At 59.1% G+C, this 230,686-nt stretch carries 189 protein-coding genes and 6 pseudogenes (2 of these 195 running past the window's edge); 108 read left to right on the plus strand and 87 right to left on the minus strand.

The genetic code is table 11. The annotated features are described in order from the left end of the window. Together ACI512_RS18795 and ACI512_RS18800 are read right to left on the minus strand one after the other, a co-directional pair. Positions 1 to 379, minus strand: partial view of an NADP-dependent oxidoreductase gene (locus ACI512_RS18795; protein WP_231808887.1) — the 5' portion only. It extends 623 nt beyond the left edge of the window; the window shows 379 of its 1,002 coding nt (coding positions 1-379); the start codon lies at positions 377 to 379; its stop codon lies beyond the left edge, outside the window. 9 nt (positions 380 to 388) lie between these two features. Beyond that, positions 389 to 844 (minus strand): DUF2147 domain-containing protein, encoded by a 456-nt coding sequence (locus tag ACI512_RS18800; protein WP_231808888.1) that lies wholly within the window; start codon positions 842 to 844, stop codon positions 389 to 391. A 155-nt stretch (positions 845 to 999) separates the two neighbouring features. Between ACI512_RS18800 and ACI512_RS18805 the strand changes: the two genes are divergently transcribed. Both ACI512_RS18805 and ACI512_RS18810 read left to right on the plus strand, forming a co-directional pair. Then, positions 1,000 to 1,353: a hypothetical protein gene (locus ACI512_RS18805; RefSeq protein WP_231808889.1), complete on the plus strand. Its 354-nt coding sequence runs from the start codon at positions 1,000 to 1,002 to the stop codon at positions 1,351 to 1,353. A gap of 460 nt (positions 1,354 to 1,813) precedes the next feature. Beyond that, positions 1,814 to 2,236 (plus strand): TetR-like C-terminal domain-containing protein, encoded by a 423-nt coding sequence (locus ACI512_RS18810; RefSeq protein WP_405121897.1) that lies wholly within the window; start codon positions 1,814 to 1,816, stop codon positions 2,234 to 2,236. A gap of 125 nt (positions 2,237 to 2,361) precedes the next feature. Here the strand turns inward: ACI512_RS18810 and ACI512_RS18815 are convergent, their stop codons facing one another. The 4 genes from ACI512_RS18815 to ACI512_RS18830 form a co-directional block, all read right to left on the minus strand. Continuing rightward, a complete protein-coding gene (locus tag ACI512_RS18815; RefSeq protein WP_231808890.1) occupies positions 2,362 to 4,089 on the minus strand; it encodes a GMC oxidoreductase in 1,728 nt (575 codons plus the stop codon). A 61-nt stretch (positions 4,090 to 4,150) separates the two neighbouring features. After that, the gene (locus ACI512_RS18820) at positions 4,151 to 5,581 is read right to left on the minus strand and encodes a class I adenylate-forming enzyme family protein (RefSeq protein ID WP_231808891.1); all 1,431 of its coding nucleotides are present in this window, start codon (positions 5,579 to 5,581) and stop codon (positions 4,151 to 4,153) included. Positions 5,582 to 5,649: 68 nt separating this feature from the next. After that, a complete protein-coding gene (locus ACI512_RS18825) occupies positions 5,650 to 6,576 on the minus strand; it encodes an alpha/beta hydrolase (RefSeq protein ID WP_231808892.1) in 927 nt (308 codons plus the stop codon). Further along, complete coding sequence (locus tag ACI512_RS18830; RefSeq protein ID WP_231808893.1) at positions 6,573 to 7,547, minus strand: enoyl-CoA hydratase/isomerase family protein; 975 nt, start codon at positions 7,545 to 7,547, stop codon at positions 6,573 to 6,575. The genes ACI512_RS18825 and ACI512_RS18830 overlap by 4 nt, the downstream gene beginning before the upstream one ends. Positions 7,548 to 7,863: 316 nt before the next feature. On the opposite strand from ACI512_RS18830, the gene ACI512_RS18835 reads away from it, so the two are divergent. From ACI512_RS18835 to ACI512_RS18865, 7 genes and pseudogenes are all read left to right on the plus strand, one after another. Continuing rightward, positions 7,864 to 8,712 carry an SDR family oxidoreductase gene (locus tag ACI512_RS18835; RefSeq protein WP_231808894.1) on the plus strand — a complete coding sequence of 283 codons (849 nt, stop codon included), beginning with the start codon at positions 7,864 to 7,866 and terminating at the stop codon, positions 8,710 to 8,712. Positions 8,713 to 8,773: 61 nt separating this feature from the next. Beyond that, a complete protein-coding gene (locus ACI512_RS18840) occupies positions 8,774 to 9,451 on the plus strand; it encodes a Crp/Fnr family transcriptional regulator (RefSeq protein WP_231808895.1) in 678 nt (225 codons plus the stop codon). 466 nt (positions 9,452 to 9,917) lie between these two features. Next, the gene (locus tag ACI512_RS18845) at positions 9,918 to 11,192 is read left to right on the plus strand and encodes an outer membrane protein transport protein (protein ID WP_405121267.1); all 1,275 of its coding nucleotides are present in this window, start codon (positions 9,918 to 9,920) and stop codon (positions 11,190 to 11,192) included. Positions 11,193 to 11,339: 147 nt separating this feature from the next. Further along, positions 11,340 to 11,901 (plus strand): annotated as a pseudogene (locus tag ACI512_RS18850) (IS5 family transposase); the annotation flags it as partial. Between the two features lie 321 nt (positions 11,902 to 12,222). Continuing rightward, the gene (locus ACI512_RS18855; protein WP_231808896.1) at positions 12,223 to 13,233 is read left to right on the plus strand and encodes a zinc-binding alcohol dehydrogenase family protein; all 1,011 of its coding nucleotides are present in this window, start codon (positions 12,223 to 12,225) and stop codon (positions 13,231 to 13,233) included. Positions 13,234 to 13,243: 10 nt separating this feature from the next. After that, complete coding sequence (locus ACI512_RS18860; protein ID WP_231808897.1) at positions 13,244 to 14,770, plus strand: UxaA family hydrolase; 1,527 nt, start codon at positions 13,244 to 13,246, stop codon at positions 14,768 to 14,770. Between the two features lie 63 nt (positions 14,771 to 14,833). Then, a complete protein-coding gene (locus tag ACI512_RS18865) occupies positions 14,834 to 15,562 on the plus strand; it encodes a FadR/GntR family transcriptional regulator (RefSeq protein WP_231808901.1) in 729 nt (242 codons plus the stop codon). A 42-nt stretch (positions 15,563 to 15,604) separates the two neighbouring features. Here ACI512_RS18865 and ACI512_RS18870 read toward each other — a convergent pair whose 3' ends face one another. From ACI512_RS18870 to ACI512_RS18915, 10 genes are all read right to left on the minus strand, one after another. Beyond that, positions 15,605 to 15,766: a mannonate dehydratase gene (locus tag ACI512_RS18870; RefSeq protein WP_337993716.1), complete on the minus strand. Its 162-nt coding sequence runs from the start codon at positions 15,764 to 15,766 to the stop codon at positions 15,605 to 15,607. Continuing rightward, positions 15,767 to 17,203 (minus strand): NAD(P)(+) transhydrogenase (Re/Si-specific) subunit beta, encoded by a 1,437-nt coding sequence (locus tag ACI512_RS18875; RefSeq protein ID WP_231808898.1) that lies wholly within the window; start codon positions 17,201 to 17,203, stop codon positions 15,767 to 15,769. It lies immediately after the preceding gene. Then, positions 17,203 to 17,526, minus strand: a complete 324-nt coding sequence (locus ACI512_RS18880) for an NAD(P) transhydrogenase subunit alpha (RefSeq protein WP_003187010.1) — start codon at positions 17,524 to 17,526, stop codon at positions 17,203 to 17,205. The genes ACI512_RS18875 and ACI512_RS18880 overlap by 1 nt, the downstream gene beginning before the upstream one ends. Before the next feature lie 15 nt (positions 17,527 to 17,541). Further along, positions 17,542 to 18,663 (minus strand): Re/Si-specific NAD(P)(+) transhydrogenase subunit alpha, encoded by a 1,122-nt coding sequence (locus tag ACI512_RS18885; protein WP_231830614.1) that lies wholly within the window; start codon positions 18,661 to 18,663, stop codon positions 17,542 to 17,544. A 201-nt stretch (positions 18,664 to 18,864) separates the two neighbouring features. Further along, complete coding sequence (uxuA, locus tag ACI512_RS18890; RefSeq protein WP_231810256.1) at positions 18,865 to 20,040, minus strand: mannonate dehydratase; 1,176 nt, start codon at positions 20,038 to 20,040, stop codon at positions 18,865 to 18,867. A gap of 17 nt (positions 20,041 to 20,057) precedes the next feature. Further along, complete coding sequence (locus tag ACI512_RS18895) at positions 20,058 to 21,515, minus strand: mannitol dehydrogenase family protein (RefSeq protein WP_231810254.1); 1,458 nt, start codon at positions 21,513 to 21,515, stop codon at positions 20,058 to 20,060. A 27-nt stretch (positions 21,516 to 21,542) separates the two neighbouring features. Further along, positions 21,543 to 22,835, minus strand: coding sequence for an MFS transporter (locus ACI512_RS18900; protein WP_231810252.1), 1,293 nt, complete (start codon positions 22,833 to 22,835; stop codon positions 21,543 to 21,545). 67 nt (positions 22,836 to 22,902) lie between these two features. Continuing rightward, positions 22,903 to 23,934 (minus strand): Zn-dependent oxidoreductase, encoded by a 1,032-nt coding sequence (locus ACI512_RS18905; protein ID WP_231810250.1) that lies wholly within the window; start codon positions 23,932 to 23,934, stop codon positions 22,903 to 22,905. A gap of 67 nt (positions 23,935 to 24,001) precedes the next feature. Further along, complete coding sequence (gene manD, locus ACI512_RS18910; RefSeq protein ID WP_231810248.1) at positions 24,002 to 25,213, minus strand: D-mannonate dehydratase ManD; 1,212 nt, start codon at positions 25,211 to 25,213, stop codon at positions 24,002 to 24,004. Positions 25,214 to 25,217: 4 nt separating this feature from the next. After that, positions 25,218 to 26,219 carry a sugar kinase gene (locus ACI512_RS18915; protein ID WP_231810246.1) on the minus strand — a complete coding sequence of 334 codons (1,002 nt, stop codon included), beginning with the start codon at positions 26,217 to 26,219 and terminating at the stop codon, positions 25,218 to 25,220. A 151-nt stretch (positions 26,220 to 26,370) separates the two neighbouring features. On the opposite strand from ACI512_RS18915, the gene kdgR reads away from it, so the two are divergent. After that, positions 26,371 to 27,153 carry a DNA-binding transcriptional regulator KdgR gene (gene kdgR / locus ACI512_RS18920; protein WP_231810244.1) on the plus strand — a complete coding sequence of 261 codons (783 nt, stop codon included), beginning with the start codon at positions 26,371 to 26,373 and terminating at the stop codon, positions 27,151 to 27,153. A 2-nt stretch (positions 27,154 to 27,155) separates the two neighbouring features. Here kdgR and ACI512_RS18925 read toward each other — a convergent pair whose 3' ends face one another. Continuing rightward, on the minus strand, positions 27,156 to 28,130 hold the full coding sequence (locus ACI512_RS18925) for a helix-turn-helix domain-containing protein (protein ID WP_231810242.1): 975 nt from the start codon (positions 28,128 to 28,130) through the stop codon (positions 27,156 to 27,158). Between the two features lie 241 nt (positions 28,131 to 28,371). On the opposite strand from ACI512_RS18925, the gene ACI512_RS18930 reads away from it, so the two are divergent. The 4 genes from ACI512_RS18930 (at position 28,372) to ACI512_RS18945 (ending at position 32,278) form a co-directional block, all read left to right on the plus strand. Beyond that, positions 28,372 to 28,905 carry a 2,4'-dihydroxyacetophenone dioxygenase family protein gene (locus ACI512_RS18930; protein ID WP_231810240.1) on the plus strand — a complete coding sequence of 178 codons (534 nt, stop codon included), beginning with the start codon at positions 28,372 to 28,374 and terminating at the stop codon, positions 28,903 to 28,905. 23 nt (positions 28,906 to 28,928) lie between these two features. Beyond that, positions 28,929 to 30,170: an MFS transporter gene (locus ACI512_RS18935; RefSeq protein WP_405121268.1), complete on the plus strand. Its 1,242-nt coding sequence runs from the start codon at positions 28,929 to 28,931 to the stop codon at positions 30,168 to 30,170. A 62-nt stretch (positions 30,171 to 30,232) separates the two neighbouring features. Beyond that, positions 30,233 to 31,501, plus strand: a complete 1,269-nt coding sequence (locus tag ACI512_RS18940) for a carbohydrate porin (protein ID WP_231810236.1) — start codon at positions 30,233 to 30,235, stop codon at positions 31,499 to 31,501. A 45-nt stretch (positions 31,502 to 31,546) separates the two neighbouring features. Next, a complete protein-coding gene (locus ACI512_RS18945; RefSeq protein ID WP_231810234.1) occupies positions 31,547 to 32,278 on the plus strand; it encodes an SDR family NAD(P)-dependent oxidoreductase in 732 nt (243 codons plus the stop codon). 31 nt (positions 32,279 to 32,309) lie between these two features. On the opposite strand, the gene ACI512_RS18950 is transcribed toward ACI512_RS18945, so the two are convergent. Further along, a complete protein-coding gene (locus tag ACI512_RS18950) occupies positions 32,310 to 32,897 on the minus strand; it encodes a TetR/AcrR family transcriptional regulator (protein ID WP_231810260.1) in 588 nt (195 codons plus the stop codon). A gap of 148 nt (positions 32,898 to 33,045) precedes the next feature. Between ACI512_RS18950 and ACI512_RS18955 the strand changes: the two genes are divergently transcribed. From ACI512_RS18955 to ACI512_RS18970, 4 genes are all read left to right on the plus strand, one after another. Beyond that, a complete protein-coding gene (locus tag ACI512_RS18955) occupies positions 33,046 to 34,146 on the plus strand; it encodes an alkene reductase (RefSeq protein ID WP_231810232.1) in 1,101 nt (366 codons plus the stop codon). A gap of 71 nt (positions 34,147 to 34,217) precedes the next feature. After that, the gene (locus ACI512_RS18960) at positions 34,218 to 35,006 is read left to right on the plus strand and encodes an SDR family oxidoreductase (RefSeq protein ID WP_231810230.1); all 789 of its coding nucleotides are present in this window, start codon (positions 34,218 to 34,220) and stop codon (positions 35,004 to 35,006) included. 106 nt (positions 35,007 to 35,112) lie between these two features. Continuing rightward, complete coding sequence (locus ACI512_RS18965) at positions 35,113 to 36,111, plus strand: NADP-dependent oxidoreductase (protein WP_231810228.1); 999 nt, start codon at positions 35,113 to 35,115, stop codon at positions 36,109 to 36,111. Between the two features lie 56 nt (positions 36,112 to 36,167). After that, positions 36,168 to 36,362 (plus strand): hypothetical protein, encoded by a 195-nt coding sequence (locus ACI512_RS18970; RefSeq protein ID WP_231810226.1) that lies wholly within the window; start codon positions 36,168 to 36,170, stop codon positions 36,360 to 36,362. 126 nt (positions 36,363 to 36,488) lie between these two features. On the opposite strand, the gene ACI512_RS18975 is transcribed toward ACI512_RS18970, so the two are convergent. Continuing rightward, positions 36,489 to 37,475: an MDR family oxidoreductase gene (locus tag ACI512_RS18975; RefSeq protein WP_231810224.1), complete on the minus strand. Its 987-nt coding sequence runs from the start codon at positions 37,473 to 37,475 to the stop codon at positions 36,489 to 36,491. 74 nt (positions 37,476 to 37,549) lie between these two features. Further along, the gene (locus ACI512_RS18980) at positions 37,550 to 38,458 is read right to left on the minus strand and encodes an alpha/beta fold hydrolase (protein ID WP_231810222.1); all 909 of its coding nucleotides are present in this window, start codon (positions 38,456 to 38,458) and stop codon (positions 37,550 to 37,552) included. 452 nt (positions 38,459 to 38,910) lie between these two features. On the opposite strand from ACI512_RS18980, the gene ACI512_RS18985 reads away from it, so the two are divergent. The 5 genes and pseudogenes from ACI512_RS18985 (at position 38,911) to ACI512_RS19005 (ending at position 43,306) form a co-directional block, all read left to right on the plus strand. Next, positions 38,911 to 39,570, plus strand: a complete 660-nt coding sequence (locus tag ACI512_RS18985; protein WP_231810220.1) for a winged helix-turn-helix transcriptional regulator — start codon at positions 38,911 to 38,913, stop codon at positions 39,568 to 39,570. 208 nt (positions 39,571 to 39,778) lie between these two features. After that, positions 39,779 to 41,038: an NADH:flavin oxidoreductase/NADH oxidase family protein gene (locus tag ACI512_RS18990; protein ID WP_274090378.1), complete on the plus strand. Its 1,260-nt coding sequence runs from the start codon at positions 39,779 to 39,781 to the stop codon at positions 41,036 to 41,038. A gap of 57 nt (positions 41,039 to 41,095) precedes the next feature. Then, complete coding sequence (locus tag ACI512_RS18995; protein WP_254175841.1) at positions 41,096 to 41,956, plus strand: alpha/beta fold hydrolase; 861 nt, start codon at positions 41,096 to 41,098, stop codon at positions 41,954 to 41,956. A gap of 864 nt (positions 41,957 to 42,820) precedes the next feature. Beyond that, positions 42,821 to 43,063 (plus strand): annotated as a pseudogene (locus tag ACI512_RS19000) (integrase); the annotation flags it as partial. Next, positions 43,058 to 43,306 carry a hypothetical protein gene (locus ACI512_RS19005; RefSeq protein WP_337993715.1) on the plus strand — a complete coding sequence of 83 codons (249 nt, stop codon included), beginning with the start codon at positions 43,058 to 43,060 and terminating at the stop codon, positions 43,304 to 43,306. The pseudogene ACI512_RS19000 and the gene ACI512_RS19005, both read left to right, overlap by 6 nt. A 329-nt stretch (positions 43,307 to 43,635) precedes the next feature. On the opposite strand, the gene ACI512_RS19010 is transcribed toward ACI512_RS19005, so the two are convergent. From ACI512_RS19010 to ACI512_RS19090, 17 genes and pseudogenes are all read right to left on the minus strand, one after another. Beyond that, positions 43,636 to 44,937 (minus strand): PAS domain-containing methyl-accepting chemotaxis protein, encoded by a 1,302-nt coding sequence (locus tag ACI512_RS19010; RefSeq protein ID WP_274090376.1) that lies wholly within the window; start codon positions 44,935 to 44,937, stop codon positions 43,636 to 43,638. Positions 44,938 to 45,298: 361 nt separating this feature from the next. Then, positions 45,299 to 45,540, minus strand: a pseudogene (locus ACI512_RS19015) (SDR family oxidoreductase); the annotation flags it as partial. Between the two features lie 127 nt (positions 45,541 to 45,667). Then, the gene (locus ACI512_RS19020) at positions 45,668 to 47,440 is read right to left on the minus strand and encodes an acyl-CoA dehydrogenase C-terminal domain-containing protein (protein ID WP_231807834.1); all 1,773 of its coding nucleotides are present in this window, start codon (positions 47,438 to 47,440) and stop codon (positions 45,668 to 45,670) included. A 202-nt stretch (positions 47,441 to 47,642) separates the two neighbouring features. Continuing rightward, positions 47,643 to 49,238, minus strand: a complete 1,596-nt coding sequence (locus tag ACI512_RS19025) for an FAD-binding oxidoreductase (protein WP_231807835.1) — start codon at positions 49,236 to 49,238, stop codon at positions 47,643 to 47,645. 127 nt (positions 49,239 to 49,365) lie between these two features. Then, positions 49,366 to 50,331 (minus strand): MBL fold metallo-hydrolase, encoded by a 966-nt coding sequence (locus tag ACI512_RS19030; protein ID WP_231807836.1) that lies wholly within the window; start codon positions 50,329 to 50,331, stop codon positions 49,366 to 49,368. 1,433 nt (positions 50,332 to 51,764) lie between these two features. Next, positions 51,765 to 53,198: an NAD(P)(+) transhydrogenase (Re/Si-specific) subunit beta gene (locus ACI512_RS19035; RefSeq protein ID WP_231807837.1), complete on the minus strand. Its 1,434-nt coding sequence runs from the start codon at positions 53,196 to 53,198 to the stop codon at positions 51,765 to 51,767. Further along, the gene (locus ACI512_RS19040) at positions 53,195 to 53,545 is read right to left on the minus strand and encodes an NAD(P) transhydrogenase subunit alpha (RefSeq protein ID WP_231807838.1); all 351 of its coding nucleotides are present in this window, start codon (positions 53,543 to 53,545) and stop codon (positions 53,195 to 53,197) included. Before ACI512_RS19040 ends, ACI512_RS19035 begins: the two co-directional genes overlap by 4 nt. Before the next feature lie 11 nt (positions 53,546 to 53,556). Beyond that, positions 53,557 to 54,678 carry a Re/Si-specific NAD(P)(+) transhydrogenase subunit alpha gene (locus ACI512_RS19045; RefSeq protein WP_231807839.1) on the minus strand — a complete coding sequence of 374 codons (1,122 nt, stop codon included), beginning with the start codon at positions 54,676 to 54,678 and terminating at the stop codon, positions 53,557 to 53,559. A 175-nt stretch (positions 54,679 to 54,853) separates the two neighbouring features. Beyond that, positions 54,854 to 56,035: an acyl-CoA dehydrogenase gene (locus ACI512_RS19050; RefSeq protein ID WP_231807840.1), complete on the minus strand. Its 1,182-nt coding sequence runs from the start codon at positions 56,033 to 56,035 to the stop codon at positions 54,854 to 54,856. Positions 56,036 to 56,075: 40 nt separating this feature from the next. After that, the gene (locus tag ACI512_RS19055; protein ID WP_231807841.1) at positions 56,076 to 57,278 is read right to left on the minus strand and encodes a 3-oxoadipyl-CoA thiolase; all 1,203 of its coding nucleotides are present in this window, start codon (positions 57,276 to 57,278) and stop codon (positions 56,076 to 56,078) included. Continuing rightward, positions 57,275 to 58,795, minus strand: a complete 1,521-nt coding sequence (locus ACI512_RS19060; RefSeq protein ID WP_231807842.1) for a 3-hydroxyacyl-CoA dehydrogenase — start codon at positions 58,793 to 58,795, stop codon at positions 57,275 to 57,277. Before ACI512_RS19060 ends, ACI512_RS19055 begins: the two co-directional genes overlap by 4 nt. 9 nt (positions 58,796 to 58,804) lie before the next feature. Continuing rightward, a complete protein-coding gene (locus ACI512_RS19065) occupies positions 58,805 to 59,761 on the minus strand; it encodes an electron transfer flavoprotein subunit alpha/FixB family protein (protein ID WP_231807843.1) in 957 nt (318 codons plus the stop codon). Next, positions 59,762 to 60,511, minus strand: coding sequence for an electron transfer flavoprotein subunit beta/FixA family protein (locus tag ACI512_RS19070; protein ID WP_274090375.1), 750 nt, complete (start codon positions 60,509 to 60,511; stop codon positions 59,762 to 59,764). Between the two features lie 51 nt (positions 60,512 to 60,562). Next, the gene (locus ACI512_RS19075) at positions 60,563 to 61,705 is read right to left on the minus strand and encodes an acyl-CoA dehydrogenase family protein (protein ID WP_231807845.1); all 1,143 of its coding nucleotides are present in this window, start codon (positions 61,703 to 61,705) and stop codon (positions 60,563 to 60,565) included. Positions 61,706 to 61,716: 11 nt separating this feature from the next. Next, positions 61,717 to 62,913 carry an acyl-CoA dehydrogenase family protein gene (locus ACI512_RS19080; protein WP_231807846.1) on the minus strand — a complete coding sequence of 399 codons (1,197 nt, stop codon included), beginning with the start codon at positions 62,911 to 62,913 and terminating at the stop codon, positions 61,717 to 61,719. A gap of 44 nt (positions 62,914 to 62,957) precedes the next feature. After that, positions 62,958 to 64,883, minus strand: coding sequence for a 3-hydroxyacyl-CoA dehydrogenase NAD-binding domain-containing protein (locus tag ACI512_RS19085; protein WP_231807847.1), 1,926 nt, complete (start codon positions 64,881 to 64,883; stop codon positions 62,958 to 62,960). A gap of 63 nt (positions 64,884 to 64,946) precedes the next feature. Further along, on the minus strand, positions 64,947 to 65,723 hold the full coding sequence (locus tag ACI512_RS19090) for an enoyl-CoA hydratase (RefSeq protein ID WP_231807848.1): 777 nt from the start codon (positions 65,721 to 65,723) through the stop codon (positions 64,947 to 64,949). A 477-nt stretch (positions 65,724 to 66,200) separates the two neighbouring features. On the opposite strand from ACI512_RS19090, the gene ACI512_RS19095 reads away from it, so the two are divergent. After that, positions 66,201 to 66,974, plus strand: a complete 774-nt coding sequence (locus tag ACI512_RS19095) for an SDR family NAD(P)-dependent oxidoreductase (protein WP_231807849.1) — start codon at positions 66,201 to 66,203, stop codon at positions 66,972 to 66,974. Between the two features lie 14 nt (positions 66,975 to 66,988). Further along, positions 66,989 to 67,771 (plus strand): 2-ketocyclohexanecarboxyl-CoA hydrolase, encoded by a 783-nt coding sequence (badI, locus tag ACI512_RS19100; RefSeq protein WP_128874274.1) that lies wholly within the window; start codon positions 66,989 to 66,991, stop codon positions 67,769 to 67,771. A 203-nt stretch (positions 67,772 to 67,974) separates the two neighbouring features. Here the strand turns inward: badI and ACI512_RS19105 are convergent, their stop codons facing one another. After that, positions 67,975 to 68,277, minus strand: a complete 303-nt coding sequence (locus ACI512_RS19105; protein WP_341869937.1) for an acyl-CoA dehydrogenase family protein — start codon at positions 68,275 to 68,277, stop codon at positions 67,975 to 67,977. A gap of 151 nt (positions 68,278 to 68,428) precedes the next feature. Between ACI512_RS19105 and ACI512_RS19110 the strand changes: the two genes are divergently transcribed. The 3 genes from ACI512_RS19110 (at position 68,429) to ACI512_RS19120 (ending at position 69,470) form a co-directional block, all read left to right on the plus strand. After that, positions 68,429 to 68,656: a hypothetical protein gene (locus ACI512_RS19110; RefSeq protein ID WP_231807850.1), complete on the plus strand. Its 228-nt coding sequence runs from the start codon at positions 68,429 to 68,431 to the stop codon at positions 68,654 to 68,656. Then, positions 68,657 to 69,136 carry a MarR family winged helix-turn-helix transcriptional regulator gene (locus ACI512_RS19115; protein WP_231807851.1) on the plus strand — a complete coding sequence of 160 codons (480 nt, stop codon included), beginning with the start codon at positions 68,657 to 68,659 and terminating at the stop codon, positions 69,134 to 69,136. Between the two features lie 106 nt (positions 69,137 to 69,242). Then, a complete protein-coding gene (locus ACI512_RS19120; protein WP_231807852.1) occupies positions 69,243 to 69,470 on the plus strand; it encodes a hypothetical protein in 228 nt (75 codons plus the stop codon). A 297-nt stretch (positions 69,471 to 69,767) separates the two neighbouring features. On the opposite strand, the gene ACI512_RS19125 is transcribed toward ACI512_RS19120, so the two are convergent. The 6 genes from ACI512_RS19125 to ACI512_RS19150 form a co-directional block, all read right to left on the minus strand. Continuing rightward, on the minus strand, positions 69,768 to 71,402 hold the full coding sequence (locus ACI512_RS19125; RefSeq protein ID WP_231807853.1) for a 3-(methylthio)propionyl-CoA ligase: 1,635 nt from the start codon (positions 71,400 to 71,402) through the stop codon (positions 69,768 to 69,770). Positions 71,403 to 71,523: 121 nt separating this feature from the next. Then, positions 71,524 to 73,953, minus strand: coding sequence for an RND family transporter (locus ACI512_RS19130; protein WP_231807877.1), 2,430 nt, complete (start codon positions 73,951 to 73,953; stop codon positions 71,524 to 71,526). Between the two features lie 27 nt (positions 73,954 to 73,980). Further along, positions 73,981 to 75,057, minus strand: a complete 1,077-nt coding sequence (locus tag ACI512_RS19135; protein WP_231807854.1) for a YCF48-related protein — start codon at positions 75,055 to 75,057, stop codon at positions 73,981 to 73,983. Between the two features lie 70 nt (positions 75,058 to 75,127). Further along, positions 75,128 to 76,492 (minus strand): DUF1329 domain-containing protein, encoded by a 1,365-nt coding sequence (locus ACI512_RS19140; RefSeq protein WP_231807855.1) that lies wholly within the window; start codon positions 76,490 to 76,492, stop codon positions 75,128 to 75,130. 31 nt (positions 76,493 to 76,523) lie between these two features. Further along, complete coding sequence (locus ACI512_RS19145; RefSeq protein WP_231807856.1) at positions 76,524 to 78,359, minus strand: DUF1302 domain-containing protein; 1,836 nt, start codon at positions 78,357 to 78,359, stop codon at positions 76,524 to 76,526. A gap of 1,535 nt (positions 78,360 to 79,894) precedes the next feature. After that, positions 79,895 to 81,850 (minus strand): NAD(P)/FAD-dependent oxidoreductase, encoded by a 1,956-nt coding sequence (locus ACI512_RS19150; RefSeq protein WP_231807857.1) that lies wholly within the window; start codon positions 81,848 to 81,850, stop codon positions 79,895 to 79,897. A gap of 476 nt (positions 81,851 to 82,326) precedes the next feature. Here ACI512_RS19150 and ACI512_RS19155 point away from each other — a divergent pair, with 476 nt between their 5' ends. Together ACI512_RS19155 and ACI512_RS19160 are read left to right on the plus strand one after the other, a co-directional pair. Further along, the gene (locus ACI512_RS19155; RefSeq protein WP_231807858.1) at positions 82,327 to 83,481 is read left to right on the plus strand and encodes an iron-containing alcohol dehydrogenase; all 1,155 of its coding nucleotides are present in this window, start codon (positions 82,327 to 82,329) and stop codon (positions 83,479 to 83,481) included. After that, positions 83,478 to 84,107, plus strand: coding sequence for a TetR/AcrR family transcriptional regulator (locus ACI512_RS19160; RefSeq protein WP_231807859.1), 630 nt, complete (start codon positions 83,478 to 83,480; stop codon positions 84,105 to 84,107). The genes ACI512_RS19155 and ACI512_RS19160 overlap by 4 nt, the downstream gene beginning before the upstream one ends. 105 nt (positions 84,108 to 84,212) lie before the next feature. Here ACI512_RS19160 and ACI512_RS19165 read toward each other — a convergent pair whose 3' ends face one another. The 6 genes from ACI512_RS19165 to ACI512_RS19190 all read right to left on the minus strand — a co-directional run bounded on the left by ACI512_RS19165 (position 84,213) and on the right by ACI512_RS19190 (position 93,003). Beyond that, positions 84,213 to 85,394 (minus strand): OmpP1/FadL family transporter, encoded by a 1,182-nt coding sequence (locus tag ACI512_RS19165; RefSeq protein ID WP_231807860.1) that lies wholly within the window; start codon positions 85,392 to 85,394, stop codon positions 84,213 to 84,215. Between the two features lie 438 nt (positions 85,395 to 85,832). Beyond that, positions 85,833 to 86,714: an MBL fold metallo-hydrolase gene (locus ACI512_RS19170; protein ID WP_231807861.1), complete on the minus strand. Its 882-nt coding sequence runs from the start codon at positions 86,712 to 86,714 to the stop codon at positions 85,833 to 85,835. A 137-nt stretch (positions 86,715 to 86,851) separates the two neighbouring features. Then, positions 86,852 to 88,060, minus strand: coding sequence for a serine hydrolase (locus ACI512_RS19175; RefSeq protein ID WP_231807862.1), 1,209 nt, complete (start codon positions 88,058 to 88,060; stop codon positions 86,852 to 86,854). A 139-nt stretch (positions 88,061 to 88,199) separates the two neighbouring features. Then, positions 88,200 to 89,636 carry a class I adenylate-forming enzyme family protein gene (locus ACI512_RS19180; RefSeq protein ID WP_231807863.1) on the minus strand — a complete coding sequence of 479 codons (1,437 nt, stop codon included), beginning with the start codon at positions 89,634 to 89,636 and terminating at the stop codon, positions 88,200 to 88,202. Positions 89,637 to 89,800: 164 nt separating this feature from the next. Next, positions 89,801 to 90,832, minus strand: a complete 1,032-nt coding sequence (locus ACI512_RS19185) for a zinc-binding dehydrogenase (protein WP_231807864.1) — start codon at positions 90,830 to 90,832, stop codon at positions 89,801 to 89,803. A gap of 1,154 nt (positions 90,833 to 91,986) precedes the next feature. Then, the gene (locus tag ACI512_RS19190; protein ID WP_231807865.1) at positions 91,987 to 93,003 is read right to left on the minus strand and encodes an AraC family transcriptional regulator; all 1,017 of its coding nucleotides are present in this window, start codon (positions 93,001 to 93,003) and stop codon (positions 91,987 to 91,989) included. A gap of 131 nt (positions 93,004 to 93,134) precedes the next feature. Between ACI512_RS19190 and ACI512_RS19195 the strand changes: the two genes are divergently transcribed. The 13 genes from ACI512_RS19195 to ACI512_RS19255 all read left to right on the plus strand — a co-directional run bounded on the left by ACI512_RS19195 (position 93,135) and on the right by ACI512_RS19255 (position 105,594). After that, positions 93,135 to 94,319, plus strand: a complete 1,185-nt coding sequence (locus ACI512_RS19195) for an acetyl-CoA C-acyltransferase family protein (protein ID WP_231807866.1) — start codon at positions 93,135 to 93,137, stop codon at positions 94,317 to 94,319. Positions 94,320 to 94,332: 13 nt separating this feature from the next. Further along, entirely contained in the window at positions 94,333 to 95,184 is an 852-nt protein-coding gene (locus tag ACI512_RS19200) for a 3-hydroxybutyryl-CoA dehydrogenase (protein WP_231807867.1), read from the plus strand. Further along, positions 95,171 to 95,803, plus strand: a complete 633-nt coding sequence (locus ACI512_RS19205) for a TetR/AcrR family transcriptional regulator (protein ID WP_231807868.1) — start codon at positions 95,171 to 95,173, stop codon at positions 95,801 to 95,803. Before ACI512_RS19200 ends, ACI512_RS19205 begins: the two co-directional genes overlap by 14 nt. A 152-nt stretch (positions 95,804 to 95,955) precedes the next feature. Then, entirely contained in the window at positions 95,956 to 96,705 is a 750-nt protein-coding gene (locus ACI512_RS19210; RefSeq protein WP_231807869.1) for a hypothetical protein, read from the plus strand. A 117-nt stretch (positions 96,706 to 96,822) separates the two neighbouring features. Next, positions 96,823 to 97,053 carry an AlpA family transcriptional regulator gene (locus ACI512_RS19215; RefSeq protein WP_231807870.1) on the plus strand — a complete coding sequence of 77 codons (231 nt, stop codon included), beginning with the start codon at positions 96,823 to 96,825 and terminating at the stop codon, positions 97,051 to 97,053. 4 nt (positions 97,054 to 97,057) lie between these two features. Next, positions 97,058 to 97,900 carry a ParA family protein gene (locus ACI512_RS19220; protein WP_231807871.1) on the plus strand — a complete coding sequence of 281 codons (843 nt, stop codon included), beginning with the start codon at positions 97,058 to 97,060 and terminating at the stop codon, positions 97,898 to 97,900. 308 nt (positions 97,901 to 98,208) lie between these two features. Beyond that, positions 98,209 to 99,792 (plus strand): ParB family protein, encoded by a 1,584-nt coding sequence (locus tag ACI512_RS19225; RefSeq protein ID WP_231807872.1) that lies wholly within the window; start codon positions 98,209 to 98,211, stop codon positions 99,790 to 99,792. Next, positions 99,789 to 100,337 (plus strand): DUF2857 domain-containing protein, encoded by a 549-nt coding sequence (locus ACI512_RS19230; protein ID WP_405121269.1) that lies wholly within the window; start codon positions 99,789 to 99,791, stop codon positions 100,335 to 100,337. Before ACI512_RS19225 ends, ACI512_RS19230 begins: the two co-directional genes overlap by 4 nt. Continuing rightward, a complete protein-coding gene (locus ACI512_RS19235) occupies positions 100,334 to 101,521 on the plus strand; it encodes an STY4528 family pathogenicity island replication protein (protein ID WP_274090370.1) in 1,188 nt (395 codons plus the stop codon). The genes ACI512_RS19230 and ACI512_RS19235 overlap by 4 nt, the downstream gene beginning before the upstream one ends. Positions 101,522 to 101,665: 144 nt before the next feature. After that, complete coding sequence (locus tag ACI512_RS19240; RefSeq protein WP_231830299.1) at positions 101,666 to 102,421, plus strand: PFL_4669 family integrating conjugative element protein; 756 nt, start codon at positions 101,666 to 101,668, stop codon at positions 102,419 to 102,421. Continuing rightward, on the plus strand, positions 102,418 to 102,936 hold the full coding sequence (locus ACI512_RS19245; protein ID WP_231830300.1) for a DUF3158 family protein: 519 nt from the start codon (positions 102,418 to 102,420) through the stop codon (positions 102,934 to 102,936). Before ACI512_RS19240 ends, ACI512_RS19245 begins: the two co-directional genes overlap by 4 nt. After that, positions 102,933 to 103,403, plus strand: a complete 471-nt coding sequence (locus tag ACI512_RS19250) for a single-stranded DNA-binding protein (RefSeq protein WP_231808334.1) — start codon at positions 102,933 to 102,935, stop codon at positions 103,401 to 103,403. Before ACI512_RS19245 ends, ACI512_RS19250 begins: the two co-directional genes overlap by 4 nt. 223 nt (positions 103,404 to 103,626) lie before the next feature. Beyond that, positions 103,627 to 105,594: a DNA topoisomerase III gene (locus ACI512_RS19255; protein WP_231808335.1), complete on the plus strand. Its 1,968-nt coding sequence runs from the start codon at positions 103,627 to 103,629 to the stop codon at positions 105,592 to 105,594. Positions 105,595 to 105,640: 46 nt separating this feature from the next. Here ACI512_RS19255 and ACI512_RS19260 read toward each other — a convergent pair whose 3' ends face one another. Continuing rightward, positions 105,641 to 105,898, minus strand: coding sequence for a hypothetical protein (locus ACI512_RS19260; protein WP_047542283.1), 258 nt, complete (start codon positions 105,896 to 105,898; stop codon positions 105,641 to 105,643). 209 nt (positions 105,899 to 106,107) lie between these two features. Here ACI512_RS19260 and ACI512_RS19265 point away from each other — a divergent pair, with 209 nt between their 5' ends. The 23 genes from ACI512_RS19265 to ACI512_RS19375 all read left to right on the plus strand — a co-directional run bounded on the left by ACI512_RS19265 (position 106,108) and on the right by ACI512_RS19375 (position 125,676). Further along, positions 106,108 to 106,449 carry a helix-turn-helix domain-containing protein gene (locus tag ACI512_RS19265; RefSeq protein ID WP_027912505.1) on the plus strand — a complete coding sequence of 114 codons (342 nt, stop codon included), beginning with the start codon at positions 106,108 to 106,110 and terminating at the stop codon, positions 106,447 to 106,449. Positions 106,450 to 107,317: 868 nt separating this feature from the next. Then, the gene (locus ACI512_RS19270; RefSeq protein ID WP_405121270.1) at positions 107,318 to 107,899 is read left to right on the plus strand and encodes an STY4534 family ICE replication protein; all 582 of its coding nucleotides are present in this window, start codon (positions 107,318 to 107,320) and stop codon (positions 107,897 to 107,899) included. Between the two features lie 72 nt (positions 107,900 to 107,971). After that, positions 107,972 to 108,229: a hypothetical protein gene (locus ACI512_RS19275; protein WP_231808337.1), complete on the plus strand. Its 258-nt coding sequence runs from the start codon at positions 107,972 to 107,974 to the stop codon at positions 108,227 to 108,229. A gap of 100 nt (positions 108,230 to 108,329) precedes the next feature. Further along, entirely contained in the window at positions 108,330 to 108,824 is a 495-nt protein-coding gene (gene radC / locus ACI512_RS19280; protein WP_231808338.1) for a DNA repair protein RadC, read from the plus strand. A 53-nt stretch (positions 108,825 to 108,877) separates the two neighbouring features. Continuing rightward, positions 108,878 to 109,621, plus strand: a complete 744-nt coding sequence (locus ACI512_RS19285; protein ID WP_231808339.1) for an ABC transporter substrate-binding protein — start codon at positions 108,878 to 108,880, stop codon at positions 109,619 to 109,621. A 106-nt stretch (positions 109,622 to 109,727) separates the two neighbouring features. After that, complete coding sequence (locus ACI512_RS19290) at positions 109,728 to 110,270, plus strand: PilL N-terminal domain-containing protein (protein WP_405121271.1); 543 nt, start codon at positions 109,728 to 109,730, stop codon at positions 110,268 to 110,270. Then, entirely contained in the window at positions 110,267 to 110,941 is a 675-nt protein-coding gene (locus ACI512_RS19295; protein WP_405121272.1) for a chemotaxis protein, read from the plus strand. The genes ACI512_RS19290 and ACI512_RS19295 overlap by 4 nt, the downstream gene beginning before the upstream one ends. 9 nt (positions 110,942 to 110,950) lie before the next feature. After that, positions 110,951 to 111,670 carry a TIGR03759 family integrating conjugative element protein gene (locus ACI512_RS19300; RefSeq protein ID WP_231808342.1) on the plus strand — a complete coding sequence of 240 codons (720 nt, stop codon included), beginning with the start codon at positions 110,951 to 110,953 and terminating at the stop codon, positions 111,668 to 111,670. Next, positions 111,652 to 112,200 (plus strand): lytic transglycosylase, encoded by a 549-nt coding sequence (locus tag ACI512_RS19305; RefSeq protein ID WP_231808343.1) that lies wholly within the window; start codon positions 111,652 to 111,654, stop codon positions 112,198 to 112,200. Before ACI512_RS19300 ends, ACI512_RS19305 begins: the two co-directional genes overlap by 19 nt. Next, complete coding sequence (locus tag ACI512_RS19310; RefSeq protein ID WP_231808344.1) at positions 112,197 to 112,712, plus strand: integrating conjugative element protein; 516 nt, start codon at positions 112,197 to 112,199, stop codon at positions 112,710 to 112,712. The genes ACI512_RS19305 and ACI512_RS19310 overlap by 4 nt, the downstream gene beginning before the upstream one ends. A 9-nt stretch (positions 112,713 to 112,721) precedes the next feature. Further along, on the plus strand, positions 112,722 to 114,827 hold the full coding sequence (traD, locus tag ACI512_RS19315) for a type IV conjugative transfer system coupling protein TraD (protein ID WP_231808345.1): 2,106 nt from the start codon (positions 112,722 to 112,724) through the stop codon (positions 114,825 to 114,827). Between the two features lie 86 nt (positions 114,828 to 114,913). After that, entirely contained in the window at positions 114,914 to 115,645 is a 732-nt protein-coding gene (locus ACI512_RS19320) for a TIGR03747 family integrating conjugative element membrane protein (RefSeq protein ID WP_231808346.1), read from the plus strand. A 328-nt stretch (positions 115,646 to 115,973) separates the two neighbouring features. Continuing rightward, positions 115,974 to 116,642 (plus strand): glycoside hydrolase family 75 protein, encoded by a 669-nt coding sequence (locus tag ACI512_RS19325; protein WP_231808347.1) that lies wholly within the window; start codon positions 115,974 to 115,976, stop codon positions 116,640 to 116,642. Positions 116,643 to 117,816: 1,174 nt separating this feature from the next. Further along, positions 117,817 to 118,149 carry an RAQPRD family integrative conjugative element protein gene (locus ACI512_RS19330; RefSeq protein ID WP_231808348.1) on the plus strand — a complete coding sequence of 111 codons (333 nt, stop codon included), beginning with the start codon at positions 117,817 to 117,819 and terminating at the stop codon, positions 118,147 to 118,149. Continuing rightward, positions 118,146 to 118,385, plus strand: a complete 240-nt coding sequence (locus tag ACI512_RS19335; RefSeq protein WP_231808349.1) for a TIGR03758 family integrating conjugative element protein — start codon at positions 118,146 to 118,148, stop codon at positions 118,383 to 118,385. The genes ACI512_RS19330 and ACI512_RS19335 overlap by 4 nt, the downstream gene beginning before the upstream one ends. A gap of 17 nt (positions 118,386 to 118,402) precedes the next feature. Beyond that, complete coding sequence (locus ACI512_RS19340; RefSeq protein ID WP_046509162.1) at positions 118,403 to 118,774, plus strand: TIGR03745 family integrating conjugative element membrane protein; 372 nt, start codon at positions 118,403 to 118,405, stop codon at positions 118,772 to 118,774. Between the two features lie 7 nt (positions 118,775 to 118,781). Next, positions 118,782 to 119,195 (plus strand): TIGR03750 family conjugal transfer protein, encoded by a 414-nt coding sequence (locus tag ACI512_RS19345; protein ID WP_250949084.1) that lies wholly within the window; start codon positions 118,782 to 118,784, stop codon positions 119,193 to 119,195. Further along, on the plus strand, positions 119,192 to 119,833 hold the full coding sequence (locus tag ACI512_RS19350; RefSeq protein ID WP_231808351.1) for a PFL_4703 family integrating conjugative element protein: 642 nt from the start codon (positions 119,192 to 119,194) through the stop codon (positions 119,831 to 119,833). Before ACI512_RS19345 ends, ACI512_RS19350 begins: the two co-directional genes overlap by 4 nt. Beyond that, complete coding sequence (locus ACI512_RS19355; RefSeq protein WP_250949085.1) at positions 119,830 to 120,642, plus strand: TIGR03749 family integrating conjugative element protein; 813 nt, start codon at positions 119,830 to 119,832, stop codon at positions 120,640 to 120,642. The genes ACI512_RS19350 and ACI512_RS19355 overlap by 4 nt, the downstream gene beginning before the upstream one ends. After that, positions 120,632 to 122,149 carry a TIGR03752 family integrating conjugative element protein gene (locus tag ACI512_RS19360; RefSeq protein ID WP_250949086.1) on the plus strand — a complete coding sequence of 506 codons (1,518 nt, stop codon included), beginning with the start codon at positions 120,632 to 120,634 and terminating at the stop codon, positions 122,147 to 122,149. Before ACI512_RS19355 ends, ACI512_RS19360 begins: the two co-directional genes overlap by 11 nt. Then, entirely contained in the window at positions 122,112 to 122,528 is a 417-nt protein-coding gene (locus tag ACI512_RS19365; protein ID WP_231810526.1) for a TIGR03751 family conjugal transfer lipoprotein, read from the plus strand. The genes ACI512_RS19360 and ACI512_RS19365 overlap by 38 nt, the downstream gene beginning before the upstream one ends. Then, positions 122,528 to 125,278, plus strand: coding sequence for a conjugative transfer ATPase (locus tag ACI512_RS19370; protein ID WP_231830211.1), 2,751 nt, complete (start codon positions 122,528 to 122,530; stop codon positions 125,276 to 125,278). Before ACI512_RS19365 ends, ACI512_RS19370 begins: the two co-directional genes overlap by 1 nt. A 125-nt stretch (positions 125,279 to 125,403) precedes the next feature. Beyond that, a complete protein-coding gene (locus tag ACI512_RS19375) occupies positions 125,404 to 125,676 on the plus strand; it encodes an HU family DNA-binding protein (RefSeq protein ID WP_231807515.1) in 273 nt (90 codons plus the stop codon). 127 nt (positions 125,677 to 125,803) lie between these two features. Here ACI512_RS19375 and ACI512_RS19380 read toward each other — a convergent pair whose 3' ends face one another. After that, positions 125,804 to 126,076 (minus strand): LasR-specific antiactivator QslA, encoded by a 273-nt coding sequence (locus ACI512_RS19380; protein ID WP_231807516.1) that lies wholly within the window; start codon positions 126,074 to 126,076, stop codon positions 125,804 to 125,806. A gap of 168 nt (positions 126,077 to 126,244) precedes the next feature. On the opposite strand from ACI512_RS19380, the gene ACI512_RS19385 reads away from it, so the two are divergent. From ACI512_RS19385 to ACI512_RS19405, 5 genes are all read left to right on the plus strand, one after another. Beyond that, the gene (locus ACI512_RS19385; RefSeq protein WP_076953662.1) at positions 126,245 to 126,499 is read left to right on the plus strand and encodes a helix-turn-helix domain-containing protein; all 255 of its coding nucleotides are present in this window, start codon (positions 126,245 to 126,247) and stop codon (positions 126,497 to 126,499) included. Between the two features lie 105 nt (positions 126,500 to 126,604). After that, complete coding sequence (locus tag ACI512_RS19390) at positions 126,605 to 127,561, plus strand: TIGR03756 family integrating conjugative element protein (protein WP_231807517.1); 957 nt, start codon at positions 126,605 to 126,607, stop codon at positions 127,559 to 127,561. After that, entirely contained in the window at positions 127,558 to 128,940 is a 1,383-nt protein-coding gene (locus tag ACI512_RS19395) for an integrating conjugative element protein (RefSeq protein ID WP_231807518.1), read from the plus strand. Before ACI512_RS19390 ends, ACI512_RS19395 begins: the two co-directional genes overlap by 4 nt. Positions 128,941 to 128,943: 3 nt before the next feature. Next, a complete protein-coding gene (locus ACI512_RS19400) occupies positions 128,944 to 129,252 on the plus strand; it encodes a hypothetical protein (protein ID WP_074845672.1) in 309 nt (102 codons plus the stop codon). Positions 129,253 to 129,262: 10 nt separating this feature from the next. After that, positions 129,263 to 130,801, plus strand: coding sequence for a conjugal transfer protein TraG N-terminal domain-containing protein (locus ACI512_RS19405; protein ID WP_231807520.1), 1,539 nt, complete (start codon positions 129,263 to 129,265; stop codon positions 130,799 to 130,801). Here the strand turns inward: ACI512_RS19405 and ACI512_RS19410 are convergent. Beyond that, on the minus strand, positions 130,794 to 131,204 hold the full coding sequence (locus ACI512_RS19410; RefSeq protein ID WP_231807521.1) for a DUF3742 family protein: 411 nt from the start codon (positions 131,202 to 131,204) through the stop codon (positions 130,794 to 130,796). The genes ACI512_RS19405 and ACI512_RS19410 overlap by 8 nt on opposite strands. Positions 131,205 to 131,657: 453 nt before the next feature. On the opposite strand from ACI512_RS19410, the gene ACI512_RS19415 reads away from it, so the two are divergent. Then, entirely contained in the window at positions 131,658 to 131,987 is a 330-nt protein-coding gene (locus ACI512_RS19415) for a hypothetical protein (RefSeq protein WP_231807522.1), read from the plus strand. Positions 131,988 to 132,117: 130 nt separating this feature from the next. Then, positions 132,118 to 133,080, plus strand: coding sequence for an ArdC family protein (locus ACI512_RS19420; RefSeq protein ID WP_231807523.1), 963 nt, complete (start codon positions 132,118 to 132,120; stop codon positions 133,078 to 133,080). A 133-nt stretch (positions 133,081 to 133,213) separates the two neighbouring features. On the opposite strand, the gene ACI512_RS19425 is transcribed toward ACI512_RS19420, so the two are convergent. After that, on the minus strand, positions 133,214 to 133,408 hold the full coding sequence (locus tag ACI512_RS19425) for a hypothetical protein (RefSeq protein WP_231807524.1): 195 nt from the start codon (positions 133,406 to 133,408) through the stop codon (positions 133,214 to 133,216). 231 nt (positions 133,409 to 133,639) lie between these two features. Here ACI512_RS19425 and mobH point away from each other — a divergent pair, with 231 nt between their 5' ends. After that, positions 133,640 to 135,370: a MobH family relaxase gene (mobH, locus tag ACI512_RS19430; RefSeq protein ID WP_231807603.1), complete on the plus strand. Its 1,731-nt coding sequence runs from the start codon at positions 133,640 to 133,642 to the stop codon at positions 135,368 to 135,370. A gap of 168 nt (positions 135,371 to 135,538) precedes the next feature. Here mobH and ACI512_RS19435 read toward each other — a convergent pair whose 3' ends face one another. After that, entirely contained in the window at positions 135,539 to 137,683 is a 2,145-nt protein-coding gene (locus ACI512_RS19435; RefSeq protein WP_223529114.1) for a DEAD/DEAH box helicase, read from the minus strand. Between the two features lie 6 nt (positions 137,684 to 137,689). Continuing rightward, a complete protein-coding gene (locus tag ACI512_RS19440; protein ID WP_231807525.1) occupies positions 137,690 to 139,303 on the minus strand; it encodes a dsDNA nuclease domain-containing protein in 1,614 nt (537 codons plus the stop codon). Between the two features lie 515 nt (positions 139,304 to 139,818). Here ACI512_RS19440 and ACI512_RS19445 point away from each other — a divergent pair. The 5 genes from ACI512_RS19445 (at position 139,819) to ACI512_RS19465 (ending at position 145,928) form a co-directional block, all read left to right on the plus strand. After that, a complete protein-coding gene (locus ACI512_RS19445) occupies positions 139,819 to 142,485 on the plus strand; it encodes an AAA family ATPase (protein ID WP_231807526.1) in 2,667 nt (888 codons plus the stop codon). An 81-nt stretch (positions 142,486 to 142,566) separates the two neighbouring features. Beyond that, positions 142,567 to 143,373, plus strand: a complete 807-nt coding sequence (locus ACI512_RS19450) for a hypothetical protein (protein WP_231807527.1) — start codon at positions 142,567 to 142,569, stop codon at positions 143,371 to 143,373. Positions 143,374 to 143,378: 5 nt separating this feature from the next. Then, positions 143,379 to 144,176, plus strand: a complete 798-nt coding sequence (locus tag ACI512_RS19455; protein WP_405121273.1) for a TIGR02391 family protein — start codon at positions 143,379 to 143,381, stop codon at positions 144,174 to 144,176. A 23-nt stretch (positions 144,177 to 144,199) separates the two neighbouring features. After that, positions 144,200 to 145,756: a hypothetical protein gene (locus ACI512_RS19460; RefSeq protein WP_274091297.1), complete on the plus strand. Its 1,557-nt coding sequence runs from the start codon at positions 144,200 to 144,202 to the stop codon at positions 145,754 to 145,756. Continuing rightward, the gene (locus tag ACI512_RS19465) at positions 145,746 to 145,928 is read left to right on the plus strand and encodes a transposase (RefSeq protein WP_231807530.1); all 183 of its coding nucleotides are present in this window, start codon (positions 145,746 to 145,748) and stop codon (positions 145,926 to 145,928) included. Before ACI512_RS19460 ends, ACI512_RS19465 begins: the two co-directional genes overlap by 11 nt. A 557-nt stretch (positions 145,929 to 146,485) precedes the next feature. Here ACI512_RS19465 and ACI512_RS19470 read toward each other — a convergent pair. Both ACI512_RS19470 and ACI512_RS19475 read right to left on the minus strand, forming a co-directional pair. Continuing rightward, positions 146,486 to 147,112: a hypothetical protein gene (locus ACI512_RS19470; protein WP_231807531.1), complete on the minus strand. Its 627-nt coding sequence runs from the start codon at positions 147,110 to 147,112 to the stop codon at positions 146,486 to 146,488. Positions 147,113 to 147,149: 37 nt separating this feature from the next. Further along, positions 147,150 to 148,181, minus strand: coding sequence for a hypothetical protein (locus ACI512_RS19475; RefSeq protein ID WP_405121274.1), 1,032 nt, complete (start codon positions 148,179 to 148,181; stop codon positions 147,150 to 147,152). A gap of 408 nt (positions 148,182 to 148,589) precedes the next feature. Here ACI512_RS19475 and ACI512_RS19480 point away from each other — a divergent pair, with 408 nt between their 5' ends. Continuing rightward, positions 148,590 to 148,880, plus strand: coding sequence for an aldehyde dehydrogenase family protein (locus ACI512_RS19480; RefSeq protein ID WP_405121898.1), 291 nt, complete (start codon positions 148,590 to 148,592; stop codon positions 148,878 to 148,880). Positions 148,881 to 149,054: 174 nt separating this feature from the next. On the opposite strand, the gene ACI512_RS19485 is transcribed toward ACI512_RS19480, so the two are convergent. Then, positions 149,055 to 150,770 carry a chemotaxis protein gene (locus ACI512_RS19485; RefSeq protein WP_231807534.1) on the minus strand — a complete coding sequence of 572 codons (1,716 nt, stop codon included), beginning with the start codon at positions 150,768 to 150,770 and terminating at the stop codon, positions 149,055 to 149,057. After that, positions 150,767 to 152,533, minus strand: a complete 1,767-nt coding sequence (locus ACI512_RS19490) for a hypothetical protein (RefSeq protein WP_231807535.1) — start codon at positions 152,531 to 152,533, stop codon at positions 150,767 to 150,769. The genes ACI512_RS19485 and ACI512_RS19490 overlap by 4 nt, the downstream gene beginning before the upstream one ends. A 545-nt stretch (positions 152,534 to 153,078) precedes the next feature. Between ACI512_RS19490 and ACI512_RS19495 the strand changes: the two genes are divergently transcribed. Next, on the plus strand, positions 153,079 to 153,369 hold the full coding sequence (locus ACI512_RS19495; RefSeq protein WP_231807536.1) for a type II toxin-antitoxin system ParD family antitoxin: 291 nt from the start codon (positions 153,079 to 153,081) through the stop codon (positions 153,367 to 153,369). A 2-nt stretch (positions 153,370 to 153,371) separates the two neighbouring features. After that, a pseudogene (locus ACI512_RS19500) lies at positions 153,372 to 153,727 on the plus strand (type II toxin-antitoxin system RelE/ParE family toxin). A gap of 982 nt (positions 153,728 to 154,709) precedes the next feature. Here the strand turns inward: ACI512_RS19500 and ACI512_RS19505 are convergent. Genes ACI512_RS19505 through ACI512_RS19525 form a run of 5 tightly spaced genes read right to left on the minus strand, consistent with a single transcriptional unit; the run spans position 154,710 to position 159,695 of the window. Further along, on the minus strand, positions 154,710 to 155,894 hold the full coding sequence (locus tag ACI512_RS19505) for a multidrug effflux MFS transporter (RefSeq protein ID WP_236379916.1): 1,185 nt from the start codon (positions 155,892 to 155,894) through the stop codon (positions 154,710 to 154,712). Further along, positions 155,891 to 156,736 (minus strand): alpha/beta fold hydrolase, encoded by an 846-nt coding sequence (locus ACI512_RS19510; RefSeq protein WP_236379913.1) that lies wholly within the window; start codon positions 156,734 to 156,736, stop codon positions 155,891 to 155,893. The genes ACI512_RS19505 and ACI512_RS19510 overlap by 4 nt, the downstream gene beginning before the upstream one ends. 11 nt (positions 156,737 to 156,747) lie before the next feature. Beyond that, a complete protein-coding gene (locus tag ACI512_RS19515; protein ID WP_236379911.1) occupies positions 156,748 to 158,040 on the minus strand; it encodes an FAD-binding oxidoreductase in 1,293 nt (430 codons plus the stop codon). A gap of 57 nt (positions 158,041 to 158,097) precedes the next feature. Next, positions 158,098 to 158,520: a RidA family protein gene (locus ACI512_RS19520; protein ID WP_012724249.1), complete on the minus strand. Its 423-nt coding sequence runs from the start codon at positions 158,518 to 158,520 to the stop codon at positions 158,098 to 158,100. 35 nt (positions 158,521 to 158,555) lie between these two features. Continuing rightward, entirely contained in the window at positions 158,556 to 159,695 is a 1,140-nt protein-coding gene (locus ACI512_RS19525) for a tyramine oxidase subunit B (protein ID WP_236379909.1), read from the minus strand. 186 nt (positions 159,696 to 159,881) lie between these two features. Here ACI512_RS19525 and ACI512_RS19530 point away from each other — a divergent pair, with 186 nt between their 5' ends. The 6 genes from ACI512_RS19530 to ACI512_RS19555 all read left to right on the plus strand — a co-directional run bounded on the left by ACI512_RS19530 (position 159,882) and on the right by ACI512_RS19555 (position 164,208). Continuing rightward, positions 159,882 to 160,709, plus strand: a complete 828-nt coding sequence (locus ACI512_RS19530; protein ID WP_236379906.1) for an AraC family transcriptional regulator — start codon at positions 159,882 to 159,884, stop codon at positions 160,707 to 160,709. Between the two features lie 146 nt (positions 160,710 to 160,855). Further along, positions 160,856 to 161,602: a response regulator gene (locus ACI512_RS19535; protein WP_236379904.1), complete on the plus strand. Its 747-nt coding sequence runs from the start codon at positions 160,856 to 160,858 to the stop codon at positions 161,600 to 161,602. Then, a complete protein-coding gene (locus ACI512_RS19540; protein WP_236379902.1) occupies positions 161,599 to 162,675 on the plus strand; it encodes an ATP-binding protein in 1,077 nt (358 codons plus the stop codon). Before ACI512_RS19535 ends, ACI512_RS19540 begins: the two co-directional genes overlap by 4 nt. Before the next feature lie 23 nt (positions 162,676 to 162,698). Beyond that, positions 162,699 to 162,899 (plus strand): hypothetical protein, encoded by a 201-nt coding sequence (locus tag ACI512_RS19545; RefSeq protein ID WP_012724254.1) that lies wholly within the window; start codon positions 162,699 to 162,701, stop codon positions 162,897 to 162,899. Positions 162,900 to 162,919: 20 nt separating this feature from the next. Continuing rightward, complete coding sequence (locus ACI512_RS19550) at positions 162,920 to 163,318, plus strand: hypothetical protein (RefSeq protein ID WP_236379900.1); 399 nt, start codon at positions 162,920 to 162,922, stop codon at positions 163,316 to 163,318. Continuing rightward, positions 163,291 to 164,208: an ABC transporter six-transmembrane domain-containing protein gene (locus ACI512_RS19555; RefSeq protein ID WP_236379897.1), complete on the plus strand. Its 918-nt coding sequence runs from the start codon at positions 163,291 to 163,293 to the stop codon at positions 164,206 to 164,208. The genes ACI512_RS19550 and ACI512_RS19555 overlap by 28 nt, the downstream gene beginning before the upstream one ends. 12 nt (positions 164,209 to 164,220) lie before the next feature. Here ACI512_RS19555 and ACI512_RS19560 read toward each other — a convergent pair whose 3' ends face one another. The 9 genes from ACI512_RS19560 to ACI512_RS19600 form a co-directional block, all read right to left on the minus strand. Continuing rightward, positions 164,221 to 165,162, minus strand: a complete 942-nt coding sequence (locus ACI512_RS19560) for a helix-turn-helix domain-containing protein (protein ID WP_126570237.1) — start codon at positions 165,160 to 165,162, stop codon at positions 164,221 to 164,223. Between the two features lie 77 nt (positions 165,163 to 165,239). Beyond that, entirely contained in the window at positions 165,240 to 166,019 is a 780-nt protein-coding gene (locus tag ACI512_RS19565) for a 2-keto-4-pentenoate hydratase (protein ID WP_236379895.1), read from the minus strand. Next, positions 166,016 to 167,623: a bifunctional 3-(3-hydroxy-phenyl)propionate/3-hydroxycinnamic acid hydroxylase gene (locus ACI512_RS19570; protein WP_236379893.1), complete on the minus strand. Its 1,608-nt coding sequence runs from the start codon at positions 167,621 to 167,623 to the stop codon at positions 166,016 to 166,018. Before ACI512_RS19570 ends, ACI512_RS19565 begins: the two co-directional genes overlap by 4 nt. 62 nt (positions 167,624 to 167,685) lie before the next feature. After that, the gene (locus ACI512_RS19575) at positions 167,686 to 168,288 is read right to left on the minus strand and encodes an amino acid synthesis family protein (protein ID WP_043206254.1); all 603 of its coding nucleotides are present in this window, start codon (positions 168,286 to 168,288) and stop codon (positions 167,686 to 167,688) included. A gap of 10 nt (positions 168,289 to 168,298) precedes the next feature. Then, complete coding sequence (locus ACI512_RS19580) at positions 168,299 to 168,757, minus strand: VOC family protein (RefSeq protein ID WP_012724261.1); 459 nt, start codon at positions 168,755 to 168,757, stop codon at positions 168,299 to 168,301. An 11-nt stretch (positions 168,758 to 168,768) separates the two neighbouring features. Then, entirely contained in the window at positions 168,769 to 169,809 is a 1,041-nt protein-coding gene (locus tag ACI512_RS19585; RefSeq protein ID WP_236379890.1) for a glycosyl hydrolase, read from the minus strand. Positions 169,810 to 169,821: 12 nt separating this feature from the next. Beyond that, positions 169,822 to 170,616: an SDR family NAD(P)-dependent oxidoreductase gene (locus ACI512_RS19590; RefSeq protein ID WP_046036354.1), complete on the minus strand. Its 795-nt coding sequence runs from the start codon at positions 170,614 to 170,616 to the stop codon at positions 169,822 to 169,824. Between the two features lie 27 nt (positions 170,617 to 170,643). Next, positions 170,644 to 172,134: an aldehyde dehydrogenase family protein gene (locus ACI512_RS19595; protein ID WP_236379888.1), complete on the minus strand. Its 1,491-nt coding sequence runs from the start codon at positions 172,132 to 172,134 to the stop codon at positions 170,644 to 170,646. A gap of 11 nt (positions 172,135 to 172,145) precedes the next feature. Then, positions 172,146 to 173,687: an acetolactate synthase large subunit gene (locus ACI512_RS19600; protein ID WP_236379886.1), complete on the minus strand. Its 1,542-nt coding sequence runs from the start codon at positions 173,685 to 173,687 to the stop codon at positions 172,146 to 172,148. A 237-nt stretch (positions 173,688 to 173,924) separates the two neighbouring features. On the opposite strand from ACI512_RS19600, the gene ACI512_RS19605 reads away from it, so the two are divergent. Next, a complete protein-coding gene (locus ACI512_RS19605; RefSeq protein WP_236379884.1) occupies positions 173,925 to 174,683 on the plus strand; it encodes an IclR family transcriptional regulator in 759 nt (252 codons plus the stop codon). 10 nt (positions 174,684 to 174,693) lie between these two features. On the opposite strand, the gene ACI512_RS19610 is transcribed toward ACI512_RS19605, so the two are convergent. The 3 genes from ACI512_RS19610 to ACI512_RS19620 all read right to left on the minus strand — a co-directional run bounded on the left by ACI512_RS19610 (position 174,694) and on the right by ACI512_RS19620 (position 178,993). Next, positions 174,694 to 176,019 carry an alginate export family protein gene (locus tag ACI512_RS19610; RefSeq protein WP_236379882.1) on the minus strand — a complete coding sequence of 442 codons (1,326 nt, stop codon included), beginning with the start codon at positions 176,017 to 176,019 and terminating at the stop codon, positions 174,694 to 174,696. 3 nt (positions 176,020 to 176,022) lie between these two features. Next, on the minus strand, positions 176,023 to 177,453 hold the full coding sequence (locus ACI512_RS19615; RefSeq protein ID WP_236379880.1) for an aldehyde dehydrogenase family protein: 1,431 nt from the start codon (positions 177,451 to 177,453) through the stop codon (positions 176,023 to 176,025). 91 nt (positions 177,454 to 177,544) lie between these two features. Then, positions 177,545 to 178,993, minus strand: a complete 1,449-nt coding sequence (locus tag ACI512_RS19620; protein ID WP_236379878.1) for an APC family permease — start codon at positions 178,991 to 178,993, stop codon at positions 177,545 to 177,547. Between the two features lie 736 nt (positions 178,994 to 179,729). On the opposite strand from ACI512_RS19620, the pseudogene ACI512_RS19625 reads away from it, so the two are divergent. The 3 genes and pseudogenes from ACI512_RS19625 to ACI512_RS19635 form a co-directional block, all read left to right on the plus strand. After that, positions 179,730 to 180,539: pseudogene (locus ACI512_RS19625) on the plus strand (HAMP domain-containing protein); the annotation flags it as partial. Between the two features lie 318 nt (positions 180,540 to 180,857). Continuing rightward, positions 180,858 to 181,397: pseudogene (locus tag ACI512_RS19630) on the plus strand (methyl-accepting chemotaxis protein); the annotation flags it as partial. 65 nt (positions 181,398 to 181,462) lie between these two features. Beyond that, positions 181,463 to 182,956, plus strand: coding sequence for an MFS transporter (locus tag ACI512_RS19635; protein ID WP_236379874.1), 1,494 nt, complete (start codon positions 181,463 to 181,465; stop codon positions 182,954 to 182,956). Here ACI512_RS19635 and ACI512_RS19640 read toward each other — a convergent pair. After that, complete coding sequence (locus ACI512_RS19640; RefSeq protein WP_405121275.1) at positions 182,953 to 184,401, minus strand: APC family permease; 1,449 nt, start codon at positions 184,399 to 184,401, stop codon at positions 182,953 to 182,955. The genes ACI512_RS19635 and ACI512_RS19640 overlap by 4 nt on opposite strands. Positions 184,402 to 184,615: 214 nt before the next feature. Beyond that, on the minus strand, positions 184,616 to 185,590 hold the full coding sequence (locus tag ACI512_RS19645; protein WP_236383206.1) for a helix-turn-helix domain-containing protein: 975 nt from the start codon (positions 185,588 to 185,590) through the stop codon (positions 184,616 to 184,618). A gap of 191 nt (positions 185,591 to 185,781) precedes the next feature. On the opposite strand from ACI512_RS19645, the gene ACI512_RS19650 reads away from it, so the two are divergent. From ACI512_RS19650 to ACI512_RS19660, 3 genes are all read left to right on the plus strand, one after another. Next, positions 185,782 to 187,158, plus strand: coding sequence for an aspartate aminotransferase family protein (locus ACI512_RS19650; protein ID WP_236383205.1), 1,377 nt, complete (start codon positions 185,782 to 185,784; stop codon positions 187,156 to 187,158). 27 nt (positions 187,159 to 187,185) lie between these two features. After that, a complete protein-coding gene (locus tag ACI512_RS19655; RefSeq protein WP_236383203.1) occupies positions 187,186 to 188,640 on the plus strand; it encodes an aldehyde dehydrogenase in 1,455 nt (484 codons plus the stop codon). 82 nt (positions 188,641 to 188,722) lie between these two features. Then, a complete protein-coding gene (locus ACI512_RS19660) occupies positions 188,723 to 189,286 on the plus strand; it encodes a cytochrome b (RefSeq protein WP_126570222.1) in 564 nt (187 codons plus the stop codon). A 64-nt stretch (positions 189,287 to 189,350) separates the two neighbouring features. Here the strand turns inward: ACI512_RS19660 and ACI512_RS19665 are convergent, their stop codons facing one another. Continuing rightward, on the minus strand, positions 189,351 to 190,688 hold the full coding sequence (locus tag ACI512_RS19665) for an alginate export family protein (protein ID WP_236383201.1): 1,338 nt from the start codon (positions 190,686 to 190,688) through the stop codon (positions 189,351 to 189,353). Positions 190,689 to 190,926: 238 nt separating this feature from the next. On the opposite strand from ACI512_RS19665, the gene ACI512_RS19670 reads away from it, so the two are divergent. The 12 genes from ACI512_RS19670 (at position 190,927) to ACI512_RS19725 (ending at position 200,115) form a co-directional block, all read left to right on the plus strand. Beyond that, positions 190,927 to 191,319, plus strand: a complete 393-nt coding sequence (locus tag ACI512_RS19670) for a DUF6152 family protein (RefSeq protein WP_236383199.1) — start codon at positions 190,927 to 190,929, stop codon at positions 191,317 to 191,319. 64 nt (positions 191,320 to 191,383) lie between these two features. Next, a complete protein-coding gene (locus ACI512_RS19675; RefSeq protein WP_236383197.1) occupies positions 191,384 to 192,154 on the plus strand; it encodes a hypothetical protein in 771 nt (256 codons plus the stop codon). Between the two features lie 34 nt (positions 192,155 to 192,188). Then, positions 192,189 to 193,679: an alpha/beta hydrolase domain-containing protein gene (locus tag ACI512_RS19680; RefSeq protein ID WP_236383195.1), complete on the plus strand. Its 1,491-nt coding sequence runs from the start codon at positions 192,189 to 192,191 to the stop codon at positions 193,677 to 193,679. A 21-nt stretch (positions 193,680 to 193,700) separates the two neighbouring features. After that, the gene (locus tag ACI512_RS19685) at positions 193,701 to 194,180 is read left to right on the plus strand and encodes a DUF6644 family protein (RefSeq protein WP_236383193.1); all 480 of its coding nucleotides are present in this window, start codon (positions 193,701 to 193,703) and stop codon (positions 194,178 to 194,180) included. A gap of 32 nt (positions 194,181 to 194,212) precedes the next feature. Beyond that, positions 194,213 to 194,701 carry a DUF6644 family protein gene (locus ACI512_RS19690; RefSeq protein ID WP_236383191.1) on the plus strand — a complete coding sequence of 163 codons (489 nt, stop codon included), beginning with the start codon at positions 194,213 to 194,215 and terminating at the stop codon, positions 194,699 to 194,701. Then, complete coding sequence (locus tag ACI512_RS19695) at positions 194,701 to 195,402, plus strand: DUF6162 family protein (protein ID WP_405121276.1); 702 nt, start codon at positions 194,701 to 194,703, stop codon at positions 195,400 to 195,402. The genes ACI512_RS19690 and ACI512_RS19695 overlap by 1 nt, the downstream gene beginning before the upstream one ends. Then, the gene (locus ACI512_RS19700; protein WP_236380853.1) at positions 195,399 to 196,331 is read left to right on the plus strand and encodes a metal ABC transporter solute-binding protein, Zn/Mn family; all 933 of its coding nucleotides are present in this window, start codon (positions 195,399 to 195,401) and stop codon (positions 196,329 to 196,331) included. The genes ACI512_RS19695 and ACI512_RS19700 overlap by 4 nt, the downstream gene beginning before the upstream one ends. 23 nt (positions 196,332 to 196,354) lie before the next feature. Next, the gene (locus tag ACI512_RS19705) at positions 196,355 to 197,035 is read left to right on the plus strand and encodes a metal ABC transporter ATP-binding protein (protein ID WP_236380850.1); all 681 of its coding nucleotides are present in this window, start codon (positions 196,355 to 196,357) and stop codon (positions 197,033 to 197,035) included. Then, positions 197,032 to 197,937: a metal ABC transporter permease gene (locus ACI512_RS19710; RefSeq protein WP_236380847.1), complete on the plus strand. Its 906-nt coding sequence runs from the start codon at positions 197,032 to 197,034 to the stop codon at positions 197,935 to 197,937. The genes ACI512_RS19705 and ACI512_RS19710 overlap by 4 nt, the downstream gene beginning before the upstream one ends. After that, positions 197,934 to 198,929: a metal ABC transporter substrate-binding protein gene (locus ACI512_RS19715; protein ID WP_236380844.1), complete on the plus strand. Its 996-nt coding sequence runs from the start codon at positions 197,934 to 197,936 to the stop codon at positions 198,927 to 198,929. Before ACI512_RS19710 ends, ACI512_RS19715 begins: the two co-directional genes overlap by 4 nt. Positions 198,930 to 198,958: 29 nt before the next feature. After that, positions 198,959 to 199,282: a hypothetical protein gene (locus ACI512_RS19720; RefSeq protein ID WP_046036333.1), complete on the plus strand. Its 324-nt coding sequence runs from the start codon at positions 198,959 to 198,961 to the stop codon at positions 199,280 to 199,282. Positions 199,283 to 199,290: 8 nt separating this feature from the next. Next, positions 199,291 to 200,115: a DUF4198 domain-containing protein gene (locus tag ACI512_RS19725; protein WP_236380841.1), complete on the plus strand. Its 825-nt coding sequence runs from the start codon at positions 199,291 to 199,293 to the stop codon at positions 200,113 to 200,115. Positions 200,116 to 200,569: 454 nt separating this feature from the next. On the opposite strand, the gene ACI512_RS19730 is transcribed toward ACI512_RS19725, so the two are convergent. Then, positions 200,570 to 201,988 (minus strand): diaminobutyrate--2-oxoglutarate transaminase, encoded by a 1,419-nt coding sequence (locus ACI512_RS19730; RefSeq protein WP_405121277.1) that lies wholly within the window; start codon positions 201,986 to 201,988, stop codon positions 200,570 to 200,572. A gap of 166 nt (positions 201,989 to 202,154) precedes the next feature. Then, entirely contained in the window at positions 202,155 to 202,370 is a 216-nt protein-coding gene (locus tag ACI512_RS19735; RefSeq protein ID WP_231807570.1) for an MbtH family NRPS accessory protein, read from the minus strand. 303 nt (positions 202,371 to 202,673) lie between these two features. Between ACI512_RS19735 and fhuF the strand changes: the two genes are divergently transcribed. After that, positions 202,674 to 203,399 carry a siderophore-iron reductase FhuF gene (fhuF, locus tag ACI512_RS19740; RefSeq protein WP_236380838.1) on the plus strand — a complete coding sequence of 242 codons (726 nt, stop codon included), beginning with the start codon at positions 202,674 to 202,676 and terminating at the stop codon, positions 203,397 to 203,399. A 14-nt stretch (positions 203,400 to 203,413) separates the two neighbouring features. Here fhuF and ACI512_RS19745 read toward each other — a convergent pair whose 3' ends face one another. The 5 genes in view from ACI512_RS19745 to ACI512_RS19765 are tightly spaced (at most 50 nt apart) and all read right to left on the minus strand, a layout consistent with a single transcriptional unit that may run on beyond the window. Continuing rightward, a complete protein-coding gene (locus ACI512_RS19745) occupies positions 203,414 to 205,057 on the minus strand; it encodes a cyclic peptide export ABC transporter (RefSeq protein WP_405121278.1) in 1,644 nt (547 codons plus the stop codon). Further along, positions 205,057 to 208,839, minus strand: coding sequence for an amino acid adenylation domain-containing protein (locus ACI512_RS19750; protein WP_236380835.1), 3,783 nt, complete (start codon positions 208,837 to 208,839; stop codon positions 205,057 to 205,059). The genes ACI512_RS19745 and ACI512_RS19750 overlap by 1 nt, the downstream gene beginning before the upstream one ends. Beyond that, a complete protein-coding gene (locus tag ACI512_RS19755) occupies positions 208,836 to 217,865 on the minus strand; it encodes an amino acid adenylation domain-containing protein (RefSeq protein WP_405121279.1) in 9,030 nt (3,009 codons plus the stop codon). The genes ACI512_RS19750 and ACI512_RS19755 overlap by 4 nt, the downstream gene beginning before the upstream one ends. A 2-nt stretch (positions 217,866 to 217,867) precedes the next feature. Then, on the minus strand, positions 217,868 to 227,347 hold the full coding sequence (locus ACI512_RS19760; RefSeq protein WP_405121280.1) for an amino acid adenylation domain-containing protein: 9,480 nt from the start codon (positions 227,345 to 227,347) through the stop codon (positions 217,868 to 217,870). A gap of 50 nt (positions 227,348 to 227,397) precedes the next feature. Beyond that, positions 227,398 to 230,686 carry the 3' portion of a non-ribosomal peptide synthetase gene (locus ACI512_RS19765; RefSeq protein ID WP_236381480.1) on the minus strand. 1,517 nt of this gene lie beyond the right edge of the window, so 3,289 of the gene's 4,806 nt are visible here — the last part of the coding sequence; its start codon lies beyond the right edge, outside the window; its stop codon occupies positions 227,398 to 227,400.

Below are 230,686 nucleotides of genomic sequence, written 5' to 3' on the forward strand. Positions count from 1 at the left end.
GGGGAATTGAGGCAGCCTCCTCCATTGTGAGCGTTTTCGGTTTGATCGCTACCGAGTCCTCCTTGATCGCAATGAACTCCGCGAAAGCACCAATACGATCATCATCCGGCCGGGCATAGACCTCGTCACCGGGCTTGAATTTCTGTACCCGCGATCCGACCTTTACGACCACTCCGGCCAGATCATTACCCATAATCAGCGGTAAGCGATAAGGCAGAATCATTTTGAACTCACCGTCCCTGATTTTAGAGTCCAGTGGATTGATGCTGGCGGCATGGATCTCAACTAAAACGTCATTTTGACCCAGTGCAGGTTCCGGCACTTCGCTAGCCCGCAACGAAACCTTTTTCCCATAGCGATCGATAATGAATGCTTTCATCGTGTTTCCTTATTCCTGGCGTACCCAGGTTTGTGAGCGCCCCAGCACCGGTACACCAATGTAGCCGCGCACGTTGAGCTTTTTACCGCCGTCAGTCAGCTGAACTTTGCTGCTGTAGACCTTACCGTTATCCGGGTCGAGGATTTGGCCACCAGTGTATTCTTCACCGTCCTTTCGCAAGCCGGTCAAAATAGTCAAGCCAACCACCGGTGCGTCCTTGTTCACGCCTTCGCACTTCTTGCATTTGGGATTCTGGTCTTCATTAGGCGCGGGAAACACTTTTTCGATATTGCCCCGAAGAGTGCCATCGGACTCAGTGATTCGGACCAACGCTCGCGGCTTACCGCTGACGTCATCAATGTTCTGCCACAGACCAACAGGCGAATTTTCGTCTGCCCACAGTGCCGGTGACATGACTGCTGACAAGATGAGCCCCAGAACACTCGCTTTGTACAGAGTACGCATTGCTTAAATCCTCATAATTGAAAGTATCTAAATGACGATTTGATACCATTCTCAGACTGTGAAAATCGATCGTGTCCTCGCTGCTGGCTACCGGATTTTACCTCCTGTTTTAAAGGTCGCTTTTTGAGGTTCGCGAGGCGTAAAGGAGCGCGAAAATGAGCGCGACCTCGATGACCACTGCGGACAAGATTCCGGACCCTGCATTCCCGGTAGCAAATTCCAATATCCCAAGAGCGGAAAGTATCGAGCAGATGACGATAAAGCCTGCAACCAGAGATGAGCGCGTCGAGGAAGGCTCTGCATTTCTTACCGAAAAGAACATGACTCCGATTCCTGCATATAACGCTGCCGCGCGGCGTCCGACCAACCCGGTGGAGTTAGACAAGTCGACCCCCCAGCTTGCCAACACAAAACCTGGGGCAAACATCCAGGTGAAAGCCAACGCAAAGAAGAGCAGCGAGATCAGGATTGCGAGCGTTCTGAAGTTGATTTGCATTAAAAGATCCTAAAGTGTTGTTTTTCGTTGTAGGTGGACCAGGTGTAGCGCCTTTTTCGTTTTGCCATTTGGCCGGGACCAAGAAGTCCATGGCATGGATTTGATAGCTGGCTTAAGCCAGGCACCCATCAGGTCTTCGGCGTCATCCGGACTCCCCAGCAATATAACGCTGTTATTTGATTAACATAACGCCGTTATGGCATTATTGCAACATGACCTATGACAACTCACTCCCAAATGCTCCCGCCCGCCTCGTCGAAGCGACCATCCGTGTGCTTGCGACCAGCGGACCATCCGAAGTCAAGGCGCGTTCAGTGTCGAGCGAAGCCGGCCTGTCTACCATGGGGGTTTATACGCACTTCGGTGGAGTGCCAGAACTTCTCCAGGCAGTCGCCGACGAGGGATTTAAACGGCTGGCTGTTGGCTTCGAGCGTGTCCCCATTACGGATGACCCCGTAGCCGATCTGTGCGCGATGCTCCTCGCATGCCGAGACCTAGCGCGAAGTAATCCTCACCTGTACGACTTGATGTTCGGTCTTTCGATTGACGGCAGATACAGCCCCTCACGAGGAGCAGGGACCCCCATCGTTGATGGACAATCGGCGGCATTCAAGGCCACATACGTAATTCTGATCAGCGCGTGTGCTCGCTTGGTAGATGCAAAATGCGTCCGCAAAATTGATCCAGCGCTCATAGCACTCCAGCTATGGAGTGCCGCTCATGGATTCATCATGCTCGAGCTCGCGGGCCACTTCGCGAACGTAGCCGATCCTGCTTCGCAGATACTGGTAGCGAGCTGCAATAACATCGTTGTCGGTCTGGGAGCAAAGCGCGACAGAGTGGAGTCCTCCACTGCGGCCGTAATCGCTGGGTGGAAAAGCCTGCCAGACTCTTGAAAAACGCCGATAGATAACGGCGTGTGCTTCGGTGTACGCCACTGAAACCGGCAATCCCCTTGCACGACTTGTCGGCCGGTTCATCCATCAGAGAAAGAACCGGCCATGTTGCCGCAGGACGATCCTTAGTGGAGGTGGATCGGAATCTGTATCGAAGGTACGCGCACCGAATCGGAACGACTGGATGGGACATTGGGTTGTCTCACTACCTCCTCACCTCGCTCATGAGCTACTTCATTTTCATCATGAGCAACTTCTTTCTCACTCTGTTGAGCCTCTGGAATCTGTGCCATGGCGTATTCAGCGAGTGCCGTGATGGTCAGTGCAGGATTCACTCCAGGATTTGCAGGCATCGCGGCCCCGTCACAAACCAACATGTTCTGGTAGCCAAAAACGTGCAGGTTCCGATCAATCACACCACTTTTGGCATCGGCACCGATCACGGCACCACCCAGCACATGGGCGGTGGTCGGAATGTTACCCAGCGCTTCCAGCACGTTGCTTTGGGCAATGCCGCCGGTATGCTTGGCCAACCACTGAGCCGCCTGATTACCCATCTCGATGTACGTCGGGTTTGGCCTGTTGCGGTTCTGCCTGGTGACGAGACGGTAGCCGCGGCCTAGCCAACGCTTCTTCGGGCGCAGGGCGATCGCATTGTCTAATGTCTGCATCACCAACAGCATCACCATGTGTCGACTCCAGCCCAACGGCCACAGTGACTTGAGCCATTGCACGGGGTGCAGCACGATATTCCCCAGCCATTTCAACGGCCGCGTCACACGGTTGCCTTTACCAACCAGCAGCGTGCACAGCAAGCTCAGGAAGTCGGCGTTACGCCCGTAGGTGAGAAACTCGATGTGGGTATCCTGATCGACATGCACACTGCTGCTGGCGGTGACATCGTTCCAGGTATTGCGGTCCTCGGGCAGGCGCACGTTCAAAACCGATTCGCTGTTAGTGCGCACCAGCTCGCCGAGGCGATCGCTGACCCGGGGCAGTGAACCGCCGTGCTTGCAGTTGGCCAATAATTCGTTAGTGCCCAGAGCCCCGCCGGCAAAGATCACCCCGCGAGCGGTAAAGGTCTGGCGAGCACGGATGAACCAGGTGCCGGGACGTTGGGTGGTCACACGATAGCCTTCACTGCCGTCGGCGGCCCCGATCGGGCTCACATCGACGACCTCGCGCTCTGCCAATATCTGCACGCCGCGCTTCTCTGCGAACCACAGATAATTTTTCACCAGCGAGTTCACAGCACCGACGCGGCACCCCACCATACAGGCGCCGCAGCGTATACACCCCGTACGGTCAGGCCCTTCCCCTCCGAAATAGGGGTCCTTGACGGTCTTGCCCGGCTCGCCAAAAAACACACCGGTGGGAGCACGAGTAAATGAGTCTTCGGTTGCGAAGTGCTGCGCCATCTCTCGGGCCAGTTGCTGGTTCGTCGAATCAAAAGGCACAGTCTTTACCCCCAGCATGCGCTCAGCCGTATCGTAGTGAGGCCGCAGCACATCCGCCCAGTGACCGAGTTCGCGCCACTGCACGTTCTCGAAGAACTCTTTTTTGGCCCGGTACAACACACCGCCATACACGGTACTGCCGCCACCGACTCCCGACTGACTGGGAAAAAAGACATGGCGAAACAGCGACATGCGCATGATGCCCTTCAAACCCAGCGCGGGTGCCCATAGGTATTTGTTGAACTGCCAGGCTGACTTGGGAAGGTCTTCGTCGCGATAGCGTCGGCCACGCTCAAGTACTCCGACGCGATAGCCCTTTTCCACAAGGCGCAGCGCCGAGACGCTGCCGCCAAATCCCGATCCGATCACCAGCCAGTCGAAGTCGGTGTTTTTCATAGGGTGTCCCCTTCTACGTGGCAACTACTTGTCGTCTTGATGTCCACCAGTGAATTGCCGGTCAGTCGACCCACTCGGTCCACATTTTCCGCAACTTCAGCTTGTCGACCTTGCCCACGGCATTCTTTGGCAAGCTATCAATGATGTTGATCGTGGAAGGTCTTTTGTATCGCGTCAGTCGGTCGATGCAATGCTCCTCCAACTCGTCCCGGGTAGCAGTGACTCCCGTACGCAACGCGATATAGGCAACAACAACTTCTCCGAAGGTTTCATGCGGCGCACCGATCACTGCTGCTTCGAGAATGCCTGGAAACTCGAACAGCGCGTCTTCGATTTCCTTCGGGTAAATGTTCTCGCCACCGCGAATGATCATCTCTTTAAGGCGCCCGACTATGGACAGGTAACCATCCTCGTCGACCTGTCCAATGTCACCAGTGTGCAACCAGCCATCGATGACGGTCTTCGCTGTTTCTTCAGGTTTTCCAAGGTAACCACGCATAACGTTAGGGCCTTGCACCAGCACCTCGCCAATTGCACCTTGCGGCAGATGCACGCCGCTGGAATCGGCGATTGCAATTTTTTGCCCGATGAAAGGGAGACCGACAGTACCGACCTTGCGTAGCCCGTCGAAGGGGTTAATGGTTGAAGCGCAAGTGCCCTCGGACAGACCATACCCCTCAAGTAAAGGAAAGCCGAAACGAGCTTCGAACTTTTTAAGCAGCTGCGCCGATGCCGGCGCCGCGCCGCAAATGCCATACCTGAGACTAGAGGTAAAAGGCTGGACCTCGTTAGGTAGCCCGTTGAGCATCGCGTAGATGGTTGGCACGGCGGAGAAGTACGTGGGGCGAAGCCACTCGACATCCTCAAAAAACGTTTCGACGTTAAAACGCTTGCGAATGGTGACGCGACCTCCGCTTGAGAGCGGAATAAGGGTACTCACGACAATGCCATTCACATGAAACAGCGGCAGGATCAACAAGCAATGGTCTGCTGCCGTGACCTTGAGCGAAAGACGCCCCATTTCCGACATGGCCTCGATATTGGCGTGATCGAGCATCACACCCTTCGGCAGACCGGTAGTGCCGCTGGTATAGATCAACAGTGCCAGTGCGGCTGGATCTTCGAACGGAATACCGGTGTAAGGTTCTGCCGCTTCCAGATCAGTCACTGGCATAGACTGCACGCTTGGGAGCACCACTTCGCCATTGATATTGATGAGCAGCTTCGCCCCCGAATCAAGCAATTGGTGGGTTGCTTCCTTGCTGGTGAGGTTCGGATTTATAGGCGTGACCGCTGCACCCAGGCGCCAGGCGGCGAACATGGCTATTACGAATTCCATTTGGTTAGGCAGCATGATGGCGACGACATCTGCGACACCGATCCCCGCATCCGCGAATACGCCTGCTGCGGCGAGGACTCTGGAATGGAATTGCCGGTTAGTCAGGCTACTGTTGTCATCCGCGATGCACGGCGCCTCAGGCGCTGATGCCATGCGAGAATCTGAAAGTCTGGAAAAGCACATTATTTTTGTTCTCTCTGAAAATGACGGAAATGCTTGAATCAGACGGCTAAAGAACCCAGTAGGTGTTTTGTCAGGAATTGGATCTGATCCGATACCAACTCCTCGAACGCGGCACCCATGTAAAACTCGAAATGCCCCGCGCGATAGAGCTTGGTTTCTCCATGCGGCGCCTTGCGCACCAAGGCGATCGTTTGCTCGGGCGGTGTGACGGTGTCAGTGGTGCTGACACAAAACAGGATGGGAAACTTCACCTTGACGGCAGAACGTCCGGGCCGATAAGTCACAATTTCCGGAAGCACCCGCGCCGCAACGTGATTGACGAATGCCACGCCCTTCGGCATCAGTGCCATATAGCCCGGCAAGGCGTCATGAGCATTCATCAAGGCTGGCTGACCAGGCGCTGCCGCGATCGGCACCATCACGGGCGGCCGCCCCAGCAACCTGGCTATCCAGTCGCGCAGAATGACCGGTGTCACTTGCAGCGTGCCCTTAAAACCCAGTGCGGCGGCAGAGGCCAGACCGTCGGTGAAGGGGCACTGGCTGATGGCAGCCAACAACTCGGGATGCCGGCTGGCCACCGTGATCGCATGACCACCGCCAAACGAACTTCCCCATACTGCGGCCCGGCTCCCGTCGACATCAGGACAACCTTTGACGAACTTCAACGCGGCGTCCCAATCCTCCAGTTGGCGCGACACGGACATCAACTGCCTGGGCTGACCACCGCTATCACCAAAATAGCGATAGGTGAAGGCCAAGGTCGCAATCCCTGCGGCGGCGAAGCGCTCGGAAAAGGCATCAAGGCGCATCTCACGAATCGCACCCAAGCCATGACCGAGTACCACTACCGGCGGTTTCTCTACTCCAACCGGAAGGTAAAGCCAGGCCGAACAATAGGTTTCGCCCGAATAAAAGCGGATATCCTGACGAGTGAATTGATAGGGAAGCGGTGACACCTGATTCATTTCTTGTTCCCTCCGTGTTGTAGAGGAAAGAAGCCTTGCTCAAGGGTCTGCTCGAAAACAGCCGGGGTGTAGAGCGGCAGGTCACCGTCGCGGGCAGTGCGTTCAAGGTATTCGACCATCAGCGATTGCGCCGTATCGGTTGGCGCAATCTTGATGAATTCGGTGCGCTCCATATGCAAACCCTCATCGAGGGTGGATGAGCCACCGAAGTACACGGCTCGCTTGATTGCCTCTATAGCCCCCCTGGGTCGGGAGCCTAGATAACGGGCTTGTTCAACCGCTCGATCAAGCAGCGCATCCGCAGCGACCACTTCATCGATATAACCAATTTCCAGCGCTTTCTTTGGCGACACCGGCCGACCTTCAAGCATCAACATCAGGGCTCGATGGGCACCGACCAGCCGCGGTAATCGCTGAGAGCCACCGCCACCGGGAAGGATTCCAAGAAGTATCTCAGGCTGACCTATGAAGAAGTCGCCATCCGCCATCAGACGGACGTCGCAAGCCAGTGCGAGTTCGCTGCCAAGCCCCAGGGCAGACCCATTCAAAGCTGCAACGAAAATGACGCCGCTGCGGTTCATCCGCAAAAAGGTGTCGTGCAGCTTGTCCAACTGCATCCCTCCTCCCAGTGGCGTCAAAGACGCAACGGCTGCCAAGGGCGGAATGCCGCGAACAGTTTTTGCGGTCCGGGCAATTGCCGACGAGGTAGTGCGCCCGACCGCAGGAATACTCTTTCCGCCTTCCTGCAACCAGCGAACGTCTGCATGACCGATAAAGCGCTCGGGGTGAGCACCGGTCAGCACCACGGCCTGGACGGTGGTATCGGACTCCACCTTATCCAATAGAGTGGCAAGCTCATTGGCCATGTCCAACCCCATCAGCCCGTGGGGGCCTCCATCCAGCCGTGCAATCAACACAGAGCCACGAGGTTCGACATTCAGGTGTTCGGGCGGCGTATGCGTCTTCGTCATCTCTCAAATCCTCTGGTGATAAGCGCGATGTGCCGGCGCGCTCCATCGGTAAATTCCACCTCTAACAGCCATCGGTTCAGCTCGGGCACCCACCGCTGAGCAAAACAAATAACACTGTTATTTGCCAAACATAACACCGTTATATTATTGTCGCAATATCTGCTCTGGTCGCTCATCCCCACGACTGAAAACCCAAGCCTCGAGGGCATGGCTACGGGGACAGGAGGCAGGTACGAGCATATTCAAGTGCTGCACGTTGTCGTCAGGTCGCCCCTTGAATCCCGAATTTCCAGTTCATGTGAAGGAGACAAATAAAATGAAGCCGCACATTACGGTGGTACAGAGCTCTCAAGCAGAGCCGCATTCGGCTGGATCCTCTCTGCCCGAGTGGCGGCCAGCAATTCTCGTGACGGGCGCTGCTTCCGGGATCGGTCGCGCCTGCGCCGAGCTGTTCGCGCGACGCGGCTGGTTCGTTGGTTTATATGATGTCGATGCCGAGGGGGCCGCGGCGGTCGCCGCGACCTTGGGGACGGGCAACACCGTCTCCGGTGCGCTTGACGTGAGCGACCCCGAAGCGTGGGAGCAGGCACTCGCAGATTTCTGGAAGCGAAGCGGTCAACGGCTCGACGTATTGCTCAACAACGCCGGAATTCTCGCCGCGGGACAGTTTGAAACGATTCCGCTTGCCAGGCACCACGCCATGCTTGGTGTGAACGTCCAAGGGATGATCACAGGCTGCCACAGCGCCTTCTGGTATCTGCAAGGGACGCCCCGCGCCCATGTGATAAACATGGCTTCAGCCACTGCAATCTATGGCCAGCCCGAACTTGCAACGTACTCGGCAAGCAAGTTCGCCGTGCGCGGATTCACCGAAGGACTCGACCTCGAATGGAGGAAATTCGATATCCGCGTGAGCGATATCTGGCCGAGCTTTGTAAAGACTGCAATGGCAGATGATTACGGCCGAATTCCCAGCGCCAAATCCCTCGGCATTCGACTCACGCCTCACGACGTCGCATCAACGGTATGGGCTTGCGCCACAGCAAAACGACGTATCCACAAGACCCATTGGACTGTCGGCCTGCAAGCCGGACTCCTGGCGTTCGCTACGCGCCTCGCGCCACCGGCCCTCACCCGCTGGATCGTTCAGCGCCTTGCGCGTTAACGCATCGCATCGCTTGCCACAGGATCCCGATACACATGCCACAGCGGGAGCTGCACCCAAAATGAAAGGCTTCAACTGGATCGATGAACTGAGCCCTCAAGTCCGGGATAGCGTTCTACGCTGTGCTCATCCAAGAACCGTCGCCGATTCGAAGATCCTTTATCAAAACGGTGATCGGGTAACGGAAATTTTCCAGATTGTTTCCGGGGCTATCCGTAAATGCATCCTCACCGAAGATGGTCAGGAAGTTCTGCTCTACGTATATGGACCTGGCGACATCGTTGCCGATGCTCCCGTGACTGATGATGAACCCTCCCCCGTCACGCTGACTACGCGGGGGGAAACCAGATTGAGAGTCTGGTCGGCGGCGGACTTGAAACTGCTGAGGGAGCAGCACCACGAGGTGGAAACGGCGCTCGGTTGCCAGATTAATCGGCGCTTACGGGGAGCACTTCAGCTCATCGAGGAGATACTGACTTTGCCGGTCGCGGCAAGAATCGCGTCTCGTTTCGCTCAACTCAGTGACATGCAGAAGCCTTCTGATCAAGGGATCGACTTAATGCTTTCTCAGGTAGATATAGGCCAGATGGTTGGAAGCACACGCCAAAGCGTCAATCGAGTGGTCAACGAACTGAGAGGGCTGGGGCTGATAGAGCCGCTCTACGGCAAGATCATTATCAAGGACCTGCCAGGGCTGAATCGTTACGTTCGAGAGCATCACCGCTCGAACGAAAAATAGCTTACACAATGTAATCTGGAAGACGTTTCCCCCCAATAACGCATCCTACCATCAACTCCGTAAGCGCCATTGCCATAACAATAAACCAGGCGCTACCGGAGATCGCTTATGTATGCACCAATGCTCGTCAATTTCTCTTCTTCCCCCGCCCCACTGATGTCTCATCGCACAGCGGACGTGATCGGATCAGCACATTTGCTGACCCTATCAATGATCGCCAGTTCATCCACACAGCTCCCGAACTCGACAAGCAAAGTCCTTTTGGTGGAACCGTTGCCCGCAGTCTGCCGGGACGGCTCATGCCGTCATCGCTGATCTGGAAGCCCTTGCGCCAGCCTGGAGCGGCATGAAGATCAGCCCTCATTGGTAACACCAGATCCGCTTCCTTACATCTGTGCATGACGGAAAACGTGATCGCCTCAAAGCGGTGATGAGCCACCCTGTCACCCTGTTCGGAGTAAAAGCAGTGAACAAGATTATTCTCCAAAGCACTTTCGCACTGACCGCCTGCGCGCTTTCCGCCACCGCTGTTGCCAATGGACTGGCCGTCAACGAGCAAAGCGCCAGCGGCGCCGGTACTGCCTATGCCGGCCGCGCCTCAACGGCGCTGGACGCCAGCACTGTCTATGGCAACCCCGCCGGCCTGAGCAAGCTCAAACGCACCGAGGTCAGTGGCGGTTTTGCGATAGTCAGTGCCAAAGTCAATATCAGTGACGCCCAGAGCAGCACCTCGGGGAGCAACAAAGGTGATTCGGTGCCACTGGTTACGGTGCCTTTCGGCTACTTCTCTACGCCGATCAATCAGGACTTCACCTTCGGCATGGGCGTTTATGTCCCCCAGGGACTGGTCAACGATTATGAGCGCAACTTCCAGGGCCGCTATCACGGCAGCTACAGCAAGGTACAGGTGATCACCTTGCAGCCGACGCTCGCTTATCGTATCAACGAGCGCGTCACCGTCGGCGGTGGCCCAACCATTAATTACATAGAAGGCGATCTGCGCAACGATCTGGCCACCGGCGCGCTGAATGCCGGCAGGGACACCCGTATCAAGATCAAGGGCGACGATACCGCGCTCGGCTACAACATTGGTCTGATGGTCGATCTGAGTGACGCTACCACTTGGGGCATTACTTACCACTCCAAGGTCGACTATCACCTCACAGGTCACACCGAAGTGAGCGATTCTCCGGGCGCATTTGGCCTGAACGGCAAGTACAAGACCTCTTTGGATGTGACTCTACCTGAGTCGGTGAATACCTCTTTCACTCATCGCTTCAACGAGCGTTGGACCGGTTACCTGGGCTCAACCTGGACGCGCTGGAGCCATCTGTCGAAGCTCGAAGCGAAAAATAAAGGGGTACCACCGCTCGGTCAGCAGCTCGGTTTCAATACCATTGGCGAAGAGCTGAACTGGCACGACACCTTGTCGGTGGCAGTGGGTGCTTCCTATCAGCTAGATAAGCAGTGGGTACTGCGGGCGGGCTTCGCTTATGATCCGTCACCGACCACCAACTCAGACCGGGAAGTGCGCATTCCTGTGGGCAATCGCCGAGCCCTGACCCTGGGCGCGGGCTACTCACCCAACGCGGATCTCACCGTCGACCTCGCCTACGCCTACTTGTGGGAGAACAGCAGCTCGGTTAGCCAGCCCAACACCTCCGGACTCCAGCCAGCCTATAGCGCCAAATACGAGAACAGCGCCAACGGCCTGGTGGCGCAACTGACGTATCGTTTTTGAGGCCAGCACAAAGCTCTATCCGACATGGGTTCGCTGTTGAAGAGCAAACCCATGTCAGCAGAAATCCCGAGAAACCCAATCGTCGCCCCTCAGCCGCTGAGATTTTGTAGAGTCCCCCGCCATCAACGGAAAGGAATTCTGTGATGGATCGACTCCACGGCTGTACGTGCAACCCGAGCCTCATCTGGCGCCGGGAATAAGGTGGTCTGACGAGCCTGCCGATCACGCTCTAGGCCGCAGTCGCGGTGGCCTGACCACCAAGATCCATATGCTCTGCGACGCCAACGGCACGCCGTTGCGTTTTCTTCTCTCTGGCGGTCAAGCCAGTGACATCAGCTACGCCCAACCACTGCTGGATGATGTCAGCATTCCCACATGTCACCGTGGCCGTCCGCGCAAACGCTGCAAATGGTTACTTGCCGACAAAGGCTACGACGCCAAAGCACTGCGCCATTACTGCGACCAATATCGAATGCAGCCTGTCATCCCGATGCGCTCGATGAAGCGCAAACCCAAACCTGGCTTGCCGAGGCTGTTTGATCGGCCTAAATATCGACAGCGCAACATCATCGAGCGCATGTTCGGGTGGTTGAAGGAGAACCACCGAATCGTGACGCGCTTAGACAAGCTCGCGAAAAGCTATGCCGCCATGGTTTCACTGGCGTGTTCCATGCGGTGTTTGCGACATCTCTTTTCGTACAGAGCCTAGCCACCTCACCGCGCGGCTGAGAAGGCAAAAAATCCTCTCATTTGTCCGTTTACCCCTCACCTCATCGTGCGTGGCGTGGAAGACAAAACCGACCCCAGAAACCCAAAAAATTGGTCGGTCCAATTTATTTATAAACAAACTGGTCTTGCCAATATCTTATTCGGCGCGTAGCTTTTGAGCCCTGATCATTCGAGCGGGCACCTGTCCGCCAACAACAAAAAGAGATCACCGGTATGTGTAGATTCCCCGTCACCCGGGCGCTCGGTGCCCTCTCCCGCTGTTCGACATCCGTCGCCCGCGCGCCAGCCAAGGAGCCTCAACATGCTGACTGTCATCTGTAACGAACCCGGTTCGTTAACCGCCGTCGAGAGTGAAAAACCGCTCAGAAAGCCAGGAGAGATCCTAATCCGCATCAAGCGCGTCGGGGTCTGCGGCACCGACCTGCACATTTTCACCGGCAATCAGCCCTACCTCGAATACCCGCGCGTGATGGGCCATGAGTTCTCCGGGGTTGTAGAAGAAACTGACAACGCCAGCGAGCTCAACATTGGCGATGTCGTCTACGTGATGCCCTATCTTTCCTGCGGGACATGCATCGCCTGCCGCCAAGGCAAGACCAACTGCTGCACCCGCATTCAAGTGCTGGGGGTTCACTGCGACGGCGCCTTCACCGAATACCTGAGCATTCCCCACGAATTCGTCCACAAGGCCATGGGTGTGTCCCTTGATCAGGCAGCGATGATTGAATTTCTGTCCATCGGTGCTCACGCGGTACGTCGCTCAAATGTCCAGGCGGATAAACGCGTGCTGGTGGTCGGCACCGGCCCGATTGGCATGGCAGCGGCGATCTTCGCCAGTCTGCGTGGTGCGAACGTCACCGTTCTGGATACCCGTGACGACCGCCTGGCGTTCTGTAAGCAACACCTGAAAATTCACGCGGCGGTGAAAATCGGCGAAGCAGACAAAGAGAAGCTGGCGGAACTCACCGACGGTGATTTTTTCGACGTGGTGTTTGATGCCACCGGCAATGCCCGGGCCATGGAGCGCGGGTTCGAGTTCATCGCGCACGGTGGCACCTATGTGATGATTTCGGTGGTTCGGGACTCCATCACCTTCTCCGACCCTGAGTTTCACAAGCGTGAAGCCACGTTGATGGGCAGCCGCAACGCCACCCAGGAAGACTTCCGACATGTAGAAGAATGCTTGCGCAACGGATTGATTCCGGAAGCAGCCCTCAATACCCACCGACTGACGCTCAGCGATGTTCCCAGCTCGTTCACCACCTTGCTCGACCCAAAACAAGGCGTCGTCAAAGCAATCATCGAGTGTTAGGAGAAGCGTGATGAGCGATACGCATGCGTTGCTTGTTTTGACACCCGGTGACGATGTCGCCGTGGCCCGAGGCGATATCGCCGCAGGACAACACCTCAGCGCCGACGGTATCGCGCTGGTCGCCCGACAGCAGATTCCGTCCGGGCACAAGATCGCCCTGCGCGCGCTGCCGGCAGGCCAACAGGTACTCAAGTATGGGCAGACCATAGGCCTGGCAACCCAAGGCATCGAACCCGGCGACTACGTCCACGTACACAACCTGGACATGCCCACGACCAACTCCGAACACAGCGTGCAGAACCGCTATGCAGCCACCGTATTCAACCGTGAACCGGCGACATTCGAAGGGTTTGTCCGCGCGGATGGCCGGGTCGGCACACGTAACTACATCGGTGTTATTTCCAGCGTCAACTGCTCGGCAACTGTCTGCAAACACATCGCCAATGCCTTCCCTCCCGAGCGCCTGAAAGACTTCCCTAACGTCGATGGCGTAGTCGCCATTACTCATGGCAGCGGCTGTGGCATGGGGGCCAAAGGTGAAGGCATCGAGATCCTCAAACGCACCTTGCGCGGCTATGCGGATCACGCCAACTTCGCCGGTGTGCTGTTGATCGGCCTGGGCTGTGAGGTCAACCAGCTGACCCCGCTGATGGATGAGCTTGGGGAGCGCCCGACCATGCTCAAGGCCAGCCTTGCGATTCAAGAGACGGGCGGCACTCGCGAAGCGGTACAACGCGGCATCGCTCATATCGAAGACATGCTGCCCATCATCAACAGTTTCCGGCGTACCACCGTTGCGGCCAGCCATCTAAGCGTGGGGTTGCAATGCGGCGGCTCGGATGGTTACTCAGGCATTACCGCGAACCCAGCACTCGGGGCGGCGGTAGACCTGCTTGTGCGGCATGGCGGCAGCGCAATTCTTTCGGAAACGCCAGAAATCTATGGCGCCGAACACCTGTTGACGGCACGCGCCGCATCAGCCGATATTTCGGCAAAATTGATGGCGCGGATCCGCTGGTGGGAAGCCTATGTGCGCCACAACGACGGTGACATGAACAACAACCCCTCGCCGGGCAACAAGGCCGGCGGCATCACCACCATTCTGGAAAAATCCCTCGGCGCCGTGGCCAAAGCCGGGACTACCGGGTTAATGGGCGTTTACCACTACGCTGAAACTATCGATACCCAAGGGCTGGTGTTCATGGACACGCCTGGCTACGACCCCGTGTCGGCCACCGGCCAGGTGGCGGGAGGCGCGAATATCATTTGCTTTACCACCGGCCGTGGCTCGACCTACGGCTGCAAACCCACCCCCTCCTTAAAGATCGCCACCAACACCCGCCTGTTCCAGCGCATGCAGCTGGATATGGACTTCAATGCCGGAGGTATTGTCGAGGGTGTGGAATCGGTGGCTGAGGCCGGTGAGCGGCTGTTCCAATTGATGCTGGACACCGCTTCCGGACGCCCCACCTGCAGTGAAGAAAACGGCTTGGGCGACAACGAGTTTTTGCCTTGGCAGATGGGCGCGGTGATGTGAAACCCAGAGTCACTCGCTATGGCTGTGGTAGCCTTCGCAGACTATCCGATGGACCCCGTACCGATGGCCTCACCGACAACCTCTCCCGAGCGCAAGCCGTACCAAAAAATCGCCGACCAACTTCGGGATTATATCGTGCAGGGGGATTTCAAACCCGGCTCCAGGCTGCCCCCCGAGCGCGATTTGACGCAACTGCTGGGTGTTTCCAGACCCTCGCTTCGCGAGGCGCTCATTGCCCTGGAAATAGAAGGCGGTGTTGAAATCAAGATGGGCTCCGGCGTGTATGTGCGGGCCCTGGCCGTGGACGGAAAAAACAAAACCGTCACCCTCGGCGAGAGCCCCTCGGAACTTATGCAAGCCCGTGCCTTGATCGAAGGTGAGTCGGTAATCCTGGCCTGTTTACATGGCAAAAAAAGCGACTATCGCTATCTTCAGGACTGCATTGATGCCATGCGTGCCTCCATTAAAAACGGCTTGCCGCCCCTGGAGGACGACCGCAAATTTCACCATCGCCTGGCGAAAATGAGTGGCAACTCCGCCCTGGTCCGAATCATCACCGGACTCTTTGACGAACGGCACAACCCTATTTCGGCGCACCTCAGCAAACACTCGGAGAACGCTTTGACCTGGGAGGCGGCGGTCATCGAGCATGAAGCGATACTTCGCGCGGTGGCGAACAAAGACGTGCTCGGCGCACAAACGTCAATGCGCCAGCATTTAAGCAGTTCAGAAAATCGTTGGCTGGAAGCGCTGGAACCAGAAGAAGTAAATGCCACTGGGCGGCGCAAGTAGCCAACGGATTGCCCGCTGGCTACTTGCTCAAGCTTGAAACCATCAACCCAGCTGTTTAAACACCGCAAATGCCACGCCACGGATTTCCGCCAGGCCCTTGGGGCGACCGATCAGCGAATAGCCGGTATTGCTTTTACAGTGCTGATCAACGCGCAATTGGTGCCCATGATCCGCATGCATCAGTAAAGCGTGTCCGCTCGGCATTTATTCGACAGCCTTGACCATGTCTTCGATGACTTTCTTCGCGTCGCCGAACACCATCATGGTCTTGTCCAGGTAGAACAGCTCGTTGTCCAGACCGGCGTAGCCGCTGGCCATCGAACGCTTGTTGACGATGATGGTCTTGGCCTTGAAGGCCTCGAGAATCGGCATTCCGGCGATCGGCGACTTGGGGTCGTTCTTCGCCGCCGGGTTGACCACGTCGTTGGCGCCGAGCACCAGCACTACGTCGGCCTGGCCGAATTCGGAGTTGATGTCTTCCATCTCGAACACCTGGTCGTACGGCACTTCGGCCTCGGCCAGCAGTACGTTCATGTGGCCGGGCATCCGACCGGCAACCGGGTGGATCGCGTACTTCACGGTCACACCGCGGTGCGTCAGCTTCTCGGTCAATTCCTTCAGCGCGTGTTGCGCCCGGGCTACCGCCAGGCCGTAGCCCGGAACGATGATCACGGTGTCGGCGTTGGTCAGCAGGAAGGTCGCGTCGTCAGCCGAACCGGATTTCACCGGACGAGCTTCTTGCGAACCGGCCGGGCCGCCAGCGTCGGCACTGTTGCCGAAGCCGCCGAGCAGGACGTTGAAGAACGAACGGTTCATCGCCTTGCACATAATGTACGAGAGGATCGCACCGGACGAACCGACCAAGGAACCTGCAATTATCAGCATCGAGTTGTTCAGCGAGAAACCGATACCGGCCGCCGCCCAGCCCGAGTAACTGTTGAGCATCGACACCACCACTGGCATGTCGGCACCGCCAATCGGGATGATGATCAGCACGCCCAGCACGAAGGCCAGGGCCAGCATCAGGGCGAAGGCGCCGAGGTTGCCGGTCAGCATGAAGGTGATGCCCAGCGCCAGTGTCGCCAGACCCAGCAGCAGGTTCAGCTTGTGCTGGCCGCCGAACTGTACCGGTGCACCCTGGAACAGGCGGAACTTGTACTTGCCCGAGAGCTTGCCGAACGCGATCACCGAACCGGAGAAGGTGATTGCACCGATGGCAGCACCCAGGAACAGCTCCAGACGGTTGCCCGCAGGAATCGAATCACCCAATTGCTTGACGATGCCCAGCGATTGCGGCTCAACAACAGCGGCGATCGCGATGAACACCGCGGCCATACCGATCATGCTGTGCATGAAGGCGACCAGTTCCGGCATCTTGGTCATTTCAACGCGTTTGGCCATGATCGAGCCGGCGGTGCCGCCGACCAACAGGCCGACGATAACGTAACCGATTCCGGCGGTGGCCAGCTCAGCGCCCAGCTTATAGATGAGGCCCACGGTGGTGAGGATCGCCAACGCCATGCCGAGCATGCCGTACAGATTGCCGCGACGCGACGTGGTCGGGTGCGACAGGCCTTTCAGGGCCTGGATGAAGCAGATGGACGCGATCAAGTAGAGCGTCGTTACGAGGTTCATGCTCATTACTTAGGCGCCTCTTCTTTTACGGCTTTCGGGGCTTTTTTCTTGAACATCTCAAGCATCCTGCGGGTCACCAGGAAGCCACCGAATACGTTCACTGCCGCCAGGGCCACGGCCAGCGTGCCCATGGTTTTACCCAGTGGCGTAACGGTCAGCGCCGCGGCGAGCATGGCGCCGACAATCACGATCGCCGAAATGGCGTTGGTGACCGCCATCAACGGCGTGTGCAGCGCAGGTGTAACGTTCCAGACCACGTGATAACCGACATAAATCGCCAGCACGAAGATGATCAGGTTGTAGATACCGGGGGAGATAAGCTCTTCCATCGTCTGAATCCCTGCTTAGGCGTTTTTGCGGATGACTTGGCCGTCGCGGCACATCAGGCACGCGGCGACGATGTCGTCTTCTAGGTTCACTTCGAACTGGCCTTCTTTGTTGAAGACCAGCTTCAGGAAGTCCAGCAGGTTGCGTGCGTACAGGGCGGAAGCGTCTGCCGCGACTGCGCCGGCCAGATTGGTAGGACCGCAAATGGTCACGCCATTCTCGACCACAACCTGATCGGCCACGGTCAGCGGGCAGTTGCCGCCCTGAGCTGCGGCAAGGTCGATGACCACCGAGCCTGGCTTCATCTGCGCCACGGTTTCCGCGCTCAACAGCGTCGGTGCCTTGCGGCCCGGAATCAGTGCCGTGGTGATGACAATGTCAGCCTGCTTGGCGCGCTCGTGCACGGCCAGGGCCTGACGCTGCATCCAGCTCGCCGGCATTGGACGTGCGTAACCGCCGACACCGACGGCGCATTCGCGCTCTTCATCGGTCTCATAAGGCACGTCGACGAACTTGGCGCCGAGGGATTCGATCTGCTCTTTAACCGCAGGTCGCACATCAGATGCTTCGATCACCGCACCCAGACGTTTCGCCGTAGCGATCGCCTGCAAACCGGCTACCCCGGCGCCAAGAATCAGCACGCGCGCCGCTTTCACGGTGCCCGCAGCGGTCATCAGCATCGGCATGAAGCGAGGGTAATGGTGAGCGGCCAGCAACACGGCTTTATAGCCGGCGATGTTGGCTTGCGAAGACAGCACATCCAGGCTCTGGGCGCGGGAGGTGCGTGGCGCGGCTTCCAGCGCAAACGCGGTGATTCCGCACTCGGCCAGCTTGGCGATGGTTTCATTGCTGAACGGGTTGAGCATGCCCACCACAACGGTGCCGCTCTTGATCAGAGCGAGTTCGCTGTCGCTGGGTGCGACCACCTTGAGAATCAGCTCGGCACCAAACGCATCGTTGGCGCTGCCAATGGTTGCGCCTGCCGCTTCATAAGCACTGTCGACAACGCTGGCGTTAATGCCGGCGCCGCTTTGCACAGTGATTTTATGACCCTGGCCGATCAGCTTCTTGATGGTTTCCGGGGTTGCAGCAACCCGCGTTTCACCGGTCTGGGTTTCGAGAGGAACACCAATGTGCACGTCAAACTCCTGATAATGAATCACATAATCATCGTGTAAAAGAGACAAAAAAAAGCCCCTGTAAATGAGGGGCAGGATGTGGTTACTCACTTCAAACGAGTAACGCTATCCCCATTTGATGCCGCAGAAAAAATCACTGCCACAGGGCAGCGCCAGTAGCCAACGGATTGCCCGCTGGCTACTGGCTCAGGTTTTAAGCCATCAACCCAGCTGTTGACGCACCGCCAACTCCACACCACGGATTTCCGCCAGGCCCTTGAGGCGACCGATCAGCGAATAGCCGGGGTTGCTTTTACGGTGCTGATCGTCGAGCAGTTGGTGCCCATGGTCCGGGCGCAGCGGCAGGCGCGGGCCACCTTCGCGCTCACGTCGGTGCTCTTCTGCCACCAGGGCTCCGATGACCCCGACCATGTCGACGTCGCCGTCCAGGTGGTGGGCTTCGTGGAAACTGCGCGGGTCAGCCTCACGCCGGGTGGAACGCAGGTGGGTGAAGTAGATGAACGGCGCAAATTGCTTGGCCATCGCCACCAGATCGTTGTCTTCGCGTACGCCATAGGAGCCGGTGCAGAACGTCAGGCCATTGGCTGGGCTTGGGGCGGCATCCAGCAACCATTGGGCGTCTTCGGCCGTGGACAGGATGCGCGGCAAGCCGAGCAGCGCCCGGGGTGGATCGTCCGGGTGAATCGCCATGCGCACGCCCACTGCCTCGGCAACCGGCACCACCGCACGCAAAAAATACCCCAGGTGTTCACGCAGCCTGGTTTCGTCGATGTCCGCGTAGGTGCGTAGCAAGGCCCGGAAGTCTTCCAGGCTGTAATGCTCCTCGGCGCCGGGCAAACCGGCGATCAAGGTGTTGACCAAGGTTTCGCTCTGGGCCGGCGTCAGTTGCTCGAAGTAAGTCTTGGCCTGCTGGGTGTCCTCGGCGCTGTATTCGGCTTGCGCACCTGGGCGCTGGAGGATGAACAGGTCGAACGCCGCAAACGCGGTTTGATCGAAACGCAGAGCCCAACCGCCATCCGCCAACTTCCAGGCCAGGTCAGTGCGGGTCCAGTCCAACACCGGCATGAAGTTGTAGCACACGATATCGATGCCGCAGCTCGCCAGATTGCGCACGCTTTGCTGGTAGTTGGCGATGTACTCGTCACGCCGCCCGCAGCCGCGCTTGATGTCCTCGTGCACCGGAATGCTTTCCACCACCGACCAGCTCAAGCCCGCGGCTTCTATCATCTGTTTGCGCGCCGCGATGGCCTCTACCGGCCAGACTTCGCCATTGGCAATGTCGTGCAGCGCGGTGACGATGCCGGTCGCACCGGTTTGGCGGACGTCCGCCAGGGAGATCGGGTCTTTGGGGCCAAACCAACGCCATGTCTGTTCCATGTTTTTCTCCTGTCTTGTCAGTGATGTGCCGCAAAGGTGCGCAAAAGACTGCCCATGCCGTCGCGAACCAACGCGCCATAGGCACCTTGCACGGCATCGCGAAAGGCCGGGCGAGCGGACAATACGGCCGGGAAAACCTCGTCCAGATCAAGGAAGGCACCCACCAAGGATGCGCCTTCAAATCTGCCTGCAAGATCGGCGAAGGTTGCGTTCAAGGGGTCGTCAATAACCTGCGTCGAACCGCCGGGCAGCGGCTGCGTGCAATAGTGAATCCAGGCGGCGATACCCAGCGCTATGCAGGCGATGCCACGTCCGTCGTCAAGCAACTGCTGAGCACCGAGCAACCAGCGCTGCGGTAGTTTCTGCGAACCGTCCATGGCGATCTGGCGCAAGCGGTGTTGCAAGCTGTCGTTGGCAAAGCGCGCCTTGAGATCATGGGCATAGAGCACTAGGTCGATACCCGCCGGCATGTCCAGGGTGGGCGCGGCTTCCTGGGTCATGTAGCGCTCGATGAAGTGCGCCAGGTCGGCATCGTTTATGGCGTCGAACACCAAGTCGTGGCCTACCAGCAAACCCACGTAGGCCAACAACGAGTGGCTGCCGTTGAGCATGCGCAGCTTCATCGTTTCAAACGGACGCACGTCCGCCACCATCTGTACGCCCTCCAGCTCCCAGTCCGGGCGCCCGAGCGGAAAGTGATCCTCGATCACCCACTGGCTGAAACTTTCACAGACCACCGCCGCACGGTCGTGGCAGTCCAGTTGCTGTTCTAGCCGAGTGAAGGATTCGCCATCCATGGCGGGGACGATCCGGTCCACCATGCAGCCCGGAAACGCCACCTGCTCGTTGACCCACTGCGCCAAGCCTTGGTCCTGCAACGCCGCCAATGCGCTGACAGCCTGGCGGGTGCGCTGGCCGTTGTCGGGCATGTTGTCGCAGCACAGCACGGTGAACGCTGCAATGCCTGCGGCGCGCCGCAGGCGTAAGGCTTCGAGGACGATGCCGGGCGCTGTGCGTGGCGCTTGCGGATGAGCGATGTCATGGGCAATCGCCGGGTCTTCCATACGCAACTGCCCGGTGGCAGGGCTCAGGCAGTAACCTTTCTCGGTGACGGTGAGGGTGACGATCCGTGTTTGCGGCGCGGCCATGCGCTGCAACAGCAACTCCAGATCATGGCCGCCCTCGCCCACATACAAGGCCTGGCGCAATACACCGATCTCACGCAGCGTCACCTGCTCACGGTCGCGATACTCGGCCACATGGTAGCGGCCGTCTTGCGCACGTAATTGGTCGACCAATGTGCGATTCGAGCGCAGGTTGGCGCTGCACAACCCCCAGTCACTTTGGCCATGACGGTTGAGATGGCGTTGCAGGTAAACCGCTTGGTGGGCGCGATGAAAGGCTCCCAAGCCAAGATGCACGATACCGATCTCGGGTGCGGCACGGGTAGAGGGCAAACGGGTCACAACAGGCATCGATACGCTCCTTCTGTTTATGACGGGTTATGGCCGGCCAAGGGCCGAGACGGGTTGCGCGCTTTTTACCGGCGCGTTACCGGTATCCGCCACTGACAGCGGTTTGACATAGCGCGCCACACACACAGCGCCAATCACGGTCAACAGACCCGCCAGCAAGAATGCACTGGTGAACGAACCGGTGAACTGCACCAGAAAGCCGGTCAGGGTCGGGCCAATGATGCCCGAGGTGTTGGCCAGAAAATGCATGAAGCCACTGACGCCACCCACCCGTGCGGCCGGCACGGTGTCCTGGATGATCGCCCAGTAGATGGCACCGGTGAGGTACAGGAAGAACACGGCCAAGGCGACGAGGATGACCGCCGGATACAGGGTTTTGACCACCCCGGCGACGGCGATACACGCGGCGCAGAGCAACAGGCACGTCACCAGTACCACCTTGCGGGAGAACATCATCCGCCCGGTTTTCTTGAAGACGAAGTCGGAAATGAAACCGCCCAAGGCCAGACCGAGGAAGCCCAGCACCCAGGGAATGACCGTGGCGATGCTCATGTCCTTGACGTTCAGGCCGTGGGCCATGGTCAGGTAGCTGGGGAACCAGGTCAGGAAGAAGAACAACGTGTAGTTATAGGAAAAGAACGCCAGGGAGGTGAACAGCACCGTCGGTTGCTTGAGGTAGTAGCGCAGTGGGAACACCGGTTGTGCCGCCAGCTCGCTTTGTCCCTCGGCCCGCAGAATCTCCGCAGCGCCCTCGCCTTCCGGTCTTTCCTTGACGAACTTGAACCACACCGCCGCCCAGACCAGGCCGATCACCATGATGATGATGAACGACATCTTCCAGCCGTAGGTGACGGCGATAAAGCCCACCACCGGACCGGAAATCGCCCCGCCCAGCGGCGTGCCGGACATCGAGGTGCCAATCGCCCGCGCCCGGCGCTTGGGGGTGTACCAGTTGTTGACCATCTTGCTGGTGGTCACGCTCAGCGGTCCTTCACCCATGCCGAACAGGATCCGGATAAGTACCAGCGAAGCGAAGCCCACCGTCAACACGGTGAGGCCGCTGAACAACGACCACAGGACCATGGCCAGCAGCAACGTGGTCTTGGCGCCGTAACGGTCGGCGGCCCAGCCACCGATGAAGTTGAAAGCGGCATAACCGACGAAGAAACTGCTGAAGATCATGCCCATCTCACCCGTACTCAGACCGTAGTCCTTCTGGATGAAAGGCGCCGCGACAGACAATGCCGAGCGATCCAGGTAGTTAATGACGCCTGCCAGGAACAGCATGATGATGACTAACGTACGACCTTGACCAAACATTGGAACCTCCCGCTTCTTGTGTTTATTCGGTGAGGGTGCCCTGAGGGGCACGAGTATCTACAGACGGCTATGGATGGGCAGCGCTCAGTTCCACGAGAACCTTGCGGGTCTGTTCCGGATGCTTTTCGATCAAATCGATGGCCCCCGGCATGTCGTCGAAGCTGACGCGATGACTGATCAGGTCGCGCACCTGCAATTTTCCGCTGGCAATCAGCTCGATCACCTTGGGGAATTTGCGGTTGTTCAAGCGTGAGCCCACCAGCGTCAACTCTTTCTTGATCATTTCCAGCTGCACCAGGTCGCTCGGCACCGCGTTGAAACCGAGCAGGCCGATCCGCCCTGCCGGCGAGGCCAAGCGCACCATTTGCGGCATCAACGCGGGAATGCAGGCCGCATCGACGATCAGCGGTACGCCTTCGCCCTGAGTCAATTCGCGCATAGTGGCCTCGACGTCGACGTCTTTGCCGTTGAGGGTGCGGCTGGCGCCGAGGGCCTTGGCCGTCTCCAGGCGTGTATCGAGGACGTCGGTCACGGTGATATCGGTCATCCCCAACGCCCGGGCCATTTGCACCAGGGTCAGGCCGATCACACCCGCGCCGTAGATCAACAGGCTGTCGCCCGGCTCGGGCTGCATGCGATCGAGCACGTTAAGGGCAATGGTGTAAGGCTCCACCAGCGCCGCGTGGCTCAGGGACAGCGAGTCAGGCATGCGGTGGGCATTGGCGGCAGGCACACACACTTGCTCGCTGAAGCCGCCATCGCGGTGCACGCCAATCACTTGCAGCCGCGTGCAGACGTTCGGCCGGTTGATCCGGCAGGGGTAGCAGGTGCCACAGCTGATGACCGGGTCGATACATACACGGTCGCCAACCTTGAGCTGCTCGACCCCCTCGCCTACTTCTCGCACCACGCCAGAGAACTCATGGCCGGTTACCCGTGGAAACTGCACAAAGGCGTTTTGCCCGTGAATGATGTGCATATCCGAGCCACAGATACCGGCGTAGGCCACGTCAACCTTGACTTCACCGGGCGCCACTTGGGGCATCTCGACGTGCGCCAGGCCGTATTCAAAGGGTGCTCTTACTTGAAAAGCTTTCATCAGGTAACTCCTGACAGGGCGGGGAGCGCCCTGTGTTCTTGTCGTTATTGATCAGTTGACGCTGCGCTTACCAGTGCCAGAGCGTGCCGTCCTCCAGGCGATTGACCGGCAGGCTGGCGCGTTTGTAGGGGTATTTCGCCGCCAGGTTCTCGTCGATGTCGACGCCATGCCCCGGAGTTTCGCCAGGGGTGAAATGGCCATCTTCAAAGCGATAGGCGTGGGGAAAAACTTCGTCGATACGTTCGTTGTGGGGCATGTGTTCCTGGATCCCGAAGTTGGGCACCCAGGTATCGAAATGCAGCGCCGCCCCCATACACACCGGCGACAGGTCAGTGGCACCGTGAAAGCCGGTGCGCACCTGATACAGCGCGGCGAAGTCGGCAATACGCCGCACATGGGTGATGCCGCCGGCATGCACCAGGGTGGCGCGGATATAGTCGATCAACTGCTCCTGGATCAGCTCGCGGCAGTCATGAATAGAGTTGAACACTTCGCCCACCGCCAGCGGAGTTGTGGTGTGCTGACGGATCAGGCGGAAGGCTTCCTGATTCTCGGCCGGGGTGCAGTCTTCGAGCCAAAACAGGTTGAATGGCTCAACCGCCTTGCCCAGGCGCCCCGCTTCAATAGGGGTCAGGCGATGGTGCACGTCGTGCAGGATGTGCAAGTCATCGCCAAAACGCTCGCGCACGGCGGCAAACAGTTTGGGCACATGGTTCAGGTACTTGGCGGTGTCCCACACATGTTCGGCGGGCAGGTCGCTGTCGGCCGGCTCATAACGCTCACCGCTGCGCTTGGCCACGCCATAGGTGGTGTCGATACCGGGAATACCGCATTGCACGCGCACCGCCTTGTAACCCAGCTCGACATGACGCGCGACTTCGTCCAGGCAACCTTCGATGTCCTTGCCTGTGGCATGCCCGTAGACCATTACCCGCTCGCGGCTTTTGCCACCGAGCAACTGGTACAACGGCATGTTTGCAGCCTTGGCCTTGATGTCCCACAGGGCGATGTCCACGGCGGCAATCGCGGTCATGGTCACCGGGCCACGGCGCCAGTAGGCCCCGCGATACAGGTACTGCCAGATGTCCTCGATACGCTGGGCATCGCGACCGATCAGTGCCGGCAGCACGTGCTCTTCAAGGTAGGCCACCACCGCCATTTCCCGGCCGTTCAAGGTCGCATCACCGATGCCATAGATGCCGGAATCAGTGACGATTTTCAGGGTAATCAGGTTGCGACCCGGGCAGGTAACAATGACGCGGGCTTCGATGATTTTCATAAGATCAGGCCTCTGCTACAGAAGAAAATGAAGGCATTTGCAGGCTGGGCATGGCGGCGCTGGGGATCAGCGCACCGCGATGCTGAATGACTTGGGCCGCCAGCCGATGCCCCCAACGCGCAGCCAGTTGTGGATCACCGCCCTGCAGCCGACACGCAAGGTAAGCCGCGCTGAAGGAGTCGCCCGCCGCCGTGGTGTCGACAACGTGCTGCACCTGATCGGCCGGCACCTCGACACGACCTGAGGCGCACTGGATCAAGCACGAGGCCATGCCACGCTTAACAGCGACCTCACCTACGCCAAAATCTGCATAGGTGTGGAACAACGCCTCGACATCGGCATAACCGAACAGTGCGGCGTCGTCCTCCCAGGTAATCAGCGCCAGGTCAGTCAGGCGCAGCATGTCGCCATAGGCCTGGCGTGCAGCCTGGGCATCGGGCCACAAATGGGGACGGTAGTTGTTGTCAAAGACGATGCGCGTGCCGGATTCACGGGCCAGGCACAAGGCGCGCATCAGGCGCTCACGGCCACTGGCCGTGAGAATCGCCAGGCTGATGCCACTCAAATAGATGTAGTCGTAATCCGAAAGGGCATGCAATACGGCGTCTGCTTCAGGGCCGTCGAACATGCTCCGCGCTGCGGCTTCGCCACGCCAATATAGAAAGCGTCTTTCGCCTTGGGTATCGGTCTGGATGAAGTACAACCCCGGCAGCGCATCCTCGATCACGCGCACATGTTGGTCACCGACGCCTTCGTCGCGCCACAACTGACGCATCGCGTCACTGAAGCTATCGGCGCCGATAGCGGTGACGTAGTCCGTGACAATCCGGACGGAGGGGGTCAATCGGCAAAGATACACCGCAGCGTTGAGTGTGTCGCCGCCGAAGGTCTGGCTGAAACCTGAGACCGACTCACCGCGTATTTCGATCATGCACTCGCCCACCAGCGCTACTTTGAGGGGGCGGGGTGACATGTTTTGCGGGCGTTGCCTTGGAATTACGTTCATGACTGGCGCCTTTGTTATTTTTAAAACGGCGTTTCATTTTTAATGATTGAGGTCGAGTTTAATCAGATTTCCTATAGCGTCAAGAAAAATGAAACAGCGTTTTGATCTGCCAGCGTATATCCTTGGGTTTTCCGTTCCCGTTGGAGCCTTCATGGACAACAGCACCATCCAGAACAACGAACTGGTCTCCGCCGTCGGAAGGACCATGGCCGTCCTTGAAGCGCTGGCCGAACATCCCGAGGAAAGCGGCGTGTCGGAAATCGCGCAGAAACTCGACATGTCCAAAAGCACGGTTTACCGGTTTTTGCAGTCACTCAAGGCCCGTGGTTATGTGGTGCAGGATGCCGAGGACCGCTATCGGCTCAGCGTCCGGCTATTTGAACTGGGTGCGCAGGCCCTGCCCCACTTGGACATCGTCCGCGAAGCGGAACCGGGTATGCGACGCATCAACGAACTGACCGCCGAGACCGTGCACTTGGGCATTCTCGACGAAGGCAGCATCGTCTACGTGCACAAGATCGACTCCAAATACAACCTGCGCATGTACTCGCGCATCGGCCGACGTGCGCCGCTGTATTGCACCGGTATCGGCAAGGTGTTGATGGCATGGCTGGAGCAGCCTGAGTTGATCGCCCACTTGCAGGAAGAAAGCTTCGAACGCCGCACCGCCAATACCCTGACCAGCATCGAGGCGTATGTGCACGAGCTGGAAGTGGTTCGCGCCCAGGGGTATGCCGAAGACCATGAAGAATTCGAAGACAATATGCGCTGCCTGGCCGCGCCGATTCGCGACCGTTTTGGCCATGTCATCGGTGGCCTGAGCGTGTCATTCCCGTGCTTTCGCTTTCGCGAAGAACTGAAGCTGGACTACGTAAAACGTCTGATGGAGACCACGCAGCAGATTTCCAGGCAATTGGGCTGGCATGGGCAGTGACGCTAAGTACCCTGCGCCGATGCGCGCACGTCGCTTGCGGTGCGCCCGTAGTGCGCCTTGAAGGCCCTGGCGAAATGCGCCTGGCTGGTGAACCCTTGGCGATAGGCGACCTCGGCAATGTCCAACCCGCGACTGTCTGCCTGGCTCAGCAGACGGAACGCGCCCTGCAAGCGTTTCTCCAGAATGAAACGATGGGGCTGGGTGTCTTCCAAAGCAAATAGCCTGGCCAGGTGCCGCGTGGAAACGCCGGTTTGCAGTGCCACGCGCTCACAGCTCAAGGCAGGGTCAGAGAGTTGCTCAAGGATGCATTGCTTGGCGACCAACAAGTAAGACGCACTGAGTGCGTTGATCCGGCGGTTGCCCATCTGGCCCGCGATGATAGTCCCCAGCAGTTCAAGGGCATCCTCTTGATAACTGTCTGCCCCCTGGCTGAGCGGCTGCTCGAAAAAACCGCCGGTGCGTTCACTCAATGTCCTTAACAGTAACCGCTGCGTGCCGGTGTGGGCGCTGATCTTCACTGCGTGATCAAAGCGGCGCAGACAGCGGGAAGCAAACACGTCCTGGGGGATATCGAAGATAAACTTGTGCATCGAACCGGAGAAGCCGAACAGGTAGGGCTTGTCGGTGCGATACACCATCATCTCGCCCGGCTCCAGCAAATGGCAGTTGCCGCCCTGGAAGAAAAACGACGCACTGTCCATGACCAGCGAGACGAATACCGACTCTTTGGGCACGCTGCGAATCATTGAACCATCGCGCTCAATCACGTGTTGGTTACCGACAATATGCGCGACCCGCAGCCGGTCCAGGCTCAGGTTGTCCTCGCGCGCGCTGAACCCGGTTTCACTGAAGGACGAGCACTTCAGCCCCACCAGTGTCGATGCGTTGTACTGCTCCCAGAATGCCACGCGCTGATCCAACGGAAGGTCATCGGTACTGGCACGCTGGGTATCAAGCAAGACGGCGGTTCGGGCCATTTTTATTATTCTCTTTTTTATTGACTGCTCGGCCCCGCACAAGGCGGATTGCGGGGCTTGCAGCGCCCCATTAACCGCCGACCCAAGCACGCTGTCAATCAGTAGTCGATACAAAACCACAGCAACCGATGAGCTGAAAATATGCGTCCGATCCAGACAACAATGACGTCTGTTTCGATCAAACCGCCCCGCCCTTCTCGCCCTACAGTGGCCCCTGTATTCCAACAATCAGAGGCCCAACATGCCCGAATTAGCCCGCACCGAATTTTGGAAAGACCTGCAGCCCATCGCGAACTGCTTCAAGCCCGACGCCAAACCTGAGGTTTACCTGCCTAACGCCGCCAGTGATGATTTGCGGCTCTACGTGCCCTTTACCGAGACCGTTTCCTCACGCCCCCTGTGGATCTCCCCGAGCGAAAACCGCTGGTGCGACATCTTGATGTCCAGCAAGGCCGGCCTGGTCAATCGCCACTACCACCCGCACGAAGTATTCGCCTACACGCTTTCGGGCAAGTGGGGCTACCTGGAACACGAGTGGACCGCCACGGCTGGCGACTTCGTCTACGAAACGCCCGGCGAGGGTCACACCCTGGTGGCCTATGAACACGAGGAACCCATGCGTGTGTTCTTCATCGTCAAGGGGCCGCTGATCTGGCTCGACGATCAAGGCGAGTCCACCGGCTACTTCGACGTGCACTCCTACATTGCCCTGTGTCGCGAGCATTACGAAAAGGTCGGCCTGGGCGCTGACGCAGTGGACCGTCTGTTCCGTTAAACCCCGTGCCACGGAGAACCGTAATGGCTCACAACAACAATAAAGCCAGTTATGAAAATGTCCTGCTCTGCGTGTTGTTCCTGACGTTTGGTTTTGTGTTTTTCGACCGCCTGGCCCTGTCGTTCCTGTTTCCATTCATGGCTGAAGAGCTGCAACTGAGCAACAGCCACCTCGGCATGTTGTCTTCGGTGCTGGCCTTGGCTTGGGCGATTTCCGGCACGCTGGTCGGCGCATGGTCAGATCGCCGGGGGGTGCGCAAACCGCTGCTGATTGCGGCGGTCATCCTGTTTTCCCTGTGCTCGGCGCTCTCGGGGCTGGTCGCGGGTTTCCTCAGCCTGTTGCTGTTTCGCGCCATCATGGGGTTGGCTGAGGGGCCCATCCTGCCCTTGTCCCAGTCGATGATGGTCGAAGCCTCATCGCCGCACCGGCGGGGCCTGAACATGGGCTTGCTGCAAGGTTCGGCAGCGGGTCTGTTGGGCGCGGTGATCGGCCCTCCGGTGTTGATTGCCCTGGCCGAGGCCTATAGCTGGCGGCATGCGTTCGTTGTGTCGTTGCTGCCAGGACTGCTGATCGCATGGCTCATCTGGCGTTACGTGCGTCAGGATGAACCCCGACAGGCGGCGGTGAGTCAGGTCAAACTCAGCGGGCACCGGCTGGCACTGCTGAAAAGCCGCAACATCGTGCTGTGCACCTTGATCAGTTGCGTGTTTTTAACCTGGTTCGTGATCCTGATCTCCTTTACCCCGACGTTTCTGGTCAGCGTCCGCGGGTACAGCGCGCCAAGCATGGGCGCGATCATGAGTTGCCTGGGCGCTGCCTGGGTCGTGTGGGGGTTTGTGGTGCCCAGCATTTCCGACCGCATCGGCCGACGCCCGACGCTGGTGCTGTTCTCGCTGATTGCTGCCTGCTGCCCGATAGCACTGCTATTCGCGCCCTCGCCGATGATCCTCGGCGTACTGATGGTGCTGACCTACACCGGGCTGGGCTGCTTCACGCTGTTCATGTCCACCATTCCAGCCGAAACCGTCCCGCGTGAAGTCATGGCCACGGCGCTGGGCATGATCATGGGCGTTGGCGAACTGGTGGGAGGGTTCGTGGCGCCGACCGTCGCCGGGTTCGCGGCCGACCAGTTCGGGTTGTCGATCGTGATGTGGATCTCCTGCGGCGGCGCCTTGCTGGCGGCGGGACTGTCACTGCTGCTCAAGGAAACCGCGCCCACCGTACTGCAACGCCGATCACAGCAAGCCTGCACGCAGCGTGCGTGATCCACGGGTCACCACGCGCCTCCATTTGCTCATCACAACAACAATAAAATGAGTACCAGACCATGCACCCTACTCTTCGTTTGTGCGCGTTTTTGTTCCTGGTGTTTACCTACCCCCACACCTGGGCGCAGGACCGTGAAGGCCCACTGGCCGGCCTCGGCGAGCAATTGGCCGGTTACGGCGTCCAGCCCCATGTGCAATTCACCAGCCTGTCGATGAAAAACCTCGACACCGGCCCGCGCCCCTACAGCTTCGGCAACAGCGGCGACCTGTACATCGGTGCAGACGTTAACCTCGCCACGCTCAGTGGCCTGGACGGCGCAGCCCTGCATTTCGAACAAACCGTCTTTATCCTCGATAACGGCACCGGCCAGCCGACCGGGGGCGAATGGCAAGGCGCCGTCGGCAGCTATTTTGGCGGTGCACCGTTGCACAATGACATCGCCAGCAATCAGTTGAGCCTGTTGACCTACGAGCAAAAATGGCTCGATGGTCAGCTCGACCTGCACATCGGACGCACCAATGGCCGGCGCTACTTCTACATCTACAACTGCGAAACCGGGGTCACCTGCAACGACCCGATCCTGGACGCTTCAAGCGGCATGTTGCCGCCACCCTTCGGCGCCTGGGGTGGGTACCTGAAGTATCAAGTGAGCCCCAGTTTCTATGTGCACGCGGGTGCGTTTGAATCCAACCCGGTGGACTACCTGAAAAAGCGCAAAGGCCTGGACTTCAGCACCGACGACGCCAGTGGCACCAGCTTCCTGGTGGGCCTTGGCAGCAAGCCTGGCGATGCCACCACCCAGTACGAACTGAATGCGTACTTCAACTCGTCCAACCAGGTCGACCCCTTGACAGGTGCCAGCGACCACGGCACGGCTGGCGGCTTCTTCAAATTTCGCCAGACCCTATGGCGCGGCGGACAGCAAGGCCTGCAGGCATTCGGCTCGCTATCGGCGGCGGCCGACGATAAACAACCCTTCAGCCACTTCGCCGAAGCCGGACTGACCTACCTTGCGCCCTTTGATCGGGCGCAGGACAAACTCAATTTCAAAGCCAGCTACCTGCAAGTCAACGACCATCAATTGCAGTTCCAGCAACGCCTGCGCACAGCGGCCGGTGGTGATCCTGACCTGGCTGAGCGCAACGTCTACGCCGTAGAAGCCAACGGTCATTTTGCCTTGACCCGCAACCTGGCGATCGAACCGAGCCTGCAGTACATCATCAACCCGGACAACTTCTACAACCCGGGCGCGACGCAATTGAGCAATAACGGTTTCGTGGTTGGCCTGCTAGTGGTGCTGGATGTGGGTTCGGTGCTGGGCCTGTGAAGGCGTGGCTTGAATAAAAGGTTTAACTGACGTTATGAGGTAAGCATGACTATGTTCAGCAGCACGCTATTTGAAGGCAAGGTCGCGCTCGTCAGCGGCGGGACCTCGGGGATTGGCCAAGCGACCGCCGAGTATCTGGCCCGGCATGGCGCCAGGGTCGTGGCGATCGGCTTGGGCGCCGACGCGACAGTCGTCGCCGAGGGGGTTGAGCTTGATCTGCGCGAGGTTAACGTCACCGACGATGAAGCGCTCAAAGGCGTGATCCAAAGCCTGGACCGCCTGGATATTCTGGTGCCGGCTGCGGGCGGCACCCTGGGCGAAAAGGAGATGGAGTGGGAGGCCTTCAACCAGGTGTTGTCGGTGCAACTCAACGCGGTTTACCGCCTTATCAACCTGGCGCATCCATTGCTGGCCAGACAAGGTGGGGCGATCATTAACATCGCGTCGATGTTCTCCTACTTTGGCGGCGGCAAACTCGTGGCTTACTCGGCAGCCAAAGGGGCAATCGTACAGATCAGCAAATCCCTCGCCGAGGCGTACGCGCCTGACAACATTCGCGTCAACGCCGTGGCTCCGGGATGGATCACCACTCCCCTGCTGGCGAAAATCGATGATCAGCCGAGGATCGACCGCTTGCTGTCTCGCACCCCCATGAAGCGCTTCGGCAGTGCCGAGGAAGTCGCCAAGGTCATTGCGTTTTTGGCATCGGATGCGGCGTCATTTGTGACCGGTGTGGTGCTGCCGGTCGATGGCGGCTACCTGACCACCGCTATCTGAGCCTCACAGACGCACTTGAGGTCTTCCGAGCCTATGGCTCAGTCGCTGGCGATACCGGCAAGGACGCCGATATCCGGGCGTGGCAAACCTCGAGTATTTCATCGGTAAGCGGCGAGTCATCCGGACACGCACGCGACAACATGATCGCGCCCACTGCATGCGCCAGGACGTCGATCATCTTCGCCCTAGTCTCACCCGATTCAGCCTCTTCGACGGCCGGATACTTTTCCACCAGCGTTTGCAGCATGCGCTCTATGCCATCGGCGAAGGCGCTCTTCAGCTCATCCGGCTGACGCGCCGCATCTCCACACAGGGCCGACATGGTGCACCCGTCGGCACGCCCGTCGCGGTGCCTCCTCGACACGTAAATATCGACAAAGGCCTGAATATCGAGCGCTTCGGTGCTGGCCAGCGAGCGAGAAAGACCGCTGGCTGAGGCCTCGGCCATCAAATCGGCCTTTGAGCCAAAATGTTTGTAGAAGCCGCCATGGGTGAATCCAGCAGCCCCCATCAGATCCACCAAACCTACGCCGTCAAACCCTCGTTCACGAAACAACAAAGAGGCCGTCTCGACGATGTGCTCACGATTTGCCTGCGCCTGGGCTTTGGTCACTCTCACCTGAAATACCTCGGTTCTGCTCAAAAATCATGCGTCCATAATACATAGATGTTGGTCGAAATCAAAATTATTGACAGCTTAGATTGTGATCACCATCATAACGGCACGCCAAATTCATCTTCAGCCATAGCCAAAGAAGACACATCACATGACCGATCAGAATCTGTTTACCGCTTACACCCTCGGCTCACTGCCCCTCGCCAACCGCATCGTGTTGGCGCCGCTGACGCGCAACCGCGCAGGCACTGGACTGGTGCCCAGCGAGTTCGCCGCCACTTACTACAGCCAGCGCGCTTCAGCCGGGCTGCTGATCACCGAGGCCACCCAGATCTCAGCCCAGGCCCAGGGCTACCAAGACACACCCGGTCTATACACCCAGGCGCAGATCGACGGCTGGCGCCGGGTGACCGACGCCGTACATGCCAAGGGCGGCAAGATTTTTGTGCAGCTGTGGCACGTTGGCCGGGTTTCCCATGTGGACCTGCAACCGGGCGGTGCCGCGCCAGTAGCGCCGTCGGCCATCCGTGCCCAGACCAAGACCTTCGTCAATAATGGCTTTGCCGACGTGTCCGAGCCACGCGCGCTGGAACTCGACGAACTACCAGGCATCGTCAGCGACTTCCGCCAAGCGGCGGCAAACGCCATCGCGGCCGGCTTCGACGGCGTGGAAATCCACGGTGCAAACGGCTATTTGCTCGATCAGTTCATCAAGGACAGCGCCAATCAGCGTACCGATGCCTACGGCGGCTCGATCGAAAACCGAGCGCGTCTGCTGCTGGAAGTGACGGCCGCAGTAGTCACCGAGATTGGCGCGAACCGCACCGGCATTCGCCTTTCGCCGGTCTCGCCCGCCAATGGTGTGTCGAGCAGTGAGCCGCAGGCTCAGTTTGATTACATCGTCGACCAACTCAACGCGCTCAACATCGTTTACCTGCACGTCGTCGAGGGCGCGACCGGTGGGCCACGCGACGTGGCGCCCTTTGATTTCGACGCCTTGCGCCAGCGCTTCCAGAACACCTACATCGCCAACAATGGCTATGACCAGGACCTGGCCAGCTCGCGCCTTGTGCAGGACAAGGCTGACCTCATCGCCTTTGGCCGCCCTTTTATCGGCAACCCGGATCTGGTGGAGCGGCTCAAAGCCGGTGCGCCGCTGTCCGCCTTTGACCCCACCACCCTCTATGGCGGCGGTGCGGCGGGCTACACCGACTACCCGACGCTGGCCGAAGCAAACGCTGCCGCCCACTAGGCACTGGCTGACCGAGCCTGTTGTATTCGTGCATCAACCACACTCCGTGTCCTTGAAAATGAGCTGACATCATGACTACCCGCCCTACCGTTCTCATCACTGGCGCTTCCACTGGCATCGGCGCGGTTTACGCCGAGCGCTTCGCCCAACGCGGGCATGATCTGGTACTGGTCGCCCGCGACCTCTCGCGCCTGGAAGCCCTCGCCGCAACATTGCGTGACCAACACAGCGTCGCCGTTGATGTGCTGCAGGCCGACCTGACTCAACTCAGCGACCTGCAGACCGTCGAAGCGCGCCTGCGGGATGACGCTCACATCGGCATTCTCATCAACAATGCCGGCGCCACACAGTCCGGCACCTTCATCGAGCAGAGCACCGAGAGCACCGCGCAAGTGGTGGCCCTCAATACCACCGCGCTGGTGCGGCTCGCCAGCGCCATCGCACCACGCCTGGCCAAAGCGGGTGAAGGCGCGATCGTCAACATCGGTTCGGTGGTGGGCCTGGCGCCAGAGTTCGGCATGACGGTCTATGGTGCGACCAAAGCGTTCGTACTATTCCTGTCCCAAGGCATGAGCCTGGAGCTGACGCCTAAAGGGGTTTATGTCCAAGCCGTACTGCCAGCCGCCACCCGCACGGAAATCTGGGGCCGCGCCGGTATCGACATCAATACCTTGAGCGAAGTCATGGAAGTGGGTGATCTGGTGGATGCCGCCCTGGTCGGTTTCGACCGCCGCGAGCCGGTGACCATTCCTCCGCTGCAGGAAGGCGAGCGCTGGGATGCCCTGCAAGCGGCGCGTCAGGGCCTACTCTCACAGATCAAGCAGTCGGCTGTTGCACCGCGTTACCTCGCCCACTCGTGATCACTTTGTAATCGACACCGGCACGCCGGATGCAGAACCACCGGCCACTGCACCCGGCGCGCGCTCGTCAGCCCTCCCGGAACACGCCCACTTACTGGATTACACGATGAAAGCTTTTTTAATTGACCGTTATGGCAAGAGCGCCGGGCATATCGGCGAAATTGCCGAGCCATCGATGGGCGTCCATGACGTCCTGATTCAACTGCATGCCAGCAGCGTGAACATGCTGGATTCAAAGATCCGGGCAGGCGAATTTAAACTGCTGCTTCCGTATTCTTTTCCACTCACACTCGGCAATGACCTGGCCGGGGTTGTGGTCCGGATCGGTTCGGCGGTCAAACGCTTCAAGCTGGGCGATGAAGTGTATGCACGCCCGCCCGAAGACCGGATCGGCACGTTCGCCGAAATGATTGCGGTGAACGAAAACGCGCTCGCCTTGAAACCAGCCAATATCAGCATGGCTGAAGCCGCATCCCTGCCCTTGGTCGCCCTCACCGCCTGGCAGGTGTTGGTAGAAACCGCACAGTTGAAGAAGGGCCAGAAAGTCTTGATTCACGCGGGCGCCGGGGGAGTAGGCACCGTGGCCATCCAGCTCGCCAAACACCTCGGGGCCTTTGTCGCCACCACTACCAGCAGCGCGAATGTGGCGTGGGTGAAAGCCCTTGGGGCGGATGTAGTCATCGACTACAACCAGCAGGTTTTCGACGACGTCCTGCGCGACTACGACGTGGTACTAAACAGTTTGGGCGCGGACATTTTAGCCAAGTCGCTCAAGGTACTTAAGCCCGGCGGTCAGCTAATTTCCATTTCAGGGCCACCCACCCCGCAGTTGGCACAAGAGCGAGGGGCGCCATGGCTAATCAGGCAAGTCATGCAACTGTTGAGCCTCAGCATTCGACGTAAGGCACGCAAGCTGGACATCCGCTATGCGTTCGTGTTGATGCGGGCAAATGGAGCGCAACTACAGAAAATCACCCAGCTCGTCGAGTCCGGCGTTTTGCGGCCAGTCATTGACCGCACTTACCCTCTTGAGTCAACGGCAGAGGCTCTGCGCTACATAGAACAGGGTCGCTCGAAAGGCAAAGTGGTCATCCAGATCGCGTAGAGGCTCCCTCCTACCCGAAACATGAACAAGGCAGCAGCGCGCAGAAGGCTGAAAAGATGGAACCGGATAACGATAACTGCAACATCATCGAATACACTGAATCAATCGCAGCCGAAACACCGGATACAGAAGACATCAGTGAACATCAGGCTCAAGAGTCACAACTTGAAGAAGCGACATCTACACAGTCGTCAACCAATAACACAACTCAGCCTGTAATAGTCTGGCGTGGCTTGATGCTGCAACAGTAAAACTGCGAAGTCGCACCGGGGTATCAACGCCAATGCCACGGTGGCTTCGCAGATAACGTCGGCGCTCATGCCAGCAGCGCCAATCTGCACTCCTGCTATGGCGCTGCAACGCCAAGCACACCGCTGTCAGGCGCTTACATCGACTACAGTACGCCCCCGGACTTTACCCTCAAGCACCCGATCGGCAATGGCAGGAACTTCGGCCAAACCGATCACTGTAGTCGTGCTTGCCAGTTTTTCCAGATCCAGATCTGCAGCCAGGCGCGACCAGGACTGAAGGCGCACCGACTGCGGCGCCTGCACTGAGTCTATGCCAGCCAGCGTCACGTTGCGCAGGATAAAAGGCAGCACCGACGCGGGCAGGTCGGCGCCCTGAGCCAAACCGAAGGCCGTCACGACACCACGATACCTAGTCTGCGCCAGGGCGTTAGCCAGAGTGTGGCTGCCTACAGAGTCGACGACGCCTGCCCAACGCTCCTTGCCGATCGGCGCACCCGGTTCAGAAAGAGTACGACGATCGATGATCTCGGCAGCACCCAGCGTGCGCAAATAGTCAGACTCCTCAAGGCGCCCTGTTGAAGCAATCACCCGGTAGCCAAGGCTTGATAACAAAGCGATTGCTACAGAGCCCGCACCGCCATTGGCACCGGTCACCAGAATATCGCCGCTCTCAGGCGTCAAACCACCCTGTTCAAGCGCCAGCACAGCCAGCATTGCGGTATAACCAGCAGTGCCTATCGCCATGGCCTCTTTGGTCGAAAACACTTGTGGGACTTTAACCAGCCAGTCACCGCTGACACGCGCCTTTTGCGCGAAGCCACCATGCCAGGTCTGACTTAATCCCCAACCGTTGGCCAACACACGGTCGCCAGCGACGATGCCGGGATAGGTCGAAGATTCGACGATCCCCGCGAAATCAATGCCTGGAATCATGGGAAACTGGCGGATGATCGGCGACCGGCCACTGACCGCCATTGCATCTTTGTAGTTTACGTTGGAGTACTCGACCCTCACGGTGACGTCACCGGGCATGAGGTCCTGATCGTTGAGAGTGACTAGGTTGGTCGAGATCAGCTCGCCCGTCTTGGTGGTTAGCAGTGCGTTGAAGGTCATGGTGTTCTCCTGTTCAAGAGGATGTCGCGATGCAGACCAGGGCGATGGCCAATATCAATACAGACGTTGGTCGCTCACCCCTGGCGCTGTATATCGTGTAACGGATGTTGTGCAATAAACCTATCCAGACGCTTTGCGACCTCGTCCGGCGCAGAATCGGGAAAGAAATGACCGCCTGGAATGGCCTCGCTGGCCAAGGTCGTAAAACGCTCCGACCAGGTAGCAGGAATGTCGTAGTGTCGAGCCATTGCGCCTGACGCGCCGTAGAGAATCTGCGCGGGAACCGCAATACGTCGTCCTTGACCAATCGAGTCGTCCGCAAAATCGACCGCCAGTGCAGCGCGGTAGTCGTTGCAATAGCCCGCAATGGTCGCCGGGTCTCTCCATGATTCCCGGTACGCCAACAATTGCTCAGCATTGAAGTCCTCAGGCCCGGCCGCCCCCCATCCGAAAAGACAACTCTCAAAGAAAAAATCAGGATCAGCCTCGATCATTCGCTCGGGAAAAGGCGCAGGCTGGGACAAGAAAAACCAGTGCCAGTAGCTGTGTGCGACTTCCTTGCGCAGATCGGTCAGCAGCACCATCGTCGGCACGATGTCCATCAGCGCCACGCTTGCCACCGAATCGGGGTGGTCGAGCGCCAAGCGATGCGCGACCCGCGCACCACGGTCGTGACCGACAACGTGGAACCTGGCATGCCCGAGCGCACGCATAAGCGCCAATTGGTCCAACGCCATTGCCCGGAACCCATAGTTCGCCAAGCTTGCCAGAGCCGTGGGCTTGCTCGACGCACCATATCCGCGCAAATCCGCGCAAACCACCTGATGGCCTTGCGCAACCAGCGCTGGTGCAATGCGCGCCCAAACGGCCATGGTTTGCGGGAAGCCGTGCAGCATTAGTACAGGTTCGCCTTCACCTGCAACGACACAGGCAATTTCAACTTCACCTACATTGATCTGATGCTGTTTGAACCCTTCAAACATAAACCCACCTCACACGATCATGTTCAAAACCTGGCCTTTTGAATGGCGCGCTGCAGGCCCGGATTTCTTGGAGCACGGAGTATCTGACCTTAACGATCACCTTCCCTTTTGCCCAACCTGCCTCAAGGTAGGACAAAGCGCCTGTATAGGCATCATGAAGCCCTGCCCTTCGCAAAAATCCACATAACTATACTTTTCGTATAGCATTTAAGACATACAAAACGTATAGTCAATTCAACCGCGACACTCGACCCACCCAAGCAGCGATCACGACATTAGAACGGCGATGCGATTAACAGCAGAAGGTGTTCAAACGCCGCGCGTTTTCCAATCGAGAGCTGCGCGCTCAGCGGCGCTATCGGCGGCAAAAGCTTCTGCTCCTGAGCGGCTGGCGCTGGTCTATCTAACGCATCACGCTACGTATCGGCTGAGCGAAATATGTACAATAAGTCATGACCAACAAAACCTATGGCCAACTCTGCCCAATCGCCCGCTCACTGGATGTGCTGGGAGACCGCTGGACGCTGCTTTTGATTCGCGAATTCCTGCTGGGTCCCAAGCGGTTCAAGGACCTGCTCGCGATTCTGACCTCGATGGGTCCAAACCGGCTCTCAAAGCGTCTCGCCATGCTGGTGGAGAACGGCGTTATTCAACCCGTCACGCTACGCACGCCTGCGGCTACGCACGCTTACGAACTGACAGCGCTCGGCGAGCGACTGCGCACGCCAGTGCTTGCGCTGGGTTTCTGGGGGCTGAGCCTGCCGGTCGACGAGCGCATCGATCCGTCCAGTGCGCGGGCGGAACTCATCGCACTTTGCCTGACCGCTGCCAACGACTCGCAGGCGAGCATCGGTTTGCACGAGGTGTACGAATTTCAGGTGGGGGCAGAAGTCTTCCATATTCAAGTCAACGACGGCAGCCTGTTGGCGAGGTCCGGGCCCTGCACGGAGCCTGCCGACGTCAAGATCCAGTGCGACATGGACACGTTCATTGCACTGGCTCTACGCCAGATCACGCCCACCCAGGCGCTTCGCGAAGGACACGCAAAACTGCTGCACGGAGATCGCCCAGCGTTTACGCGAGTATTCAAAGTACTCGAGTACAAGCCCTAAGGCCGGGGCCACTCCAGCCTGACCACCCTCTCCACCTGACTGCCTGCGCTCAACGCGCAGCGTTGCCGTGCGCGTCCAACAGCGCTGACGCGTTAGCCGCAAGCCGAACCTGTCTGCCGCCTATTTACCTGCATCCGATGTCATTCGGTGGTAGCCCCGTGCCCGTCAAGCACTCATGCGCCGTGTAACCCTTTGTAGAGAACTGACCATGACCGCCGCCTCACCTGAAGAAAACCTGCTGAACCAACCCCTATACCTTCCGAACGGCAGTGCCTTGCGCAATCGCCTGGCCAAGGCGGCCATGAGCGAAACGCTGGGCACTTACCACAATCACCCAACAGTGAAGCTGGTCGAGCTGTACCGGCGCTGGTCAGCGTCAGGCATCGGCTTGCTCATCACCGGCAACGTCATGATCGACCGGCGTGCACTCGGTGAGCCAGGCAACGTGGTGATTGAGGATGAAACAGACTTGCCGCTGCTCCATCAATGGGCCCGTGCCGCAACCGGGCAAGGCGCAGCGATCTGGGTGCAGCTCAATCACCCGGGCAAGCAGTCGACCAAAGGCCTGAACCGCAGCAACCTGGCACCCTCCGCCGTGCCGTTCCGCAAGGACATGGCCTCTCTTTTCGAGACGCCACGCGAGGCCACGACGGCCGAGATCGAAGACATCATTCAGCGCTTTGGACGCAGCGCAGCCATCTGCAAGAAAGCCGGCTTCAGCGGCGTGCAAATCCATGGGGCGCACGGTTATCTGATCAATCAGTTCCTGTCGCCCCACCACAATCGGCGCACGGATGAGTGGGGTGGCAACTCGGAAAAACGCCGGCGTTTCGTGCTGGCCGTCTATAGAGAAATCCGGCGCCAGGTCGGTACCGATTTTCCGGTCGGCATCAAGCTCAATTCAGCCGACTTCCAACACGGCGGCTTCACTGAACAGGAGTCCATGGCAACGATCCATGCACTCGCCGAAGCCGGCATCGATCTGATTGAGATTTCCGGCGGCACCTATGAGGCACCCGCCATGAGCGGCGGCCTCGAAGCCACTAAAAAAGCGTCCACCGTTGCGCGTGAGGCTTACTTTCTAGAGTTTGCCGAGAAGGTGCGCACCTCGATCAACGTCCCACTGATGGTCACAGGCGGTTTCCGCAGTGCCGCTGCAATGAACGCTGCACTGCGCTCCGGAGCACTGGACGTCATCGGCCTGGCGCGGCTGTTGGCGATTGATCCCGAAGCACCGGCCGCCCTGTTGCAAGGGCAGGACAGCGCGCAGCGAGTACGACCGATCACCACCGGCATCAAACAGATTGATCAGATGGGGGTCATGGAAATTCTCTGGTACACGCTGCAGCTCAAGCGAATCGCCAGTGGCGGTAATCCAAAACCCGATGAAAGCGGACTTTGGGCGTTTGCCAAATCGATGCTGAAAAGTGGCTGGGGCACCTTCCGTACGCGGCGTGCGCGCGCATGAGCCCGGCCGTCGCTGATGATGCCTGCACAACATGACAACCTCTTGGAGGACTTCAACATGAGCTATACGCATCTAACCGCCCCTACCCTCTATGTCGACGTCGATGGGGACACGTTTGCCTATCGCCGCTGGGGCAATGACAAGACAGACCAGCCGCCCCTGTTCTTCTTCCAACATTTCCGTGGCGGCATGGATCATTGGGACCCCATCATGACGGATGGGCTGGCGGCGGGACGCGAGGTCATTCTCTACAACGGTCGCGGCGTTGCCTCCTCTTCCGGCAAACCGCGTAACCGCATTGAGCTGATGGCCGACGACGCGGCCGCAGTGATCCGCGTACTCGGTCTATCAACAGTCGATGTGCTGGGTTTCTCGCTTGGCGGTTTTATCGCCCAGGACCTGACACGGCGCCATCCCGACCTCGTGCGCAAACTGATGCTGCTGGGTACCGGGCCGCGTGGTGGTAACCCGGACTCAGACCCTGGCGTGCTGGAGGCCGCACCACGGCCCATCCCCACCGTGGACGATTTTCTGTTTCTGTTTTTCGGTCGATCCGAAGCGGCGCGACAGGCAGGCCGCGAGTTCTGGGAGCGCCGTCATCAGCGTGTCGATCAGGATCCCCCCAGCTCTGTGCAGGTGATACAGGCCCAGATCGAAGCGAATATGTACTATTTGCCAAAGCTGGACCCGAACGATCCTTTCAAACATCTGCGCGAGATCAAACAGCCAACGTTCATTCTGAACGGCATGAATGACGTTATGGTTCCAACGGTCAATTCCTGGTACATGGCTCAGAACATCCCGAACGCCCAGTTATTCCTGTATCCAGATGCCGGTCACGGTGCTCAATTCCAATGCCCTGAGCGTTTCCTGAAACACGCCATTCAGTTCCTCAACGAGTCATGCTGTGCGAAATAAGTCCGCTCCCTCATATGGGGCACCAGCTCCAGCCGAGTACGTGAGTTGAGTTTATCTAGTGCAAAAGTTATAGCTCGCTAAAGTCATGGACCGATAGCCTATCTTGGTCGATTGTTCACTGTAGCGGGCACGAGATTGATAAATCTTAAAAAACGGTGGAATAGCTCAAAGGTCATATTGGAGCGCTTCTTTCGATCAGGAAGGGGCGGAGTTGTCTTTGAATCAAATTTTCGTGAGTAAAATCAAAGAAAAGGTAGCTTGCTATGTTGAAGTTTAAATTTTTTATTATGGGTTTTAACCAAATTATTACAAAGAGCAGTAAAAATACGTCCTGACTGCGCAAAGTACGTTAAAGGCAAGGAGCTAGTTTTTCAAATTCAAACGCATGGCGGAAATGGTCGTTACTTCACCATAAAAAATGGCAAGGTGAAATCGTCTGCTGGCGTAGCTGAAAATCCAAAATTTACCCTATCATTTAGAGACGCCGCGAAAGGCTTCGCCATCCTGTCTGCAAAAGATAGTAAAGATGCTTTTCTGACAGGGTTGCATAAAGAGGATCTCGTTATTCGGGGTGATTTTGTTGAGGTCATGTGGTTTCAGGGATTAACGGAATACTTACAGCCCAGCACAAAATCATCACCTTCGAACCCTTCTATACGCTAAAAATTGAATGTAGAACCATACCTGGTTTGACAGACACCCGTTTTGACGGGGGCCTGTCAAATCTATTGTCTATTCCAATTACCGAGATGTCACTGACCTAGTCTGTCTTCGCGAACCATTTGCTGTGCTGAATTTGTGCCGATTTGGAAGTAGGTCAGCCTTACGTCAGCACGTGGGTCAATTCGGCGTCAGCGTCAACACATACCGTATGGCAGCCGCAACCTGCTGACACTAAACGAGAGCTACCTCGATTTCCAGCAACGCGTCTTATGCCCCGCCCGAGACTTTCTCCATACATACAACCTCAAAGTCTTCCACGAACTGCGCGCAGCCTATGCGTGCGTGCGCTATGAGCAAATCACCTAGCATGCTGCGCCCATCAACGGTGACAGTTGCCAGCAACTCGACCGACACCTCGATCAGGAGGCCGGGCCGAGCATGAGTAAGACATTCGATATGGAGCTGTTCCTGGCGCGCGTCCTGACTGGATCTCATACCACACGCCGATGCCACTTGCGTCAGGCGAAGGCTATCCAAACAGCAATAGCTAACCCCTGGCAACGCGAAAAACCATGGACTTGGCAGCAAAATCATCTCGCATGGATCCTCAATCACCATGTGAATCAGCACGCTGAATTGACGCGCTATTACTATCTGTTGACCACGCACTGCTTGCTCATCGCCTAGGAGAGTCCTGGCAGTTCAACCGTCAGGCGAAGGTCAAAAACCGGGTGTGGATTCAGCTGGTCGATGCAACAGATTGGCTAAATCGCTCAGAAACATTTCGTCCCCCCGACGATACTAAGGCCGTTGTGATCTTCCTCCGACTTAACAGCAGCGTAGAGTACAGAATCGTAGGACTCCCACTTATAACAGCGGAGTTGACTAAGTCGGTCAGCAAAGCCGCACTGGAAAAAATGATGCAGAGAATCACAATGGAGTTAAGTCTGCTAACGTCGGAAAAGCTGTGGGCAGCGCTTTTTTACTCAGTTTGTTACGGGCCTTTGGAGATGTAGTCACTCGCGCCGGTTTACAAGTGATACCGCCTTCTGGGTGGCGACACTGGTCAAAGTGGCCAATTTACGCACCTCGTCGGCGACAACTGCAAAACCACGCCCAGCCTCCCCTGCTCGGGCGGCCTCGATAGCGGCGTTTAGCGCTAACAGGTTGGTCTGGTTGGCGATATTGCGAATAGTCGAAACGATATCTGTCAATTCCGCCAGTTTACTTTCCAGGTCCTGGCGCTGAGCCTCTTGAATTGCAGGCAAATTCTTCTGCTCATGCTGAACATGAATATCTTCCAGTGAGCCGACGATCCGTAGCGGGCTGCCATCGGCTGCCCGACGGGTTTCCGCCCGAGCCCGGAACCAGCGGTACTCCCCGGTTTTCATACGCAGCCGATATTTCCTGTCCAGAGGTGTCTGACCCGTGCGGTCATTGAGGTGGGTGAGAAACTGCTCAACGTTGTCGGCAAGCTCATCCGGATGCATCTGGTTGGTAAAACTGTCGAGACGGCCGGGAAAGTCCCCTTCGCTCTCGAAGCCAAGCAAGGTGCGGAACTGCTGCGACCACCACAGCCGGTTGTTCGGATTAATTGGATCACCCGCGATTATTTCCATGTCCCACACACCATCGCTGAGCAGTTCGCGAGACAACTCGAAACGCGTCAATGTTTTAGACAACTCTTCTTCCCGCTCACGCTCGAACTGGATATCCCGCAACAATCCCACCAGCCGCGGTTTCTTGCCAGACTTATCAGTCACGCTACTTGCCACACAGCAAAACCAGGCCTCATTACCATCGGCCCTAATCAGGCGAAACTCGCGCCGCCCGCTACCCTGCTGACGCAGTAACGTAGCTAGCCAGCCCAGGACCTCTGGTCGGCTCTCTGTCTTGATCTGCGCGAACCAGTCGCCGACGCCAACCTCCTGTCCCAGGCCAAGCAAGTCGCGAAAACGTGAGGAGCACCAGAAGATGTTGTTCGGATCGGTCAGCTCCTGTGTCTGGACCTCAAGCTCCCACAAGCCCTCTTGGCCAAGATTGTTGAGCTGTTCCAATCTAGAGCTGTCGCGTTGTTGGTTTTCCTCGAAACCGGCGATTCGCTGGCCCATATCATTTACCTGGGCGATTGCTTGCGCCAGCTGTGCGACCAAGTCTTGCTCGCGACGATGCAATCCGAGCAGGGCTTTGGAGGCTCGGCTTGCCAGTGGGTGTTTTTCACTAGCCAGCAGTCCATTGTCCAGTGTCTGGCGCTCAAGAGCTGATACCAGTTGCTCAAGCACTCGTGCATTTACCGCAGCCTTGTTCCAATCAAACATATCCGCCACTCCGTTCTTCGCATACAGCCAACGCCAGTTCAGTCCGGCCTGTGAGCGCTTGCTCAGGTCGATTCCGGCCCATAGTGACTGGCAGAAATCGGCCAAAGCAGGCGGTCGACCTATTAGATGCAGTCGACCGGTTTTCCGATAACCTTTAAATCACCAATTTAGTAACCCAAAACCACCCAGCTTTCGTGGACTGAGTGGTCTTGGGGCTGTCTTGCGACAACTCTTTCAGGGCTGCGCCTCTAGCTCACGGGCACACCCCTTGTGCAATTCGGCCGTCAGTCTCTCTTTGTCCAGCGCCCTTCCCACTTGGCGCTCATCGTGCGGCATGACATCTTGTGTGTCCCAGCGAGCTGGCATTGTGCAAAGGCGGGATGGTCACAAGCTCACCCTGATCGAAGCCGACCAACGCTGCATCCACCATTTCCCTCATTTCCATTAGCTCGGGCAGCGTATTGACGTCGATACCTGCATGCCCCAAATCTCCGTGCGAGTTCCGGCAAGGAGCACGGCCTGGACATAGACACCTTTGGGCGAGAGTTCCAGGCTCAGCCTCTGCGAGAGAAACAACACAAAGGACTTGGTAGCACCATAGACTCTCCTTGCGGCGCGCCCTAAGTTCATATTCATCCTTACTACCTAGAGACTAAAAGCCCTTTGCCCAAATCTTAAATCAATTTAACTCCAAAGATTTTCACCCCTTGCAAACTTGCCTTTCACACTTTCAAAACTGCTCAACGTCATGCTCAAATAAAGAAGATGATCCACCTTTGATACAAGCGAACAAACCATGAATTCGCGGAAGTAACCGACGAAAAAAGAAACGGGCGGTTTTGATTTTGCTTTGATGGAAGACCGAGTCGACATCCTGCTGAGCCACCGCGGCAACGGCCATTCTGGACCACAAATAGGCATAGCTGACGTATCCAAAGAGATGAAGGTACTCAACCGAGGCAGCTCCTACTTGACGGGGATCCTTATTACTCGCGGTGCGGATCCAACGATTTGCTTCTTCTAATATGCTCACGGCCCCCAACAACGCGCCGCAAAACTCGCTTTCTGTGGTATTCGCAAAATCGGTAATTTCGAGAAGAAACTCGTCCATCGCAGCCCCTCCATCGGCAAGAATTTTCCGGCCTAGAAGGTCTAGCGCTTGAATGCCATTAGTGCCCTCATAAATCTGGGCAATACGTACATCTCGAACTAGCTGTTCTTGACCCCACTCACGGATATAGCCATGCCCACCAAACACCTGTTGACCAAGTACACAACTTTCCAATCCATTGTCCGTGAAGAATGCCTTTGCCAGCGGGGTTAGCAGAGCCACTCGACGCTGTGCCACAGCACACTTCCTAGAATCAGTGCCGTACTTCGCTTCGTCTAGTTGCCCGCCGATATAAGTGGCCAAGGCCCTGCCCCCCTCGGTCAATGCCCTCATGGTGAGGAGCATTCGACGAACATCTGGATGGTTGATGATTGGATCAGCACCATGGGCACGTGCGTCGGGACCTCCCGGCGCACGACTCTGCAGGCGCTCGCGGGCATACGACACGGCACTTTGATAAGAGGCCTCGGCGCAACCTAGTCCCTGGATACCAATAGACAGACGCTCGTAGTTCATCATGGTGAACATCGCGGCAAGTCCTTTGTTCGGCTCGCCTACCAGCCAACCAATAGCACCGTCGAAATTCATCACGCAGGTGGACGAAGCTTTAATGCCCATCTTGTGTTCGATAGAGCCGCAGGACACCGCGTTATGGGGGCCTAGTCTTCCGTCTGCCTGCACCAACATTTTGGGCACGAGAAATAGGGAAATACCTTTAGGGCCTGCCGGCGCATCCGAAAGCTTGGCCAGCACCAGATGAACGATATTCTCGGTCAGATCTTGCTCGCCACCGGTAATAAATATCTTGCTACCGCTTATGGCATAACTACCATCGGCCTGAAGTTCGGCCCGCGTCCGAATCATGCCCAAATCGGTTCCCGCATGGGCTTCGGTAAGGCACATAGAACCCGCCCAGCGCCCTTCGTACATCGGCGGCAGATAACGCTGCTTCAGCTCCTGATCTGCGTGTGTATCAATCAATAAGCAGGCACCACTGCTGAGAACCGAGTAAAGCGCAAAGCTTGAGTTCGCTCCGTAGAGCATTTCTTCGATCTGTACAGCGAGCATTTTTGGCATACCCAAACCGCCATAGGCCGGATTGCCAGAAAGACCGACCCACCCGCCCTCCGCGTATGTTGCGTAGGCATCTTTAAAACCGGACGGTGTTGTCACCTTGCCCTCAGCCCACTGTGCACCCTCCTCATCTCCACTGCGATTGAGCGGTGCGATCAGACCACTGATGACCTTTGCAGCCTCCTCAAGGATCGCAATAGCAGTATCAGCGTCTACATGCTCTGCCAATCCTGGAAGCCTCGCCCAGTGACTCGGTCCATCAAATACCTCAGTCAGCAGGAACTGGATATCACGCATAGGTGCCTGGAAGCGATTCATGGCAAGAACCTCGTGGTTATTGCATAATTTTTCCAGTGTGCGCGCATACCTTTTTGATGAACTGGTGTTTTGATGAAAAATAAATGGGGGGCATATTCATCCGCCCCTCCATAACGATAGTGCACCTGTCCAGATGGGGTATTGAAATAACTTTTCTCTAATGACATGCCTGCTTTACCTCGCTTCTTGACCCAGGATTAACTTAGTCTAGACCCAAAGAGCCTGGGTTCATTTTTCTTTCCGGATCTACTGCATCCTTAATCTGATTTAATAGGCGCCACAACGGGGCGCCACGTCCTTCAAGTGCTTCTTTAAACGGATAGTATTTGCCGATTTGCATATGATACCCACCGTTCTTGAACATGATATCTCGAATCCCAGCGCGCAGTTCTAGTGCAATGGCACGAACATCAGGTTGCTCAGGGCGCTGCTTCCATTTTTCGCGATATTCCGGCTCAAGGAATTCTTCTCTGAATTCATCGATCTTATCGGGCCAGTACAATGAGGGTTCAATAAGAAATTCATGACCGGACGAGCACATAAGATAAGAATAACGTATCTTATTCTTGTCCATTCTTGCCTTATTTTCGGCAAAGTAAGCTTCGATCGCTAAGGAAACCTCGATGGCTTTGGATAGCGGGACCAGCCCATGAATAGGAAACCAACATTCACCACCATAGCCCAGAATGTATTGTCTTATAGGCTGAAAAGGAACAGCACGGATGAGGACGGGAATGCTAGGAGTCAATGCTTTGGCGTTATACTTCTCACAAATTCGCTTGGCAACCCTGAGCGAAGCTGATGCGCCCTGTGATGTGTTGCTATCAATCGTCATGTGAAGCGAATAATTAACTCGCTCCAAAACCCGTTGACCACCCATGCCCATTCTCAGCGCCGTCAGCAACCCGGCTTCTTTAATTACTTGCTTTCCGACCGCCTTTTTCTGCGACAGTGGAATCTCCATCTTGGAAAAGTTTTTATTATAATAGGGGTCAAAGCCATAACACTCACTTGCTAATCGCAACCGGGCAACCTCTTTCTGCGCTCCAAGCATATCCGCTAAGTTATCGAAAGAGAAAGAGGCAAACCGTGTACTTTTTGGTGAAACGATTAGGCGAAATGTTGCGGTAGCCTTCAACCCCATTGCACCAGTATCGGAGGTGAATATGCCGGTTATATCGGGACCAAAGTGTCGGCCGAAAGGCGCACCATTCTGATGAGCTCCAGACCCTGTTATCAATAGACTCCCATCTGACAGTACAACATTTAAACCAATAACGCTGTCCGCGGTGCTGCCGTGTGTGCCCGACCCCATAAAAATGCTATTTTGTGAAAGCGCTCCTCCAACTGTGGAATACAGACCGGAAAGTGGTCCGTAATAAGGTGTCCTTAATCCTTTCTCTTTTAGCGCTTCGTAAATTGCACTCCATGTGCAGCCGCACTCTACGGTGATGTACATATCCTCCTCATTGATTTGGAGAATGCGATTCATACGGCGCATGTCGATAGTTATCGACCGTTCGCGACTGGGTGTATAACCTCTCGTATAAGACAAGCCGGCGCCCCGGGGGACACAACAGTAACCGCCAACTTTGGCAATTTTTGCAATGGCGATCAGTTCTTCTGTTGAGTTGGGAGCCACCACAATGTCACAGAGCTCTCGAGGAAGCCAACTTAAATCAGTTGACATCTGGGTGCGATGGTCCTGCTGAATTGAGACGTTTTCATCTCCAACCAGCTGCTGAAGTTCCCGCACCGTTCTCTCGTCAATCGCTTTTGTTAGATTAATAGCTTGCATGCTCAATACTCTCTTAGGCAGATCATAATTAGCACGGTATGTTCAATCGAGCCGCGAGCGACTCATGGCACCACACCGTTTGAGGCAGGCACAGCGAAACCAGTCCGCAGGTCACGTCTGGTCGTGATCAGTTCACCTTGCGGTTGCCATAGGGGATCGGCACCCATTGAAAGTGCTTGCCAGACGCACGGACGTATCCAATGCCCGGAAAGGAAAAATGGGGCACCGCGATGAGGGTTCGATCGCGAGCGAACTCCTGTAACGCGGTCCGGCGATTCGCCGCGGCTGCCTTCGCATCGAAATCATAAAGGAAGGTAACGCTCGGATCTGGAAGCTGCACTGGTGCGAAATGAATGAGGTCGCCGACGAAAGTCAGCGTCTTGCCCCGGCTGGCAAGTGTGTAGAATGCACTGCCCGGGGTGTGACCGGGGTGAATAGTTGCAGTGATGCCAGGTACAACTTCTTCTGTGCCCGAGAAGCCCGCGACCTTGCCAGCATCTACATAAGGTTTCAGCGTCTTGGCCGCTTCGTCGAAAAAGATGCTGGGATAGCCGGCGCGCTTCGCCTGATTGGCACCCAGGAAGAAGTCAAGATCGGGCTGGCCGACATGCACCGTCGCATTGGTGAACAGGCGCTGCCCACCCTTGACGAGCCCACCGCTATGATCCGTGTGCACATGCGTGATCAGAATGTCGGTGACCTGATCCGGCCGGTAGCCAGCTGCCGCGAGGCTTTCGAGCAACAGACCGCCATTGCCCGGCCCGAACAGCTCACCGACTCCCACATCAACCAACACCAGTCGGCCAGGCAGCTCGATCAGGTACGTGTTAATCGACGCCTCCACCGGACTATTCTCGAAGTTTTGGCGGAGCAGCGCATCGATCTTACCCGGCGTGGTGTTGGTCAGATGCTTGTGGAGATCAAACGATATCGTGCCGTCTGAAAGCGCCGTCACCATTACATCGCCAATGTGCACGCGGTGGTAATCGCCGCCCTGCAGCGCGACCTCCGTCAGGGAGGCGACGGGCTGCGCCGACGCAAGCGGCGCGCAAGCAAGCGACAGAGCGAATAGAATCAACCGCGGCTTAGGCATAGAGAGTCTTGCGAAAAGCCTAGGGCAAGCGAGGAATGAATGCCCCACTGGATTAACGGAGCCGCCGCCGGTAGAAGTTGTAGATAAAAACAACGTCGGTAGCCCCGCTACAAAACGTTTTATCTTTCTCATAATCTGTTTATCTCCATTCTTATTTTCTTAGTTAGATTCGAGTTGTATTGCCGTTGGAGGCGACCTTCCGTTCAGATGGGTAGCGCTACTGAAAAACCTCGGCCGCTTTTAATCCTAAGACACACATCAGATTTAAGTCAACATATTGATATAGTTCTGTGAGTGAAATTTGCTGCCCATGACAAATTCTCTTCGCCTTCCCTGTGGGGGCGCGGGAAGGGGGAGTTTTACCATGGCTGTAGCCGCCTGGTTGCGACCGCTAGATTGTCTGCCCACCATTTCGCCCCCTTCACCGAAGCTGAGGAGGCGCGAATCCAGTGGGGCAGTGACGCCATGTCGGACGGTGCATGTGGATTTGCGCTTTTGACAGGGACCGGGCGCGCGCGCAAGCAGGCAACTGGGACCCGCCAGGACCAGTGCGCCTGAACCCGGATCGAGAACAGCAGACCGGCAAGAAAGCGCCATTGAAAAAACGGTTGGCGCGACAACTACCTGCTGTCCCGAACGCCTTAGCGCCTACCATCAGAGGCATTAGCAGCATGTTGACTTAATCGTCATCAAGTGCCGGCACTTCAAACAAATAAAGCCCCGTACTATTTCGCCATGAAGCCAACCTCAGCGCGAATGAAGAGTCGCGATGGTGCACAGCGTTTTGGGCACGGCGGCCAACGTGGCGGATGTCACTCAGGACTTCAGACCATCCCTATCGGGTTGGAAGGCCCACGTCGGGCTTGACCCCAGGCGAGTCCGACTCGACTTGAGAAAATGAGGCAATGATCATGACTGTCATCAGCCACTTCGGGGGTCAAATTTACGTAAGCGATTTAGCGCACCATGTTCAACTTCAGTCATCCGCCGTCGGCCAACGTCAGTGTGACTGACTTCTATGGTGCAGGCGACTCGATCGGGAAACACTGGCTCGCCTGCCAAGCTCCCCGCACAGAATCCCCCTGGACCTCCAGCTACCCGACGGCTACCAGCAACACGAGATGCAGGTATACAGCCATGGAGAAAGAAACCGGAAAAATGTCGCGTGTGTTCGTGGCTTTCGACGGCGTGCTGTCCGCTGGGCTTCATACAGGCTGATGGTTCAATCATAGCGGCTAATACCATTACCTATTGGCTTACAACCGTGGCAAAGGCGGGACCACTTGGCACTGGGCCGCCCAGGCGAGGCGGCTAGTGCACGGAGCGCTGAGAATCATGAGCCTTTATGACGTTGCTGTCGACGGGCCCATGACCTACGAGGAGCTCAACTTTTTTATAAGGAAGCGGAACAGATCTGGGGCATCCATTAGTCGTCAGTCGACCGCTTTGACCATGTCTTCGATGACCTTTTTCGCGTCGCCGAACACCATCATGGTTTTGTCCAGGTAGAACAGTTCGTTGTCCAGGCCGGCATAGCCGCTGGCCATCGAGCGCTTGTTGACGATGATGGTCTTGGCCTTGAACGCTTCGAGGATCGGCATGCCGGCAATCGGCGATTTCGGATCGTTCTTCGCCGCCGGGTTGACCACGTCGTTGGCGCCCAGCACCAGCACCACGTCGGCCTGGCCGAACTCGGAGTTGATGTCGTCCATCTCGAACACCTGGTCGTACGGCACTTCGGCCTCGGCCAGCAACACGTTCATGTGCCCGGGCATGCGCCCGGCCACCGGGTGGATCGCGTACTTCACGGTCACGCCGCGGTGGGTCAGCTTCTCGGTCAGTTCCTTCAGCGCGTGCTGAGCCCGCGCGACCGCCAGACCGTAGCCCGGCACGATGATCACGGTGTCGGCGTTGGTCAGCAGGAAGGTCGCGTCGTCCGCCGAACCGGATTTCACCGGGCGGGCTTCCTTCGCACCTGCCGGACCCGCATCGGCTGTGTTGCCGAAGCCGCCGAGCAGCACATTAAAGAAGGAACGGTTCATCGCCTTGCACATGATGTACGAGAGGATCGCACCGGACGAGCCTACCAGCGAACCGGCAATGATCAGCATCGAGTTGTTCAGCGAGAAGCCGATACCCGCTGCTGCCCAACCGGAGTAGCTGTTGAGCATCGATACAACGACCGGCATGTCGGCGCCACCAATCGGGATGATGATCAGCACGCCGAGCACGAAGGCCAGGGCCAGCATCACGCCGAACGCGGTGTAGTCGCCGGTGAGCATGAAGGTCACGCCCAGACCCAGGGTGGCGAGGCCCAGCAGCAGGTTCAGTTTGTGCTGACCGCCGAACTGGACCGGTGCGCCCTGGAACAGACGGAACTTGTATTTGCCAGCCAGTTTGCCGAAAGCGATTACAGAGCCGGAGAAAGTGATTGCACCGATGGCAGCCCCGAGGAACAGTTCCAGGCGGTTACCGGCCGGGATCGCATCGCCGAGGTTCTGCACGATGCCCAGCGACTGTGGCTCGACCACGGCAGCCACGGCGATGAACACCGCGGCCAGGCCGATCATGCTGTGCATGAAGGCGACCAGTTCGGGCATCTTGGTCATTTCAACGCGTTTGGCCATGATCGAGCCGGCCGTGCCGCCGATCAGCAGGCCGACGATCACGTAGACGATCCCGTCTTGCGCCAGTTCGGTGCCCAGCTTGTAGATCAGGCCGACCGTGGTGAGGATCGCCAGGCCCATGCCGAGCATGCCGAACAGGTTGCCACGCCGCGACGTGGTGGGGTGCGAGAGGCCCTTGAGCGCCTGGATGAAGCAGACCGAGGCGATCAAATACAGGGAAGTAACCAGGTTCATGCTCATGCTTGCTGCACCTCAGCTGCTGCGGCTTTGGCGGCCGGGACTTTCGCTGGCGCCGCTTTTTTCTTGAACATTTCCAGCATGCGCCGGGTCACCAGGAAGCCACCGAACACGTTGACCGCGGCCAGGGCCACGGCCAGGGTGCCCATGGTCTTGCCCAGCGGGGTTACGGTGAGGGCGGCGGCGAGCATGGCGCCGACGATGACGATGGCCGAAATGGCGTTGGTTACCGCCATCAGTGGCGTGTGCAGTGCCGGTGTCACGTTCCAGACCACGTGGTAGCCGACATAGATCGCCAGCACGAAGATGATCAGGTTGTAGATACCGTGAGAAATCAGCATGTCTTCCATTGTTTTTATCCTCAGCCGTTCTTGCGCACGATCTGGCCGTCGCGGCACATCAGGCACGCGGCGACGATATCGTCTTCCAGGTTGATCACCAGTTGTCCGTCTTTATCGAACAACAGTTTCATGAAATCCAGCAGGTTGCGGGCGTACAGCGCCGAAGCGTCAGCCGCCACGGCGCTGGCCAGGTTGGTCGGGCCCACGATGGTCACGCCATGTTCGACGACCACCTGATCGGCCACGGTCAGCGGGCAGTTGCCGCCCTGGGCGGCCGCGAGGTCGATGACCACCGAGCCCGGTTTCATCTGGGCCACGGTTTCTGCACTCAACAGCGTCGGTGCCTTGCGGCCGGGAATCAGCGCGGTGGTGATGACGATGTCCGCCTGTTTGGCGCGTTCGTGCACGGCCGCGGCCTGGCGCTGCATCCAGCTGGCCGGCATCGGGCGGGCGTAACCGCCGACACCAACGGCGCATTCACGCTCTTCATCGGTCTCGTACGGCACGTCGACGAACTTGGCGCCGAGGGATTCGATCTGCTCTTTTACCGCAGGACGCACGTCAGACGCTTCGATCACCGCCCCCAGGCGCTTGGCGGTCGCGATGGCCTGCAAGCCGGCCACGCCGGCACCGAGGATCAGCACGCGCGCCGCTTTCACGGTGCCTGCCGCGGTCATCAGCATTGGCATGAAGCGCGGATAATGGTGCGCGGCCAACAACACGGCTTTGTAACCGGCGATGTTGGCTTGCGAGGACAGCACATCCAGGCTTTGTGCGCGGGAGGTGCGCGGCGCGGCCTCCAGGGCGAAGGCGGTAATCCCGCATTCGGCCAGCTTGGCGATGATCTCGTTGTTGAACGGGTTGAGCATGCCCACCACGACGGTGCCGCTCTTGATCAGCGCCAGCTCGCTGTCGCTGGGGGCGACGACTTTGAGAATCAGCTCTGCAGCAAACGCATCGTTGGCGCTGCCAATGCTTGCGCCTGCCGCTTCATAGGCACTGTCGACAACGCTGGCATTAATGCCGGCGCCGCTTTGTACAGTGACCTTATGGCCCTGGCCGATCAGCTTCTTGATAGTTTCGGGAGTCGCGGCAACCCGCGTCTCGCCGGCATGGGTCTCGAGTGGAACACCGATATGCACTTGTTATTCTCCGGTAAAAATTCCTGAAAAAACTTTCCCGTTGAATGCATCGAAATGCATCCTTCGGCAGGGCTAGGTGCTTATGCCCGGTACGTACCGGGCAAGCACCTTGTCGACGCGATTTGGGCCGTTTCATGCCGGTCATGACGGCCTTAGATCGGATACCCGCTAATCCTTAGAAGAACGCCTGCAGGCCCGTCTGGGCGCGACCGAGGATCAGCGCATGGACATCGTGAGTGCCTTCATAGGTATTGACCACCTCCAGGTTGACCAGGTGGCGGGCTACGCCGAATTCGTCGCTGATGCCGTTGCCACCGAGCATGTCGCGGGCCATACGGGCGATATCTAGCGATTTGCCGCAGCTGTTGCGCTTCATGATCGAGGTAATTTCCACCGCCGCGGTGCCTTCATCCTTCATCCGGCCGAGGCGTAGGCAGCCCTGCAGAGCCAGAGTGATCTCGGTCTGCATGTCGGCCAGCTTTTTCTGGATCAGTTGGGTCTGTGCCAAGGGGCGACCGAACTGCTTGCGGTCTAGGCAATATTGGCGTGCGGTGTGCCAGCAATCTTCAGCAGCACCCAGAGCGCCCCAACTGATACCGTAACGGGCAGAGTTGAGACAGGTGAATGGCCCCTTCAAACCGCGTACATCCGGGAAAGCGTTCTCTTCCGGACAGAACACATTGTCCATCACGATCTCGCCAGTGATCGACGCACGCAAGCCGACCTTGCCGTGAATCGCGGGCGCACTCAGGCCCTGCCAGCCTTTTTCCAGGACAAAACCGCGAATTTCACCCGCATCGTCTTTGGCCCAAACCACAAATACATCGGCGATAGGGCTGTTGGTGATCCAAATCTTGGCGCCTGTCAGGCGGTAGCCGCCGTCAACTTTTTTCGCCCGGGTAACCATTGAGCCTGGATCGGAACCATGGTCTGGTTCAGTCAGACCAAAGCAACCGATATATTCACCGCTGGCCAGCTTGGGAAGGTATTTCTGCTTGGTCGCTTCGTTGCCGAACTCGTTGATAGGCACCATCACCAACGACGACTGCACGCTCATCATCGAGCGGTAACCGGAGTCGACGCGCTCCACTTCGCGGGCGATCAGGCCGTAGCACACATAGTTCAGGCCACTGCCGCCGTAGGCTTCGGGAATGGTCGCGCCAAGCAGACCGGTTTCGCCCATCTCACGGAAGATGGCAGGATCGGTCTTCTCATGACGGAAAGCCTCCAGCACCCGTGGCGCCAGTTTGTCGGCGGCGAACTGTTGGGCGCTATCGCGCACCATGCGCTCTTCTTCGGTGAGTTGCTGATCCAGCAGCAGCGGGTCGATCCAGTTGAAGCTTGCCGAGTTGGCCATGGGTAATTCTCCAAGTTCGTTCTGGTGTTGTTTTATTTGGTTATTCGAGGCGTTCAATCACGCAGGCAATGCCCTGCCCCAGGCCAATGCACAGGCTAACCAGGGCGTAGCGACCGTTGCTGCGTTCCAACTGACGCACCGCGCTGTAGGCCAGGCGGGCACCCGAGGCGCCCAGCGGGTGACCGATGGCAATGGCCCCACCATTCGGATTCAGGCGTGGATCATCGAACGCCAGCCCTAGTTGTTTGGCACAACCGAGTACTTGCGCAGCGAAGGCTTCGTTGATTTCGATCAGATCCATATCAGCCAGTTGCAGATTGGCACGCTGCAGTGCCTTGATAATCGCCGGTACCGGGCCAAGCCCCATCAGCCTGGGCTCCACGCCCGCGATGGCTGCGGTCAGGATCTGTGCGCGCGGTTTTAGTCCGTATTGCTCGCCGATGGCCTGCGAACCAATCAACATTGCGGCCGCACCGTCATTCACACCCGAAGCATTACCGGCAGTGACTACGCCGCCCTCGAATAACGGGCGAAGGCGCGACAAGCTCCCGAAATTGCTGTCGGGACGCGGGGGTTCATCACGATCAACCAGCTTGGGCGGTTGCTTGGGGCCTTGAGGTACTTCGATGGGCAGGATTTCGCCAGCATGGAAACCGTCCTGTACCGCCGCCTCGAACAATGCCTGGCTGCGTGCCGCGTAAGTGTCTGCCTGATCACGACTGATACCCAGCTCGCGAGCGACGTTATCGGCTGTCTGCGGCATCGTATCGGCACCGAACTCGGCTTCCAACCGAGGGTTGGGAAAGCGCGCACCGATAGTGCTATCAAAGGCGCTGAAGTCCCGCGAGTAGGCGCTTTGCGCCTTTGCGATCACGAAGGGCGCGCGACTCATGCTCTCCGCTCCGCCGGCAATAAACAATTCGCCTTGGCCAACGTGCACTGCGCGGGCGGCGTCGAGTACTGCTGCCAGCCCCGAACCACACAGACGGTTGACCGTCAGGCCGCCCACTGCTGGCGACAGGCCCGCCAGCAAGGCCGCGTGACGACCCAGGTTACGCGCGTCCTCGCCAGCCTGGTTAGTACAGCCGACAATCAGGTCTTCATAGTCTTGCGCAGCGAACGGATTACGCGCTACCAGGGCGCGAACAACCGAGGCTAGCAGGTCATCGAGGCGCACATTGGCCAGGACGCCCGCGTGGCGGCCAAAGGGCGAACGCAGGCCATCGTAGATGTAGGCATTCATACTGATTCCTCGGGAGTGGTCAGGGGCAGGCCGAGCTGTACGCGGCGGCGCAGCCAAGGGCTGAGCCGATAGCGCGGCTCCTGATAGAGATCGTGCAGTGCGTGCAAGATCTGCTTGATTTTCATGGACCCATATTGATCGCCGAAACCCAGTGGGCCGTGGGGGTAACCCAACGCCAGTTGCACCGCACGATCCAGGGTGGCGGGATCGACGATACGCCGCTGAGCGATTTCGCATCCCAGATTGACGATACTGGCCAGCACACGCTGGGCGATGAAACCGGGCGAGTCGTTGATCACCTCCACCGGTACACCATCTGCCCCTAACGCCTGCCGCGCCTGCGCCAGCACGTTGGCATCCAGCCCGGGATGACGCATCAGCACTCGACGCAGGTCGAAACCGGCAAACGTTTCCAGCGCCAGGCTGCGGGCGACAGGGAGTTGCCTGCGGGCGATCGCGCTGCTGGCATCCTCACCCAGCGGCGTCACCAGACAGATAGTATCTGAGCCGGGCTGCTCACCCTGCTCCAGCACCGCACCGGCACTCGCCAGTACGGCGCAGATTTTGTCGCGCATCGCCGCATCACGGCAGTCCAACCAGAACGGCTGATTGATATCCACGTGCGGCAGTTCAACCAGGGCTTCTTTGACCGCTCGGCCTTCCCGGTAGCGATAGAATCCCTGCCCGGACTTGCGTCCGAGCAAGCCTGCGGCAAGGCGCGCAGGCACCAGTGATGAAGGGGTGTAGCGCGGGTCCTGATAGAACTGGTCGTGGATCGACTCCATCACCGCATGAGCAATATCAAGACCGACCAGGTCGAACAGTTCGAACGGCCCCATGCGAAAGCCCAGACAATCCTTGAGAATCCGGTCTATCTGCGCCGGCGTGGCAATACCTTCGGCGAGGATTCGCAGCGCTTCCGGGCCGTAGGCTCGGCCAGCATGATTGACTAGAAACCCAGGTGAATCCGGCGTCACTGCGGCAAAATGCCCGGCGTGCTGTGCCAGAGCCGACAGCCGTTGAACGACCTGCGGATCGGTACGTTCCCCGCGGACCACCTCGACAATTTTCATCAGCGTGACCGGATTGAAGAAGTGAAAGCCGGCGACCCGCTGAGGTTGCTCACAAGCGCTGGCGATCAGGGTGATCGACAGTGACGAGGTGTTGCTGGCCAGAACCGCATCACGGCTAACCAGTTGTTCCAGTTCCCGGAACAGTTTCTGTTTGGCTTCAAGATTCTCGACGATAGCCTCGATCAGCAGGTCGCAACCGGCGAGTTCCTGCAGGGTGTGCGCCGCACGCATGCGCTCGAGGGTGCCGGCCAATACTTCGGCACTGATCTTTCCTTTGGCCGCCTCACGCTCCAGTAATTCGCGATTCTGTATTAGAGCTTGTTCGATAGCTTCGCTGCGGCTGTCGTGCAGCAGCACCTCGACACCGGCGCTGGCGAACAACTGGGCAATACCACGACCCATGGCCCCACTACCGATCACACCGATCTTTTTAAATGTGGTCATAAGCATTCCTCAGAGAGCTTGTTCCAGCTCTGGAACAGCCTCGAACAGATCCGCCACCAGACCGTAATCGGCCACCTGGAAGATCGGGGCTTCTTCGTCCTTGTTGATCGCAACGATCACCTTAGAGTCTTTCATGCCGGCCAAGTGCTGGATCGCGCCGGAGATACCGACCGCGATGTACAGCTGTGGCGCAACGATCTTGCCGGTCTGACCAACCTGCATGTCGTTGGGGACGAAACCTGCGTCGACTGCGGCGCGGGAAGCACCGACTGCAGCGCCCAGCTTGTCGGCTAGTGTGTACAGGTATTTGAAATTGTCGCCGTTCTGCATGCCGCGCCCGCCGGAAACGACGATTTTGGCAGCGGTCAGTTCCGGACGATCGGACTTGGCCAGTGCTTCGCCGACGAAGCTGGATATTCCAGCCTCGTAAACGGTAGCAACTGTCTCAATGAGAGCAGCCCCCCCCACAGCGGCCACAGGGTCAAAACCGGTGGCCCGTACGGTTATCACTTTGACTGGTGCGTTTGACTGAACGGTAGCGATAGCGTTACCGGCGTAGATCGGACGCTTGAAAGTGTCAGCGCTTTCGACCGAGATGATCTCGGAGATCTGGTCAACGTCTAGCAGGGCAGCGACGCGGGGCAGGATGTTTTTGCCGTTTGAGGTGGCCGAGGCCAAGACATGGCTGTAAATCGTACTCTGCTCGATCACCAGACTGGCCAGTAAGGGTGCAACATTCTCGGGAAGCAGATTGGCATAGGCCTCATGGTCGGCCAGCAGCACTTTGGCCACGCCAGCGATGTTCGCCGCGGTTTCAGCCACCGCGCCGACAAAGGCGCCGGCTACCAGCACGTGAATGTCGCCGCCGATCTTGGCGGCGGCGGCCACGGTGTTCAGCGTGGCCGGGGCCAGAACTGTGTTGTCCTGCGCGTCTTTGGAATAGTCAGCAATCACCAGGATCGTCATTCAGATCACCTTCGCTTCGGTTTTGAGTTTCTCGACCAGTTCAGCCACCGACTTGACCTTGATCCCGGCGCTGCGCACAGCCGGGGCTTCGACTTTCAGAGTCTTGTAGGTGGAAGCGGTGGAAACACCCAATGCGTCCGCAGTCAGCACTTCGAGAGGCTTCTTCTTGGCTTTCATGATGTTTGGCAGGGACGCATAACGCGGCTCGTTCAAACGCAGATCGGTGGTGACGATGGCCGGCAGTTTCAGGAAAACCGTCTGCGCGCCGCCGTCGATTTCGCGAGTCACGGCAACCGTGTCGGCGCTGATTTCGACTTTCGAAGCGAAGGTGCCCTGACCGTAACCGCTCAGTGCCGCGAGCATCTGGCCAGTCTGGTTGTTGTCGCTGTCGATGGCTTGTTTGCCAAGGATCACCAGCTGCGGCTGTTCCTTGTCGACAACCGCCTTGAGCAGCTTGGCAACGGCCAACGACGTCAGGTCTTCGGCGGATTCGACGAGGATGGCGCGGTCGGCACCCAGCGCCAGCGAGGTGCGCAGTTGCTCTTGAGCGGTGGACGGGCCGATGGAGACGACGACGATTTCAGTCGCAACGCCTTGCTCTTTCAAGCGTACGGCTTCTTCCACGGCGATTTCGCAGAACGGGTTCATCGACATCTTGACGTTAGCGAGGTCGACGCCGGAGTTGTCCGCCTTGACGCGAACCTTGACGTTGTAATCGACCACACGTTTTACCGCGACCAATACTTTCATGATCTGTTCCTGTAGTAGACCGCCAGCGCAGTGTCCGGTCGTAGAGAGTGTTCAGGCACTGCGCATTAAATCGGCATAGGCCTGCAAATGATGGTCGTCGTCGCCCAACTGGTGGCTGAGCATGACCAGGCGCTTGGCATGGTGGGCAAGGTTGTATTCCCAGGTCATGCCAATGCCGCCGTGCAATTGAATCGCTTGCTCGGCGATGAAACGGGCTGCGCGAGTCACGATGAACTTGGCCGCAGCCAATCCGCGACTGCGTTCGTCACTGTCGGGTTCGTCAGCGATACAGGCGGCCAGAGTGGCCATCGAAATCGCCAATTCCAGCTCGCCACGCATGTCGGCCATGCGGTGTTGCAATGCCTGGAACTTGCCGATCGGCGCGTTGAACTGCTGACGGGTTTTCAAATAGTCCAGCGTCAGACTGAAGGCTTCCTGCATATTGCCAATCGCCTCAGCGCATTGCGCCGCCATCGCCCGCCCTTGCTGGTAGCGCAATGCCGCAAGCACTTGGCCGACAGGACCCAGCAGGTGATCCTGATTGAGCATGACGCCATCCAGGTACAAGTCGCAGGCTCGTGGGCCATCGATGCACGGGTAATCACGGCGATGGACACCTGATGCCTGAGGGTCCAGCAGAAACAGGCTGATGCCGGACTCATCCAGAGCACCGCCAGCGGTTCGGGCCGAGACTAGAATAAGTCCGGCGCTGTGGCCGCCGACCACCGCGCATTTATGCCCGGTCAGACGCCATCCACCCCCGACGGCTTCGGCACGGCTCTGCACATCGTGCAGGTGATAGTGGCTCTGGCTTTCTTCCAGTGCCACCGCGAGCTGCAGCTCACCGGTAGCCACTTGAGGCAACCATTGGCCACGCTGGTTCGCGTTGCCCAGTTGCTGCAGCAGTCCGGCGCCGTGTATTTGCGACTGAAGATAAGGTTCCAGGCACAGGTTGCGGCCCAGTTCAGTCATCACCAGCATGTTGTCCACGCCACTCCCACCGAAGCCACCGTATTCCTCGGCAAGCGGTACGGCGCTCAGGCCCAACTCACCGAGCTGGTTCCAGAACTCACGGCTGAACCCCAGTTCGCTGCGGTAAAACTGCTCACGCTGTTCAAAGCTGTAACGGTCGCGCGCTACACGGGCGGCGGTGTCTTGCAGCATTTGCTGCTCTTCGCTGAGATTGAAGTCCATGGGGTGCCTCCTTAGAGCTCAAGAATCATCTTGGCAATGATGTTCTTTTGGATTTCGTTGGAGCCGCCATAGATAGACAGCTTGCGCAGGTTGAAATACTGGCCGGCTGGAGCGGCACTGTAGTCGGTGTGCAACAGCTCACCGGGGAAGGCATAGTTCAGCTCTTCCTCGGCGAAAGGCAGAGCATGCACGCCCAACACTTTGCGCATCAGGTGGCTGATAGCCTGGCGAATTTCAGAACCCTTGATCTTCAGGATTGAGCTTTGCGCCCCGGGCACACCACCACCCTGCACGGCGGCGAGGATGCGCAGGGTGCTCATCTCGATGGCCATCAATTGCATTTCCACTTCGGCAATTTGTACGCGTAACAGCGGGTCCTCCAGTAGCGGGAGACCGTTTCGCAATTCCTGCGATGCGACCAATTTGAGTTGTGCAAGAGCCGCCTTGGACTGGGCAATGCCTGCTTGACCGGTGCGCTCATGGGTCAACAGGAATTTGGCGCACGTCCAGCCCTTGTTTTCTTCACCCACCAGATTGGCGGCTGGCACGCGCACGTTGTCGAAGAACACTTCGTTGACTTCGTGATCGCCATCCAGGGTGATAATGGGTCGCACCGTGATGCCCGGTGTCGTCATATCGATCAACAGGAACGAAATGCCGCGCTGCTGCTGAGCTTGCGGGTCGGTGCGCACCAGGCAGAAAATCATGTTGGCGTGCTGACCGAGGGTGGTCCAGGTTTTCTGGCCATTCACCACGTAGTGGTCGCCATCTAGCACGGCGCGGGTCTTCAGGCTGGCAAGGTCGGAACCGGCTCCCGGCTCGGAGTAACCCTGGCACCACCAGTCCTCCCCGGACAGGATGCGCGGCAGGTAATAGGCCTTTTGCGCCTCACTGCCGAATTTCATAATCACCGGGGCGACCATGTTGACACCAAACGAGATTAACCGCGGCGCACCGAAAGCGGCGCACTCCTCCTCGAAGATGTGTCGCTGTACCACGTTCCAGCCAGTACCACCGTGTTCTACCGGCCAGTTGGCAGCGTACCAGCCGCGCCTGGCCAGCCCCCCTTGCCAGCGCAGGTGGTCTTCTTTGTCGAGATGCTTGCCGAGGCGAACTTTTGCAGCGATGTCTTCAGGTACGGCAGCGCTGAGGAAGGCGCGTACCTCATCGCGAAACTCAAGTTCGGCGGGGGTGTAGTTGATGTCCATGCAAAGTCCTCAATGGGGTGGGGGCCACGTCGCAGGCAACCTGTTCAGCCTTGCTGATCCAGCTCGGCAAATGTCTTGCCTTCGGCGACCATGCGTTCCAGCAGTGGAGCCGGTTGCCAGTGCTCGCCGAGATGCTGGTGAAACTCACGGATACGATGCAGCACAGCCGCAAGCCCGATCTGATCGGCCAGGTACATCGGCCCGCCGCGATGGGCCGGGAAGCCATAGCCTTTCAGGAAAATCACGTCGATATCGCTGGCACGTCGGGCGAGGCGTGCTTCTAGAATCCGCGCGCCTTCGTTGATCAATGCGTAGATCGGTCGCTGCCAAAGGTGCTGCGGATCGATCTGGACTGCCGGTGACGGCTCGCGAACCACCGCGTCGAGTTTCAGGCCGGACGAGTCGAGCATCGCCACGGGCCCGACTTCCATCCCGAACTCGCGCAATGCAGCATCGACCTGCGCCACACTGAAGCCCTCCTCCACCAGCTCTTTGGCCTCACGCAGATAACGCAAGGCCATGCGGTCACCCACGAAGCCGTCGCCCACGCCGACCACCACCGCCGTTTTACCCAGTTGCCTGGCAAGTTGCAGTGCGCTAGTCAGTACTTGCGCACTGGTTTGCGAAGCACGCACGACTCCAAGCAAGTGCGTGACATGCACGGGGCTGAAAAAGTGCAGACCCAAGACCTGTCCGGGACGGCCACTGAGATTGGCCATCTGGTCAAGATCCAGCGACGAGGTAGTGCTCGCCAGAATCGCTTCGGTCTTGCACACCCGCCCCACGGCTGCGAATACTTGACGCTTGATGTCGAGGTCATCACAGACCGCTTCGATGACCAGATCGACCTCCGTCAGATCGGCGTAATCCAGTACGCCACTGATCAGCGCCAGCTGCTCACGTTTAAGGGGCTCACTCAATCGGCCGTCCTGCACCCCGGCTTGCAGCAATGCATCGGCGCGAAGCAGTGCCGCCTCTAGGCGCTCGCCGTCGGACTCGAGTAGCTTCACCGGCAAACCGGAGCCGACCAGTGCCAACGCGATCCCCACGCCTAGGGTGCCACCACCGACCACGGCGGTGCTGGCGAGTTTGCGCGGAATAACCGACGCATCAAGATCAACAACTTTAGCCGCTTGACGCTCGGCGAAAAATGCGTGGATCAACGCGGCACGTTGGGGCGACGCGAGGCATTCAAGGAACAGCGCGCGTTCACGCTGCAGGCCATCGCTCAAGGGCAGTGAGATCGCCGCTTCGATGGCGGTAATGCACCGTACCGGCGAGTACAACCCAGGCTGGCTGCGTTGCACCTCATCGCGCTTGTTCATCAGCAACTCGGCAGCGCTACTGACATCCGCAGGCACCTTGAGATGGCCACTGCGACGCGGCTTCACCCCTTGCGCCAACAACTGCCGGGCATACGCCAGGCCAGCGGCCAATGGCTCACCCTCATACAATTCATCAACAATTGCGTGACGCTTGGCCTCGACCGCGCTAATCGGCTCTCCGCCCACGATCATCTCCAGTGCCTTTGCGACACCGGCCAGGCGTGGCAACCGCTGGGTTCCGCCGGCACCCGGCAACAAACCAAGCTTGACCTCCGGCAGTCCGACTTTGGCGTTGACCTCAAGGATGCGGTAATGACAGGCCAGCGCCACTTCAAGACCGCCGCCCAAAACCGAGCCATGCAGCACTGCCAGTGACGGCTTGGTGAAGTTTTCCAGAGACAGGGTGACGTCCGGCAGGATAGGCGCTTGCGGTGGTTTGCCAAACTCGCGGATATCGGCACCGGCAATAAAGGTTCTGCCCGTGCAATACAGCAGGACCAGCTTGATATCGGGATCCCGCTCGACGGCGTTGAACGCTGCCAGCAAGCCTGCGCGCACGCGGTGGCCAACGGCATTGACCGGTGGATTATTGATCCGCACAACAGCTATCGCCCCTTCGCGGGACCACTGCACGGGAGATGACATCGGGCAACTCCTGCAGGCATTTTGCCTGCTTTTATTCTTGTATGACCGGGCAACAGAATGCGTTTAACGGTGTTTCCACAATGGTTTTCGCTTCTGCACGAACGCCTGCATGCCTTCCTTCTGATCTTCGCTGGCAAAGCTTGCGTGCAGCAGGCGCCGCTCAAAATGCACTCCCTCGGCCAGGGTGGTTTCAAAGGCGCGATTGACCGCTTCTTTATTGAGCCTGATGGCCATCGCCGATAGTTCGGTGATCTGCCGGGCGATCTGCAGTGCTTCATCAAGAAGGCTCGCCGCCGGCACGACGCGACTGACCAACCCACTGCGCTCCGCTTCGGCCGCATCCATCGTGCGTCCCGTCAGGCATAGATCCATGGTCTTGGCCTTGCCTACCGCACGGGCTAAGCGCTGCGTACCGCCGGCACCCGGCAGCGTGCCAACTTTCACTTCTGGCTGACCAAAACGCGCACTGTCGGCCGCAATGATCAGATCGCACATCATCGCCAGCTCGCAACCGCCGCCCAAAGCCAGCCCGCCGACCGCGGCGATCACCGGTTTCCAGCAGCGAGTCACCTCCTCCCAGTTAGCTGTCACAAAATTATCCAGATAGACGTCAGCGAAACCCTTGCACTGCAACTCGACGATATCGGCACCAGCGGCGAAGGCCTTGTCGTTGCCGGTAATCACCATGGCGCGGATGCCGTCCTCTCGCTCGAAGGCACGCAATGCCTCGCCCAACTCACTCATAAGCGCGTCACTCAACGCATTGTGCATCGCGGGCCGATTAAGCCGGATCAGACCGACGCTCTCATGACGCTCAACCAGAATATTTTCGTAGGGCATGACATTGACCACTCATTCCTGACTGCGGCAAGCCGCATGACCCGAAGATCCGCTGTACGGATCCGGACGCTTGCAGCCAAGTCTATCGACATCAAAAAATAAAGACAACATGTTGACATAATAAAAATATAACGCGTATCTTCACCTCCATCAGAAAGCGAAACTCTCAATGACATGCCTCCTATAGAATGTTGCCAATCAACGACTACAAAGACAAACATGCAGCTAGAACGACGTTCTGCCATGCTTGAGTCAGGTGCATTTAACGACAATATCATTGCATACCATTGGATCAGACGGTGCTCACCATTCCAGACTCGGTAGCGCTGATTGCCTACCGGGTGAATGAGGATGAACGTCAGGCTTTCAGCTACCGCGAATTGGATAGCCTGGTGACTCGCATATCCGGCTGATTCAGCCACGCGCTGATGATTGGAAATACCCGTAAATCAATCAAAACATGACGAGGACTGCTGCATGAAAGGTCTTATTGGAAGAACTGTAATCATCACCGGTGGCGGTGGCGGCATCGGCCGTGCCGTCAGCCTGCGCTTCGCTGCTGAAGGCTGCTTGGTCGCTGTACTTGATCGCGATGCAACTGCCGCACAAACCACCGTCGACCTGATCAACGAAGCGGACAGCAAGACCAAGGCCAAGGCCTATGCCGCCGACATCACCGATTACGCCGCCATTGTCGAAACCGTCGCGGCCATTGAAAAAGATTTGGGTGTGCCGACCGTACTGGTTAACAACGCGGGCTTCGACCGCTTCCTGCCGTTCCTTAAAACCGAGCCGGCCATGTGGCAACAGTTGATCTCGATCAACCTGACCGGGGCGCTGAATATGCACCACGTGGTTCTGCCGAAGATGCTTGAAGCGGGTGGTGGCAAGGTCATCAATGTGGCCTCCGATGCGGCTCGTGTCGGCTCGTCCGGCGAAGCCGTTTACGCCGCCTGCAAGGCGGGACTGGTAGGTCTGTCGAAAACTTTGGCGCGGGAACTGGCGACCAAAAACATCAACTTCAATGTGGTCTGTCCTGGCCCGACCGATACCGCCCTGCTGAAAAGCGTAGCGGCGACGTCGAGCAACCCGGAAAAGCTGATGGAAGCCTTCAAAAATGCCGTTCCAATGCGCCGCCTCGGTCAACCAGAAGACTACCCGGGGATCATCGCCCTGCTTGCCAGCGACGACGCCAATTTCATTACCGGACAGGTTATTTCCGTGTCCGGCGGCCTGACCATGGCCGGCTAACCAGGAGAACTCCCATGCATTATGAAGACATTCTGTACACCGAAGTCGAGGGTGTTGCGACCATTACCATCAACCGTCCGGATCGCTACAACGCTTTCCGCGGCCAGACCTGCATGGAGCTCATTCACGCCTTCAACCGTGCTGGCTGGAACAAGGAAGTGGGCGTCATCGTGTTCACCGGGGCTGGCGACAAAGCATTCTGCACCGGTGGGGATCAGGGGGCTCATGAAGGTCAGTACGATGGCCGTGGTCTGATCGGTCTGCCGGTAGAAGAATTGCAGGGTCTGATTCGCGAAGTACCCAAGCCGGTGATTGCACGTGTCAACGGCTTCGCCATCGGAGGCGGTCACGTACTGCACGTCGTCTGCGACCTGACCATCGCGTCCGAAAAAGCCGTCTTCGGCCAAGTCGGCCCGAAAGTCGGCTCGGTTGATCCCGGCTTCGGCACAGCCTATCTGGGTCGCATCATCGGCGAAAAACGCGCCCGCGAGATTTGGTACCTGTGCCGCAAATACAGCGCTCAACAAGCTTACGACTGGGGCCTGGTCAACGCGGTAGTGCCACATGAAGAACTGGATGCCGAAGTGCAGAAATGGTGTGACGAGATTCTCGAGAAGAGTCCGACCGCCCTCTCCATCGCCAAGCGCTCATTTAATGCCGACAGCGCCAATATTGCCGGCATCGGTGCTCTCGGGATGCAGGCCTTGAGCCTGTATTACGACACCGAAGAGTCCAAGGAAGGCGTAGCCGCCTTCAAAGAAAAACGTAAGCCAGAGTTCCGCAAGTTCTACAAGTGACTCTATTACCGGCAGCTTACACGCTGCCGGTCCTCCGGCCCTGGCTTGGAGAGAATCAAGAATTTGTCTCGACGAACCACAAAACGCTATTCGTGAAAGCGGTGTTCGCTTTCGGTTATGCGCCGCCTCGCGGCGTCGGAACCGACACTGGGTTCGACCAGGGCGATGCAAACGATACTCTGCCAGCCAGTACCAGCACACAGTCACTCACTGGTCAGTTCAGGCAAGGCGTGTTGAGCAATGATCTGGCCGTTCAGCAGAACCAGCAATGGCATGTAATCCTCGTTAAAATCGCCGCACGTAATCGCCTCGATGACGATGCCGTCGATTACCCAATCCAGGCCACTGCCACCACATTTCTCGGGCATTTCGGTACCGAGCAGACCCATTTCACACATCTTCCAGATTATTGAGTGTTCAATTTTGCCGCTTAGATCGCGCTTGTGACAACCGGGCGCAAGTACCTCGGAGTTAACGCGAGGCATTCGATCAGCAATTGGCAGCATTTCAGGGTTTGACTTACCCTCTGGCGGAATTTCAGACCGGCGTGCAAGCTATGCACCTTCATTGTTACTGCGCGCTATGGCTCAAAAGCTGGACAATTCCACAACGCTGAAGCTGCGATGAACAAGGTGGGGACCCAAGCTCGCGATTGATGTGGTCAAGCAGTGCTTGCTCGCCCATGGCCACACCTGCCGGGGTGAAAATCTGCCATTTGCCCAGCATCTTCGTGATGTACTTGGCCTGCAGATTGCTGACGGTACTGCGCAAATCATGAAAAAATCATCGCTCGCGAGTACATCCCCAAATAACACCTTGCCTGTCACCGACAGGCAGGTGACCTTATCGGCCTACCGACGCCCACCGGGCAACAAGGACATGTAAATGAACGCTCACGAAAACCGCAGCATACCGAACACATTATTTTTTCGATTGTTTCAAACCAGCAACGTACTACAGCGTCAAGTGCAGAACGAAATGGGCATCAGCACGGTGCAATGGGCAGTACTGGGCGCCCTGTCCCGAGCCGGTTTCGAGGAGGGTATCTCCTTCAACCAGTTGACGGAGTACCTGTTTGTCAGCCGGCAGAGTCTGGATGGCGTGCTCAAGCGCATGGAACGGGACAACCACGTGCTACGCGTGCCTCATCCGGACGACGGACGCGCTCGTCTGGTCAGGCTGACCGATCAGGGTCGAGAATACTGGACCGCGTTGCAAGATCGGATTTATCAGTTTTATAAGCAAGGTTTGCAGGGTTTCAGCTTCGACGACACCGTCAATTTCCTGCACTACCTGAACAAGTTCAAAAATGACCTAGCCAGGATTTCATTTGACGAGCAGAAGCAGGCACTGCTTGAGGATTAATACCGCACAGCCCACATTATCTGCCACGCGTCGCGACACGGATTGATTTACCCTTTGCCCGCTGCGCGGTGCCGGTTGAATAAAAACTGACAGGCAGCAACCAAAGATGAGCAACGTCATCCTCAAACCAAGAAGGTTGACCAAAGCGCTCAAAGGCTTCACTGCCGTCAACCCGGTCGATCTGAAGTTGCTTACAAAACACATCCCTGCCCTGATCTGTCCTAACTGTGCCGCAACACGATTCAGGGTTGTGGGAATAGTTTTTCAAGAGAAAAAAGCGCCTGGCTCGCCCCCAATAATCGCTTCGTTAATCATGAATATCTGCGATGAATAGTCGAAAAATTAACAGCGTAACAAAGAGCAAAAAAAGAAAGCTGGCGGGAGGGCCGCTTCGTCTTCTACCCAGCGTTGTCGCGCAAGGAGCTGGGGGCTAGAGTTGAAGAGCGCGCGCGGACCTCGCGCCTACAACTTGATCTATCGGGCCTAAGCGCAGTGCTGTCGAACGCCCAATACCCTTCCCGCCCCTCCTGCGTAGCTAATCAGCCAAAAACAGGAAAATTGAACGACAGGTGCACGCCTCGAATAGACCTCGAGCACATGCCCGTAAATCTTGTTATTGGCTAAATACCCTTTAACTCTGAAATTTGAAGTCGCGAAACTGCTCTCGCAGCTTCATTTTCTGCAACTTGCCGGTGGCGGTATGCGGCAGCTCATCGACAAAGGCGACATCGTCCGGCAGCCACCATTTCGCCACTCGAGCTTGCAGACAGTCCAGCAGCTCCTCTTTGCTCGCAGTCTTGCCAGGTTTCAGCACGACCACCAGCAATGGGCGCTCTTGCCATTTCGGATGAGCAATGCCAATCACCGCAGCTTCAGCGACGGCCGGATGGCTAACGGCGGCGTTTTCCAAATCGATCGATGAAATCCACTCGCCCCCCGACTTGATCACGTCCTTTGCGCGGTCGGTGATCTGCATGTAGCCATCGGTATCGATGGTTGCGATGTCGCCGGTATCGAGCCAGCCCTGGCTATCAAGAATCTGCCCCCCCTCACCACCGTAATACTGGCTGGCAATCCATGGCCCTTTAACCAACAAAAGCCCGGAAGCCTTGCCATCATGTGGGAGTTCAACGCCCTTTTCATCGACAATTTTCATCGACACTCCGAACAAGGCTCGACCTTGCTTGGCCTGTAAGTCGAGGACCTTGTCTAGCGGATCTTCGCGGTGCTTGAGCAATGGGTTGCATACGGTACCGAGAGGCGACATCTCGGTCATGCCCCAGGCATGCAATACGCGAGCATTAAACAAAGTCTCAAACGTCTCAACCTGACTGCGTGGAGCTGCGGCACCACCGATCACGACCCGATTCAAGCACAGATCTGTTGCAGGTTGCAGTCCCTGCGACTGGACATGTTGTTGCAGCATCATCCAGACAGTCGGCACGCCCAATGCCAGTGTCACCTGCTCATCACGCATCAGCGTGTAAAGACTTTCGCCATCAAGTGCAGCACCCGGAAGGACCAATTTTGCGCCACACATTGCTGCTGCATAGGGCATGCCCCATGCATTGACATGAAACATTGGCACAACCAATAACGCCGAATCGGCCGCAGACAAGCTAAAGCCATCAGATGTGCAGATAGCAAGCGAGTGCAAGATTGATGAGCGATGCGAATATAGGACACCTTTTGGATTGCCAGTCGTGCCCGAGGTATAGCACATCGACGATGCCGTTCGCTCGTCGAACTCGGGCCAGATGAAATCACTGCTTTGTTCTGCGATCAGCTCCTCGTAGCAAATAAGCCCAGGCACGTTAATCGATGGCATCTGATCACGATCACACAACGCAACGAATGCTTTTACGGTAGTTAATCGCGGTGCTAATTGCTCGACTAACGGGGCGAATGAAAGATCGAAGAACAAGTATTGATCCTCGGCGTGGTTGGCAATGAACTCGACCTGCTCAACGAAAAGACGCGGGTTGATCGTATGCAATACTGCGCCCATGCCCGATACACCGAAATACAGCTCCATATGCCGGTAACCATTCCAAGCCAAAGTGCCAATTCGATCACCTGGCTGCACGCCCAGCGCAACCAAGGCATTGGCTAACTGTTTGGCGCGACTACCGATGTCAGCATAGCTGCAATGATGTATCGCCCCATCAGCTGTACGGGAGGCAATTTGAGTTTGCGAATGCGACTTTAGCGCGTGTTCGAGAGCGGAAGAGATCAACAAAGGTTGGTCCTGCATCAATCCGAGCATAATTTTTTCCTTTGATTTTTGTTTGAGGTCAGTGTTTCAGATCGCTGATAACCGTCACCTGAGTGCGGACCGGTTATCAGCGGCTGATTCGAATTTTGAAATACTCAAAAGGGATCCGGTCTCAAGGCACGCGTCGTAGAAGGAAATGCGACAGTGCCGGGATTAACACCAGAGCACCGACCATGTTCCAGATAAACATGAACGTGAGCAGGATCCCCATGTCCGCCTGGAACTTGATTGGCGACCATGCCCATGTGATCACGCCAGCGGCCAAGGTAATACCAACCAGCGCTACCACTTTGCCGGTGAACGCCACGGAATTTTTGTAGGCTTCTGTCAGCGATAATCCGGCACGCTGCTGCGCCAGTTGTACGCTGAGCAGGTATAGCGCGTAATCGACGCCAATCCCCACACCCAGGGCGATGACCGGCAGCGTGGCGACTTTCACCCCCATCCCCAGCCAGACCATCAGCGCCTCGCAAAGAATCGAAGTCAGCATCAACGGCACCACCGCCACCACCACCGCACGCCAGCTGCGGAAAGTGATGAAGCACAACACGATCACCGCGCCATACACATACAACAGCATGGTCCGGTTGGCATCGCGCACGACAATGTTGGTCGCCGCTTCAATTCCGGCACTACCGGCGGCAAGCATGAACTGGCGTTCGCCGTTGCTATGTTCGCGAGCGAATTTCTCGGCCACCTGCACCACGCCGTCGAGAGTTTCGGCCTTGTGGTCTGAGAGGTAGGCCACAATTGGCATCATCGAGCAATCGTTGTTGAACAGATCAGGACTGCTGATTGAAGCCTGCTGCGCACCGTAGTTCAGTACGTTCTGGTTGCGGGCGATGGTCAACCACTTGGGGTTGCCTTCGTAGGAACCCGCCGTTATCTGCCGCACAGCATTGACCAGCGACACCGTGGTTTGCACGCCTGGCTGCTGCTGCAACAACCAACCCAGGCGATCAGCCTCCACCAGGGTTTCGTACTTCAGGCAGCCTTCACTCGGCGTCTTGAGCATGATCGCGAACTGGTCGCTGGACAGCGAATAGTTAGCGGTGATGTAGGCGTTGTCGCGGTTGTAGCGAGAGTCGGAACGCAGTTCCGGGGCGCCGGGGTCAAGGTCGCCGATCTTCAGGTTATGGCTGACGACAATTCCGCCGACCGCCAGCACGCCAGAGACCACCACAGCGACTGTGGCCCAACGGCGTTCGGTAAACTTGTCGAGGAAACTCCAAACCGCGCCCATGCCTTTGCCGCGCAGCTCTTCGTCTTCTGCCCGCAGACTGCGTACCGCAGCTTTACGACTCACACCCCAATAGGACAGCAACACCGGCAACAGCACCAGGTTGGTGAAGATCAATACCGCGACACCGATGCTCGCAGTAATTGCCAGATCCTGAATCACCGGGATGTCGATCAGCATCAACACCGCAAAGCCAACGGCGTCCGCCAGCAACGCGGTGAGACCGGCGAGAAATAGCCGGCGGAAGGTATAACGCGCTGCAATTAATTGATGGGTGCCGCGTCCGACGTCCTGCATGATCCCGTTCATCTTCTGCGCCCCGTGGGACACGCCGATGGCGAACACCAGAAACGGCACCAGAATCGAAAACGGGTCCAGAGCAAAACCGAACAGCGCGACCAAGCCCAGTTGCCAAACCACGGCAATGACCGAGCAAAAAATCACCAGTGCCGTGCTGCGCACACAGCGGGTGAAGTAAAAAATGATACCGGTGGCAATCAGCGCAGCGACGCCGAAGTACAACATCACCTGCATCAGGCCATCAATCAGGTCGCCGACCAGTTTGGCGAAACCAATTACACGGATTTTGATTGGACCGTTGCCCTCCTCGCCCGCAACGTGAACGTTACCGGCGAACTCATATTTAGTGCGCAGTTTGTCTTCCAAGGTTCTCGAGAATTGGTGGTAGTCGATGCCCTGCCCGGTGACCGGATCTTTCTCCAAGAGAGGCACAAAGATCATGCTCGACTTGAGGTTGTTGCCGATCAAGCTGCCGACGATCCCCGAACGCGCAATGTTCTGACGCAACTGCTCCATGCTCTGCGCCGAGCCATCGTAAGAGTCAGGCATCACCGGACCGCCCTGGAAGCCCTCTTCCGTGACTTCAGTCCAGCGCACCCCCGGAACCCACAGCGACTTCATCCAGGCCCGGTCGACGCCTGGCGTCAGGAATAGTTCGTCGTTGATCTCCTTCAAAGCGTCGAGGTAATGAGGATCGAAAATGTCGCCGTTACTGCTCTCAACCACCACCCGCACCGCGTTGCCCAAGCCACGCAAGGCTTGGCGGTTTTCCAGGTAGTTTTTGATGAAGGGCTGGCTCTGCGGGATCATTTTTTCGAAGCTGGCATTGAGCGTCAGTCGCGTGGTTGCGAAATAGCTCAGCGCAACTGATACCATCAGGCAGGCCAGCACCACCCACAGACGGTTGTTGAAAATCAGCCGTTCGAGGGCGTTACCGGAGCGGGCATCAAAGCCCTTCAGCTCCCGGATGACCGGCATTGTTTGAAGTTCGTAGTGACCCATCATGCTGTTCTCTTTGTAATGCTGGGTTTATTCGAAGGACATTTGGCGCAGGCCGCGGGTGCCCGCGAGTATCAATGAACCAGTGCTGGAAACCTGCGCTGCGGCGACCGGGGCCAACGCGGTACGCGGCTGAATTTCAAAACTGGCACCGTCGTCCTTACTGACCAGTACGTGACCAGCCTGGCTAACGAGCACAATTCGACCGTCGGCGGTAATGCTGCTGGCGGTTATGCTTACTGGAAGGCCGAGTTCGATTTTGGTCCAGCTCGCACCGCCGTCGGTGCTGCGAAAAACGTTGCCGCGAAGACCGAATACCAAGACGGCCCCCGGTTTACCGGTGACACCGAAAAAGCTGCCTTTGTATTGCGTTGGCGTCGCGTTGAAGCGATCGCTCGAACGGTCCAGCTTCAGCACCAGACCTTGCTCACCGACGACAAATAAGTCGCCACCTACCGGCCGCAACCCATAGAGATTTAGAGCCGTAGGGTTGTCGGTTTTCTCCAGCAATGGCGTCCAGTGCACGCCGCCGTCATCGGTACGGAAAATCAGGTTGAATGCGCCGACGATGTAGCCGACTTGCTCGTTTTCGAACCAGACATCAAGGAATGGTTTGTCGGCGCCTTCTTCGATCATGCGTTGAGCATCGCTAACCCGCATTTGCAGGTCTGCGTCATTCGGATGCCTGGAAAGTTGATGCTCGTAATATCCAAGCATGATCGGCCCGACCCGGCGCCCGTCCAGCTGGAGACTCCAGCTCTGCCCGGCATTGTTGCTATGTAGGACCACGCCATCGTGGCCCACGGCCCAACCTTGTAGAGGACTCGGAAAATACACGGCGACCAGATCCGAACTGACCGGTACCTGGGCTTGCTGCCAGTGCTGTCCAGCGTCATCGGAGTAGAGAATATGACCACGTTGTCCAACGGCAACCAGCCGCTGACCAGCATTAGCCAGCCCTGTGAGCATTCCCTGTTGTGCGAGCTGGCTTGGCATGGCTGGAGAATCCAGCAAGTCGATATATTGCGCGGCCATCAGGGGCCGGGACAACGGCACAGCCAATAGCACAACCTGTGCAGTGAGACTTAGCCACTTAAGCATATTCATTATTGTTATCTCGATGAAAACGCACCGAGGGATGCGGCCCTCGGTGCTAAACGACAGCAACAGCGTCCGGTTAGCGAATGCCAGAACCCGCCAGTGACTCTGGTGACCATTGAGCTTTGGACAGTGGCGCTATGTATTTGGGGCCACCGTAAGGACCGTAGAATCCATTCAGGTTGTAAGCACCAGAGATCAGGTCGTAGAGCACCTGATTAATTGCTTCTGGGGCCTGCACGTCGTAGCTGTAAGTCAGGTTCGCGAAACCACCGCGATAGAGTTGACCGCGGCCGTCGTATTCATCGGAAGCCAGAGCGATCCAGCTATCTTCATCGAGGTAGAAGGTGCGTTTGCTGTAGATGTGGCGCTTACCTGGCTTCAATGTCGCCTCAACAACCCACACACGGTGCAATTCCCAGCGCAGCAGATCGGGATTCACATGGTTGGGGGTCGTCACGTCCGCAGTGGTTTTGTGATAGCTGAACTTGTAGGTGTTGTAGGGTACGTAGAGTTCTTTTTTACCAGCCAATTTGAAGTCGTAGCGATCCATTGCCCCGCTGAACAGGAAGGAATCATCATAGGTTGCCGTCCCTGCCGTTGACGGATTCGGAGTGTCGTACGCCAGTTCCGGAGCAAGCTTGACCCGACGTTGACCTGGCAGATAGAGCCAACCGCGGCGGGGTTGCTTTGTCGGGTCGACAGCGTCCATGAGCAGTAGCGCTTCCCCGGCTCTCCGGGCGGGGCCGGTGTACTGAAACTTGGTCCGGTAGTAAACCTCATCCGGGGCAACCGGGCCGGTTGGGCGGCTTGAGTTGTAAAGGGGGTATTCGACAACAAAGTTGCCAGTGGTACTCAGCGACGCAGCGCCGGAAGAGTCGACATTCCAAGAGTCGTATTTGTTGCTCAAGGCCACTCCTTGATAACGCAACAGGTGGTTCCACATAGCCTCATAACCGTCAGAAGGGATCGGAAATGGCACCCCCGGCAGAACATTTTCCAGCGCCAAACCTCCCGCGCCGGTCTTGCCGCCAACAGCGTTCAGCGCAGTGGTTTCGAGCACACTCTTAGGGAGCGCTACAGTGCGATGGGTGGGATAAACATCTAGGCGATAAGTCGGATAGCGCGTGAGTAAAGCCTGGCTGGTCGCAGTAAGTTTATCTTTATGTTTGGCAAGATCCTGGCCAGTAATGACCAGGCGTGGTTTCTCATTTGCAAATGGGTCGGGACGAAATGAATCACCGGTTTTGTATTCAGCGGGAATGGCCTTCAATCCGCCGGTATACGCGGGAATGGTGCCATCGGCATTTCCGGTCATCTCAGCACCTACGCCGGTTAGTGTCGTACCCAGCTTTGCTGCCTGGTCCGGAGACACAGACGCATTAGCGGAAACAGTGACAGCCAGCGCCAGCGTCGTAGCCAATATGGATCTAAAGTTTTTCATGGAAACCTCTTGTTAGCACGCAGCTCTTGGATCAGAGGGTGGTTTTAAAAGTGAGAGTGACCATTCCGCGATCCTTGAGCGCGGAGGGGGTACCAGCAAACGAAGTGGGCTGCCCGGGAACACAGTTGTATTGGCTGTTAGCGCCCGGAGCGGCTCCGTCGCCGTGGGCCGCAGCGCTGCCGGCTGAACCGCAGGTGTCGAAGTCGCCAAAATTGTCGACGTATTTAAGGTCGAAACGGTATTGGCTGCGTACATCCATGCCTACCCCGACCGAGTAGCTGCCGGTACCTTTATTACCGCCCAATTGCACCGAAGACTGGCCTTTGAGGCCAACGTTGTAGCTGGCTGGCAAGAACATATCGACGCCGGGGAACACTTGGTACCAGGTCGGAGTGAAGTTCATACCTAGGATGTAGTTGTCCTTCGTGACCTTGTCGACACCGTGGTACCAGTTCTCGCCCTTGAACAGTTGCTTGTTTTCAGTGACGTCGAGCCAACGGCTGTAAGCCAGTTCAACCAACAACGAGGCACTGTCCCAGATCGGCGTGTCGCCGAAAGTGGTCAGGCCGTTGAGGGTAGAGTGCACCGTATTGCCGCGCGCAACACCATTACTGCCATCAAAACTGCTGATATAACCGGGAGCCCCCGCAGCGCCTAAAGTGGTATTGACGGTTCCAGGTACACTGGCGAGAGGCATGTTGTGGCGATAGTTAAGGTCGAATCCGACGCTCACCCCTGCAATGCTCTTGGATAAGCTGATTCCGTAAACATCGATGTCATCCACGTAGAACTTGTTGTAGGAACCGACGTTACCTGAAATCAACTGGGCTGGACCAACAACAGTCGGCTGCAATACTACGTTAGGTAAAATGTCTGACGTTTTTCGATAATAAGCACCCAACGTTCCATCCAACCATGCCGGACTCCATTTGGCCATTAAGCCAAAGTCACCTCGCTTGTCCGGCTTATAAGTATGGCCGTTGGACAATCTAAGAAATTGGTTTACACCTAGCGGACCCGGGGCGCCAAAAGCCGGATTGGTGCCAGCGATCAACGACAAGTTATGGCCTCCGCTTTGGAAACTGTCGTTAAAGCCCAAATAAGTGCCCGACTCCGGTAGTCTTGCAGCACTCCAGTCGAGGAAATACTGAGCACCAATCGACAACTCTTGATTGACAGTAAATGTCGTAGAGAGCTGGTTGCGTGGGATGAACAACTCTTTAGCTTCGGTGCCAGGGACGGCAAGGGCCTTAGACAAATCTAAACCTGATTGACCGTAACTGTTGCCGTGGGCGAATGCCAATACACTTTCCCCCCAATACAAGGTGTGTTTACCCGCTTTGACACTTAACTGCGACTCGTCACCAATTTCAGTACTACCAAACACGAAAGCGTCGAGGATCTCAGAAGATGGACCGTTGTAATAACGATCGGCATATCCGCTCCGGTGGCGCGAATCCGGTCTTCCATCATTTAGCTGGTTGGTTGAAGGATTGTCGCTGCCGACATCGTCGTAGGCATGGTCATACCAGCTATTGGCACTGACTCGGACTCCCATTTGTTTTTTGTAAACCATGTCCAGTTCCGACAGCACGTCCAGACGCTGGGAGACAGGGCTACCGGACGAAAAGTTGCGGTCCCCGTCATTATTGTTTCTGGAGTTGGCCAGCTTGGAGTTGGGACTTTCTACACGTTGGGCATAGTTAAACTTGAAGGTGTTATCGAAACGCACCGACAAATCTTCATTGCCTGTATCGAGTTCAAAAGCTTGCACCGGCGTCATACCCAGCCCCGCCAAAATGGCTGAGGTCAGGAGTCCACGACGGAGATTGTGAGGATAAATGTCGTTATTGTTTTTATTGTTCATTTAATATACTCGCCTTTTCTGTGGTTTCACAAAAACTCTTTATTCCGTCACAGCAGAATAAAACCGCGCTCCTTTGATGAGCCTAAGTACTTCGGGCCGATTGTACGCACAGCAAATTCGACTCAAGCAACTACGCCCCTATGCAATGAGAGCCAACTGATAGTTGCTCTCTACATACAGCGATGCCGTGTTAAAAACTTGTATTATATAACCCAGCCATGAGGGATAAGACCCCACTGCTGCAATTTCAAAAAATTGAAAGTCAGGTTTGATGGTCGCACCAGAAGGTGCCTTCGACAAAAAGTTAAAACAGTCCAAAATTGGGAACAATGTCTCTCGCCGAGTGCTGGCTCCTGCGTTGAGCACGTCTTAAAACTTAACCAACCCTGTAGCCCAGAAAGATATACGGTCGGAGCCTCTGCCTCCCGCGAAGGATGTTCAGTCGCCGCTGCTCGGGCTGGGAGGCTGAGTGCTGGACGGAAAGATTTCGACGAGGTAAACCGTAGGAGCTCCAGCTTCATGGCCCCTTTTTGTACCAAACGTCTAGCAACGCGACGGGTGGCTGGCATCCGGGAGGAAGCCAGGCCCCCTCCCACAGAATGGCTGGGTACTTTCAGAGCGTGGGACCTAATCTCGTAGTGAGCGAATTTACGGATTGGCATGGCGCCTCCGGTAGCTTTTTTATTTGGTTTATCGCATGAGAATTAGTAGGGCCAAGCTGTCGCTTTCTGATGGAGTGAAGATACGCGCTGCATTTTCTATATGTCAACATGTTGTCTTGTTTTTTTTATTCGATCGACCTGAAAGCAGATTCCAGAGCCTTGCGGCGGAATGTCTCGACACGTTACTTGCCCGAAATGACGGCATTCACATGCGGCGGTTGGCAAGATAAGCGCGGTGCTGCCGCGCCATACCGGACTTCGCTATAGCGCGTTATATAGAGTCCGGCATAGGTGTGCACATCCATTGCGCCGATGGGAAACCTGATGGCATCCATGCGGAGAACCCCTAAAGATCTCTCAGGAATATCGCGCAGGAAGGCGCGCCTTTGGGCGGACCGTTTATTTTGATGGCGCCAGGTAGATATGGTGGTTTAACGCATATATTCGGTGAAGCGGCTTGGATTGTTCTCCGGCTGGGGGCATAGGTAACGGAATAAAGGGGGCTGCAACGCCTTGCTTTTATGCATTTGGGCTTGAGTACATTCTCGTAAGAGGTTCATTGAGGCTACGGCTCACCGCGATGCTGAAAATCGAGCCATCGGGTTTTTAGCCATCTCGGATGACTCGGATTTTAGATGTTTTTTCGACTTGCATTGCGGTCGCATGAAAGTACCGGGATGGGGTGCAGTTGACTGCGACGCCCACCCCGAGCCCAGCACGTCGCGAATACTAACCACGCGAACCCAAATAGCTGTAGACCCCCGCTCACCAGGCTCGGCAAGAATCTATACGAGCGCCGTGTCGCAAGAGTCGAACGGTATAATTGCGGCTTCGACGCGTCGCTTAGTCTTCCCTTCCCAGCGCAGCCCCAGCTCAGCCGTCTTGTGCGGCTTTGAACTCTCCCGTCGCCACGGTGAACTTCAGGTCCTCGAGCTTTGCCTCTCGCGTCATGCGCCAGAAGGCGTCGTTGCGCCACGGAGTAATCGCAACAACCCGCCCGTGCGAATTACGGTACCAATTGGTCACGCCGGGGTGCGTCCAGACAAGCTTTTCGTGCGCGGCGTCGATTTGCGCCTTGTAATCGGTATAGACGTCCTCCCGGACTTCGACGGCATCCGCCTGCGCCTTGACCAGCGCCTCAATTAAGCGCGTGGCATAGTGGGCCTGGTTCTCGATGTTACGAATCATGCTGCCGCCATGGCCGGATCCGACATTAGGGCCAAGGAGGATGAAGAAATTGGGGAAGCCCGGAACTTGCGTACCCAGGTAGGCAGCAGCATTGTCTCCCTCCCAAAATTCGCGCAGCACGCGCCCGTCACGCCCGATCACATCATAGGAGCCGAGCACGTTGGCGGCCTGGAATCCTGTGGCGAGAATTAGCACATCGGCTTCGATCTCTTGCCCATCGCCCGCGACCAGGGTGGACCCACGCACTTCGGACAGACGCTGTGGAATGAGCTGCACGTGGGGCTTGCGCAAGGTGCGATACCAGCCGTTATCGAGCAACATGCGCTTGGCGAAAGGAGGATAGTCCGGGAGGACCAGAGGCAGCAGATCCTCCCGGTCGCCCAGCTCCTCGCGGATATAACGGGTGAAGAATTCGCGGTGGCCGTCGTTGATCGCGTTGACCGCGCGGGCGGGCTCAGGCCACGCCGGATCGCGAAACAGGGTGCCGTGGACGCGGTCGTTAAAGGTCCACGAGAGGCGCTGCTCCACCCATGCACGATAGAGCGGAACGACCTGCATTAGGTAGCGCACGCCGGTGGGCACCAGCTTGCGAAATTGCGGGAACGGCGCAGCCCATTGTTTCGATCGGGCGAACAAGGTGAGTTCGGCAACCTCGTCCGCAATCGCAGGGACAACCTGCATGGCTGACGCGCCATTGCCAACGACGGCGACGCGCTTGCCCTTGAGATCAATGTCCTGCGGCCAGTCGCTGGTGTGGACAACGCGCCCCGCAAAGTCTGAAAGCCCCTTGATGTCGGGCACGACGGGGATGTTGAGAAGGCCGACCGCGCTCATCACGATGTCGGCGTGGTGGACCTCCTCCGTGCCGTCCTCGGCACGAACCGTGACCTGCCACTGATTGCTGTCGGTCAACCACTCCGCGCGCTCCACCTTCGTGTCGAAGCGGACGCTGTCATAAAGGCCGCTTTCCTGCGCTGTGGCCAGCAGGTAGTTCTCGATTTCGTCACGCAGGGGGAAGAAGGCCGACCAGTCGTTCGGGCGGAAGGAGAAGGTGTAAGTTAGGTTCGGTGTATCGACGCCGCAGCCGGGGTAGCGGTTTTCCCACCAGGTGCCGCCAAATTCGTGGTTCTTTTCGAAGATCGTGTGCTCGATCCCCATTTCGCGCAGGCGCACTGCGGCAACCATGCCGGAAATGCCCGCGCCGATGATAATCGCTTTGAGCGCCTTGGCCGAGCGCACCGGCTCGGGCACTGGATCGAGATGCATCGTGCCGGCGACGATATCGCCATACTCGGGGGGCACCGCGTCGGCCATGGCCACGGCGAGCATCGCCGCGAGCTCGGCATTGGCTGGCCGTGGCACTGCTGGCTCGCGGCCGCCCACCCAGGCGGTTATCGCTGCCGCAGCAGCTTCTCGGATCTCGGCTTGAATGTCATCGGGCAGCCCGCCGCTGTCGTTGTCGTCGAGCCCCTTGCTCCGGCTCGGAGAATAGGGAGAACCGAGATACTTGCGCTCTCCGGTCAATTGCACGAGCACCATGAGCAGCGCTGGAATATTGGCTTCGTCAACACCCTGCCGCAAAAGCATCAGATCAACGCTTTCGGCAGAAACTGGACGGTCTGTGATCATTGGAAATTTCATCTCAATTCCTCGTTTTTGTAGGTTGTCATTGGAATTATACCGAAAAACAGAAAAATCTACTCATGAGTATATTACATCCAAAACCCAGCCATATTCAACAGGCATAGCCATTCCCAGAATGCGTTATGAGCCCTCTACATCGGCTTCGCTGCAGAGCACGTCATCCCAGTGAAGCAGGCCATGGGGGCGAATGACCGCCCATCGCATTATTGGCCTTGTATGATTTGAGCACCTAGCAGAAGAGCGCTTGAGGTAGCGGCGTTGGCGACTTGAACCTCTAATCCGGCCCAGGCCGGGGCAGATCGGTTGGGACAAATAATGTCATTAGCCCCATGAGCCGAAATTAGATATTTGGTACAAAAAACTACTGGCGGGAATATTATCTGCGTGACAACATCTGTTCTGCGCATTTCAAAATGTCAGAGCCCGTATAAAAATAAAAGGAGCGAGTCATGTGCAGCATTAGAGCAAGCCAGATGACGTTTACCGAGACCGAGCGAGTGACCATCGGTCAACCGGCCCGCGAGGCAATCCGCGATCAGGCCGAAAAGATGGATGCGCGGCGCGTGTTTATCCTCGCCTCGCAAACCTTACGTACGAATACCGACGAAATCGCTGCGATTGAGCGCGAGCTTGGCGACCGCCATGCCGCTACCTTCAGCGGCATTGCTCCGCACGCGCCTCGAACTGATGTGCTCCGTGCCACCAATGCCGCGCGTGAGGCGCGGGCCGATTTGATCGTCTCCATCGGCGGCGGGTCAGTTACCGATGCCGCCAAGATCGTCGCGCTGCTGCTCAAGCACGACGTACGCTGCGTCGAAGAGTTCGATCCGTTGCACGTTTACGTTGATCCCGAGGGCAACGTAATCAATCCGGTCACTCTTGGCCCGGATATTCGTGTCATCTGCGTACCGACGACACTTTCCGGTGGCGAGTTCAACGCGCTGTCGGGAGCGACGAACGAGCTAATGCAGCATAAGCAAGGTTACGAGCACCGCAGCATGGCGCCGATCATGGTCGTGCTCGATCCGGCGCTCACGATCTATACGAGCGAACAGCTCTGGCTTTCGACCGGAGTTCGGGCGGTCGATCACGCGATAGAGACGCTCGCCTCGCACTTATCCAACGACTTTGCCGACGGTCTCGCCGACAGCGCCTTGCGTTTGCTGGTCGAAGGTCTGGCGCGCACTAAGGCCGACCCGTCGGACCTGGAAGCGCGGCTTAAATGTCAGCTCGGGGCCTGGCAATCGATGATCTCTATCATCGGTGGCGTGCCTATGGGAGCAAGCCACGCCATCGGACACATTCTTGGTGGCACCTGCGACGTTCCGCACGGCTACACCTCATGCGTCATGTCGCCCTATGTGCTTTCCTGGAATGCGGAGCATGATGCCAGCCGCCAAGTGCGCATATTGCAGTGCCTTGGCAATACGCACGGCACTGCATCTGAAGCGCTCGATGCGCTTATTCGTAGCCTCGGCATGCCACGGACGCTGGCCGAAGTGGGCGTGGGGGAAGAACGCTTCCAGCAGGTAGCGAATAATACTATGCTGGATGCGTTCGCGAGGACCAATCCGCGACCTGTCCGGTCGCCCGCAGATATAATGGAGATTCTAAGAAGGGCTACATGACCAAAACCAGCACCACCGCCAGCGCGCCCACCGGGCGCGAGATTAAGCTCAGCGTCGTCGCGTTCAAGCAGAACCGCATTCTTGAAGAGGCCGCCGCGCTGTTCTTCGAAAAGGGCTTTGAAGGAGCTACACTGGAAATGCTCGCCGACAGGCTAAGTGTGACCAAGCCATTTATCTACAGCTACTTCAAGGGAAAAAGCGCGATCTTGTGTGCCGTCTGCGAACTCGGGATAACCGAATCGCTAGCGGCGCTCGACCGGATCGCGGAAACGCAAATGGCGTCGGTCGACCTGCTCAAGGCCTCACTGCGTGGAGTAGCGGAGATCAGCATTGCGCGCAACGAGTACCTCGTTGTCTACCAGCGCGAAATGAAGAACCTTAATCGTGCCGACGCACAGCGCATCATGCTCCTGCGTCACGAATTCGACGTGCGTATCGGCAAAATGATTGAGGACTGCGTGCGTGACGGCTATGTATTCGTGCCCGAAGCGTCAGAAATGTCGATCTGGATCGGCGGCCTGCTGAGCTGGATAACCTATTGCTACCGCCCAGGCAGCCGTCGCTCTGGCGAAGCGGTTGCAGATCAGGCCGTAAAAGCCTGCCTGCGGCTGATCGGCCTCGACTGAACGCTTGAGACTTGCTGACAGGCAGCGATACCGATTGGATCGAACCTGTCGCGCATTCAACTTTCATTCGGCGGGTCCACTCATCGTAGCCCGCCTTTTGATCACCTAGAACTTGTGCGTATACCCGATCGTATAAACCTGATATCTCGTACTAATGTTCGTTCCCTCGTTCGCCCCCTTTCCGTGAATCGAAGTTGGAATGTCATATTCGAAAGCACCGGTTATGAGGTTGCTCTTGTCTATCGCGTAGGTGGCACCGACGGTCACCGCACGAGGGCTGATACCGGGCGCGCGAACGTTCGCCAAAGTATGATCGGAGTCGATGTGCATGTTGGCAAAGCTATAGCCGCCCCGGACGGTCCATTCTGGATTGATTTCGTACGATACTCCGACACGACCGACGTTTTGATTGCGATAACCAAAGCTACTCGACGTGTTGTAGCCGGCGGCGCTTTCCCACTCGATCCGGAGATAATCCAATGCAACGGTCAACCCTGGCAACGGGCGTATGGCGATCCCGACACCATATCTGGAGGGGCTGTCTAGATGCCCATTGGTTGGGGCAAGTACATCGTCTTTGTACTCGTCAAGTGGCGTAAACCAGGTTTTGGTGAAATAGGACGCCCCCAGAGACACCATAGGAATCGGTGTCCAGAGCACCCCAAATCCTGTGCCGATACCGTAGGCATATGAATTACCGTGACTTGGGCCGGGCTCCAGGGAGCCAGACGGCCCGGGTACGACAAGTCCGCCCAAACGTAGTTGCTCGACGCCGATCACCAGCGATGCACCAATTGAGAGGTTCGGAAGTGGCTTGTAGGTGATCGTCGGACTAGTGTTGATAACCACTAGACTAGCATTGGCGTCGCCGGCCCCTGGAACAGGAAGAACCGGGCGATCATACTCCGATGCCGCCCCTGCACCGGTCACAGCCACGCCGAAGGTCCATTGCGGCGCAATCTGATAATTAACGCCGAACCCTGGAATTATTATGAGCTTGCGCGAATGCAGATCATTGTCGGTAGAACCAAACGTAGAATCGGCGGAAATGGGTATCACTGCGCCGTTCAGCTCGACTCGCGAACCAAGTTCGGCGAGCCCGGCAGGGTTGTCCACAGCCGACGTCACGTCTTGCGGGAAAGCAATGGCGGCGCCTCCCATTCCAGATGAACTTGCTCCGCTGCCGGTCAAATAAATGCCATTGGTGGCATACGCATTCGATACACTTATATTCAGTGCGATACCAGACAGCGCAAGAAACATATTTCTTCGTTTAAACTTGTTCATCGTTATCTACCTGTCTAATTTTTGTTATTTTTATAAAAAACGCGATATCAGATCACTTCCGAATCGAAATCCGTTACTGGCTAATAAATCCTTTAGAAAAATCAACGGCGATAACCTGAACACCAATTGCAGCGATACTCCCGCCCGCCAGCGCGCACATCACATTCCGCCGCGCGGGTTAGTTCCGGTGTAAGTGCCTACGTGCGTTCACCCAGTTCACGTTCAATCGACAGAATGCTCTTGATCTTCGTCAGTGACAGCGACAGCAAGCCAAATGCTATTATAAAGTTCGCCGCGCATCGTCCGCGACGGTTTGCTTTTAAATGGCTTTGCCCGATATCCCGTTGACGACTTTTCCTGGCGATTGGACCCAATACCTGTTCACAGGTGAATTGATTCCAGCCGGCGCGGCAACTGAATAACCCGCCCCGGTTTTCGTCATATCTCCTCCACCTTCCAAACATTGCCGTGCGGCAGGATGCGCACGCCAGTCGGCTCAGTGAAATGCGTGCCGAGCACAAGCGTGTTGGTGTCGCTGTACTTCTCAAGGAATAGCCGCCGAGTTGCGCGGGCCTGGTCAGTGTCAAAGCAGAAGTTGCTGCACACGTCTGGCTCACAAGCTTGAATCGGATGATGTATAAGGTCGCCCGTGATGATTCCCTCTTCACCCATCGACGAGATCCGGACGTAACAATGGCCGGGCGTATGGCCTGGAGAGGGCTCAAGGAACACCTCATCGCCAATTCGAAAGTCAAACTCGACAAGCTCGGCCAGGCCCGCATCAAGGATAGGTTGGACTGAGTCCTCAAAAGTGGCCTTTGCATCGAGGCCATCGTCGAGCTTTGCGTATTCGACTTCAATGCGCCCGAACAAATAACGAGCGTTAGGAAACGTGGGTACCCATTTGCCGTCTACCAGCCGCGTATTCCATCCTGCGTGGTCGACGTGGAGATGTGTACACAGAACATAGTCAATCGATTCCGGTGGAAACCCCGCAGCCGTCAGGCGCTCAAGAAATGGATTGTTCAGTTTGTTGAACGCCGCGCTTTCGCGCGTTTTGTCGTTGCCGACGCATGGGTCAACCAAGATTCGCTGCCCGCCTGTTTCGATCACAAAACCCTGGATGTTGGCAATGATCTGCCCCTCCGGAGTCGCGTAATTGGGCTGCAACCAAACATGTTTCATGATGGTTTCCGCCGTGGTCTGTAAAAGCCATTCCGGCGGTATGTGCATCGGATCCATTTCAAGAACCCGCGTTACGGTGACGTTACCAATCTTCCACTTTTTGAAGTTGAGTAGCTGCGAATTGTGCTCTGCCATTGTCGTCTCCTGATTGTTGTGTTTTGGTATTGCAACGTCGTTACTTTTGCCGTTTTTGGTTCCGATTCTGATCGGATTTTGTCGCACCACGACCCTATCGATGGCCTGTTCTACCTTGCGATTGTCACAGATTCTCCTCAGGCGTAACTCTGTTCGATAGCGCTATAGATCAGCGTCTTTAGCTGACGACGAATTGGGTCGGATGAAGGCGCCAACTGGGTCATGAACACCATGTGCAGCCTCTCCACAGGATCGACGAAGAAAGCTGTGGAATACATTCCACCCCAGAAGTACTCGCCTTCACTGCCTGGGATGAGCGCTCGCACGGGATCGAGAGTCATCGCGAAGCCGAGCCCGAAGCCGGTCCCACTGTTGCCTGCCTCACTGAAGAGGGATTGAGACACCACAGCGAGATCGGAACCTCCGGGCAGGTGGTTACGAGTCATCAGATCGAGCGTCTTAGGACTAATGATCCGTACGCCGTCGAGCACGCCTCGGCCGATCAACATTTGACAGAAACGATGATAATCGGCGGTGGTCGATACCAACCCGCTGCCTCCGCCTTCGAAGCGGGCGGGCGTCGCGAGGTTACTTTCAGTGGCCCTGTCGATCAGCTTCAGCGGCTTTCCTGGTGCGTAAGCCCAGCAGTCGGTCAACCTAGCACGCTGGTGTTCGGGTATCTGGAAGCCAGTGTCGAACATCCCAAGCGGCGCGAAAATTCGCTCGCGAAGTACCTCGCCCAGCGGTTTGTTTTCGATCCGGGAAATCACCACGCCTAAAACGTCGGTCGCCACCGAGTAATTCCACCCCGTGCCCGGCGCAAATTCGAGCGGAAGCCTCGCAAGTTCGGCGATGAACCAATCGAACCCGTCCATCGAGCGGTCACCGTCAGGCAGCGTCTTGCGATAAGCTGCGTCGATGCTGGTGCGGTTCTGGAAGCCATAGGTCAGCCCCGACATATGCGACATCAGGTCGACCATCCGCATTGGCGCGCAGTGCTTGACCGGGGCGAACGGGGCGGTCCCACCTCCACCGCTATAGACCCCTAGATTTGCGAACTCCGGTATGACCCTCGCGACGGGATCGTCGAGGGCGACCTTTCCTTCCTCGACTAACTGCATGAACGCGATCGAGGTGATAGGCTTGGTCATCGAGGCGATGCGGTAGATGGCGTCGTGACGCAGCGGCGTTCCATCGGCGCGCGCTTGGCCTAGCGTGGCCCGATAAACCGTCTCACCACCACGGGCAATGAGGATGTCGGCCATCGGCAACTTGCCGGCTCCTACATATTGTTCTTGCAGGAACGGCTCGATCCGCGCGAGTCGATCTGAGTTCATACCGCTCATATCGTCTATTCTCCATACAGCGTCGTACACCCGCTCGGGTGAATAATGGCGGCACGCGCCTGGTGCTTACGTATCCGTGAGCACTTTGCCGGTCACCTAGCGACGATCAATGACGTCGCGGACATACACTTCGTTCTGATCAGACGCCTGCTCGCAGCTGACGCTTGAGAATCTTGCCCTGCGCGTCCTTGGGCAGGGAGTCGACGAAGTGCACCACCTTGGGCACCTTGTAAGCGGCCAGGTCGGTCTTGCAGTGCACGACTAGCGCTTCAGTGGTAACAGCGTCACGCGCCACAACGAACGCAGTAACGACTTGTCCCCAATAGTCGTCGGACATACCCACCACTGCTGCCTCGAGCACCGCGTCGTGCGCGTACAGCACGCGCTCGACCTCAACCGACGAGACGTTCATCCCGCCGGTCTTGATCACGTCGTGGCAGCGGTCTACGAAAAAGTAATCCCCTTCAGGTGAACGGCGCACGAGATCATTCGTGTGCAGCCATCCGTCGCGAACGGTGGCTGCCGTGCGCTCGGGGTCATTGAGATAGCCAAGCATCAGCGCAGGAGTGCGGCACAACATCTCGCCCTCGTCCGCATCGTTGCCATCTTCATCAACCACGCGCAACTCAAGCTGCGGGACGGGTCTCCCGATCCAAGCTGCGTCGCCGCCGGGAATATCATCGGGCGAGCGGAACGACCCGCACGTGAAAGTCTGCGCCATTTCGGACTGCCCCCAAAGCGTCGTCCACTCCATGTTCGGCGCGACGGCGGCGAAGGCCTCGAACATCGTGCGCGGCATCGTGCCGCCATAGGTTATGCAGCGTTGTAGTGAGCTCAAGTCCGCGTCCGCGAACTCCGGCAGGCGCGAGAGTTGCAAGTAGAACGTCGGGGTCTGCGCGATGTGCGTGATCCGCTCACCAGTGAGGACCGACAGCGGCGGCTCGCCACCGGGCAGCACTACCGTCGCGCCATTGGCGATCAGCGAAATCTGGGTACCGAGCCCGGCGATCGTGTGCAACGGCATTACGTAATAAAAGCGCGCGCCGGGTTGGAAGCCGAGTGCCCCCCGAAAGGCCGGAATCGTCCCCGCGGTGTAAGAGCGGTGCGCCAGCACCACCGCCTTCGGCAGCGCGGTGGTGCCGCTCGTGTACGAGATCAGCGCCACGTCCTCGTCGCCCAGTTCGATGTCGGGCTCCGATTCGTCGTCGCCGGGCAGTGCCTCCTCGATTACCAGCTTGGCACCACTACTTGTGATCTGATAATCGCGCTCCCGCGCCGTGAAGCCCGGGTTAATGGCGGTCACTGCTGCGCCAGCCTTCAGTGCGCCCCACACGACCGTGAACAGCTCGAGGCTGTTCGTCCCAAGAAGCGCGACGACGTCGCCGCGGCCGATGCCGCGCGCCAGTAATGCGTTGGCCTGCCGGTTGGCAGCGACGTTGAGCTGCGCGTACGTGAGTGCGCGGCGCGGGCCAAGCGCGACGAACGCCTCCGCATCCGGATGATGTTGTGCGTTGCGGCGGAGCTGGTCGCCGAGAACCGAGCGGCGGGCTGGATTATTGATTGAAATCATTTGCATCCCACGATCGTTTAATAAATGAATCGATAGCTTTCTCGCCAAGGGCTCGGAAAGCCGTCACGGTGACAGCACTCACGCCCGTGCAAAATGTGTCGGAGCGCTATTCAGGGCAGATGCATTTCTAATTTGCATGCACAGCTGGCGTACAAAGTTGAACAAGGGAATCATTCCGGTATATCAAGGCATATTTTCCCGAATTGATCCCCACGCTCGAGCCGATCCAGCGCGACATGTACCTGCTCAAGCGGGTAGGCTGTGTCGATAACAGGGGCCAGGCCAGTACTACCGCAAAAACGCAGCAGGTCTTGAAATTCGCCAAATGTTCCTAGCGTTGATCCGAATATTTGTAACTGCCGAACGAACAACCGCTTTAGATCGGCGGATGGCCGGTCGCCACTGGTCGCTCCGCAGGTCACAATCCGTCCGCCGCGAGCAGTCGACCGGAGCGCCTCGGGCCAGACTGCTTGCCCCACATTCTCGATCACAACGTCGACCCCGCGACCGCCCGTTAGGTTGAGTACTGCCGCAGCCAGTCCTTCCACACCCTGGATTGAATGATCGGCTCCGAGCTTTGTCGCTTTGGCCAGCTTGCCAGCATCGCGCGACGTCACTATCACCGTCGCCCCGGCCAGCTTCGCCAACTGCATCGCCGCGAGCGACACACCGCCACCGATGCCAAAGATGAGTACAGTCTCGCCGGGTTGCAATCGAGCTTTCGTGAACAACATTCGCCATGCGGTAAGATAGGCCACCCCTAGGGCGGCTCCTTCGCGAAAGCTGAGCGAATCGGGCAGTGCAAAGACATTGGCTGCCGGCACCGCAACGAACTGACAAAATGTGCCGTCCCGATGTTCGCCAAGGAACCGAATCGATGTACAAAGGTTCTGCTCACCCTTCTTGCAGAACTCGCACAGCCCGCAAACGGTAGCCGGGTGAAGCGCGACTCGGTCACCGACTTTGAGGTGGGTTTGCTGCGAGTCCACCTCCTCGACGATTCCCGCTCCATCGACACCCATAATCTGCGGAAGGCTGTGAGTGATGCCGACCCCGCTGTCGCGCATATACAAGTCGACCCGATTGACGGACGCTGCGACGACCCGAATGAGCACCTCTCCGGGCCGACGCACGGGCACCGGCCGTTCGACTAGGTTGACTTGATCGTTACCTCCGCGACCTTCAAGCAACACCACGCGCATATCTTTACCCCTTTTGCGATCGGTCGAGCGCCGAATTCTTGTTCGAATTGTTTTGTTTCCAGTGACACTGAGGTCAATGACGGCGAGACCTCTTATGACGACAAAAATCCGTTGTTAAGCCGCCGTTTCATCCCTGCTCTCGTTGTAAAGGGTCGCCAGACTGATCGAAGGCTCGTCTTATCATTGCGTCCATTTATGTCAACAGGATTACACAATAGTAGATAGGAGAATTCTTAAGCACAAGCGTTTTTTTCTACCGAGCAACGGCGTCAAACTCTAATAGCTTCTGGGACCAAGCCGGTACTCACACATCCAGAATAGCGCCAGAATGCGCTGCTGTATTTTCCGTAATTATGGACGAAGTCTGCATTTTTTCCATTCAACCGCTCTACATCGACGGTTTTCTTAGTCAGGCGTAGGGAACGCGTCGTCGCGAACGCCAATGACAGCTTTGGGGGATTTAGGGCCTTCATGAGGGGCTGATTTCAGTTAATTCCGTTGAAAATAGCCGCCTAATTCAGTTGGCCTGAATTCAAGCCCGATCATCATTCGAGAAGCGACTCTCCAAACAAGCATTTTTCTCGGCGCTTCGTTGGTCTTCGCTGCGCTTTTATCGGGATTGGATGAGGCTTTTTTGATGGGTGCTGATTCAATCACCCTGTCGTTTTTGAGGTCAACCGTACTAGGTTCTGCACCGCAGCGTTCAGCATGAATTTATCAGGTGCGCCATTCATGCCATGCCCCCCTGGATCAACGCGAGGCGAACAACATTTTCGATGTTTAGGCTTGTGGCGAGAGGACAAGTACGCAGCAGTGGCTACGATTCGCGAGCCACATCACGTAGCGTCACGGGGCTGAGCGTTCTTGTGAAGCGCAGTGTTTGGGCGGCATTTGGCTTTCATCTAGCAGGTAATGCAGTCACTTTGCCGGGATAGGAGAATAATGGTGTTGGCTTTAGGGACATGCGAGCGCTCGTTTTTTACAGGCTCTCCATTCGCTACGCAACGTAATGCAGGCCGGGTTGTCGAATTCCTCAACCTCTTCGCCTATTGACGATCGCTGCTCGAAACTGTCGTTTTTGTGCTCCAATTTTGTCCTACGTCAATAAATACTCGGGAGGCCATCTTCAAAGCTTACGCCCGCCTACCAAGCACTCATTCGATATAATTATGAAACCGCGCGCGATACTGCCCCGGGCTCTCCCCCGTCCACTTCTTGAATGCCCGATGAAACGCACTCGGCTCCTGAAACCCCAACTGCTGAGCAATATCGCTGATGCTCGCCTTACTTTGGCGCAACCGTTCAAACGCCACGCCGCGCCGCACTTCATCCTTGACTTCTTGATACGAACAGCCTTCTCGTTCCAGTTTCCGGCGAAAGGTGCTGGGGCTCAGGTGCTGTTCCAGGGCGAAGGCCTGCAAGGTCGGCCATTCGCTGTAATGGCTGTGGCGCAAGCGCTGATAAACCTGCGACGCCAGCCCATGCTGGCAGCGGAAACGAATCACCAGCCATTGCGGTGCGGTGCGCAGAAATACTTTCAGCGAGTCAAGATCTTGAATCACCGGCAGCCGCAAATAGTGACTGGCGAATTCGATTTCGGTGCGCTCGGTGCCAAAAGTCAGGTTGGGCCCCCAAAGCATGGCATCATCACGCAGCGACAAACGCCGATGACGAAAGTCCGCCCGATCGATCTGAATGCGCCGCCCGCCCAGCCAGCACAACAGGCTGATCATCAACACCAAAAACGTTTCTTCGCCCAATCGGCTGACCTCGCTGATCTGCGAACGGGTCTGCAAGCTGATGACTGCACGTTTGCCACGCACACTTAACGTACCGCGAAAATCACGCAGGAACAGGGCGAAATTGGCCAGGCACTGACGCAGGGCTTTTTCCAGCGTCGGCTCTTGAATCAATGCCCGACAGATCAAGGCAAAACTGCCCGGTGGCATTCCATGGGAGTCCAACCGGAAAAATTCGTCGCTCAATTCACGAATCTGTACCAGCCACAACGCGGCGAAAGCCGTGGCCGGCACCCGTGCCGTCGGCTGGTTGATCAATGCCGGATCAATGCCTACCTGTTCGAGTAGTGCCCGCAAACGCTGCGGTTCCTCTCGTAGTGCATGGACCATTGGATACATGAAGTAAACCGCCACCGAATCCGTTTCCCGCATTTGAATGCCTCTCTCGTTACATCTGAATATGGCAAAAAACGTCATCATCCTTGAACAGTTTTGGTATAGGCCTGTGCCGCTGCAGATTCTAGACTCGTGACCAACAAAAAAGACCTACTCAGAGAGCCAACATGAACCATACCGATGTTTTTGTAGTGAGCGCTGTTCGTTCTGCCATCGGCAGCTTTGGCGGTTCACTCAAGGATGTGCCGCCTATTCAGTTGGCAACCGACGTTTGCCGCGCTGCTATAGAACGATCAGGCCTGGCGCCCGAGCACATCGGTCATGCGGTAATGGGACACGTGATCCCGACCGAGGCGCGCGATGCCTATATCTCCCGGGCGGTAGCGATGAATGCCGGCCTGACGAAAGAGACTCCCGCCTTTAACGTTAACCGTCTCTGTGGCTCAGGTTTGCAGGCAATTGTCAGTGCTGCGCAAAGCTTGATGCTGGGGGATGCAGGCGCTGCACTGGCAGGTGGAGTCGAGTCCATGAGCCGAGGCGCGTATTTGTTGCCGCAAGCGCGCTGGGGCGCCCGAATGGGCGACATGCAGGCCATCGACTACATGCTTGGGGTACTGCAAGACCCGTTTGCCGGTTTTCACATGGGGATCACCGCCGAAAATATCGCCGAGCATTATGGCATCACGCGTCAGGCCCAGGATGAATTGGCGCTTCTCAGCCAGCAGCGTGCCGCTCGGGCGATTACCGAAGGGCGTTTTTCCGGGCAGATCGTGCCGATCGAAGTCGCGACCCGTAAAGGGGCGGTTTCGTTTGCGACGGATGAGCATGTTCGGGCCGAGGTCGACGCCGAGCAATTGAGCCGCATGAAACCCGCTTTCAAAAAGGACGGCAGCGTCACCGCAGGCAACGCGTCCGGCCTCAATGATGGTGCCGGTGCGCTGATCATGGCCACCGGCCAAACTGTTCAGGAACAGAACCTCAAGCCTTTGGCCCGACTGGTGGGTTATGCCCATGCTGGCGTTGAACCTTCGATGATGGGGCTGGGACCGATTCCCGCCACCCGCCTGGTGCTCAAGCGCGCCGGTCTGACCGTTGCCGACCTTGATGTGATCGAGTGCAACGAAGCCTTTGCCGCCCAGGCCTGTGCCGTAGCGCAAGAACTGGGCTTCGATCCGCAGAAGGTCAACCCCAACGGCTCGGGCATCTCACTGGGCCATCCGGTGGGCGCCACTGGCGCGATCATCGCCACCAAAGCCATTCACGAGCTGCATCGCTGCCAAGGCCGTTATGCCCTGGCGACCATGTGCATCGGCGGCGGCCAAGGCATCGCCGTGTTGTTCGAGCGGGTTTAATAAGGACATGCGCATGAATCTTCAGAACATTGGCGTCATCGGCGCCGGCACCATGGGCAATGGCATCGCACAAGTCTGCGCCCTCGCCGGCTTCCACGTGGCCTTGATCGACATCTCTGAGAGTGCCTTGCAAAAGGCAATCGCGACCGTCGATAAAAACCTCGATCGGCAGGTCGCCAAAAACACGCTGACGCATGAGCAAAAGCTCGCTGCCCTCGACAAAATTCGCACCAGTACCGATTACAACAGCCTGCAAAACGTGCAAATGGTGATTGAAGCCGCTACCGAAAACCTCGACCTGAAACTGCGCGTACTGCAACAAATCGCCGCGCAGGTCAGCGCCGACTGTGTGATTGCCTCGAACACGTCGTCGCTGTCCATTACTCAACTCGCTGCCAGTGTCAGTCAGCCTGAGCGCTTCATCGGCCTGCACTTTTTCAACCCGGTGCCGGTAATGGGCCTGATCGAAGTGATTCGTGGCCTGCAAACCAGCGATGCCACCCACGCCTTGGCGCTGGACATGGCGACCACACTCGGCAAAACCGCAATCACTGCGGGCAACCGTCCGGGGTTTGTGGTCAACCGGATTCTGGTGCCAATGATAAATGAAGCCATCCTGGTGTTTCAGGAGGGCCTCGCCGGCGCCGAAGACATCGACGCCGGCATGCGCCTGGGCTGCAATCAGCCGATCGGCCCGCTGGCATTGGCGGACCTGATCGGCCTGGACACCGTGCTGGCCATCCTTGAAGCCTTCTACGACGGCTTCAAGGACAGCAAATACCGCCCCGCTCCACTGCTCAAGGAAATGGTCGCCGCCGGTTACCTGGGACGCAAAACGGGACGCGGCTTCCATGCCTATGCCTGAGCGGTGCTCGCGTTTTGCCGAATACAGGGACAAGGTGTTGGAGCTTTTTGCCTGCAAGGGTTTCGGTCAGGTCGGCATGCGTGAGCTCGCGACGTGCCTGGGGCTCGCTCCGGGCTCGTTGTATCATCATTACCCCAGCAAGCAGCACTTGCTGTTCGACCTGATCGAGGAGTTCTACGAAGAACTGCTGGCCACCTTGGGGCGCATCGAACAAGCAGCCCCGGCAAAACGTGACAGACTCAACCAACTGATCCGCGCGCACCTGAACCTGAATCAGGAAATGCCCTGGCATTTTCGTCTGGTGGAGCGCGACAGTGGCTGCCTGAATGAAGAGCAGCAGGAACGCGTCCGGCAACTGCGCGAACAGTACGAATGTAAGTTGCTGTTGATGCTCGGCGCCCAACTCCGTTTCAGTGAACAAGGCCGGATGGCCGCCGGTCATGCCATTGCCGCCTTGCTCAACAGTGCGCCCAGTTGGCTGACGCACTACTCGTTGGATGAACAAGAGCGCAATAATCTAATGGAAAATATGGTGAGCGGCGCCATTGAGCGGTTGCTGGCGCCAAGATGCACACATGAGGCGATTAGCCTCACCCCGCCTCTAGAAAAAAATACCTAAAAAGAACCGGACATCCACCGTATTTTAGCGCTTCGCTATGCGAGTCGCTGCCATTGAAACTCTCTACCAGCATGTAGGCGATGTAGGGATGTAGGGATGTAGGGATGTGTCGCGAGAGGCCGATCCATCAGGATATGGAGGTCCGTTCGCACATGTCTTCAAACAACTTTAACCCGCAGGCTAAAACCTTCTATCGGCCCATCGACGCCGCATTGCGTTGGTGCAACCTCATTCGTTACGAAGCGCAGATCGTGCAAACGGCTTGGTCCTGCCCGGAAAAGCTCAGGATCCTATTTCCTCAATGGCCGTGCCTACAGGCCAATACTGACAAAATTTATGACGCCGTCCGCAATGGCGAATTACCGTATGGCTCCTTCGGTATTTCGGTCCCCATAGGCACCCCCGTAGAGCCCGCTCTGTTGACCGTTAGACATTCCGACTTACGTCTTTGGATGCAGAACTATTACCCCGATCAGCGGCCCGATTTCCTGTTCGAATCGAACGACGACGCTCAAGATAAAATCAGCCTAGGGGTTTATTTTGCACTCCAGGCCGAGCGGGATGCCCTCCAGCGAGAGCGCGATGCTTTGCAACATCAGCTCCAAGATGTCGAAGCTAACCTTGAGGCACTGGGACTCGAGCAGGAGAGCCTTAGAATGCTGGTAAAAACGCAGGGACAGCTCAGCGATCGTAGTGAACACACCTACCTACAGATCATCGGTGCCTTGGTCAACACCATCTTAGACGTGTCGCCTGCCGGTAAACCACTTTCCGTGTTCAAGAACCAAGCCGCAATCGTCGATGCTTTGACAGCGCGCCACAGTGACATTCCCGGCCTCAGCAAACGAACGCTGGATAAAAAGTTCGCGGCAGCCAATCGCACTCTCAAAAAAACCACCTGAGCGCCAGATCATTGCATTGCAATGCACTCGATTGCAGTGCAATGACTTCCTCGCTTATCTGCTATTCACTTCAGTTCACTTCCCACCACGCGCCAAGCGGCGCCAGGAGTGACCAGCATGTCCAGTTCATCCGTCTCGTTCACCGACCGCCCTCAAACACCCGTTGAACGTCACATCATGCGGCGTGACGAGGTGGAGCGGAAAACCGGCTTCAAGCGTGCGCACATCTACAACCTAATGAAGGAGGGTAAATTCCCTCATTCCAAACGCATTGGGCTGCGTGCCGTCGGTTGGGACTCGTTAGAGATCGAACAGTGGATCACTGAGCGTTTGGCGCAGCAGGCCTGATGACATGCGTGTCGTATCAGTGGTGTCCACCAAAGGTGGAGTAGGCAAAACCACAGTAGCGGCCAATCTCGGCGGTCTGCTGGCAGATGCGGGCTTACGCGTCCTGCTGCTCGATCTGGATAGCCAACCGACCCTCTCCAGCTATTATGCCTTGAACCACGAGGCCATCGCCGGTGCGTACGAACTCATTGCGCTCAACCAGACAGATCCTTCGCAGATAATTTCCACGACGGAGGTCGTCGGTCTCGACCTGATCCTCTCCAATGACGACCAAGACCGACTGAGTACTTTGCTGCTGCACGCCCCTGACGGGCGATTACGGCTGCGCAATTTGCTCGACCATTTCCGTCCCCGTTACGACCTGTTGTTGGTCGACACCCAAGGCGCACGTAGCGTGCTTCTGGAGATGGCCATCCTGGCCTCCGATATCGCCCTTTCTCCCATCACGCCGGAAATGCTCGCCGCCCGCGAACTGCACCGCGGCACCTTGAAGCTGCTCAGCGAACTCGAACCGTTCCGCCACCTGGGCATTCCACCACCCTCCTTGCGACTGCTACTGAACCAGGTGAACGCCATTAGGATTGACACGCGGATGATCATCAGCGGTCTGCGCAAGACCTTCGCTGGGGCTACCAACATCTCGGTGCTAGACACCGTAGTTCCAGACGCAGTGGCGTATCTCAATGCTGCCTCCCTCGGTCTGCCAGTCCACCGAGTCGAGACGCGCCGGCCCCATAAACGACGCTCGCCATCGGCACTGGAAACCATGCAAGCACTCGCCATTGAATTGTTCCCGGAATGGCACACAGCAATCTCTACTGTGAGCAAGTGCGCGGAGGCTCAATGAAATGAATCGCCAAGCCATAGTTCTCGAGACGAGATTTTGTCTGACCGACGTTGAGGCCAACTGCGTTTGGCAAGGAGTCTTTTGATGTTGGACCAGCTTTCTATCATTGCTCAACCATCCATCCACCTCTGCCGCCCACCTAGCGAGGAGTACTGCACAGTGGTCTTTCGTCTACAAGGCGGGCGCCCAGCCATGGGTTGGTTCCTTGCGGAACTGTCTCGTTATTTCGAAGGCTCGGGCACCGCCGAGGTCGTCAAGTTCGAAGTTGGTGACCATTTGAGCACCCGGCGTTAACTGAGGTGGCGTCAATGAAGAAGCTCACTCAGGAGGAAATCACCGAAAAACTGCACCAGGGCCACTTCCCCCGTGGCCCAGAAATGGAGCGGTTGTCCAATCCACTCACTGATACGCCTATGCTGGTCACTCTGGAGCAGTTGCGGCCCTACGAACACAACCCGCGGTTCATCCGTAACCCGCTTTATGACGACATCAAGGCCTCAATCCGTGAGCGCGGGCTGGATCAAGCGCCGCCGATTACCCGCCGCCCGGGTGAAACCTATTTCATAATCCGCAACGGCGGTAATACACGCTTGGCAATTCTTGGCGAGCTGTGGCAGGAAACCCGCGACGAGCGTTTCTTCCGCATCCATTGCCTGTTTCGACCCTGGACCGATGAAATCAGCGCCCTACTCGGCCATCTGGCCGAAAGCGATCTACACGGTCAGCTCACCTTCATCGAGCGTGCTCAGGCAGTGGCCAAACTCAAGACCATGCTTGAATCAGATGGCGCAACACTCCCGCAACGAGAGCTGGCACGACGTCTTGCCGCTGGAGGCTATCCGATTTCGCAGTCGCACATCAGCCGGATGCTGGACACCCTTGAACATTTACTGCCCGCCATTCCACAGACCCTATACGCCGGGTTGGGCAAACCCAAAATAGAGCGCCTGATTGGTCTGCGTAGCCAGGCTGAACGAACCTGGAATCGTTATCCAACCGACGCCATCGCTTTTCCCGAGTTTTGGCTCAACACCCTAGGGCAATTCGATGCCGACCCTGAGTCCTTCGACCTTGAGCAAATCCAGGATGAACTGCTGGAACGCATGAGTCGCTTACTCGGACAGTCCTACCGCATGTTGGCCCTGGAGCTGGGCGATACCCAACGGGTCATTCGGACGCCGGGCGTAGTCGTCACACCGCTGGCGAACAACCCTCTGCCGAGCGTCGATGATCCCGCCGCCGAGCCTCCCCTCTCCGAGGTGCATTCCAAATCAGCTGAAACCAGGACGCAGACCGAAACAGAGCGAGAGGAGCAGCTCACGCTGCCCGAAACGAATGTCGTATCGGCAATCAGCCCTCCGTCACGTGTTCAGAAAATTCGCGAACAGATTGACCGCGCTACTGCCACCGAACCAGCACAGACCGTCGCAACCTGTCCGATCGACGACATTTGGATCATCGCACCCACACTGGACACCGCTGAACAACTGCGTTTAGCCATTGCCGGCCTAGCTCGGGAAATGGCGGCCTATGCCGGACATCCCGAGAGCATCATCGGTCAGAAGTATGGTTTGGGCTTCGCCCTCAACATGGAGCAACTGGATCTTTCAGCGCCTCGTGCAACCGGCGTTCACCTATTGCTCTTGGCCCTACTGCGTGCCCAAGACGAAGTGAGCTGGGAGGATCGAAAGCAATTGCCCTCAGCCCTGTTCGGGCAACTGCTACTGGGGGTCTATCAACTCCCGCTGGCCGATCGTCCCGCCGTGGACGTAGGACTGGAGCGACTGCCCGACTATCTGTTAATCAAACTGTATCGCCTCATTCGCTTAGCCCGGCGCCTGATCGACTTAACGCTTACCCATGAAGACGATTCACCAAGGGAGCGGCCATGAACCTGTCCTTCAATGTACTCAACCAGGCCATGCTGACTCAGGTCCTTCACGAGTTGCGCCTGGGTAATCTGCAACGCTGCAAAGCACTCGGGCTGGGTGAAGAGGACATTTACCTGCTGCAATCCTTACCGCCCACCACACTGTCACGCCTCGCCCATGCCACCATCCCCTGGGTTGAGATCAAGATTGATTCACCGGTGCTGCATCGGTTGATCGACCAGGCCGAACGCGACGAACAGAACGAGCGCCTGATCAACCGAGCGCTCAAGCTCGGTGCCAGCAGTACCATCATGTATCAGTGCTTCGGCTTGGCGCATTCGGAAACCACCCTGCGCCGACGTCTGCTCAAGATAGAAACCCGTAAGGGCCGCCCCCAGAACTTGAGCGAAGCACAGGAACATGCGCTCTGGCAGCGTTGGTGCCAACTACGCGCTGAGGACGGTGCTGAGGATCAGCTCGACGCCATGATGATGTTGGCGGAGGAGCAACAGATCAGCTTGACCGTCGTTTGGCAGCAGATCGACCATTACAGCAACGGAACATGAACACTGCCCCTTTCAGTCGCTGGCAGCGTGTCCTGCAGCAATGCACCCAACAACTAAGTGAACGTTGGCCCGCACGCCCCACCACTGAACATCCTTCCAACCAGGCCCTGCAAGCTGGCTTCCTGTTCAGTGGTCAATCCCACGAAGTCGTGCCGCGTCGGCTGCTGCTGGATAGTCGGCTGACGCCATTGGAACGGAATGCCTGGCAAGTATTTCGACTCATGCTGCAAGGTCAGGGCGTGGTCACGCCGCGCTATGAAGATCTGCAGCCTTACTTGTCGAGCGTGCCCTACGGTGCGTCAGCCTCCCGTGAAACCATCGCTCGCGTCTTGACGATGCTCCGGCTGACGCGCTGGCTCAGTTTGGTGAGTCGTGGCCGCGATCAGCTCAGCGGGCGCCTACAAGGTTCTCTGTACGTCCTGCACGATGAACCGTTAACCCCCGCCGAAGCCATGGAGTTGGACCAGGATTACCTGGAGCTCGCCGGACACGCCCTCGATCATGCAACCAAGGCGGTGCGAATTGTCGCTCAGCATGTTTTGGAAGAAATTCGTCAGGACACCGATATCGATTTGGGCCGACTCCCCACCCGGCTCGACAGTTGGAGCGACCATTGGGCACAACAAGGATTGGATAAGGCGCCCGATGAAGCGTTACGCGATTCCGAACTGGGTGGCGATCACAGCGTTCGGAATCGTGCGGGACTCCGTTCGGATTCCGAACCGGGTCTGAACGCCCATGTTTCCGGCAGCGTTCGGAATCCGAATGCCGCCTGTACTGTGTTAAAAGAAAGTATTTGTACGGTACCGCGCGCGACCCCAGCGGTGGATAACCTGTACTGGCCTGATCCGCTGCACCTGAGTCCGAGCGAGCGGCAGGCCGTCACCGTGACGCTGAACAAGCTAAAACCAGCAGATCGGCAGGCGGTGCTCAACGAAGCGGGCGCGCGATGTGCGGCAGGAAGCGTCCGCAAACCCGCGGCGTATCTGATGGGACTGATCCAGCGGGCGCTCAAAGGCGATTTTCACCCTTGGGCAGGTCAAGCTGAATCGTTACCCATTGCAGAACCGCCACCCACTCCCCCGCGCCAACCTCGGAAAAAGGGCGAACCCGCCTCTGCCCTCGCCCAGGCGTGCCTGGATGAACTGCGCCAGCTGCGTAGCAAACGCCCTGGACGTCAGTAGATTTGATGCCACTGGCATCACTGACGAGCGTCTCGAAAATCAACCGTCTCGAACCAAATCGAACACACCGCATTCAGCTTTTCGGCTGTCCTTGACCTTCGTCTGTCGCAACGTTCCCGTCCAAGCCTATGCGAGGACGACACCGTGGCCGATCACTATCAGCTCAACCTGGGCTCATTGCGCAGCAGCATCACCCTGACACTGCATACCCACCACGCCGCCCGAATCTGGCAAGGTCGAACCGCACGCGAAGGCGTCCACTCGATTATGGGTATGGCCGGCTACATCAGCGTCACCAACCTGATCAAACAGGCCGCAGCGCAGGACGACCCCTATGCCGATTGGGCGATCGTGCAGCTCGAAGAAAAATTGATGCAGGCCAAGGCTGGGATGCTGGAACTGACCCAGCAGTTGGACCGGATCAGACAGGACCTGCCGACGCAGATCGACATGAGCGACAACCTCAACATCCATCCCGTCACCTTGCCGTTGTACATCGGCAGCCAACTGGGCTTCCTCGCCGTTTACCTGCTGACTGACTACGACACCTTGGTGCGACATACCCTGTTGGCCCATCACACCGCCTTGATCGGTCGCCGGGACATGGAAGCCTGGATCGACGACGGTGCCCATTTGCTGCGCAGCCTGTTCGGTCAGGCGCAGCGCTATCGGCATGCTGGCGTCACCCGTGACGACATGGCGGCGAACAACGCCCGCGCTCTGGCGGCAATCGAGAGAATGGGGCTGCCCCCTACGGACATCCTTGAGGGGCATCGCCGCTCCCAGTTCGCGCCACCCATCATTCGTCGTGGTGCTGTGGCGGTGGATGACGCTGACGCGTTGACGGAGAACGCGGTAGAGCCGTCTGCGACAGTAGATGAGCCGGAGGACGAAGTATGAGGCACCTCATCCCGACTCAACCAATGCCCCTCGAAACACTAACACCGGATGCCTATCGACAGATCGAACACGCTGCCTACCTAAAAGGCCTTTTAAAACCTTTTAAGGGTAAGGGGGAACTGGAATACCTGGCGCGGGTAGCGAGGGAAACCGAGGCGCAGTTACGTCGTCTGATGGAGGCTGTGGCGCAGCAGGCCGGACAACCGCCTTACTCGCTGCTGGATATTCGATTGGTGCTGCAGAACACCAGTGCGGGCAGCACCTTTTTGCGATGGCGCACCCGTGATTTCGCCCGTATGGGCGTTGCGGTCTGGGAACGCCAAGCCTCCAACAAGGCCTTGCCGCAAGCCGTACGCGAGGGGTTACACCGTTTCGAATGTGAGCGCATTGCACTGAACTTGCAGATGAGCGTGGTGCATTCGCTCTACCGTCAGGCTTCAACCTGCGCGATCAAAATGGCCAGCGCCGAACGGCTGCTGCGCCAGTTCACACCAGCAGCGGAGATATCACGATGAGTACTTTTTTCGTCGGCGAAGGCAACATCGGCAGTGCGCCAGAGTTCCAGGAGTTCCCATCAGGCAATGACGAGCCACGGCGTTTGCTGCGCCTGAATGTGTACTTCGACAACCCCGTGCCACGCGACGGCAGCTATGAGGATCGAGGCGGCTATTGGGCGCCGGTCGAGCTCTGGCACCGCGAGGCTGAACACTGGAGCACGCTGTACCAGAAAGGTATGCGCGTGTTGGTCGAAGGCCGCACCGTGCGCGATGAGTGGGAGGACAGCGAAGACAATGCGCGGGTGACCTTCAAGATCGAGGCGCGTCGTGTCGGCATCCTGCCTCATCGCGTGCAGAAAGTGGTCATGCGGGAGCGCACAAGTGAATCAGCATCGTTTGCGGCTCCCGTCGGGCAGGCTACAGACCAGGCCAGCTCGCCTGCGTCGAAGTCCAAAAAGCGCAGAGGGCAGCCACCATCGGCATGACTGACATGAGGCATAAAAATTGCGCGTTTGCGCGAAGTTCCTGGCCTGTCATTACTCGCTGCTCGTGAAGCACTGTCGTCCACCTGACTGCAACCTAGCAGCCTCGCCCCCCATTCAAGACCGCCCTCACCGACTAATATGAGGAACCTGCCATTCAGGTTTCTCATAGCTCGCCATTGCTGTTTCCAACAACGCTGCTCCGAACTCAACCCGGAGCAGTTCTATGCGTCTCTTTCTCTGCGAGAAACCCTCCCAAGGACGTGACATCGCCAAGGTTCTCGGAGCCAGCCGACGTGGCGATGGTTGCTTGATCGGACGCGAGACAACCGTCACTTGGTGTATCGGTCACCTGCTGGAAACGGCCACACCTGAAGCCTATGGCGATCAGTACAAAACCTGGTCGTTGGATCATCTACCGATCATTCCCGAACATTGGCAGGTCGAGGTCAAACCCAAGACCGCAGCACAGTTCAAGGTCATCAAACGCCTGCTCAGCGAAGCTAGCACCGTCATCATCGCCACCGACGCTGATCGGGAAGGTGAAATGATTGCCCGCGAGTTACTGGAGCTCTGCAACTATCGTGGCTCTGTTGAGCGCCTCTGGTTATCCGCACTCAACGAGGCGTCGATTCGCAAGGCATTGTCCTCGCTGAGGTCAAGCGATGAGACCCTCACGCTGTATCACTCAGCCCTGGCGCACAGCCGTGCCGACTGGCTTATCGGCATGAACCTCAGTCGTTTGTTTACCCTCCTAGGACGGCGGGCGGGCTATGACGGCGTACTGTCGGTTGGACGCGTCCAAACGCCCACTTTGCGCTTGGTGGTTGATCGAGATCGCGCGATTGCCAGCTTCGTCTCTGTGCCGTACTGGGTGGTGGATGTGCACCTGTCTTCAATGGGGCAACCCTTCATCGCGTCGTGGATACCGCCAAGCTCAGGACGTGACGAAGCCGGTCGCTGCCTGCAGCAGGCGCTCGCCAGTCAAGCCGTCCAAGCGCTTTCTGGCAGCAAGACCGCCACCGTAGTCTCGCTGCAGACTGAGCATTTGCGCGAAGCGCCACCCCTGCCCTTCGACCTGAGCACACTGCAAGAAGTCTGCTCACGCAAGTTGGGACTCGGCGCTCAGGAAACGCTGAACATCGCCCAAGCCTTGTATGAAACCCACAAAGCCACCAGCTATCCGCGCAGCGATTGCCGCTATTTGCCAGAGAGCATGTTTAACGAGGTAGCCGCGGTATTCGATGCCCTGCTCAGAATGGATCCCGCGTTACGCCCAGCGCTCGGAAGCATCGATCGATCATTGCGCTCACGAGCATGGAACGATGCCAAGATCACCGCGCACCACGCCATCATCCCCACCACCGAGCCGGCGAACCTTGGGCGGATGTCAGAACAAGAGCGCCAAGTCTACGAACTGATTCGTAGCCACTACCTCGTACAATTCCTGCCGCATCACGAGTTTGATCGAACCGAGGTCGAACTGGAGTGCGGCGAAGAACGGTTAACCGCTGTTGGCAAACAGATCCTGGTTCAAGGCTGGAAAGGCTTACTCTCCGACAACGCCGAAGACGATGAACCCGATCAAAAATCCCAGGTATTGCCCGTCCTACAGCAGGGTACGCGGTGCGCAGTGGACAACGTCGAACTCAAATCCATGCGCACCGCTGCGCCCAAACCGCTCACCGAGGGTGATCTGATCAGGGCGATGAAAAATGTGGCCAAGCGGGTCAATGACCCGCGTCTGAAACAGAAACTTCGGGACACCACCGGTATCGGCACCGAAGCCACGCGAGCCGGCATCATCAAGGGCTTGATTGATCGCGGTTATTTGTTGAAGAAAAAACGTGCATTAACGGCCTCCGCAGCGGCCCATACGCTGATCGAAGCGGTACCCGCTGCCGTCGCCGATCCGGGTATGACAGCGATCTGGGAGCAAGCGCTGGATGAAATCGAAGCGGGACGTCTGACCTTGGATGCATTCGTTGCCAAGCAGGCGCACTGGATTACGCAACTGATCGCAAACTGCGGAGCGCTTACCTTGTCGGTACCGGTCGAAGCCGGGCCGGTCTGCCCCATTTGCAACGCATCAATGCTCAGGCGGAAGGGAAAATCAGGACCGTTTTGGTCATGCTCCCACTACCCGGACTGCAAAGGCACTGTGTCGATCAGCAAAGGGCCGCGTCGGCCATGACGCATCGTCGGTGATCACATGAATCTTTGGGGGGCTGATGTACGGGTCAGTGCATCATCAACGGCAGTTGATCCTTCTCCAAGTCGCTTAGCGGTTGTCCGATTTCACGGGCCAACGCGATGCCTGTCGCGATCCATATCTGCCCCAGTTCGTTGAAAGCTTTCAGGTGAGCAGGATCTTCGTTGAGCCAATGAACAAGGCTGTCGAGGTGTTCGGGGTTATCAGGGCAGTCATGGATCTTGATGAACAGCTCCAGTGTTCGATCCCAGATCAGGTCCATGACGTTCTCGCGCTGCTCATCCATGCTCAACCTTTCCTCCGTTTGGCCCTATCAGACCGCTCAGTCTCGCTGGTCACTTCGACCTCTAATTCCTGGAGGAGTAGATGTCACGTCGCGACAAACAGCTATTTCAGTCAATATAACAACCTTATAAGTCGATACTCAACCGTTAAGGATGTTTATGTCAATGGGTCTTTGCTCAACCATTCGGGTTGAATTGGAGAGCTCATCACTTGGCACATAAACATCCAACCCAAGCCCAAATTGGGCGCATGATCGCGAAGCACCGCACTCAGCGTAATCTGACCCAGGAAGAGGTGGCTGAACGCCTGGGGATCGGCAGCGAAGCCATTTCGCGCCTTGAGCGGGGTGTGGTGGAGCTTTCCGTGGTCAAGCTGATGCAACTGGCGGACATCTTCGACTGCCGGATGGATGAACTGCTGACGGAGTCGAGCAGTCGCCCCAACGACCAGGGCCAGATGATCGCGGGCCTGCTGAGCGGCCTTCAAGAAAGCGACCGTGCCTTTATCCTGACGACCGTCGAACAGCTGGCCGCTCATCTCAGTAGCAAATAACCGCTTCGCCCACTGGCTTGACGTCGCCCCACCCGCTCTGCTGTAGTGCCTCAGGATCATCGCTTCGGCGACGCCAAGACCGATTCGCTCCGGGTAGCTCGGTCGGACTCCCTGAGTTCGGAGCCTTCTCTTCTGCGGAATTTTATTCCCGCTTTGTGCTCGACCGGATCAATGTGGCGGATGACCACTGTTGCCTCTACCAGGCAGCAGCGGTCATCCGCTACGGCGATCACATTCAGTCCCGGAGCCCGCCGGGGAAACACTGGGCACCCTTTGTGCGCGGATGCGTGCCAGCATGTTCCGACCCAGGCCACGATAAGGGTCGGTTGGCGAATCGAGATGCAGTTAAAACAAGTTTTGCGAGGAGCTTATCGACTGCAGAAGTTCGCCAAAGGTGGTTTTTTCTCTTCCTAGCCTGGCACCCGCCAGGCCCACTCTTCACTTTCTTCCGTCCAGTGATTGCCACTGAGTTCCGGCCTAAAAAAATCGGCTAACGGCGTCTTGACGCTCCCCTGTGACAGGCTTATACAAAGGGCGTGGTTCGCTGTCGTTGACAGCCCAGCCCAGGTAGCTTGAACCTTCAAGGCTACGCCACGCTCGTGGTGGTTTACCCAAGTGCGATCAGCATTCGGAGGCTCGCACGATTACCGCTTCAGCGGTGATGAATGCCCACTACCCTAGGTCCGCAGATCTGCTGCGGATTTCTCCTCTGCTGCTCCCCTATTCTCCAGGCGCATCGATCTGATGGTCATCGGGTTGCCGGTGACAGGTCGTTCATCGCTTGCCTTCACCTTACCCACCCTGACGGGACTCACTTCCCCCTCAGGGGCTGTGCGTCGCCGTTTTCCCTTGAAACAGGAGAACCACCATGGCCCACGCCAACCAATCCCAAGAAGCAACTACTTACTTCAATCTGCACACCGTCGGTATCGGCTACCTCAACCGTGTTCGTGAAGTGCAAGTCCGCCGCGGCCAGCCATTCATGGCCTGCGATATCGCAGCCCTGCATGGTGCCGCCGATGCAGTGGAGTACACCCGCTTCGACTGCAAAGTCGCAGGGGGCGAAGCTGAACGCTTGATTCGTCTCTATATGGACGCCGTCAAAGCAGAGAAAAAGGTCTTGCTGTCGTTCCGTATCAGCGACCTGTGGATCGACCCATTTCTCTATGAGAAAGGCGATAAACAAGGCCAGCCAGGTGCCAGCCTGAAAAGTCGTCTGCTGTACATCGACTGGATCAAGGTCAACGGCACGTTCGAATACAAAGCGCCTGCCAGGCAGGAGGCAACAGCACCTGCTGAGCAAACGCCAAACAGTGAGCCATCCCCAACGTCGGCTGATGCCGAAGCTGAGGATACCGACAACCCAACAGAGACCAGGATCAAACCTGAATCTGCACCCACTCCCCGCACAGCCCGCCGTGTTGCCACACGTACTGTTCAGTCCGCCTGAACACAATCCCCGATGTTTTACATCAAGGCGCTCAATCGAGCGCCTTTCTTCAATCCGCACAGGAGAACCCACATGGAATCCTTCTGGCTTTGCGACGACTGCCTGTTCGCTGCGGCTTACGAGGACTACAGCACGTTATCGCTCTACTACACGACGGATGAAATCGAGAAACGCATCGCCGGTCTCCATCGCGGGCTGGTTCGGCTAATGCCCATCAGTGCCGACTTCGACCCCGAAACTGGCCGTGGAATAAGAACCTTTTCCCCATTGCCCTGCAACGGTTGTGATTCACACCTGCACGGACAACGCCACCGATTCACTCGGCTGTAAACAGCGCGTCATCGGGCAATGCCCGTCACTCTATATCCACCTCGGGGACAACACTCCCCTCGGGTGTGTACCCCCGGATTGTTCCCTTCGGAGGTACGCCATGAGCAACCAACTCACCCTGATTGAAACCTCGGATGTCGAGGCTGATCGTATCGCCCAGGAAAACCAGCTAATCGACGAAGCGCTGCACATTCTGGATCGTCGGCTGTTCACCCGCGGCCCCAACCTGACGTCACCTGACGCCGTGGCCTCATATCTGAAACTTCATCTTGCGCAACAAGAGCATGAAGTTTTCGGTGTGATTTTTCTCGATGCCCGCCATCGCGTTCTGGCGTTCGAGATCCTCTTTCACGGCAGCATCGATGGCGCCAGTGTTTATCCCCGCCAGGTGGTCAAGCGCTCCCTCGCACATAACGCAGCAGCCGCCATTGTTGTTCACAACCACCCCTCCGGTTGCACGGAGCCCAGCCTGGCGGATCGCGCCTTGACCGCACGGTTGAAAGCGGCGTTGGACTTGATCGAAGTTCGTGTACTGGATCACTTCATCGTGGGTGAAGGTCGCCCACTTTCTCTTGCCGAATACGGCTGGCTTTAACCCTTACAGGCGCCTTCGGGCGCCTTGTTCATTTTCATCCTGGAGAAATACTCATGAACTCCACTACCCAAGCCCCAGCCATGCTGGGGGCCTCAAACCCATTCGTTCGCGGCTATGACAATCTATTTATTGAACGGCTGCTGCAAATCACCTACGCGAACGACTGCCCTCCCTGCTTTCGCTCCATACACGACTCACAAGCTCATTTACCCAACGATGCGCTGGAACTGTTCGCCTGCCTGTTCAACGACGACTTCGCTCTGATCAGCGAGGGTCAGGCCATTCCGGATGAATTGGATGAACACTTCCAGTCCACCGGGCTGGTGCGGCAGGTGATCTATGCCGTGACGGGCGAGATGCTCAACGAACGACATCATGTCGGTGACCTTTACTCCCTGGAAGAAGCCCAAGCCATGGTCCACCATTTGAGCTTCGACACAGGACACTACAGTCGAGCCTGGGAGATCAGTACCGCACACCTCACTAACAAGGCCCTGCGCCACTTGGAAAGCCGGGTTGGCAATGTCGACTCCAAGCCAACCGGACTGCTGTTTGAACCCTTTGTCCTGCCAGACTGCAATGGCGTCGGGTGTAAGCTGATCGGCACGCCCTGGACCGACGACAACCTGGTGAAGATCGAGGGCCGTCCTTACGCATCGCTGAGGCAGGAGCAGCTCGACGCTGGCACACCGGAAGCCCTGGTCAACCTGCTGTATCTGGCTGCACTGGCCGATGCGCGATTGTTGATCTTCGACCCCGACGCCGCCGTCTTGGATGGGCTCGCGATTTTTGGATAGCAACGCGTTCAGCGTTAACACGACCCGCCTTGAATCAACTTACTCACTGAATCGCTCCTTCACCTCATGTCAGGTTCTGCACTGAATCTGACATGAGGTTTTTTCCATGGAGCGTTTTTTCACGCGTGTCTGCCTGCTGGGTTTGTTGAGTGCATGCACCGCGCAAATACCAAACCCATTGCCGACTAATCCAGAGAATGCCGGTGGTTCCAATCGGGCCCAGCTCTCGAGGAGTACAGCCGAAGAGAGTCATCCGACAGAGCTCCGCTATGGCCGCTATACGCTGGTCAGCACCGAGCCCACGGCAGAGCAACGTGATCTTCTCGCTCAAATCATTGACGTGAGCATTCCGTCCAACCTGAATCCTTCGGTACAGGAAGCGATGCACTACGTGCTGCAGCGCTCAGGTTATTCGCTCTGCCCTGCTGCCGAACCAGTAAAAATAATGTTTACCCGGCCTCTGCCCGCCGCCCATTACCGGCTCGGCCCGATCTCACTACGCAACGCGCTACAAGTGCTGGCTGGCCCCGCATGGCAACTCACGACCGATGAGGTCAGCCGTTCGGTCTGCTTCGAACAGCTGAAAACGGATGCTGGCGTCGTGCTGATCACACCCGTGTTGCCCAATCGATCGGAGGCGCGGCCATGAAAGCCTCGACGTTCCAAACCCTAATTGTCGGGTCACTTTGCCTGGCGGTCTCCGGGCTGAGTGGCGGTTTGTATAACCAGTATCAACGCGTGACCGAGCTAGAAAATGCGAACGCCCAACGCCTACAAACCCTGGACACCCTGCAACGTGATTCAAGCACCCTCATGGATGCACAGGAGAAGCTGCAATACGCACTGAAAGACCTGAAGCAGATGGTCGATACCGGTGAGCAACAGGCCAATACCCTCGATCCGATGTTGGATCAATGGGCGCAAGAGATACAGGAGCTACGCGACGGCCTGGCAGACCGTGCCACCGAAGCCGACATGGTCGCGCTGCGCGCACGACTTGAGCACGTCGAGCAGCAACTCCTGGAGCTCAAGACCCAGCCATCACTCCCACCACCACCAACGCCCTCCTCGGCCAAGCCGAAAAGAGTCGCTCGCGCCAAGCCTGCCCCGCTCTCGCCGCCATTTTCAGTGTTGAGCGTCGAGTACCGCGGTGGCGAGCGCTTTCTGGCGGTCGCACCTCCTGACAGTCGCTCGCTCCATGATATCCAGTTGCTGCACAACGGCGAGCAGTTCGGCACATGGCAACTGAAGGTGCTGGAGCCGAACGCGGCTATCTTCGCGCTGACCGCTCACCCAGACCAGACCGTGCACCTTCCTTGAGAAGCGATTATGAACAGAGCACCGCTGAGCCCCATCGTCTGTTTCATTTCATTGCTGAGCACGGGCGCTGCGCTGGGCAACCCCGTCACGACACCGTCACGAACCCAAGACATGCAGTCTGCTCCGCTGGAGCGTTCGCACTCTGAACAGGCGGCAAGCTGGGGTCTGACGGAGCAGGAGTGGACACGCTTCGAACAGATCCAAGCCGGCCCGCGTGGTTACTGGAGCCCGAATCTCGATCCGCTGACTGCACTCGGCGTCGAAGCAGAGAACGATCAAGAGCGTCAGCGCTATGCCGAATTGCAGGTAGCGCTGGAAGCCAAACGTGCCGAGCGCGAGTTGGCTTACCAAAACGCCTACACCGCAGCTTGGGCCAAGCTGTTTCCTGGACTGTTGCCGATTCAGGGTATGGCATCCCCGCCCGCTGCTAGCTCACCGGTAGAGCCGCGCCGTGCTCTGTTTGTCGAAGACCATTGCCCTGCGTGCACCGCTGAAGCGCAGCGTCTGCAAAGCAGTGATACAGCGTTCGATATCTACCTGGTGGGTAGCCAAGGTGAGGATGAACATGTCCGTGGCTGGGCGCGGCAAGCAGGCATTGATGCGAGCAAGGTCCAACACCGGCAAATCACCCTGAACCATGATCGCGGGCGCTGGTTCAGCCTGGGAGCCCCGAGACCGTTACCCGTCACATTTCAGCAGGTGAACGGACAATGGCAACGTCTCGATTGATTGCTATTGCGCTCCTGCTGACGGTGCACGCCGTCCGGGCAGACGAACTTCCGCCTCCGGCTTATCAACTGGCAGCGCATGACGCCAACGTACCTTCCACGGTGTTGTTCGCGATTGCCCTGCAGGAGAGTGGCGCCCGCCTCCGTGGTCGACTGCTGCCCTGGCCCTGGACGCTGAATATTGCCGGTAGCCCTTACCGTTTCGCCAATCATCAGACCGCCTGTCACGCCTTGCTTCAGGCGCTTGCTCGGTATGACGCCAAGCGCGTCGATGCCGGGCTTGGGCAAATCAACCTGGGTTATCACGGACAGCATTTTTCCAGTCCCTGCGAAGCCCTCGAACCCTACCGCAATCTGGCCGTAACTGCCGCGCTGCTGCAAGAGCATCACGCCGTCACCGGTGATTGGGTGTCAGCTGCTGGCCGATATCACCGCCCGGCAGGAGGAACGCCGGCCGCGCGTTACCGCGCCGGCTTTTCTCAACAACTCGAACGACTGCAGGTTTCCTTTAAACAGGGCACACCACCATGAAGCGAATTCCCAGTGCGTATTACTTCGCCGTGCTCTTGGCTGCGCTCGCCGAGCCGGGACTGTCGTTTGCAGAAGTTCAGCCTGGCGGTGTCACCCGCCCCCAGTTTGAAGCTTCCAGGCCGCCAATAAACAACAAGACCCAGCCTACTCGGGCCATACATGCAGACCTATCTGCATTTGCCGATGAAACCTGGATACTGCCCGTGCGCAGCTCTCACTTGAGCCCAGGCCAAATCACAACTCGCACCCTGGACATGCCGGGCTTGCAGCCATTTTTCCTGGTCGGGGAGGATCCCCAATCGTTGGCTTGGCTGCATCAGCGTGCGACTGAACTGCAAGAAATGGGGGCGGCCGGCCTCGCCGTCGAAGTGACCGATACTGAAGCCCTGGCCCGAATTCGAGCAGCCGCGCCGGGCATCACCATCCTGCCGGTCAACGGCAACGACATCGCCTCTCGCCTGAAAATTGAGCACTACCCTGTCTTAATCACAGCCACCTCACTGGAACAGTGAGTCTGGGTCATGGCCGAGCACGCTATGGAGTCCAAACTCCGGCCCGCGGTCGAGCTGTATACCGTGGCGATCTGCGTCGCCGCGGCGGTGTTATGCGTGTATTCGCCCTGGGCCGTGGCCCTATCACCCGAGATCGGCCTGATTGCGGCGCTGGCCTATGCCCTGTTCGGTTTGATCCGCCTCCGACAAGCCTGGGAGGTGTTGCGCTATCGGCGCAATATCCGCCGGCTGCCTCGCTACGAGCTGACCAGCCGGCAGATTCCGATGAGCCGCAAACGTCTGTTCATGGGCCGCGGCTTTCGCTGGACCCGCCTGCACACCCAGCGCTTGGTCGAAGCCCAGGATCCGGCCGTCGCTCACTACGTCGACCAACCGACCCGTTACCGCCTGGCACGTGGACTCGAACGTCGCCTAGAACATGCACCGTTTCCGCTCTCGACACTGGCCCGTATCACCGCCTGGGACAGCGCCTTTAATCCGTTGCGCCCTTTGCCTCCGGTCGGGGGCTCGCCACTGCTGCATGGGGTCGAGCCAGATGAAACCGAGGTCAGCCTGCCGCTGGGCGAACGGGTGGGTCACACGCTGGTGCTTGGTACTACCTGTGTCGGCAAAACCCGGCTCGCGGAGGTGTACATCACCCAGGACATTCATCGTATCGAACACGAGGTCGTCATTGTCTTCGATCCGAAGGGTGATGCCGATTTGCTCAAACGCATGTACGTCGAAGCCAAACGCGCCGGTCGAGAAAAGGAATTCTATGTTTTCCATCTAGGCTGGCCGGAGATCTCCGCCCGCTACAACGCCGTGGGACGTTTCGGGCGCATCTCGGAAGTGGCGTCGCGCATCGCCGGACAGCTTAGTGGCGAAGGTAACTCGGCAGCCTTCCGTGAATTCGCTTGGCGTTTCGTCAACATCATCGCCCGAGCTCTGATTGAGTTGGGTCGACGTCCGGACTACCTGCAAATCCAACGGCATGTGGTCAACATCGACGCATTGTTCATTGAGTATGCCCAGCAATTTTTCGCCAGAACCGATCCGAAAGCATGGGAAGTGATCGTCCAGCTTGAAGGCAGACTCACCGAGAAGAATATTCCCCGGCATATGGTGGGACGCGAAAAACGCGTGGTGGCCATCGAGCAGTACCTGGCGGTGAAGCGGGTATTTGATCCAGTAATGGACGGGCTGCGTTCGGCTGTACGCTACGACCGTACTTACTTCGACAAAATCGTTGCCTCGCTACTGCCGCTGCTGGAGAAACTCACCACCGGCAAGACCGCCCAGTTACTGGCCCCCAACTACACCGATTTAGATGACCCGCGGCCGATCTTCGACTGGATGCAGATCATCCGAAAACGCGGCATCGTTTACGTCGGCCTGGATGCACTGACCGATGCCGAGGTGGCTGCCGCCGTCGGCAACTCCATGTTCGCCGACTTGGTCTCGGTCGCGGGCCACATCTACAAACATGGCATTGACCACGGTTTGCCCACATCGAGCAGCTGCAGTGACAAGCTGGCGATCAACCTGCACGCCGATGAATTCAACGAGTTGATGGGCGATGAATTCATCCCGCTGATCAACAAGGGTGGCGGTGCCGGCATCCAGGTAACCGCCTACACCCAGACCCTCAGCGATATCGAAGCACGTATCGGCAACCGCGCCAAAGCTGGCCAGGTGATTGGCAACTTCAACACCCTGCAAATGCTCCGCGTGCGCGAAACCGCCACTGCAGAACTGCTCACCCAGCAGTTGCCCAAGGTCAATGTGTTGACCAAAACCCTGGTGTCGGGTGCGACCGACACCTCCGATCCGGAGGCCAACACGGACTTCACGTCGTCCTCACAGGACCGTGTCAGCAGCACCAGTGTGCCGCTGATCGAGCCCGCTCATATCGTCAGTTTACCGAAGGGGCAAATGTTCTCCTTCCAGGCCGGTGGGCAGCTCTGGAAAGTCCGCATGCCGTTGCCAAAACCCTCCAACGACGATGCCATGCCCAAGGATTTGCAGGAGCTTACCCAGCGAATGCGGGCCACCTATAACGAGCAGGCAGGACAATGGTGGAGTGCAAGCGGTGGCGGTCCAACCACAAACTTCGATCTGGATCAGGTGGGGTAGTCCCAACCTGGCCGTTTCGATTCCGCGAAAGCAATTCAAAAAGGGTCGTGACGATTTTGATGCTGCAACGCGCAATGGAGGGAACGATGACGACTTCCGCCCAAAACCCAGCGCCACAACCGATCCAACGTCCTGGCTTGATCATTTCAGCGATCGGCCTGGTTATGCGCATCATCGGGTTGATGATTATCTCATTGCTGTTCTCGATCCTGATCGAGTGGGCTGGTCTACTCTTGTTCTGGGGTGATCAGGGCTGGCGACACAGCCAGGTCATGCTGACCAACGAATTGGGTTGGCTCAACAAGCACTTCAAATATTCACTCATCCTCCAGCAACCTGGGCAGACGATCGTCCAAGTGCAGGATTTCCTCGAACAGTGGCTGTTGGTCAAGACTGGCTTTGCGGATTTTGCCCGGCAGGCGCGGGTGTCGAGCCAGAGCAACAGCTTCTGGGGCTGGACCAACCAGCTGTACGTGAGCATTGAAGATTTCGTGCTGGCTGCGGTGTATACGACCTTTATCTTCGTGGTGCGCCTGACTATTCTGGTCCTAGCGACACCTTTGTTTCTGCTAGCTGCGCTCACCGGTTTTGTCGATGGTTTGATGCGCCGCGATCTGCGCAAGTTTGGAGCAGGACGCGAAAGTAGCTTTGTCTATCACCGCGCTAAGCAGGCAGTAATGCCCCTACTGGTCGTACCGTGGATCATTTACCTGTCCCTGCCCTTTTCGCTCACTCCTATGGCCGTATTTTTACCTTGTTCCATAATGCTTGGGGTAACCATGGCAATCACTGCGGCAACATTCAAAAAATACCTCTAAACGAGGCACATATATGGTACTGAGTAGCCAGCTACCTCCCTCTAGCTCTTGGCCAACACCACGACGATGTGTGAAAGCGTTTCTGGATCTACTTCGTGCTCAACGTCGTAGCCTGTCAAAGATCAGCGCACGATAGTCGCTGCGCCTCGGTAAAAAACGCATCTAATCTCTTGTTCGTTGGTGAAGAAACGCAAGCTTTGTGAGCGTCAATCGACCATCTAACAACCTCATGCCTTGGCCACGCCCTTTCGAGGCACCCCGTGTCCTCGCCTTTCGTCCGTTCCCAGCTATGCTGGGATTTCCGGAGCCCCATCAGGAGAACGCGGATATGCGATTGATCGCGACGATTGCGCAACGGAAAAACGAGCCAGAGTGCGAAATTTGGGAAGACGAAAATCTTCGGGTCTTTTTCACTGCTGATGCGGACATAGACGCTGATGGTGCCAATGGCCAGAACGGCGCTGCAGCGGCATATATGCTTGGCGACGAAGGAAGTGATTACCTCGCAAACGGTGGCATGTATGAAAAAGACGGCAAGGTTTACTGTGTTGAGCCAGGCAAAGACAATATCGCAATCGTTGAAGATGACGGCCATCCACGAATCTATCCAGGCGGTGTCGTGGGATGCAAAACATCATACAAAGATCCAACAAAATCTATAACTGATTTGGCTGCATATGTTGATGCCGCCACAGTTCCTTATATCGTAGTACCGGCACAAGTAATTAAATCAACTAAGGGCATTGTTTTCGGTTGCCTAGCTCGTGCGACGTATAACGAACTATCAGTCGACTGTCTTGTAGCGGACGTGAGTTCAGCCAAAAAAGTCGGTGAGTTAAGCATAGCGGCAGCAGAAGCCCTGGGCATCAATTCCAGTCCAAGGAATGGAGGCACAAACGACCCAAATGTTCTGTATGAATTGTGGCCAGGTGTACCTGCGCCGGGTTTTGTTTTGATCCCATCTGAAGCCAGGGCTCTCAACATGAGAATGGTCTGACCGTAACGTGACGGTCAGGCCATTTAACTCAGTTAGCTGAAATGCAAATGCCAATATCGCTCTCTAGTCTACCCACAGCAGCTTGAAGCCTGGAGCTATCCGACGCAGCTGTAGCTCCTTTCTTCAAAAGTGACGGTTTACTTGACATCGCTCTTGTGAGACTGGCTTGCAAACCAACGAAATCAGGTTCAATAGACACAGCTCGTTTACGGAGTCGAGTAAACAGGGCGTCATCAATTCGTGAAATTCCGGTGTTCAACAGGCGAATTGAGTAACTTTCTGCATCTTCATCCCACCCCTCAGGCGCGTCAACTGTCGAAAGGTTAGGGGATTTAATATTTTCTGCGAGAGCACGGAGGCACGTTGTAGCTTGGCTGGCTTTCGTGAACGCATCGTTCTGGCGTTCGGTACCATAAAATGATGAGTACATCGTTGCCGCCCCCGCGGTGGCTGCACCTGCTACTGCCCACGGTGTGGACTGAGCCACAGCGCCCACCACCGCTATAGCGCCCCCCCCAAGACTTGTTGTCGCAACTTGCCACTCGTAGGATTCAAGCCTTTTCCAAGCCTTGGTATACCCGTCTATTCGGACATCCGCCTGAGTTATGAAATTAGTAATTGATGTTGCTGGGAAAACTCCTTTGGATCTATCCAACTGAGGGCGCATATTAGAGCAACTTGCAGTTAGCAAGACGATCCCAACAATCACAAACAGCCGAGTAACCATATTCACCCCAAATAAAATTTATTATTGTATTTTTGCTTACAACCCTGACATTGTTCGTGAAGCATCAGGCGAAAGCAAGCAATCCTTACCTAATCGCAGGAGCACACATGTACTCCCGCAGAGCTGTGTCTACCTTTTTCTCAACTTCCCAAGCTTCCATCACTCTTTTCTTTTTACACTCTCGCAACTCACTGGACTTGTCCTCTTCATTGCCATCGGCAAGACACTGAGTATGAAACGATCCCGTCAACAGGGAAACTCATCGATAGTTAAGTTTCCTTGAGCCTCACCCACTCTCTCCACCAAAGATCGAGACACCGCACCAGCTGTAATGCAAGACATTCCCAGTCCTCCCCCAGAAAAAGCGATCCCTCACACCTCAGGTTTCTTACGGAATTATTTGATCTCTAACTTGATTCTGGCCTCAGATCCATACGGGCCAGCATCATGCCAACTACCGCCTTTCGCTGCATACTACTCTCGCTGGCTATCATCCATGGTAGCAGCGATGCCGCATTTCCTCATGAGCAGGCACAGCTCAGCCTAGTCCAGCGGCAACTCGACATTATCGAACGTCTTGCGACACGAGCTGAGGCAGCCAATCCGTCGGAATCAATCGAGCGTTATCGCTTCGACTATCCCCGCCTAATTCAAGACATCCAGCGCATTCGTCAAGGCGTACAGGGCTATCTATCCCCCTCTCGCGCTCAACCCCGCGATCCCCATGAAATGGTCGGCGATTACCGCCTTGATACCCCGCAAGCGGAGGCTTCGCCATGAGCATGACTGACGCTCAAACGGCTGCCTTCCATAACGCCTCCGGCTTTTCGGCACAGAGCAGCTCGACGCTGTGGATCTCCATGGTTCTGGTCCTGGCTTTGCTGTGGTGTGCCTGGGTGATGTGGACGGCTTACCGGGGTTGGGCCGCGGGCAGTGTGCGCTTCGGTGCCTTTGGTGGCAGCGCAGTCCGCGCGTTGCTCGCGTTGTTGATTCTGATGTTCTTCACCCTGTCCTAATCCAGGAGATCGCCGCCATGCTCAAGTGCTTCGCCCCTCTAAAAAACAACCTAAGGGATCGTGCCAGCCAGCGCTTGATCGGTCTGCTCCTGGTACTCGGCCCAAGCCTGGCTTTTGCCGAACTCCCCACCATGGAAGCGCCTTCGCGTGGGGAAGGATCCGGGTTGATCGAGACGATCAAAAACTACGCCTACGACGGCGGCATTCTGCTTGGTCTGCTGATCGCCCTGCTCGCGTTTCTCGGTGTGGCCTGGCACTCACTGACCGTCTATGCCGACGTGCAGAACCAACGCAAGACCTGGAAAGACTTAGGTGCGGTGGTCGGTATCGGCGCCCTGCTGGTGGTGATCATCATCTGGTTCCTGACCAAAGCAGCCGCGATTCTGTGAGATCGACATGAATGACACTATCGAACACCTTGCCGACGGCACCTTGGTCTTTCTGCCTGAGCGACTCAATCATGATCCCGCCGTGCTGCGCGGCTTGACCAATAATGAGATGTGGGTGGCGCTCGGTGCCGGCGCATTCATCGGCCTGGTGCTGGGGGCTCCACTGGCGATTGCCACCTCCTCCATTGCCGTGGCGCCGACCAGTATGATCGCAAGCATGGCGGTGGTGTTATTTGCCAGTGGCACGCTACTGCGTCGGGCCAAACGCGCCCGTCCCGAGACCTGGTTGTACCGCAAGCTCGAATGGATACTCGCCAGCCGTTGGCGTCTGGGGCGCGGGAACTTGATCCTCCACTCCGGTGCCTGGACGGTCCGCCGTTCACGTCGGCTGCGTCCTGCCCTGTCCCGGTGGCAGCCATGAGCCGATTTCGAAACAAGGTGGATGCCCAACAAGCCCATATCTTCAGCCTTCGCCTGGCGCTAGTGATCCTCGCCCTGATCTGTGCAGGTCTCTGGTATGGCTGGCGCTCGGCACCGACCGATCTGACCGTGCATGTCCCCCCGGATCTGCGTTCGGGCAGCACGCGCAAGTGGTGGGATATCCCCTCAGAGAATGTGTATGCCTTTGCCCTGTACATCTTTGGTCAGCTCAACCGCTGGCCCTCAGATGGCGAGCAGGACTATCGCCGCGCTATCTATGGCTTGCAGTCCTACCTTACACCTGCCTGCAAGGCCTTCCTCGACGGCGACTACGAATACCGCAAGGCCGCCGGTGAACTGCGCCACCGGGTGCGTGGGGTGTACGAAATTCTGGGCCGAGGTTACAGCGAAGATCCGGAACTCAGGGTCAAGCAACTCGACCGCGACAGCTGGCTGGTCAAGCTCGATCTCAACGCCGATGAGTATTACGCCGCGGAACCGGTGAAACGGGTGGTGGTGCGATATCCATTACGCGTAGTGCGTTTTGACCTGGATCCCGAGCGCAACAAGTGGGGACTCGCACTGGATTGTTATCAGGGCACACCGCAAAAAATCTCCCTGCCTGGAGGTGAGCCATGAAGTGGATTCCTACCCTGGGGCTCACCATCGCACTGATGCTATGGGGAGCTGCAGCGCAGGCCATCGAGTTGATGCGCTGGGAACGCCTCCCTCTCGCGGTCCCGCTGGTGATTAATCAGGAGCGGGTGGTCTTTATCGATGAGGATGTCCGAGTCGGCGTCCCCTCAACTCTGACCGGCAAGCTGCGCGTGCAATCTACCGGCGGCACGCTGTACCTGCGCGCGTCAGAAGCCATTGCACCTACCCGATTACAACTGCAATCGGTCGCGACGGGCGAGATCATCCTGCTGGATATCGCCGCCACGCCTGGCGATCAACCGCTCGAGCCCGTGCGTATTATCAAAAATGCTCCGGTGCAGACTACCGAGACGGAATCCAGCACCGTTCTTGTTCCAGAACGCACGCCAATCCCAGTCGCGTTGACGCGCTACGCCGCGCAAAGCCTGTACGCACCGCTACGCACTGTAGAGCCCCTCCCCGGCGTAAGCCGCGTTCCGCTCAAGCTGCGCAGTGAACTGCCGGCCCTGCTGCCGACTGAAAACGTGTCTAGCACGCCCATCGCCGCCTGGCGACTCGGTGATTATTGGGTGACGGCGGTGAAGTTACGCAACCGTGGTGTAACGATGGTGCAACTCGACCCGCGTCAGCTTCAGGCCAAGTTGTTCGCCGCGTCCTTCCAGCATGCGTTCCTCGGACCGGTCGGCAGTGCTGAAGACACCACGATTGCCTACCTCGTCACCTGCGGTGCCGGCCTCGAAAACGCCGTGCTGCTCCCGCCAGTTGCGCGAGGTGCTGACGATGAAAGCTAACGCCTTGCTCAAATGGCTGGTACCGGCTGTGCTGATAGGCGTGGTGTTCATCGTCCTGAAAACTTGGGTTGCGGGTGGAACCTTGCCTTCGTCAGACAGTCCGCCTGCTCAGAACAACCTCCAGTTATCCGCCGAGCAAGCCAAGTCGCTTGGCATTGCGGGTGATACCCCACGCGACACGGTCGCCACCCTGGTCGGCCAGGTAAAAGCCATGCGCAGCGACATGCTCGGCCTGAAGAAACACAATGATTCGCTGCAGACGGAGAACGACCGCCTTCGTGAGCGGGAAAACAGTGTCGATTCGCGTATCCAGAGCGCGCTTGGCAGCGTGACCCAGCAGGTCGACGAAGGCCGCCGCCAAGCCAACGAGGCCCGACTCAAAGCAGAACAAGACAGTCGTCAAGCTCGCGGTATGCTGACGCAATTGCAGGAACAGCTGTCGGGGCTGACCGGCAAAGGCAAGGACATGCCGATCGGATTGGGGCTTGAGCCAGGTGACGGTGCTCAGTTCGAAGGACAGCATTCTGCCAATGATGCGCTGCAGTGGATTGAGCCCTCGGATGCTCTTCCCACGGACGCCCAGGGCAAAGCCAAGACCGCGTCCGCCCTGAGTCTGCCTACTGCCTTCAGCTCATTGGAGGGTATGAAGGACAATGCCATCGACCGCAGCCAGAAACAGTTGCGCGAGGTCACCAAGGGTGAGCGTGACCAGACACAATCCGCTGATCGTACCGAAGGCGCGAAGCCGATCTACACCATCCCCGAAAACGCAACATTGATGGGTTCAGTTGCCATGACCGCGCTGATCGGTCGGGTCCCGGTGGACGGCACCGTGAATGATCCCTATCCCTTCAAGGTGCTGGTCGGTCCGGAGAACCTGACCGCCAACGGCATCGACCTGCCAGACATTGCGGGGGCCGTAATGAGCGGCACGGCGTCCGGTGACTGGACCCTGTCTTGCGTGCGCGGACAGGTCGAGTCAATCACCTTTGTGTTTACCGACGGCACCATCCGCACGGTGCCCCAGCCGAAGGCGGTAGCCAGCCGCAATGCCTCCACTACCCAGAGCTCGAACACCGACAAGATTCGTGGCGGACTCGGTTACCTGTCCGATCCGTATGGCATTCCTTGCATTGCCGGTGAGCGCCGCTCGAATGCTCAACAGTACCTCGGCAGCCAGAGCTTGATCACTGCCGCCGGCGCCGGTGTCGCCGCCTTGCTCGGGGATGAGCAGAACAACAGCAGCGTGATCAGTTCGGGCGGTAGTACGCTCGGGGTCACCAGCGGCAGTGGCAATAGCGCGCTGAATTCAATTCTAAGTGGTGGGGTCAGCGACATCCGTGAGTGGATCAACAAACTCTATGGCGAGACCTTTGCTGCCGTGTACGTGCCACCGGCCGCCCCAGTCGCGCTGCACCTCGACCATGAGATCACCATCGATTACGAGCCCAAGGGCCGGAGCGTTCGCCATGAAAAAGACCATGCCTCTCTGCCTGACCTGGATTAGCGTGTTCTGCTGGGTCCTGACGGGATGTTCCACCGACAAGGAGACGCTGCTGCCCCATGGCGAGCAAACCATGCTGGACATCTGGAACGGTGGTGGTTCGCAAGGCACTCAGCAGCAACTGCTGGATGCTCGGCAGCAGCTACGCCGCCCGCTGGCTCGGGCAGATCTCTCCGCGTCTCTCCAGGAACCGTATACGCGCACCGCAGCGAACGAGATCCACAATCTGTTCCCTCGCCTGCCCAATCCCGATCTGGTGCTGTACGTGTATCCGCACCTGAGCGGTACTGAGCAGGCACCGGTCCCCGGTTACTCGACCGTCTTTCCGTTCTACCAACGGGTGCAGTACGCATTGCCGGGTGAACGTCAGGAAGACTTGTAGTGCGTACCGGCGATTCGCGGAACTGTGCTCCTGCGTGGAAAGCCTGGCGCAACCCATTGCGCCCTCGCGCCACGCTGGCCGATGACGCCGCACTCTATGCACACAATCCCAGCTTCACTGATCACCTGCCTTGGGTCGAATACCTCGATACCGAGCAGTGTTTTCTGCTTGATGACAATCGCTCGGTGGGCGCTGTGTTCGAGCTGCTGCCCATCGGCACCGAAGGGCGCGAGCCCGATTGGTTGATGGCCGCCCGCGATGCCCTTGAGGATGCCCTACAGGACAGTTTTGATGAGCTGGATCAAGCGCCTTGGGTGGCGCAGTTTTTTTGCCAGGACGACAATGACTTCACTCCCTACCTGACCTGGCTCACCGATTATATTCAGGACAGCGCTAGAGGCACGGTCTTCACCGAAGCGTACCTGGAACTTACTCGCCAACATATGAAGGCCATCGCCAAGCCCGGAGGGCTGTTCGAGGATAAGGTGGTGACGCGCCTGTCCTGGCGCGGCAACAACCGACGGGTGCGCCTGGTGGTCTATCGCTGGCTTGAGTCTGGCGCCGAGGAGACGGGACTCACCCCGGTACAATCCCTGCAGCAGGCTTGCGAACGTATTGCGGCTTCGTTGCAGGCGTGCGGGGTGCAATCGGCACCAGTTGATGGCCGCGCTCTGTATGCCTGGTTATTGCCCTGGTTCAATCCGGCGCCCAGGCTCACCGATGAAGCGCCCGAGGACTTTTACAAACGGGTTGTCTATCCGGAGCCTGCTGATGGCGAGTCGCTGGAATTGCCCTTCGATCACGACTTCGCCGAACGGTTGTTCTTCAACGAACCGTGTTCGGATGTGCAACGAGGACTCTGGTACTTCGATGGGCAACCCCATCGGGTCATGGTGGTGGACAAACTGCGACGGGCACCGTCGATTGGTCAACTCACCGGAGAAACCCGTAAGGGTGATGCAGTCAATGCCCTGTTCGACCAGTTACCCGAAGGCACGGTGATGAGTCTGACCTTGGTGGTCAAGCCGCAGGATGTGCTCGAAGACCAGTTAAACCGATTGGCGCGCAAAGCCATCGGTGAAAACCTGGCCTCGACCCAGACCCGTCAGGATGTCGAAGAGGCTCGTGCGATCATCGGTCGCCAGCACAAGCTGTACCGCGGCACCCTGGCGTTCTACGTGTGCGGTCACGATGAACAGCAACTGCACCAGCGCTCGGTCAGCCTTGCCAACGCGCTGTTGGGCGCGGGGCTGCAACCGGTACGCGAAGGCGATGAAGTCGCCGCTTGCAACAGCTACCTGCGTTGGTTGCCGATGGCCTATAACCCGGCCCGCGACACACGCAACTGGTACACCCGCCTGATGTTCGCCCAGCACCTGGCGAACCTGGTTCCGGTGTGGGGCCGCAGCACCGGCACCGGTCACCCGGGTATCACCCTGTTCAATCGTGGTGGCTCGCCGTTGAGCTTTGATCCGCTGTCACGCCTGGACCGGGCCATGAACGGTCATCTGCTCTTGTTCGGTCCGACCGGTGCCGGCAAGTCGGCCACCCTGGTCGCCCTGCTGATGCAGGTCATGGCGGTGTACCGCCCTCGCCTGTTTATCGTCGAGGCCGGCAATTCGTTTGGTTTGCAGGGCGACTACTTCGCAACACAGGATCTGTCGGTCAACAAGGTCCAACTGAAACCTGGCACCTCGATCAGCCTCGCCCCGTTCGCCGATGCCCGGCGCCTTGTCGAGCAGCCGGATCAAGTGGCGAACCTGTCGATTGATGAGTGGGACGATGAGGCGGTAGCCAGTCGCGAAGACCAACGCGATGTGCTTGGCGAATTGGAAATCACCGCTCGCCTGATGATCACCGGCGGCGAGGCCAAGGAAGAAGCTCGTCTGAGCCGGGCTGATCGCAGCCTGATCCGCGAGTGCATTTTCGATGCGGCACAGGCATGTGTCGCGGCGGGTCGCCAGGTACTGACCCGCGATGTGCGTGACGCCTTGCTGCGCACCGCCGTCGACTTGCACTTACCGGAGAAGCGTCGTGAACGTGCCCAGGAAATGGGCGAATCCATCGACCTGTTTTGCCAGGGATTCGAGGGCGAACTGTTCGATCGCGAGGGTACGCCTTGGCCCGAAAGCGATGTGACCGTTGTCGATCTGGCCACGTACGCTCGCGAAGGCTACGAAGCCCAGATGTCCATCAGCTACATCAGCCTGATGAACACCGTGAACAACCTTGCCGAGCGCGATCAGTACCTAGGCCGACCGATCATCATGGTCACCGACGAAGGCCATATCATCACCAAGAACCCGCTGCTGGCGCCCTTCGTGGTCAAGGGCACGAAGATGTGGCGCAAGCTCGGGGCCTGGTTCTGGCTCGCCACACAGAACCTTGCCGACTTCCCCACGGCCGCGCAGACCATGCTCAACATGATCGAATGGTGGATTTGTTTGAACATGCCGCCCGCGGAAATCGAAGAAATCGCACGGTTCAAGAAACTTACGCCGGCACAGAAAGCCTTGTTGCTCTCCGCCAGTAAGGAGCCTGGGAAATACACTGAGGGGGTCGTGCTGTCGAAAAAACTCGAAACGCTGTTTCGAGCCGTGCCACCCAGCCTTTACCTCGCTTTTGCCATGACGGAGCCCGAGGAAAAAGCCGAACGCTGGAGGTTGATGCAGGAGAACGGTTGCTCGGAGTTGGAAGCGGCTCTCCAGGTAGCTGAGCGTATTGACCAGGCCCGTGGAATCGAGACATAAGGACAGATTTGGAGCCTATATGGCGTTACGTCTGCGCAGGGCTGGAGTGCCGCTTTTTGGTGGATGTGCCCGAACTATCTGAGTAGATTACTCATTGACACTCAGCCAAGCGGAAGGAGTCACACATGAATAAAAACGATCTAATCGAGGCCATAGCGAGCTCCGCCGACCTTCCGAAGTCCACTGCCGGACGCGCACTAGATGCCCTCACAACCATCGTATCCACTGCGTTGAAAGGCGGTGAGAACGTCACCTTGGTTGGTTTTGGCACCTTTGCGGTCAAAGCGCGTGCGGCGCGCGACGGACGTAACCCTCAAACGGGGGCCACCATCAAGATCGCAGCCTCGAAGACACCTAGTTTCAAAGCCGGTAAATCGCTGAAAGACGCGGTTAACTAGACGCTGGTGGCGATTACCCAATACCAACTCTGCGAGAGCGCTGGTATTGGGGGCTTCAGCAGCCGCAACGCTCGCTGAACACTGGGCTCTAGCTATGAGTATGAACGCACCTTCAACGTCGTTCTTCTCAGCTTTGCTTTGGGCTGGGTGGCACACTGCTTAGCCGCTGCTGAATCCTCAACAAAAAACCAGCTTCAAAAGCATCCTGGCAGTCACCGACAGGAAAGGTTTTGCGCGTTTGCGCCAATTCCCACCACAATGGAATCTCGCCGGACGTATCAAGCCAAGCCTGGGCGCATTGCACGCCACGTTCGATCATTGGGGCAAATTCGTCGCTCCAAGGTGTCAGAAGACTCGGGCAACCATCCGCCGCAGGAATTGAAACGTAGTTTTCGTCCATACACACCCAAGATTTCTGATTTATTGTTAGACGCGCAGGCCAGCCCCGAAATCTTAACGACACCAAATGAACGCTCGATAACAGGCAAGGGCATCAAATAGCCTAGATCAACGCCAATGTAGACTATATCCCGTGGATTGAGAGTCCCTCAAGGCGCAATTTGCGCGCATGACTCAAGACTTCGAACAGCTCCGTCTGCAGTTGGCGGAAAACATCCGCCTGATGCGGCGCGTGAAGAACCTTACCCAAGAGCAATTGGCGCTCATGGCCGAGCTGGATCGTACCTACGTCAGTCAAATCGAACGATGCACGGCCAATCCGTCGCTGCTGGTCCTATGCAAACTCGCCAATATTTTTGAAATTACCACAGATCAGCTACTTGTAGGCGCCGATACCCTGCGCAGCGTCCTCCACGTCAAATAATAGTCTTACGTCTCACAAATCCGACAGATCCGCCTTCATAATTCCCACTGACAATCTTCAGTCCCTAACCGAACCTGCCCAGGCCATACACCGAGAGCCTGGATCATGCCCATTGCCTGCTCGTCAATCCCGCCCACAAAGCTACGGCCATTGGCGCTGAGCGTGTTGCTGGCGTGCGGCCCAAGCATGGCGCTGGACACCGGCAGCATTACGTCCTCTGCGCTTTCGCCAAGCTGTCTCGAATATAGGGTCATCGGTATTTGTTTCTGGCTCCTGTGCACACCCTTCGGCTGCACAGTCAAAACCTCGACCAAGGTGCGTCATTTCATTCCTGAGCTGGTGGTTTCGAGCTACGCCACCACCGGCAATAATCCATGGACCGAGATGGGCACCCTCTCCGCTCCCATCAATGGTGCGGAAGGTGGCGGTAACCTGATCACGCCGAACACCCAGCGCGACAACCTACCCCGCTTCAAGAACGTCGATGGCATCGGTCACCCTGGTGGCTGGGTCGCCACACAGCTGGCTTCGCAATCCGGCTACGCCTGCGCCAGCGGCGCTACTGCGTTCATGCCCTACTACCTGAGCACTCTGGACTCGCTGGCCTGGCGCCTGGGCATACCGGAAAGCCTTTACCCAGAGTCGCTGATGCCGGGGGTCCGTGAAATCGGTCAGCAGATCGCGGGAAACATGTGGGGCAACGTCTATCCCCGGCAAGGATTTTTGGTACAACCCGACGACTTCAAAGCCGCTGCGGTGATGGCGCAACGGGCGGGTGATTTCATTACTCGCAACTGGCAGCCACATGTGTACTTACCGCTCACACCTGTTCCACACGACGGATACTGGCCGCCCGGTCCGATCACGGAAAATGACGCTTCGACCCACAAATGGCAATTGCTCTACCCTCTGGTTCAGCCCACGTGCGCCATCTTTCCCAGCGGTCCTGTGCAGAGCGCGGATGGCGGCTATGCCTGGTCGCTGTGGCGTCCCTATAGCTGCTGCAAGCGTGAGGGACAGACCTTCCTGTTTAGCATCGACTTCGAAGGTGGTGCTTCATGAGCCGGATTCTCGCGCGATCATGGTTGAGCCTGGTGAGCCTATTGCTCTGCGGACTGCTCGCCATGACCATGCATGCCCACGCCGCCGAAGGCGATTACCGCCTGGGCACTCAAGGCGAAGTGCTCGACGACCGGGTGATGTACATCATCGGTGGCGGCTCGGCAGCGGGCTCGCCGAGCTCGCTCTATCGCCCCAACGGGCTCGGTGTCGGCGCTTCATGGCGAGCGAACATGATGTGTGGAAACATGAGCCTCACCAATACCTTGCAAAACCAGTTGAACGGCGTCACCGAGGGTTTCCAACAGATCATGGGCAGCATTGTGCAGAACGCGACCCAAGCGGTGATGTCGCTGCCAGCGCTGATCATCCAGCGCGCCAACCCAGGGCTTTATGAGTTGTTGAGTAACGGGGTGATGCAAGGGCGCATCGACTTCGACCGTTCCAAACTGACCTGCCAGGCCATGGCCGAGAAGATGGCTGACAAGGTCGGCCAGGCCGGCTGGGGCGCATTGGCCAAGAATCAGGAGATGCAGGGCAACCTCGAACAAACCGGCGGTGATGCGGTGGCCGCGGTGAAAAACACCGAGGCCCGTAACGGCAATAATGGGGTGTCATGGGTCGGCGGGCAGAAGGCTGGAGGTAGCGGACAAACACCCATCCGGGCAACCTCCGATGTGGTGCGCGCGGGCTACAACCTGCTGCATAACCGGTCCGTGGATGACAGCGCCTCGATCAGTAGCAGTGATTGCCTGGGCGGCGCTATTTGCCAGGCATGGACCTCACCCCAAGAGGAATCCGAATGGGCTGTTCGAGTGTTAGGCGAGACCGAAGTCGCAACCTGCGACACCTGCGAGACTCTGCGGACTACCGCTGGCAGCGGACTGACGCCGCTCATCCAGGAGGCCTACAGTGAACACCTCAAAACCCTGCAAGGATTACTGTCCGGATCTCTGCCGCCGAACCCTGACAATCTGAGCAAAGCCTCCAGCCCAATGCTGCCGGTGACCCGTGGTGTGATCGAAGCCCTGCGCGACGATCCTGATCAGGAACTCCTGGCGCGGCGCCTGGCCAGTGAGACGGCCCTGTCCAGCGTGCTCGACAAAGCGCTCCTGCTATTGCGCACGCTGCTGGCAGGCAGCCACGAACCTAACATCGCTTCCGCCGAACCGGCCCAAACGGCCTTGACGAAAAACATCGACACACTGGAGCGCGAGATACGCCTGCTACAAACCGAGTTGCAGGTCCGGCAGATGCTCACAACCAATACCGCCAGCCTCGTGCTCGATCGACATGCCGGAGGTGCCGATGCGTCGCGCACCGTCGAGCAAGGCGACCCCGAACCTGGCCGACTCAACGACGCTGACGCCAGGCGCAAGTGAGCCATGAAACGCTCACCGCTATTCAGTCTGCTTTCAGGTGTGGGGATTGCCGCAGTGATGATCCTGACCGCCGCACTGGTCGCCTGGATCGGCCGAACTGCGCTGGGTAATTTCGAGGTCTGGCAGCAGGCACTCGAATCCGTACGACCTTATCTGCGGGGGTGGCGCACCCTGCTCTACGCCGCAGTTTTCGCGCTCTGGTGGGATCTGCTTCGACGCTACCGACATCGACCACAAGATCGATTGCGCGTAAGGCGCATCGGAGCATTAGGGCTCGTGCTCGTTACTTGCGTCGAACTCACCCGGCTGTGAGGCCAACACCATGCTCATGAGCACCAATAGCTACCTGGAGTTTTACCTTTCCCTGCTGGCCTGGATCATCAACAACGGTATCTGGAACATCCTATCCGATACCGGATTGTTCGCCGCGCCCTTCGGCGCGATCATCTTGCAAGAGTGGCTGTCAGCCCGCCAGCAAGGCGCGGATGAAGGCAACAAGGGATTGCTCTCTGTACCGCGGATAGAGAACCGGCTGTGGCTGGCCTACATCGTTGTCTTGTTCGGCTGCGCGCCGGTCTTTCCATTGAGCCTCACGTCAATGGCATTTGATGATGCAGCGAGTCATCGTTGCGGTGTCAGTGTGGCCAAGCCAGCGGAAACCGCTTGGGGCACCACGTTCAACACCATCGGTGAACGCTCTGCCAACGTGCCAATCTGGTGGTTTCTGGTGCACGCCTTGAGTAAAGGAGTGACCGCAGCGACCACCGCCTCCATCCCCTGCGCACCGGACATTCGGCAGATGCGCATGGAGATCGACAGTTCTCGCATCGATAACCAGGTATTGCTACAGGAAGTCGCCGACTTCACTCGCGACTGCTATGGCTATTCCCGTTCTCGGCTGTTCACCAACCGTCCTCAGTTGGACAAGGCGCAAAGTCATGATTCGTCCTGGATTGGCTCACGCTATTTTCTCGACACTCGGGGCTACTACGACACCGATCGCTCACGGACACCGCGAGTCAGTTGGCCCTACGATGAAACCCGAGATATTTCCTTGCCACGGCTGGAGAATGGCGCGGGCTACCCCACTTGCAAACAATGGTGGAGTGACAGCGGTATCGGGTTGCGAGCACGATTGATCGAGCAAGTTGCCCCTTCGCTGTTGACTCAGCTGAAAGGCTGGCTGACTGGTCGCTCAAGCAACGAGATCGAGGATGCCACCCTGCGCGAACTGGTCAGCCCGCGCCAACAATCGATGTCCATGTCGCCCGGACAGGTGTACCAGGACTATGGCTCCAGTGCTCGCGGCGGGTCGATCAATCAGGGGCTTACTAACCTGGCCACCAACACGGGGCTGGCCCTCGGCTCCTTCAGCAATTTTCCGGCGATGAACGCGCTACGCGCCGCTCTGCCGATGGTGCAAGCTTTCCTGATCATGGGCGTCATCATCAGCTTGCCGCTGATCCTGCTGGTCAGTACCTACCAGCTAAAGACCGTCATGACGGTGACGTTCGCGCTGTTCACGCTGCACATGCTGACCTTCTGGTGGGAGTTGGCCCGCTGGGTCGACTCCAGCATGCTCGATACCTTGTACAACCAAGTATCGGCGTCCAGTCAGGTGCTATTGTCCCTACCCACATCCGGTTTTATGGATGGAACCGTGACGGCGCAGGTGATTGAATATGTGATGGGGGCGATGTTCTTGGTCCTGCCAGGTCTATTTCTGGTTGCTATGAGTTGGGCAGGCTACTCAATTGGCAGCAGCCTTGAAGGGATGCTAGGAAGTGCGAGCAAGGCAGCGCATGGCGCGGCAGGCAAAGGCACAGATCAGTTGATGGGAGCTACGAAAAGAATCATCTGACATCACTACTCGATGATTTGGAATGCCCAATGTAATGGCCATTGTCGTCGTAATTACCTAGATAGGAGTTGGCCCCTAAAAAGTCTGGACCTGGATCATTGTCTTCAAGATCCGTGTCAATGGCAGCCTTGGACACCAGAAGTCCAATCACAGCGATCATCGTCACCACAGAAGCAACTAGCCAGAAACCGATAAAGAGCAACCCAAGGAGGAATGCCAGCTTCGTAATTAGAAAGGTTCCGCGAACCAATAGCCCACCCGCAGGCATACCTGTCGCCGCCGCACGTTCAGCTACGCGGAATTCCAATCCTTTCCACTTGCGATAACCACGTTTTGCCGACATACCAAATGCATATGCCCAGCGGTGCGCGCGGGAAATTTGAACTGGCTGCTGAGCCGGCATGATTACGCCCTCTTCTGAGCATGTTCCTGTGGAAATCGAGGTTACAGCCTACTACTGAAAACCGCCCATGCTTAACCGTTTATCAGCTTGCTCGGTCGAAAAACGCGTCACTGGAAGACAAAAGACGCAGCTCGTGCTTCCGCGCCTCTATGGCCGTTGACCCATCCATATCATCCAGCTACATAGAGGGTACGGATCGCTGTTATCGACAGCACCTCCCCAGGTAGCCAGAGCCTTCAAAGCTACGTCACTCCGGTGATGGTTCCCCCCAAGTGCGATTAGCGTTCGGTGGCTCGCACGGTCACGTTTCACGGTGATGAACGCCTACTGCAATCCCGAGCGTCTTTACAGGCTTTGCTCGCCCCAAATCCTCTTGTTTTTCTTCAACCCACTGCGGGGAAATTCTTTCCCCCTATGGGACAGGTTTCTTCGCGCTATCAACGGAGGCACACCATGTCCGACTCACTCACAAGCGAAGCACTGAACACTCTGCGCTTGCCCGTTGTGTTCACTCCAGACGCGTGGCAACACGCAGTATTGCTAGATGGTTCAAGTCATCCTGAAAAGCTGCAGCTCGATAGGCTGAGCAACGTGGTATGCGCAGCCTTCAAAGCTCACCTGGCCGATCCAAACGCACCTTACGTGGTGTTCGAGATAGCCAAGTTCGGCTCAGTGAGTGATGCAGATCATGAGCCATTACTGCGACTGAGCCTCAGCCTGCTTCAGGCATCAGACCAACCTAACGCCTTACTGATAGCGCTTGCGGAAGAGCAGCAACGCTGAACGCAAACGGCCATACCCGACCACTGATCCAACTCAGGCTATACGCAGTCCTGCACCAATCCAATCAACACCCACCGGGGAACCCTCCCCGACGGGCAAGGCGTTCCTCCGGTTTTTTGAGGGAAATGCCATGCGCAATATCTACCAAGACGTGACAGACAAGATCGTTACCGCGTTAGACCAAGGCGTAGCGCCCTGGATCAAACCCTGGTCCTCAAGTGGATCAGTTGACGTCGGTCATCACCAACCCTACCCCGTCAACGCCATCACCCAGCGTCCCTATTCGGGCATCAATTTACCGTTGCTCTGGGCCGAAGCCAGGTTGCAGGGGTTTACTCAAGATCGCTGGCTGACCTTCAACCAGGCCAAAAAAGCCGGTGGGCACATCTGTAAGGGTGAGCACAGCACTCTGGCAGTACTCTACAAGCCGATGGAGCGCGAGGAACAGACCGAGTCAGGCCAGCCCGTACTCGATGGAAACGGTCAGCCCAAGGTCACTCACTTTGGCATTCTCAAGACGCATTTTCTGTTCAACATCGAGCAAACGGAGGGGCTCGAAACGCTCAACGAAACCTTGCTCGAAACGGAACCGAGCGATCCCTTCTTCTCCAACGACGCTGCGGAAAATCTGTTGTTAGGTTCGGGCGCAAATATCATCCATCGATTTGCCGACGAAGCCTTTTACCACCCGATCAGGGATCTCATTCAACTGCCGACAAAAGCGCAATTTCACGATCAAGGTGGATACTACGCCACCGCGCTTCATGAGCTGACGCACTGGACCGGACACCACTCTCGGTTGCAGCGCGAAGGCGTGACCTCTCCGTGTCCATTTAGCTCGCCAGGCTACGCATTTGAAGAGTTGATCGCCGAAATGGGCGCCGCTTTTTTATGCGCCTACGCCGGCGTTCAGGGAGAACTGAGGCATGAGGGTTATATCGATTCCTGGCTCAGCCTGCTCAAGGCTGACAATCGCGCGATTTTCCGCGCCAGTGGCCAGGCCCGATGCGCTTCGGAGTATGTGCTTAACCTGGAGCAGCAACGGAAGCAGACGGGAATGGATGACTCGCGATGCATGAACGACGGAGCTTGATCGTCACCTCACCGCTGCACACGCTTCATAGGGTCCAACACGAGTTGGACCCTTTTTCTATGCCCAGAAAATTCCCACAGCGTGGGGTGCTGACGCAAAGAACGGGAGGTAACTCCCTAACCACAGTACGCCGTTATGTATCCAGATTTTCCGCCAGATAATCCACCAGCTCGAGTGGACTTCGGCTGTCGATCACCTTGTAGATCAGATCGCGTTTGCTGCGCGGAAGCTTCTTGACCACGCTTTTCGCCGAGGCCCTGACGGCTTCGTCTATTCCATGGATACGTGCCGCGAGCAGCAGCACGAGCGTGGCGTCAGTGAGGTTCATGGCAAGACCCAATAAAATTCGCACCGCAGTGTACCGACACTTTCCTTTTTCGTACCAGCATGCGCATCCAATAAAACGGCACCAGGACAAATCGATATCCCGATTGCCGCACAAAGGGAAACGCGTCAAAAGGACCGGTAAGGGTTGGAAGGGAATGGGGAGTCAAGGGTAAGAGCCCTATCCGAAAAGGCTAAAAGGCCACTGACTCTGCCAGCTCCCGGGAGGACCATGATGCTCAGTCTGTTTCGGCACAAAAGGCAAAAGCCTCCTCCGCCACACACCGTAAACGTCGCCGATGGGTACCTGCCCATCGAATCGTCCCAGAGCTTGTTAGCTGCCGAGCATCGCCGCCAGTTGCTTGATCGCATTTGGCAGTACACCGCCCTCTCCCATCCGCAATTCAGCCAGCTCTATTTAAATCCGATCCATCGCTACGCCGAGCTGGTCCAGCAGCTTCCAGCCAGCGAAACGCACCACCATGCTTATCTTGGCGGCATGCTCGACCATGGGTTGGAACTGGTCGCTTGCAGTTTGAAATTGCGTCAGTCGTATCTGCTTCCCACCGGCGCCGCACCTGAAGACCAAGCCGCCCAGACCGATGCCTGGTCCGCAGGCATCGCCTATGGTGCACTGCTGCATGACATCGGCAAGATCGCCGTGGACCTGCTGGTCGAACGCCAGGATGGTAGTCCTTGGCATCCCTGGCAGGGGCCACTGGATCAGCCCTACCGCTTTCGTTATCTCAAGGGTCGTGACTACCATCTGCACGGTGCTGCCGCAGGCTTGCTTTACACCCAGATTCTTGGCCGACCAATCTTGGACTGGCTCAGTGGATTTCCATCCTTGTGGGCCAGCCTGCTGTATGTCCTGTCCGGCCAATACGAGCGCACCGGCGTGCTGGGCGAGTTGGTCATTCAGGCCGACCGTGTTTCCACCGCACAGAACATCGGCGGAAACCCGAGCAAGGCGCTGCAAGCGCCGATTCATTCGCTGCAACATCACTTGATCAGCGGACTGCGTCATCTGGTTCAGCACGAGCTGAAACTCAACCAGCCAGGTGCCGCGGGTTGGTTGACTGAAGACGCGCTGTGGCTGGTCAGCAAGACGGTCACGGACAAGCTGCGAGCCCATCTGCTGTCGCAATCGATTGAGGGCATTCCCTCGTCCAACCTCGCGGTGTTCGATGAGCTGCAATCGCATGGATTGGTTGAGTCCACGCCGGAAGGCAAAGCCATCTGGACCGCGCTTGTGGCACAAGGAAACTGGCAGCAGAGTTTCACCTTTCTGCGCCTTCAACCAGTACTGATTTGGGGGAACGAAGACCGGCCCGAGGCTTTCAGTGGAACGGTGAGCATAGCGGCTCATGAACACTCAGCTGACTCCCCGATACCAACACCAGCGCCCGAGACAGTCAGTGCAGGATCAGCTCAAAGCCAACCGCAGCCAGGTCCCATGGTACTAGAGGATGTCGATTACCTCGGCACGCTGCTGGACATGTTCGAGTTGGAAGAGCCTGAGGCCAGTGACGCACTGTCAGAAAGTGCTGTCGAAACTTCAATGCTTCAATCGGGTAACCCAGGCCAGGCATTCCTGAATTGGGTCAAGGAAGGCATTCTGAGCCACAAGCTGATTATCAACGACAGCAAGGCTAAAATCCACACAGTGAATGGGAGCGTATTTCTGGTCACGCCCGGTCTCTTTCAACGCTATACGCAAGAATTCCCCGGTATCTCTCAGGGTGCCTGCCAAGAGATTGAAGAATGGCGCTGGGTGCAGAAGCAGTTTGAGAAACTGAAGGTCCACAGGAAGCGCGACAATGGTTTAAATATTTGGGTCTGTCAGGTGGAAGGTCCTCGGAAGAAAGGAAAACTCCAGGGCTATTTGCTAGAAAAACCAAAACTATTATTCGAAGCTACGCCGGTGCCTTCGGACAATATTTTTTTAAAAATTGAAAAATCTTAAATGTCCGTAACATCCCAGACTCGACTCAGGCAACCAGGCGAAGGATCGCGCACTGCGCGTCAGTCCCTGTTGCCAGCTCAACGATTTAAATACATCTCACAGGGCACAAGTCGAAGCCGAACGCACCACGCTTTGACCCTGCAGATGCTCCCTGCCAGCGCCTTAGAGCTACATCTCGGCAATCGCCCATTTCATAATATTTCGCTCAAATGGGGACAGCTGCATCCCATCCAGGCGGATCGCCAAGTGCCGTAACTTGTTCAGCAGGTCATTCAGGTTGTCAGATGGAAGAATTGAACTCTTAATACGCGTCGAGACCTGCGTGGGAATCCCATATTCGTCCAGCGCCGTCAGTAAGGGATCGTGAAAAAGGTTCTCCATCTGCTCAGAGAAGAAGCTGAAGTCTCCTGGCTCAATATTGCGCTGGGTGAAGACATCCGCCTGGATCTTGCTTATGGCCATAAAATCACGAGGAAGGCGATAGCACAGGACGTTACGGATAAACTTGAGACGAAGGTTGATCGCTTCGCTCGCAGTGGTGCCCGCTCGGTTAGTGTCGATTGCGTTCTGCAGATACGCCGAGAAGTCTTTCTCCATTCGGACAGAGTTGATATGAAAGGCGAGCTGAGGACCTGAAATGATTCCATAATCCATCAGTTTGGTCTGAAGGTGATCACAGACTAAGGTGCACACGTATTCGAGCTGGTTTTGTTCAGGGTTTCCTTTCCAAGTGAGCATTCGGCGACTCACTGCAAGATTCCTGATAATTGATTCGGCGATCTCTATCTGCCGGTCAACCGGGATATGCCGATTTTCGACGAGGGTCGCAGTAGACAACAACGGTGTCGCATACGCCCGATCCAGCCGTTGACGGGAGATATCCGTGAGGTACTCCGGCTCTAGCTTCATCAAAAGCCCCATCGGAGAATCTTCGTTCTGCAGTCCGATCGGGTAATCAACAGTGAGATCTTTTTCTTCCGGCGGAGCCTCCAGCATGTAAACCTTGCCGATGAAGTAGCGGTTCATGCGACCCGCGCGGCCAGAAATGTTCTTGAACGTGAAGAAATCGAACGGCGTGTTACTAACCCGGCGGTCATAAATGATGACGTTTTCTGCTGAGGTATTGACCCCCTCAATCATCGTTGACGTGCAGATAATGTGCTTGATTGTCCCCTCGTTGAAGAGCTTCACAAAATACTGTTGCAGCGCTCTAGGGACGCCACCATGGTGAATGGCGATACCAAGCGATATGGCCTTAGCGACGTTCCACTGGGGGTGGTATTCCTTCGCGATCCATTGAGCAATGTCTTGGGTCTGCGCGAGCGGCGAAAACCCACCCTTTTCGATAAGGAGCTGTGCAACCTTGTTAGCGCTTGCTGGCGACTGAGAGTAGATGAGCGTGGGGGTGGCAATTTTGCGGCAGAGTTCTAGGAGCTTGTCCTTGCGTGCATCTCCGTTGGTCGGCAAATTGAAATACTCAACATCGACGGCCACTGTGGAAAAGTTGGACGGGATGAAATTGTACTCATAAGCGTCGAGACCGTGGATATTTTGGATATGCGGGCCGAGTAGATAGAACTGCGCCCCCTGTCTTGCCAGCTTGTGGAAAGCCAAGCTCAAATCAATTGCACGGCTGCCAGTTTCTGAGTCACTGCACAGGTCAAGTTTATAGAATTCATCTACGACGAAAAAGCCGACGTCCTGTAGATCGTCACGCTGGAGGACTCTCTCCTGGGTCAGCAGGTAAACGTTTACTCGGGCGTCGTCGGCTTCCTGAGTCGGATGCGTAATGACATTGCACCTCTGTTTGAAGCGCTTGACCAGACGTCGGCGCGTTTCGTCGATGAGGGCGATGGTTGGGACGATGACCACGATCTTGCGAAATTTTTCCTGGGCCAGAACGGCGTCTATCACCAAGCTTTTACCGACGCTTGTTGAGGCACTCAGCACGACGTTGCGTCCTTGCATCAGCAAGCTGAACACATGAGCCTGCAGCCGATGAAAAACCATGCCCGCTTCAACTCCGTCCACCCGATGCACCTCATAGGCCAGACGGTCTGAAATCGATATTCCATCGAGGTACGGAGTGATGTAAGGGAATAGGCCCACCGCGCGGATCATACTCAGCAAAAGGGATTGCTCAACTTCACCAAACAAGGCGAATTTATCCAGCGCACGGATGACGAGGTCCCGTCCTTCCCACTCTGGATTCCCCCGGTTCACGGCAACACTGATAGCTTGGAGAAGCTCGATCCTGGAGCTTGAATCTTCACCGAGCCGTTCGAGTCGTTCCTTAACTACTTCGTATCTCATGTCAGCCTAAACCCTGCAACGTGAGTTAAACTCTTTGATCAAGTTCTGGATGCTTTCGATAGGGACAAGGAACACAGCAATTCGGATTTGATCCATTCTCTTCGGCAGATGGACTTTCAATGAACTGTAGTGGTCGTTGATCTCGTGCTTCAGCCGATCAATATAGTCGGAGAGGTACCCAGAGGATAAGGCATCACTGTCATAAGCCAATAACACAGGAAAGCACAGCACCTTCAGCATTTCTTCAGCAGGCGCGTTTCGTTCTAATGCTTTGTTGAACTCCTCCGAATTGGAGCGGAGGTGATTCGGTTCGCGCAGTGAGATAATAATCTCGCGCTCGTTGGTCAGTGCGGCTTTGTTAATTGTCGAATCCAGAGTACTGCAAACCTGCGCCATAGTCTGGTCCATAGTCCCCACAGTAATCATCCTCGCCAACCCCAACCAGAGTTGATCAACCTCGCCTGAGCGCTGAACAATATGGGCGTTCCCGAACTCGGATAGGCCTGTCTTTGAGGCAAAAAACACTTTGCACGCGATAGGCTCGCTATTTTCCTTATTTCTCAAAATCACATGCAGGATTAGTTCTGCAATTAACTTATCGCGCTCCATACCATTCTGAGTGAACGTAGCAATCGCCTTCGACAGAATCGTCTGAGCATGGTGAACCTGAAAATTCACAATCTCGCTGGCTTGTAAACAGAACTCGGGAAGCCACTGAACCAGGTGCTCAGCAAGTTCCTTTTGCCTCCACTCGCCAAAGTCATACTGAACGTCGTACCCAGTCAAGCTTCGTAGCAATCCCTCCTCGGTTGCCGCATGGAATTCGACCAGAAACGGCGGAGGCTTAGATTTATAGGGCTTCGAGTAAGTGATGTTTTTGCTATCAGCCGCCGCCAAGAATGCATCAAGGCGATCCATGGCATCCGCGCGCGTAATGACCTTTTGGATAGATTCCGAGATGACGTTTGCGGTTGCCGCATCATCTGCCCAGCTCAGAAATTCGGCGTAAATTGCCTGCTGTTGTTTGTGCGTAGGCCACGAGCCTCGAAGATCGATTATTTCTGCAAGCTTACGCAGATTCACTGACTCCAGCGCGTCCACATCGCCACATATCTGCCACACAAAATTATCCGCCCAATAGCAAAAGTCACGCCCCATGGGTGATCGTGTTTTCTTAAATTTCTTAGCAAGGGCTGTCCCGCGACTGGTCGCAAGATCAGGCTGAGTTCGCTTTTCAAGCTCTAACTTGAAGCAATTCAAAGCTTTGGCGGTATCGCGTTTGGTGACCATTCGAAACAGAGCTTTTCCTGGGCGGCAGTCACATAGCAGTGACTTCTGCAGTAGAGAAGTGTCAGCCCGACCGCTGTCCAGAGCTGTTGCTTCACTCTGGTTCCACTTGCTGTCACCTTCGGTGGTTTTGACCTGGATATATTCGTTAACCGTCTCACCAGACTGGCGAGAGACCAGCACGATGTCGTCAGCAGTCTCACACTCGACGTGCTGGTAACTGCTATCGCGAAGCATCTTCAGTATGAAGGAAACAGCAACGTGATCCTGGTACTTGAAACCTTGCCTTGCCGCAGGCCCACCTTTGTTCGATGGGATATTGATAAGCACCATGACGTCCCTGTATCGCTTGAATCGAGCCGGTCACGTCGGCATCCTGGGTCACTTAGGGATAGCAGACGCGCGTGTTAGTACGGAAGCTACCACTAATGGCAATTGGCCGACTATCCCTATTCCTCAACCGCCTACCCTCGCAACGTAAGAGCCACGGCACAGGAGCATTATGGAGAGAGCATGAGGACCACACCGCTAGGTTAGAACGACCTTAAACAGGCGCCTCGCGATATACCTCGAAAAGCCTCCAGATATGAGGGGTCCCGTATGCACCGGCTTATGGAGTAGCCCAGGAAAGCCGCCCATGCAGGCTTGTGCGCTTCAAGCAGCGACAGCATGGCTGCAAATACTCGTTTATCTGTAGATTTGGAGCTTCGTATTGGACGGCTCGAGGCATCGTAGTTCGTACCCAATATTCTGCTTGACGCTTGAGTTTCATACATTGCAAATGAAGACGCCACCAAGATGATATTACGCTAAGCTGGACGCAACGAGGCGGTACCAAAGGAGAGGATATGGCATCGGCCAGGCAGGATTTTGAGCGTTTTGTGGGATGGCTTTATCAGCCTGAAAAAGACATCCCTGCAGATGTCCGTCGTCTAGCTGCCTTGGTTTTGTCGAAATTCGATGAATTGGCTGGGACCTCGCGTCAACGAAGCCAGCGATCCATATACCTAGTTGAGCTGATTCGACGAGAACTCGAGGGTACCGCAGATATTGCTCCGGTCGCAGTTGCTCAGGCTGATCTCGGGACATGGCCTTGGGCGAAACTTCGACATCTGACACTCGGTCCATTTCGAGGCTTTCGAGCAGCCGAGCCATTCGACCTCACCAAGCAAATCGTCCTTTTCTACGGCCCCAACGGTAGCGGCAAAACCAGTCTGTGCGAAGGACTGGAGTACGCGCTCTTGGGAGATGTCGAAGAGGCGGGAAGCAAGCGCATTGCAGCCCGCACTTATCTCGCCAATGTCCATGATGGGCGATTCAGCGCACCAATACTGAAAGCGACCGATCAGCAAGGGCGAGAAGTAAATGTCGTTGCCAACGCTGACACCTATCGTTTCTGCTTCGTAGAAAAGAACCGGATCGACGCCTTTTCCAGAATCGCCGCACGACCCAATGCCCAACGAGCGGAACTCATTGCCACTCTCTTCGGCATGGATCAGTTCAATGAGTTCGTGGGCCATTTCAATGAGAGCATCGACGGGCAGCTTATCCTTCTCGGCGAACAACAGACCACATTGACCGCTCGCCGAAATGCGTTGGCAGCAGATAGAACGACCGTTGAAAATGAAGCAGCATCCCAGCAAGCACTGGCGGAAGAAGAGGCAGCCCTAGCGAAGGAGTACGACGCCGAGATCACATATGACGTGCTTAAAGAGCTTATCGGTACCCCCGAAACTCCGGGTCGCCTTCAGGAACTCGAAGCGATTTTGGAAGCGGTACCGCTTAATGTGCTCGGCGTAACGCGCCAGGGCCTTCTAGATGCTTTTGAGAAAACACACAAATGTGATGAGGAGCTCAAAGACATCGTTGAAGCTCTTCGCGCCAGAAGCGACCAAGTCTCTTTTAAGGCGCTTTATGACTCGGTCCTGGCCCTACAAGAAGTCGTGGGAGACCGGTGCCCGGCCTGTGACACCCCACTGAAAGGTCAGACTCACGTAGCTGCAGATCCATATCTAAGGGCGGGTGAAGGGCTTAAACAGCTTGAAGAGCTTGGTGTTCTCCAGGAGCAGCAGCAGGTTACGCAGACAACGTTTGGGCAAGCGTCACGTGAGTTGCGCCAGATGTTCAGTCCCGTCGCCGCTTTCATTGATGCCCATCCCGGAGAAAATAAGGCCATTTCCCAGTGGATTGGTCAGCTTCCAGAAGAACCGGTTGAACGTTGGTGGTCAAGCATCTACCCCCAAACGGCGGTGATTCAAGATGCACTACCGTCCCTTGATGAAATCCTGCCTGTGGTGGATCGCATGGCAGCCCAAGACGTTGCGTCGTTGCAAGCTCAGCAGGATCGCCAGCCGCACATTATGGAGCGTCGACGGCTCAACGAATTCCAGCTCAAAGTTCAAGCCCAGGATCTTAAGAGACAGCAACTGCAAGAGAACGTTGAGGCTGCAAATAGCCGTATCAATGCATTCGACGAAACAAATGCTGAGCTAATCGCCCAAACGAACCAAGAGATTCTCGACATAAAGCGGGATACCCCCTTCAAGGGGACTTATGACCGATTTCTTTTAGAACTAAGGTCCTACAGGGATCAGCTCCCGGGGCAGTTGATAGCGGGACTCAACGACGCAGCCAAGGATCTTTACAACGCATTCAACCGCAATGATCGGGATGAGGACAAATTATTCGCACTGCACCTTCCAATTGGAGGTGAAGGGAAGATTGAGATCTGCTTCCAAGGTAATCCGGGAGCTCGGGTCGATGCACTCCACATACTTAGCGAAGGCCATATTCGCTGCCTCGGGTTGGCAATCCTCATGGCTAAGGCGAAAAGCATAGAATGCCCTGTCATCGTCTTCGACGACGCCATTAATGCAATCGACCACGATCATCGAGGCGGTATTCGAGAAACAATCTTTGAAAGTGACCACTTTGCTCAAACTCAATTAATCGTCACCTGTCACAGCAACGAATTCATCAAGGACATCCAGCAACATCTCCCCGTCCAGAGACGCAATGGCTGCCAAGTCTATCTATTACGCCATCATGACGGCAACTATCAACCCAGAGTGACCGGAAACGTACCTAGCGCAAACTACATCGCGAAAGCTAGGGCCGCAAGAGAAGCCCTGAATGATAGAGATGCCCTAGCAGCGTCACGCCAAGCCTTAGAAATGCTGTCTGAAAAGGTATGGCGTTGGCTCGGCAGTCACGACCAGGGTGTCTTAAATATCATGCTCGCCGGGGTTGGTGCCGAGCCCGGGTTGAGAAACCTTTGTGAAGCACTGGTCAAGAAGTTACGGGATGCACAAACATTCAACCATGCCAACAAAGGCCCCCTGTTGACCGCCTATGATCGCATTTTGGGAATCCCAGCCACTAACCTAGTGTGGACCTACCTTAACAAGGGAACGCACGAAGAAGCTGACCGCGATGATTTTGATGCAGAGCTTGTGGAGTCAGTAGTTCACACCTTAGAAGAGCTTGATCACCTCGATCTACGGGCTGGACGCTAACGATGCGATGCCTGTGCCCTGCCCATCTTTGGTACCCGATTAGAAGTACTGATGCGAGTGTGAACATACCCTATGCGATCCATGCCTTTTACTCGACCTACACTCATTGCTGCAGTCGAATTGCTAGAGCAGAACACGCAGGCACGTTTTAATCAGGTTGTGCTCCGGCTTGGCCTCGAGGATGAAATCACCTCAAGCACTAGCCTTAGCGTAGCCAAGAAATGCGATCTCCTCGGCCGCATCGTGGTGCAACGCGCCGAGACCGTAGTTCCGACGCTTGATGGCACCATGAGCTTGGGTGAGGCCGTAATTCGACAGGCCGCGCAGCTGGAGCAACAGGATCAAACTCAATCCTTGCATGCAGCTTTCGCGCGGAGCTTGGCGCGGGACGGCTATGTGCTCGTCTTTGATGACCATGGGCTAAACGCCTCCATTCGCGCCGCTCTGCCCGGCGAGGTCCTACTTCCTGAAACCGACGACGAGGTCCACCGCCTCCTGAAATTTTTCGGGTTCGTTATCCCTCTCGGTCATATTGACCAGGCGATTGAAGCCCACACACGCGGCGACTGGGCGGCCTGCAATAGCCAGCTTCGGACGTTCTTCGAAAGCCTGTTGGACGAGATAGCCCGTAATATCCGGCCGCTAGAGGCGGCTCAGCGCCCAAGCTCTGAGAACCGGCGCGCACTCCTTGCGGAAATCGGTTTTCTTGCTGTGGACCGTAAGGAATGGACGCAGGATGGAAAGAACTACATCAACGGTCTCTTCAAGATGCTCCACTCGGAAGGCTCCCATCCGGGCCTTTCCGACGAGGATCACAGCACCTTCCGATTACATGTAGTGCTCATTACGGCGAGGACTTTCTTGCGCCGCCTATCAAACGGCCGGTGATGCCCATGGCTTTTTTCTCGCAAGATCAGTTAGATGCGATCGCCCGCGCGCTTGGCGATACCACAGAGGGTCTGAGCGGACCTGAGATCGAGCACCTGCTGGCCTCGTGCAAGATTGCCGATCCCGGACCTATGACGAAGCGCGTCCGTATTTACAACGCTTTTGCAGAATGCCAGAACACCAAACGAAACCGTACCAACATCCTCGAGTTCATTCGGCGCGCCATGAAGCCCGCTCGCTACATTCACGAGCCTAACCGCTACGAGCCAATGCGGGCTCGCCTGAACCAGGCGCTTGTGTTCGCCGGGCTTGTGGTCGATGAGGCCGGCGAGCTGAAGTCGGCGGATGTAGCCAAGACCTTGCCAGAAGCTCTGCAGAGGGCTCGCGACTTGCGCGCGGACCTTGAAGGGCGAGGGGTTCACCCAGATGTCTTGAAATTCTGCCGCGCCGAACTTCTCGTTGACAACTACTTTCATGCGGCGCAAGAAGCTGTCAAAAGTGTTGCTGACAAGATGCGTACCCGCACCGGAATAGCCGATGACGGATCTGCTCTGGTGGATCGTGCTCTCTCTGGCAATCCCCCTCTCATGGCTATCAACGCGCTGTCGACGGCTAGCGAACGTAGCGAACAGAGTGGGTTTGCCAATCTTGTCCGCGGTACATTCGGCATGTTTCGCAATCCGACCGCGCATGAGGCCCGAATACATTGGGCGATGACCAAGGAAGACGCACAAAACCTAATGTCGATCGTTTCTCTGATTCATCGACGCTTAGACATGGCGCAAGTGCTATCACGCGCGTGATCATTAGAGGTATCGAGAGCTAAATGGCAAACGAACTAGAATCCGAACGCATCGGCCGCATTGGGGAGCGACAGTTCGAATTGCTCTGCGAACGCGCTGCTCTCTGCTGCAATAAGAGCGCCATCGACGTCATGGGTTGGGACTTTATCGTCGAATTCCCGATGGCGCTGCCTGGGCAAACGTCGTTGCCTCTCGATCAACGTCTAACCAATGCTGCTCGGGTTCAGTTGAAATCAACGCTCGGCCGCACCGGGAACCGTATCCGTCTAAGCCTTTCGGCCATTGAACGCTTGGCCAAGGATCCTCGGCCCGCCCTCATCATCGTGTTTTGCCTGAGCAGTGACGGCGAAGTCCACACCGCGTATCTCGTCCATCTTATAGGGAAAGAGCTCGCACGCATTCTTAAACGGTTGAGGCTCGCGGAGGCTCGTAAGGCGCATGACATCAACCACACCGATATCAGCTACGACTACGAAAAAATTGGATTACGTTTCAAACCGACACCCGGGGGCTTGTTGGCCGCGCTGAGTGACGCGTGTGGGCAAAATCCTAGCGCCTACACAATCGGGAAGCAGCGGCAGCTTGTCAAACTCGGTTATGAGAATGGCCGGTACGAGGCAGAAGCCATTATACAAATCGAAGGTCCGGAGCATTTCAGCAATATCCTACTCGGCCTTGCGCCGTTAAAACCGCGCCATCTCCAAGTGTTCGATAGCCGTTTTGGCATACGCCTTCCCTATCAAGGCACACTTTTTGACGACATCGAGTCGCTTTATCTTACGCCTCCCGCCCTGGGTTTCTGCGAGATTTCGATACGTGGCCTAGGCTTCGGACAAGCTGCACGGTTCGACGCTGAAATGTTTATCGGACCGCCGCTTTCAGAACTTCATGGACCGGAGCTTCTGATCCGCTCCGCAGAAATGATCATCCGTCTGACTCCAACGGGAGTGAAACTTGAAAGCATCGGCTCGATCGATGATATGCAGCAAACCTTGGAGAAATGGGCAGAGCTACTTCGCGCGTTCACGCTCATGTCATCTGGTCGCGCGACCTTGACGATTACCGGAAACCCAAAGATTCCCGCGATCACGTTGCATGTCGATCAACCGGTCACAGGGCCGTACATCGAAGAACTGCCGCTCATTTCCACATTCGCGGACGGGTGGTTGCGTCTTCTAACAAACGCTGGCATGCGCTCCACTGCTAGTTTGACGCTCGATGCTTTCTGGGAGGCGAATGAAGCACGGATGGCCGTGGACATCCTGCTAAACCCGCAGCCCGACGCGCGCTTTGAATTCCAAGCTATAGAAATTGAAGAGGCATTTCCCCCTGCAGAAGGGTTGTATTTCAACATCGCGTCATTTGCCGATACCAGCATCGCTTTCAGCGCGAAGGTGTTCTTTGTAAAGACCGAAGATCCTGACTGGCAATATCGATCCACCCGCTTCGAGGCCCTTGATGTTCGCCCGAAGGTCGATGACTTGGAAGAATATGGATTCGACCAAGCGACCGCCTCAGGTCTGAAACTGGTCATCGATCCAAGGAACATCAAGACGGTGCCCCTGCGGAATGCAAGCTAGCCACCGAGCCCATGGATACGCGTGCATCACTGAAACAGCATTGGCCCGAGTGATTGCGGTGCGCGGTGCGGCGCAGCCGCACTTTGTTTATCTGTTGGCTAACCGCCGCGCCACTCGGGTGAAAATGCGGGTGTATGACGGCTTTGGGCTGGTCAGCCGCTCGCCGACTTAATCAAGGCATGTTTCTTGGCTTGGCATTCGCCACGGCTGCGAGATTGAACTATACGGAACCTGCAAGTATGGACCAACATTGCCCCGGTTGATCCTCGACCGAGTGATTGGCGATTACCCGATATAAGATGGTATGGCTTGGTCATTGGAATGACCCATCCGCACAAGGATTGAAGGCTGTGATAGCGAATCCAACGGCCCATGACCTATGATTGCAGGCGCTGATGAAGAATTGACCCATCTGCCGAAAAAACGCTGACCCAAGCAACCTTCAAGGCTACGGCCGTCTGTGCTGGGCATCTACCTATCCATGTTGGGGCAGTCTTGCCCCAGCAGGGAGAGCAATTCTGCATCACCGCCAACAGCTCGTCGCCATATAGCCACCTATTGGGGTGTGCGGGCACATTAGGCCACTACAGACTCGCCCTCAGCAGCTGCTACAGCCTCCAGAATGGACATGGTTCCTTCAACTGACTGGATGCCTTTGACTTCGTTGACCATCATCTCCCCTTATGCCATCACAATTTTTTCGTCCAACTGCCGCGCGATGTCTTCGCATCAAGCAGGCAAAGACACTAGTGACTCGATATGTGTCACTCCGCTTCCATTCGCCGATATAACAAACCCTCTGAGGGAAACTGGGGTGACAACCGTCTGTACCTGGGTTGAGCTGACTTGCCTGCCTTCGATATGCACCAGAAGCGCGCCCGAGTTTAAGCCTGAAGCCCGTTTGTAGAGTTCGCGTAGCGTGTCAACTCGTCTTTCAACATGATTGACCTCTTTGGAGTATGGGAGCGACGTAAAAATCAGAATCTTGTAGTCACTCTGTATCAGGAGAAGCTTAAGAAAATCCTCCACGACGTTTTTCATAACCCCGTATGCGGACGAAGCGCCGCTGCCACCTAGTTCAGACTCAACTGCGATAAACGCCCTGATCGATTCGGGCACCAGGTCAAGGGTACGACGAACAAGCACGTCCTTGGGATTAAAGTTCAACACCAGCAGGTCAGCTAGGTACTCGCTGCTTTCAGCATCCGACGACATCACGATATGGTCGGCGCCAAATTTACCCCGAAAGAAGCCTTTGATCGACCGCGTAGTCTCCTGCGTGCCGATTGGCTGATGAGCGAGCAAATATCTGCGCAACTCCAAAAATAGGGACTGATAACTGAGTGAAGTCTGCATCTAACCCTTCTGATGAATGAATGGAAGCTGTCCATTATCAGCGCGCAAGGCCGATCAAAAACTCATCGACTCTCTGGAACAAGAAACCATTCGGATCCTCCCCCTTGTCCTTACCGATCAGCAGCGATCGCAGCTCTGCCACCTTGATGGAAATGATCAGCTTCCCATGCTCTCTCATCGCACCGTCCATGACCTTTCGAGCTGACTCGTTGTGGCCGTTCTGGGAAATGATGATAGCGACATTTCGGAGCGCCATTGGGTAGAGGTATCGTTCAGTGGTGATGACCTCGGCCTGGCCAAACGGCTCGCGGTAGTTTTTAAATTCAAAGACAACGTAGCGGCTCTTGATGTCATTAAGTAACAGGCTCCAGATCTCGCTTTTAGCCAATATCCTGCACACCAGATCTCTTCGATGCAGTTCATCTGTCGTCGAGCTTTGTGGGTGCCATCCGGCGAGGTCGAATTCAAACAGGAATCTCAGCGCTTTAATGCATGCGTCCTCGAATCGATACGCATCCTCGCGACCAGGGTTTATGTCCGTGAACACCTCTGCGATTCGAGCCCCTTCCTCGACTTCCCGCTCCTCAACGTCTGGCAAAACATACTCACCATCAACGAAGCTGTTTGCCTGCGCGATGTCCAATTCAAGGCAGGTGGCCAAGCGCTGAAAAAGATCGAGGATGGCTCGTGCTTGAGTGAAGATGTCTCTGAGCCCCCACACCCGAATCCTCGGAAAGCGTCGCTTGAGCTGATCGCTGATGATCTCATTTGGGCAGCTAAGAACAAGGATTCCAACCGTTGCGGACGTAACGTCGACGGTACTATTGACGCTAACGAAGGCCCTTTCGAGCATGTCGATACGGGGCCGCGACTTGAGCCTGTAGTGTTTGATTTCCAAAATGTCATAGGTGCAATCAGGCCTCCTGATTACATAGTCGACCACACGGTCATGGCCCAATTCGCCAGGTACCTCAATATCTTTGAGCACCTGCGATCCTGTAGCCGCCAGCAACTCGACGATCAGTTGTTCAAATGTCTGGGCTGGGCTGGAAAACGCCGATATATCCATATGAGGTAACGCTTTTCCTTAGGCTTCGTCGCATCGTGGCGGGCTAATTCGAACTTGCTCAAAACGCATGACGCGTTGCAGCGATGGCGGATGGGAGAGTGAATTGTACAGATGATATCAGTTTGAAACGAAGGTCTGAGGGTAGGCTGCCAGCACCTCAAGCATGTGTCAGTGTCCAACGGATTTTCTGCCACTCCAGCATCGCCCAAGAAGCTGCTCAGCGCCTGGCGCAACTCGGCAACCATCTGGTCGTGGGTGATCCGACAGATTTGAAACCAATGTAGGCCCAATCATTCGTAAAGAGGAAACCGAACGGGTTGGGCAGTGGGTAGATGCGGCCGTATACGCAGGGGCGACATCGTCAGCGGAGGTCAGGCACTCGGCAACAACTGCTAACAGCCGACTGAGCTGCTCAACCCGCCTATTGAGTTAGACGTGATGCAGAAGGAGGTTTTTGGACCCTTAATTGCTGTCTATGCCTTCGAGCAATTGGATGAGGCCATTGAATTGGCCAACGCCCTGCCCTTTGCATTCCAAGCCGTAGTGTTTATACAAAGTCTGGACGCGGCCGTGCGCTGCTACCAACGCATCGATGCCACCGCGATTATAGTCAAGGAAAACATCTTGTCTGGGTTGATTAGATGCCATTTGCCGGCGCGCTTGTCTGGGCATGGCGTTGGCGGCATCCCTCACACATGAAGGAAATGCAGACCGAGAAAATGATCGTCTGGCGCTCGAAAGTGCTGGAGTGATCAATCATGTAGCCTGCTAGGCTCCTGCACCCCTCGGCCCCGACAGGTCGAGGGATGTCACTCCAGAACAAAACTGGCGTTTCAGCGAGCAGGCACACATCTGCCCAATCTCCAGATGGTGTTAATGATTCTGCACACTCGCCGTCCTCATTTGTATCAGGACGGGCATCCACAAGTGAGGAGGAAGCGGCAATCTATGGTGCCGGCAGGCCATGACTAGCACTGGCCAATGCCCCAGATTGATGGCTGACAAGCTTGCAAACACGTCACATTTCTTGCACTCGGCTTGGAGCATTTCCATGGCCTGCTCGCCATCAGGGGTGAACGGAATTTCGGTGAGCGCCCAACCATGTGTAGATGGCCCGATGTAAAGCATGGATTCAGAGTCTTGCCCAGGAACCCATGTTTGCAGGTTGCAATGAACGAGCTCACTCTTCACGAATGCCGTCACCACCTGCGTAAATTCCGAAGTGCCAGACGCTGAACCCCAAACGCACAGCAAGGGAAGTAACGTACTACCTTGGGTGTGCCGTTTCCTGTATTCCTGTGTTTGCTCTTTGGGATGCTCGATCAGCTCCCAGTACGCACCATAAATGGTGGGGTACCGACCGTGATAGCGATAGGTGAAGACGAAATTGTCCATGAGAAAATCGCAATAGTCGAGTGCGACCGACTGCCACTCCTCAAACATTGAAAGGAAGACGAGCGCGACACTGATGTCAATAGACTGAGCATCTGCAATAGGACTGAGCAGAGAGGGATTGTTGCTTATAAGGTCGCTGATCTGTGATGCCAGCTTGCGGGCATCGTCGTGGCCCCGACGGCCAACGACATCAGGGGTGTTTTCGCCGCCTCCTTCTTTCCAGAGCATCCAAAGGCCGCGTTGAGCCAGGCGCCCCAACATTTCGAATAGCTTGAGATTGACGTCTACGGGTGTGCTAGTGCTCACCGCCATAGAAATAGCGTGCCTAACCCCTACGTAAGGAAGCACCTTTTTACCGTAGAGCTCGTCCCAGATGAAGAAATGTAGTTCGACCAACGCTTCGAATGTAGTGCCAAGGTCTTTCGCGCCTTTCTCGTTTTGTCCAATGTGAGCCCTAATGGCATGCCATGCATGCAGGATTGCAAGCTCGCTGGCTCGGTAAGGCGCTTCGAGATTGTCCGCGTCCCTAGCCCAGACGAATAGCACCCACAGACAGATGTAAATACGCCGCAGGTTTGAGAGCTTGGTTTCAGCAGACAAACTGTCGGCCCCAAGCATGCCTCTGATCAGACTTGAGAAGTGCTGGAAAGCAATATCAGGCTCATCCAGCATCGCAATAGACTTCTGAAAGCTTCCACGCAGTTCCTTGCTTACGAGCTGCTGACCTAAAATGCCTTCCATGAGCAGGCCCGCGATGTAGTCACCGTTCCATTCCTGAAACGAAATGCGCTCTGTCGTTTTCATTGCAGTGAACTGAGCGACGTTGACGCGTAGAGCCTCATGGATTTCTCCACCGAAGCACATACAGATAACGATTTTCAGAGACTTGAACTGATCAGGGATTGAGGTGTTGCAGTAAACCTCGATGATCTCTTCAATTGATGGCTTGAGGCTCTGCTCACCGGAGTTCCACTCAGCCCGGGTCAGATCGCCCTTCTTGATTGAAAATAAAAAAACCTTGGCTTCCCCCTGGTCTTGACCGATGGCCATGACATCGACGCCGTATTGTCGAGAGCCTATTGTTGGCCGGGAGATCACATTGAATCCGAGCTCGCTCAGAAGATCTGGAAGCACTACGTCCAGTTCCTTTCGCTCTCTTAGCGATTCGAGATACTGCCTGAATACCAGCTTCACCGAGTACGCTCCTCGTAACGGTACGCCATTAGTCGCTGTCGCAGCCCCTGCGGGTCGAGAAAGTCTTCTCTCGCCAGCCTGTACTGATAAGACACACTGGTCATGGGGTGTTCTGCACGGGCTAGATTTCCCAGCGCTTGCGTTGAGGTAGCGCTGAGTTCTCTCTGTTGGTGCCAGGTCACCATCCCGTTACCGTAAAGCACGAGGCGCTGTATTCCACCGAGGTCAGCCATGAGCGAATCCTTCCAGGAATCGCGCATTGCACGCGCTGTAACCTCTGCCTGACGCTCTGATTCCAATTGAACTTCGCGCTCCGAAGGTTTGAGCTCAGGTAGCATCTTTATGTTCTGTAGACCGTCGAGATACCCCTTCAATTGGCTAACCGCTGCCTGTGCTGTCCAGTTCGCTGGATCGGACGGGTCTGCTGCGATCGCATCAAAATGACTTTCTGCGAGACTTGGATAGTTCAAAAATACTGGGTCGAAAATCAGTGCGACCAGATCAATGCTCCGCTGCCCGGCAGTAGAGCGTGCCAGTGACGCCAGAAAGCTTGCCAAGGTGCCGGGCTGATAGAAGAAAGTTGCCACCGCCTTGCGTGCGATGAATCCTGTTTCCCAATCATCGAGAACGACTGGGCTAAAATCAGTGGAGAAGAGATGATCCACGCCCACTTCAAACAGACTCTCTTTGAGCTCGCGGCAAAGTCGGAAATCTCCTCTGCGCAACCATGAGATAACCCACTGGTCTAGCACTTCCTGCGGAGCTTTCCTTAGTGACTGAACCAACATTTGAAAATGCCCTAATTTCGGAGACTCTGCTGGCCTGAGTACCAAGGCCTCAATGATCGAACGTGCTCTTTCTCCCCCGCAATGTTTCAAGCTATTGCTCAACGCAACGTCCAACGCCCCGATCGTTTCAGGCTTAAGAGGCGCTTCCAGGAGGCGGGCATAAAGATGGTCAACGATGGGTAGGCCTTGTGCTGGCAAGCTGTAAGCCAGCGCATAGGCTACGGTGTGGGCGATCTGAGCAGAGGCAGGAACGCAGGCCGATTTGATTAGTTGCTCGATCTCTGACTGAGGCGCCTCGTTGCCGACGGGCACCCACGACAAGCCAGTTTTTAAAATCGCCGAGCGTAAGGCCTCATCATCAGTCCCCTGTAACGTTTCAATCATGGTGCCAACAACGACAGTCCAAAGCTCCCCATTTTTGAACGAGCAACTGCAGAGCGCCTTTATTGCCGCCATCCGCTGCGTTTCGTTATCGTCCTTCAGGTGCCCCAGCGCACATTTGGTGAATCGAGCTTCGTCAACTGCCAGCCCGCAACGAATCGCAATGGCAAGCGTCTGGTATCTGTCTGCTGCTCTTGGATGCTGGTGAGTTAGATCAAGCAGTTCAACAGGCCTGGATGGTGCTGAACGGCACCACTCTGTCAGAGCGGTGGATGTCGCGTAAGAATTCAGTTCATCGCCGTAAATCGTATCAAAAGCTCTCAGGATGTGTAGAGCTGGGACGTTGAGCTTACCCAGAATCCGCTCAAAAATTTGTATTCCATGGACGCGGCTGTAACCCGAGTAATTTTGCACGAGAGCTTCATCAAGAGGTGCGAGCAAGTCGACCCTGCCATCGTTATGCATCTGCGCCAGCAACTGGGCAAACGTTTCTTGCTCATTAAAATCGCAGCGAAAGCGGTCAGAGAAGATTATGTCTGGCAGCGTTTCAGTCTGGCTCAATCTGGCGATTTCATCGATTGTCGGTAAAGCCATCCCGGCACTCCCTGGCGTTGTAAGTCCTGGCGTATGAGTGTGCACTCGCGACACATATTAATCGAATGATGGCTTTCTGGTTGCTCTTTACAAAATGCTTTTAGCAACGATGGCACGCGCCCTCTGTGGGGCACACAACAGTGGCTGCGGGTTGTTTTGCGCCATCTCCGATTCGCATACGAATCGGAGATGGTACGTGCGAAATGCGACTGCTGGCGAACAACCAGCGGTCCGGAGCGACCGGCCTCATGGTAAATAAAAACCAGGGGAGTCCGAATCTGACTGCCAGTTGACCGAAATAGTCTTTAGCATTGCATCACTGGCGTGCAAACGTGCGAAAGTGGTGTCCCATAGATCGTTCAATGCGATTGTTGATTTCCACGGCCGTCCGGCCCCCTCCAGGCAGGCAGCGGCGCGATGCTGATTGGCGCCGAGTCAGCCTTCACCTGATCGCCGGATGTCGGCCCCAAGCTATTCTCCTGAGCGAAAATGGCATAATATGCCAACAATCAAAAGTACCTGTTTGCATGGAACTGGAGCTAGTTATGGCAACGAGAAACGTGGTGCTTACCCCTCACCAGGAACAGGTTATCCATGACCTGGTTCAGTCCGGTCGTTATCAGAATGCCAGCGAAGTGATGCGAGAAGGTTTACGTTTATTGGAGCAGCGCGTCGCCGAAGACACCGCCAAAATTGAGGCACTGCGTCAGGCAACTTCGATCGGCATCATGGATCTTCAGCGTGGGCGCTTTAATCAGGTGAACGAAGGAGATCTGGAGCAGTACCTCGAGGGCTTGAGCCTGGAGGCCACCCTCCCCGCGAGAGAGAAACACTGAGCATGCCGCAGTATCGGATTTCCAACGCGGCGCGCGCCGACATTGTCGACATCCTCAGGCTCTCCCAGACGCAGTTCGGCGATCAAGCACGCCAGCGCTACCAGACGCTGATCCTCGCGACGCTGCAAGTGCTTGCCGACACGCCTTATCGCATTGGCAGCCATGACCGCGATGAGCTTGCACCGGGCCTTCGCAGCTTTCACCTCATCTATTCACGCCAGCAGGCCAAACAAACCCATGGAATGGTCAAAAGCCCACGCCATATAGTGTTCTATCGTGTGGCAATGACGACATGATCGAGGTCGTCAGACTCCTTCATGACGCCATGGACGTGCAGTTGCACTTGCCTGATGACTGATCAGCGATCCAAGACACAGACATGACTGGCCAGGAACAACGAAGGTGAGACGCTCCCTCTAGCCCCCCACTCTGCCAGCCAACTTATTTCAGGACAGGTGCTGAAAGATAGCCCGGGCAACTTCAATAAGGATATCGACTCATCGAACCACCAAGCATTTGCCGGATTCGGATTGGTCATCCGGTATACGGGGGGGCACTGAATGCCAGCTATGGCCACCGAGGTCCGCGTCAGAAATCGCAAATCGCGATCGCTTGCACACTCAGCGCAATTGGGGGCATAACTGGGGGCATAATTCGAGTTTTTCAAGCTGAAACTACTGTTCTAGAGCCTAGTCAAAATGTTTTTTGGCGATCCTGAGAGTCTTTAGGCGTTGTCGGGCAGGCTGTTTAGCTGATCATTTCTGCCTTTCCACAAACCATGGAGTTCCATTCACTTCCGGTAGATTGCTACATTGGGGGCACATCTGAGGGCATGCTTTGGATGGTTTGAAAAGGATGCCCCCAGCCTGAGGCTCAACAATCTTCTTCTCGAAAAAACACCTGCGACAGTTCCCTATCGCCGTTGAATGCTATCGGATCACCTCAGCTCAAATACGCAGAGTGCTCATTGCCGTTGGAGCAGTCTGAGCGCTTGCTGATGCGGGGATGAACCAGCATTGCAATCTTGCGTCCGGCCCCCGGAGCCTTTGTGTTTGGCATTGGCATATCTGGGTCCAGCTCCCCGGCCTTTTCCCCGAGCAGTAACCCGCCCGCCAGCGCCATGGAGAGGGATAGAAAGTTGCGTCTTCCCGGATAGCCAGCTTTGATCGACGTTAAGACGCACTGACTATAGGGTCAAGCGATCACCACTCTCCTATGACGGGTCACAATACGCGGCATTCCAAGCGCAAAAATAGCCTCATAGCGGTACCTAAACGCCTGATATCGACATGCAGTGCGCCTCATTAGGACAGAAGCGTCACATTGGGTTGATCCCGCACCTAAGCAGGCGTGATCGGAGCACGCCGTGCAATGCCAAACGCCAGCAGGCAGCCAAGCCCGCAACAGCCCACCACCAGGCACATCGGCCATGGGGTACCATCGGCCATGCGGCTGACCCACAGGCTTGCCAGCCCCCCAAAGGCGAACTGCATCGAGATGCCCAGAGCAACGCTCGCCCCCGCCTGCTTCGGGAACATATTCATCAGGCTCGCTGTGCAATTTGCCCCCAGCAAACCTGTCACCCCCATGTACAACATCAGGCACAACACAATACTGTTCAGGCCACCCCTCTGCGTATATCCCGATATCATCAACGCCAGCCCTGCCCCACCTGCCACCCAGGCACCGAAGCCCAGCATGCGTTGCGGCCCAAGGCGCGTAACCCAGCGGGCATTGATAAAGCTCACCGCAATGATGCCGAGGATATTAAGGCCAAACAGCGCACTGAACGTGCGCGGCGACACACCGAAGTACTCCAGGTACACAAAGGGCGAGGCCGTGATAAAAGCGAATACCCCGCCAAACGTCAGTGACATACATAGGATCAACGCCACCCCGCGCGGTTGTCGGAAAATGCTCGGATAAGCCGCAAACGCCGCCTTCACTGATGCGCCTCGCGCCTGCGGCGGTAAGCTCTCATTCAAGCCCATGCTGACCATCAGCAGGCACAGCCCGCAGAGGATGAACAGCACCGCGAATATGGTGCGCCAGCCGTCGATCAGTACCAGCCAGGTACCCACCATGGGCGCAACCAGCGTCGCCATCATCGTCAGCATTTGCATCCAAGACAGCACTTTGGCGGCCTGCGCCAGACCGAATAGATCCCGAGCCACCGTTCTGGCCAGCACCATTGCACCGGCCCCGCCAAGCGCCTGGATAAAGCGCCAAGCGATCAATTGCTCGATGTTTGCGGCAAACAGACAACCCAGCGTCCCCAGCCCGTACAGCACCAGGCTTCCCAGCAGCAATGGGCGCCGTCCATAGCGGTCCGACAGCGGGCCGTAAAACAGCATGCCCAGGCACAAGCCCGCGAGGAAGGCGCTGATCGTATGCTGCACGTGAGCCGTACTGCTCGACAGTTCAACAGCAATCTGCGGCAGGCTGGGCAAGTAAGTATCGATGGAAAACGGCACAAAAGCCGTCAGCGAGGCCAGCAACGCGACCTGGCGCAGAGTGGGTTTCATTCCGCCAGCGCAAGGTGGTCGAGAAAGTCTGCAACCAGCCCATTAAAGATCGCGACCTGGTCATCATGAACATAGTGACTGGCATCGGCGACCTCCACCGTCTGCACATGTGGGTTGCTGGCACTCATTGCTTGCAGCGTCGCCGGGGGCAGGAAGTCCGAGCGAGCGCCGCGAATGAACAGACTCGGGCAATCCAATGCGCGCACTGCGGGCCACAGGTCCGTAGGCTCGATACTCAGCCGTGCCTCGGCGATTCCCTTTTGATCATGGCGCCAGGTAATCGCACCTTCGCGCTCTTGCATCGAATGCGTTAGCCGCGATGCCAGACCGTGTTCCGACAACCCCGGACGCGAAGCCTGCCAGAATGCGCGCGCCGCTTCCCAGCTCTCGAACCTCAACGGCGTCTGGCCCATCTCGCGACGAATACGCGCAGCGCCATCACCCTGGCTTGAGGAGCCTGGCCCGATATCCTCAATGATCAATCCAAGCAAGCGGCCAGGGTGTTGCCGCGCATACTCAAGAGCGTTGGCGCCGCCCAGTGAGTGCCCCAGCAATACAAAACGCTGCAGGCCCAGATAAGCAATCAGATCTTCAAGGTCCTCGACATAGGACTGGGTATGGTAGGTGGCCGGCTTAGCCCAGTCACTCAATCCCCGACCGCGCTGGTCCAGGGCGTAGACACAATAATCCTCCCCCAGGGATTGCACCAGCGACTCCCACGTCTGGGCGTAGGCTCGCAAGCCGTGCAGCATAACCATGGGCACACCGGTCGATGCACCCCAGCGCAAAAAGTGCAGGCGCAAGCCCGAGCGATTGGTAAAGAAACAGCTTTGAGAAGGCATGGTGTGTTCCTTTAGAAACGATCAAAGCGATAAGGGCTTGGGTCAATGATCGGCGCGTGTCCACTGACCAGGTCCGCCGCGAGATGCCCCGCCGCTGGCGACGTGCCGAAGCCATGCCCGGAGAACCCGGTGGCCACCGTCAACCCCGGGATCTTCGCGACCGGCCCGATGACCGGATTGGAATCCGGTGTTACATCGATAGTGCCCGCCCAGGCGTGGGCAATCCGCGCCTGTTCAAACACCGGCCAGGCAGCAATCAGGTTGTTCATCGCGTCGCCGTTGAGCCGTGGATTGGCCGCTGGATCCTGCACCCTGACGCGCTCGAACGGGCTGACGCTGTCGGCGCGCCAACGCCGTGCCAGCGCCAGGTCATTAATAAACGGCTTGCCCAGCGACACGTTCAGCACACTGCGTTGCGCACGGAACTGCGGCATGTATTGCTTGGCGAGCAACAGGTGGTCGAGGGTCAGGAAGGCATCCAACTTACCGCGTTGGGTAATGATGAAACCGCCGTCCTTATGCTTGCGAAACGAAAAGTCCGGCGCGCCGACAGCAATCTCTGTCGGCCCGTCCATGGGGTGGGTACGCAGTACCGAGCAGGTCAACGGCAAGGTTGGCAACGAGACGCCGAGGTTGCCCAGAAAGCGACGTGACCACATGCCCCCTGCGAGCAATACGTGATCACAGCGAATTTCACCTTTTTCCGTGACCACGCCACTCACCACACCTGCGGACATTTGCAGTGTACGCACCGCGCACTGCTCAACGATCACTACGCCCATGGCCATGGCAGCCTTGGCAATCGCGCTGCTGGCCAGCGTCGGTTCGGCACGCGCATCGGAGGGCGTAAAGATGGCGCCGGCCCAGTCACCCACGCCGCCGGGCACCAGTGCGTCAATCTCACGCTTGCTGAGCAGGCGCGAATCCAGCGACAAGTGCTCCACCGACTTGAGCCAGCTTTCGTGCATTGCCATTTGCGCCGGGGTGCGCCCGACAAACATGATGCCTTCCTGGCGATACCCCACATCTGTCCCTACCCGCTCAGGCATCTGCGCCCACAAGCGGTCAGCGGCGAGGGCCAGTGGGATGTCGGCCGCGTGGCGGCTGGTCTTGCGCACCCAGCCCAGGTTGCGGGATGACTGCTCGGCGGCGATCCGGCCTTTCTCCACGACCACCACCGAGATATTGCGCTCGGCGAGGGTCAGCGCAGCCGTCAGGCCGATGATACCGCCGCCAATGATGACGACGGAGGTCGCGGGAGGACACACAGTGGAGGTTGTCACGGGCGCAATTGTCGGGGCCATGGTCAAGACTCGGTAAGCGAATAAGGACGGCCACGCCTGCGCACGGCCGCGTGACGATTATTGCGACAGGCGAATGACCTCGACCTGCGCCTTCGACGCGTTGCGATACGCTGTCACTTCCAACTCAACTTTGTAGACCGTCGAGCCCAGGGGTGGACACGTGACGGTGCTGGCTGGGTCGACGCCGCGAAACTTTTCGCCGATCAGGCCCATCACGGCCGGCACATCCTTGGGATCCTGGATAAACACCCGAGAACACACCACATCGGCCAGGCTCGCATCGACGACTTTCAGGGCTGACTCGATATTGGCAAACACCTGGTGTGTCTGCTCCAGGACATCTTCCGGAATCAGCTTGGTCTGCGGGTTGCGGCCAGCGGTGTTGGACACGTAGATCCAGTTGTCCACCACCACCAAGCGCGAATAACTGGCCTGGTCTTCGAACGGTGAACCGGTCTTGAGCTTGATGATTTTTGTCATGTCGAGTACCTCGTCGGATTGAATGAAGGTGTGGCTCAGCGCAGCTCCGGGGTTTCCCACAGGTTCAAGGTCACGCCGATGCCTTGCTTGATGGCGTTGCGGTACACCACCGTGCCCCAGGCCACGTCTTCGACGGGCATGCCGCCCACCGACATGATGATGATTTCCTCATCATTCCTGCGGCCAGGCGCGGCCCCGGCGATGATCTTGCCGATGTCCTCGACGTCGTCGAGCTGCATCTTGCCTTCGGCAATCATGTCCATGAAGCGCACGCCAATCACCGGCACATTGTGATGCGCGGGCTTGGGCAATTCTTCGAACCAGGCCTGGTAGAGACCGGTGTTGTCGAGCACCTTGCGTACGTCAGGCTGCTCCATGCCTGCGTCAAGCGAGCACGACGCCGGCATCGCGAGAAAGGCGCCTGGCTTGACCCACTCACGCCGCACAATTGGGTAGATTGAGGGGTCGCCCGTGGCACCAGAGCTACAATAAGTAACAAGGTCCGAGTCGCGGACCACCGCTTCAAGGGTGTCGACCACTTCTATCGTGATGATCTGCGGATAAGTGTGTTTGACCCACGCGATAAAGTCGTCGAGGCTCTTCTGGCCACGGCCCTTGATCTTCAATGTGTCGATATGCGGGCACACAGCGATAAAAGCCGCCAAGGTGGTCTTGCCCATGACGCCAGGCCCCAGCAGGCCGACGACTTTCGAGTCCTTGCGCGCCAGGTGGCGTGCACCCACGCCGGGAATTGCACCGGTGCGATAAGCGGACAGCAGGTTGGCTGACATATGGGCCAACGGCGCGCCGGTATCGGGGTCGTTCAGGGTGAACATCAGGATGGAGCGCGGCAGGCCTTTTTCGCGGTTGGCGATATTGGAGCCGTACCATTTCACCCCAGCGGTGCAAAAACTGCCGCCCAGGTAAGCTGGCATAGCCATCATGCGCCGATCAGCCGTGGGCTTGGGCATGTTCGGGAACGGCGATTCCTGCGGAAAAATCACCATCGCACCATGGGAATCATTGTTCGGGCCGGCCATGCGGTAGTCACCGGCATACAGCAAGCCGAACATCTCCTCCATGGTATTCACGCAGGCCAGCATGTCGGTCACACCCGCGCGGATCATGTCCTGCTCGGAGAGGTAGATAAAGTCGATTTTTGTAGTTGTAGACATAGTTATTCTCGGACTGAAGGTGATATCACTGCGGTAGGCGCAGCTCCACGCTGTCGAGATCGAGTATCAGGCGGTGGGTATCGGCGGTATTGTAAATTTCGGACATGCTGATCACGCCAACACGCGAATAGTTGGCGTGATTAATGCGTTAAATTTCCCGTAGCGCGGCCTTCCCTAGGTACAACCATGATCAAACCGAGCGTGCCGACTCCCCGGCACCACACAGCGAACGAACAGCCTTGGTTCGTGCTCAACTCTTCACGCTATTCGGTGATGCCTTGCGCGCACCCGGCGATCTCGCATTTCTATGCGTTCGATGTGGCGCAATCGGCCAACCTGCTGGCCGTACCGGACGGCTGTGTAGACATTTTGTTCGACTGTGATGCGACACGCCCCACGGCGCGAATCTGCGGCACTCCGTTGGTTGCCCAGGCCGTCGAGTTGCACCAGCACCACCACTACTTCGGCGTGCGCTTTGCACCGGGGGTCATTCCCGGCTTCGTCAATGTGCTCGCCGAGGAGTTGACCGAACGCGAACTCGACCTGCTAGAGGTCTCCGAATTTGCCCAACGCATATTCGAAAGCATCGTCCAGGCACCGCTGCTGGGCGATCAGATGCGGCTGTTCAACGACTACCTGACCCCACGCCTGATGGGCAAGACATCGAAACTCACCGCCATGATCATCCAGCAGGCGCTGCGCCATCGCGGCGATATTCGCATCCAGCAACTCGAAGAACTCAGCGGCTACACCAGCCGTACCCTGCACCGCCAGTTCAATCAGGACACCGGCATGTCACCCAAGACGTTTTGCCGGATCATCCGCTGCCAGGCGGCCCTGGACACCCTCAACACCCAGCACGATGTATCGTTTTCACAGTTGGCCCTCGACCTGGGCTTTTCCGATCAATCGCACTTCCTGCGCGATTTCAAGAAACTGGTCAGCACCACCCCCTGCGACTACCAACGCACAATGACCCAAAACGCCTACACCGACAGGATCAGCTACGCCTGATCACACGATGCGCAAATAAATCCGCGTCTCCATCGTTTCTCCATAAAACCTCCCATGAAAGCGCATGCTCGTGGTGCACAGTAGTCTTCGTCGCAACAGGCTAATTCGCCATACTGCGGCGACCGAACAGCACGACCGAGCGGACCATGACAGAATCACACCGAGTATCGACACCCACGGACCTCGCGGACAAACGCCAGGCGTTGATATTGATCGCCGAAGACGAACCCGAAATCGCCGACATCCTGAGCGCCTATCTCAAGCGCAGTGGCTTCCAGACCGCCCATGCCCTGGATGGCCGCCGCGCCCTTGAACTGCATCAATCGCTCAAGCCTGACCTGGTGTTGCTGGACGTGCTGATGCCGAACCTGGACGGCTGGATGGTACTGGCCGAGATCCGGCACCGAGGCACCACCCCCGTGATCATGCTGACTGCCCAGGATCAGGACATGGACAAACTCATGGGCCTGCGCATCGGTGCCGACGACTACATCGTCAAACCGTTCAACCCGGCCGAAGTCGTCGCCAGGACCCAGGCGGTACTGCGGCGCTCGCTCGATCATGGCTATGCCACCCGCCCCAGCGTACTGCGGGTGAACGCCTTTGAAATCGACATCGACAGCCATGAAGTCAGTGTGCAGATCGGGGCACACAAGCACCCGCTCAACCTGACGGTGACCGAGTTCAGGTTGTTGGCCCAATTGGCCAAGGCCCCAAAGCGCGTATTCAGTCGCGCCGAATTACTGGCCCTGTGTTCGCCCGAAAGCGACAGCCTGGAGCGCACCGTCGACAGCCATATCAGCAAGCTGCGGCGCAAAATCGAAGATCTGGGCCTGCAGGGCGTACCGGCCAGTATCCGTGGGGTCGGCTACCGATTCGGGAGCACCCCATGAGGATCGCCAACAGTTTGAGCCGGCAGATCATTTTGTCGATGTCCGCCGTGGTGCTCTGCGTGATCGCACTGGCGGTGGTCGGTTCCTATGTGTTTTACGCGTTGCTCTGGATGTTCTGGCCGCCGTCGGATCTGGACGTGGACGAATGGCTGCCCACCGGAGTGGAGTGGGCATGGATGGCACTGATCACCTGCATCAGCCTGGCAGTGGGCGCCGTGGTCGCGATCAAACTGTCCCGACGCATTCTGATGCCCTTGAACTCGGTCGCAACCAGCCTGCGCCGCCTCGCCGACGGCGACCTCGATGCCCGGGCAACCGCCTCCAACCGCTCATTGGCGGAGGCCACCGTGTTAGTGGATGACTTCAACAGCATGGCCGATAGATTGAAACGCATGGCCGAGGAACAATCCTTCTGGAATGCCGCCATTGCACACGAACTGCGCACTCCGCTGACCATCCTGCGTGGCCGCCTGCAAGGGTTGGCGGAAGGCGTGTTCACCCCGGACCAGGCGCAGTTCTACAGTCTGCTGAACCAGGTGGAAGGACTGACGCGCCTGATCGAAGACCTGCGGGTAGTGGGCCTGGCAGACAATGGCTACCTCGAAGTCCACATCCAAAGCGCCGACCTGGCTGAGGAAATCGAGGCAGACGCTCGCCTGTTCGAACCGGGCCTGCTTGCATCCGGGTTCGTGCTGCATCTGGATCTGCTTGAACGGCCTGTGCAGTGTGATCCCGCCAGGATCCGCCAAGCGTTGCTGGCCATGCTGGACAATCTGAGACGGCATGCCACCCCAGGCAATGTCACGGTGCGCCTGAGCAGCCAGGATGGCCTGAACACCTTGAGTGTCGCGGACGAGGGTCCGGGCATAGAAGAGGCCTTCGCAACGCACATCTTCGAACCGTTCCAGCGCGGGGAAAGTTCGCGCTCCCGTGCCCAGGGCGGCAGCGGCCTGGGGCTCGCCGTGGTGCGCGCGATAGCCCTGTCCCACCAAGGCAGCGTGACCTGCCGGAACCTGAACAACGGCGGCACCTTATTCGAACTGAGCTGGCCCGACCAACTGGTCGCCATCTAACCTCAACCGCCCCAGGTGAAGGCATGCGCCTCTCTATTTTCAGGGTCAATCGGTACCGCCACTTTGCCTTGCTCGACACACAGGGACGTTGTATCGCTTTCAAGAGCTGCGAAGGGATTCCAGAGAACGGCAAATGGGTGCAAGTCAACGAAGTCAATCTGGCCTGGCTGAACCGCGCGCTGCCTGCGCGCGCCATGGCCAAGTCAAACACCCGCCCCTTGTAGGTCAGCCTGGGATTGCCTGTATGCCTATCAACTATCGTGATCGAAACTTGATTGACGTGACGCTGCTTGAAGACTCGGTACGTCTCTACAGCGCCAAGCTCAAGAGGTTGCAACGATTCTGGATCCCCCTGCAAAAGCAGGCACCCCGCCTGGTGTTGTCATTGTGGATCCTGGGTGTTATCGCCTCGCTGTTCAGCCAGTCCTATTACCACTGGTTATTTACCGCGCCGGCCATTTGCCTGCTGATCATCCTCGAAATCGTGATCGAAGAAGTCCAGATCGACTTGTTACTGATGACCGAGGAGACGCGCTATCTGCTCGACGTCACCCACGGTCTTTATACCGCAACCCTCAGTTCCCACCCCCGTACTCTGCGTAAGCCAGGTGCCCCATGCCCTCCGTCACACCTCCACTCCTGATCGAGCACAGCCGCAAGATCGGGCAACAGTCCGCCAGCCGGACGCTCAAGGCGATCGCCAAAGCTTATCCGGGCAAGTTGTTCGGCACCCTGTCGTTGGTCGCATTGGAAAACGCCCTGCTGCTCGCCTATCCCTTGTTTGCGGGGTTTGCCGTAGACGCCATGCTCCGTGGCGACGCCGGCAACGCCCTGCTCTACGCCGTCGTGGTCCTGGGCTTCTGGGTGGTGGGCGCCGCCCGGCGAGCCCTGGACACTCGCACATTTACGCGTATCTACGCCGACCTTGCAGTGCCGGTGATTCTTAACCAGCGCCTGCAACGACACAGCACCTCCAAGGCCGCCGCACGGGTGGTATTGGCACGGGAATTCGTCGATTTTTTCGAAAAACACGTGCCCACGATTGCCACGGCGCTGGTCTCGATCATCGGCGCGGCCGCTATGTTGCTGGCGATTGAACCCTGGGTCGGCCTGGCGTGCCTGCTGGCGCTGGCGCTCTGTTTCGTCGTGGTGCCTAGCTTTGCGCGGCGCAACCAGCGCTTGCATGAGCGCTTGAACAACCGTCTGGAAAAGGAAATCAGCCTGGTGGAAAGGATCGGCGCGCACACCTTGCGTCGTCACTATCAGGTGCTGTCGCGCCTGCGTATCTGGCTATCGGACCGTGAGGCCATCGCCTTTCTCACCATCGGTGTTTTGGCGGCCTTGCTCTTTGTGGTCGCCATCAGCCAACTGGCATTGGCGCCTGCAGTGAAAGCCGGCCATATCTATGCGGTGATGACTTACCTGTGGACGTTTGTCAGTTGCCTGGATGAAGCCCCCAGCGTGGTCGACCAATTGGCTCGGCTCAAGGACATCGGCAAACGCGTGGATCCGGGTTTGAACGAGGCGGCCTGATCCCTCGCCTATTCAGAGGTTCGCTCGTTGGGTTTCCGACGGAGACTCGCCAAACAACTCGCGGTAATGCGCGGCGAAGTGGCTCAGATGGAAAAAACCCATTGCCACCGCCACATCGCCGACGTTCTGGCTGCAGGCCGGGGTCGTGATCAACTGCCGGCGTACCGCGTTAAGCCGCAGGTTGCGCAGGTACTCGACCGGGCGCATGCCGGTCACCGCCTGGAAACTGTTCTGCAGGGTCCGTCGGCTGACCCGCAGGTGTTCGCACAGGTCGAGAATGCTCAGTGGCGTGTCGCCGCTGGCATCGATCAACTCCTGGCAACGCTTGACCAGGTAGGCACTCACGGCGAAGTTGCCACGCCGGCAACGTACTTCGTCGGTGGCGTTGCTGAACAGATCGAGAAAGGCGCCAAGCAGCTCGTCTTCGAGCATCTTTTCGGCGCAGGCACTGATAGGGTCCGTCTGTTGCAATAGGTGACGAAACAGCGGGTAGATACGCTGGCGTATCCGCAACAGTAACGCGTCATCCACGCAAATCTGGGAACGGGTGGTGACGCGCTTGAGTTGGTCGCTGGACAATTCGAAGGCGGCGAGTTTGGCAAAACGTACGGTGTCGACGTTAAGCGCGAAGAAATGCGTGCCTTCGGGCGCATGCAATACAAACTCCTCGCCATCGCGTAACAGCACCACGTTGTGCGCGCCCACCTGCTGCCCCTGTACCACCGGTGCACTGCCCAACGACATGGCCACGCACAGTCGTCCTTTAGGCGCAAAGCCACGCTGCACCACGCGCTTGTCCAGCACTTCCTGGAAGATCTGAAAGCGCTCGGCAGACAATTGGCGCAGCCCACTGGTCAGGCAGCCACGCCCCAGTTGGTCATACACTTGCCGCCAGCCCTGGATGGAGCAGGCGTGCAATTGAGGATCATTGAAGGTTCGAACTTCAGCAAGCATGGTCGTCGTTCCTCGGGGGCCCCGTTGTCGTCATCGGCCTGAAGGGGACTGGAGTCATCCTTGACGGCAGCTAGGGCTCACACTGCGGCAGTGTCCGCAGTGAAAAGCAAAGCCAGTTCCGTGCCAAACATCTGCAGGCGGTAGGTGCAGGGCTGGATATTCATTGGCGCCAATAGCGCGCCAGACAGCACCACTTGCCCGGCTTCCACCGGTTGACCATCGGCCAGCAGCCGGCGTATCAGCCAGCACAGATTGGCCAGCGGTGGATCTTCCCGGCCTTGGGTCTCCCCTTCGCCGCAGATCGCGCCTGCGCATTCCAGGCGAAACGCCACGTTGGCATGTTCGACAGGGTCGAAAACGGTTCTGGGCCCCAGGCAATACAAGCCCGCCGCCGCGTTGTCGGCCAGAAAGGCCCCTACCCCGAACGTCCACTCCTGCCAACGGCAGTCGGCAATCTCGAACGCGGGTGCCACCTCGGCAATTGCGGCCAGGATGTCTTCATCGCTGTAGTCACCTGGCGCCAGGCTGCGACCCAGCACAATCGCCACTTCGACTTCCAGCTTGGGCTGGATCAACCGTGAAAGCGCCACCGCCGTGTTCGACGGCACGCGCATCTGATCGGTCAGGCCGCCATACACCGGTTCGTCAATGCCGAAGCGCCGTTGCGCGGCGCTGCCAGCGAAGGCGATCTTCCAACCGCTGAACTGTTCGCCCGCCGCCAGGCGCACATCCAGCGCCTGGCGTTGCAGTGCGTAGCCGCTGCGCAGGTCCAATGCCTCGGGGGCCAGTGGCGCAATCGCTTGCACCGCACACGTGGCCCGGTCTAACTGGCTCAATACGCCCGTATCGATGCTCATGACAGTTGCCCCGCTAACTTGCGTAATACCGCGTCAAGCCGCTCCGGCGTGGTGATGGCGGCAACAAACCGATCTGGACGCACCACGACGATGCAATCGCGCACCCTGGAAAACCATTCACCGAGACGGTTATCCACATCTTCCACGCTGATGGCGTCCGTGGCCGTCAATGGCTGGTTGCGGACCGGACCGCTGCGCGAACGATTGACCTGGATAAAGCGCATGTCCCAGCGAGCCCAGAACGTTGCCATTTCTTCGCTCAGTTGCTCACGTGGATTGACCCGGTAACCCAGCACCGCGTAGGAATTGCCCAGCACGTCATCCAGACGCCGGCGTTGCCCCTGGGCGTCTTCGATATACGGCTGCACAAACAGCTGGCCGACCAGGTCGTCTTCGCGCAGTTCCGCACGCTCGTGATAGACCAGCCCTTTGGTGATGGTCGCCTTGGGTTTGAACTTGAACTCCAGCAGGTGCGAGCGCAGGTTATCGACGCTGTTCACCGCCTGGAACAACCAGTCGCGCACGCCGGCCATCAACGGGTTGGTCAGCCCCAAGACCGTGCCCATATTGTCGGCCAGGGCCACCAGTTCGGTGGCGTGTCCGCGACGTTCCTGGTCGTAGCTGGCGAGGATCCCATGGGACGCGCGCCCCTGGATGATCGCCGCCAGTTTCCAGGCCACGTTGGCCACGTCGCGCAGCCCGGAATTAAGGCCCTGCCCGGCCCAGGGTGGCGATATATGCGCAGCATCGCCGACCAGTGCCACACGCCCCTGGACAAACCGCGCCGCCACCCGTGAATGGTGGGTGTAGGCGCGGATACGGATGATATTCAACGCGTCCACCGCATCGCCGATATGCCCACGGATGAGGTCGCGGATGGTACTTTCTTCGCACATCTTCGCCTCATCTTCGCCCTCCATCAGCATGAACTCCCAGCGCCGCTGCTGGTAGGGCAAGTAGATGCACACGAAGGGTCGCTGCGGGTCGGCATGCAGTGCGGTATAAGGCGCATCGAGGGTGTCATTGGCGACATCCACCACCACCCATTTGCGCGCATGGGTCAGCCCCAGCAGTTCGACGCCCAGCTTTTTGCGTACCGTGGAGCGCCCGCCATCGGCGCCGATCACGTAATCGGCGCGCATCTGATAGACCTCGCCCTCGGCATCGCGCACCTGCAGGGTCACGCCCTCCCCATCCTGCTCCAGCTCCAGCATTTCATGGCCCTGGTGCAACACCACACTGCTGCGCTGCCCCAGGGTTTCGCGCAGCGTGCCTTCGAGCAGCTGCTGCATGAAGATGTTGCGCATGGGCCAGCCGTAATGCGCGGTACTGGGCTTGACCTCGGCAAAACACACACCACGGGCGTTGTAATAGCGCAGCGGCACGTCGCAGATCATGTCGCGCACGGCCAATTCGGCAATGCCGATAGCCTGCAACACGCGCAGCGCTTCATCGTCCATGCCCACCGCACGCGGGTACGGCAGTATGCAGTCGGCGAGTTCAAGGACGACGCAGTCGATACCGTACATCCCCATATAGTGCGCGGCCGTGATCCCATTGGGCCCGCCCCCGACAATCACAACCTGGGTCTTCTCCTGCTTCATCGCTATTCACCGCTTTCTTGTTGTGGTTTTAAACCGGCGTTGCCAAGGCCGCACGCCTGCAATCAGTGCAGCCCATCAATACCTTTGATGTCTTCGGCCAGCAGGCCACCCAGCCGGGCATGCAAGCGGCCACGGGTGGCGAAGGCCCAGATCACGATGACTTCATCCGGCGCGGGGCCATCGCCGAACATCAGCGACATGCTGTCGTAGTGGGAACGCACGTAGAGCGCATCCTTGTGTGCCAGCGGTACGTCGATGGTCGAACCGGGTCCGCCGCGCTTGCCGGTGGACGGCACCCACGACTTGCCACCCCCCAGCGCGACGCGAATCGGATCGGCGGCCGGGTTGGTCAGAAACGCGTTGCCGTGCTCGTATTCGCCCGCGCTGCCGACCAGGATCGCCTTACCATAGCTGACGATTTCATGGGCACCGGCCAGTGCCTGTATGCGCCGGCCGAACTCTTCGCCCAACAGCGGCGATGGATCGACCAGCTCGGCAAGCGACTCGCTGTAGCGACCGGCATAGGGGTTGGCGATCACGGCGGCAATCGCGTACTTGAACAGCGGCTCGCCATCGGCCAGTTGGCCGGTTTCGTTGGCCAAGGTTTCTTCGACGAAGCTGTACCATTTGCGGATGTGATACGTAGCAAAATTCGCGGTTTTCATCAGCATTGCCTCAAAGTGGGTCGAGTGGATCGAGGTTGAAATGTCGGCTCGGCGCGCCGGCAGCCTTGAAACGGGCCTTGCCGCGCGCATCGTCGTGTTCGGTTTCGAGAAAGAATTCCATGCGATTGCCGTCAGGGTCGTTGAAGTACACGCCATGACCGATCTCGTGATCGGTGATCTTCACCACCTCGACGCCCTTGCCCAGCAACATGCCGTAAAGCTGGCGCAAGGTGGTCATGTCCCCGGCGATTTCCAGGCCGTAATGTTGCAGCCCCAGGCCACCTTGATGGGCGCCGGGGTCGGCGCGAATCAAGGCGATGTCGTGGTGCTTGCCGCCAAACGCCATCATGACCCAGCTCTCGCCTCGGGCACTTTCGTGCATGCCCAGGATGTCGGCGTACCAGCGCGCCGATACGTCAGGGTCACTGACCCAGAGCGATAGGTGAGTCCGCAGGATCTCGATCTTCATGGCGGTATACCTCAGTGCTTTTTGACGATGGATTGATGCCCGGACTTGATCTGCGCAACCGCAGGCGTCCAGAGCACATCAGCGATCTCGCTGAATTCCCGCCAATGCTTCTGCCAGCCTTCACCGCCGTTGTCGGAGGTGAACAAATGCCCGTACTTGGTGCCCGCCACGATCTGTCGCGGGTTGGCCGGGTTGAAGGCAATCGCCCAGACGCAGGAGTTGGGCTGCTGTGGCAGCGGCAGCACGTTCCAACTGAGCGCGGCATCGCGGGACACCAGGATCTTGCTGGTGGTGCCGGGCGTACCATCGGAAATACTCAGGTACAGCTCGTTTTGCGTGCCCAACGGCGCGTTCATGGCGCGTATGTAGTACAGGCCGAAGGCTTCGCGACCAATGATGCCGGTCCAGGTCAGCCCCTCGTCCAGACTGCGGTACACCGCATTGACGCAGACCACCACGATGACTTTCTCGCCGTGATTGGGCAGTACCAGGATGTTGTGGACGTCCGAGTTGTAGTCCCACAGCAGTCGGTCATCGACGCGGGTCCAACTGTCGCCGCCGTCCCGCGAATGGAACAACCCGCCCTCCTCCAGGCCGAACCACAGCTGGTTGCGGTCGGTGGGGTCATAGGCGAAGGCCAGCAGGCGTGGGCGGCTGACACCGTCGCAGAACTCCGGAATCTCAACCGGGGCACGGTCCCAGCTCAGGCCGGCGTCGAGGGTGCGCCATAACACGGCGCGCGATGGCGCACCGGTGCCAACAAAAATCCGTTTGGCGTCCTGCGGGTCGACGGCGACTTTCCATACCGTCTCGCCGTTGAATGGCGAATCGACGCGCTGCCAATGGCCACCGGTGTCGCGGCTGACGCACAAGCCCACGTCCGTGCCGGCGTAGATCACTTCGGGTGCGTCGGGATGCACGCTCAGGGATCGGGTGATTGCATCGAACTCAAGGTCTTGTCCCAGGCCCAGGCGATGCCAGGTACGGCCATCGTCGGCACTGCGGATCACCGCTTGACCCACGGTGGCGACTAAAAGGGTTCCGTTACTCATCACAGATGCTCCTCAGATGTAGATACCACGGGTCAATCCACCGTCGATGCCGATGGATTCGCCCGTTACCGCAGCCGCTTTTGGCGACGCCAGGAAACCGATCAACCAGCCCATTTCAATGGGGGCGAGGGTGCGGCGAATCGGGGTCGCATCGATGTAGGCCTGCTCAACCTGTTCCGACGTTTTGCCTTGCTTGACCGCTTCGCGCTCGTACAGCTCCTGGATATGCGGGGTGTCCACCACGCCGGGGTGAATCAGGTTGACCGTGATGCCCGAGGGGCCGAGCTGGTCGGACAGGGTCTTGGTCATGTGGGCGATCGCCAGGTTGCGCATGCCCGAGAGCACTTTGCTGCTGCGCCCGGTGAGGCCGCCGATGTTGATGATGCGACCGAAGCCGCCCGCCTTCATGTGCGGGGTCACGGCCTTGGCGCACCGGAAGTAGCCGATCACCTTGGTGTTGAGGTCCGAGAGCAGTTCATCGTCGCCGGCGTGTTCGATGTCATTGCGCACCACACCCGACGGCGCTGCGGCACCGTTGACTAGGATGTCGATACGGCCGAAGTGCTTGTGCGCCGCCTCGACCATCTCCGACACGGCCTTCATGTCATTGGTGTCACAGAACAGCGGCAATACTTCATTGCCGGTCTGTGCGCTGATCTCTTCGGCCGCCAGCTGCAGGAACGCCATGCGCCGAGCGCAGATCACCACCTTGCAGCCTTCCTCGGAGAGAAAACGCGCGACTTCCTTGCCGATGCCCATACCGCCACCGGTGACAATGGCCACGCGGCCTTTCAATTCCAGATCCATAGCAATTACCTCGTGTGATTATTCAGTTCAGGCCAGATCGACAAACACGCTTTTAGTCTCGGTGTAGGCATCGATCACGTTTTTACCCATCTCCCGCCCCCAGCCGGATTGCTTGTAGCCACCGAACGGTGAAGAGGGATCGACCACGTTCCAGCAGTTGATCCAGACCGAGCCGGCCTTGAGCTGTGCGGCCACGCGGTGCGCCGAGCGCAGGTCGCGGGTCCACAGGCCCGCGGCGAGGCCATACGGCGAATCGTTGGCGCGCAGCACCAGGTCGTCGATTTCGGTCCAGCTCATGACGGTCAGTACCGGGCCGAAGATTTCTTCGCGAGCTACACAGGCGCGCTCGGCACGGTCGAGGAACACGCTCGGTTGAATGAAATGCCCATGCTCCAGGTGTTCGGGACGGCCGCCGCCGCAGATCAGTTCGGCGCCCTCCTCCTGGCCCCGCTGCAGGTAACCCTTGACGGTGTTCAACTGCCGCGCGGAGACCAACGGCCCCATGCTGTTGGCCGGGTCCAGGCCGTTACCCAGCACATAGGCCGCGGCATGGCGCTGCAATTCTTCGAGCACCTGGTCGAGCACACTGGCGTGTACATACAGGCGTGAACCCGCCGTGCACACCTGCCCTTGGTTGTAGAAAATCCCATCGGCGGCCCCCTTGGCGGCGCGCACAATGTCGGCGTCTGGAAGAATGATGTTCGGCGACTTGCCGCCCAGTTCCAGCGAGACCTTTTTCATGTTGCCGGTGGCCGCCTGGGCGATCAGCCGCCCGACCTGGGTCGAGCCGGTAAAGGCGATCTTGTCCACGTCGGGGTGCTGTGCCAACGGTGCACCAGTGTCGGCGCCCAGGCCGGTGATCAGGTTGACCACGCCAGCGGGGAAGCCTGCGGCCTCGATCAGTTGCACCAGGCGGATCGCGATCAGCGGCGTTTGCTCGGCGGGCTTGAGCACCGCCACGCAACCGGTGGCCAGCGCCGGACCGAGCTTCCACACGCACATGGTCAACGGGAAGTTCCACGGCACGATCAGCGCACAGACCCCCACCGGTTCGCGCAACGTGTAGTTGAGCATCGGCGCGCCGCTGGCCGGCGATACGGGCAGCGTGCTGCCTTCGATCTTGGTGGGCCAGCCGGCAAAGTAGCGGATGATATTCGCCGCGCTGGCCGCTTCACCGCGTGCGTTGGCGATAGGCTTGCCGTTCTCCAGGGTGATCAGTTGCGCCAGTTCCTCGCGGTGCTGATCCAACAGATCGGCCAGGCGAAACAGCAACAGGCCGCGCTGCGCTGGTGACTGCAAGGCCCAGGTGCCGGTAAAGGCTGCACGCGCGGCCGCAACGGCCGCATTCACATCGCGCTCATCGCCTTGGGCGACTTCGGCCAGGGTCTGTTCAGTGGCTGGGTTTTCCACCGCAAAGCGCCGACCGCTGGCGGCGTCCTGCCAGGTACCGCCGATGAACAGGCGACCGGGCTGCGCCAGGAACGCCCGGACGGCAGGTAATAATTCGGGCTGATACATAGTCGACTCCTTCACAGCGCCATTTCGATCAGGCAAGGACCACGGTCGGCCTTGGCATTGGCCAGCGCCCGTTGCAGTTCGGCATTGGTCTGTACCGTGCAGGCCGGGACCCCGTAGCCTTTGGCCAGGGCCTTCCAGTCAATACGCGGGCTGTCGAGCACGGTCAGGCGCAGGGCTTGCGGGTCCATTTCGGTCATGCCGAAACGGCGCAGCTCGTTCTGCAAAATCGCGTAGCGATGGTTGGCGGCAATCAGGATCACCACCGGCAACTGCTCGCGGGCGATGCTCCACAGGGTTTGAATGGTGTACTGGGCACTGCCGTCCGATTGCAGGCAGAACACGCTATTGCCGCGTTCCGCCAAGGCGGCACCGAACCCCACCGGAATCCCCTGGCCAATCGCGCCACCGGTATTGGTCAATACCCGATGCCGCGCGGCGCGGGCGGAGGCGGTAAAGAACGGATAGCCGCAGGTGCCGCCCTCAACCGAGACGATGCTGTCGTCGGGCAGTGATGCGGCCAGCACTTGGCCGATGGATTGTGGCGTCAGCTCGGCGTGGCCGGGCGGCAGTTCGATACCCTCCGGGGTCGACACATAGGCCGGTGCATTCAGGGCATCGGCCAACGCCGTCAGCGCGCCGGCAACATCGTCACCGACTTCGGCCAACGTCAGCAAGCGATCACGTTCGGCGAGGCGCGACGGGATGCCTTCGTAGCCAAAGTAGCTGATGGGCTCGGGCACGCCTGAACAAATGACCAGGTCGTACTGCTCAAGAATTTCAATCGCCACTTCCGGGAAATACGGCAGGCGATCCAGGTCCGGCAAACCACCACCACGGTAGCTCAGGCGCGGAAAGGTCTCGGCAAACAGGCGCACGCCGGGTAGTTGCGCCAGGCGCCCCGCCGCTTCTAGTCCCGCGACTGATAAGCCCTCATCGCCGACGATGAACACCAGCCGCTTGCCGTCACGCAATGCCTGCGCCACGGTTTCTACCCGGTCACCGGCAAACCGGCGAACCGGTGCCCGCAGAGGTGCGAACACACCGTTGTGCGTCACCGCGTGGGCTTGCAGGTCCATGGGCAGAATCAAACTGGCGATTTGGCCTTTGGCCTGCCATGCCGCACGCACGGCTTCCTGCAAATCCTCACCGATACCCCCCGCCGTGCGCGAGGTGCGCACCCAGCCGGAGACAGCACCGGCCAAGGCCTGGATGTCGCTGGCCAAGGGCGGATCGTAGTTGACATGCCAAGAGGCGTGATCGCCGATGACGTTGACGATCGGTGTATTGGCCCGACGCGCGTTATGCAGGTTAGCGATGCCATTGGCAAAGCCCGGGCCCAAGTGGGTCAGCGTCATTGCCGGCTTGCCGGCGATCCGGCCATAGCCGTCAGCGGCGCCGGTGCAGACCCCTTCGAACAGCGACAACACCGGCTTGAGAGCAGGTGCGCTGGCCATGGCGGCCACCAGAGGAATCTCGGTGGTCCCGGGGTTGGCGAAGCAGTACTCGATACCGCTTGCCGCTGCCGCATTCACTATCAGTTGCGCACCATTCATTTTCAGCCCTCTTGCTTGAGCATTTACAGTGATGAGATTTATCACATACAAAGCCACAACCAACAAGCACTTTATCTGTGTTTTTCTCATTTAATGAGATTAAAGATATTTTATTGAGCTGAAAACCTATCTTGAGATTGCGTTTTTCTCTCACTGCGGTAGTGTTGCGCCAGCGCTTGGGTGCCCTGATCCTTGCGGGTACGCACCAAACGCCCTTCCCTCTCTTTTAGGAACACAATGAGCAGCCTGAGCAAATTGCTGAGCATCCTGGACCTGTTCGGTCCACAGACGCTGAAGATCGAACCCGACACCATTGCCGAGCGCATGGGCCTGTCACGGGCGACCGTGTACCGCTACGTCAAGGACTTGTGTGACGCCGGCATGCTCACCCGCGTGGACGCCGGCAGTTACAGCCTAGGGCCGCGCGTGATCGAGCTGGACTGGATGATGCGTCAGTACGATCCGATCCTGATCGCCGGCCGCGAGCTGATGCACGAGCTGTCCGCGCAAACCGGCCTGGCGGTGTTTGCCAGCGTGTTTTACGACGGGCGCATCATCAACACCTACATCGCCGAACCCACCGACACCTATCACTTTGCGTTCGGGCGCGGGCAGCCGTTGCCGTTTTTTCGCGGGGCACAATCGAAGGTCCTGATCGCCTTTCAGAAAGGTCGCCGCCTGCAACGCTTGTTCGACGAGCACATGGCGAACGACCCGGACAGCCCGTATGACTGGGCCGGTTTCTCCAAGGCCGCGAAAAAAATCCGCAAGGACGGTTACTGCCTGACACACGACGAACTCAACCTGGGCCTGACCGGTATCGCTGCACCGATCATCCAGGCAGACCTCGACGAGGTGGTTGGCAGCCTGTCCGCCGTCGGTAGCAGCCAAAGCTTCAAGTTGCTGCGCCAGGAAACAGTGATCGAAATGGTCATGGATACCACCCGGCGCATTGCCGAAAACATGCGCAACCCGCCGAGCAGCATCACGCCCTAGCCCGTCGCGCTCAGAACGGCACGGCCACCGACAATTGGCTGTAGAGGTTGGTGCTATTGCCTTCCACTTGATTGCCGCCGGTGGTCGAGTCCTGCCTGGGTTTGTAGAGCCCCACCAACGGCGTGATGATCAAGTGCGGGTTGACCGCCCATTCGGCATACACATCCAGCTCGCGGCCATCTAGGTTCAACGCATTGCTTTTACGCACGGTGGCGTAATCGAAATACAGCGCCCCCAGGGTCAGGTTTTCCAATGGGGTTGCCTTCAGCCCGACATGGTGGATGCGGGTATTGGTGTTGAACGGCCCAGCGTAGTTGCCGGCCACTTCGCCCTGGAACCAGGTGCCGTAGCCGGTGCTCAAACCGGTGAACAGCGCGTCCCAGTTCTGCGAATAGCGGGTGTAGCGATACGTCACCTTAGGTGCCCAGGCGGTATCGGCGAAGGTATAGCCCGCCTCGCCGTACCAGGCTTTTTCAGGCCCCGCATCCTTGTCCTGCCAGGCGTACTCGAACGCCAGGCTGACGTTCTTGATCCCCGCATCGCCTTCACCGCGCACGCTATAGACGTTCATGCCCCTGCGTTGGCGTTGAAAATCGCTGGCCCATTGATCGTTCACGTCCAGGCCATGGACCCAGGTCAAGCCGAGCGTTCCTGGTTGGGCGGTGTAATCCAGGGTAGCGGCGGCCAACTCGGTGTCGGCCTGGATACGGTTGTCCGACTTGAGCCACAACACGCTGCCATGCAGGCCATCCTGGCCACCCAGGCGCACCACGGCGGTTTGATCGAACGCGTGCCGGGCAGCCAGGTAGTAAGCGCCTCCTCGGTTCAAAGTGCCGTCGGCCGGGCCCTTGCCTGGGTTCAGCCCGTCATCGTTGATCAGGAACCCTCGGCCGACCTTGACCACCTGTCGACCACCGGAAATATCCACGCCATCCTTGCCGAGCAGCGGGAACAGGTCGCCGGAACGCCAGCCCAGGTAGGCGTCTTCGATCTTTGTCGTACGCTCGGTGCCCAGCGAGTTGCCGCCAGCGTCACCGTCCCCCCAGGTGGCGGAGCTGACCAGGGCGAAAGCCCCGTATGCGCTGCCATTGCCCCCCAACGTCTGGTTGCCACTCAAACCGTATTTGATAAAGCCTTCACGCCAACTGGAGCCGCCTGGCGTGCCATCGTAATTCTTGCGGCTGTTGAACAGACCGAACACCGCCGTCATGTCGGCGTTGAGATGACGACTCTCATCACTGTACAGCTCATAAGCGTGCAACTGGCTGATAGCGCCGAGCGCCAAGGTGCACACAAGCGTGCAACCGAATACGGGATGATGTGATAGATAACGCATGGCTCAAGCTCCTTCTTCGACAGCCTGCTTGCGTACAAACAGCAGTTGCTGACCTGTGAACTCCAACAGCCCCTCAAGGCCGAACTCGACACCAAACCCCGACATCTTGCTGCCGCCAAACGGCGTGTTCGGCTGGATCTGCGCGTGGCAATTGACCCACGCCACACCACTCTCCAGGCGACTGGCCAAGGCCTGGGCCTGTTCGACATCCGGCCCCCAGACCGAGCCGCCGAGCCCCATGTCTCCGGCATTGGCGCGCTTCAGGACATCCTCGACATCCCGGTAGGCAATCAACGGCAACACCGGGCCGAACTGTTCTTCGTCGACCAGGCGATGGCCGTCGGTCACGTCTGCAACCAGCGTCGGCGGATAGAAATAGCCCGGGTGGTCCAGGCGCGCACCGCCACATAACACGCGCGCACCCTGTGCCCGTGCGTCGTCGACCAATGTCTCCACCAGTTCCAGTTGCTCAAGGTTCTGCACGGGCCCGAAGGTCACACCGGCGTCGAGGCCATCACCCACCACCTGGCGCGCTGCAATCTGCGTCAGCGCGTCAGCAAAAGCCTGGTACTGCGATTCGTGGATATACAGGCGTTTGAGCGCAGCACAGGTCTGGCCCATGTTGAGAAAGGCCGCCTGGAAGATCTCCTCGGCCACGGCCTCCACGGCGGTCCCCGGCAATACGATGGCGGCGTCGTTACCACCAAGCTCCAGGGTCAGGCGCTTGAGGTTGCTGGCGGCGCCGCGCATTACGCTTTGCCCGGTGGCGGTGGAGCCGGTGAAGACGATCTTCTGGATCCCCGGGTGCGAGGTGATCGCACTGCCGAAGCCCCGCTCGCCGGTCACGCAATTGATCACACCGCGAGGCACGTGCCGGCCAATGATCGCCACCAGGCCCAAGGTACTCAGCGGTGTCAGGCTCGACGGTTTGCTGATCACACAGTTGCCCGCACGCAGCGCCGGCATGATGTGCCAGACGGCAATCATGAACGGCCAGTTCCAGGGGGTGATCGACGCCACGACGCCCAACGGTTTGCGGTGCAGCTCAATGCGCTGGTTGGGAGTTTCTTCCACCAGTTCCACCGCAATCTCCTGCCCAGCCGCGTAGCGCGTCCAGGCGGCGGCGCCCATGACCTCGGAAAACGCCAGCGCCAGCGGCTTGCCTTGCTCCAGCACAATCAGGCGCGCCAGTGACTCGGCCTCTTGCTCGATATCTGCCGCAATCGCCATCAAACGCTCGCAACGGTCAGGATGGCTACTGTGGCGCCAGCTTTTGAACGCCGCCTGCGCGGCACTGACGGCCTGGTCAAGTTGCCCCAGTGAACCGGCCGGGCATTGGGCGAATGCCGTACCGGTGGCCGGGTTGATCACATCAAACTGGCCTTCGTCGCCGGCCACCTGAACCCCATCGATAAGCATCTTGTAGTTGTGCATTTGAAACCTTCCTTTCACACGCTGACGCGCCATGCCGAGCAACGGCAGGCTGCGATTATCTGGTTAGTCGAGCTATGAAAACGCGGGGGCCTTAAAGCTTGTGGCTGCCCAAGGCCAGGAAGCGTTGCGGCGAGCTGTTGCGCAGTCGCGCGGCGAGCACGATGCCGATGATCAGGGCCACCGGAATAATCGCGCAGAGGCTGTAGGACAGCAGTTGGCTGGCACCGGTCAGCACGTCGAAATGCACCACCGCCAACACCAGCACCATCACCAGCGCCAGGCACGAAATACCGGGCAGGATCCGTCCACGCAACAGCCCGACCTTAAGCTCGGGATGGCGATGGAAGTAGACGCACACCGACACCGAGGTCAGCGCCATCAACAGGATCACGCACAGCGTGGCCAGGTTGGACAGCCAGGCAAACAGTTGCAGGATCGGATCGGCATCCATCGCGGCAAATATCAGCACCACGACCGCCGCGATCAAACTCTGCAACGCCGAGCCCATATGCGGGCTCTGGTGCACGCGATGGGTGGTCCCCAGCAGGCTGTGCAACAGACCGTCGCGCCCGATGGCGTAGAAGTAACGCGCGGCGGCGTTGTGAAAGGCCAACAGCCCGGCATAGATACTGACCATGAACAGCACGCGGATAATCTGGGTCAGTTGCGGGCCGACAAAGTGGTCGGACATGCCATAGATAAACGTGGTTGGGTCCTGCAAGGACTGCAGCAGCGGCACGATCTTGTCCGACCCCACCCCCACCACCATCGACCACACCGACAGCGCGTAGAAACCACCGATCAGCAACACCGAACAGTAGGTGGCAATTGGAATACTGCGCTTGGGATTCTTGGCCTCTTCACCGTAGATGGTCGTGGCCTCGAAGCCGATAAAGGCGGCGAAACAGAACAGCAAGCCGATTGACGGCGTGCCACTGAACACATGGCTGCCGCTGAACGAGTCAAGGTTGATGCCGCTGTCGCCGCCGGATTTGAGAATGGCAAAATCCAGAACCAGGATCGCCAGGTACTCGGCAATCACCACCACCGACAGCACCCGCGCCGACAGGTCGATCTTGCGATAGCCCAGGATCGCGATGCTCGCCATCGCCATCAACGAGTAGGACCACCACGGCAGCACCAGGCCGAAGGCCGCTTCCATGGTGCCACTGACCACACCGCCGAACATCCCGTACAACCCGACCTGAAGGATGTTATAGGCAAACATTGCCAGCACCCCGGCGGCACCGCCCGCCAGGCCACCCAGGCCACGGGACGTGAACGCGTAAAAGCCACCGGCATTGGTCACGTGGCGCGACATGGTGGTGTAACCCACCGAGAACGCCAGCAGCACCAGCAAGGCGAGAATCAGCAAAGCCGGGGTGCCGGCACCGTTGCCCAGCATGATGCCGATGGGGAACCCGCCGGCGATCACACTCAGCGGGCTCGCCGCCGATATCACGAAAAAGATAATGAAGCCCACACCCAGGGCACCACGCTTGAGCTCCGTGGAGCCGTTGACCGGGATAGATACACTCATGTTGTTGACCTTATTGTATGAGGCAGTCGCTTTAGGGGTGGTCCGACCACACAGCATCGGCACCGGTTAGCGTTTTGTTTTAGTTGCGCGCTGAATTTGATCCTATGCCCGCCCCTGAACCGCTCGCTATCCCAAATCGGTAGCATCCGAAGCCCCGCCCCAAAACAGGTCGAGGCAACACGCTCACTCCCAGCGCAGTTGCCGATTTGGGATAGCCGCCTGGCCTGTCATGCCTGCAACCTAGCATCAGCCGTGCTATGCCCGGATGCCGGCCACCAGAATAAGAATGAGGGCTCGCCCCCCCCCCCCCGCAGCCCATCATCGCGACGCCCACTTGTAGGAAGCCTCAACCATGCAGCCAGCTCACCTCACCATTCAATGGCGTATTACCCTGCTGAGCGGACTCTGCCTGCTGGCAGTGGTGGCGGCTCTGATTTGCGCCAGCGCGTATCAGAATCAAGCCAGTGCAAAGCTGCTTAAAAAGCAGAGCAGCGAGTTGCTCGGACAGGCTGCGCTGGAGCGTTTGCAGGCCCAGGCCGTGGCGCATGCCCAACAGGTGGAGCGTTTTTTCACTGAAACCGCGCTGTATGGCGAGGGGTTTGCGCAACAGGTTCTGCAACTGCGCGAGCAAACGCTCAACGGCCGCCTGACGGTCGCGCAATTGCGCGAAGCCCTGATCAGCAACGCCCGTGAAACCCTGAGACAACGCGAAAAAGTCCTAGGCCTGTACGTCATCATGCTGCCGGATGCGCTGGGCGGCACTGACGCCGATTGGCGCGACCAACGCGCGGTGGCGGGCAATGAAACTGGGCGCTTTGCGCTGTATTGGTCACAGAGTCAACCGGGTCAACTGGTGCAGGAGGTACTGAGCGAGGCACAAATCGCCGCGAACACCGCGCCCCCCGGCAGCGAACCGGGGAACGCCTGGTACGCCTGCCCTCAGGCGCAACGCCAGGTGTGTGTGGTCGAACCCTACACCATCGAAGTGGAAGGCCAGAAAGCCCTGATGAGCAGCATTTCCATCCCCCTGATCGTCAACGGCAAAGTGCTCGGCGTGGTGGGCATGGACATCAGCCTCGACACCTTGCAAAAGCTGGCGGCCAACCTCGGCCAGGACCTCTACCAGGGCGACAGCCAGGTCACCATCCTGTCGGCCACGGGCCAAGTGGCGGGACGCAGCGGCGCCGTCTCGGGGGACACGCTGGATATCCGCCAGCCCTTACAGACGGCAGCGGGCACGCCGGCCTGGCAACTGCAGATCAAGGTTCCACAGACTCGGGTGCAGGCGCCAGCCCGGCAGATGCAAAGCGAACTCGACGACAAAAGTCGTGAGTCCAACTGGCTCAACCTCGGCCTGGGTATCCTGGCCAGCAGCCTGGGCATGCTGCTGATCTGGCTGGCCGCTTACGGCGTGACACGCCCGCTGCTGAAGATGGCCAAGTTGCTCGATGCGATTGTCGAAGGCGACGGTGACCTCACCCAGCGCCTGCCCACCGGGCGACGCGACGAACTGGGCCACTTGGCCGATGGCTTCAACCGTTTCCTCGACAAGTTGCAGCCGATTATTCGCGCGATCCAGGCCGCGTCCCTGGACACCCGCAACAGTGCCGACACCTCATCGGGCATTGCCCGTGAAGTCAGCGCCGGCATGCAGCGCCAGTACCGCGAAGTGGAGCTGGCGGCGACCGCGTTGCACGAAATGAGCGCCAGCGCCCAGGAAGTCGCGCGTCACTCCCGCAGCACCGCCGACGCCGCGACTGCCGCCGAAAACGCCAGCCGTTCAGGCCAGGCGGTGTTCTCGGCCGCCGAGCGCAGCATCGAGGCCCTTGATCAACGCCTGGAAACCACGCTCCAGCAAGTCAATGCCCTGGCTGATAGCAGCGCCCAGATCGGTCAGGTCCTGGACGTCATCAGCGCCATTGCGCAGCAGACCAACCTGCTGGCGCTGAATGCAGCCATCGAAGCGGCGCGGGCCGGCGAACAGGGGCGCGGCTTTGCGGTGGTGGCCGATGAAGTCAGGCACCTGGCGAGCAACACCCAGAGTTCGGTCGAACAGGTGCGCACGGTGATCGAGACGCTGCAACAGCTGAGCCAGGCGGTGGTGCACAGCACCCAATTGAGTCGCGAGCAAGCCGGCGGCAGCGTGCTCCAGGTGCAACAGACCCGCGTGGCGCTGGGGCATATTTCCCAGGCCGTGGATGTGATCGAACAAATGAATCAGCAGATCGCCAGTGCGGCCCTTGAGCAGAGCAGCGTGGTGGACGATATCAGCCATCGGGTCAGCGACATCCGGGGCATCAGCGAAACACTCGCCGGGCGCATGAACGAAGCGTCGAAGGCCAGTGACGCACTGCATCAAATGTCCAATCACCAACAGCAACTGGTCGGGCATTTCCGCGTGTAAAACGTATGCCGTCTTGACTCGGTTACAGTGGCCGCCTTTCAACTCTCCTACATCGAGCACCCCCCATGATTTTTCCACGCCGCTGGTTGATCCTTGCGATCATTTCCAGCGCCTTGCTGCTCATCGTCATCGACATGACGGTGCTGTACACCGCCCTGCCCACCCTGACCCGAGAGCTGAATGCCTCGGCCTCGGAAAAACTCTGGATCGTTAACATCTATGCGCTGATCGCCGCCGGCCTGCTGCTGGGCATGGGTACCCTCGGTGACCGTCTTGGACACAAACACCTGTTCATCGGCGGGCTCAGTGTGTTTGGCCTGTTCTCACTGATTGCGGCGTTCTCACCGTCCGCCACCGTATTGATTGGGGCACGGGGTTTCCTGGCGGTCGGCGCGGCGATGATGATGCCCGCCACGCTGGCCATCGTGCGGGTGACCTTCATCGATCCGCGCGAACAGGCCATGGCGTTCGGTATATGGGCCTCGGTGGCTTCAGGAGGCGCGGCCTTCGGTCCGGTGGTGGGCGGCTTGTTGCTGGAGCATTTCTGGTGGGGCTCGGTATTTTTGATCAGCGTGCCGATCGTGCTGGTGGCCTTGGTCGTCGGCGCCCTCTTGATCCCGAATCATCCGGGGGATATGAGCAAACGCTGGGACTGGCTGGGCTCGCTGCAGGTGATGATCGGTTTGATCAGCGTCGAGTATGCGGTCAAGGAACTCGGCAAACGTGCGCCCTCCTTCGAAGGCATGTTGATCGCATTGGTGTTGGGTGCGCTGTTCCTGACGCTCTTTGTTCGCCGCCAGCGTCGCGCCACTCAGCCCATGCTCGACTTGGCGCTGTTCAAGGCTACGGGGTTCAGAAATGCGGTGATCTCGGCCGTGGTGTCCGCCGCTGCGTTGATCGGCATGGAGCTGGTATTCAGCCAACGCCTGCAACTGGTGCTGGGCCTGTCACCACTGGAAGCGGCACTGTTTATCCTGCCGCTGCCGCTGGGCTCGTTTATCTCAGGGCCACTGGCCGGTTACTACCTGCCTCGCCTGGGGAACCAGCGGATGCTGTTCTGGACCCTGCTGCTGTCTGCTGCGTCGATGCTCGCCTACCTGCTGCTGTATGACGCTGCGGTGTACCTGCAACTGATCGTCCTTGCGCTGCTGGGATTTACCATTGGTGCAGCACTGACGGCATCGTCCAGCACCATCATGCTCAGCGTACCCGCCCACCAGACTGGCATGGCCGCCTCCATTGAGGAAGTGTCGTTTGAACTGGGCGGCGCGGTGGGTGTAACCCTGGCAGGCAGCCTGTTATCGGCGGTTTATGCGTATTCGGCGGGCGTGGTGATTCCATCCTGGCTGACCCTCAACCCTGCGACATTCGACAGTCTTGACGACGCGCTTGTCGTCGCCGAAACGTTGTCGCCCGAAGGCGCTGCCATGCTGCGCGCATTTGCCCGCTCGGCGTTCGACGCGGGCTTTGTCGCGGTGCTGGCGGCGTCGACAGCACTGCTTTTGATCGCAGCGCTGCTGGTCAAGTTGAGCAGGCAAACACCGCCGGCCACGCCTTAAAGCTTGTGGCAGCCCAACGCCAGGAACCGCTGGGGCGATGCCTTGCGCAGCCGCGCCGCGAGGAATACCCCGCCCAGCAAGGCCAGGGGAATAATCGCGCAGAGGCTGTAGGACAGCAGTCGGCTGGCACCGGTCAGCACGTCGAAATGCACCACCGCCAACACCAGCACCGCCAAGAGCGCCAGGCACGAGAAACCCGGGAATATCTGCCCGCGCCAGACCCCGACCTGGAGCTGCGGGTGGCGTCGGAAAAACACCAAGACCGCCGCCGAAGTCAGCGCCATCAGCAAGATCACGCACAGCGTGGCCAGGTTGGACAACCAGGCAAACAGTTGCAGGATCGGATCGGCATCCAACGCGGCGAAAATCAGCACCACCACGGCCGAGATCAGGCTCTGCAAGGCCGAGCCCATATGCGGGCTCTGGTGTACGCGGTGAGTGGTGCCCAACTGGCTGTGCAGCAAACCGTCACGGCCGATGGCATAGAAGTAACGTGCAGCGGCGTTATGGAAGGCCAACAACCCGGCATAGATGCTGACCATGAACAGCACACGGATAACCTGGGTCAGTTGCGGGCCGACAAAATGGTCGGACATGCCGTAGATAAACGTGGTCGGATCCTGCAAGGCCTGCAACATCGGCACGATCTTGTCCGCCCCAACGCCCACCACCATCGACCACACCGATAACGCGTAGAAACCACCGATCAGCAACACCGAGCAGTACGTCGCAATTGGAATGGTGCGTTTCGGGTCCTTGGCCTCCTCCCCGTAGATCGTCGTTGCCTCAAAGCCGATAAAGGCGGCGAAGCAAAACAGCAAGCCGATGGACGGGGTGCCGCTGAACACTCGGCTGCTGGTGAAGGCGTCAAGGTTGATGCCGCTGTCGCCACCGGACTTGAGGATGGCGAAGTCCAGGACCAGGATCGCCAGGTACTCGGCGATCACCATCACCGACAGCACACGCGCCGACAGGTCGATCTTGCGATAACCCAGGATTGCGATGCTTGCCATCGCCATCAGCGAGTAGGACCACCACGGCAGCACCAGGCTGAACGCGGCTTCCATGGTGCCACTGACCACCCCGCCGAACATGCCATACAACCCAACCTGCAGGATGTTATAGGCAAACATTGCCAGCACCCCGGCCGCGCCACCGGCCAGGCCGCCCAGCCCGCGTGCGGTAAAGGCGTAAAAGCCACCGGCGTTGGTCAGGTGGCGCGACAGGGTGGTGTAACCCACGGAGAACGCCAGCAGCACCAGCAAGGCGAGGATCAGCAACGCCGGGGTCCCCGCCCCGTTGCCCAGCATGATACCGATGGGGAAGCCGCCGGCGATCACACTCAGCGGGCTTGCCGCCGACACCACGAAGAAGATGATAAAGCCCACACCCAGGGCGCCACGTTTGAGCTCCGTGGAGCTGTTGATCGAGTTGGATACACTCATGTTATTGACCTTATTGTATGAGGCAGTCGCTGCAGGATCGGTGCAGCCGGCGGTTCACCGGCACCGAATAGCTTGTCGTTCTTGTTGCACGCTGGCACTGATCCTATGCCTGCCCTGCAACGTGCCGGTATCCCAAATCGGTAACGCAAGCACCCACGGCGAAACACCCGCCTCTCCCAAGCAGGCTGTATCTGGTTTTTGCAGATTTTTTCGTTCAGTCGCGCGCGTAAGCGGCGATGGCTGCGCGGGCGGTATGGGACGGCAGCTCTGCGAACAGCTCCTGGTACTCCGCCGCGAAATGGCTCAGGTGATAGAAGCCCCACTGGGCGGCGGCATCACCAATCGTCAGCTCGCAGGCACGGGTGGACATCAAGGTGCGGCGTACACCGTTGAGCCTTACAGAGCGCAGGTAATTCAGCGGAGTGGTCTCGGCGACCGATCGGAAGCTGTTCTGCACCGTACGCCGACTCACCTGGAGACGCTCGCACAAATCGATCACGCTGGGCACGCTGATCATTTCGGTGGTCGCCAGGCGGTGGCATTTCTCGACGATAAAACTGCGCGTGGAACTGGGGCTGCGCTGGTGCTTGTCGCAGGCGGGGTCGATCATCAGTTGCAACAACTCACTGAGCATGGCCTGCTCCAGCGCTACCTCGCGCGCTCGATCCAGCGTGCTATCGAGATCTTCGTGCACCAGTGCCTGGGAGAAAAGCGCCAGCAATCGGCGCCGAGCCTGGGCAAATCGCTGGGGGGAAACCCTGATTACCGGCTGGCGCAGCAACCGATTGAGGTCCTTGGCTGAAGCAGTCTGCTCCAACGCCTCGTCGAACAAGTCACGCTCAAAGGTGATGGACAGCAACTCCATGCCCATCGGCATATGGAACATGAACTCCTCGCCGCCGTGGAGAAAAAACAGGCTGCTGTCATCCACCTCGCGCCCCTGCATGCGAATCGAACCCGGAACGTTGATCGGCACGGCAAAGCACATCTTGTCGCGAGGTGCCACGCCGTTCTGTACCACGCGTTGGTTGATCTTTTCGAGAAACAAGTGACAACCGCTCGTCGTCAGTTGCATCAGCGAGCTCTCGGCGCAGCCGGCGGTTAACTGGCTGTAGTCCTGGTTCCACTGCTGGATGGTGGCTGCATGGACGTGGACATCTCGAAAATGGCTGATCGTTTGGTTTTTCATTGGGGCGTGTACCTCTACCAATATTCTTGTTTTTAGATCGCCTATGGATTTGATAGTCGCACATAGCACAAATCCTGGAAATTGTTTATGCGCTGGAATGCATGCGTCTCATGTGCCGATTCGGGCTACCGGCCTGTAACCCGCGCCGGAGATGATCGGCACACTTAAATAGACATTCCAGAGAGACCGTCATGAGTGAAGCCAAACTTCAATCCCTGCACTTCGCGGATGCCCCGCGGATTATCTCCGGCGAACTGCCCGGCCCCAAGACCCGCGAAGCCCTGGCGCTGTCGGCGAGTACCGAGTCGATGGCACGCGGCGGCGGACGCATGCCGATCGCCATGGACCGCGCCTTCGGCGCGACCTTCAAAGACCCCGACGGCAACACTTACATCGACCTGTCCGCCGGCGTCGGTGTCAGCAGCGTAGGCCGCTGCCACCCCAAAGTGGTGCAGGCGATTCGCGAACAGTCCGAAGTGCTGATGCACGCCCTGGAAATCAACAGCACCCGGCGTACCGAGCTGGCTGCCAAGTTGCACGAAATCGCGCCCGAGGGGTTGCGTGGCGACTGCATCACCTTCTTCACGCAAAGCGGCAGTGATGCCCTGGAAGCCGCGATCAAGTTCGCCAAGCGCATCACCGGGCGGCACCAGATCATCGCCTTCCACGGCGGCTACCACGGTGTGTGGAACGCTTCGGGCTCGCTGACCACCGGCACGGCCTACCGCAAGGGCTTTGGCGCGCAGATGGGCGGCGTGATTCACGCCCCCTACCCTTACGCCTACCGTTTCCCTTTCGACACCACCCACAAAAGCGCCGAGCAGATCGCCGGCGAGTACATCGATTACCTGTTGAACACCCCGTACACGGCCGCCGATGACGTGGCGGCCGTGATTGTGGAACCGGTACAGGGCGAAGGCGGCTACGTGCCCCCATCGCCGGAATTCCTGCAATTGCTGCGCAAGGCCTGTGACCGCAGCGGCACATTGCTGATCGTCGATGAAGTGCAGTCCGGCGCCGGCCGCACCGGCAAAATGTGGGCGGTCGAACACTCCGGCGTGAAGCCCGACATGCTCACCTTCGGCAAGGGCATCGGCAGCGACCTGCCCATGGCCGGCCTGATCATGCGCTCGGACCTGGCAGCGAAAATCCCCGACGGTTCCATGCCTAACACCTTCGCCGCCAACTCGTTGTCGGCTGCCGTGGCACTGACCAACATCAGCATCCTCCAGGACCCTGAACTCGACCTGCTCAACCGTGCCCACACCCTGGGGCTGGAAGCTCAGGCGCGTATTCGCGGCTTCAACAGCCCGTTAGTCGGTGAAGTGCGCGGGCGCGGCCTGATGATCGGTATCGAACTGATCGAAGATCCGATCACCAAGGCGCCCCTGCCGGGCGAAAAGATCGGCCAACTGATGGGCTATCTGCTCAACCACGGCGTGCTGATGATTCCCTGTGGCCGCTACAGCAACGTGATGCGCGTAATGCCCTCGCTGACGATCTCGCGTGAGCTGTTCTTCAAAGCACTGGACATCTTCGGCGACGCCCTGGCTTCCCTCAAAGCATGATCTTGCCCATTACTCAAGGACCGCAAAATGACTGAGCACTTGAATCATTTCATCGAAGGTGCGTCCTGCGAAGCCTTCGACCGTCGGCGCATCGACCTGGTCAACCCCGTGACTGAACAGGTGTATGGCAGCTCCGCACGCGGCACACGCGAAGACGTGGACCGTGCCGTGGCGGCTGCACGCCGGCAACTCGACGGCGGCGAGTGGAGCCAACTCGACGGCGCCAAACGTGGCCGACTGCTGTCGAAACTGGCCGACCTGGTGGAGCGCGACACAGAACTGCTGGCCGATCTCGACGCCAACGCCATCGGTCGCTCCCCCATCGAGCCGCGCCGGATGGACCTGCCCAACGCGATTGCCAACCTGCGCGCCGCCGCTGGCTGGGCCAACCAGCTTGAAGGTCGCACCATTCCCACCGGTGGCTACTTTGGCACCAAGACCTTGTCGTACACGGTACGCGAGCCCGTCGGCGTAGTCGGTGCCATCGTGCCCTGGAACTCGCCGCTGATGATCACCGTGTGGAAGCTCGCCGCATTGCTGGCGGCTGGCTGTACCGTCGTGATCAAACCATCGGAAGAAACCCCGCAGTCGGCCCTGCACCTGGCGCTGCTGGCGCAAGAAGCGGGCTTCCCGGACGGCGTGATCAACGTGGTCACCGGATACGGCAACGAAGTCGGTCGCGCCCTCTGCGAACACCCGGATGTCGCCAAGATCAGCTTCACCGGGAGTCCCGAGGCCGGGCGTGAAATCCAGCGCACCGCCGGTGTGTTGTTCAAGCGCGTGGCCTTGGAATTGGGCGGCAAGAGCCCGCAGATTGTGTTCGACGATGCCTCCTTCGACGACGCCCTGCGCGGCTGTACGCTCGGTCTGTTTGCCAACCAGGGCCAGGTGTGTGCGGCCGGTTCGCGAATCCTGGTGCAGCGCAGCCTCGCCGAACGTTTCGGCGCCGCGCTGGCCGAGGCCGCAGAGGCGGTAAGCGTGGGCGATCCTCGCGAACCCGGCGTACAGATGGGCCCGGTGGCCAAGAAGGCGCAATTCGATCGCGTCAACCGCTACATCCAATTGGGTATCGACCAAGGCGCAACACTGCTAGCCGGCGGCGTCTCGGCCTCTAAGCAGGGCTGGTTCGTGCGTCCGACGATCTTCGCCAACGCCCGCAACGACATGGAAATAGCCCAGGACGAGATCTTCGGTCCCGTCGGCACGCTGATCACGTTCGACAGCGAAGACGAGGCGATCGCCCTGGCCAACGACAGCAGCTACGGCCTCGCGGCCACGGTCTGGACCAGCGACCTGGTCAGAGCGCACCGTGTCGCGGCGGCGGTAAAAGCCGGCGCCGTAGGTATCAACTGCTGGAGCCCATTGGACGCCAACCTGCCCTGGGGCGGCGTCAAGACCAGCGGTATCGGGCGTGAAGGTGGGTTCAGCGGTGCACTGGCCTACACCGAGGAGAAAGTCATCACCGTGCTGCTGCCGTCCTGAGTGCAGCGCCTACCCTGACCGAGCCACCCTCCAACGTTGAGGGTGGCCATTCAACCGTGCATCGCTCCGTGGAGAGCCTGATATGAACCCAATAGATCAACCGACAATCGATCGGTACCCGACCTCCCTTCGCGTGTTGCACTGGGTGCGTGCCGTGCTCGTCCTGGGCCTGCTGTGGGTCGGCTGGCACATGACCGGCATGAATGATGAAGTGGCGAGTAAATACGAGCTCTATTACCCGTGGCATAAGTCCTTCGGGGTGTTGACGTTCCTGGTGGTCCTGACTCAGCTAGCCGTGCGTTTTCGCACCCCCAAGCTGCCGCAGCCGCTGGAAACCCTGGCGGGGTATGAACGGTTCCTTTCACGCCTGACCCAGCGCGTGATGTACGTGCTGCTGGTGATCGTGCCGTTGATGGGCTACTCCATGTCGAGCACCTACACGATGAGCGACGGGGTGTTCTTTTTCGGGGTTAACCTGCCGGAACTGTTGCCAAAGAATGACGATTGGTTTGCGGTGTTCCAATGGCTGCACAAAGTCCTCGCCTATACCTTGCTGGTCCTGATCGTGCTGCATGTGGCGGGTGCCCTCAAGCATCGCTTCTACGACCGCGACCCGCGCAACGACGTGTTGCGCCGCATGCTCTGAATGGATGAGGCGTTGACGCAAAACGTCAACGCCTGCGGGACCTGCAACAGCCTTTAATGACGACTCAGAACGTCACCCACACAATGAACTGCATGTACGCGTTGGTCGACGCGCTGCCGCTCTGCCCGCCACCGTTGCCAAACCATTTCTCGGGCTTATAGAGGCCGATCAAGGGCGAAAGCGTGACGTTATCCGTGACCATCCAATCCAGGAACAGATCCACCTCCCGCGCCGCGAAATCCCGCTCATTGCGACGGGACAGTTGGTGGTAGTCGAAGGCCATCGCGTTCAGGGTCAATTTCTCGGTTGGCCGGACTGAAAGCAGCACGTCGTTGATCTGCATATTCGAGGTCACCGAACCGGCGTAATTAGCTGCGATTTCACCCTGGTAGCGTTTGCGAAAACCGCCTTGGAACAGGAAATCCCAGCCTTCGGAATAGCGCGAATAGCGATAACTGACCGTCGGCTGCCACTGCACATCGGCGAAGGTGTAGCCGGCGTCGAAGAACATTGCCCGCTGTGAGCCGGATCGTTTTTCCTGGCGCGCCACCTCGAATGCGAAGTCGGCGTTTTCAATCCCGGCGTTGCCCTGCCCACGAATGCTGTAGACGTTCATGCCCTTGCGTTCAAGCCGATCCGCGAAGGCATATTTCTCATCCACATCCAGGCCGTGAATGTAGGTCGAACCGATCGAGCCAATAGGTGTGGTGTAATCGAGAGTGCCTACCGCCAGTTCGGTCTTGGACTGGCCGGGGTTCTCGGACTTCAGCCATATCAGGCTGCCGTGCAGCCCCTCCTTGCCGCCCAGTTTCAGCACCGCCGTGTTGCCAAACGCCAAGCGCTGCCCAAGGTAGAAGGCACCCCCTCGGTTGAACCGACCATCGCGCACGCCCTCGATGGGACTGAATGCGTTCCCTGGGTTGAAGCCATCGTCGGTGATCAGGAAACCGTCCACCGTGACCAGTTGGCGCCCAAACGAGAAATCTACGCCGTCCTGGCCCAGGGCAGGCAGCAGGTCGCCGGACCTCCAGCCCAGGAAAGCGTCTTCCACCGCAGTTCTGCGCTCATTGCCCGCTGTGATCGCCCCCGGATCACCGTCGCCCCATGTGCCGCTGCTGAGCAGGCTGAAGCCGCCGTATATGGCGCCAGCGGTGATCTTGTCGGTGGTGCCGTTGAGGCCATATTTGGCGTAGCCCTCCTGCCAGCGCATGCTGCCGTGTTGTTTCTGCGGGTCGCCGACGTAGTTGCGGGTACTGCCGAACCAGCCAAACCCGGCGCCCAGGTCGGCGTTCAAAACGGTTGCACCGTCGTCTTCACTGTAGACCGTATAGGCGTGCGCCTGTGAGCCGACTGCACAAAGTGCAACCAGCGACAGTAATGGCGCGTAGGGGGGAATGCGCATGACGTCTCTCCTGTTTTTATAGTTGTGAGGCGAGACACAAGTGTTCCGGCATGGGTCGCCAGCGCGGTAACCCAAATCAGCATCTGCACGGGCCTGCTCGTCGATCCGTCGTTGCGCGATACCTCACACGCGCCAAAACGCCTGAACACCTTCAATGGTTGCCGTTTTGGGCTAAGGCCTGTGAACGCGAGCGCCCTATGCTGGGCCCATAAGAACCATAAAAACCGAGGCGCCCGTCATGACCCCTTTGTCACCCTTCCCGCTGATACGTCAGGGGCTTTGCCTTCTGACCCTCATCGCCTGCAGTGCCTTAGCGCCTGTGGCCAGTGCCCACCATTCATTTGCGCTGTTCGACCAGACCCAGACCCTCACGATCAAGGGTGTGGTCGAGCGCTTCGCCTGGACCAACCCGCACATCACGATCTACGTCGACGTTCCCGGCCCGCCGGCCCAGCGCTTCAAGATCGAGACCGGCAGCGTCAACGCGCTGCAGCGCACAGGCTGGACTGCCGACTCGGTCAAAGCCGGCGAAAACGTCGAGGTTTCCTATAAACCGTTGAAAAACGGTGAGCCCGGCGGGCTACTGGTGGAGATCAAGATGGGTGACGTGGTGCTCTCGGGCGGCGGCTAAACGCAGCTCCTCCCGAATGCGACAACAACAGAACTGGGCAAACCAGCAACGCGGAGACTTTTCAATGAAACCAGCACGCACCTCCAACGCCGCCATGATCGTCCTGAGCGTGGTCCTTGCGACCTTCGCCGGGATAAGCAGCGCCGCGACAACCTCGCAAAAGCACAGCGCGGCCACCCGACCAGACATCAGCGGTACCTGGGAAAGAACCCCGGACGACTGGTTCGGCGAAAACCCGGACGACCCGGTGCACCCCGGCGGGCCGATGGACCTCAAGGCGCCCTACGCCGCCGAATACGCCGAGCTCAAGAAGAAAGAAGCGGTGGCCAACGCAGCTGGTACGCCGATCGCCACCTCCAGTTCAAAATGCCTGCCCGAGGGCATGCCGACGATGATGGCGGCGCTCTTCCCGATCCAGATCATTCGCGACGACAAGCAAGTGATCATCCTCGGCGAGTATCTCCAGCAAGTGCGGCGGATTCTCTTGAACCAGGCCATGCCGCCCACAGACAAGCTCGACCCGTTGTACCAGGGCCATTCGCGCGGCCACTGGGAAGGCGACACGCTCGTGGTAGAAACCCAACGCGTGCGAACGGACGTGCGCTTCTACGACGTGCCCCACGGGCCGGCCATGAAGATCACCGAACGCATTCGGCTGCGCGGGCCGGATCACCTGGAAAACCAGGTCCTGATCGAAGACCCGCAAGTTCTCAATACCGCGTATCGCTTTACGTTTGAGTACAAACGCTCCAACTACGCCATCCAAGAGTACGTGTGCGAGAACAACCAGATCGTGATCGACAGCGAGGGCAAGGCATCTCTGAGCCTTGAGTGAAGACGCCCATCCATCCCCTGCTGGAGCTTTACGAATGAAACGCCTGCCCCCCCTCAGCCTCAGCGTCGTGCTGTGGCTGTGCATCGCGGCGAACACGTTCGCCGAGGTGCCGCGCATGCCCACGGCGATCCCCGTGCCGCCGTCCGACAAGGCGCCGCTGTCGTCGGCGACACGCCCGGGCACCGAATACAGCGACCTCGACCACTACGGCTACATCGAGCAAGAGTACTACCTGCAAGGCGTCGCCCCGGCCATTAATGCCGCCGGCCAAGCCCTGTTGGAAGCGCCTTACACTACGCGCATTCTGGTGCGTAAACCGGCGGATCCGGCACGCTTCAATGGCACGGTGGTGATTGAGCCATTCAGTTGGTTCGGTGAGCGTGGCGCCGGTTGGATCCTGACCCGCGACTATCTGCTGCGGCGCGGCTACGCGTACGTCGGCTACACACTGAATGTGAACAAGCCGGCGGTGGACCCCAAGTTCATCTCCGACACCCCAGCGGACGAAGCCGAACAGATCGCGCAGTACGGACAGATTGTGAATTTCGAGTTCATGCGCCGCTTTGACTTTGCCCGCTACGCGCCACTGGGTACCTATTACGACCCAGCCCACTTCACGCGTGGCGACGCGCCCGATCCGTTTGCGCCGCAGTCCCAGGGCATCGGCGCGCAACTGGCGTTGCTGGTTAAAACCAACGGTGCCCAGAGCCCGCTGGCGGGCCTGGAGGTGCAGCGAGTCTATGTGAATAGCTGGGCCGTCACCGCGCAAGTCTGGATGGACTATCTCGACCAGGGCCGTCACCAGCAATGGCGCATGCCTGACGAAACACCGCTGATCGACGCCTATATGACCGGCCGCATGGCCTACGGAGAAGTGGGCGGCGATGTGATTCGCGTGCCACGTCAGATGCCCGAAGGCGTGCCATTCGTGACCGTCTACAGCCAGTCCGAACTGATGCACGACGTGATCGAAGGCATCCCCTTGCCCGCGGACACCGATGCCCCGCAGCTGCGCTACTACGAAGTCACCGGCATGCCCCATTTGCGCCTGGCCGACCTTGGCACGGAGCACACCGAAAAACTCGCTGCCGACGTCGGCAAGGGCGACGACCCGCGCTGCCGGACGCTGTATGACGAACCGGTTGAACTGCTGGTCTCGGCGCTGCTGGATGGCATGGACCAGTGGGTGCGCGACGGCAAACCCATGCCCAAGGCGCCCCGGGTTGTGCGCGACGCCAAGGCCGCTGCCCGCGCGCCCGGCACCGGCAACCTGCAAGGCGGCGTGCGCCCGCCGTGGATCCAGGTGCCCAGCGCCACCTACCTCACCGATCAAGAGACCGGCTGCGGGTTGATCTACGACACCAAGGTGCCCTACTCGAAGGAAGTGCTCGGCCGGCGCTACGGAAACTTCAACCGCTACGCACAGAAATTCGAAGACGCCAAAGCCGTGTCGATCCAGCAAGGGTACTTGCTGCCCGAGGATGCGGCGGGCCTGCATCCGATCGCAACCCCTCAAGATTTCTAACCCATTGCGGGAGAAAAACCGATGTCATCGTCACTCATCATTGCCTGGATCTACGCGTCACCGTTAAGCACTGCCATCCGCGACATCCTATGGGTCATCCCCACGGTGCAGAGCATTCATATCATCGCCATCACCGTGCTGTTCGGCTCGGCGCTGATTTCCGATCTGCGCCTGGCGGGCGTGTTTGCCAGCGATGAGCCCTTGCGCGGCATCGTACGCCGTTACTACCCATGGATGCGCAATGCACTGATCGTGCTGCTGTGCACCGGGTTACTGATGATCATCGCCGAGCCTGATCGGGTACTCGTCAACTCGACGTTCTGGCTAAAGATGGTCCTGGTGGTGACCGCGTTCAGCTTGACCTGGTTGCTGCGCCGCCCGTTGCTGCGCTCTGCCGGCAGTGACGTCGTGTCGGGTTCGGTCAAGGCATTTGCGTGGCTGTCGATCGGTTTGTGGTGCGTCGTGATCGTCTGCGGCCGCTGGATCGCCTACACGATCTAAGCGTTTTCAACCCAAGTTCTCAGGTATTCGCCATGAATATTCAAGCTCTGCTGCAAGCCGTCCAGGACACGCCGGTCGCGACGTTCATTCGCGAGTCAGGCTCGGCATTCCCGATGTTGGAGTCGGTGCATGTGATCGGCATCGCCATCGTCTACGGCACCATCGCCGTCGTCGACCTGCGCTTGCTGGGCGTGACCGCCCACCGGCGCGGCGCGCTGAAGCTGATCCAGGACTTGCTGCCGTACACCTGGGTCGCGTTCGTGACCTGTGTGATCACCGGCCTGCTGATGTTCTGCGCCAATGGCACGACCTATGTGCAGAACACCGCGTTTCTTTTCAAAATGGGCCTGTTGATGCTGGCAGGGATCAACATGGCGGTCTTCCACCTGGGAGCCTTTCGCCGAATTACCGAATGGGACACGACGCTGCCGCCTCCGCGCCAGGCGCGTGTGGCCGGCTTCAGCTCGTTGCTGTTGTGGGCGGGCGTGGTCTTCCTGGGCCGTTGGATTGCGTTTCTCTGATGGCGCGCCCGACCGCCGCAATCACGCAAGTGCGCCCGCGCTCGGGCGGCTGGGAGTCCCTGGCCCTGGTGCTGGCGACTCTGCTCGTCATCGCCGGCGTGGCCGGCTACGTGCTGCTGCGCCCCGAAAGCGTTGGTCCGCCCACCCCGCTGAGCTGGCAGGTGCGCTCCTTCGATGGCTTGGGCGCGGCCGATCAGGCCATCCACAGTGCATTGCTACCGGCCGGTGAAGAAATCATCTGGAACAATAACGATACCGGCGGCTGGATCACCCTTGAGCGTGCACAGGAGCTGTTGCTGCCGCCCTTCTACCGTGATGCCTTCTGGAAGGCCAATGGCGAGGTGCACTGGCAATTGATTCTGCCCGGCACCCACCTGGCCCATAAGCGCGGCGAGGAGGATGCCACGGCGGCGGACCAGACCGTCAGCGCCGTGTCCCAGGCCACCCTGGGTCAGGGCGCGACGGTCTACTACGGCTCTGGCGGCCATGCACCGGGCCAGAGCGCGTACCTGCTGATCATCGGTCACGCCCATGCGGGGGTGATGTGGGCCAACCAGGCGACGATCTGGGTGCACCGTGACCCGAACGCGCCCTACCCCGCCATCGTCAAGCCCGAATCCCTGGTCAGCGAGGGGTGGCGCCAAGTCATCCCGTACGACGGCGCCAGTGAAATCGAACGCGTAAAAGGAACCCTGCCATGACTGTTGCTACGACACACCGCGCCCTGTGGCGCCGTTGCATCGCACTGCTGGTGTTGATACCCGCCATCGCGCTTGCCGGCCCGGCCTTCGCCTCGGCGAAGAAGCTCAGGGTCGGCATCACCCTGCATCCCTACTACAGCTTCGTGGCCAATATCGTGGGTGATCGGGCCGAGGTCATTGCGCTGATCCCGGCAGAGGCTAACCCGCACAACTACCAGCCGCAGCCCGATGACATTACCCGCGCGATGAATATCGATGTGCTGGTGGTCAACGGCATCGGCCACGATGAATGGGCCGTCCAGATCATCAAGGCCGCCGGCCGCACGCAAACGCTGCCGATTATCCAGGCGAATGCCACCGTGGCGCTGATTCCCATCGGTGGCGACCAGGAAGGGGTCAAGGTGGTCAACCCGCACACCTTCGTCTCTACCACGGCGGCAATACAGCAGGTGTTCGAGATCGCTCGGCGGCTCGGTGAGCTGGACCCGGACAACGCAGCTGCGTATCGAAAAAATGCCCTGACGTATGCGGGCCGTATCCGCGAGCTGCGCGCAGGCTTCATGACGCGCTTCGCCGCGCTGGACCTGTCTTCGTTCCGCTGTGCAACGACCCATGCCGGCTATGACTACATGATGCAGGAGTTCGGCCTGTTCGTAAGCGCCGTGATCGAGCCGCGCCATGGCGTTGCGCCGACGGCACGCCAATTGGCCAACACCATCGAGGCGATCAAGAAGGCCAACGTCAAAGTGCTGTTCGCCGAGAAAAACTTCTCCCTCGACTTGGCCAAACCCATCGAAGCCGCGACCGGCGTGAAGGTGTTCGCCCTGTCCCATATCACCGGCGATACCTACAGCGCGGACGAGTTCGAGGTGGCGATGCGCGAAAACCTCGAAACCCTGGCACAGGCCGTTGAGTACACCCAGCAATGAATGCGCTGAAGGAGGATTACGCGATGCGCGGCCCCGCCATTGTGTTCGACAACGTCTCCTTGCGACTGGGAGGTACGCAGGTGCTCGACCAAGTGAGCATGCGCATCGAAGCCGGCGCTTTGCACTGCCTGGTGGGCCCCAACGGCGGCGGCAAGACCTCACTGGTGCGTGCGTTGCTGGGGCAGATGCCGCATACGGGGGCGATCCGCTTCGAGGGTGAGTTCACTACGCCCATGGGCTATGTCCCGCAGTTGCCGGACTTCGACCGCAACGTGCCGATGACAGTCAACGATCTCATGGCCCTGCTGGGTCAACGTCGACCTGCCTTCCTCGGCGCAAGCCGTGCTGCGAAGGCGGCCAACGCCCAGGCCCTGGTGCGTGCCGGCATGGCGGGGATGGGTAAAAAGCCGTTTGGCAGCCTGTCCGGCGGGCAGCGTCAGCGCGTGCTGCTGGCACAGGCCATAAGCCCGGCGCCGTGGCTGCTGATCCTTGACGAACCGACCGCTGGGATCGACGAGGCCGGTGTACGCCTGGTGGAGGCGCTGGTGGCGGAGCTGAACAGCTGCGGGGTGACCATCCTGTGGATCAACCACGACCTCGAACAGGTCAAGCGTATCGCGCAGTCCGTGACCGTTATCAACCAACGGGTGCTGTTTCACGGCCCCACCGATCAGATCGACAGCCGACTGGAGGCCATTCGATGAATGCCTTTTACGATTTCATTCGCGACCACCTCCAGGCGCTTGCCGCGAGTCACGTGTTGCCGCAACCGTTCGAATACGAGTTCGTGATCAATGCGTTGATGTGCTCAGTGCTGATCGGGCCGTTGCTGGGGGTGTTGGGTTCGATGGTGATGATCAAGCGGATGGCGTTCTTCAGCCAGTCCGTGGGCAATGCGGCGATGACCGGCGTGGCCATTGGCGTGCTGATCGGCGAGTCCTACACCTCGCCCTACTTTTCGATGTTCGGTTTTTGCCTGCTGTTCGCACTGACCCTCAAGTACACGCAACACCGCACCACCCTGGCGAATGACACGCTGATCGGCGTGTTTCTCTCGATCTCGCTGGCGGTGGGTGCTTCATTGCTGCTGTTCGTGTCGGCAAAAATCAACACGCACGTGATGGAAGGTGTGCTGTTCGGCTCGATCCTGGCCGTCGACCACACCGACATGAACGTACTGCTGGGCGTAACGGTGATTTGCGCGTTGATCGGTCTGCCGCTGTACAACGGCATGTTGCTCTCCAGCCTCAACCAGAGCCTGGCCCATGCACGCGGCGTGAAGGTGCGCAGCGTCGAGTACCTGTTCGTGGTGCTGGTCACCCTGGTCACGGTCGCCTGCCTGAAGATCATCGGCGCGGTGTTGGTGGAGGCTTTGTTGCTGATACCGGCAGCCGCCGCCCGCAACATCAGCCACTCACTGCCAGGCCTGGTCACCTGGGCCGTAGTGATTGCGACCTTTTCCTGTGTGGTCGGCATTCTGGCACCGATGCAGTTCCATATTCCCGTCCCCACGGGCGGCGCCATCGTGATCGTCGCAGCCTTGGTGTTTGCGTTCACCAGCATCATTCGAGGCACCGCGCCGCAGTTCAAAGGGGCCAGCGTATGACACGGTTCAACTTATCCAATCGTCCTTGGCTGGCACTGCTGGCATTGCTGCTGGGCGGCGCTCCGTCGGCGTTCGCGCAGGTCGACCAGCAACAGGTGCTGGTCGCCCTGCCGGCGCTGTATGCGCTCACCTCGGCACTCGGCGAAGGCACGCACATCGAGGTCGTGCGTGTACCGATAGATGCCGCCGTGCCCATGGAAAGCCAGGCCAACGCGCTGTCACGCCTGCCGCCGGCGGTGTTCCAGAAGGCCGCCGCCGTGGTCACCCTGAGCAGCCTATGGCGCGCTGATCCGCTGTATGCGACGGCTCGACGCCACAACGTGCGCGTCGTCGAAATCGATGCGTCGCACTCATGGGACAGCTTCAAGCCCGGCGTGGCCGTGAATCGCGTGCCCTCCAACGATGTGCCCTGGGCGGGTGCCCGCAATGGCGAGGGCGGCCTGTCGCCATACGCCTGGCTTGGCCCGGTCAATGCCATGCGCATGTCGGCGTTGATTGCAGCTGACCTGGCACGCCTGTCCCCGACCGACGCGCCTCGTATCGAGCGCAACCTCGTCGCACTCGACGGCCGCTTGCGCCAGCTGAAGGCCGACTACGGTGCTCGGCTGTTGAAGGTGCCGGACCTGCGCGTGCTGTCGCTGGCCAGCGAGCCGGTCTACCTGTTCGGCGAGTTCGGCGTGTATGTGGACGGTTGGTTCGTGCGCCAGGACATCGACTGGACTGACGCCGACCGCGCCGCCCTGACCGACTACCTGCGTGAGCGCGAGATCCGTGTAGTGGTCCACAAGTGGACGCCTGACGCCAGGATTGCCCAGGCCATCAAGGACGGTGGCGCACGTCTGCTGATCCTGGATATCGGCAACCCGGGCATGCTCGCCGACGCTTCCAACGCCTACGAAACGCTGCTGAGTGCCAACCTGGACGCCTTGCTGGCGGCCTTCGCGCCGGACGGCGCCCCTGCGGCAGGCGTTCAAGCCGCGACACCGCAGTGATCAACTTCGACCATGGAGACTCAACCCTGATGAAAACGCGAGATCTGGCCCAGCCGATGCTGCTGGCAAGTGCCCTGCTGTTCTGCCAGGCCGCCTTGGCCCATGGCCCCGTTTTCGATTGCTATATCGAGCACGATGACTGGGTGAAGTGTGAGGCCGGCTACACCGACGGCAGTTCCGCCGTCGGCCGCAAGATCCATGTCCAGGACACCAGCAACAAGGTGCTGATAGAAGGCACTGTCGATAAAGACAATAGCTTCACGTTCCAGGCCCCCACTGGCGTCTACTCCGTGGTGTTTCTCGGGGGAGAGAACCATGGCGCCACGATCCAATCCTCTGACATAACCAAGTGAAAACCACCATGCCCATCAAACGACGACTGCTCCACGCCCTCGCCGCCGCGACACTCGGTTGCATGGCAGGTGCCGCACAGGCCCACTTCCAGATGCTGTACGTGGACGAAACCGCGCTGCCGCGCGCGGACAACCTGGAATTCGCCATCGTATTCACCCACCCGTTCTCTGCCGGGCCGACGATGAACATGGGGCCGCCCCTCGTCTTCAACCACGTCAGTTCCCACGGCGGGGATAAAGTCGACCTGCGCCAATACCTGCGTCCTGTGCAGTGGCAGAGTCGCGATAATCAGGCAAGCGCCTATCGTGCATCGATCCCACGGGAATTGGTACGGTCCCTGGGGGACCATGTCTTCGTACTTGAACCCGAGCCCTACCTGGAAACTGCGGAAGACTCCTACATCCAGCAGTTCACCAAGCTGATCGTGAACGTCGGTGGCGTACCCGGCAACTGGTCGGAACCGCAAGGCTTGCCGGTTGAAATCCAACCCTTGAACAAGCCCTATGCCAACTGGACCGGCGGCGTGTTCCGCGCCGTGGTGCTGGCCGACGGCAAGCCTGTGCCCTTCGCCGAGATCGAAATCGAATACCTCAACCATTCGGTCGATATCAAAAACAACGCCTTCGGCCAGCAGGACTACATCACGGCCCCCCAAGCCTCGTTCAAATCCCTGAGCACCTATTCGGATGCCCAAGGCGTCGTCACGATCGGCCTGCCCCGTGCCGGCTGGTGGGGTATTGCAGCGCTGAACATTGGTGCGACCAAAACCTATAAAGGCAAACCCCTTTCACAGGACGCGGTGCTGTGGGTGCAAGTCAGGGATATGAAATAACCTGATCGCCAAAGTCATGATGACCAAGGGCTGCAGAGTATGGGTGTGAGGCCCACCTGGTTAAGGTGGGCCTATGCTTATGGAGCGCCAGATCATTCGCCGTGTCGTCAATGGCGACGGGCGCCGTGAGGATGTGAAATGGATAAGTCACAAGAAGTTGAAGAGGACAATAGACTGGCGGCGCACGCTCAAAGAATTTTAAAGAGTGGTGCGCTCGGTAAATCGCGGCAAATCATTCGTCTCTTCGAGTTTCTGCTCGAGCGATCAATGACGGCGACCCCGATAGCCTCTAAACATCGGCAATCGGGCTGTTTATCTGATCGTTTCTACCTTTTGTTAGGCCAATGCTCATTTACAACGCGTAAACTGCGTTTTTTCGGCCGTTTTTGCGGGGCTGCCATCGGTATTGTCTTGCCTGCCTCGCCTACGTTTTTAAACGGTTTGCTAAAGGTGACTAGCTCGCGTCGGCGACGATCTCCACGTTCTGCGACGCCTGGTAGAGAATCTGCCCAACCAAATCAACCTCCGCTTCGCTGATGATCAGCGGCGGTAGGAAGCGAACGGTTGCGCCGTGCCGGCCGCCCAGTTCCACGATCAGGCCACGTTCCAGACAAGCACGTTGTAGCTTGCGCGCCCGCTCGCCATCGGTAGCGGGCTGGCCCAGGGCATCCTGGCTGGCAGGATCGATGATCTCCATACCCAGCATCAGACCACGGCCGCGCACGTCGCCGATCCAGTCGAACTCGGCCTGCAGCCCGTGCAGCAGCGTCTGCAAGCGTGCTCCGACGTTGCGCACATGGCTGCAGATCCCTTCGCGCTGAATGAAGCGCAAGGTGGCATCGCCAGCGGCCATGGCCAGTTGATTACCTCGGAAAGTGCCGGCATGGGCACCGGGCTGCCATTGATCCAGCTCGCCCCGGTAGACCACCACCGACAGCGGCAGACCACCGCCAATGGCCTTCGACAGCGTCACCACATCAGGGGTGATGGCGCTGCGCTCAAAGGCAAACAGATCGCCGGTGCGCCCGATACCGCATTGGATCTCGTCGAGAATCAGGGGAACACTGTGCTCACGCGTGATCGCCCGCAGCCCTTGCAGCCAGCGATCAGGGGCGGAAATCACCCCGCCCTCGCCCTGTACCGTTTCCAGGATCATGGCCGCCGGCTGGGTCACGCCGCTTTCCGGGTCGGCGAGCAGGTGGCGGATGTAATGCAGGCCGGCGTCGATCGCCTGCTCGCCGCGCAGGCCGAACGGGCAACGGTAGTCATGTGGATACGGCAAGAATTGCACCCCCGCCAGCAGCCCACCCAAGGCATTCTTCGGCCCCAGGTTGCCGCTCACAGACAGCGTGCCGAGGGTCATACCGTGATAGGCACCATGGAACGCCAGGATGCTCTGCCGCCCGGTTGCCGTGCGCGACAGCTTGAGCGCCGCCTCCACGGCGTCCGCCCCCGTGGGGCCACAGAACTGGATGCGCGCGTCCCTGGCGAAGTCGCCAGGCAGCAGATCGAAAATCGTCTCTACGAAGGCATCCTTGATCGGCGTACTCAGATCGAGGGCATGTAGCGGTATGCCCGAGGCCAGGGTCTTCTGGATCGCCTCAACGGTCACCGGGTGATTGTGCCCCAACGCCAGGGTACCGGCACCGGCCAGGCAATCGATGTACACCTGCCCCCGCGAGTCCTCAACGTACACCCCCTGCGCCCGCTTGAGCTCCAGCGGTATGCGCCGTGGGTAGCTGCGCGCATTCGACTCACGCTGCATTTGCCGCTGCAATGCCGGCGTGCTGTCCAGGCAGTAGCGCTGGCTTAGCCCGGTGTGCCGGTACTGGAGTTCGAGCGCGGTGTTGGTGATCGGGGTGATTGCATTCATGAGTGCATCCTCGTGTCGCGCGGATAGCGCGTTATCTGACGACGCTGCCGGAACGTGCGTCATGCCGCGAACGCCCAGCCAACTCAGGCGATTCCAAGTTGCTGCTATCGGCTACCGGGCAACGTCACCTGCAAGGCCATGACCAGCTCAATGGGTGCGCAAGGCATCAGCCGCGATCCTGGGGCTGCATGGCTTGACGCAAGCTCAAAGGCCGCATGTCAGTCCAGGCCGACTCGATATAGGCCAGGCACTCCTCCTTGCTGCCCTGCTTGCCGGCCGCGCGCCAGCCTTGCGGTATCTCCTTGTAATCCGGCCAGAGGGAATACTGCTCCTCGAAGTTGACTACAACCAAAAATCGCGTGTCAGGACTGTCCAGACTCATGTTCCACTCCGTTTCCACTGAAGGTGCGAGTGCTCGTAGGGTAAGCTTCGCGTGCGAGCGGCCGTAGGATAATACAGTTAATAATAATTATCATTAGGTATTGGCGTGATGCGTTTACACGCCCTGCTGTCACAGACCCCTGCTGTCACAGACAGAGTTCGCCTGCATGCCCCCGGTTTGTTTATACTGATCGCCACCAGTGATAACGAGTCTCAACAGCAAGCGACTGACTATGCCTCGACCCACAGCCTCCCTGACCAAGTATTGCGCAACGCCGCCTGACGGTGACACTGGGCCTCGAGGATGATCGCCAGCCTCGCCCCGCTGTTCAGCGGCCCGCTGGCGGACTATGGGGAAAACCTGCAACTGGCCAGTGATCAACAGCAGGCAATTGCCGGCTCGCAACTGTTTCAGCCGGACTATTTCGCCGAGTTCATTCGTGAACTGGCAGCCCGCCACGGCAGCGACGATTTCATAGCGCTGACCTCTATCTGGTCGAAATGGTATTTCTGCTTCATAGCACCCGCCGTGGCGGCCAGCTTGCTCTTGCAGCGCGAGTTGCCTATCGCCCTGAGTGATGTCGGTGTCACCCTCTCGGCAGCGGGAAAGCCGCTTGGCCTGCACCTGCCCCATGAAGGCAGCGTTCTGCCACCCAGCGCGCCCTTCGCGCGCTTCGACGCCTTGATCGAGCGGCATCTGCAACCGGTGATCGAGGTAATGGCCAGCGTCTCGAAAGCCTCGCCACGACTGTTCTGGAGCAACGCCGGCAACCTCTTCGAATTCGCCACTACCCAAATCGAACTGCATCGATTGGCAACGTTCGATTGCGCAGCCCCGGCCAGAACCGTGCTGGAGAGCCGCCTGCGCCCCGATGGCCGGCGCAATCCGCTGTTCGCCCCGGTGTACTACAAGGACGTCGGCGCTAACGAACCGCAGCGGTTACGCCGTATCTGCTGCATTCGCTACCGCCTGCCCGGCATCGGCTATTGCAGCAGTTGCCCACTCGACCGCGACAAAGTACCCGAATAAGCCGCTCCAAGCGGCTACCTGACCAACTGGAAAGGCTTCTCGCTGCTTTGGTCATAGTCCACCAACTGGCCGTAATCAAGCCGGTAGATGCGATCGGCCACGTCGAAGTAGCGGTCATCGTGAGTGATGGCGATGACCGTTTTTCCGGCCGCCTGCAACTCGGGCAGCAGCTCGTGGTAGAACACGTGGCGGAACACCGGGTCCTGGTCCGCCGCCCATTCGTCGAGCAGCAACACCTCGCGTCCCTCCATCATCAGCAACAGCAGGGCCAGGCGCTTGCGCTGCCCCTGTGAAAGGGCTGTGGTGGACAGGCGTCCGTCGACGAACTGCACCTTGTGCGCCAGCCCCAAGCGTTGCAGATAGTGATCGACCCGCTCCTCCAGCCCATCGAGCTGGCCGTTCTCACCGAGCACATCGGCGAACAGATAGAAGTCGGCGAAGATCGCCGCGAAATGCTCGCGGTGCCACTCGCTGTTCGAGACGTCCAGCGTCACGCCATTGAGCGCGACCGTCCCCTCGCCTGGCTGGTAGAGCCCGGTCAGCAATTTGGCCAGGGTCGACTTGCCGCTGCCATTGCCGCCGACGATAAAGATCAGTTCGCCACGGCGAACGTGCAGATCGATGGGCCCCAGCTGGAAGGCGAATTCGTCGCTCTGCCCGGGGTAGTGGTATTGCACGTTGCTCAGGCGCAACTCACGGAAAGGCTCGGCAGCCTTGGGCGGCAAGGTGAAGTGCACCGTCTCGCCCAGGGCCAGGTCATCGATGGCCTGCAAGGCCACATGGCCGCGGATCACCGCCGGCACGGCATCGAGGATCATCGAGATCGGCGTACGCAGGAACATGATCGCCAACACGTAACCCATCACCACCTGCTGGCTCAGCAGCCCGAGGCCCTGACCGAGGAAGAACAGCGTACCGATCAACACGAACACCAGCAGCGACGTCCAGTTCAGGTTGATCGCCCACAGGGTATCGGCGCGTACCGAGGCCTGCAGCGAGGCCTGCGCGATCGGCTCCAGGCGCTGGTTGTACAGCATCTGCCGACGCTCCCGGCTCAAGGCCAGTTCGCAGCGACCGTTAATGGTCGCCTCGAACTGCTCGGTCAACCGGTCGTCCTGCTGCCGCACCTGCTGCATCAGGCGCTTGACCTTGCGCCCGAGCAGCACGTCTATCAGCACGCCGAAGGCGATCACCGCCAGGGTCAGGGCGAAGAAGGGCAGGCTCAGCCAAGCCATGTAAGCCAGGCCAGCCAGCAGCAGCAAGCCGTTGTACAGCGAGATCGGCAATTGCTTGAAGGCCGTGGCCACGGTGGTCACATCCTTGGTCAGCGCGTTGTAGATGCGCGGGCTGCCCAGTCGCTCGATGCGCTCCAGGGCGGTGCCCAACACCTTGCCCACCAAGCGCAGGCGCAACTGATAGACCAGGCGATGGCCAATCTGCACCAGCAGCCACTGGGCCAGGGTGCCGCTGACGAACAGCAGCAACAGCAGGCCGGCGAACAGCGCCAGCGCCTGGCTCAGGTCATCCAGTCCCTGCTCCAGACTGCGGTTGATATAGCCGATCAGGCCGATGCTGCTGGCTGCACTCAAGGCACTGCACAGCACCGCCAGGAAAATGCGCCAGCGCGCATCATGCAGCAGTTCCTTCAATAACATCATCAGTTCGACACCTTCTCGGCTGGGTGTTGCGGCGCAATGCTTGGCGCTAGCAAGGACATCAGATCCGCACTCAGACGCGGTTCGGCAACGATCGCATGATGGCCGACATCCAGGCTCCAATCATGCAGCGCCTTGCGCGTGTGCGCCTGCCAGGAGGTGCGCAGATCACCGTGGGCATTGCTGCGCCACAACCAGATGGGCACGTCGACCACCGGTAAGGTCTGTTCGTAAAGGCGCGTCTTGATCGCCCGGTAGCGCACCATCACAGCCTGCAACTCGGCATCAGCGCCGTGGGATTGCAGATGCTCACGCACCTCGGCGTCGGCCAGCATGCGGGTCACTCCCTCGGCATAATCACAATCGACCAGTTGCCGGGCCAGACGCTCGCGCAACGTATCGCCAAGCGGCCGTGAACGGCTGCGACACAGGAACACCAAGTCGGCGAGCAACTGGCCACCCTCGTCGCCGTCGCCAGCAAGGCTGCGCTGCGGATCATGATCCACCGCCGCCAAGGCCTTGATGGTGAAACCGGCTGACTGTAGGTGCGCAATCAACAGCAGCGCCAGGCGCGAAGCCAGGCACCAGCCGAGTACCACCAGCGGCCGCTGCTTGAGCGACTCAGGAATGCTTTGCACATAGCGCTGCAGCAGCCTGTCCAGATCCTTGCTTTCCCAACCCTCGCCAAATGCCGCCAGACCATAAACGGCCTGCGGTTCGCCAAGTTGCGCCACCAACGGTCGGTAGTCTTTCAGGTGACCCTCCGCGCCATGTACCAGGAGCAAAGCCGGCGCCTCACCGGCCACGTCGTTCAGTACCTGCCAGCCCTCACTATTCGCGCCCTGATCGAGGCTCTGCACCAGTTCGCGCACGGTCTGCCGCTCGAACAGCAGATTAGTTGGCGGGTTGAGCCCCAATTGTTCGCGAATCAGTGCCACCACCTTGATCGCCGCCAGGGAATGCCCGCCCGTGGCGAAGAAGTTGTCGGTCACGCCGAGATCCTCGACACCCAACACGCGGCACCAGATTTCCAGCACGGCACTTTCCAGTTCGCCGACCGGGGCCACCCGCGCACCTTGCAGGCGCTGCCGGGCACGCTCCAGCAGCGCCTGCCGATCGAGTTTGCCATTGCTGTTCAGCGGCAGGGCTTTCAGGGCGAAGATGCCGGCGGGCAGCATGTAGTCCGGCAGTTGTTGGGCCAAATCGTCGCGCAGCAGGTCCGCGGCCCGGCTCTGCCCTGGCTCCTCCACGACGAAGGCCAACAAGCGCTCACCATCAAGCAACACCGCCGCCTGCTCCACACCCGGCAGGTTGCGCAACGCCTGTTCGACCTCCGCCAGTTCCAGACGAAAACCGCGAATCTTCACCTGCTGATCATTGCGCCCGAGAATGCGCAAGGCGCCATCGGCCTGGCGCAACGCCAGATCACCGGTGCGATACAGGCGTGCGCCGGACCGCAGGTCTTGGCCGAATGCCGAACTGCCGACATCCCCCAGGTAGCCACGGCCGACACTGGCCCCGGCCACGCACAACTCGCCCGCCTGCCCGCAAGGCACGGGGCGCTGTTGTTCGTCGAGCAGATAGATGCGGTTGTTGCCGAGCACCTGGTCAAGGGCCGTGCCGCTCGCCCCCTGCTCGCTGTCGATGGCCCGCCAGAGCACGCCAACCGTGGTTTCGCTCGGTCCGTAGTGGTTGTACAGGCGGCAACCAGACCCTGCCGCTGCCAGCCGCGCCAGCAGGCTCTCACCCACCGCTTCGCCGCCAAGCACCAGCACCTGACGCGGCAGCACACCCTCCAGCGGATGCTCGCCGATCAAGGCCTCGAGGTGCGATGGAACGATCTTCAGCACATCCAGCGGATGATCGCGCAGCTCCTCGGCGAAGGCCTGCGCATCGGTGACGCTGGCCTGGCTCAGCAGGTGCACACAGCCCCCCTGCAGCCACGCCGGGTACAGCACGGTATTGCCCAGGTCGGCGAGCAGCGACGACACCAGCCCGTAATGACCACCTGCCGGCAAATCCAGCGCGTGAGTGATCTGGCTCGCGTAGTGGCGTAGCTGCCCCTGCTCGATCTGCACGCCCTTGGGCTTGCCGCTGGTGCCCGAGGTGTAAAGCACATAGGCCAGGTGCTGCGGCGCGCTGGCCACAGGCGCGGCGAGTGGTGCAGCGCTGCTGGCCTCCGACCAGGCCAGGCTGGGCACCTCGCAGATCAGGCTCGACTCATCCAGATGCAGCAGAACAGCAGGTTTGGCATCCTCGAGAATGCTGGTCAGACGCAGCGGTGGCAGCGCCGGGTCCAGCGGCAGATAGGCCGCGCCGGCCTTGAAGCAGGCAAGCATGGCGACCAGCATCTGCGCGCCACGCGGCAGCAGCAGCGCCACCACTTGGTCAGGGCCAACGCCGGCCTGCTGCAAGCTACCGGCCACCCGTTCGCTCAGTTCATCCACCTCGGCATAGGACAACAGCCGCCGGCCATCGCGCAGCGCCGGGCTGTGCGGCTGGTGGCGCGCATGGGCACGGAATCGCTCGACGATATCGACGTCCGTTGGCAGTTCCCCGCCAGCCACTGTGGGCTGCCCCTCCTCCGCCAGCAAGGTATCCAGGCCGTCCAGCGGCGCTTGCGGCGCCTGCAGCAGTTGGCCGATCCAGTGCACGTAACGGCGCAGCAAGAGCTGCATCTGCTCACGGCGATACAACCCGGTGTCGTACACCAGCGCCAACTGGCCCTGGCCGGATTCATCCAGCAGCCAGTGCAGTTGCAGTTCCACCGGTGTGTCGAAGGACAAGGCCTGCAGCGCCTGTACCTCGGCCAGATGCTGCACGCGCAGCCCGGCCTGATAGCTGGCACGCCACTCCGGCAGCAGCTCGGCCTGGCCGAGGTACTCCTGCCAGAGCACGGCGTTTTCCAGTTGCCGGGCCAGCTGCCGGGCCAGACTGACCCAACTGGCGTGCTCGGACAAATGCACCTGCATGGGCAGCGTTTGCTCGAACAGCCCGTAGGCGCCCTGCAGCTCCTCATAGTCGTCACGCGGGTCGTGCTGCAGGCCCAACTGCGCATGGCGCTGACCGTTCAGGCGGCCGAGCAAGGCGCCCCAGGCTGCCAGGGCGAGTGGTTCGATGGCCAAAGCCTCGCTCCCGGCCAGTGCCTGCACGGCACTGCACAGTGCAGGTTCCAGCGCCTGCTGCACGCAGCCACGGGCACCGCTGGCCATGCCATAGCGCTCGATCAGGCGCAGCCCCGGCACCTCCTGCAGGGCCAGGTTGCGCCAGAACTGCGCGCCCTGCTCGGCGTCGTCGTCCAGTTGCAGGCCGGCGATCCACTCGGCGTAGTCGCTGTACTGCATCGGCTCGGCCTCCAGTGCCGCGCCCTGCCCCAGCAGCTCACGGCGTAGTTGCTCGAGGCTGTGCAGATCCAGCGAGCAGGCCGGCAGCGCCAGCCATAGCTGCTCGTCGCGCCACCAGGCCAGCAGGTCGGGCTGCTCCGCCAGGCACTGGGCCTGGGCGTCGCGCTGCCAGGCCGCCGCATCGGAGCCGGCACCCGCCTGGTGCCAGTCCAGGCGCAACTCGCCCGGCTCGGCCACGCGCTGGCGCAGGCCAGTGGCGCCGAGCGGGCGCTGATAGCGCAAGCGCAGCGCATCGTGTTGGCCCAGGGCGTCACGCAGACGCTGTTCGACCCGCTCTGGCGCAACACCGGGGAGCGTCATGCGCACCCAGCGGTACGCCTGCGGGTTGGCCTCGGCCAATTGCTTCTGGGCCGGGGAAAGAGGCAGGCCAAGATCCATCATGGTGTCATCTCCAGAGCGTTTTCCTCAGCCGTCGCCGGTGCGGCCGCGACCTGATCGCGGCGATAGATATCGCCCATGGCGACGACGATGCGCCGATCGCCCTCGAAGGGGTCGCGGGCATGGGCGGCGAGCATGTTGTCGAGCATCACCACGTCGCCGCGCTGCCAGTCGAAGCGCACCGCACAACGCTCGTAAGCGGCATTGATCGCCTCGATGGCGGCCTCTTCCAGTTCGCTGCCATCACCGTAGAACACCTGCCGGGGCATGACGCTATCGCGCCCCTTGAGGAACTGCTCACGGATATCGGCATCGAGAAACGCCGGATGGTAGAGCTGGATCTGGTTGAAGAAGCTGGCATCGCCGGTCAGCGGGTGGAGGATCACCGCCGGACACACCTGGCGCGTGTGCAATTCGTTGGCGCCGCGCCACTCGAACTCGATCCCGCCCTCATGGCAGATGCGCTCGGCCTCGGCACGCTCCTCAGTCTGGAAAAAGTGCTGCCAGCTGACATCCAGGCTGGCGCTGAAATTGCGCACGTACATCAGTTGCTTGCAACGCAGCTTGACCTGCAGCCAGGCCGGCAGCTCGCGGTACACCTCACGGCTGTCGACGATGGGCGTGGCCCCGCCGCTGGTGGCCGGCGTCTCGCAATAGAACCACTGCCGGCGCGGCCAGCGATGTTGGTGAGCGCTCTCGTTGTGGAACATGATCATGCGGTCCTTCGGATAGGGCGTGGACTTGTAGATCTTGTTGCCGCCCTCCTTCTTCGGCAGATCGCCGTACTGGCCGTACAGCTCCGGGCACAACGCCTGGCAGAACTGCTCGAAGTCCGCCGGGGTCGGCAGATCGAAACCACGGAAGATAATCCCGCCGTGCTCGCACAGCCAGCTTTCCACCTGCTCGCGATGGGCCTCGGCCCACACGGCGGGGGCCAGCTCGCGCTCGCGCAGTTGCACCAGCAGGGGGAAGCTGGATCCGGCACGCAGCGGCCGGGTTTCGATCGGTGTGGCCGCGGCAGCCGGGCCATTCTGGCGCAGCTTGCCGAGCTTGCTCATTTTGCGTTGCAGCGGGTTGTCCGTGGTGGTGGACATGGCAGCAGCTCCCTTGGAAGGCAGAGATAAGGCATCGATGGGGCTGTCCGGCGCACCCAGCGCAGCCTCGAGCAGCGCCAGGAAGCTGTCGCGCAAACGCTCGAGGGTGGCTGGGCGGAACAGGCTGGTGCGATACACCCAGCGCAGGCTGAGGGCATCGCCGTCGGCAGTGGCGAACAGCGCCATGTCGAACTTGGAGTGTTGTTGTTCACGGCTCACCGGCGTGACCTCGAGGTTGCCGAGGCGGCGCGGCTGACGCGGCGTGTTGTCCAGTACGAAAAGGGTCTGCAGCAGCGGATGCTGGTTGGCCCCACGCGGCAGGTCGAGACATTCCACCACCTGGTCGAACGGTGTGTCCTGCCAGGCGAAGGCATCCAGGCAGACATCGCGCACCAGTGCCGCCTGCTCACGGAAGCTGAGCTCCGGTTGCAGGCGAATGCGCAACGCCAGCAGGTTGACGAAGAAGCCGATCAGCGCCTCGGTCGCCGGGTGTTCGCGGTTGGCCACGTCGGTGCCGATGACCAGGTCGCGGCCCTGGGTCTCGCGCTGCAGCACGGCGGCATAGACAGTCAGCAGCAACATGAACAGCGATAAGCCGCTCTCACGCTGCAAGGCTTCCAGGCGTGCCAGCGTCGCCGCTGGCAACTGGAAGTCCAAGGCCGCACCACCACTGTTATCGCGCTCGCCGCGTGGGAAGTCGAACGGCAACGGCACCTGGCTCGGTATGCCGGACAGGGTACGTTGCCAGAACTGCTGGCCCTGGCGCTGACGGGCGCGCAGCGCCGCTGAAACCTGCCAGGCGGCATAGTCGACGTACTGGATCGCCAGTTCGCGCTCCACGGGCAGCCGGCCCTGGCTGTAGGCCTCGTAGCCTTCGACCAGCTCACCGATCAGCACCGAGCCGGACCAGCCGTCGGAGGCGATATGGTGCAGCACCAGTTGCAGCACATGTTCCTGCTCGTCCAGGCGATACAGCACCGCGCGCAGCGGTGCCTCAACGCTCAGGTCGAACGGGCGCGCGGCCATCTCATGTTCAGCCTGCGCCCACTGCGCCTGGCTCACGGTCGCCAGTTGCAGCGTCAACGCAAAATCCGCCTGGATGCGCTGGCGCGCCTCGCCCTGCTGCTGATGGTAGGTGGTGCGCAGGATTGCATGGCGCCTTACCACACGCTGCAAGGCCCGCTGCAACGCCTGGGTATCAAGGGCACCCCGAAGGCGCACGTTGCTGCTCATGTTGAAGCTGCTGTCGCTCGGCTGCAGTTGCTGCATCAGCCAGACCCGTTGCTGCGCAGGTGACAGCGGCTGGTCGATGTGCTGATCGACCCGCGCGATGTTCAATCCAGCCGGGTCGATGGCGGTGGCCTGGGTTTCCAGGCGCGTCGCCAGCTCCGTCAGCGAAGGCGTCTCGAACAGCCAGCGCAGCGGCACCTCGAACCCCTGCTCGCGCAGCCGCGAACGCACCTGCGCGGCCATCAGCGAGTGTCCGCCGAGTTGGAAGAAATGCCCATCGAGCGGCACCTGCTCGAGCTGCAGCACCTGGCCCCAGATTTCGCTCAGCAGGGTCTCGCTAGCGCTCAGCGGCCGCTGCGCGCTGCCTGCTACCGCCTGCTGCTGGTTGCGCAACTGCGGCAATTGCTGGCGATCCACCTTGCCATTACTGTTGAGCGGCAATTCTGGCAGCGCTTGCAGATGAGTTGGCAGCATATACACCGGCAGACGTGCCTGCAGATGTTCACGCAGCTCGTCTGCGCTCGGCTCGCCAGACAGACTGGCAACCCAGAACGCGGCCAGGTGCTCACCCTGCACCGCCACCAACGCCTGGGCGACCCCCGGGTGACCAAGCAGCGCCGCCTCGATCTCGCCCAGCTCGATACGGAAGCCGCGCAGCTTGATCTGATCGTCGCTGCGGCCCAGGTAATACAACTGCCCATCGGCCTGCCAGCGGGCCACATCGCCGGTGCGGTACAGGCGCCCGCCAGCGCCGCCGAACGGGTCGGCGATGAAACGCTCGGCGCTCAGCGCCGGCTGCCCGGCATAACCACGGGCCAGTCCAAGGCCTGCGATATACAGCTCGCCGGCACGGCCTGGCGGAACCTCACAGAGGAACTCGTCGAGCACATGGCAGCGCGTGTTGAGCAGCGGCCGGCCAATTGGCACCACCGGCTGATGCAGCTCCTCCACCAACGTCTGGGTCGACCAGACGCTGGTTTCGGTCGGCCCGTAGACGTTGATCAGGCAGCCGACGAGCTGCTGCAGCTCGCTGGCCATTTCCGCCGCCAGGGCCTCGCCGCCAGCCAGGGCGACCTGCCCGGCCAGCACCTGGCGATCCCCCTGCAGCAGCATCGCCCAAGTCGCCGGGGTGGCCTGGATCAGCTCCACCGCCCGCTCACGTATCAACTGCGCCAGCAGCAACGGGTCCTGGCGCTGCTCGTCATCGGCGAGCACCACGCTACCGCCGCGCACCAACGGCAGGCACAGTTCCAGGCCGCTGATATCGAACGTCACGGTGGTCAGCGCCAGGTAGCGCTGCACGCCCTCCAGCGGCAAGGCGCGCTCCATCGCCAGCAGGAAGTTGGCAAAGTTGCCCCGGCTGATCTGCACGCCCTTGGGCTGCCCGGTGGAGCCGGAGGTGTAGAGCGTGTAGGCCAGTTGCTGCAGGTGCCTCGGCAGCGCCGGTGCATCGGCCGGCTGCGCGTGTAACGCCAGCTCCCGCCAGAGCTGGCAGCGCAACGTGGCCGGGAAATGCTCATCCTGAAGGTCGCACAACAGCAGATGCGGCCGTGCCCGCTGCACAATGGCCGCCTGCCGCGCAGGCGGATGGCTCGGATCGAGCGGCAGGTACTGCGCCCCGGCCTTCTGGATGCCCAGCAGGCAAACCAGCAGGCGCTCGTCGCGCGGCAGGCAGAAGGCGATCGTGGATTCCGCCGTCACACCTTGCGCCAACAACCAATGCGCAAGCTGGTTGGCCTGTGCCTGCAACTGCCCGTAGCTCAGTTGTCGGTCGCGGCAGAACACCGCGGTGCGCTCTGGATGCAAGGCGGCCTGAACCTCGAAGCGGGTCACGAAATCCGCCTCGATGTCCAGCTCGGCAGATTCGCCCGCGCTGTGCAGGCGTTGTACCGACCGCAGTGGCAGCGCCAGCAGCGGCTGCTGCAGATCGAGATGCGCCAAGCTGGACAGCACGCCCAGGTAATCGTCCACCAGGCACTGAATGCGGGCCGGGTCGAACAGCGCGGTGGCGTACTCGACTATCAATTGGCTGCTGGCCTCATCGCCGCGGCCCTGGCTGAACAGGTTGAAGGTCAGGTCGAACTTGGCGCTGATTGCCCCCTGCGGCAATGCCAGGGGCGCTACCGTGACGCCCGGCAGTTGCAGATTGCGCTCGCCAAGGTGATCCACCTGGTAGTTGAACATGGCCTGGAACAATGGCGTGCGGTCGAGGCTGCGCTCGACCTCGAGCACGTCGAGCAGGCGCTCGAACGGCAATTGCTCATGGACCCGGTCATCCGCCAGGCGTTGGCCAAGGCGCTGCAGAAAACGCTCCAGGCTTTCCAGCTCATCAAGCTGCACGCGATACGCCAGCGTGTTGACGAACAGACCGACCAGCGCCTGGCTGTCCGCCGCATCACGCCCGGACACCGGCAGGCCGATGGCGAAATCGCGGCGCCCGGCGTGTTTCCAGAGCAGCAGCTGCTGCGCGGCGAAATACAGCACGAAGGGGGTCACCCCAAGCTGCTTGGCACGGGCCGCGATTGCCGAGGTCAGCTCGCCTGGCAGCGGGAACTGCTCACGTGCGCCGGCATACGCCTGCAGTGCCGGGCGCGGGCTTTCGCTGAGGGCCAGCGGCTCGTCACTCAAGCCCTGCAGGCGCTGCTGCCAGTAATCGAGCAGTACCTGGCCGGCCTCCCCTTCCAGCGTCTGGCGCTGCGCTTCGATCACTTGCAAAAGGCCCGTTCTGGGCGCGGGCTGACGGCCCTCGTAGAGGGCGGCCAGATCCTGCACCAGCAGTCCCATGGACCAGCCGTCCACGGCGATATGGTGGGCGTTGAACAGCAGGCGATAGTCGTCTTCAGCGAACTGGAACAAGTCAATGGCCACCAGCGGCCCCTGGGCCAGGTCTAAGACCCGCTGCGCGGCCAGGGCAATCGCTGCCTCCCGTGCATCCGCCGGCGATGCGCGCAAATCGTGCAGGGCGAAGCTGGCCTCGGGCGCCTCCACCAGGCGCTGACGCACCTGCCCGTTGTCCTCGAAGAAGCGGCAACGCAGCGCTTCGTGACGTTCGATCAGGCTCAGGCAGGCGCTGCGCAAGCGTGGCACGTGCAATTCACCCTGCAAGACCAGCAGTTGCGTGACGTTGTAGGCAGTGGTGTCGGGTTCGAGCTGCTGCATAAACCACAGCCGCTCCTGGGCATGGGATAGCCGCGCCACGGCACTGGCCAACGCTGGCGACGCCTCTGCCGGCTCGCTGCGAGTGGCAGGCGCCGGCTCCAGAGCTGCCGCCAGTTGCCGCGGCGTGGGGTTTTCCAGCAACTGGCGCGGCATCATGCGCAGGTCGGCCTGGCGCAGCCGGGCGATCAGTTGCAGGCTGAGAATCGAATCGCCACCCGCGGCGAAGAAGTCATCGTCCAGCCCCAGTTGCGGCTGGCCCAGCAGTTCGCGGAAGGCCGCCAGAATACTGGCCAGACGCGGCTGCGCGCGGCAGTCGGCACTTGCTGCCATGGCCGCCAGGGTCGGCTGTTCCAGCACGTCGCGCGGCTGCAGCCGGAGCCCTTCGCGCGCGGCCAGGCCGATCAGTTGCAAGCTGAGAATCGAATCGCCGCCGAGGGCGAAGAAATCGTCCTGGCGAGTGACCGCGGCGCAGCCGAGCACCTGGCACCACAGCCGGGCCAGCATTTGCTCGCTGACGCCCTGGGGCGCCTGCCCGCCCTCATCCACCGCTACGTTAGTTTCAGGCTCGGGCAAGGCGCGGCGATCCAGCTTGCCATTGGCGGTCAGCGGCAAGGCGTCCAGGCTCGACCAGTACGCCGGCTGCAGCGGTTCGGGCAATTGCGCCCGGGCCTGCGCCTGGATGGCGCTCAGTTCGTCCGGGGTCAGGCGCGGCGCGAGATAGGCCACCAGTTGCATGCGCCCCTGAATCTCGCGTGCCAGCACAGCGGCTTCGCGTACCCGCGCTTGCCGGCTCAGCCAGGTACTGACCTCACCGGGCTCGACGCGGAAACCGCGAATCTTCACCTGATCGTCCTGGCGCCCGAGGAACGCCAGACGCCCATGGTGATCCAGGCGTACCCGATCACCGCTGCGGTAGAAACGCCGCCCTGCGTCATCGATGAAGGCGGCGGCAGTGACGTGCGGCTGGCCAAGGTAGCCCAGCGCGACCTGAGGGCCACCGATCAGCAACTCGCCCGCCACGCCGCGCGGCACGGGCTGGCCCGCCGCATCGACGATCCGCAGCTCGGCACCCACCAATGGCTGGCCCAGCGGCAGGTAAGCGCCCTGCCCGGCCTCCGTCACCTCGCCACAGACCACACCGACGGTGGTTTCCGACGGGCCGTAGTGGTTGAACACGCGCAGCTGCGGCGCCAGTTCGCGGATGCGGGCGAACAGCGCCGCATCGAAGCCTTCACCGCCCAGGATCAGCAACTGCCGCGGCAGTACCCGCCGGGCATCGTCCAGCGCCAGCAGGCCACGCAAATGCGAGGGGGCGATCTTCAGGCAGTCCACGGGATGTTGGGCCAGGAAATCGGCCCAACCTGGTGGATCGAAGGCCAGCGCGGCCTCCGGCAGGATCAGCGGATCACCTGAGTGCAAGGCGGCGAAGACGCAGGTCAGGCCGAGGTCGGCGGCGACCGTGGCCAGGGTCGCCCAACGGCTGCTGGCGCTGGCCTGCAGGCGCTGGCTGACGGCGGCGGCGTAATGCGCCAGGTTGGCATGGCTGACCAGCACGCCCTTGGGCTGGCCGGTGGAGCCCGAGGTGTAGATCAGGTACGCGGCCTGCTCAGGCTGGCTAAGGCTGGGCACAGGCTGGCACGGTGCGGGCGCGGCGAGATCGGCGGCGCTCAGTTGCAGACGCGCGACCGCGCCGTTCAGCGCTGGCGCCTCGGCCAGGGTCAGCAGCAGGCTCGCCGCGCTGCTTTCAAGCAGTTGCTGCAAGCGCTGCACGGGCTGCGCCGGGTCGAGGAACAGGCAGGTCGCACCACGTTGCCAGCAGGCCAACATCGCCAGCACCTGCTCGGCGCTGCGCGGCATACACAGGGCGACTACCTGGCCGGGGCCGACGCTCTGCTCGGCCAGGCGCAGCGCCAGTGCCTGTACGGCATTGGCCAGATCGCCGTAGGCCAGCGACTGCCGCGTATCGCACAGGGCGGGTGCTTGCGGCGTGCGCGTGGCCCACTGCTGCACCTGTCGATCCAGCGGCTCAGGGCTGGCGCCCAGCGCGGGGCCATGCAGTTCGCTGCCCGGCGAGGCGAGGCGCAGTGCCGACAACCGCTGCCCGGGATTGACTGATGCCTCCTGCAGGATGGCCTGCAGATCGTCGAGCAGTTGCTCAATGGTGGCCGCCTCGAACAACTCGTCGCTGTATTCCAGCTCGCAGCGCAGGCGCTGGTCGGCGCAACGCAGCAGACGCAGTGTGAGATCGAAACGGGCATGGCGCTGCGGCGGGTCGAGCACCTCGACGCTTACCCCCGGAAGGCTCAGGGTGCGGCTTTCGGGTAATTCGACCTGCACGAACATGGCCTGGAACAACGGGCTGGAACGCGGCCGGTCGAGGGCTTCGAGGATCTTTTCATACGGCAGGGTCTGCTGGTCGAACGCTGCCGCCACGCTGTCGCGGGTGCGCAGCAGGGCGCTGCGAAAGTCCGGGTCGTCCTCCAGGCGCTGGCGAATCACCAGGGTGTTGAGCAGCGGCCCGATCAGCGGCGCCAGCTCGGGGCGATCGCGTTGCGCCACCGAAGTACCCAGGCACAGGTCACGCTCGCCGCTGTAGCGCGCCAGCAGCCAGGCAAAGGCGGTCAGGCCAAAGATATACAGGGTCACGCCCTGCTCGCGGATGGCCCCATCCACCTGCGCCGACAAGTCAGCTGGCAGTTCGCGCACCCGTACCGCGCCGCTATGACGGCGCTGGTTCGCGGGCGGACGCGGATGATCGAAGGGCAAGGCCAGCGGACCGGGCGCATCGGCCAACTGGCTGCACCAGTAATCGAGTTGCTGGCGGCAGGCGTCGCTGGCCAGCCACTCATGCTCCCAGGCGGCATAGTCGGCGTACTGGATGTCGAGCGGCGGCAACTGGGCTGGCGCGCCCAGGCTCGAGGCACGGTAGCCCTCGGCCAGCTCGCGGGTCAGTTGCTGGGCCGACCACGCGTCGTAGGCGACGTGGTGGATGGTGAAGAACAGCCAGGTGCTGCCATGCTCGGCGTCGCTGAACACGCGCCAGCGCCAGGGCACCTCGCGGCTCAGGTCGAAAGGCTCGGCCAGTTGCCGGGCGTACTCGTCGGCGCACCATTGCTGCGGGTCGGCAAGCGCCTCGCGGGGTAACGGCTCGACCGCCGGCAGGCCCGCCGTCCAGGGCTCGCAGTGCGCCTGCAAGTGGCCTCGGGCATCGGCCACGTAGCGAGTGCGCAGGATCGTGTGTCGCTCCACCAGTTGCTGCATGGCCTGCTGCAGGCACGCCAGATCCAGACGGCCATCGAAGCGCAGCACCGAGCAGAGGTTGTACAGCGCACGGCTGCTCAGGGCCTCGGCCGAGAGAAAACGCAGTTGCGCATGGGCCAGCGGCACCGCTGCACCCTCCCTGCCAGCGGCCGGGACGATGGGCAGGCGCCAGCTATCGATGCCCTTCTCGGCCAGGCGCTGACGGAACAGTTGCTTCTTGTCCGCCGGCAGTGAGGCCAGGCGCTGGGCGATCTCGACAAAGGCCTGTTGGTTGGTCGCATTCATCTTCAGTCTTCCATCTCTGCCAGCAAACGCTGCATCTCATCCAGTGCCTGGTCGGTCGAAGGCCGCTGCGGGTTTTCGATCTGTTCGGCCAGGCCGGCAATGGTCGGGTTGTGGAACAGGCTGCGCAGTTCGACCTTGACGCCGAAGCGGCTCTCCACCCGGGTCATCAGGCGCATCGCCAGCAGCGAATGGCCACCGAGCTCGAAAAAGCTGGTGAGCACGCCGACCTGCGGCAGGTCGAGTAGCTCCTGCCACAGTTCGGCCAGTTCGTGCTCCAGCGCCGTACGCGGGGCCACGCCTTGCTCTGCCTGCGCTTGCGGCGCCGGCAGGGCCTTGCGGTCGATCTTGCCGTTGGCATTAAGGGCGAAACGCTGCACCTGGATGAAGCCGGCCGGCACCATGTACGCGGGCAGCAGGCTTTCCAGATGACGGCGCAGCGCCACCTCGTCGACCGGGCTCGCGGCCTGCAGCCAGGCGAACAGGTTGTGGCTGCGCGCATCGAGCATGACCACCGCCTCGTCCACGCCGGGATAACGGCGCAGTAGCGATTCGATCTCCCCCGGCTCGATGCGGAAACCACGCACCTTGACCTGGAAATCGGCGCGTCCGACATAGGCCAGGCGCCCATCGGTGCGTCGGCGCACCAAATCGCCGGTGCGGTACATGCGGCTGCCAGGCTCGCTGGCGAACGGATCGGGCAGGTACGCCGCTGCGGTGATCGCCGGCGCCCGCTGGTAACCACGGGTCACCCCGCTGCCCGCGATATACAGCTCGCCGGTGCTGCCCAGCGGCACTGGCCGCAGGCATTCGTCGAGTACGTAGCAACGGGTGTTGAGCAGCGGCATGCCAATATCGGCGACACCGGCCGGTACTTCCCGCAGCGCCTGGGTGGTCGACCAGACGGTGGTTTCCGTCGGGCCATAGGCGTTGATCAGCCTCACCCCCTTGGCCTGCAGCGCACTCACCAGTTCGGCCGGCACTGCTTCGCCGCCGATCAGGCCGCGCAGAACCGGCCAGTCGTCACGCCCGGTTTCCAACAGGATCTGCCAGCCGGCTGGGGTGGCTTGGAACACCGTGGCACGGCGCAGCAGATCGAACAGGCGGTGGCCATCGACCACCTGCTCGCGACGCGCCAGGAGGATGCTCGCGCCCTTGAGCAGCGGCAGGAACAGCTCCGGCTTGCACATATCGAAGGCGTAGGTGGTGCTGGCCAGCCAGATGTCCTCGGCCGTCAGCGGCAACTGGCGGTCGAGGCCGGCAAGCAGATTGCTCAGGTTGCCACGGGTGACCTGTACGCCCTTCGGTGTGCCGGTGGAGCCCGAGGTGTAGATCACGTAGGCCCGCTGCAGCGGCGCCACCGGTAATGCCAGGTCGTGCGCTGGCTGTTCGTCCAGCGGCAGGTGGTCGACGGCCAGGCTGTCGACACTGCCGAGTACGTCGGCGCAGGCCTGCTCACTGAGCACCAACTGCGGCCGCGCATGCTCGATGATGAAGCGCAGCCGTTCGCCCGGTTGCTGCGGATCCAGCGGCAAGTAGGCCGCGCCCGCCTTATGGATCGCCAGGATGCTGGGCAGCAGCCAGGGGCCACGGGTCAGGCACAGCGCGACCAGATCGTCGCAGCCGACACCCTGGGCGCGCAGCCAGTGGGCCAGGCGGTTGCTCAGGGCATTGAGCTGGGCATAGCTGTAGCGTTGCTCCTGGCAATCCACGGCCAGCGCATCCGGGGTGTGCAGGGCCTGGCGCTCGAAGCGCGCGATCAGATCCTGCGTCTCGCTCAGCGCATGCGCTGGCAGGTTCCACGTGCGGCGTGTCAGGGCATGATCGGCATTCGCCAGGTCGATATCCCACAGCCGCGCCTCGGGCCGCGCCAGCATGCCGTCGAGCAGGTGACAGTACTCGTCGGCGTAGCGTTGCATGGTGCTGGCGACGAACAGCTCGGTGTTGTACTCCAGCACGCAGTGCCAGGCGCTGCCGTGCTGCTCGATATGCAGGCCGATGTCCACCAGGGCGCTGTCGCTCTCGACATCCAGGCGCTGCGCCGGCAGGCCGGCAAAACCCTGGCCGACCGCCGCCACGTCATCGCGCTGGATCAGGTTGAACAGCGCCTGGAACAGCGGCGTATGGCTGAGATCGCGGCGTACCTGCAAAGCCTCCACCAGCCGTTCGAAGGGCACGTCGCCGTGCTGCTGCGCGGTCAGGTGGGTGGCTTGCAACGCCTGCCAGAACGACGCCACCGATTGCAGTGGGTCGATCTGGCTACGCAGCACCTGCGTGCTGGCGAAATAGCCGATGAGGTTGTCGGTGTGCGCCTGCTGACGCTGCGCCACCGGCAGGCCGATCCACAGCTCACGCTGCCCCGAATGCCTGGCCAGCAGCACTTTCCATGCTGCCAGCAGAGGCGCGAAGGCGGTCAGGCCATGGCGCTGCGCGGTGCCACGCAGGCGCTCGACCAACTCGACGGGCAACTCGAAACGCAGGCGCCGGCCGTGGTAGCCCTGCTCGGCAGGACGTGGCAGGTCGGTGGGCAGGTCCAGCACCGGCGGTTCGCCGGCCAGGGCCTGCCGCCAGTAGTCCAGCTGCGCTTCAATGCGTGCCTGCCCGGCAGGGGTCTGCCAACTGGCGGCGACATCGCTGAACTGCAGCTGCAGCGGCGCCAACGCCGCCTGGGTTGCGCCCAGCTCGGCCTGGTAAAGACGTTGCAGCTCATCGAAGAAGATCTCCAGCGAGCGGGCGTCGGCGATGATGTGGTGCAAGGTGGCCTGCAGCACGCTCTGACCTTCGCCCTGATACAGCCGCACCCGCCACAGCGGCGTTGCGCTCAGGTCGAAGGCGCGCTGCGCTTCCTCGCTCAAGGTGCGGGCGAAGGCGGGCGAATGCACATCCTGCTGCAAGGGCTCGACGCTGAGCAGCGTGCCGTGCAACTGCACGACCTGCTGCCGCGCGCCTGCTTGCGTCTCGCTGAACACGCTGCGCAGGCTGTGCTGGCGCTCCACCAGTTGTGCCAGCGCGCGCTCCAGGACTTCGGCTTGCAGCGTACCGTGCAGGTGCATGGCCAGTGACAGGTGGTAGGCCTGGGTATCGCCCTGCAAGCGGTCGAGGAACCACAGCCGCTGCTGGGTGAAGTGCAGCGGCGCCGGCGCCTCGCCGAATGGCCGCAGGATGCTCTCGCCTGCGCCCTCGGCCGTGGCCAGGATGGCCGCCAGTTCACCCAGGGTCGGGCACTCGAACACGCTGCGCAGCGGCAGTTGCCGCTCGTAGCGCTCGGCGATGCGCGCCACCAGCCGTGCCGCCAGCAGCGAATGGCCGCCGAGGGCGAAGAAATTGTCGCCGGCGCCAACCGCGTTGCAACCGAGCAGCTCGCACCACAGTCCGGCCAGTTGCGCCTCCCAGGGTTTGCTCAGCTCGCCGTCGCGCTGACCTTCATGTTGGAGTGGAGCCGGCAGCGCCTTGCGTTCGACTTTGCCACTGGGGCTCAGCGGCAAGCTGTCGAGACGCACGAACTGGCTCGGTAGCATGTAATCCGGCAGGTGCTGCGCCAGTTGCACGCGTAGCGCGGCGTCGCCCAAGTCAGCACCCGCCGCCTGCGTGACCGAGTAGTAAGCCACCAGGCGCGCGCTGTCGCCGCTGCCGAGCAGCACCACAGCCGCTTCCCGCACCCCGGTGAGCCGCGCCAGCAGGGCCTCGATCTCGCCCAGCTCGATACGGAAGCCACGCAGCTTGACCTGGAAATCCAGGCGGCCCTGGTAGTCCAGGCTGCCTTTGGCGTTGCGCCGCACGCGGTCGCCGGTGCGGTACATCCGCGCCCCCGGCACGAAAGGATCGGGCAGGAAGCTCACCGCACTCAGGGCCGGTGCGGCGAAATAGCCACGCCCCAGGTTGGCACCCGCCAGGTACAGCTCGCCGGAAACGCCCGGAGCCACGGGCTGCAAGTCGGCGTCCAACACATAGGCGGCGGTATTGACCACCGGCCGGCCGATCGGCACCTCCACCCCGCCCTTCTCGCCCTGACGCGGCTCGAAGGTGCTGTAGACGGTGGCCTCGGTCGGCCCATAACCGTTGATCACCTGGGCACCACGCTGCTCCATGGCCTCGGCCAGCGCGCACGGCAGGGCCTCGCCACCGGAAATGGCGCGCACGCCCTGCCAACTGCGCCCGGTGTGCGCCACCAACATGCGCCAGGTGGCTGGGGTGGCCTGCATCACCGTCGGCTGGCCGGCCTCGATCAGGCGGTCGAGGGCTTGCGGGTCGCGTGCCTGCTCACGGTCGGCGAGCAGGATGCTGGCCCCGCGACTCAGCGGCAGCAGCAGCTCGACGATGGCGATATCGAAGGTCGCTGTGGTCAGCGCCAGCACCCTGTCCTGCGCCGTCAATGGCAGCACCTGCTGTACGCCGAGCATGAGGTTCATCAGGTTGCCACGGGCGATGGCCACGCCCTTGGGCTGGCCGGTGGAACCCGAGGTATAGAGCACGTAGGCGAGCTGGGCAGGATGCACGCTCGGCGCGCAGTAGGGCTCGGTGGTGATCAGCGCATCGATATCCAGCAGTTCGACGGCACTGCCCCACTCTGCCAGTTCCGCCAGGGCCTCGGCATTGGTCAGGCACAACCGCGGCTGCGCATGGGCAAGGATGTAACGGCCGCGCTCGGCAGGGGTGTCCTCGGCCAGCGGCACGTAGGCGGCGCCAGCCTTGAGAATGGCTAACATGGCCATGGGCAGCCGCGCATCGCGCGGCAGGCGCAGGGCCACACGATCTTCGGCGCCGACGCCACGGGCCTGCAAGGCAGCGGCCAGGCGTTCGGCCGCCTGGTTCAGTTCGGCATAGCTCAGGTGCCGTTCGCCGGCCTGCACGGCGATGGCTTCAGGCTGCCCGGCGACCTGCCGTGCAAAGGCCTGCAGGATGTCTTCCCAGCCCTCCACAGGCTCACCGTGCAAGCGCGCCAGCGCGCGCTGCTCGGGCGGCCAGGCGAGTTCGCCCAGTACCTGCTGCGGTTGTTCGAGCACGGCATCGAGCAGCGCCAGATACTGCTCGAGCATCGCCTGCGCGGTCTGCTCATGGAACAGCTCGCTGCTGTACTGCAGGCTCAGGGCGATGCCGTGTTCGCTGTCGCGCACGTCCAGATGCAGGTCGCACAGGGCGCTGTCCGGGCGATTGTCGAGTGGCTCGGCGATCAGCTCGGTCAGGTCGAAACGCTCCAGGGCATGGCCCGGGAAGTAGTTGAACATCGCTTGGAACAACGGGTTGTAGCTGACCTGGCGGGCCACGCCGAGCTGTTCGATCAGGTAGTCGAAGGGCAGGTCCTGATGCGACTGCACCGCCACGGACAGCGCCTGCAACTCGCGCATCAGTTTCAGCAGGCTGGCCGTGCCGGAAAGCTTCTGGCGATAGACCAGCGTATTGACGAAGCAGCCCACCAGCGGCTGCAACGCCGCGTGATGGCGGTTGGCGGCCGGCACCCCGACGAGGATGTCGTGCTCGCCACTGCGGCTGCGCAGCAGCAGCTGGAAGGCGCAGAGCATGGGGATGAAGTTGCTCCAGCCGTGGCTCGCGCTGAATGCCCGCAGGCGCGCCGTCAGCGCATCCGGGAGGCGTTGCTCGACGCGCCCGCCGGCTTGGCTGGCATGGGCCGGCCGGGGGAAGTCCGCGGCCAGTTCGAGCACCGGCAATTCGCCAGACAACTGCTCGCGCCAGTAGGCCAGCTCGTCCTGGCAGGCGGCGCTGTCCATCCACTGGCGTTGCCACAGGGCATAGTCAGCGTACTGCATCGGCGCCTCGGCCAACGCCGGTTTACGCCCCTGGCGCAGCTCGCGGTAATGGCTGCAAAGACCGTCGATGATCAGTTGCAGCGACCAGCCGTCGGCGACGATATGGTGGCAATTGAGCGCCAGTACGTGCGCCTGCGGCCCGAGGCGATACAGGCAGGCACGCAGCAGCGGCGCGCTGTCCAGGGCAAACGGGGTCATCGCGTCCTGGCGTAGCAGGTCGTGCAACTGCGCCTCGCTGACCACCTCGATCAGCGGCAAGGCCAGCTCGGCCTTGGCGAGAATGAGCTGCGAAGGCTCACCGCCGTCGCTGACAAAACGGGTACGCAGGACTTCGTGCTGATCGACCAGGGCCTGCAGAGCTGCCAGCAGGTCAGCGACATGCAGGTCGCCGCTCAGGCGAACCGCGCCGGCCAGGTTGTAGGCCGGGCTTTGCGGCTGCAGTTGTTGGAGGAACCACAGGCGCTGCTGGGCAAACGACAGCGGTAGGGTCTGCGGACGCGGCAGGCGCATCGGCGTGGTTTTCTCGCCGGGCTGCTGTTGTTCCAGCCACTCGGCCATGGCGGCGATGGTCGGGCGCTCGAAGACCACGCGCAGGGGCAGTTCCTTGCCGCTAAGCTTGCCGATCTGGCCGATCAGTTGCGTGGCCAGCAGCGAATGCCCGCCCAGCTCGAAGAAGTGATCCTGAATGCCGACCCGCGCGAGCCCCAGCACGCCCTGCCAGGCTTCGGCCAACTGCGCTTGCAGCTCACTGCTTGGCGCCACGTAGCGCGCCTCGCTCTGCGCGGCGAAGTCGGGCGCCGGCAGGGCTTTGCGGTCGATCTTGCCGTTGGCGTTGAGCGGCATGCGCTCGAGCAGCATGAAAGCGCTGGGCAGCATGTAGGGCGGTAGGTTGGCGGTAACGAACTCGCGCAGCGCCTCGATGGAGGGCTGCGGCTCGGCCACCAGGTAGGCGACCAGCACCTTGGCGCGCTGCTGGTCGTCACGGGCCAGCAGCACCGCTTCACGCACGCCGGGGTAACGGGTCAGGCAGGCTTCGATCTCGTCCAGCTCGATACGGTGGCCGCGAATCTTCACCTGATGGTCGGTACGACCGACGTACTCCAGCTCGCCATTGGCCAGGAAACGCGCCAGATCGCCGGTGCGATACAGGCGGCTGCCGTCGTTGGCGATGGGGTCGGGCAAAAACACCGCCGCCGTGCGTGCCGGGTCGGCCATATAGCCACGGCCAACCCCCACGCCGGCGACGAAGATTTCTCCCACCGCACCGCGCGGCACCGGTTGCAAATCAGTATCGAGCAGGTACAGACGGTTGTTCAGGGTGGCGCGACCAATCGGCACACTGCTGCGAGACTCAGCCAGGCGCTCGGTGAGCGGATGGAAGGCCACGTCGTCGGAGCATTCGGCCGGCCCGTAGGCGTTCATCAGCGGGATGCCGGGGTAGCGCTCGAACCAGCGCCGCGCCAGCGCCGGTGGCAGCGCCTCGCCAGTGGCCAATACCCAGCGCAGTGCGGTGCGCTCCAGGCCCGCCTCGAGCAGGCTCTGCATCAGCGACGGCACCGCTTCGAGAATGCTCACGCCATGGCGAGCGATGGCCTCGGCCAGCGCCTCGGGGTTCTGAATCACGCAGTCGCCAAGAATCACCGTGCGCGCCCCCAGCACCAGGCCGGCGAGGGTCTGCCAGACGGAAATGTCGAAGCACTGCGGCGCGCTCTGGGCGATCACGTCATCTTCATTCAGGCCCAGGCCCGGCAACTTGCCAATCATGTTGTTGAGCATGCCGGCGTGGGCCACCATCGCCCCCTTGGGCGTGCCGGTGGAGCCCGAGGTGAAGATGCAGTAGGCAAGCGAAAGGCCATGCACGGGGATGTCCAAGTCGGCATCGCTGTAGCCGCTCAGGGCCGCTGGCTCGTAGCGGATCGCCGCCGGCGGCTGCGCCATCTGCTGCAGCGCCTGCTGTGCAAGCTCACCCTGCTCCACGCCATGCAGCAGCAGCGGCGAACGGCTCTGGGTGAGCACTTGGGCCAGGCGTTGCGGCGGATTGCGCGGGTCCAGGGGCAGCCAGCCGGCGCCAGCCTTGAGCGTGGCGAGGATCATTACCACCAGATCGAGGCCACGCTCATCGAGCAACGCCAGCAGGTCGCCGTCCTGAACGCCATTGGCGCGCAGATGACGGGCCAGTCGGTTGGCCGCCCGGTTCAACTGATCGAAGCTCAGGCTGTGCTCGCCATGCACCACGGCGATTCGCTCGGGGGTGCGACGCACCTGCTGTTGCAGGCGCTCGACGTACAGCGGCTGCAGTTGCGCCGCGTCCGCCGCCAGGTCACCGCTGGCCCAGGCGTGCTGTTGGGCGATCTCCGCCGCATCGAGCATGGCGATGCGTTGCAACGGAATATCCGCCTCGCTGGCCAGGCTGTCGCCCATGTTCAGCAGCAGCGTGCGGAAGTGGCGCAGCATCTGCTCGACTTCCTCGCGCAGGAACCAGTCGGTCTGGTAGGTCAACTGCAGGTGCAGGCGCTCGCCGGGCACGATCACCACGGTCACCGGATAGTTGGTGTGGGTGCGGTTGGCCATGTCGCTGATCAGGTAGTCCAACTGGCCCTGGCGCAGGCTGGCGGAGATCGGCGCGTTCTCAAAGACGAACAGGCTCTGGAACAGATCCTGGCGCTGTACCTCGCTCCAGCTCTGGATCTGCGCCAGCGACACGTTTTCATGTTCGCGCAGGCTTAGGTTCTCGGCCTGCAAGGCCTTGAGCCAGGCACCGAGGGGCTGCTGCGGTTGCCAGCTCCAGCGCAGCGGCAGGCTGTTGATGAACAGCCCGACGATGCTCTCCATGCCCTGCATGTGCACCGGGCGCCCGGCCACGGTGACGCCGAACAGCAGGTCACGATTGCCGCTGTAGCGCGCCAGCACCAAGGCCCAGGCACCCTGCACCAAGGTGTTGAGGGTGATGCCCAGACCACTGGCGGCCTGCTGCAGGCCCCGCGTCTGCTCGACGCTGAGGTGCTCGACGCAATCCTCCACCGGCTCCGGCGCATCGATCAAGCGGCCAGGATGGCCGAAACCGAACTCGGTGGGGGTGTCGAAACCGGCCAGGCGCTGCTGCCAGAAGGTCTGATGATCCTCAGGCTTTTGCTGCTCCAGCCAGCGGATGAAGTCGCGGTACGGGCGTGGCTTGGGCAGCTCCAGACGCCGCCCCTCACGCGCGGCGCGGTAACCGTCGAGAAAGTCCATCATGATGATGGAGAAGCACCAGGCATCCATGAGGATGTGGTGATAGCTGCGCACGAATTGGTAGGTGTCCGGGGCCAGCTTGAACAGGCGCACACGCATCAGCGGTGCCTGGGTGAAATCCAGCCCCTCGCGACGCTCCTCGGCCAGCATATGCTCCAGACGCCCCTGCTGCTCGGCCTCGTCGATATCCGACCAGTCCTCATAGCTGATCGGCAGTTCGACCTGCTTGTGCACCACCTGCATCGGCCGCTTCTGCTGCTTCCAGACGAAGGAGGTGCGCAGCAGCTCGTGGCGCTCCACCACCTGTGCCCAGGCCTGGCGGAACGCCTGCAGGTCGAGTTGCGGCAGCACCATCACATGGCGGTACTGCAGCAGGTACATGCCCTTGCCCGGGTGCATCAGGCTGTGAAACAGCAACCCCTGCTGCATAGGAGCCAGGGGATAGATGGCCTCGATATTGCGGGAAAGTGCTTTGACCTTGTCGTTCATGCCGAGGGTCTCCTTGCCATGGGCTGGGGATGTAGGGGCGCCGGGGGTGCTCATTGCAGTTGCTCGAGCAGACCGAGGAATTCGTCGTCGGAAAGCCCCGAGTCGGCGAAGTCGGCAGCGGTTGCGCGACCCACCTCGGGGGCCAGGCAGTACTCGAGCAGGGCTTCGATACCCTGCTGGAACTGCTGCGCCAGTGCGCCAATCAGGGCCTGGTCATGCACGTGCGGGGCGTAACGCCATTCGATGTGCAACTGGCCCTGATCGACCAGGGCGGTCACGTCGAGCAGATGGGTGCGGCGAGTGTCGGCGGCGCGCATGGCCGGGCACAGCGGCTGCGCCAGGCGCCACAGGCGCGAACCACCCAGCCACTGGTCGACCCGTCCCAGGTAGTTGAAGGTAAGCAGCGAAGCAGCACCAAGCCCGTGCTGTGGATCGAGGCGCAGCAGGCCGTAGCCGATGCCCTGTTCCGGTACGCGGCGCAATGCCTCCTTGGCGGCGATGATCGCCTCCTCCGGCTGTTCGGCGGCACGCACGGCCAATGGATAGCGGCTGGTGTGCCAACCCACCGAGCGCGACAGATCCGGGCCCTGCTCCCAGCCACTGCGACCGTGGCTCTCCATCTCCAGGGTGACCTGCTCGCGCCCCAGCCATTGGCCGATCACGCCAGCCAGTGCCGCGACCAGCAGATCCTGCACCTGGGTGCTGTAGGCCCCATGGCAGTCGCCCAGCAACCATTCGGTTTTCTCAAGGGACAGTTTCGTTTCCAGCGTGCGGCTTTCGCCATACAGGCTGACAGCACGGGCGACCTCGCCCTCCTCGGCCAACTGCGCCTGCCAGTAGTCGAGCTGGGCCAGCACCTCGGGGGCCTGGCGATGACGCTGCAAGGCCTCGCTCCAGCGATCGAAGCGGGTGGAAACCGCCGGCAACGAAGCCTGCGGGTCGTCGTACAGGCTTCCCAGCTCCTCGAGCAGCACCTGCCAGGACACCGCATCGACCAGCAGGTGATGCGCCGTGCACAGCAGGTGCCCGCTGCCGGTGAAATATACCCAGCGGATCAACGGAGCTCGATCCAGTTGCCAGCCCTGCTGCCACTGCTGCAGCAGCGCGTCGTCCAGCGGCTGTTCGACCACCTGCAGCAGCGTGTCGGCCATCGCCGCCGACAGCGGCTGATAGCGTTGCTGCCAGCCCTGCCCGCTCTGCTCGAAGATCAGCCGCAGGCTGCTGTGACGCTGTAACAAGATCGCCAGTGCCTGGGCCAAGCGCGCCGGTTCCAGCGGCTGGTGAACGGCCAGCAACAGGGACTGGTTCCAGTACTGTGGCGAAGTCTGCCGCTGGTCGAAGAACCAGGCCTGGATCGGCGTCAGCGCGAAAGCGGCGCTCGGCTCGGCGCTATCGACCTTGGCGTGCTCGGCCACACTGGCGAGGTCCACGGCCTGCTCGGCCCAGCCGCTGACCGAAGGGAACTCGAAGATCTGCTTGGGCTTGAGCTGCAGGCCTTGCTGCTTGGCACGGGCGATGATCTGCAGGCTGAGGATCGAGTCGCCACCGACCGCGAAGAAGTTGTCGTCGGCTTGCAGCTCGGGCTTTTCCAGAATCTCCCGGGCAATCACCAGCAGCCGCTCGACCTTGGCGCGCTGTGGCGTCTGCGCCACCCGCGCCAGCGCCCGCACACTGGGCTCGGCGAACAGCTGCTTGGGGGTGAGGGTAATCTGTTGCTGGCGTGCGCGGGCAATGATCTGCAGGCCGAGAATCGAATCGCCGCCATGGGCGAAGAAGTTGTCGTCCGGGCCGATGTTCGGGTGACCCAGCAGTTCACGCCAGATCGCCAGCAAGGCGCTTTCCAATGCATTCAACGGCTGTTCGGTACGCGCCTCAAGATTGCGCGGTGCTTGCTCGGCCAGGTTCAACAACGCCTGACGATCGACCTTGCCATTGGCCAGCAGTGGCATCGCCTCCAGGCAATGCCACTGCGCCGGTTGCATATAGTCCGGCAGGCGCGCCTGCAACGCGGCCTGAATGTCCGCCAATGCGCTCGGTACGGCGACCAGGAAGGCCACCAGGCGGTTGCCGGTCAATGAAGTCGGTGCGTTGAGTACGCGCACGTCATCTACCTGTGGCAGCGCACGCAATTGCGCCGCCACTTCCGAAGGCTCGACGCGGTAGCCGCGAATCTTCACCTGCTCGTCCAGGCGTCCGAGGAACAGCACCTGCCCCAGATGATCGAGGCGTACCCGGTCACCCGTGCGGTAACCCAGTGCACCGAAGCGCGCCCGATCGGCCTCGTTGGCACTCAGGTAGCCACGCGCCACGGTCGCGCCCTCGATATACAACTCGCCGCTGACGCCAGCCGGCAGCACTGCGCCATCCGGCCCGCGCACGCTGACTCGCACGTTGCCCAGGGGGCGTCCGAGCGGTGCGTCACCCTCACCTTCGACGTCGTGGGTCAGCACGCCCACCGTGGTTTCGCTGGGCCCGTAGTGGTTGACGATGCGCAGTTGCGGGCTTAGGGCGCGCACCCGCGCCAGCAGATCGGCGCCCAGCGCTTCGCCACCGAGTACCAGGCACTGGCGCGGCAACAGGCGTTGCGGCTCGCTGGCCACCAGCAAGGCGTTGAGGTGCGAGGGCACGATCTTCAGCATGTCCACGGGCTGCTGCCCGAGAAACGCCGCCAGCTCCTCGGCATCGAAGGCCAGCGCTTCGTCCAGCAGGCACAAGCGCCGGCCGCTGAGCAGCGCGCCGAACAAGGCGGTGTGGCCCAGATCCGTGGCGCAACTGGCCAGACTCGTCAGGCTGGCGTCGGCGCTCAAGCGCAGGCGTGCCAGGCAGGCGCTGGTATAGTGAACAAGGTTGCCCTGGGTTACCTCCACGCCCTTGGGCCGCCCGCTGGAGCCGGAGGTATACACCACGTAGGCCGGCAAGTCCGCTGGCACGCCGGTGCGCAGCGGCGCATCGCTGAACAGCGCCTCGACCGGCACGGTCAGCCACTGCACCTGCGTCGGTAACCAGTTTGGCCGTTCGCCCTCACCCACATAGACCCTGGGCGTTGCATCCAGGCAGATGTCCTGCAGACGCGACTCGGGCCACTGCGGGTCGAGGGCCAGATAGGTCGCGCCGCACTGCCAGGCGCCGAGCATGTGCATCACCAGTTCGCGGCTGCGCGGCAGGCAAAGGGCAACCCTGTCACCGCTCGCACTCAGCGAACCGTGGAGGCGCTCGCCACGGGCGGCCACGGCCCTGGCCAGTTCGGCATAGCTGAGTTGCCCGTGCTGATCCTCCAGGGCGATGGCCTGGGGCTTCTCCATGCAGTGTTTGGTAAAAGCCTGCCAGGCGCTTTCTTCC

The organism is Pseudomonas petroselini (assembly GCF_045037875.1).
GTDB classification, from domain to species: domain Bacteria; phylum Pseudomonadota; class Gammaproteobacteria; order Pseudomonadales; family Pseudomonadaceae; genus Aquipseudomonas; species Aquipseudomonas petroselini.

What these genes read in the sequence shown, in the direction of transcription:
- ACI512_RS18800 (WP_231808888.1), bottom strand. Translation starts at nt 844, where the DNA reads ATGCGTACTCTGTACAAAGCGAGTGTTCTGGGGCTCATCTTGTCAGCA.
- ACI512_RS18805 (WP_231808889.1), top strand. Translation starts at nt 1,000, where the DNA reads ATGAGCGCGACCTCGATGACCACTGCGGACAAGATTCCGGACCCTGCA.
- ACI512_RS18810 (WP_405121897.1), top strand. Translation starts at nt 1,814, where the DNA reads ATGCTCCTCGCATGCCGAGACCTAGCGCGAAGTAATCCTCACCTGTAC.
- ACI512_RS18815 (WP_231808890.1), bottom strand. Translation starts at nt 4,089, where the DNA reads ATGAAAAACACCGACTTCGACTGGCTGGTGATCGGATCGGGATTTGGC.
- ACI512_RS18820 (WP_231808891.1), bottom strand. Translation starts at nt 5,581, where the DNA reads ATGGCATCAGCGCCTGAGGCGCCGTGCATCGCGGATGACAACAGTAGC.
- ACI512_RS18825 (WP_231808892.1), bottom strand. Translation starts at nt 6,576, where the DNA reads ATGAATCAGGTGTCACCGCTTCCCTATCAATTCACTCGTCAGGATATC.
- ACI512_RS18830 (WP_231808893.1), bottom strand. Translation starts at nt 7,547, where the DNA reads ATGACGAAGACGCATACGCCGCCCGAACACCTGAATGTCGAACCTCGT.
- ACI512_RS18835 (WP_231808894.1), top strand. Translation starts at nt 7,864, where the DNA reads ATGAAGCCGCACATTACGGTGGTACAGAGCTCTCAAGCAGAGCCGCAT.
- ACI512_RS18840 (WP_231808895.1), top strand. Translation starts at nt 8,774, where the DNA reads ATGAAAGGCTTCAACTGGATCGATGAACTGAGCCCTCAAGTCCGGGAT.
- ACI512_RS18855 (WP_231808896.1), top strand. Translation starts at nt 12,223, where the DNA reads ATGCTGACTGTCATCTGTAACGAACCCGGTTCGTTAACCGCCGTCGAG.
- ACI512_RS18860 (WP_231808897.1), top strand. Translation starts at nt 13,244, where the DNA reads ATGAGCGATACGCATGCGTTGCTTGTTTTGACACCCGGTGACGATGTC.
- ACI512_RS18865 (WP_231808901.1), top strand. Translation starts at nt 14,834, where the DNA reads ATGGCCTCACCGACAACCTCTCCCGAGCGCAAGCCGTACCAAAAAATC.
- ACI512_RS18870 (WP_337993716.1), bottom strand. Translation starts at nt 15,766, where the DNA reads ATGCCGAGCGGACACGCTTTACTGATGCATGCGGATCATGGGCACCAA.
- ACI512_RS18875 (WP_231808898.1), bottom strand. Translation starts at nt 17,203, where the DNA reads ATGAGCATGAACCTCGTAACGACGCTCTACTTGATCGCGTCCATCTGC.
- ACI512_RS18880 (WP_003187010.1), bottom strand. Translation starts at nt 17,526, where the DNA reads ATGGAAGAGCTTATCTCCCCCGGTATCTACAACCTGATCATCTTCGTG.
- uxuA (WP_231810256.1), bottom strand. Translation starts at nt 20,040, where the DNA reads ATGGAACAGACATGGCGTTGGTTTGGCCCCAAAGACCCGATCTCCCTG.
- ACI512_RS18895 (WP_231810254.1), bottom strand. Translation starts at nt 21,515, where the DNA reads ATGCCTGTTGTGACCCGTTTGCCCTCTACCCGTGCCGCACCCGAGATC.
- ACI512_RS18900 (WP_231810252.1), bottom strand. Translation starts at nt 22,835, where the DNA reads ATGTTTGGTCAAGGTCGTACGTTAGTCATCATCATGCTGTTCCTGGCA.
- ACI512_RS18905 (WP_231810250.1), bottom strand. Translation starts at nt 23,934, where the DNA reads ATGAAAGCTTTTCAAGTAAGAGCACCCTTTGAATACGGCCTGGCGCAC.
- manD (WP_231810248.1), bottom strand. Translation starts at nt 25,213, where the DNA reads ATGAAAATCATCGAAGCCCGCGTCATTGTTACCTGCCCGGGTCGCAAC.
- ACI512_RS18915 (WP_231810246.1), bottom strand. Translation starts at nt 26,219, where the DNA reads ATGAACGTAATTCCAAGGCAACGCCCGCAAAACATGTCACCCCGCCCC.
- kdgR (WP_231810244.1), top strand. Translation starts at nt 26,371, where the DNA reads ATGGACAACAGCACCATCCAGAACAACGAACTGGTCTCCGCCGTCGGA.
- ACI512_RS18925 (WP_231810242.1), bottom strand. Translation starts at nt 28,130, where the DNA reads ATGGCCCGAACCGCCGTCTTGCTTGATACCCAGCGTGCCAGTACCGAT.
- ACI512_RS18930 (WP_231810240.1), top strand. Translation starts at nt 28,372, where the DNA reads ATGCCCGAATTAGCCCGCACCGAATTTTGGAAAGACCTGCAGCCCATC.
- ACI512_RS18935 (WP_405121268.1), top strand. Translation starts at nt 28,929, where the DNA reads ATGGCTCACAACAACAATAAAGCCAGTTATGAAAATGTCCTGCTCTGC.
- ACI512_RS18940 (WP_231810236.1), top strand. Translation starts at nt 30,233, where the DNA reads ATGCACCCTACTCTTCGTTTGTGCGCGTTTTTGTTCCTGGTGTTTACC.
- ACI512_RS18945 (WP_231810234.1), top strand. Translation starts at nt 31,547, where the DNA reads ATGACTATGTTCAGCAGCACGCTATTTGAAGGCAAGGTCGCGCTCGTC.
- ACI512_RS18955 (WP_231810232.1), top strand. Translation starts at nt 33,046, where the DNA reads ATGACCGATCAGAATCTGTTTACCGCTTACACCCTCGGCTCACTGCCC.
- ACI512_RS18960 (WP_231810230.1), top strand. Translation starts at nt 34,218, where the DNA reads ATGACTACCCGCCCTACCGTTCTCATCACTGGCGCTTCCACTGGCATC.
- ACI512_RS18965 (WP_231810228.1), top strand. Translation starts at nt 35,113, where the DNA reads ATGAAAGCTTTTTTAATTGACCGTTATGGCAAGAGCGCCGGGCATATC.
- ACI512_RS18970 (WP_231810226.1), top strand. Translation starts at nt 36,168, where the DNA reads ATGGAACCGGATAACGATAACTGCAACATCATCGAATACACTGAATCA.
- ACI512_RS18975 (WP_231810224.1), bottom strand. Translation starts at nt 37,475, where the DNA reads ATGACCTTCAACGCACTGCTAACCACCAAGACGGGCGAGCTGATCTCG.
- ACI512_RS18980 (WP_231810222.1), bottom strand. Translation starts at nt 38,458, where the DNA reads ATGTTTGAAGGGTTCAAACAGCATCAGATCAATGTAGGTGAAGTTGAA.
- ACI512_RS18985 (WP_231810220.1), top strand. Translation starts at nt 38,911, where the DNA reads ATGACCAACAAAACCTATGGCCAACTCTGCCCAATCGCCCGCTCACTG.
- ACI512_RS18990 (WP_274090378.1), top strand. Translation starts at nt 39,779, where the DNA reads ATGACCGCCGCCTCACCTGAAGAAAACCTGCTGAACCAACCCCTATAC.
- ACI512_RS18995 (WP_254175841.1), top strand. Translation starts at nt 41,096, where the DNA reads ATGAGCTATACGCATCTAACCGCCCCTACCCTCTATGTCGACGTCGAT.
- ACI512_RS19005 (WP_337993715.1), top strand. Translation starts at nt 43,058, where the DNA reads ATGAGTAAGACATTCGATATGGAGCTGTTCCTGGCGCGCGTCCTGACT.
- ACI512_RS19010 (WP_274090376.1), bottom strand. Translation starts at nt 44,937, where the DNA reads ATGTTTGATTGGAACAAGGCTGCGGTAAATGCACGAGTGCTTGAGCAA.
- ACI512_RS19020 (WP_231807834.1), bottom strand. Translation starts at nt 47,440, where the DNA reads ATGAATCGCTTCCAGGCACCTATGCGTGATATCCAGTTCCTGCTGACT.
- ACI512_RS19025 (WP_231807835.1), bottom strand. Translation starts at nt 49,238, where the DNA reads ATGCAAGCTATTAATCTAACAAAAGCGATTGACGAGAGAACGGTGCGG.
- ACI512_RS19030 (WP_231807836.1), bottom strand. Translation starts at nt 50,331, where the DNA reads ATGCCTAAGCCGCGGTTGATTCTATTCGCTCTGTCGCTTGCTTGCGCG.
- ACI512_RS19035 (WP_231807837.1), bottom strand. Translation starts at nt 53,198, where the DNA reads ATGAGCATGAACCTGGTTACTTCCCTGTATTTGATCGCCTCGGTCTGC.
- ACI512_RS19040 (WP_231807838.1), bottom strand. Translation starts at nt 53,545, where the DNA reads ATGGAAGACATGCTGATTTCTCACGGTATCTACAACCTGATCATCTTC.
- ACI512_RS19050 (WP_231807840.1), bottom strand. Translation starts at nt 56,035, where the DNA reads ATGGCCAACTCGGCAAGCTTCAACTGGATCGACCCGCTGCTGCTGGAT.
- ACI512_RS19055 (WP_231807841.1), bottom strand. Translation starts at nt 57,278, where the DNA reads ATGAATGCCTACATCTACGATGGCCTGCGTTCGCCCTTTGGCCGCCAC.
- ACI512_RS19060 (WP_231807842.1), bottom strand. Translation starts at nt 58,795, where the DNA reads ATGACCACATTTAAAAAGATCGGTGTGATCGGTAGTGGGGCCATGGGT.
- ACI512_RS19065 (WP_231807843.1), bottom strand. Translation starts at nt 59,761, where the DNA reads ATGACGATCCTGGTGATTGCTGACTATTCCAAAGACGCGCAGGACAAC.
- ACI512_RS19070 (WP_274090375.1), bottom strand. Translation starts at nt 60,511, where the DNA reads ATGAAAGTATTGGTCGCGGTAAAACGTGTGGTCGATTACAACGTCAAG.
- ACI512_RS19075 (WP_231807845.1), bottom strand. Translation starts at nt 61,705, where the DNA reads ATGGACTTCAATCTCAGCGAAGAGCAGCAAATGCTGCAAGACACCGCC.
- ACI512_RS19080 (WP_231807846.1), bottom strand. Translation starts at nt 62,913, where the DNA reads ATGGACATCAACTACACCCCCGCCGAACTTGAGTTTCGCGATGAGGTA.
- ACI512_RS19085 (WP_231807847.1), bottom strand. Translation starts at nt 64,883, where the DNA reads ATGTCATCTCCCGTGCAGTGGTCCCGCGAAGGGGCGATAGCTGTTGTG.
- ACI512_RS19090 (WP_231807848.1), bottom strand. Translation starts at nt 65,723, where the DNA reads ATGCCCTACGAAAATATTCTGGTTGAGCGTCATGAGAGCGTCGGTCTG.
- ACI512_RS19095 (WP_231807849.1), top strand. Translation starts at nt 66,201, where the DNA reads ATGAAAGGTCTTATTGGAAGAACTGTAATCATCACCGGTGGCGGTGGC.
- badI (WP_128874274.1), top strand. Translation starts at nt 66,989, where the DNA reads ATGCATTATGAAGACATTCTGTACACCGAAGTCGAGGGTGTTGCGACC.
- ACI512_RS19105 (WP_341869937.1), bottom strand. Translation starts at nt 68,277, where the DNA reads ATGCTGCCAATTGCTGATCGAATGCCTCGCGTTAACTCCGAGGTACTT.
- ACI512_RS19115 (WP_231807851.1), top strand. Translation starts at nt 68,657, where the DNA reads ATGAACGCTCACGAAAACCGCAGCATACCGAACACATTATTTTTTCGA.
- ACI512_RS19120 (WP_231807852.1), top strand. Translation starts at nt 69,243, where the DNA reads ATGAGCAACGTCATCCTCAAACCAAGAAGGTTGACCAAAGCGCTCAAA.
- ACI512_RS19125 (WP_231807853.1), bottom strand. Translation starts at nt 71,402, where the DNA reads ATGCTCGGATTGATGCAGGACCAACCTTTGTTGATCTCTTCCGCTCTC.
- ACI512_RS19130 (WP_231807877.1), bottom strand. Translation starts at nt 73,953, where the DNA reads ATGGGTCACTACGAACTTCAAACAATGCCGGTCATCCGGGAGCTGAAG.
- ACI512_RS19135 (WP_231807854.1), bottom strand. Translation starts at nt 75,057, where the DNA reads ATGAATATGCTTAAGTGGCTAAGTCTCACTGCACAGGTTGTGCTATTG.
- ACI512_RS19140 (WP_231807855.1), bottom strand. Translation starts at nt 76,492, where the DNA reads ATGAAAAACTTTAGATCCATATTGGCTACGACGCTGGCGCTGGCTGTC.
- ACI512_RS19145 (WP_231807856.1), bottom strand. Translation starts at nt 78,359, where the DNA reads ATGAACAATAAAAACAATAACGACATTTATCCTCACAATCTCCGTCGT.
- ACI512_RS19150 (WP_231807857.1), bottom strand. Translation starts at nt 81,850, where the DNA reads ATGAAATTTCCAATGATCACAGACCGTCCAGTTTCTGCCGAAAGCGTT.
- ACI512_RS19155 (WP_231807858.1), top strand. Translation starts at nt 82,327, where the DNA reads ATGACGTTTACCGAGACCGAGCGAGTGACCATCGGTCAACCGGCCCGC.
- ACI512_RS19160 (WP_231807859.1), top strand. Translation starts at nt 83,478, where the DNA reads ATGACCAAAACCAGCACCACCGCCAGCGCGCCCACCGGGCGCGAGATT.
- ACI512_RS19165 (WP_231807860.1), bottom strand. Translation starts at nt 85,394, where the DNA reads ATGAACAAGTTTAAACGAAGAAATATGTTTCTTGCGCTGTCTGGTATC.
- ACI512_RS19170 (WP_231807861.1), bottom strand. Translation starts at nt 86,714, where the DNA reads ATGGCAGAGCACAATTCGCAGCTACTCAACTTCAAAAAGTGGAAGATT.
- ACI512_RS19175 (WP_231807862.1), bottom strand. Translation starts at nt 88,060, where the DNA reads ATGAGCGGTATGAACTCAGATCGACTCGCGCGGATCGAGCCGTTCCTG.
- ACI512_RS19180 (WP_231807863.1), bottom strand. Translation starts at nt 89,636, where the DNA reads ATGCAAATGATTTCAATCAATAATCCAGCCCGCCGCTCGGTTCTCGGC.
- ACI512_RS19185 (WP_231807864.1), bottom strand. Translation starts at nt 90,832, where the DNA reads ATGCGCGTGGTGTTGCTTGAAGGTCGCGGAGGTAACGATCAAGTCAAC.
- ACI512_RS19190 (WP_231807865.1), bottom strand. Translation starts at nt 93,003, where the DNA reads ATGCGGGAAACGGATTCGGTGGCGGTTTACTTCATGTATCCAATGGTC.
- ACI512_RS19195 (WP_231807866.1), top strand. Translation starts at nt 93,135, where the DNA reads ATGAACCATACCGATGTTTTTGTAGTGAGCGCTGTTCGTTCTGCCATC.
- ACI512_RS19200 (WP_231807867.1), top strand. Translation starts at nt 94,333, where the DNA reads ATGAATCTTCAGAACATTGGCGTCATCGGCGCCGGCACCATGGGCAAT.
- ACI512_RS19205 (WP_231807868.1), top strand. Translation starts at nt 95,171, where the DNA reads ATGCCTATGCCTGAGCGGTGCTCGCGTTTTGCCGAATACAGGGACAAG.
- ACI512_RS19210 (WP_231807869.1), top strand. Translation starts at nt 95,956, where the DNA reads ATGTCTTCAAACAACTTTAACCCGCAGGCTAAAACCTTCTATCGGCCC.
- ACI512_RS19215 (WP_231807870.1), top strand. Translation starts at nt 96,823, where the DNA reads ATGTCCAGTTCATCCGTCTCGTTCACCGACCGCCCTCAAACACCCGTT.
- ACI512_RS19220 (WP_231807871.1), top strand. Translation starts at nt 97,058, where the DNA reads ATGCGTGTCGTATCAGTGGTGTCCACCAAAGGTGGAGTAGGCAAAACC.
- ACI512_RS19225 (WP_231807872.1), top strand. Translation starts at nt 98,209, where the DNA reads ATGAAGAAGCTCACTCAGGAGGAAATCACCGAAAAACTGCACCAGGGC.
- ACI512_RS19230 (WP_405121269.1), top strand. Translation starts at nt 99,789, where the DNA reads ATGAACCTGTCCTTCAATGTACTCAACCAGGCCATGCTGACTCAGGTC.
- ACI512_RS19235 (WP_274090370.1), top strand. Translation starts at nt 100,334, where the DNA reads ATGAACACTGCCCCTTTCAGTCGCTGGCAGCGTGTCCTGCAGCAATGC.
- ACI512_RS19245 (WP_231830300.1), top strand. Translation starts at nt 102,418, where the DNA reads ATGAGGCACCTCATCCCGACTCAACCAATGCCCCTCGAAACACTAACA.
- ACI512_RS19250 (WP_231808334.1), top strand. Translation starts at nt 102,933, where the DNA reads ATGAGTACTTTTTTCGTCGGCGAAGGCAACATCGGCAGTGCGCCAGAG.
- ACI512_RS19255 (WP_231808335.1), top strand. Translation starts at nt 103,627, where the DNA reads ATGCGTCTCTTTCTCTGCGAGAAACCCTCCCAAGGACGTGACATCGCC.
- ACI512_RS19260 (WP_047542283.1), bottom strand. Translation starts at nt 105,898, where the DNA reads ATGGATGAGCAGCGCGAGAACGTCATGGACCTGATCTGGGATCGAACA.
- ACI512_RS19270 (WP_405121270.1), top strand. Translation starts at nt 107,318, where the DNA reads ATGGCCCACGCCAACCAATCCCAAGAAGCAACTACTTACTTCAATCTG.
- ACI512_RS19275 (WP_231808337.1), top strand. Translation starts at nt 107,972, where the DNA reads ATGGAATCCTTCTGGCTTTGCGACGACTGCCTGTTCGCTGCGGCTTAC.
- radC (WP_231808338.1), top strand. Translation starts at nt 108,330, where the DNA reads ATGAGCAACCAACTCACCCTGATTGAAACCTCGGATGTCGAGGCTGAT.
- ACI512_RS19285 (WP_231808339.1), top strand. Translation starts at nt 108,878, where the DNA reads ATGAACTCCACTACCCAAGCCCCAGCCATGCTGGGGGCCTCAAACCCA.
- ACI512_RS19290 (WP_405121271.1), top strand. Translation starts at nt 109,728, where the DNA reads ATGGAGCGTTTTTTCACGCGTGTCTGCCTGCTGGGTTTGTTGAGTGCA.
- ACI512_RS19295 (WP_405121272.1), top strand. Translation starts at nt 110,267, where the DNA reads ATGAAAGCCTCGACGTTCCAAACCCTAATTGTCGGGTCACTTTGCCTG.
- ACI512_RS19300 (WP_231808342.1), top strand. Translation starts at nt 110,951, where the DNA reads ATGAACAGAGCACCGCTGAGCCCCATCGTCTGTTTCATTTCATTGCTG.
- ACI512_RS19305 (WP_231808343.1), top strand. Translation starts at nt 111,652, where the DNA reads ATGGCAACGTCTCGATTGATTGCTATTGCGCTCCTGCTGACGGTGCAC.
- ACI512_RS19310 (WP_231808344.1), top strand. Translation starts at nt 112,197, where the DNA reads ATGAAGCGAATTCCCAGTGCGTATTACTTCGCCGTGCTCTTGGCTGCG.
- traD (WP_231808345.1), top strand. Translation starts at nt 112,722, where the DNA reads ATGGCCGAGCACGCTATGGAGTCCAAACTCCGGCCCGCGGTCGAGCTG.
- ACI512_RS19320 (WP_231808346.1), top strand. Translation starts at nt 114,914, where the DNA reads ATGACGACTTCCGCCCAAAACCCAGCGCCACAACCGATCCAACGTCCT.
- ACI512_RS19325 (WP_231808347.1), top strand. Translation starts at nt 115,974, where the DNA reads ATGCGATTGATCGCGACGATTGCGCAACGGAAAAACGAGCCAGAGTGC.
- ACI512_RS19330 (WP_231808348.1), top strand. Translation starts at nt 117,817, where the DNA reads ATGCCAACTACCGCCTTTCGCTGCATACTACTCTCGCTGGCTATCATC.
- ACI512_RS19335 (WP_231808349.1), top strand. Translation starts at nt 118,146, where the DNA reads ATGAGCATGACTGACGCTCAAACGGCTGCCTTCCATAACGCCTCCGGC.
- ACI512_RS19340 (WP_046509162.1), top strand. Translation starts at nt 118,403, where the DNA reads ATGCTCAAGTGCTTCGCCCCTCTAAAAAACAACCTAAGGGATCGTGCC.
- ACI512_RS19345 (WP_250949084.1), top strand. Translation starts at nt 118,782, where the DNA reads ATGAATGACACTATCGAACACCTTGCCGACGGCACCTTGGTCTTTCTG.
- ACI512_RS19350 (WP_231808351.1), top strand. Translation starts at nt 119,192, where the DNA reads ATGAGCCGATTTCGAAACAAGGTGGATGCCCAACAAGCCCATATCTTC.
- ACI512_RS19355 (WP_250949085.1), top strand. Translation starts at nt 119,830, where the DNA reads ATGAAGTGGATTCCTACCCTGGGGCTCACCATCGCACTGATGCTATGG.
- ACI512_RS19360 (WP_250949086.1), top strand. Translation starts at nt 120,632, where the DNA reads ATGAAAGCTAACGCCTTGCTCAAATGGCTGGTACCGGCTGTGCTGATA.
- ACI512_RS19365 (WP_231810526.1), top strand. Translation starts at nt 122,112, where the DNA reads ATGAAAAAGACCATGCCTCTCTGCCTGACCTGGATTAGCGTGTTCTGC.
- ACI512_RS19375 (WP_231807515.1), top strand. Translation starts at nt 125,404, where the DNA reads ATGAATAAAAACGATCTAATCGAGGCCATAGCGAGCTCCGCCGACCTT.
- ACI512_RS19380 (WP_231807516.1), bottom strand. Translation starts at nt 126,076, where the DNA reads ATGGACGAAAACTACGTTTCAATTCCTGCGGCGGATGGTTGCCCGAGT.
- ACI512_RS19385 (WP_076953662.1), top strand. Translation starts at nt 126,245, where the DNA reads ATGACTCAAGACTTCGAACAGCTCCGTCTGCAGTTGGCGGAAAACATC.
- ACI512_RS19390 (WP_231807517.1), top strand. Translation starts at nt 126,605, where the DNA reads ATGCCCATTGCCTGCTCGTCAATCCCGCCCACAAAGCTACGGCCATTG.
- ACI512_RS19395 (WP_231807518.1), top strand. Translation starts at nt 127,558, where the DNA reads ATGAGCCGGATTCTCGCGCGATCATGGTTGAGCCTGGTGAGCCTATTG.
- ACI512_RS19400 (WP_074845672.1), top strand. Translation starts at nt 128,944, where the DNA reads ATGAAACGCTCACCGCTATTCAGTCTGCTTTCAGGTGTGGGGATTGCC.
- ACI512_RS19405 (WP_231807520.1), top strand. Translation starts at nt 129,263, where the DNA reads ATGCTCATGAGCACCAATAGCTACCTGGAGTTTTACCTTTCCCTGCTG.
- ACI512_RS19410 (WP_231807521.1), bottom strand. Translation starts at nt 131,204, where the DNA reads ATGCCGGCTCAGCAGCCAGTTCAAATTTCCCGCGCGCACCGCTGGGCA.
- ACI512_RS19415 (WP_231807522.1), top strand. Translation starts at nt 131,658, where the DNA reads ATGTCCGACTCACTCACAAGCGAAGCACTGAACACTCTGCGCTTGCCC.
- ACI512_RS19420 (WP_231807523.1), top strand. Translation starts at nt 132,118, where the DNA reads ATGCGCAATATCTACCAAGACGTGACAGACAAGATCGTTACCGCGTTA.
- ACI512_RS19425 (WP_231807524.1), bottom strand. Translation starts at nt 133,408, where the DNA reads ATGAACCTCACTGACGCCACGCTCGTGCTGCTGCTCGCGGCACGTATC.
- mobH (WP_231807603.1), top strand. Translation starts at nt 133,640, where the DNA reads ATGCTCAGTCTGTTTCGGCACAAAAGGCAAAAGCCTCCTCCGCCACAC.
- ACI512_RS19435 (WP_223529114.1), bottom strand. Translation starts at nt 137,683, where the DNA reads ATGAGATACGAAGTAGTTAAGGAACGACTCGAACGGCTCGGTGAAGAT.
- ACI512_RS19440 (WP_231807525.1), bottom strand. Translation starts at nt 139,303, where the DNA reads ATGGTGCTTATCAATATCCCATCGAACAAAGGTGGGCCTGCGGCAAGG.
- ACI512_RS19445 (WP_231807526.1), top strand. Translation starts at nt 139,819, where the DNA reads ATGGCATCGGCCAGGCAGGATTTTGAGCGTTTTGTGGGATGGCTTTAT.
- ACI512_RS19450 (WP_231807527.1), top strand. Translation starts at nt 142,567, where the DNA reads ATGCCTTTTACTCGACCTACACTCATTGCTGCAGTCGAATTGCTAGAG.
- ACI512_RS19455 (WP_405121273.1), top strand. Translation starts at nt 143,379, where the DNA reads ATGGCTTTTTTCTCGCAAGATCAGTTAGATGCGATCGCCCGCGCGCTT.
- ACI512_RS19460 (WP_274091297.1), top strand. Translation starts at nt 144,200, where the DNA reads ATGGCAAACGAACTAGAATCCGAACGCATCGGCCGCATTGGGGAGCGA.
- ACI512_RS19465 (WP_231807530.1), top strand. Translation starts at nt 145,746, where the DNA reads ATGCAAGCTAGCCACCGAGCCCATGGATACGCGTGCATCACTGAAACA.
- ACI512_RS19470 (WP_231807531.1), bottom strand. Translation starts at nt 147,112, where the DNA reads ATGCAGACTTCACTCAGTTATCAGTCCCTATTTTTGGAGTTGCGCAGA.
- ACI512_RS19475 (WP_405121274.1), bottom strand. Translation starts at nt 148,181, where the DNA reads ATGGATATATCGGCGTTTTCCAGCCCAGCCCAGACATTTGAACAACTG.
- ACI512_RS19490 (WP_231807535.1), bottom strand. Translation starts at nt 152,533, where the DNA reads ATGGCTTTACCGACAATCGATGAAATCGCCAGATTGAGCCAGACTGAA.
- ACI512_RS19495 (WP_231807536.1), top strand. Translation starts at nt 153,079, where the DNA reads ATGGCAACGAGAAACGTGGTGCTTACCCCTCACCAGGAACAGGTTATC.
- ACI512_RS19505 (WP_236379916.1), bottom strand. Translation starts at nt 155,894, where the DNA reads ATGAAACCCACTCTGCGCCAGGTCGCGTTGCTGGCCTCGCTGACGGCT.
- ACI512_RS19510 (WP_236379913.1), bottom strand. Translation starts at nt 156,736, where the DNA reads ATGCCTTCTCAAAGCTGTTTCTTTACCAATCGCTCGGGCTTGCGCCTG.
- ACI512_RS19515 (WP_236379911.1), bottom strand. Translation starts at nt 158,040, where the DNA reads ATGGCCCCGACAATTGCGCCCGTGACAACCTCCACTGTGTGTCCTCCC.
- ACI512_RS19520 (WP_012724249.1), bottom strand. Translation starts at nt 158,520, where the DNA reads ATGACAAAAATCATCAAGCTCAAGACCGGTTCACCGTTCGAAGACCAG.
- ACI512_RS19525 (WP_236379909.1), bottom strand. Translation starts at nt 159,695, where the DNA reads ATGTCTACAACTACAAAAATCGACTTTATCTACCTCTCCGAGCAGGAC.
- ACI512_RS19530 (WP_236379906.1), top strand. Translation starts at nt 159,882, where the DNA reads ATGATCAAACCGAGCGTGCCGACTCCCCGGCACCACACAGCGAACGAA.
- ACI512_RS19535 (WP_236379904.1), top strand. Translation starts at nt 160,856, where the DNA reads ATGACAGAATCACACCGAGTATCGACACCCACGGACCTCGCGGACAAA.
- ACI512_RS19540 (WP_236379902.1), top strand. Translation starts at nt 161,599, where the DNA reads ATGAGGATCGCCAACAGTTTGAGCCGGCAGATCATTTTGTCGATGTCC.
- ACI512_RS19545 (WP_012724254.1), top strand. Translation starts at nt 162,699, where the DNA reads ATGCGCCTCTCTATTTTCAGGGTCAATCGGTACCGCCACTTTGCCTTG.
- ACI512_RS19550 (WP_236379900.1), top strand. Translation starts at nt 162,920, where the DNA reads ATGCCTATCAACTATCGTGATCGAAACTTGATTGACGTGACGCTGCTT.
- ACI512_RS19555 (WP_236379897.1), top strand. Translation starts at nt 163,291, where the DNA reads ATGCCCTCCGTCACACCTCCACTCCTGATCGAGCACAGCCGCAAGATC.
- ACI512_RS19560 (WP_126570237.1), bottom strand. Translation starts at nt 165,162, where the DNA reads ATGCTTGCTGAAGTTCGAACCTTCAATGATCCTCAATTGCACGCCTGC.
- ACI512_RS19565 (WP_236379895.1), bottom strand. Translation starts at nt 166,019, where the DNA reads ATGAGCATCGATACGGGCGTATTGAGCCAGTTAGACCGGGCCACGTGT.
- ACI512_RS19570 (WP_236379893.1), bottom strand. Translation starts at nt 167,623, where the DNA reads ATGAAGCAGGAGAAGACCCAGGTTGTGATTGTCGGGGGCGGGCCCAAT.
- ACI512_RS19575 (WP_043206254.1), bottom strand. Translation starts at nt 168,288, where the DNA reads ATGAAAACCGCGAATTTTGCTACGTATCACATCCGCAAATGGTACAGC.
- ACI512_RS19580 (WP_012724261.1), bottom strand. Translation starts at nt 168,757, where the DNA reads ATGAAGATCGAGATCCTGCGGACTCACCTATCGCTCTGGGTCAGTGAC.
- ACI512_RS19585 (WP_236379890.1), bottom strand. Translation starts at nt 169,809, where the DNA reads ATGAGTAACGGAACCCTTTTAGTCGCCACCGTGGGTCAAGCGGTGATC.
- ACI512_RS19590 (WP_046036354.1), bottom strand. Translation starts at nt 170,616, where the DNA reads ATGGATCTGGAATTGAAAGGCCGCGTGGCCATTGTCACCGGTGGCGGT.
- ACI512_RS19595 (WP_236379888.1), bottom strand. Translation starts at nt 172,134, where the DNA reads ATGTATCAGCCCGAATTATTACCTGCCGTCCGGGCGTTCCTGGCGCAG.
- ACI512_RS19600 (WP_236379886.1), bottom strand. Translation starts at nt 173,687, where the DNA reads ATGAATGGTGCGCAACTGATAGTGAATGCGGCAGCGGCAAGCGGTATC.
- ACI512_RS19605 (WP_236379884.1), top strand. Translation starts at nt 173,925, where the DNA reads ATGAGCAGCCTGAGCAAATTGCTGAGCATCCTGGACCTGTTCGGTCCA.
- ACI512_RS19610 (WP_236379882.1), bottom strand. Translation starts at nt 176,019, where the DNA reads ATGCGTTATCTATCACATCATCCCGTATTCGGTTGCACGCTTGTGTGC.
- ACI512_RS19615 (WP_236379880.1), bottom strand. Translation starts at nt 177,453, where the DNA reads ATGCACAACTACAAGATGCTTATCGATGGGGTTCAGGTGGCCGGCGAC.
- ACI512_RS19620 (WP_236379878.1), bottom strand. Translation starts at nt 178,993, where the DNA reads ATGAGTGTATCTATCCCGGTCAACGGCTCCACGGAGCTCAAGCGTGGT.
- ACI512_RS19635 (WP_236379874.1), top strand. Translation starts at nt 181,463, where the DNA reads ATGATTTTTCCACGCCGCTGGTTGATCCTTGCGATCATTTCCAGCGCC.
- ACI512_RS19640 (WP_405121275.1), bottom strand. Translation starts at nt 184,401, where the DNA reads ATGAGTGTATCCAACTCGATCAACAGCTCCACGGAGCTCAAACGTGGC.
- ACI512_RS19645 (WP_236383206.1), bottom strand. Translation starts at nt 185,590, where the DNA reads ATGAAAAACCAAACGATCAGCCATTTTCGAGATGTCCACGTCCATGCA.
- ACI512_RS19650 (WP_236383205.1), top strand. Translation starts at nt 185,782, where the DNA reads ATGAGTGAAGCCAAACTTCAATCCCTGCACTTCGCGGATGCCCCGCGG.
- ACI512_RS19655 (WP_236383203.1), top strand. Translation starts at nt 187,186, where the DNA reads ATGACTGAGCACTTGAATCATTTCATCGAAGGTGCGTCCTGCGAAGCC.
- ACI512_RS19660 (WP_126570222.1), top strand. Translation starts at nt 188,723, where the DNA reads ATGAACCCAATAGATCAACCGACAATCGATCGGTACCCGACCTCCCTT.
- ACI512_RS19665 (WP_236383201.1), bottom strand. Translation starts at nt 190,688, where the DNA reads ATGCGCATTCCCCCCTACGCGCCATTACTGTCGCTGGTTGCACTTTGT.
- ACI512_RS19670 (WP_236383199.1), top strand. Translation starts at nt 190,927, where the DNA reads ATGACCCCTTTGTCACCCTTCCCGCTGATACGTCAGGGGCTTTGCCTT.
- ACI512_RS19675 (WP_236383197.1), top strand. Translation starts at nt 191,384, where the DNA reads ATGAAACCAGCACGCACCTCCAACGCCGCCATGATCGTCCTGAGCGTG.
- ACI512_RS19680 (WP_236383195.1), top strand. Translation starts at nt 192,189, where the DNA reads ATGAAACGCCTGCCCCCCCTCAGCCTCAGCGTCGTGCTGTGGCTGTGC.
- ACI512_RS19685 (WP_236383193.1), top strand. Translation starts at nt 193,701, where the DNA reads ATGTCATCGTCACTCATCATTGCCTGGATCTACGCGTCACCGTTAAGC.
- ACI512_RS19690 (WP_236383191.1), top strand. Translation starts at nt 194,213, where the DNA reads ATGAATATTCAAGCTCTGCTGCAAGCCGTCCAGGACACGCCGGTCGCG.
- ACI512_RS19695 (WP_405121276.1), top strand. Translation starts at nt 194,701, where the DNA reads ATGGCGCGCCCGACCGCCGCAATCACGCAAGTGCGCCCGCGCTCGGGC.
- ACI512_RS19700 (WP_236380853.1), top strand. Translation starts at nt 195,399, where the DNA reads ATGACTGTTGCTACGACACACCGCGCCCTGTGGCGCCGTTGCATCGCA.
- ACI512_RS19705 (WP_236380850.1), top strand. Translation starts at nt 196,355, where the DNA reads ATGCGCGGCCCCGCCATTGTGTTCGACAACGTCTCCTTGCGACTGGGA.
- ACI512_RS19710 (WP_236380847.1), top strand. Translation starts at nt 197,032, where the DNA reads ATGAATGCCTTTTACGATTTCATTCGCGACCACCTCCAGGCGCTTGCC.
- ACI512_RS19715 (WP_236380844.1), top strand. Translation starts at nt 197,934, where the DNA reads ATGACACGGTTCAACTTATCCAATCGTCCTTGGCTGGCACTGCTGGCA.
- ACI512_RS19720 (WP_046036333.1), top strand. Translation starts at nt 198,959, where the DNA reads ATGAAAACGCGAGATCTGGCCCAGCCGATGCTGCTGGCAAGTGCCCTG.
- ACI512_RS19725 (WP_236380841.1), top strand. Translation starts at nt 199,291, where the DNA reads ATGCCCATCAAACGACGACTGCTCCACGCCCTCGCCGCCGCGACACTC.
- ACI512_RS19730 (WP_405121277.1), bottom strand. Translation starts at nt 201,988, where the DNA reads ATGAATGCAATCACCCCGATCACCAACACCGCGCTCGAACTCCAGTAC.
- ACI512_RS19735 (WP_231807570.1), bottom strand. Translation starts at nt 202,370, where the DNA reads ATGAGTCTGGACAGTCCTGACACGCGATTTTTGGTTGTAGTCAACTTC.
- fhuF (WP_236380838.1), top strand. Translation starts at nt 202,674, where the DNA reads ATGATCGCCAGCCTCGCCCCGCTGTTCAGCGGCCCGCTGGCGGACTAT.
- ACI512_RS19745 (WP_405121278.1), bottom strand. Translation starts at nt 205,057, where the DNA reads ATGATGTTATTGAAGGAACTGCTGCATGATGCGCGCTGGCGCATTTTC.
- ACI512_RS19750 (WP_236380835.1), bottom strand. Translation starts at nt 208,839, where the DNA reads ATGATGGATCTTGGCCTGCCTCTTTCCCCGGCCCAGAAGCAATTGGCC.
- ACI512_RS19755 (WP_405121279.1), bottom strand. Translation starts at nt 217,865, where the DNA reads ATGAATGCGACCAACCAACAGGCCTTTGTCGAGATCGCCCAGCGCCTG.
- ACI512_RS19760 (WP_405121280.1), bottom strand. Translation starts at nt 227,347, where the DNA reads ATGAACGACAAGGTCAAAGCACTTTCCCGCAATATCGAGGCCATCTAT.